Source organism: Pseudomonas sp. Tof1, assembly GCF_055390395.1.
In genome coordinates this window covers 4923508-5152152 of sequence record NZ_AP024344.1, presented here as the reverse complement: position 1 = coordinate 5152152, position 228645 = coordinate 4923508, and the positions used below count along the sequence as shown (strand labels likewise).

Genomic DNA, 228645 nt, shown 5'->3' with positions numbered 1-228645 from the left:
ACACCTGCGCGGCCAAGTCCGGCACAAGCTGGGCCGCCAACTGAGCGACCACTCCAGCTTCCTGGCCCCGATCAACTGCTTCCTCTACCTGTTCTCGAAGATTCCGAGCCGCCCCTACCTGGAGGTCAAGGACTTCCCGGAATTGAAGCCTCTGCAGGACAACTGGCAGGAAATCCGCGAAGAGGCCCTGGCACTGCTGCGCGCCGGCGAAATCAAGAAGTCCGAGCGTCCCGATGACGTGGGTTTCAACTCTTTCTTCAAGACCGGCTGGAAACGCTTCTACCTGAAATGGTACGGCGACAACCACCCGTCGGCCCTGGAGTTGTGCCCGCGCACCACCGAACTGCTCAACAGCATCGGCACGGTCAAGGCGGCGATGTTCGCCGAACTGCCACCCGGCTCGCGGCTGGTTCGCCATCGTGATCCCTACGCCGGCTCCCTGCGTTATCACCTGGGGCTCGAAACCCCGAACGATCCGGGCTGCTACATCAACGTCGACGGCCAGAACTACCACTGGCGCGACGGCGAGCCGGTGATGTTCGACGAGACCTTCATCCACTACGCGGAAAACACCACCGACAAGGACCGGGTGATCCTGTTCTGTGACGTCGAGCGGCCGATGCAGTACCGCTGGGCGGCGGCATTCAACCGCTGGTTCAGCCGCAACGTGATGGCTGCCGCCGCGGCGCCGAACGGCGACGGCGACAAGACCGGCGGGATCAACAAGGCCTTTACCAAGCTCTACGGCATCCGCCAGCGCGGCAAGGCGCTGAAGAAGACCAACCGCACGCGCTACTACCTGGAGAAGTGGGCGATCTTCGGTGGTCTGCTGGCGTTGTTCCTGCTGATCTAGTACCGCGATCCAGGGCGATGAAAAAGGCCGGACTCCTCACAGAGTCCGGCCTTTTTTGTAGCGCTCTACAGTGAATCGATCAGATGCCATCCTGCGGATGCAGGGTGCGCTTGGCCAGGTCTTCGGGGCTCTTTTCCTGCCAGACCTTCCAGTACTCGACGCGTTTCTCTTCAACGCTGCCCTTGTTGTTCTCGAACCAGGACAGCGACTTCGGCGAGTTGCCGACCAGTTCGGTGTCCTTGATCAGGTTGTCGACTTCCTTGCTGCCCTTGGCGAACTCGGCCTTGCTGTCGGAACTGACCGGCCACAGCGAGAAGCGGGCTTTCCAGGCGCCCATGCGCGGTGTCACCACGCTGTAGTAGGTCTTGCCCGCAGCCAGGTCGGCCTTGAGGAAGTCGGCGGCTTCGGAAACCACCATGAACGTGTGCTTGCCCGGGGTAGTGGGGTAGTTGATCTTGCTGCCGTTGGCCATGATGCCTATGAATTTGGTCTGGCCGCCGGTCACGTCATACAGCGACGCATCGATGATCTTGCCGACGAAGGAGGAGCGCATGAAGACGACCTGCGCGGCGTTCGGTTCGGCGCTCGGAATGGTTTGCGTGGGGCCACCTGCATCGGGTTGCCGGCACAGCCGCCCAGCAGGGCGGCAGCGGCCAGAAGGCAGGCGTGGATAATGCGCATCGATTGCTCCTTGGTCTTGTATTCGAGTGGTTCCCTACTCAGGTGCGCCGCGGCAAGGCAATGCTCGCCGCTGCGGGCATCTTTCAGGCCCGCCCTTTAAAGCATGAAGGCAATTGGCTATCAAGTATTTTCGGTTTTGTCGGAGCGGCCGTCAGCGCTCCTGTACCCCGCGAAACGCCGCACTCAAGGCCCGCAGTGTTTCCTGCGAGCGGGCATCCGTCGGGCGTGCATGCAGGATGATCTCCGTCATCGGCAGGGGCGGCAGCCCCCATTGTTCGCCGACTTCGATTGCGCCGGTCGGTGCCACCCGTTTGGCCAGGGCGGCGACGCCTAGGCCGGCGCTGACCGCCGCACCCACCGCCATCACGCCGCCACCGACGAAGACTTCGGTCCAGGCGATCGCCGCTTCGTCCAGCACCCGCACCGCCAGTTGCCGCACGCCACAGGGCGAAGCCATGGTCGCCAGGCGCAGGACACTGCCCGGGGTGTGCTGCCAGGTGGGGGAGGCGAACCAGCCGAAGCGCTCGACCACCAGCACCTCACCGTCATGCCGCTCGCCTTCGCTGCGCACGATGGCGGCATCCAGTTCGCCGCGGTCGAAGGCCGCACTCAAGTCCCGCGACGAGCCGATGCGCACCTCGATGATCAACAGCGGGTCGTATTGCGCCAGGCGGCTGAGCAACAGTGGCAGGTCCGGGCCGGCCACATGGTCGCTGATGCCGATGATCAGCCGGCGGTTTTCAGGCACCTCCATGTCGCCCAGGGCCCGCTCATGGGCCAGCAGCAGGTGGCGGGCGGCCTGGATGAACTGCTCGCCGCGGGGCGTCAGGTGCACATGGCGTGGGGTGCGTTCCAGCAGGCGATAACCCAGGCGTTCTTCCAGGCGCTTGAGTTTCAGGCTGATGGCCGCCTGGGAGGTGTCCAGCGCCTGGGCCGCCCGGGTGAAGCTGGCGAAGTCGGCGATCAGCACAAAGGCCTGGACGGTATCGAGATCGAGAGGTCTGCCGACGTCTGCCATATCCATCTCTTATCACACATATATTGGAGGATATCTTGTTGTAATTATCGACCTTGCGCAAGCTGGCTCCGGGTTATCCACATCCGGTCATTGCCGAAGGAGCACAGTCATGTTTGCCAAACAATATTCACACCGCTTGCCCGCCAACTACGACATGGAGCTGATCCGCCGCCGCGCGAGGGAACTGGGGCCGCGCTGGGACGGCACCCCAGGCATGCTGTTCAAGGCGTTCATTGCCCGCGAGCGGGGTGTGTTCGCTGCCACGGACAATCTCTACGCGTCGGTCTACCTGTGGGCTGACCCGCAGGGCGCCGCCCATTTCCTGATGGACGAGCGTTTCCAGGTGGTCATCGATTCGTTCGGGCGGCCGCAGGTCGAGGCCTGGCTGCCCTTGGAATTCAGCTTCGGCCCGGCGCGCGAGGCGAAGGCGCTGTACCGGGAGGAGTGGGCGATCGAGCCGCAGACCGATCGTATCGGCTTGCTGGCGGCCGAGAGAGAGCGGAGCCAGGCGATCCTGAGTCGGGAGGATACCCTGGCGTCCTTCCTGGCACTGGATGCGGCCAACTGGCGGCTGCTGCGTATCACGCTGTCGTCGGCCGCCCCGGATCGCAGCCGGGGAGGGCAGGTCTACGAAGTGCTCTACCTGGCGCAGTCCGATCTTGAGAGCCTGCGCCATGGGTGCTCATGAGCAGGGCCCGGAGCACTTTCGGCCCATGGCCCATCTGCAGGGACTGGCAGTAGGCGCCTTGCCGATCCTGGGGCTGACGCTGCTGGCCTGTCTGCTGTCGCCGGCGAATTTTCGCTGAAGTGTTTCAAGTGGCGACACAATCCGAATAGCATGGGCGACTTCATCGATTCTGGAAGCGCCCATGTCCCTCGAAATACGCGAAGCCCGGCCCAGTGATGCGCCGCAGATCCTGACCTTTATCACCGAGCTGGCCGAATACGAACGGGCCCGCCACGAGGTGCTCGCCAGTGTCGTGGACATCGAGCGCAGCCTGTTCGGCGAAGGCGCTACGGCCCACGGCCTGATCTGCCTGCGCGATGGCGAGCCGGTCGGTTTCGCGGTGTTCTTCTTCAGCTACTCGACTTGGCTGGGCCGCAATGGCCTGTACCTGGAGGACCTGTATGTCTCGCCACAGCAGCGCGGCGCGGGGGCGGGCAAGAAGTTGCTGCGGCACCTGGCGAAGATCGCCTGTGCCAATGACTGCGGGCGCCTGGAATGGAGCGTGCTGGACTGGAACGAGCCGGCGATCCGCTTCTACGAATCCATCGGTGCGCAACCGCAAAGCGAGTGGGTGCGCTACCGGATGGATGGCGAAGTGCTGAAGAATTTCGCCTATTCCGAGGACTAGGCCAGCTTCACGGGCCCAGTCGCGGATTTATCCGCGAAAGCGCTGGCGCAGGCAGCACTTTTCCACGGGATAACCTGGGGGGCAGCTTTACTGGAACCACTGCCACAACAGCAACGCCCCCACCAGCCCCACCACCGAGACGATGGTCTGCAACACCGACCAGACCCAGATCGTCTGCTTGAGCTGCAAGCCGAAGTACTCGCGCACCATCCAGAAGCCGGCATCGTTCACATGGCAGAAGAATACCGAACCGGCACCGATCGCCAGGGCCACCAGCGAGCTCTGGGTGCTTGCCAGGCCGGCCATCAGCGGGGCGAGGATGCCGGCGGTGGTGGTGGTCGCGACGGTGGCCGAACCCGTCGCCTGGCGCAGGGCGACGGCGATCAGCCAGGCCAGCAGCACGTAGGACAGGTGCGCTCCGCTGGCGATCTTGCTGATGGTATCGCTGACCCCGGCTTCCAGCAGCGTCTGCTTCAGGCCGCCACCGGCACCGATGGTCAGCAGCAATACGGCAATCGGCGCCAGGCTCTTGCGCAGCACGCCACCGACCTGGTCCCGGGCCATGCCGATCGACCAGCCCAGGCAGATCACCGCCGCGATTACCGCAATGCCCAGGGCGATCAGCGGTTCACCGAGAAATTTCAGGGTGATCGCCAGGCTGCCTTGCGGTGCCATGGCGACCTTGGCCAGCGTACTGCCGAGCATCAGCAGCACCGGCAGCAGGATGATCAGCAGTGACACGGCAAAGCTCGGCTTGCGGCGGGTTTCGATCTTGGCGGTGAACAGCGCGCCGAGTTCGGCAGGTTCCTGGACATCCAGTCGCTTCGACAGCCAGATGCCATACAGGGGGCCGGCAAGAATCACCGCCGGTACGGCGATGCACAGGCCCAGCAGCATGGTCATGCCCAGGTCGGCATGCAACGCGCTGACGGCGATAAGCGGCCCGGGGTGCGGAGGCATCAACGCATGCAGTGTGGTCATGCCGGCCAGGGCCGGGATCGCCACCTTGAGCAATGGCTGGCCGGACTGCCGGGCGATGACGAAGATCACCGGCACCATCAGCACCAACCCGACTTCGAAGAACAGCGGCAGGCCGATGACCATCGCCACGAATGCCATGACCCAGGGCAGGGCCTTGCCTTTCGCATGCCGCAGCAGGGTCGAGGCGATCCGGTCGGCCGCGCCGGATTCAGCCATCAATGCGCCGAGCATCGCGCCCAGGGCAATGATGATCCCTGCCTCGCCGAGCAGGCTGCCGGCGCCCTTGCTGAAGGCCTTGGCGACTTCTTCCGGCGGCAACGCCGCACCGAGCCCGGCAACGAAGGTACCGATCAGGATCGACAGGAAAGGCGGCAGTCTGGTCAGGCTGATCAGCACGATGATGCTGGCTATAGCGGCCAGGCAGCAGAGGATCAGGCGGGTGTCGTGGGCGAGCCACGCGGCATGTGAAAGATCCAACGGAAACCCCTTATTGTAATATCTTGTTACGTGTTTCCAGGGAATATACCTGAAGGATTCATATAGATGACTATCTGAGTCGGTTTTTTTACAAATTACCCGCGAGGACGATAACTGGTCAGGGCGTCCGACGCGGACCCGGCAGGCGGGGCGGAGTGTGGAGGCCGACGCGGATCTTGCCGGCGGGCCGGGCGTGTGGGCCGGCGCGGATCTTGTAGGAGCCTGGCTTGCCAGCGAAGGGGCCCTCAAGGTTGCCAAAAGCTTCGCGGCGGTTCGGCGCCCCGACAAGCCCGGCTCCTGAAGGTCTGGTATGGCCGGGTCAGTTCATCAGCACGGGCGGCAGCGTGCCCAGCAGCGACACCGCGAGAATCGCGCCAAGGCCCAACAGCCATTCGAGAGTGACGCTGCGCCGCAGCATCGTGAAGCGCCCACGACGGCTCATCACCAGGTTGAACAGGGCCAACCCGAGCATCAGCAGGACCACCAGCACCTTGGCCAGCAATATCAGCGCAAAGCCCTGCAACAACGGTGTCGGCCAGAGGGTCCCGGTGAGCACGCGGACGTTGACCAGGCCGGTGACGACGATCACCGCGACCATCAGATAACCCAGATTGCTGAAGCGTCGCAGGATCCGCTCGAGGTCATGCCCGGCCGGGCGGCTCAGCACCAGGGCCAGCAACATCAAGCCACCGATCCAGGCGCCGACCCCGCTCAGGTGCAGCAGTTGATTGAACATCAGCAACTGCCCACCCAGCCCGTCGAGCATGGCGCCATGACCCACCGGTGCCAGGGTCGCCAGTTGCAGGAACGCCAGCAGCAGGCTGACCCGTGGCGGCGCATTGGTGCCGAGGGCGATCAACAGCAGCAGGCTCAAGCCCAGGTGCCAGGTCCAGACCTGGCCGAAGAAGGTGCTGCCCAGCACCAGTTGCAGGGTGGGCAGGCGGATGGCGTCCGCCCCGTCATCGGTCATGCCGACGGTGGTCAGCAGCAACCAGGCCGTCGCACTGAGCAAGGCCAGCCCGGCCATCCAGCGGCGCGCCCTGAGCAGGCGTGAATCGAGCGCTGTGTCGGGCGTCGAACCGATCAGCAGGGGCCTGAACAGAGAGACCCCGAACAGCGACAGGACCATGGTGAAATGCACGAAACGACACAGGACCATGGCATCCGGCATGAACTCAGTTGCTCACCTTGAAGCCGTAGTTGCCTTCACTCTTGTGGGTATCGACCGAGACCGCATGCCAGTTGACCTGGTAGTCGCCCGCCTTCAGGGCGGCCGCCGGGGTCACGATCAGCACCTTTTTGTCGGCCGGATCGGTGGCGATGCCTTTCAGCGCGACCTTGCCATCGCCATTGCTCAACTCGACCTTGGTCAACGCCGCCTCGACACCTTCGCTGAATACCAGGCGCAATTCGCTCGGGGCGCTGACGGTGCTGTCGGCTGCCGGGGTTTCGCTTTTCAGGTGGGCATGGGCGAACGCGGAATCGGTCGCGGCGAAACCGCCGAGCAGGACAACGGTGCCGAGGAATTTTTTCAGGCGGGAAGATGACATCGATCAGTACCTTGATGATGGGAACAGGTGAGGATGCCGCGCAATGGCATGGAGGCCACAATAGCCGCTATGGAAGCGTTTGGCACCTGCAAGACAAAAAGGGAGCCGGGATGACCGACTCCTTTTTGTGTTGCAGATGTCCGATACTGTGGCGTCGGCCCTCTGAAAATTCTCCCGGGATTGTGCGTCAGGTCTGAGAAACGACCGCGCCTGGAAGGAGCTCGCGCTCGGTATCCAGAATGCGATTACAGTGGCGCCGTCGTGCCGGGTTCTCACCGGCTTCTATTCTTACAATAATGACCAGTGCTCGTGCGGCGTGTGCCCGCAGCGGGGCAGAACGGGAGAAATGTCCATATGGCGATCCGGCTCAGCGTTGTTTGCCATGCCCGCACCGAGGCTCAGCGTCTGGGGCGCTTCCCGCTGGATGAGCCGGTCGAACCCAAGGGACTGGCCAAGGCTGCCGAATTGGCCAGCCGGCTGAAAAAGCCGGTACGTATCCTCAGTGCACCGGAGACTCGCGCCTGGCAGACCGCCGAGGCGCTGGGCAGCGAGATCGAGATCGTGCCGGAGCTGGGCGACTACGATTTTGGCGAGTGGCAGGGCCTGAGCCTGAGCGACCTGCAGGAGAACGCCCCCGAGGCACTGGCAGCTTGGGTCAGCCATCCGGAGATGGCCCCGCCGGCGGGCGAGTCGGTGATCGCACTGTGCGCCCGGGTGGCGGCCTGGCTCGACAGTTTCCAGGAGGACGGGCACTTCGTTGTCGTCACCCACCCCTTCGTGATTCGCGCGGCGATTCTCCATGCGTTGCAGGCCGGGCCGGCCTCGTTCAACGCCATTGATATCGAGCCGTTGTCGGTGGTCGACCTGCGTCGCAACGGGCACTGGCGTCTGCGGTTCTAGTGCGTCTGCTTGCTGATGGCTGCGAGATAATCGGCGTCGCCCAAGCCCACCTGCGCCCAGACCCGCCGCTCTTCACCGCCCATGCGATCGTACTGCTCGTCGGCATCCCACAGCGTGAGGATCTGTCTGGGAAACAGGTGCTCGTGGGTATTGAGCGAATGCTCGCCTGAACCATCGGCCCGCGCCATTCGCCCGAACAGCTCCTCGGCCTCGGTATCGAAGACGTTCACGCCGTCATACATGACCTGGCACGCAGCGTAGCAGGACACCCCGATGAACGAGGCCTGGCCCGCGCTGTACTCGACCTGAATCCCCAGTTCTGGCAGATCGAAGTAGTCCTGTGTTTCGGTGTCGTGCTTGAGCGTGAAACCGTCGGCTGTCATCGCCAGCCTGGTGTTCTCCCGTGATGCGCCCAGCCTGGCGGGGCCGATACCTTCATGCGGGACGATGTTGAATACCTTCATGGCCGGACCTCGGCCCGTAGCTGCTGCCACTCATGCCAGCAGTTTTCAGCCGAAATATCCGGGTAGCCCCTGCTGTCGTCCATGGCTTGCGCGACCTCCACCGGCAGGCTGATACAGGCGGCGTTGTCCCGGATTTCCAGGACTTGCGCTTCTGATAGCGGCGCACCTTTTTTCTGTTCGGCGGCAGTCAGGATAACCACCAGTGCGGGGACGAAGACAATGCAGAGCTGTTCGGATTGAGGCATGGCGCATCCGTGCGCAGGATTGAAGGTGTTCAGCACACTATCGGTATGAGGCGTGCAAGTTCAAGCGTGGAATGTCGACCGGGATGGGGTTGTCAGGTTGCGGGTCGCTGTTGCATGATCGATTCCATGAACATGATATCGCTGCAGTCGACCATCACCTCTACCTCCGTGACCGCCCTGGGCGGGTGCGAGGTTGCCGTGTGAGTGATTGACGCGTAGTGAACCAAGGCCCCGCCAGCAATGGACGGGGCCTTTTGGTTTCCGGCCCCTTGCTGGCATCACCAGGAAGGAGAAACACCATGCAGGTTCACAGTTCCCAGCGCTCGGCGCTGTTGATCATCGATATGCAGGTCGGCCTGTTCCATGGCCCGGACAAGCCATGGGACGGTGAGCAGGTGCTGGCGCGTATCACCGCGCTGGTCGGGCAGGCGCGCGAGTCCTGCGCACCGATCTTCGCCCTGCGGCACACCGGGCCGCAGGGTTCGCCGATCGAGGCGGGCAGTGCCGCCTGGCAGGTCTTGCCGGAGCTGGGACTGGACCCGGCGGCGGATCATCTGCTCGACAAGAGCCGTCCCAGTTGTTTCTTCGAAACCGGGTTGGCCGAGCAACTGGACGACGCCGGGGTGAAACGGTTGGTCATCGTCGGCATGAAGACCCAGTACTGTGTCGACAGCACCTGCCGGCTGGCTCGCGACCTGGGCTTCGAGGCGGTGCTGGTAGGTGATGCGCATACCTGCATGGACACGCCCGGGCTCTCGGCCCGGGCGATCGTCGAGCATCACAATGCGACCCTGAACGGGGCTTTCGTGCAGGTGATGAAGGCGGCGGATGTGAGCTTCTGAACCCGTATGGTCACGGTCGGTGTCGGAGACACGGACCGTGCGCCAATCAGGGCTTTTTCACCGGCGTCGGCAAGGTCACCAGCGACACATAGTCGTTCCAGAACTTCTTCTGGTCGACGGCGAACACCACCCTGGCCTTCTGCGTACCGACCGGTGCACCTTTGCTGTAGCCCAGCGCCCGGCCGTAGTCCGGACCGAAGTGGGTGTCGACATCGATCCACAGGTCCCGCGATTCGGTGACGATGCCCGGCTCGGTCAGGAACAGCGCCGGCAGGCTGTCCCAGGTGAAGCTGTGATAGCCCGGGTCCTTGGCGAATTCCGGTCCGAACACGCGCTTGTACAGTTCCGGCACCGCGCCCTTGGCGGCGATCACCCGCTTGTAGACGGAGGCATCGAAGATGACCTTCTCGCAGACATCGTTGGGGAAGATCACCTGTTCGATCGGCGAGCGCAGGACGATCCGCGCCGCTTCCGGGTCGAACCACCAGTTGAACTCGGCGGCCGGCGTGGTGTTGCCGGGAACCTCGATGGCCCCGCCCATGTACACGATGCGCTTGATCAGCGGCACGATATCCGGGGCCTGGCGGATCGCCAGGGCCAGGTTGGTCAGCGGGCCGATGGCCAGCAGCGTCACTTCGTGGGGGTTCTTGCGCACGCTGTCGATGATGAACTGCGGGGCGGTTTCGCTGCGCAGTCGGGTATGGGTCGCCATGCCGTCCGGCGGGGCCACCAGTTGCGCCGCCGAGGTCGGCCGCGGGTTCTTGAACGCCCCGGGCCAGCCGGAGCCGAACAATGCCTGCTCCTGGGGGTAAGTGGCGAAATCATGCAGCAGCGGGTAGGCCGCGCCGGAGTAGACGCCGATCTCCTTTTCCACGCCCATGCGTTCGACGGCCTTCAGCGCGTCGACCTGTGCCTGGTCGACCCAGGCATTGCCGCTGACCAGGGTCATGCCGAGCAGGTCGATTTTCTTCTGCGCATGCAACTGCGCGAGCATGATGAAGGCCTGGCCGTCGTCGTTGAGCACGTTGAAATCGGTGTCGAGAATGACCTTGTCCGCCGCGTGCAGCGAACCGGTCGACAAGCCGACGGCCAGCGCCAGCGCGCAGCCCTTGAGAAAGCGTTGCATGGTGATTTGCCCCAATGAGTTATTGTTGTATTGCGGTGGCCCAGCATGCCTGGCGATGCGAGGAAAGGCTATCGCCAGGTAAGTGGTTACTTAACCAGGGGTGTCTGGGAGGGGCTCGGAAGGGTAGCGATTGCCGGCCTGTTCGTGGGGACGCCCGTTCCGGCAGTTGAGTGCAGAACGCCACGTACCACCAGGTCGCTGATGAAGGCCAGCCAATCCTGTCGCTGATGCTTGTCCGCCAACGGTTCGCCGAGGAACGAACTCAGGGTGTGCTGGTTGGAATTGTAGAAGTAGCAGAGCGAGGCGATCATCAGGTAGACATGCTTGATGTCCAGGTCCTGGCGGAAGAGCCCCTGGGCCTGGCCGGCCTCGATGATCGGGCGCAACACGCCCACCGCCTCTCCCGACAGTCGCCGCAGTTCCCCGGACTGCCGGGCGTGCTTGCCCTGGTGCAGGTTCTCAATGCTCAGGATGGCGACGAATTCGGGATGGCGGACGTAGTAGTTCCAGATGAACGCGACCAGTTCACGCAAGGCTTGCTCGGGCTTGCCGAGCTCCAGGCGCAGTTTGCCTTCGGCCTTGTTGAACTGCTCGTAGATGTGTTCCAGCACGCAGAGGAACAGGCGTTCCTTGCTGCCGAAATAGTAGTAGAGCATGCGGTCGTTGGATTCGGCTTCCTGGGAAATGCTCTCGACCCTTCCGCCGGAATAGCCGTCGCGGGCGAACACCTTCACCGCGGCCTTGAGGATACGGGCGCGGGTCTGGTCGGCTTGCTGGGCGCGGATGCCGGTTTTCCTGGTCACCGTCTGGCGGTCCTTCGGCTGGAGGGCAGGAAGGCGAATATACCACGGCCCCCCGAAGGCGCTGTACACCGTGCTCTCGGCCCGCACACCCCAGCCGTCCGTTGCCCGCAGATCTACGAGCCGAGCCTGATCATCGTCGCCAGGGCGGCAAGCTGACCCACCTGGCGTTACTTCGAGCGCAGCCCGGAGGGCGGAGCAGGTGCCTTGAGGTCAGAAAGCCACTGCCGCTGAAAACCTGTCATTTCTGACAGTATCCAAATCCTTGAGCATGGCGTTAAATCTGTCCAGGCCCCAGTGGCCGGGCGAGTCAAGCCGAAGTGTCCGTGGACTGTCGTCTCGATCGACTGCCGAATCTTATTCCTTTCCCTGGCAGACAGGGTTTGATAGCGAACGAGAGGAGTGCAAGGACATGACAGTCTCCGATATCAAGAAGCTTGCGGCCCAGGGGCGGCAGGCGTTTCGTAAGACCCTGGCGGAGGGTCGCACAACGCCTAAAGATCCAGTGCTGCCTGTTCCCGTCGGAGTTATCGATCCTGCGGATGGCACCATCGGCAGGCCGTATAACTATGCGGCATTGAAAGTGAGTATTCAGAGATGGACCAATACTCCAAATCCTGGTGAAGACAATGAGGTGTTTCTATTCTGGGCGCCGGGACGCAACCCATCCGATGGTGTGTATCAACAGGTTGATAAAAGGCTCATCGATGGCAACAATTTGCCAGGTTTTCCTTTGGAAATGAATATCCCGCTTGAAGTTTGGAGAGATACCGAAGGTGCTTTTTCGATCAAGTATGATATTCGTTTAGCCAACGGCACTACGGATCACAGTGGTGTGTTCTCGGCGATCCGCGATACTAAAGCTCCTTACGCCGATGCTGATGAGCCTGAACCGTTGAAGTTGATACTGCCGACAGAACTCGAAGATGCCGATCTGGATGCGGCGGAGCCTACAGGCGTGGAAGCGGAGATTCCCGATTATCCCGACTATCAGCCGAAAGACAAAATAGCCTACTGGTGGGTCACCGAAGTCCCTTCATTCGATCCAAATGATCCAAATGCTCCGCTTCCCATTGCTAATGTTTCAGTGCCAGACGATCGAAAGATCTACTTTCCTGTCGATTATATTCGTGACAAAGGCGATGGCGGTTGCTTTGTCGCTTATACACTGTTCGATAAGGCGGGAAACCGCACTCCATTGTCTCATCCGACAGAGGTGGGTGTGGCGATTGGGGTGATGCCCAGCAACTTTCAAAATCCGAGCGTCCCTCAGTCCCAGCCCAAGGGCTTTGTCAATCAGAACGATGCGCTTGATGGTATCTATGTCGTTATCGAGGAGTTCACCCCCCATAAACCGACCGACAATATCGAGGTGACCTGGGGTCAGAGCAAGTTGACAGCGGAGCCCATCGGTTCATCACCGACATGGCCAAAGCGGATCAAGGTACCCGAGGATGTCCTGATCAAGGAGTACGATTGGAGTAACGGAGGGCGGATACCGACCCCCATCGGCTACCGGTTTCTGCGCGGTACGGTGCCACGTGGACCTTTCACCAGTTCGGTGGATGTGTACTTTTCCGTCCCGGGACCGGGCCCCGATAATCCGATCGATTGGCCCGACCCGGTCAATGCCGATATGACGCCTGGCGAAGTCTTTGGCAAGAGCACACCCGGCCAGCCCAATGTGCTGGTGCGTGCGGATGACGGGGAAGATGCGACGTTCGAGTTCACCTTTTATGACGATACAACGGCCGATGTTGGAAAGGTCATAGAGTTCTATTGGGGCGCTTACCATGTCGAGGAAGCCGATATCCCGCTCAAGGGCAATGAAGGCGGCGAAGACGAAACGGTGACTATACCCTGGAAGTATATCTATGATGAGGGCAACGATCCCAAGGTGCTTGTCCATTATCGGATCAGGGACAAGACATCCGACAACTGGCAGCGTTCGCCTTATACGGAGGTCAATGTCAATGCCGTGGTCTATCGGCCCGATGCTCCGGAGTTCGAGGGCGTCAACGAATTTGGTTTCCTCGCCTGCCCTGCATTGTACGATCCACCCTATACACCCGGTGGCCCGAATAACCCCGATGATCCGTCTGTGCGCCTGAGAATACCGGATCTGAGCAAGGATCTTGGACCCGGCGATACACTCACATTGAAGTGGGTGGCTTATCAGCATTCGGACCCCACTGACGGCGAAATCGCTGCAGAATACGAGCTACCCGTCACTTTGGGACCGGACTGGCCCGTTACGGGATTTGTTTGGCGTATTGGCTATGACGCTTATGTCAAGCCTATCTATATACCGACGACCAGTCCGGGTGGAAGAGCAAGGGCAACTTACTCCTTTGTGGATAAGACAGGGGAGACTGTTACTTCGAAATGTGCCGATATTAAAGTCGGCATGTACGAATCCGATGAGCCCTGCCCAATACCGCCCAGGCAGCCGACGCCCTAGTTGTTTGAATAGCCAGAGTGGATAACCGCTCTGGCTGTTGTTTTTGTATAGGGTCGGCGTTTTTAATCGGAAATTTTCCTAACTCTATCAGGAATATTCCTACATATCAGTAGCTAATGAATCTATAGGCTTTTTCCTCCTTTTGGGTGTGACGATGGTTTAAAAATCAATGAATTTTCAATTTTCAGATGGCGTTATGCCGGTCGGTTCTGTGCTCAACCTCAATCCACTGGTGCGTGCGATCAGTTCGCCGGCCCGTCGTTCCCTATGGCGTCGTTGTTCATGGAGCAAGGCCGCCGCATTGACGTTCATACCGTTGCTGGTGTTCTGCAACGCCGCTCAGGCGCGGGATCTGATCAACGAGAATCTGACCATCGACCACACGACCGCCCCGGACAGCTATCGCCTGGTGGGCACTTCGGTACTCACCGCGACAGGCGCCTCGACCCTCGGCATTAGCGCGGATGTGGGGACCAGCCTTGACCTTGGCGGTACTCAAGTCAGCGGGGGGCGGCGACCGGCGTTGCCCTGATAGGGGGCGCCACCGCCAGGATCGCCGCCGGCAGCACGGTGACCAGTGATAGAACCGCGCTGATTGTCGGCGAGACGGGGGGAACGGTTCCACGGCCATCGTCAGTGACAGTGTCCTGGCGGGCGGTACCGCCGGCGCATTGGTGAGTGGGCTCAGCAGCCTGGTGTTGAACAACAGCGTGGTGTCCGGCGCCACCAGCGATGGCGTGCAGGTTTTCGGCGGCACCCTGCAGGCAACCGGCGGTTCGATCACCGGCGGGCGCAACGGACTTCTCCTCGGCGATACCGCAGGCAGCTCCAACGGTTCCCAGGTGACGCTCGATGGCACCCATGTCGAAGGCCTCAGCGGGGCGGCGATCCTGGTCAACAACCCCGGAGGCAACAACGAGTCGACGATCAACGTCCGCAATGGCGCGACGCTGGTGGGCAGTAACGGCCTCCTGCTGCAAGTGATCGACGGTGCCAAGGCGAATCTCGATGTCAGCAACAGCGCTCTGGTCGGTGACGTGGTGGCCGAGGCAGGCAGCATCGCCAATGTGACCCTGCAGAACGCTGCGACCCTGACCGGACGCCTGCAAAACGTCGACACCCTGACGCTCAACAGCCAGGGCAAGTGGATCATGGTCGAGGACGGCGAGCTGAAGAACCTGGCCATGAGCGGCGGCTCGGTGCAGTTCGGCCAGCCGGGCAGCTTCTACACCCTGTCGGTGGAGAACCTCAGCGGCAATGGCAACTTCATCATGCACACCGATTTCGCCACGGGCCGTACCGACTTCCTGGATATCACCGGCACCGCCACCGGCAGCCATACCCTGGATGTGGCCAGCAGCGGAGCCGACCCGTTGTCCGACAAGCAGATCCATGTGGTGCGTGCCGCCGCCGGCGATGCGTCGTTCTCGCTGCTCAATGGCCGGGTCGACCTCGGGATCTTTTCCTACGACCTGATCAAGGTCGGTGCCAACGATTGGTACCTGGATGCCTCGAGCAAGGTCATCAGCCCCGGTACCGACTCGATCCTCTCGCTGTTCGACGCCTCGCGCACCGCCTGGTATGGCGAGTTGAGCACCCTGCGCAGCCGCATGGGCGAGGTGCGCATGAACAACGGCCAGACCGGTGGCTGGATGCGCGCCTATGGCAACCGTTTCGATGTCTCCGCCGACTCGGGCATGGCCTACAAGCAGACCCAGCATGGCCTGAGCTTCGGTGTCGACACGCCGTTGCCCGCCCTGGGCGATGGCCAGTGGGTGGTCGGCCTGCTGGGCGGCTACAGCCGTTCCGACCTGCAGATCAAGCATGGCACCACCGGTGAGGTCGACAGCTACTACATCGGCTCCTATGCCACCTGGCTCGATGCCGACAGCGGCTACTACTTCGACGGTGTGCTCAAGCTCAACCGTTTCCAGAACGCGTCCAGCGTCAGCCTCAGCGATGGCGCCAAGGCCAAGGGCAACTACGCCACCACCGGCGTGGGCACCACCCTGGAGTTCGGCCGGCATATCAAGCTCGACGATGGCTATTTCGTCGAGCCCTATGCCCAGGTCGCGGCCCTGGCGGTACAGGGCAAGTCCTACGCGCTGGACAATGGCATGACGGCCCATGGCGACCATGGCCGTTCGCTGCTGGGCACCCTGGGTTCCACGTTCGGGCGCGATATCGACCTGGGCGACGGGCAGGTCGTGCAGCCCTATCTCAAGGCCGCGGTGGTCAACGAGTTCGTCAAGCGCAACGACGTGCGGGTCAACAACACCACCTTCAACAACGACCTCTCCGGTTCGCGCTTGGCCCTGGGTGGCGGTGCGACGATGAAGGTCAGCGACAAGGTGCAGATGCATGCCGACCTGGACTACAGCCATGGCAATCAGGTCAAGCAGCCGTGGGGCGTGAATCTGGGCGTCGAGTACAAGTGGTAAGGCAGTGCCGGGTCGGCCTGGTGCAAACCACGGCGGGCAAACGACGATCCGCACCTGAGTAGTCGTGCGGCAGGGCGTTCAACAGCTTCACAGGTCAAGGCGCAGGCGGTCAGGTTCACTATACCCGGCTGCCTGTCCGGGGCGAGGAGAGCGATAATGTCGAAGTCCAAGCGTTCGAAAAACCATTCCCCCCTCCAGCAGGTCCAGGAACCGAAGGCTCCGCGGGCTCCGGACGCGCTGCCGGACATTCCGAATGGCGAGGAAAACCTGCTACCGATTTCGGCGCTGACCCGGCCTTTGACGATTATCGTCCCCATGTGGGGTAACTCCGTGCCGACCCCGCAAACCCCGGAGTCGGTGCGACTCAGATGGGACCGTTCGGAATTTGGCTTCCGGCAATGGACGGCTCCGGTCCCGGAGACGGACCTGGTCTTCGAGGCGCCGGTGGAGGGCTTTGGCGAAGGTCAGCATGAAGTCATGTATGAGCTGACCCTGGCCAACGGCGAGAAGTTCGACTCGCAGAAGCTCACGCTGACCATCGATAAAACCAAGCCGCTGTTGAACCAGACCGACGAAAAACCGATTTTCCCCGACGAGATCCGCCTCAATGGCGTGACCGCCGCCTACCTGGCGCGTCCGGAAAACAACGATGAGGTCAAGGCGATCATCCCCCCTTACGATGCGCTTGCTGGCGGGCCCAGACCGGGCGATGTCATCACCTGGTACCTGAATGAAAGAACCGGAACGGGCGAGCCGGATCAACTGAGGGTCGATCAGTTGACCGTGCCTGATCCGGTCCCTGCCGTACTGGAAGCGGTGTATCCGGGACGGGCGTTTCGCGATTTCGGTGACCGCGAAGGTTATGCGCGCTATCGGGTCGAGGACCGCGCGGGCAATCGCAGCGAGTTGTCGGCGCGGGTCGATCTGGATATCAAGGCCGCGCCAATACCCCGTGACCTGAGCTACCCCCGAGTGAAGGAAGCCACGGGCAGTCCCCAGGCCAGTCAACTGAACCCCAACCCCGCCGACGTCGTGCTGAATGGCGCCATCGTGATCATCCCGCAAAATGCGCTGATCTCGGAGGATGAAACCGCGGCGGTGCTGTTTGGCGAACCGGGTTCCTTCGGTTTCTATCAGGCGGACACGCCGACCACCGTCGGCGGTCGCGAATACCGTATTCCAAGGGAATACATCGCGCGCAATCTGAAAAAGACCATTCCCGTCTCCTTTGCCGTCAGCGTGCCCAGCCGTCCCGATCCGCTGCCCTCCGCCGTCCATCAACTGAGCATTTCCAGCCTGACCGACCTGCCGATGATCCAGTGCGACAAGGTCACGAACGACCGGCTGCCGCTTTCGAGCATTGTCGACGGGGGCGTGGCGACCTTTACCCTGGGCAGTTGGAAGTACCTGTCGACCTCACAATTCCTGCGGGTGAGGGTCATAGGGCTGCTCGCCGGCGGCGGGCAGGAAACCATCACGGTACTGGAGGCCGCTTCAGTCCCCGCGTCCGGGACGGTGCCGGCGGGCACTATCTCGAAAGCTACACTGCAGCGTTTCAAGATAGGTGAAATGCTCGAGATCCGCCCGTACGTCAGCTTCGACAACAAGGCGACCTGGTATGACTTTCCCTATCCGACTCCGACGCTGACCGCCTGACACGCCCGATACCTGTTTCTAGCGGTAGGTGATGGTGAAATTCAGCGCTCCCCTGGCATTGCCGGGCTCCACCCGAGCCTCGGTCTGGTAGAAGCGGGCCATGAAGTCCAGCACCGTCGTGCCGGGCCTGATCGGCGTCATGGGCACCTCGGTGCCCAGGGCCACCGGGGTCACGCCATCGCCGCGCAGGACCTGGATGCCGAACCCCGAGGCGCTGGAGTCGCTGGTCAGGCTGAAAATCCCGCGGTCTTCGTCGATCGGTTGCGAGCCGCGAACGCCATCGAGCCTGATGGTCGCCATGGCGACGTTCTCGTCTTCGGGGTCGGCCTCGCAACCGGTGAGCGTGATGGAGAACGACACCGCCGGGGTGCCAAAGCCCGGGCCGCTGAAGTCGGCCGCGTCCCACTCGCCCAGCCGTACCGGGTCGGCACTCACCGGGTTGCCGGTGGTGCCGCACTGAGCCTGGATCACCGTGCCCTGGGCGGCGAAACTGAAGCCTTTGCCCACGCCGCTGAACTGGCCGCTGAACAGTTCGCTGCCATCCAGCGAATGGGGACCGGCGGGAATCGGGCCGGTCTTGATCAGGGTGACCCAGGCCCGCAGGCTCTGCAGGGAAAAGGCGAAGTGGCCGGTGGGTTGGTCCTGATAGGCGTCGAACGGCGCCACCGGACGGCCGTCCACCGGGATGAAGGTGTTCAGGCCGCTGCCGTCGAAGGGGAATCCCAGTTTGATAAAGGCCCCGACGCCCGGAATATTGGTATTGAATACCTTGCCGTTCAGATCCTCGCCATTGACCGGCGGCAAGTCGCCCGGGAACAGCGCGACACTGGGCCGTGCCTGGAAATTCAGCACCACGCCGGGGGTTTCGATCCGGCACCCCAACTGCGAGCTGCCGCCGCTGCTGAAGGTGTGCCGGGCAAAGGTGCCGATGACACTGCCCTGCGGTGCATTCAGGGGAACGTAGAGGGTACCCAGTTGCGCCTGGAAGGCCAGAGGCCCGCTACCGATCTCCCAGTAGCAGCTGTCGTTGCCGGCGAAGGCCGCCCCGGCCTGGCCGCCGGCCGCCAGCAGCAGGGCGGCCAGCAGTTTTCGTATCGATCGGTTCATGTCGTTTCCTGCGTTGAAGGGGCGGTCGGTTCCGAGGTCTGGCACGTCAGTGTCTGCACGTAGTAGCCCTGGGTCTGTTCCAGCTGTTGCGGGTCGAGCCACAGTGGGCAGCCCTGGCCGTTGTCCTCGCCCCAGCGTACTTCCAGGCGCTGAGCCTGCGGGTCGATGGAGAGCAGCACCTGGCCGGCCTGGCCGACCGTGCCGAGTGGATTGCCGTGGGCATCGCTGACCTGGGCGCCGAACGGCAGTGGCTTGCCCTGGGCGGTCAGGGCGGTGATCAACAGGCGGTTGACCGTGCGCGCCGCGAACCGGGTCTTGACCACCGCGCCCCGGCGCGGCACCACCTGGGCCGTGCCGTTGTCGATCTCGACCTCCGGGCCCAACTGGTCGGTCTGCAGACTCAGGGTGTTGGCGCGATAGGGGCGCAGATAAGGCACCAGGGCAAAGCCACGATCATTGGTGATCACCCCGGCGGCGTTCTGCACGCCGATGCCGGCGATATCCGGCACCTCGACCAGGGCCGCGGTCTCACCCAGATAGGGCCCCATTTCCAGGCCGTCGGCATGCAGCAACAGCGCGCCGCTGGCATTGAGCGAGGCGTTGCGGTAATTGCTGCCCTGGGTCAGGCCGGCACCGATGTTGCCCGAGGCGCCCTGATAGCCCAGCGACAGCGCGGTGTTGTATTGGTCATGGGCATCGCGGCTGACGCTGGTGCGGTAACTGATCCGGTTGTCGTCGGCCTGACCGCTCAGGCTGCTGCGTTGGCTGGAGCGGCCGGCGCTGTTCTGCAGGTCGAACGAGAGCATGCTCGACGAGCCGAAATCCAGTGGCAGCGACACGCTCAGACCGAACTGGCGTTGCTCGCCCACCCGGGTATTGGGCCTTTCGCTCAGCGATTGTTGTGCGAAGACGCTATAGGAAACGCCACGATGGTGGGTGTTGAAGCCGAATTGAAACTGGCGCTGGGTGTAGTGGGTCTGCCAGTAATCCTGGTGCGACACGGTCAGGTTGAGGGAACTCTGCCGGCCGACCTTCTGGTAGACACTGGCCTCCAGGCGGCTGCGCCGGCTGCCGATGAAGCGGGTATCGCGTTCGCGTTCGCGCACGGCCTCCTCGAAGTCGCGGTAGCCGGCGGTGGAGTAGCGATAGCCGGCGAAGCGCAGGTTGGTGCCGGTCTGGAACGATTTGCCGTATTTCATCGCATAGCTCAACCCCTGCACCTTGCCTGTCGCCGGGGCGTCGATGGTCGCGCTGGAGTGGGTCAGGTCCAGCGCCAGGGCGCCGAACGAGCCCAGGTCACGGGCCACGCCCAGGTTGCCGGCGCGATAGAAATCGCTGCCCATCAGGCCGCCGTAGAGGGTCGAGCTCCAGCCGGTGCCGACGGCCAGGGTGCCTTGCCAGAGTGGCGCGTCCGAGTCGAAGCCGATGGCGTTGTGGCGCCCGATGGCTGTGCTGTAGCGCCAGACCCCTTCGCGCAGCAGATTGGACAAGGTGGAATAGGACTGGGTGAAACGCTGGACCTGGCCGTCGGCCTCGGTCAGCACGATCTCCAGTTCGCCACTGCTGGCCACGGTGCTGAGGTCATCGATTTCATAGGGGCCGGGGCTGACGAAGGTGGAGTAGATCGGGTAGCCGTTCTGCAGGATCTCGAGCTTGGCGCGGCTCTGGGCGGTGCCGCGAATGATCGGCGCGTAGCTTTGCAGGGTGTCCGGCAGCATGTCCTGGTCGGAGGCGATGATGGCCCCGCGAAACGCCAGGCTCTTGAAAATATCGCCACTGGTGAAGGTGTCGCCCAGGGTCAGGTTCGCATTCAGGCCGGGCAGGTCGCGCTGGGCATAGCTGTAGGCACTGTTCCATTCCCGCCGCCCCTGGTCGTCCAGGCGCAGCGAACGATTGCCGCGCAGACGCCAGGCGCCGAGGTTCACGCCGCCGTTGAGGTAGAGGTCGTCGCTGTGGCTGGAGCCCCCCAGGCGGTGTCGGCTCTGCTGGGTCGAGAGCTGATAGTTGACGAAGGCGGCATTGATGCCGGTCTCCCAGTGCTCCGGTGCGATATAGCCGATGACGTCGCGGCGCATGGCGATCTGTGGAACGGAGATTTCCAGGCGCAGCTGGCTGCCTTCGAAGTGGCTGTCGGCGCCGGGAATGACCCGGGCCAGCTCGACGCAGCCGCCTGGTGCAGGCGCGGTTTCGGCCAGGCTGTCGAGTTTGACGCCCAGTGTGCCGAGCAACTCGGCGGACAGGCAGGGCAGCAGGCGGTTGCCCTTGGGGTCCAGGCTGAAGTCCAGTTCCCGGCTGCCGGCGGGGCGCTGGTTGATCAGCAACTCGACCCGGTAGCGTCCCGGTCCCAGGTCGTTCTGCTGGCCCAGCGCCTTGAGTGCCTGGCTGCCGGCCTCGTGGGCATATCCCGGGTGCTGGTGCAGAAAACCGGATTGGAACTCGATGGGCGGTTCCGCCAGCGCGCATTGGCTGGCCAACCACAGGGCACTACCGCCGGTCACGGGCAGCAGGTAACGCAGACGCCGGCGCCAGACTGGCCGCCGGTCTCGGAAGAATGGAGTCATGATGGCTTTCACGCAGGGCAGGAGGGCGTGCCTCAGGGGGTCGATTGCACGGGCGCATGCAAGGGCGCGCTGACGGCCCCGTAGTCATTGATGGCGTTGAAGCTGACGCGCAGGCCGGATGCCGGTCTCACCGTATCCAGGGCGAAGTGCTGTTGCTTGAGCGGCTCGACCATGGCCGGATTGTTCAGGGTTTCCACTTGGCCGTTGCCGCTCAACTCGATGCGGTTGAACGACACGTGAAAGGGCGTCGGGTTATGCACCAGCAGGTGCGGTTTGCCATTGATGGGCCGGACCGACCACTGCAGGTCCTTGAGGCGGCTACCGGGTTTTTCCTTGAGCTGCACGGGCCGGTAGAACAGCTTGATCCGGGTGCGCAGGGCGATGTTCAGCACATTGCCTTGCACGCCGCTGGCCTGGGGGATTTCCTGGACGTTGAAGTAGAACAGCGACTCGCGATCGGTCGGCAGGCTATTGGGCAGGCCATTGATCTGAACCTGCTGCTCCTTGCCGGGGTTGAGCCGGAACATCGGCGGCGATGGCATGAAGGGCACGGCGGTGGTGGTGTCGTCTGCGGCGGTGTTGACCCAGGTCTGCACCGCGTAGGGGCTTTGGCTGGGGTTGTTGACAATCAGCGAGACGTTGCGTTTGTCGCTGTCGAACACCACGCGCGTGGCGTTCAGGCTCAGGGCGGCCTGGCTGGACGGGATGTGCGAGGCCAGCAGCAACAGGGCCGTGCCGGCGCCGGCGGCAAGACGCCAGGACGCCACCTGGGGAATGAAACCGAGCATGGATCAGTACCTCTGGAACAGGCGCGAGGTTCGCGCCTGAAATACAGCGTGAAGTGCCCTGGCTTGATCGAGGTTCAGGCGCGGCTGGCCGTCGCCGCCAGGGAACGCGGTAATGGCCGGTCAGTTGACGGCGACGACGAACAGCACGTCGGCCGAGGCGCTGCCGGGCAGCACGCTGCTGCCGGCCGGGGCGGTACGGCGGTAGTAGGCGTTGAACAGCATGTCGGTCGGGCCGCTGGCGTTCAGGTCGTATTCGGCAGAGGTGCCGCCGGGGGCGACCGAGCTGCCGGTCTTGTCGCGGATCACGATGGCCACACCCTTGGCCACGCTCGGATCCTGATCGGAGCCCACGGAGAAGTAGTTGCCGCTGGGGTCGGCGGTGCCGTTGAAGGTCACTTCCGCCGCGGTACCGCCACAGGCGGAGGCGTCCCCGACGCGCAGGGCGAAGGACTTGCCACGGTATTCCTGGCCGGGGCGGTGAAGCGGCCGGCGTCGACGCTGCCCATCTTGACCTGGTTGCTGATGGAGCCGTCCTCGGGGTTGACCACTTCGATCGGGCAGGTGCTGCTGGTGATCTTGCCTTCGAAATTGATGGTGCCGGTGTTGGCGAAAGCTTGTGTGCCCGCCAGGCTGGCGGCCAGGCCGAGGGAGAGGGCGATCAAGGGTGTTTTCATCGATGCTGATCCTGTTGCTGCGCAGTGCCCGGCGTTTTTGGGGGTAAGGCGAGACTCCCGGGGTGCACTGCGATACTGAGAGGCCGGTGTTGTAGGGAAGTGTCTCGGGGCGGGAGTCTAGGGAGGGGGGGGGCGGGGGATATGAGAGAGTTCTCATAGTGAGAGAAACGCGGGAAAGCTACACACAACGGCAATTGCCGTTGTGTGTAGCTTCAAGGAAGGGGATGAGGCACTACTACACCGAGGACACCATAGTCCTTACAAGGTGGTTCTTAACCAAATGGGATTCTGTAGACATTGCATTCGCAATAGTTACTGATTCTTTTATGTTGTATCCTCGATTTTTTGCTGAAACTGCCACCATCATCTGGTCTAGCGTAGATTGGGGCTGAGCCGGTGATGAATGAAGTGGTCGCAGGTTCTCTGCCCCCGGAGGTGGAGCAGGAGCAGGAGCAGGAGCAGTAGCAGACCGTACTATTGGCGTTGGGGCTGGCATTGGAGCCGCCGAAGCAGGCTGAGCTAGACCAGCACTGATTGGTTGCGCTCTTGGTATTGTAATGCCGGGTTCTGGCACTATTGTTGGCATTTTTGGGCTAAAGCTTCCTTGATGACCCAGCAACCAACTGAAGCCCGAGGTGGAGCGGTAGCCTGAGGCGGAGCCCCGCATGACGGTGCTTGCCAGCCCAGCCACCGCTATATGGGCAACACTGAGAACCGCTGAGGCTATTCCCATCCCAAAGGCGGCCTTGCTAAAGGTCTCATTCCTGGTTTCCACACCCACAGCCTCGAAAACCGTGGCACCGGCGGCCATCCCTACGCCCACTGCCGAGATTATCACCGCGGCCGGTGTGGCGCTGCCCAGGGTGCCTATCGCGACCGCGAAGGAGACCGCTACCATGGCCGCGCCGATGATCACGCCAATCCAGTTCTTTTTCGGCGGATCCGGCCGCCGTACGGGGGCTCGTCTTCGTTCGGTACGCGCGTGCGGCCCGTGGATGAGGCGTGGCCAGTGGGGTCGGTCATCAGGATCGGGTTGCCCAGGCAGTAGCAATAGGGGTTCAGGCCGCCTGAGCCGAATGGGCTGAGGTTATCGCGGCTATGGAACCGCATCAGTTGCGGGTTGTAGGCCCGGTAGCCGCTTCCCAGCAGATACCAGCCGCTGGCCGCTTCGCGCAGCTCGCCGTTGAAGGCCTTGAGGCTGAGCAGCGTTTCGTCGCTGCTGCGTTCGCCATAGGCGTTATAGACCGCCGTGCGCAACTGGCCGCTCTGGCCTTCTCCGAGCACGCTGCCATTGCCGTCGCTGAGCAGCAGCAGGGTCTGGTCGGGGTCGCCGGGTTGCTGCTGACCCAGGTTCTCGAGAAAGTGGGTTTGCCGGTCGCCCTGCACCAGATGGCTCAGTTGCCCGCCCTGGTAGAAACGCAGGATTTCTTCCTGGTTGGCCTCCTGGGAAGCCAGCAACTGGTCGTGGCCGTCATAGCGATACTGGCTCACGGGCTGCTGGTTGGCGGCGCGAACCTCCAGCAGGCGGTTCTGGCTGTCGTAATACAGCCGTTGCCCCTGCAGGTCGTTGAGCAGGTTGCCATTGGCGTCGTACTCGAAGTCCTGCCGTTGCACCGCCTGGCCATCGAGGCTGCGGCTGATACCGGTCAGTTGGAAGGGATCGTCGCTGCGGTAGTGGTATTCGCACATCTCGTCCGTACCGTCGGCGAACCGGGTCAGCCGCAGGGTGATGTTGTCCAGCGGGTCGAATACATAGACCTGTTCGCTGATGGCGCGACCGTCTTCGCCCTTGGGCAGGGTCAGGCCGGAGCAGCGGTGCACTTCCAGGCGCCCGCGCTGGTCATAGAAGAAGGTTTCCTTGAGCAGGCTGGTCAGGTTGCCCTGGCCGTCATCGAGCTGCAGATGGCGGCTGCCGAGTTGCCCGTCGATATCCCAGTGCTGTTCGAGCCGGCGTGTGGGGTGGCCGTCCAATTGTTGGGTGCGCAGGATCTCGCGGTTCTGTTCGTCATACCCCAGGGTCGTGACCAGGTGGCTGCCGGCGGCGGTATCGGTGGTGGTGCTGCTTTCGAGCCGACCCAGGCGGTCGTAGTGGAAGCTGGCCTGCAAGTTACCCTGGGCGATAAGTTTCAGGCGCCCGTCGCCGTAATAGTGGTATTCGCTGACGAACTCGCTGGAGCCGTTGCGGTCGATGCGGCGGATCGGTGATCCGTTGAGCGAGCTGACATGCTCGGTTTCCCAGGTCTTGCCCTGGGAGTCGGTCCAGCTTTCGTGGCGCAACCGGTTATCCGGGTAGTAGCGGTAGGTCCTTTTACCCTGCGAGTTCTCCGCCGCGGTCAGCAGGGCACTGAGGGGGTCGTGGACGTAGGTGGACAACTCTTCCGGGGCCTCGCGCCGTTCGGGTTCGTCGGTCAATTGCAGGTTGTACTTATAGGTGATCGACTCGCCCGCGGCGGTGATGCGTTCATGGGGCTGTAGCTGTTCGCCCTGGTAGAAGAAGCTTTCCCGGTAGGGCCCGGTTTGAGTCCAGGTAAGGCGTTCCAGGCCGTCGAAATGTTGGGTGCCGATTTCGGTTTCCTCGCTTCCCCGCAGCACGCTGAGCCGGGTCGGCAAGTCGGCCTGGCTATGTTCTGCGTAGGCGCGCCGCACCGTGGTGTTGTCCGGCAGGGTGGTACTGAGCATGCGCAACCAGGGGTCGTAGCTGAAGCGGGTCACACGTTTTTTTTCATCGGTCTGCCGGGTGCAGTTGCCCAGCCCGTCATAGCGGAAGCTGCGGCTGGAAAGCCTTGCACCCTGGGCATCCTGGCTGTGCACTTCCACCGGTTTTTCGAACAGGTTCAACCAGGTTTCGCTCTTGCCGCTGATCAACGGCCTGGCCCCGGGGCTCTGCTGCCAGGTGGTCTGGATCGGCCCCCGGATCCATTTCAGCGGATCGCCGATGGGATTGAGGTCGGTATGTTGTTCGACCCCCGCCGAGTCGATGACACAGGATTGCCGGCCCCAGTCGTCATACTGGTAGCGGGTGACATAGGCCTGTTTATCCTCTTCGAAATAGTCCCACAGCGTCTCTTCGATCAGGTCGCCCAGGCCGTCGAAACGGGCGCCATAGATTGGCTCGACCCGTCCCTGGTTATTCTCGTGGACCTGGTCGCGCTCCTCGTAAAACGCTCGACCCAGGCCGTCGAACACGGTTCGGGTGGTGATCTCGCGGGCACTGACGATGGTCTGGCTGCCGAACTTGCCCAGCCCGCCGGACAAACTGTACGAATACTGGCGAGAGGCCTCGAAGGCGGTGCCTGGGGCTGTGGTTTCGCGGGTGAGTCGACCCAGGTTGTCGTACTCGTAGCGGATCCGGGTTTCATTCGACTGTTCCAGCAGCAGCCAGCCGGTGAGCAGCGCATGCTGCTGGATCGTGGTGCTGCTGGCCGCGTCGAAATCGGTGGTCAGGATTTCCATGGTCTGCCTGGCTGGTTCGGGCACGCCGCCGCCACTCACTACTTCATAGTGGAAGCGGGTCCGGGTGGTCATGCCATTGAGGGTGATCGCCTGTTGCCGGGGCTGGCCGTGAAGAAAGCGATCAGCAGGCGCGTCATGGTATTCAAAGCGCGTTTGTTGCAGGGTTTCTTCCCGTTCCTGGGCCGTGCCCGGGTTATGCACCTGCACCAGGGTTTCGCTTTCCAGCACCGTGACGGGCGGCTGCCGGCTGTCGCTCAGCGGTTGTTGCTCGATATAGCGGCAGTATGTCTTAAGGGTGGGCGCGGCATCGTAGTCGCTGGACACTGCCGGGCTCATGGTCCTGCTGCGGAGCTTGCGGACAAACCCATAAGGGTCCCTCGGGCAGTCGGCCTCGGTGCCGTCTGCGAGGAAGTAGCTGCTGGTCCTGATCTGGCCATTGGCCTGGGTATGTTTCAGTTCATTGCCCGAAGTGTCGTAGGCGAAGCTTTCGGTTTCCTCGCGATGGCGCGTGGCATCGTTCTTCAGGCGCCAGCGGGTGACGACTTTCATGGGCAACTGGTAGGTCGTCGGCTGGGCTACGACCGAGCCGCCGACCAGGTTGTAGTCTGTCTGGGTCTCCTGGATCGTATTACCCTGCTCGATGCGTTCCAGGGTGAGCGAATGAAACCGGTTGAACTGGCGCAGGGTGCTGCGCACGGGAATTCCACCTCGATAGTGGGTCTGCGTGGTTTCATAGATGTAGTCGGCCATCTGATAGATCAGCGGATCGTGGTAAGTACCGCTCCAACTGATGGGCAGGGTATTGCCCAGGAAGTTCTTTCCGTCCGCTGAATAGCTGTAGTGCACTTCCAGTTTGTCGGGGTTCTGTGGATCGCCATCCGGATACTGCTCGTGCCGGGTGACCCTGGGCAGTTTGCGCGTGGCGCTGTTGGGGAATGCGTGGTCTTCGCCGTAGGTGATGCTCTCGCTGCCACCCAGCGGGTTCTGTACGGCGACGATGACAAGGTGTTCATGGCGGTAGTCGTAGTCAAAGCGCCAGGTACCGGTTTGTCCCGTGCTATCGGCCGGCAGGGTGATACTGCGTACGTGGTTCTCGGTGCCGATATCGAAACCCAGCACGTAGCGGGCCAGGGGGCCTCCACTGGGGCCGCTGCCGGGATGCAGGTCCAGGGTGAGGCTACCGGTATCGCGCCTGATCTCGAGAATGGGCGTGCCGTTCTCATCCTTGATCGATTCGAGCCGGGGATGCTGGCTGTTGAACAGTGCATAGCTCAGCGTCAACTTGTGCCCCAGGGGCGAGTGGATCTCCACCGGTACGGCGATGATTTCGTTGCGGCCATGTTCCTCCAGTACTTCTACCAGACCGTCCTTGTGCACCACCTTGTAGCGACGCTTGCCCAGTTCGGATGCCGGGTAGTTGTAGAAGCGGAAACTGTCGAGTTTCTTGGCCTGCATCAGCAGTTCGTCGTTGGCGCCGTTGCCGGTGACGATATGCAACTCGCCGGTATAGAGAGACAGTACCCGGCTCGTCGGCGCGTACTCCGACAGTTGCAGAGTCCAGCCGGTGCCGTAGCCACGGTCTTCGCGATTGAGCGCGCTGAAGGCCAGGGACAGGGGAAAGGCCGGGCCGCGCAACTGGTTCGCTTGCAGTTCCGAAAGGTCGAGCGATATCCGGTATTGCCCGGTACGCGGGTCGACACCGTTCTGTATCGCCTGCATGAAATTCAGTGCCGACGAATGGAGGGAAGTGGAGCTGCTCATGGAAGTAAGCCTCTGTATTGATCGCGGACCAACACTCTCGATATCGCCGACGAGTACACTTCAGCCCGTTTTTAAACCGTATGGAAGTTTCGTTGAGAACATGGGAACGATAATTGGCGAATCTTCGTTATCCACGGTAACAGATCGCTTGGCGGGACAAACCTAGCAGTTCTACTAGTAGGCACCGGGCTGGGCCAGGCGTAGAAGTCGCTTATTCAAGTGGGGTTCCCTATCATAACGGAGCTACGGTCATGGTGGCGTCGACTTATACAAAAGCTGAATTATTGGCTTGGTTGAAAGATGAAAAACGCATGCTCGGTTGGGATGCGATTATCGCGTTACAGCGCGATGCCACCAATACCCTGCTGCTGCAGCAATACATCGAGCACTTCGACCAGGGCGTTTCCTACTGGTCGGGGATTGGCGGTTTCATCCCCACCAGCGGCAATAATGTCATGGAGGCCATCAGCAACTTCACCCTGGATGTGCCGCGTTTGTTCTTTGAAGACACCGGGCTCGACAACTCCCGGGCCAATCTCGAGATGGCGATTGTCGAAGGCAGTCAGTTGACGCTGCTTCGAGTCATCAACCACTGGGCGGTGACCCGGATTTCCGAGTATACCCCCAGCGAAGGCCCGCGCCTGTACCTGGACCTGCTGCTGGCCGATGTGCCGGGGCAGATCGCCGGTGACCGGCGCATCCGTCTGGACCTTAAGCAAAGCAGCGATTTTCGCCTGACCTTCGCCAAGACCCAGCTGGAGCAGCTCGAGGGTGGCCGGTTTTTCAAGCTGCTGTTCGAGCAACTGCCCGATGATCAACGTATCTGGGTCATGGGGGAGATCAAGGAGGGCACCAACCCGATGATGCAGCCGGAATCCTTTGGTCTTCGTACACAACAGGGTGGGGCAGCGGGCGAGGGGGCGATCCTGGCCTTCGTGCGCATGAAGGGCCGGCACGAAGGTGGCTTTCCGGGTGCGAGCAGCGGTTTTCGCTACCTGATTCCGAAGGACGCGGGCAAGGACTATTCCGCCACGGTATTGCTCAGCCGGGGGCGGGTGATCATGGCGCAGTTGCTCAAATCGTTCGGTGAATTGATGGGAGATGATGATTTTTCCTACGTCTTCGATCAGGACAATGAGCTGATTTTGGCGACCTCGACCGGAGGAAAGTTTGATATTCCGAATCAGCGATTTACAGAACGTTTCGAATTTGCTTTTCCTTCCGGGATAGCCTGGATAAATATTATTTTTGGGTTCGACAGTTTTTCGATACCCTTGGCTAATGCGTTGGTGTTGGAAGTCAAAGGGCAGGAAGTGACGGCCCGGCTGCGTGCTCGTGGTCAGATACCCATCAAGTTTTACCGTGTGGAAGATAGTGATCCACCGATGTATGTCGAATATTTTTCCGGGGATTTCTCTCAGCACTACAACCTGTCCATTCTTGCGAATTATGAGTTGGTAGACAGCAGTGATGGTGGAGAGATCAGGCTGAAATCATTCAAGTATGAGGCCTATACCGATGAGTCAGGTTCGCCCAGCGAATGGGTATCCTCTTCAAAAGTCAGTCGTGGAGGCTTGGAACCAGAGGAGCTGGCGTATTTCATACAGTATGTAGAAAGTCAGAGTGCCGCGATCACGGCTGCGGCCACGAAAAGAATTATAGACGGTCCCGAGTTTGAAAATGCAATCAAGGAAGCATTCGAGCGTCATTTTCCCTCAACGTTTTCGGTAAGAGAGTTTGTCGAAGAAAACATTGAACTGCATTTTGGCAATGCCATTGTCGGCAACGAGGTTCATTCTCCCGGCGATGTCGGTTTCTTCGGCCGGATCAGCCCGCAACAAACCCATTTTGCAATCACCACGCCAGAGCCGCTGCTGGCGGCGGGGGCTTCCCATGCATTCCAGACCCAACCGGCCGTCAGCGGCCTGCGCTGGACGGTGCAGGACCTGCGCCGCAGCGCACGCAACCCGGGCAGCATCGACCCTTCCACCGGCCTGTACCAGGCCCCGCAAGCCGGGCAGATCGATGGCCGCTTCACCCGGGTGCGGGTCACCGCGACGGACCCGGCGACGAACTTTCGCAGCGCGGCCCTGGTGACGGTGGTGGCCAACCCCCTGACGATCAATCCGCTGATCAGCGTTTGCGATCCCAATGAACGGGTCGACCTGGGTCTGGGGGTTCTGGGGCAGGGCCGCGTCGAGGTAACGGTCAGGCGTCCGGGGCCTGGCAGCGGCACGATCGAGCAGCAAGATGGCCAGTACACCTATGTCGCTGGGGATCGAGTGCAAAGGGAAACCTATGTACTGGACGAAGTCGTGGCGACCTGCGAGGGGCAATCACGATCGGCCTGCATGCTGGTCAAGCAGCAGAATCCGGCCCTCACCGTATCGCCAGTGACCGATGCAGGCCAACTGTCGGCGGGGCAGATACAACTCAAGACCGAGTTCAATGGCCTGGATATCACCAAGGATGTGGAATGGCTCATCGCGTTCGACGGGCCAGGGCAGATGGATGCGGATGCCCCAGGCCTCTATCACGCGCAGCCGAGTGCCGATGCGCGGTTCGTCTGCATCATCGCGCAATACGACATGGCGGGTTTCGGCACTTTCAAAGGCCACGTCATCCTGCCGTTACCGCTGATCGAGTTTCCCAGTGAGTTGCAGATGCTGAGTGAGCCATGACGCCAGCCCTCCAGGGTTGCACGCTGACGCTAGCCGACCGCCCGTCTCTTGCAACCTAGCAGTTCTGCTAGTAGGCAGCCTGTTACGACCAGCGTACAAAAGACTCATCCGCGACACGTCGAAGTCTCTGTGTCGGCGACCCGAGCAATGACGGGAGTCAAACCGGAGACGCCATTCCATGAGTACCAAGATCACCCCACCTGTCCCTCTCGTTCCGCTGCTGAGCCGTGACAATGCCCTGGATCTCGACAGCCTGGGCAGCGATGATCTGATGACCTACATCCAGTACCCCGGCATAGCCAAAGGCCATCTGATCGCTCCGCAATGGCGGGGCCGTGCCAGGGACGGCCAGGCGATCGATGAAACGGCCAATCAGGATGTGGACGATCGCCTGGAGTACGACGATAACGGCGACCCCTGGATGCCGATCCCCCTCGTCAACAGCAAGGTCGTGGCGCTGGACCAGGGCGAGGTGTTCTATTCCTATCGCTACTCCGAGGATGGCGGCAACACCTTTACCGATGAGTCGTTGCGGCTGTTTTTTTATGTCGGCAAACGGCCCTGGATGTCCCGCCTCCTGTTGCCGGTCGCTCACCTGAAAGAGTCCCATGATCGCTGCGTGGACGTGAACAGCGACCCGGTACTCGATGGCGCCACCCTCACGACGGTGCCCTACCAGGCCATGGCGGAGGGCGATGAGCTGGCGTTCGTGTGGGCAGGCTACCGGCCCGGCTCCCCCACTCCGATTGTGGAAACGTACTACAAAACCGTCAGTGCCGAGGAAGTGGGGCATCCACTGGAGTGGCACCTGCCCTATGCCCGGTTGCAGATCATCAAGAACGGCTATGCGTTGATGAGCTACAGCGTGACCTATGCCGATCCGGTGGATCCGGCTGCGCCACAAACATACTCCGCCGAACAGCGGATCGCCGGTGTGCCCCCCAGCGAGCCGCTGCTCCCCCTGTTGTCGGTGGTTGGTCATGCCGGCGGGCAGATCGACCCTTCGCTTTACCCATTCGGCGTACCGCTGCGCATCCCACCTTATGCCGACCCGCAGGTCGGCGACACGGTGGTGGTGTATGCCGATGGGGAGAACTCCTCGATCCAGCTTTCGATGCAGTTGGATATTACCAACGTCGAGAGCGCCATCCTTGAACTGCGCCTGGATGCCCGCTGGTTGCAGGCACATTATGGCGAAGAGGTCAGCTTGAGCTACCAGTACGCAAGGGCCGGTGCTTCACTCAGCTCTGAAGCCCTGGTCCTGAGGGTACGCAGGCAACTACGGTTGTTGGCGCCGGTCGTCAAGGACGCCCAACCCTACGACGATGATGGCAGCGGCATACGCAAAGGTTGGATCACTGCGTCCAATGCCCAAAATGGGGTGCTTATCGATATACCTGAACAGGATGAGATCGCCCGCGGTGACAGACGCTGGATGGTATGGAGCGGTCATGACGGAGATCACGAGGTGGACAGGCCCATTGATGGCTCCGATTGGCGATACAAGATCGTTTCCGGGGTCATCCCGGCGGACTTGGGCAAGTGGGTGACGATCCGTTATGCGGTCGTACCCGTCGGCGAAAGCGATCCTCACTGGTCGCCGCCATTCGTTTTGGAAATCAGGAATTTCGAGGGCGGCTGGCCGTCGCTTCAGGCCGAAAGCCCAAAAGTCAGCGATGGACTAAACGGTATCAGGCTGAGCCAGGTGGGCCAGTTCATGGTTTTCAAGGTGTCCTACTGGCAATTCATGGATGAGGGGCAATTGCTCAAGTCGCAAATCTCGGGGATTCGTGACAGCGATGGTGAAACTGTTTCCCGAACGATGCGAGATGAGAGCGAACCGGTGACTGAGAAAGAGTTCTACGAGGACGGACAGGTTCTGGTGCAGGTTTCCGGTGATTTTATCCGGCAACTGAGAATTGGCGAGCAGTTTGATGTCACCTTCGAAGTCAGCTTCGATAAAGGTAATTCCTACAAGTCTTTTGGTGTAAAAGCATTCAAGTTGCTGGAGTGATACTCCGTACTTTCAAGGTGTTTGCCGGTTTTTAACGAGCAGGGCTTTTCTGTGAATTGACGGTGCTTGGGATAAGTGTCTGCTGTTTTTGAACGGTATCAGGGGTCATGATCATGACAACTACGACATATACAAAAGCTGAACTGCTGGCTTGGCTGGAAGATGAGAAACGCATGCTCGGTTGGGACGCGATTATCGCATTGCAGCGCGATGCCACCAATACTCTGCTGCTGCAGCAATATATCGAGAGATTCGACCAGAACTCCTACTTGTCGGGAATTGGCGGACTCGTACCCACCAGTGGCAATAATTTCATGGAGGCCATCAGCAACTTCACCCTGGATGTGCCGCGTTTGTTCTATGAGGATACGGATCTCAACGATTCCCGGGCCAACCTTGAGATGGCGATTGTCGAAGGCAGTCAGCTGTCGTTGCTTTGGGACATCAACCACTGGACGGTGACCCGGATCCAGGAGTACTCCCCCAGCCAAGGCCCCCGCCTGTACCTGAAGCTGCTGCTGGTCGATGTGCCGGGACAGATCGACGGTGACCGGCGCATCCGCCTGGACCTGAAGAAAAGCAGCGACTTTCGCCTGACTTTCGCCGAGAACCCACTGGAACAGAGCGAGGGAGGAAAGTTTTTCAAGGAGCTGTTCGAGCGACTGGACGATGATCAGCGGGTATGGGTCATAGGGGAGATCAAGGAGGGAGCGAACCCGCTGATGCAGCCACAATCCTTTGGCCTTCGTACCCAGCGAGGTGGGGCGCAGGGCGAGGGGGCGATCCTGGCCTTCGTGCGTATGCAGGGCCGTCACGAGGGTGGCTTCCCGGGTCCGAACAGCGGCTTTCGCTACCTGATTCCGAAAGATGCGGACAAGGACTATTCCGCCACGGTATTGCTCAACCGCGGACGGGTGATCATGGCGCAGTTGCTCAAGTCGTTCGGTGATTTGATTGGTACCTATGATTTTTCCTACGAATTCAATGATGACAAGGAACTCATCAAGGCGACATCGAACGGAGGAAAACTCGATATTCCGGCCTTGGAGCTTACAGAACGTTTCGTGCACAACTTTTTGGGTCGTGAGGCCTGGGCCGAAGTGACCTATTGGATCGATGCTTTCTCGATACCCTTGGCCAAGGCTTTGGTGTTGGAAGTCAAAGGGCAGGAAGTGACGGCCCGACTACAGGCCTCTGGTTCTGTACCCATCAATTTAAAGCCAGGGGAGGGTGACCCAAAACTTTCTCCTGGAGATCTTGAAGAGGGTAAATTATTCAAATGCTACAGTTTGTCCATTTTGGCGGATTATGAACTGGTCGATACGAACGATGGCGGAGAAATCAGGTTGAAGGCATTCAATTATGAGGCCGATACCGAAGAGCCAGCTTCGTCAAGCGAGTGGGTACCCTCTTCAAAAGCCAGTCCCGGGTGGCTGACGCCGGAACAATTTGCTACTTTCATTTTTTATATCATAGGGTCGATTATCTGGTTTTTGGGTGATGCTCTATTGAGAATCCTGCTGGGGCCCGCGTTTAAGAATGCGATTGAAGCAGCCTTCAAACACAGTATTCCCTCAAACCTTTCAGTCAGAGAGTTCGTCGAAGAAAATATTGAACTCAACTTTGGTAATGCCATTGTTGGCAACGAAGTTCACTCTCCCGGCGATGTCGGTTTCTTTGGTCGGATCAGCCCGCAACAAACCCATTTTGCAATCACCACGCCAGAACCGCTGTTGGCGGCGGGGGCCTCGCACAGGTTCCAGACCCAACCGGTCATGAGCGGCTTGCAATGGACAGTGCAGGACCTCTGCCTGCGCACTCGCAACCCCGGCAGCATCGACCCTGCCACTGGCGTGTACCAGGCCCCGCAAGCCGGGCAGATCGAGGGCCGTTTCACCCGGGTACGGGTCACCGCGACCGATCCCACGACGAGCTTCTACAGCTCGGCACTGGTAACGGTGGTGGCCAATCCCCTGACGATCAACCCGCTGATCACCGTTTGCAGTGTCAATGAGAAAGTCGAGCTGGGCGTGGGGTACTGGGGCAGGGTAGCGTCGAGGTGACGGTCAAGAGTCCGGGGCCCGGCAGCGGCACGATCGAGCAGCAGGGTGGCATCTACACCTATGTTGCCGGGGCAGGAGCGGGGACGGATACCTATGTGCTGGACGAAGTCGTGGCGACCTGCGACGGGCAATCACAGTCGGTCTATATGCTGGTCAAGCGGCAAAACCCACTGATCACCCTATCGCCGGATCCCGATGCAGGCCAACTTCCGCCTGGGCAGATACAACTCAAGGCCAAGGTTGCTGATGATGTAACGGGCGTTGTGGAGTGGCTTATTGCATTCGAGGGTCCAGGTCATATGGATGCGGATATCCCGGGCCTCTATCACTCGGACCCGAATGCCGATGCGCGGTTCGTCTGCATCATCGCGCAATACGAGATACCGGGCTTCGGCACTTTCAAAGGCCACATCATCCTGCCTTTGCCGCTGATCGAGTTTCCCAATGCATTGCAGCAGTTGAGTCATCCGTAACGCGGTTCGACTTTTAAACGAACAGCTCTATTTCATCCACGCTGATCCGTTATCAGCAGGAGATTGAACATGGCCGGTTTTTCGCTGGAGGAACTGTTGGGCTGGATGCAAGGTACCAGCCGCATCAATGACTGGGACCATTTGCTCGCTTTATCGGGGCGTGCCCTCAATACCGCATTGCGCGATCAGCACGCGACCCGCTTGAGCCTGGGTAACGCCTTGCGCGGCATCAGCGGTTCTTTTGAAATACCCGATACGCCGGGGTGATGGTCCAGTACCACCTCAACGACTGTGCCCTGGATTACCCCGTACTGTCTTTTGCCCAGGCTTCGTACGTATCCAATAACCTGAGCGTCAGCCTGCAACTCAGCGGCGGCCAGAAAATCATCACCCACGACGGTGCTGTCCGTTCGCTGGGTACCTACAGCCTGCTCGATGGCCCACGGTTGGAGTGCGTCGTGCCGATCACCTTCCGCGCCGCCAGCGCCGGGCAGGAGGCACAGGTGGTGTGCGACCTGGCGCAGGAGGGGGCCGTTTTCCAATTCATGGACGCTGACACGCAGAATGAGCGGGATGCCGGCGGGCACTTTTTCAAGCAGCAACTGCAAGCGCTGGGCGAGCGCAGCAGCTATCCGCTGGTGGGTTTTGCCGACCAGGGCAACCCGTTCATGCACCTCGAACGGGTCGAGATCGGTAGCCAGTCGCCCGAGCCCGGTTCCGAAGAGGGGGCCCTGCTGCTGTATTCAACCATGGCCCATGGGCAAGCCGGCCACAAGCCGAGCAATGACTCGGGCTACAAATACCTGATCCCCAACGACCCCGGCCAGGACTACGAGTTCGCCGCCCAGTTTTCCGCCAGCCTGGTCAGCCGTGCCGGCTTCGCCGTGGCGCTGCTGGATACCTTCGGTGCCGATAATTTCGAATTCGTCCACCAGCGGGGCCGCGCCCGTCGCGCCCGGGCAACCGGCATCCGGGCCAAGGCCGGCGCGTTCAGCGTGCCCCCGGTGAACCAGTACAAGGATGACCGCTACGAGTACCGCAGCGAGGCCTTCGAACTCTCGGCGACGCAGGGCGCCGCGCCGCTGTCGGCCGATTTCGAGGAGACCCGGGTGGTGCAGCACTGGCAGACCCGTGGCAGGGTGAAGGTGGAATATCGGCTACAGAGCGACACTTCCTCCTGGACCACCTATACCGTTGAGTTTTCCTGGCGCCTGGAGCAGGTGTTCCAGTTGGTGAACGACGAATTTGGCGCGGGAGTGGAAGGCGAAGTGTTCGTGCCCCAGTCCCGCGAGCCAGACGTCGTGCCGATCGATTTGCCAGACAACGTGTCGGCGGATATGCGCCAGCGCATCGTGGCTTTTGTCGGCCATATCGTGAAGACGGCGCTGCTTGAACGCTACTCCGAGAAGCTGACGGCCGAGGTGGCACCGGATTTTCTCGAGCACACCGACGTGGCCGATATCCTGCCGCTGCAACCTTCGATGATCGCGATGCCACGAGATTATGTTGCGTTCGGCCCATTTGCCTCACCTTCGGGCTCGTTGCGGATCGTACCGGCCAACCCCTCCGTGCTGGCGGGCGGGCGCCTGGCGTTCTCCGTCGAACCACAGCGGTCGGTGGTGTACTCCCTGGATAACCTCGACGCCAGCAACGCGGGGACGATCGATGCGCAGGGAAACTACCGCGCACCCCCACGCCATACCCTGGGAGCCCGGCCTTCGGTCCAGGTATTGCTGCGCGCCGAAGACCCCCAGAGCCGTGAGAGCTGCGTCACGATCATTACCGTGCTGCGCCAGGCGCTGGGGGTGCTCACCGATATCCAGGTGTGCAACCCGGGCGAGCAGGTCGAGTTGGCCGCGTACTCGCAGGGGCACGGGCCCTTGGAGTGGCAGATCGAGAACCCGGTCGAAGGTGAAAGCGGCACGCTTGATCTCGACGAGACTTCGCGGCACTGCACCTATACGGCGGCCGGGCCGGTGGCGGGGAAAACCTATGTGCTCGATGAAGTGAGCGTGACCGACCCGGCCAGCGGCGAGACGGCCTCCAGCCATGTGGTGGTGCTGCAGCGCACCTCGCTCCTGCACATCAGCGCCGATTTCGCTGGCTCGACTCCGGGCAGCGTGCAGTTGCAAGCCTCGCTCAATGGCGTGCCCGTCGAGCTTGGCGTGGAGTGGGGCATCGGCTTCGCCGGCCCCGGCACCATCGACTCACAGGGGCTGTACCGGGCGGACGCCGAGAGCACGGCGCACTTTGCCTTGATTACCGCGGTTTTCAACGCCCCGGTCATTGGCACGCTGGAAGGCTATTTCATCCTGCCACTGCCCCTGGCGAACGCGGCAAAGGTCCTTGGCCGCCTGCGTCGCTAACCAAGCGGCTGGCGGTTTTCATCAGGATGTGACGCATAAACTTGAGAGAGTACGCAATCATGGCCCGGTTAAACGAACTGCTGTCAATGATGCAAGGAAAGTTGATCACACGCGGGTGGGATGCGATTTTTTCCTGTAACCGCGTGCGGCTTAACCATTTGCTGGAACAGCAATATATCACCCGTTACGAACAGTTCTGTTTCCTGCCGTATATCAGTGGTCAAACCCGCACGGGTGAACAGAACGACGAGGTTATCCAGGTGCAGTCCCTGCGGTTGGGGCCGCCCCGCCTGTCGTTCGAAAGCGCCACATCCAGGGATTCCACGGCCACGGTCACCATGGCCATCACCTCGGGCGAGATTCATACCTGGCATCGCGAGGCGGGTGCAGCGCTGCAATTGCGTTCCCGGTTCGATGTCACGCAGCAGCAGGGCTTCAGCGTGACCATGAGGGTCGACCTCAAGGTGGTGGTGGCCGAGGTCGACCACCAGGGCCGTATCACCATGGACCTGCGCGGGGCCACGCGATTTTCCTGCGACTTGCTGGGGGCGCCGGAGGCGGAGGCCCTGGGCGCGTTCTTCGAGCAGCGGTTCAATGAACTGGATCCCGGCCAGACGAGTTTCCAGTTGGGGCGCATCAACCTCAAAGGCTATCGCAAGCTGACGCCGGAACGCTTCCGTCTGCGCACCCAGGCGGAGCCGGGGGCGCGAATCAAGGGCGCTCCCAATGAAGGCGATGGTGTGGTGCTGGCGCTGATCGAGGTACGGGGCGGCAAGGGGGGGGGCAGGAACTGGGCGAGGATTTTCCCATTCTGATCCCCAGCGATCTGGACAGCGGTCAACCCAGGTACACCGCCTCGCTGGTGGTGTCGCGGGAGGTGCTGTCCTATGCGGTGGGCGATGACCTGGAGGTGCCGGAAAGCCTGTTGTTCCCCGAGCAGAACTACTTCAAGGTGCTGTCGACCCACACGCCGCACGATTGGCTGGCGGTGGGCCAGATCAGCCCGACCACCGCCAGTGTGGTGGTGCAGCCCGCGTTCGCGGCCATCAAGGCCGGCCAGCAGCAGCGTTTCCAGTTGCTCGACTGGCAGGGCCAGCCGCTCACCGGGGTGACCTGGAGCGCGGTCAGCCTGCGCAGCCACTCCCTGGAGGGGCATGGTCGGATCGATGGCAGCGGTCTCTACACCGCCGTGTCACCGCAAAGGATCGGTTATCACAATCTGGAGGTGGTGGTGACGGCCTCCGTGGGCAACTACCACGCGTCGGCCCTGTTGCGAGTGGATTTCGAGTCCCTGGAAGTGGCTCCGGCGCTGCAGGTGCAGGATGTGGCGCAGCAGGCCGCTATCGACTTGAGCGTGGCGGCCAACGATGGCAAGACCGTCACCTGCAGCCTGCTTGCCCCATTGCATGGCAGCCTGCAGAAAACTGATCAGGGGGCGCATTGGCGGTTCACCGCTAATGCTGAAGCCAGGGGCAAGTCGCTGTCCCTGCAGCGGGTGCTCTGCGAGACCGGTGCGCCTGTCCAATCGGTTGAGTCGCTGCTGGTCTTGAACAATGCGCAGTCCTTCCTGCACGTCGAGCCGGCCTTCATCCCGCACCTGGCGGGGGGCGCCAATGTGCAATTGCGCAGCGACGAGAGCGTGCTGCCCGATGTGCCCAGGCGCTGGAGGATTCTCAGTGGTGTCGGCAGTATCGACCAGCAGGGCCGCTACACGGCACCGGCGGGCGGCGTCAGCGAGGCCACGGTGCTGGCCTGTGAGGTGGTGCGAAATGGCGTGGTGCTGTTCCGGGACATCGCCCTGCTCGACAGGACGCAGGCGGAGCCGGAGCCGACCTGGAAGGAATTATCCCTGTTCAAGATCGAAATACCCGCCGGAGAGTTTGACGAGAGCCAGGGGCGGATGTTGCGCAACGGTTATCAACAGTTGCGCGTTCGCGTGACCACCAAAACCCAGGGCGTCCTGGTGGAAGGCGAGCTCAAGTATTTCAAACTGAGCCTGGCCGAGCGGGCGAGTATGCGCCTGGCCACCAATGTCGGGCGGAATTTCCTGGAGATTATCCCGCCCGACCAGGAGGGTATCGAGGATGTCCCTTCGGGGCTCGAATGGCAGGTGCGCAAGACGCCCAGCGAATATTTTGCTATCGCCGATCCTCGGAACCCGACCCAGTCGAAGATCGCGGATGAGCCGCCTGTTACGTCAGGAGAGGACGATTCGTTGACCGAGCAGTACTTCTATCTGCTCAGCGTGGCGGCGAAGAACGAGAGCACCGACCTCAGTGCCGGATTTCAGCAGGACCATGTCGATACCTGGCATTGGTCCGGAGAATCAGGGGGGGCGGTGTGGGAACGAAAATCACCGTGGTCGCCGTGGATCCCGGAGTGTTCGAGTACAGCTTTACCCGTGAGAAGCGGCTATGGGGCATACCCACGGGCAGCGTGGAAGACCAGATGAACTATGAACTCAACAGCGGTGATTTCTGGTTATTGACGTGCCGCGGGCAGAAGTTTATCACCCTGGAATTCCCGCCGCACCCGGGGGCAATGAACGAGATCAATCGGTCGATGATTCGTTGGGAAAGCGAACGGCCTACGGAAATCATGTTCAGTTATACCGTGTATTACTTCGAAAGCCCGATGCTACCCGATGAAAATACCGGGAAAACCGGATTTGACGATGCTCTGCGTACGATCCCTGTAATGGACAACCAGCCCTTGAGGCTGAGTATCGAAAAGCCCAGCCCTTATGAGCCAGGAACGTTTGGTGTCGTGTTGGGGCGGGCCGATAATGTTAAGTTTATTATGCCGAAAGATTCTCCGCGCCCGTTACTGGATCAGGATCTGATCGTTGCCCTGCGGGACGAGAACGGTAATTTGCACCAGCGTCGGATATATTTCAACGCCAGTCAAAACGTAGGCACCCGAAATATGCTTGATCAGTCAAAATATGCTTGATCAGTCGAGGTTTGCGATCTGGCGGCGTTGATATCATTTAATGCGAGAGGATTATTGTCATGAATCGGCTCAAGGTGGTTTCACTGGGGCTACTGTTCTGCTCGATCAACCCGGTCGCCAGTTATGTTCTGGCGGCGAATGAGGTGGAGGGCTCGATAAGCATGGCCCAACACGCGGATGGCGGTGGCGCTACTTGCGTTGTTGAATTAAAAACCATGCAGATCGATCTGGGGTATTACAAGGAGTGCAAGAGAGATAAGCTGAACTTCTTTAAACTGAATGGTGTTCCCTCGGGAACGACTATTGAGTTTAATTCGAATGCTCAATGCAGTCCCAAGGGTAATTGGCATTATACTGTGCGCACTTATATTGAGCCGACCGATACCATATATATATCTATTCCTGACAAGCTTTCTACGCATAAGCCTAAAGACATTGTTTACAAAGGGGTGCTGTTGGAGTCTTATCATTATAACGGTGGGTATATAACTGGTCAGTTGGCTTGCATGCGTATCAAAAAAGGCGATTTGGTGCCAAAACCATAAGTTACGGAGCACAAGGTCATGAGCGATGCCACTTCAGTTCATTCCAATGCCTTTAACTTCATGAGTTACTGGCAGGGCGGGGTTGATCCACGAACCAACCAATACACCCTGTCCATTGACTTCCCGGAGTTCAAGACCAACTACCTCAATGGTCCGCTGGTGCCCCTGGCACTGAGCTTCAACCCGATGAATCTGCTCGACAGCGGTTACGGGTTGGGCTGGAACCTGCAGTTGTCGCAGTTCACCCCCATGACCAGATGCTGTCGTTGAGCACCGGCGAGCGCTTCAAGGTCACCGGGCAGGATGGCAACGAACAGATCATGAAGGAGCGCAAGCTGACGACCTTTCGTTTCTATACCCATGACGGGACGGACTACGACTATCGCCTGGTGCACAAGTCCGGCCTGATCGAGCGGCTCAAGGTGCATGGCAGCGGCAATGATCGGATTGCCCTGCCGGTGCAGATCCTGTCGCCCGAAGGCCATAAGGTCAGGCTCGGTTACCGGAATTTCGAGCAGCGCCACTGGATGCTCGAGTGGATCGACGATATCCAGGGGCGCCTGGTGCAGGTGCGCCGCGATACCGGCAGCCTGACCCTGGACCTGCATCCCGGCAAGGGCCCCGGCAATGGTGCGCTGGCCAGCTATGTGGTGACTCTGGATACCAGCGCCAGCAAGTTGGCCAGGGTCATTACCTTGCCGGCTGATGCCGGAAGCAATATCAGCTGGCGCCTGGATTATCAAAAGATCGGCGATTATTTCTGCCTGTCGCAGATCCAGACGCCCATGGGAGGGCGCGAAGTCGTGGACTACGATGCCGTCGGCCATGAGTTCCCCTCCGGCAGCGGCCGCCGGCCCGTGCCCCGCGTATCTCGTCATCGGGTTTTCCCCGGCGGCGGGCAGCCCGATGTCGATACCCGCTACAGCTATGACGACAGCAGCAGCTACCCCGCCTCGAACAATTTCCTCGGACGAAACCTGTCGTTGACCTGGACCGACGACGGCCTGGACAACCTCTACAAGGCCACCGATCGCAGCTATGAGTACGGCAGCACCGAGCACCTGATGTCGGAAAAGGGTGAGAAGCTGCGCAGCATCAAGCGCACCTTCAACCGCTTTCACCTGCTCACTCGGGAAACCACCCGGCGCCATGACAAGGAGCAGGAGGTCGAGACCACCTACCACCTGGTCGATGGCCCCTTCGACAGCCAGCCGGCCTATTTCCAGTTGCCCTTCGAGACGATCAACCGTTGGTGGGTGGTCGACACCAATCGCCGGCGCAGCGAGAAGTCGAGCACCACCTACGACAGTTTCGGCAACCCGCTGGTGGAGACCCAGGCCAACGGCATCGTCGAAACCAGCACCTACTACCTGGCCGCGGGAGAGGACGGCTGCCCCGCGGACCCCGATGGTTTTGTCCGTAACCTCAAACGCAAGACCACGACCCCGGCGCCGGGCCATGTTGCCGGAGCCCCGACCCTGCGTACCGACTATCGCTACACGGCCCAGCCACCTCTGACCGGCAGCGCCCGTACGGACTGGCTGGCGCTCGAACGGGAAACCCGGGTGCGGCAGGGCACCACCGACAGCGAGTTGCAACGTACCGACTACAGCTACTACAACGCGCCCGACGACCCGGTGAGCCATGGCCGCATCCAGCGCCAGGGCGTCGTCATGAACGGCAAGACCACCTACACCGACTATGTCTACAGCGCGCTGGCCAGCGCCCGCCTGGGCGAGACCGTGCTGCAGACGCTGCAGACCCTGAGCACCGACTTCGATACGGTGAACAAGCTCATCACCCTGGAAAGTTCGTTGCTCAATGGCGAGTCGCTGCTGGAGCGCGATGACAACGATGTGGAGATCCGCCGCACCTACGATGCCCTGAACCGGGTCACCAGCGAGACCGTGGCGCCGGACGACCCTGTCTACAAGGCTACGCGGCGCTACGAATACTCCCTGTCGTCCAACCTGCAGCAGCGCGCCGAGCAACGGCTGTTCGACGTCAAGGGGGTCAAGACGGTGACCACCCTCGATGGGCTGAACCGACCGATCCGCGAGGAGCGCGCCGATGCCGACAGTGCCACGCCGACGACGATGCGCCAGACCTACGAGGCCAGCTACGACGAGTTCGGCAACCTGATCCGGCAGGTGGAGTTCGACTGGTGGGACGTGGACTGGGCAATGTTCAAGAACGTACCGCTGGTCAGCCAGTTCCAGTTCGATGACTGGAACCAGCAGTGCTGCGTGATCCGCCCCGACGGGGTCGAGGAGCACACCGAGACCGACCCCATCGGCGACGGCGTGACCGGGCCCACGGAGCGTAGCTGGCAACAGGACGCTGCCACGCCGGCCAAGCGCAGCGGCGTCACCGTCACCCAGTTCAACCTGTTCGAAAAGCCGGTGCTGGTCGAGCGTATCGATCTGGCGGACAAGCCGATCAGCCGGCAGAAGAACAGCTATGACGGTCTGGGCCGTTCGGTGAAGGAAGAGGTCGGGTTACGCAGCCCGTTGCGGATCACCGAATACAGCTACGACGCCTTCAACCGGCTGGTGCAGAACAGATTGCCACTGGGGGCTGTGGTGGTCCGTGAGTATGCCGAACACAGCGCCGAGGACTGGCCCACCCTGATCAGCGTCGACAAGAAGACCCTGGGCACGCAAGCCTTCGATGGCCTGGGACGGATGACCGAGTCGGTCACTGGTGGCCGCGTGCAGACGCTCAAATATGAACCGCAGCAGAACCAGCCCAAGCTGGTGACCACGCCCGGTGGGCAGGATATCGGTTACGAGTACCGCCCCTCCCTCTGTGAGGAACCGCGGCAGCGCCGCCTGCCCGGAGTCACCAGCGACTACGAGTACGACCCGCAGAACGCCCGCCTGTTGAGCTGCAGCGAAACGGGCCAGACCCTGAGCCGCACCTACTTCAGCCACGGCGAACTGAAAAGCGAGACCCGCCAGGACGAGGGCGGGCCCGAGCGGGTGATGCACTACCTTTACAGCCTGCGCGGGCGCCTGCTGGAATACACCGATGTGCTGGGCCAGACCCAGGAATACCGTTACGACCTGCAAGGCCGTCTGGAACAGACTTCCCTGGGCAGCACACTGTCGCGCTTCCATTACGATGAGCTGGGCAATGTCCGCCTGATCGAGACCGAGGATGAGAGTGCCCCCGGTCAGAAGCGGCGGGTGAGCATCGCCCTGGAATACGACGAGTTCAACCGCGAGATCGAGCGACATTTCGACCTCGATGGGGTCCGGCAGACGCTGACCCAGCGCTACGACGATGTCGACGCCCTGCTGACTCGTACCCTGGCCGAAGGCAGCGAGACCCTGCGCGCCGAGCGCTACACCTATGACCTGCGCCGCCGGCTGGAGACTTATACCTGCACGGGCAGCCAGCCGCCTGAGGACCCTTATGGCAATGCCATTGCCAGCCAGACCTTCATCCTCGATGGGCTGGACAATATCACCCTGGTGATCACCGACACGGCCGATGGCAAGAGCAATGTGGCCGAGTACCTGTTCAACAATCCCCAGGACCCGGTCCAGTTGACCGAGGTGATCAACGCTGGCGATGCCGGCTACCCGCCATCGATTCAACTGACCTACGACCCCAATGGCAACCTCACCACCGACGAAGCTGGGCGAATCCTGGAATACGATGCGCTCAATCGCCTGCTCAGCGTCAGTGCGCCGAGTGGGGGAACGCCGCGCCGTTACAGCTACGATCCGTTGGATAGCCTGTCGCACCAGCAGGAGGGCAGTGAGAGCCAGCAACGGTTCTATCGTGACGGGGAACTGGCCAATACCCTGGGGCCACAGCAGAACCGTACCTTCATGCGTGGTGGCGATAGCCTGCTGGCCGAGCGGCAGGGCAGCGGCACGCTGTTGCTGGCCGGCGATGCGGCCAACAGTGTGCTTAGTGAAGTCGACTCGCAGGGCGAGCGACGGGATATGGCCTATAGCGCCTATGGTGAGCGCAGCAGCGGGCAGGCGGTGAGCTGCGGGCTGGGTTTCAATGGGGAATTGCTGGAGGAGCAGAATGGGTGCTATCTGCTGGGAAACGGCTACCGGGCGTATAGCCCGGGGTTGATGCGGTTTTATAGCCCGGATGATGAGAGCCCGTTTGATGAGGGGGGGATGAATGCGTATGCGTATTGTGAAGGGGATTCGATCAATAGGGTGGATCCGACGGGGAATCTTTCGTTTAAAATATTGGCCAAAACTATTAGCTTCTTCATTAATCGTAATTTGACAGCGCAGGCAGCTAGGCTTAACGCAACTAAGGGGGCGGCTGGTACACGGCTAGGAGCTGGAAATTTCTTTAGCTCTGAAAGTATGCTTCGCCCCACACCCATCTCTGCACCACAAAAAGCTGTTGAGGCTGGAAATTTCGTTAAGAGTAATTCGTCAGCTACCCTTAAAGCATCAAATCAGTCGCAACTATATCCTATCAAATTTTCTCAGAGTAATAAACTACCGTCGGTGCCTAAGAATGCGAGACTTCATACTGAGTGGTCAAGCCCCCCTACATCAAAAAACCACTTCTATGAGTCGATTCCTTCCAAGCCTAACTCTGCTCAATTTTCGTCAGTGCAGGAAAACGCGACGAGATTTAAAACATCCGAGGTCAATGATGTTGTTAGGAAAAGTAAATATTTAAATCTTGAAGAGCAAATGATGAGTCAAAAGGGGGTTGTTAAACATGGAAAGTTTGTTCCTGATCCGAATGTCAGAGGTGGTGCGCGTCAGAATGCTAGAGCTTATTTGTCTTCGGGTACGCGAGGTAGTGCGCCTAAGGATAGAAATCGGCGTCTGGGTCCGTAACTTCCTATAATTCTGACGATATTTCTTGTGTCGGTGAGGAAAGTAAGCGTGTAGGTCTATTGTTTTATAAAATTTCATGCCGGATGCTGTCCGGTGTGGAGGTCTTGAGAGTTTTCCTACTTAATATGATTTGTTGTTTGATTTCTGTACATAATATCTAAAACTTTCTCCACTGTTGCAGCCTTGCGCTACCTGAGGAAAAAGCCCTATAGTCCATTGGTCGCTCATATTGGCGACACGGGTTTGGCGACTCGTTAAATAGACGAGCGATGTTTTCATTTAAAAACGAGGCCTTACCCATGACCCAATACGTACCCCTCACCGCCATCGATTGCCTGATCCCCAGCCTGCTGATCGACGCCGACAGCCCGACCGATGTCCTCCACGCCAACGCTGCCGCGCGCTTTCGAACGGCAACGCAGATGCTCGAATCCCTGGCCCGCATCGAGTTGCACAATGCCAATGATATCGACTTCCAGCACCTGCTCCAGCTTCCGGCCATGGTGCTGCGCGATGGCTGCGACCTGATGGATGTACTGGGCGGGCGCCTACCGGCCTGAATCGCCCTCGCGCCCCTGAGCACCTGCCAGGGGCGCGGCGCAAACCTGATACTTCTGCCAGTACCCAGCGCCGCTGGCCAGGCGGACACTACCTCCAGGGATTTCGAACCCCTTGGAGCCTGCGCCATGGCAACCCCTCGCACCTTGCTGAGCCAGTACCGCTACGACCCGCTCGACCGTTTGGTGGCTTGCCTTCCGCTCAACCTTGACCCGCGCATGATAGCGAGCTGGTGGACTATATGCGGAGGGCGGGGTTGGGCTGAGGTTCTCTCGAAACCACTACGCCCCTCTAGGAGCAGGGCTTGCCCGCGAAGCTCTTATCAACCTCACTGAGCTCTTCACGACGGTCCGGCGCCTCGATGAACCGGGGGCGCCGTGCAGAACCATCACCGAATGACAATCCATCTATGTTATCGATGGCGTCACTCCCTGCCTTAGTTGTTTTGCCTGATCATAAGTTGGTGGAGGCAATTTTGTTGCTGTTGCTGTTGCTTTGGAATAGCTAGGCGGCGGAGTTAGTGGGGTGGACACTGCTGGTGGCGCTGATGGCATTGGCGACGAAGAAGTTGATGATGCTATCGACGAAGAACGAGGTTGCGTCGATGGCTGCTGATGATAGGAAAAACTACCCCCCCTTCCAGAACGGAGGGGCTCGGAGCGGTTGGTGTTCTCCACCCAACATTAGGTTGAGTCCCTCCTCCCTGCACAATATCCCAGCCTCTCCGAGTTATGCTCGCGCTGGACACAGTCCTCGCACCACCCGGGTTAAGAAATATAGATCCCATCACGGCGAACCCCGTTATCGGACCAGCTATACCCAACACCTGACCAGCCGTGCCCCCAGAGCGATGCCACCAATACTCGAACCAACAACCAGCACCCCACCCACTGCAAAGGCAGCAAGCCTCCAGTAAAAATGCCCTGTTGGGTCAATGTTGCCCACAGGGTTCAAACCACAATACGCATACACATTGATCCCACCCTTGCCAAACGGGCTCAGGCTGTCCGGGCTATTGAAGCGCATCAACACCGGATTGAACGCTCGATACCCATTGCCCAACAGATAATGCCCGGTCACCGGATCCGGCCGTTCGCCGTTGAAGCCCAACACACTCGACAGGCCGCTGGTAGGTGTTTGCCCTCCATAGGGGCTGTACGTCATGGCCTGGCGCTGCGCTCCGTCCAGGGCCTGCAACACCGAACCTTGTGAGTCCATCGCCAGCAGGTTGGTCTCGCGGTCAGCGCCTTGACGCCGCTGCTGTGCCAACCGCCAGTCATCCGCCTGGAAGATCGAATGAGCAATCGCGCCCTGGATCTCGGTGGCTAGGCGTTTTTTGCAATAGAAGCGTCGATGCGGCTCGAGGTTGGCCGGGCTGCACGCCGTCAATCGGTCGAGCGGGTCGTAGGCGTATTGGCTCAGCAGGATAAGAGAGGTTGACATGGCGCGGATTCCAGAGGCTTTGATATCCTTGGAGACAGTGTTCACCTGGGCGGCGGCGATGGGTACTAGCAGAACTATCAGGTTTCTGCCCGGTGGCATCTACCTGGTCTCTAGGGAGATATGTACGAAAACGTGGACGCCCTACCGATGTCTTCCGTGCCAATGCTGCCGCGCGCCTTCGAGCTGTGCCCAGATGCTCGAGTCCCTGGCTCGCATCGAGTTGCACAATGCCAATGATATCGACTTCCAGCACCTGCTCCAGCTTCCGGCCATGGTGCTGCGCGATGGCTGCGACCTGATGGATGTACTGGGCGGGCGCCTACCGGCCTGAATCGCCCTCGCGCCCCTGAGCACCTGCCAGGGGCGCGGCGCAAACCTGATACTTCTGCCAGTACCCAGCGCCGCTGGCCAGGCGGACACTGCCTCCAGGGATTTCGAACCCTCTGGAGCCCGCGCCATGCCAACCTCCCTTGTCCTGCTGAGCCAATACGCCTACGACCCGCTCGACCGATTGACGGCGTGCAGCCCGGCCCACCTCGAGCCGCATCGACGCTTCTATTGCAAAAACCGCCTCGCCACCGAGATCCAGGGCGCGATTGCCCATTCGATCTTCCAGTCGGATGACTGGCGACTGGCCCAGCAGCGGCGACAAGGCGCTGACCGCGAGACCGGCCTGCTGGCGACGGATCAATCAGGTTCGGTACTTCAGGCTCTGGACGGGGTGCAACACCAAGTCATGGCATACACTCCCTATGGCCATCGGACACCTACCAGCGGCTTGTTGAGCTTGTTGGGCTTCAATGGCGAACAGCCGGACCCGGTGACTGGGCATTATCTGTTGGGCAATGGCTATCGGGCGTTCAATCCGGTGTTGATGCGCTTCAATAGCCCGGACAGCCTGAGTCCGTTCGATAAGGGGGGGATCAATGCCTATGCGTATTGTGGTTTGAACCCTGTGGGCAACATTGACCCAACAGGGCATTTTTATTGGAGGCTTGCTGCTTTTGCAGTGGGTGGGGTTCTGACTGTCGGTTCGGTTATTGGTGGCCTCGCTCTGGGGGACAAGGCTGGTCAGGCGTTGGCTATAGCCGGTTCGATAACGGGGTTAGCCGTGATGGGATTGGGATCTATATTTCTTAACCCGGGTGGAGCGAGGACTGTGCCCGGCGCGAGCATGACTCGAAGAGCCGGGAGTATTGTGCAGGGGGGAGGGACTCAACCTCTGCTCTCCTCTGCAGATTTGCCACCTGAGTATATTCAGACAACAAAGCTAGCTTCTATACAGCGGTCAGATAAGTTGGCACGGAAGTTCGGGATGGTGCTGAGCTCAACGCCTCCCGAACCGCCTCCGCCAACTTATGAGCAGGCAATGCAACTAAGGCGGGGAACATAGATGGGTTGTCGTTCGGCGATGGTTCTGAACAGAGCCCCGATTCACCGAGGTGTCGGACCGCCGCGAATAGGCCAGTGAGGCTGATAGGAGCTTCGCAGGCAAGCCCCGCTTCTACAGGGCGTGGCGGCTTCGAGGGAGTGCCTGCGCAGGCCGGATGCCCTGGCGCAGAAACCTGATACTTCTGCCAGTATCCATCGCCGCCCCTCAGGTGGACACTGTCTCCAGGGATATCAAGGCCTCTGGAGCCCGCGCCATGCCAATCTCTCGCATCTTGCTCAGTCAGTACCGCTACGACCCGCTCGACCGGCTGTTGGCGTGCAACACAGCCAACCTTGGGCCACAACAGCGCTTCTACTGCAAAAGCCGCCTGGCCAGTGAGATTCAGGGGGCGATTGCGTATTCGTTTTTCCGGACGGATGACTGGCTGCTGGCTCAACGGCGGCGCAAAGGGGAACACCACGACACCGGCCTGCTGGCGACGGATCAACCCGGTTCGGTGCTGAAGTTCCTGGGTGAGGCGCAAGCCGAGGCCATGGTGTACAGCCCTTATGGCCAGCGCACGCCTGGCGGTGGCCTGTCGAGCCTGCTGGGCTTCAACGGCGAGCGGGCCGAGCCGGTGACCGGGCATTATCTGCTGGGCGATGGCTATCGGGCGTTCAATCCGGTGTTGATGCGGTTCAACAGCCCGGACAGTTTGAGCCCGTTCGACAAGGGCCGGATCAATGCCTATGCGTATTGTGGTGGAGATTCGATCAACAGGGTGGACCCGACTGGGCATGTGTGGGTGCCGAAGCAAATGAATTCGCTTGGGACAGTAGCATCGTCCTCCCTGACACAGACCGGCCGCGTGTCCGGGGCTGCTGCGGGTTCCAGTGGTCGTGCTGTAGTTGCATCTCGAACTGCTTGGTCAGGTTCATCTGCAGGTACCTCTCGAGCTGTGCCTGACCTGGCCAGTGCTGCTGAAGGGATAACCACGGCTTATCCGTGGCAGCGTCGACCAACCTTGGGGGCTATATCGGAAGACTTTTACAGCGGGAGGCAAGTGCTGTCGTTGGAGTCTCGACAACCTGCTCCGGTGGCGCGGCAAAAAATCGGAGGGTTCAAGCCGGCGCAAGAACAACAACCCGCGACTGAGGTGCCGCGAATTCGGGAGGATGCTGATTCACCCGCTGCGGGAAGTGATTCGTCTGTAACTACTGCGGCCTCGCCAGTGGCTTATAGACAAGCTTCAAAAAAAAGAAGACGGATTATGCGTGAGATTTTTTTGCTTAGAGAGTCTGGGCTGTCGGGTTCGCCTGAACATAAATACTGGGTGCATCAATTGAATAACGTTGAGTAGTCTGTAAGGAGTAAGGGCTGTGGTCGATTATTCCGGCTGCCATTTTTTTGCTTTGTCTCGCTTGAAGTCCTGCGCCTACAGTCCATGGTTTGCCTACAGTAGCGACCCGAGTATCGGGCGGGCGCCTGCGTGGTGCAAAAACCTGATAGTTCTAACAAGTAGCCAGCACCCCTGGTCAGGCGGACACTGTCCCTAGGGATTGCACCTCTTTGGAGTCCGCACGATGGCAACCGTCCTTATCCTGAGCCAGTACCGGTACGATCCGCTTGATCGGCTGGTGGCTTGCGCCCCGACCAACCTGGCACCGCATCAGCGTTTCTATTGCAAAAGCCGCCTGGCCACCGAGATCCAGGGCGCGGTGGCCCATACGTTCTTCCTGTCGGATAACGTCCCGTTGGCCCAGCAACGGCGACAGGGAGCGGGCCGCGAGACCAGCCTGCTGGCAACGGACCAGCAAGGCTCGGTGCTACAGGCCCTGGATGGAGCCCAATACCAGGCCATGGTGTACAGCCCCTATGGCCACCGTGCGCCTGCCAATGGTCTGTCGAGCCTGCTGGGCTTCAACGGCGAGCGGGCCGAGCCGGTGACTGGGCATTATCTGCTGGGCAATGGCTATCGGGCGTTCAATCCGGTGTTGATGCGGTTCAACAGTCCGGACAGTCTGAGTCCGTTTGATAAGGGTGGGGTGAATGCGTATGCCTACTGTGTGGGGGAACCCATTAACAACGTTGACCCGACAGGGCATATCAAATTCCGTAAAATGTTTGAGATTATCGGGCAGTATCCCAAGAAAAGAATAACCTACTCTATTCAGGGTGTTGAGGTTAAGCTTTACAAGGAACATGCCCCAGATTTTTTCAATGATCCTACACCCGTTTACAAAGGGATTGACGAGACTTTGTATGATCGCACCAGTGAGGGTGTTTCAAAAATGCTGCCTCGGGATAGGGAATTGATTTCCTTGAATGCTGAAGTTGTAGAGGCAGAGAGGGCGCTCGCTGACAGAATTAGTTTTGAGGGTAATACTATTGGCCGTATTAATGGTTATCCTCAATGGGTCCGGTCGATAGAAAATAAGAGGCTTGAGTATAAGAAGGAATATGATTTGCTCCAGGCTGAGTTGAAAAAGCACCTGTTTGAGCCTGTCCCCAGGTTTGAATCTCCAAAAGAACAGGTTGGCAAAATACGCAGCGGCAAGAAAAAATGGGAGACATTTGAGGATTAGCCCAACAGAGGGTAAAGGTTTCGAGAGTTTTCTGATCGAGGTCTCAGCTGTCGTACAGGTTGCCACTTCTCGATGGTACGCGCCTGGGGATGCCTGCCGGCGGGAACCTGATAGTTCTGCCAGTAGTCAGCATCGCTGGTTGGGCGGACACTGCCTGAAGGGATAGCAACCCCTTTGGAGCCAGGCCATGGCAATCTTGCGCACCTTGCTGAGCCAGTACCGTTACGACCCGCTCGACCGGTTGGTGGCCTGCAGTCCGGTCAACCTTGACCCGCAACAGCGTTTCTATTGCAAAAGCCGCCTGGCCACTGAGATACAGGGGGCGATTACCCATTCGTTCTTCCAATCGGATGATTGGCGGATGGCCCAGCAGCGGCGACAAGGGGCAGACCGCGAGGCCACTCTGCTGGCAACGGATCAACAAGGTTCGGTGTTACAGGCTGTGGACGGCGTGCAGCGTCAGGCCATGGCGTACAGCCCCTATGGCCATCGGACACCCGGCAGCGGCTTGTTGAGCTTGTTGGGCTTCAGTGGCGAACAGCCGGACCCGGTGACTGGGCATTATCTGTTGGGCAATGGCTATCGGGCGTTCAATCCGGTGTTGATGCGGTTCAATAGTCCGGACAGTTTGAGTCCGTTTGGCAAGGGCGGTATCAATGCCTATAGGTATTGTGAAGGAGATCCGGTTAACCAGATGGATCCTACGGGACATGCTCCTGGATTATGGAATTTTTTAAAGGAAATGAAGGATTATGTTTTGAATCGGAGAAGGGGGGTGGCTGTGACGGGAGCTTATATCATTGTTCATGGTGTTCGTATTAATCCTCCCGCTGAGCCGGGCCATTTTTTTAATATGGTCAACAAGCCGACAGAGAGCTTTTCTCTGAGTGACTTTGTAGGGCGTCTTGATCTTCAGAGTGCGTCTCCTGGCTCCGAATATCTAAGAAGGAGAGGTCATGGACTTGTGAGGTATAGTGGTTTTATCATAAAGAAGGAGAGGGAGCTGGTTAAGGCTTATAAAAAGCATCCTGAGGTGTCGTATGCTAAATTAAATAATTACGCCTATCAGCTTGAGCACGAAAGAGATGATTATCGGAGGAGTAGAGATCTTTTTAAGATTGAGCTTCGTGAGTTTCTTGATCCGCCGCCTTATGAATCGCCACCTAAATACTCTGATATTGCCGATAGTTCTCACATACCTATAGGGTCTGTGGCGGTTGAGGCAACTGACATACGTGAATCATAAACCCGCTGCATTGGGTCATTTGGTCATTCTGCCAGCCACCAGCTCTGCCATAATTGGCGGTCGGGAGACTGCTACCGCCAGCAAACCGGCTCCCACAGGGCAGCGGTGGCTTCCAGAGAACCTCAGCCCAACCCCGCCCGCCGCATATAGTCCACCAGCTCGCTATCATGCCGCAGCCCCAGCTTTTCCATGGCGCTGCGCTTCTGCCGGCTGATGGTCTTTTCGCTGCGATTGAGCCGTTCGGCGATCTGTCGGCCGTTGCAGGACTGGCCGAACAGGCGCAGCACTTCCAGCTCCCGTTGCGACAGCGGGGCATCGAGCAGGTCGCTGGTGCCGTGCATTTTCAGCATCAGCGCGAAGCTGGGGCTGAGGTAGCGGCGGTCGGCCCCGACCTGGGCCACGGCGTTGCTCAATTCGTGCAGTGGCCGATTCTTGTCGAACAGCCCGGTCACCCCCTGGTCGAGCAGCTCGCGCAGCAGCGCCGGGCTGCTGAGCATGGTCATCACCAGCACCTTGAGCGTTGGATAATGCCGGCGGATATAGCCGATCAGGGTAATGCCATCGGGGAAGCGGCCGTTGGGCATGGACAGGTCGGTCAGCAGCAGGTCGCAAGGGTGCCGTTGCAAATGGGTGACCAGGGCATCGGTGCTCAGGGCTTCGTGCAAGGTCAGGTCGGCATCGCGGTTGGCGACGGTAATGGCCATTCGCGCACCTTGCAGCACGACGGGATGATCGTCGGCCAGGAGGATATGTCGGGTCATGGAACGGGATCTTGGGCTTGGAAGGTGGCTGGGGCGAAGAAGCTGGCGTTGCGGATCCTGAGGGTCACAACCGCCGAGTGCAGGTCTCGTGTGACGATCAGGTCAAGGGCGCGGATTCATGCAGGGCATGGAATCACGGCTTTACCAGGCCCATCTGAGCGGCCTGGCGCAAGGCGACCCAGCGCGATGACACGTTGAATTTCACACGGATATTGGCGAAGTGGTAATTCACCGCCGACTCCGTGCAGTCGAGGATCCGGGCGATTTCCCAGGAGGACTTGCCCAACATCGCCCAGCGCATGACCTCCAGCTCCTTGCGGGTGAGTCGGATGTGGGGCGCGCCATCGCCGCTGGGTTGTACGACTGGGGGAAGGGAGGGGGTGGGTTTGGGTTGTAACGCACGCATATCGGAAACTCCCGCAAAAAACAGTTGAGGAACTTCAATCGGTTTTCGGGCTGGGCGGCTCGGGATCCCTGACGGAAACGGCCCTGAGGCCAGCGGTGACTTCCCTAGGTTGCCCATGAGGTTATAAACAAAAAAACGCCGTTTGGGACCTGTCAGAATTGACAGGTGGCGACCGATGGAAACTGTACTTGGATGAGTGGTCCGTTTCTGTAAGCTGATTCTTTATGTGCTGTGGGCTGGAGGATCAGGCGGGCCGGTAGCCAGAAAAGACGGGGAAGGTCTTTGTTTACAGTCAGTTAATGGAGCGTTTTTTACCGTTGGTTTTTCGGGGGGAGAGGGCAGGGGCGGGGGCGGAGCACGCTGGTTTTTCGGGTGCCGCTGGTCGTTTTCTTACCGAGTGTTTCCTGCTTTCGCAAAGGCAACAAAAAGGCCCCCGAAGGAGCCTTGATGCCATTCAGCCAGCCATCTCACATGTTCGGATAGGTCGGGCCACCAGCCCCTTCCGGCGCCACCCAGGTGATGTTCTGCGATGGATCCTTGATGTCGCAGGTCTTGCAGTGCACGCAGTTCTGGGCGTTGATCTGGAAGCGCTTCTCGCCGTCTTCCTGGGTGATCACTTCATACACGCCCGCCGGGCAGTAGCGCTGCGCCGGTTCGTCGTACAGCGGCAGGTTCCTGGTCAGCGGAATGCTCGCATCCTTGAGCTTGAGGTGGCACGGCTGTTCTTCTTCATGGTTGGTGCTGGAGAGGAATACCGAGCTGAGCTTGTCGAAGCTGAGCTTGCCGTCCGGCTTGGGGTAGTCGATTTTCACCGAGTCCTTGGCCAGCTTCAGGCAGGCGTAGTCCGGCTTGTTGTCGTGCAGGGTGAACGGCAGCTTGCCGCCGAACAGGTTCTGCTCGACCCAGTTGAAACCGCCACCGATGATCGGGCCGTACTTGTGGATGGCCGCGCCGAAGTTGCGGCTGGCGAACAGTTCCTCGTACAGCCAGCTGGCCTTGAACGAGGTGACGTAGTTGTCCAGCTGGTCACCGCCCTCGGCGCCGGCCAGCAGCTTCTCGGCCACCGCTTCGGCGGCGAGCATGCCGGATTTCATCGCGGTGTGGCTGCCCTTGATCTTGGCGAAGTTCAGGGTGCCGAGGTCGCAGCCGATCAGTGCGCCGCCGTTGAAGACCATCTTGGGCAGCGAGTTCAGGCCGCCCTTGCAGATGGCGCGGGCGCCGTAGCTGATGCGCTTGCCGCCTTCCAGGTACTGCTTGAGCACCGGGTGGTGCTTGAGGCGCTGGAACTCGTCGAACGGCGACAGGTAGGCGTTGCTGTAGGACAGGTCGACGATCAGGCCGACCACCACCTGGTTGTTTTCCAGGTGATAGAGGAAGGAACCACCGGTGTTCTCGGTGCCCATGATGTCCAGCGGCCAGCCGGCGGTGTGGACCACCAGGCCCGGCTGGTGCCTGGCCGGGTCGATTTCCCAGATTTCCTTGAGGCCGATGCCGTAGTGCTGGGCGTCGGCTTCGCTGTCGAGCTTGAAGCGCGCGATCAGTTGCTTGCCGATGTGGCCGCGGCAACCTTCGGCGAACAGCGTGTATTTGCCACGTAGTTCCATGCCGGGGGTGTACAGGCCGTCTTTCGGGTTGCCTTCACGGTCGACGCCGAGGTCGCCGGTGATGATGCCGCGTACCACGCCATTTTCGTCGAACAGCGCTTCCTGGGCGGCGAAGCCCGGGTAGATCTCCACGCCCAGGTTCTCGGCCTGCTGGGCCAGCCAGCGGCACAGGTTGCCCAGGGAGATGATGTAGTTGCCTTCGTTGTGCATGGTCTTGGGCACGAAGAAGTCGGGAACCTTGGTCGCGGTCTCGCCGTTGCGCAGGACATAGATGTCGTCGCGCTTGACCGGGGTATTGAGCGGCGCACCGAGTTCCTTCCAGTCCGGGAACAGTTCGTTCAGGGCCCGTGGTTCGAACACTGCGCCGGAAAGGATGTGGGCACCGACCTCGGAGCCTTTTTCCACGACGCAGACGCTGATTTCCTGACCCGCTTCGGCGGCTTTCTGTTTCAGCCGGCAGGCGGCGGACAGGCCTGCGGGGCCGGCACCGACGATGACCACGTCGAATTCCATGTATTCGCGTTCCACAGACTCTCTCCTACTCTCAAGGCTCAACAGTTTTCTTCTGATTGGAGGTTTGGTGTCCCGCTCCAGGAGGGGGGAGACATCTTTCTCTCTAGGTGGCGCATTATATCTACACCACTATCAGCGTCCAATACAAACGTTTGTTTGAATTCGCTGGAGGCCAGATAAATCAAAGTAGCGCGGCTTATGACTGACCATTTTGCCGTATTGACCAGAATAGGCGTTCCGGTCAAGATACGAGCGGTTTTGCGCTTGCCGTAGGCTAAACGGAGGCCGCAAGAGCACGTCTAAAGACAGGACGAAGACAGCGAAAGTGAAGTGGCACGCCGATTCTGGCGCGAAGTTTACACGTCCATCGGTCCCGTGACTGCACGGTCACGTCGGACGGACGGTCATGAACCGGAAGACAGCCAGGCTTTCGTGCAGATGTCGGCGTTTTTGGAGGTGCCCTTGAGCTTCACGCGCGCGCCGCTGAGCATCCAACCGCCAGGTACGCCTGGGCGACTTTCTTTTCACCGGAGAGTGAGGAATCCATGAAGGTTCTTGTAGCTGTCAAACGCGTTGTCGATTACAACGTCAAGGTTCGCGTCAAGGCGGACAATTCCGGCGTCGACCTCGCCAACGTCAAGATGTCGATGAACCCGTTCTGCGAAATCGCCGTGGAAGAAGCGGTACGTCTGAAGGAAAAAGGCGTGGCGACTGAAATCGTCGTCGTCACCATCGGCCCGTCCACCGCCCAGGAGCAACTGCGTACCGCGCTGGCGCTGGGTGCCGACCGCGCCATCCTGGTCGAGTCCGCCGACGAACTGAACTCCCTGGCCGTGGCCAAGCTGCTCAAGGCCGTGGTCGACAAGGAACAGCCACAACTGGTGATCCTCGGCAAGCAGGCGATCGACAGCGACAACAACCAGACTGGCCAGATGCTGGCTGCGCTGAGCGGCTACGCCCAGGGCACCTTCGCCTCGAAAGTCGAAGTGGCGGGCGACAAGGTTGCCGTGACCCGCGAAATCGACGGCGGCCTGCAGACCGTGTCGCTGAGCCTGCCGGCCATCGTCACCACCGACCTGCGCCTGAACGAGCCACGCTATGCGTCGCTGCCGAACATCATGAAAGCCAAGAAGAAGCCGCTCGAGACGCTGACTCCGGATGCTTTGGGCGTTTCCACCGCCTCCACCAACAAGACCCTGAAGGTTGAAGCACCGGCTGCACGCAGCGCGGGCATCAAGGTCAAGTCGGTTGCAGAACTGGTCGAGAAACTGAAAAACGAAGCGAAGGTAATCTGAACATGACTATCTTGGTAATCGCCGAACACGACAACAAAACCGTCGCTCCGGCCACCCTGAACACCGTTGGCGCCGCCGCGAAGATCGGTGGTGACATCCACGTGCTGGTTGCCGGCCAGGGCGTTGGCGCCGTTGCCGAAGCCGCCGCGAAAATCGCTGGCGTGTCGAAAGTGCTGGTGGCCGACAACGCCGCCTACGCTCATCAACTGCCGGAGAACGTCGCTCCCCTGGCTGCCGAGCTGGGCAAGGGCTACAGCCACGTCCTGGCCGCCGCCACCTCCAACGGCAAGAACATCCTGCCACGCGTGGCCGCCCAACTGGACGTCGACCAGATCTCCGAGATCATCTCGGTGGAAAGCGCCGATACCTTCAAGCGCCCGATCTATGCCGGTAACGCCATTGCCACCGTGCAATCGAGCGCTGCGGTCAAGGTCATCACCGTGCGTGCCACCGGTTTCGACCCGGTTGCCGCCGAAGGGGGTTCGGCTGCCGTTGAAGCCGTTGGCGCCGCTCACGATGCGGGCAAATCGTCGTTCGTCGGCGAAGAGCTGGCCAAGTCCGATCGTCCTGAGCTGACCGCTGCCAAGATCGTCGTCTCCGGCGGCCGCGGCATGCAGAACGGCGACAACTTCAAGCACCTGTACGCCCTGGCCGACAAGCTGGGCGCGGCAGTCGGCGCTTCCCGCGCCGCGGTCGACGCCGGTTTCGTGCCGAACGACATGCAGGTCGGCCAGACCGGCAAGATCGTCGCGCCACAGCTGTACATCGCCGTCGGCATCTCCGGCGCGATCCAGCACCTGGCCGGCATGAAGGATTCCAAGGTGATCGTCGCGATCAACAAGGACGAAGAGGCGCCGATCTTCCAGGTGGCCGACTACGGCCTGGTCGCGGACCTGTTCGAAGCCGTGCCCGAGTTGGAAAAGCTGGTCTGATCCAGCCGCTTCACTTATAAAAGAACCCGGTCTGGTGACCGGGTTTTTTTTTACCGAATCGCCGTATCTGTACCGCGTCATGGCGACACCGCCTAGGCTATGTACGAAATCGCTTGAAACTTGGTTATGCGGCGTTAAAAACCGGCTCGGAATGCTCATTGACAACCAGTCAAGTCGGGCGCGACCCCGGGCGTTCCTCGCCGGTTTTTGCCTTGCCTAACCTGCGTTTCAAACAATTTCGTACACAGCCTGCTGTAGGAGCAGGGCTTGCCCGCGAAAGCGTCGGCTCGGCCAGCCAATATGTCGACGGACCTGACGCTTTCGCGGGCAAGCCGTGCTCCTACAGGGGGCGGCGTGGATTGGAGAAATTTGTCATGGACGTGCTTCGCGTCGCCGCATTGTCACTGCTGTTCGGTCTGCCTGCGCAGGCCCTCGCCGTCGGTAAGTGCGAGCGTCTGATCGTCACCGGCAGCCCGGATGCACCGCCCTACCTGTGGCGTGACCCTGAGGATCCGGTGCACCTGATCGGCGCCAGCGCCGACCTGTTGCGCCAGGTCGGCGGCGAGCTGGGCCTCAAGATCGAGGTGCTCTACGGTGGCAAGCGCTCCCAGGCCCAGGAGGAGGTGCGCAGCGGGCGCATGGACCTGCTGGTGGACGCGCCGATTGCCGTCAATGAACTGGACGCGCTGGATTACATCCACCCGGCGCTGGTGCAGAACGACTTCCTGGTCTGGACCCGCAACGATTCGACGCTCGTCTACAACACCGCCAACGACCTGCATGGACACACCGGTGCCGTCTCGCAGAAGGCCCGGTTGACCCAACCGTTCGTGGAATTCAGCAGGCAGCACCTGACGCTGCAGTACACGCCGGCCTTGCCCCAGGCCTTCCAGAAGCTGCTGCTGGGCGAGGTCGAGTATGTCCTGGCCGGGCGGTATGCCGGCATGGTCACCGCCCAGAGCCTGGGCATGGCCCGGGACATCGCCCCGCGGGCCCAGCCGGTGGACCAGCCGGGCCTGTTCCTGGCGGTGTCCCACAACTCGGCCTGCAATGACGCCTGGTTGCGCGGACAGCTGGCAAAAAAAATGACAGAATTGCCCGCTTCCGGTCTGACCGAGGCCGTGTTGCAGCGCAATCTGGAGCGTTGGAAGGCGCAACTGCAACCGGTCGGCGCCCCCAAACAGTAGGAATTTGCTTTGAGTATTCGACCTTTATTCGCTGCCCTGGCCGTCGTGGCCCTGGCGGGTTGCGCGGCCGATCCGGCGCCGAATGAACAAATGCGTCTCACCGAACGTGCGCTCGAACAGGCCCGGGCGGTTGGCGCCAAGGCTGACGAAGTCGCCGAACTGAAACTGGCCGAAGGCAAGTTCGACCGTGCCAAGTCCGCCATGGCCGACCAATCCTTCAAGAAGGCCCGCATGCGGGCCGAGCAGGCCGAGCTGGACGCGCGCCTGGCCGAAGCCCAGGTGCTGACCGCCAAGAGCGAGGAGGAGCTGAAACTGCTCAATGCCCGTATCACGCGCCTGCGCAAGCAGTTGGGAGACGCCCAATGATCTATCCGAGCCGAATGGTCGGCGTCCTGCTGGCGCTGGGCTGTGTCAGTCTCTACGGTTGCGCCGGCCAGCAGGCCAGCGAGGCGGCGCTGCAACAGGCTTCCGCCAGCTTCCAGAAGGTCAAGGAAGACACCAATGTGTTGCGTTATGCGCCCAAGGACGTGATCCGCGCCGGTGAGTCGCTGGCGCGCGCCGATCGCCTGTCCGGCTACTGGGGCAGCAGCGGCGATGTGGCGCATTACGCCTACCTGAGCGAGCGCTACTCGGACATCGCCCGCCAGCACACCGAGCAGGCCCTGAACCAGGAGCGTGCCGCCAAGCTGGAACTGGAACGTCAGCGCCTGCAACTGGCCCTGCGCGAGTCCAAGCTGATCAGCGTGCAGCAGCAGGGCAAGTGGGTGGAGGAGCAGATCAGCCAGGCCAGCACCCAGACCGATCGCGGGCTGGTGATGACCCTGGGCGACGTGTTGTTCGATACCGGCGAGGCCGAACTGCAGAGTTCCGCCAACCGGGCGATCCTCAAGCTGGTGCAGTTTCTCCAGCTCAACCCGAAACGGGTCGTGCGCATCGAAGGCTACACCGACAGCACCGGCGAGAAGGACAGCAACCTGCAGTTGTCCCGCGACCGGGCGCAGTCCGTGGCGGACATGCTGGTGGACCTGGGCATCGACGAAAAGCGTATCGAGGTCGTCGGCTATGGCGACGAATACCCGATCGACGTGAACGCCACCGAGCGCGGCCGGGCGCAGAACCGTCGGGTGGAGGTGGTGTTTTCCGACGAGAAGGGCCATCTCGGCGCAGCCCGCTGAGGCGTCGGCCGATGCAGGAACAGACCCGGTATCCGCAAGGTGCCGGGTTTTTTCATGCCCGAACGCCCGGGCTGAAACACCTGGCGGTGTGCCGATACAGTTTTACTTCTCTCGTCACTGTATTGTCGACTATTGTAGGAACTGTGCCAGTACACTTTGAAACTGTTCCGGTATCGTTGCTTTCAAGAATAAAAACGCCGTTGAAACCGAGTGCCGCTTCATGACCAACCTATTGCTCTACCAACGTATTGCGCAGCAACTGGCCGACGACATCCGCCGTGGTGTCTATCAGCCAGGCGAGCGCGTGCCTTCGGTACGCAAGATGAGCTCGCAGCTCAACGTCAGCCACGCAACGGTGTTGCAGGCCTACGCCAACCTGGAAGACCAGGGGCTGATCCGTGCCCGTCCGCAGTCGGGCTACTACGTGCACCAGACTCCCGCGCTGACCGCGCCGACGCCGGATATCGCCCGGGTCGAGCGGCCGGGCCTGGTCACCCGCAGCAGCATCATCCACCAGGTGCTGGTCGAATCCCGCCGTGAAGGGGTGTTTCCATTCGGCGCGGCGGTGCCGTCGGTGGATTACCTGCCGGTACGGGCGCTGCACCAGCAGTTGGCCAAGGTCACCCGGTTTCACAGCCCGCGGGCTTTCAGCTACATGTTCAGCCCCGGCTTCGAGCCGCTGCGACGCCAGGTGGCGATCCGCATGCGCGATGCCGGGGTGGTGGTCGATCCCTCCGAGGTGGTGATCACCCACGGCTGCGTCGATGCGCTGCAGATGTCGCTGCGGGTGCTGACCCGCCCCGGCGATCTGATCGCGGCCGAGTCGCCAACCTACTACGGCCTGCTGCAACTGGCCGACCTGCTGGGCCTGAAGGTCATCGAGATTCCCAGCGATCCGTCCACCGGCATGAGCCTGGAAGCCCTGCAACTGGCGGCCAACCAATGGTCGATCAAGGCGCTGGTGCTGACCACGCGCCTGAGCAACCCGCTGGGCGGGACCATGCCCGAGGAGCGGCAGAAGCAACTGCTACGCCTGGCATCGGATTTCGATATCCAGATCGTCGAGGACGATATCTACGGCGAACTGATGTTCGAGGTGGGCCGGACCAAGGCGCTCAAGGCCTATGACCGGCTGGACCGGGTGATCTACTGTTCGAGCTTCTCCAAGACCCTGTCGCCCGGCGTGCGGATCGGCTGGATGATCGCCGGCAAGTTCCAGCAGGAAATCCAGCGCCTGCAGACCTTCAGCACCCATTCGGCCTGCAGCGTGACGCAGATGGGCGTGGCGGCCTACCTGGAGAACGGCGGTTACGACCGGCACCTGCGCTACATTCGCCAGGAGTACCGCAAGAATCTCAGTGCCTTCCAGTTGGCGGTGCAGCAGTATTTTCCCGAAGGTACGCAGATGACCCGTCCGACCGGCGGTTTCATTCTCTGGGTCAGCCTGCCGGGACGGGTCAACACCCAGGAGTTGCATGTCCGGGCGCTGCAGCAGGGCATCAGCATTGCGCCGGGGCTGATCTTCAGCAACACCGAGCAGTTCAACCACTGTATCCGGCTCAACTGCGGGATTCCGTGGAACCGCGAGGCCGAACGGGCGCTGATGACCCTCGGCATGCTGGCCAACCAGCTCTGCCAGGAAACCGCGGCCGGGCTGTTCTGAGCGGGCTGCCGGGAGCTGCCAGCGGGCACTCCCGGCGGTGGCATCCGGGGACGATTCGCGATCGCATTACTTGTCATTACCTGCCCAACGAGCGAGCATAGGGCACTCTGTTGTCGATGCCGTAGAGTTCATGAACGCGACTTTCGCTGTACGCCTGCTGTTGCTTGCCTTGCTGACCGGCCTTGGCGCTGGTGGTACGGTTATGGCGCAGGCCCAGGAAAAGCCGCCGGCCGCCCGTGGCACGACGCAGGAAAACACGGCTACTTCAGCGAAGCAGACCCGTGCTTCGACGAATAAGGCCGCAGCCACTCAGAAAAAAGCCCAGCCGAAAAAGACCACGCCTATAAAGAAAACCACCACGGGCAAACCACGCAAGGTCGATAATGAGGTGGTGAAGACTCGTCTGCCACCGCCCAAGCTGGACTTGAGCCTGCCCCAGGAACTGGTCAACAAGATGCAGCCGGTCGGCAAGGTGCCGCTGTCCAGGAGCCGGCCGCTGTTGCCGCAGATGTTCGTGGAAAAGCCGGCCTCGCAGACGCCTTTTCAACTCAACGGTCGACTGCTGAGCAACGAAATGGAGCTGCAGCTGCGTAACGACAGCCGTCGGGAAATCGAGGGTGCAGCGCTGGATTTCGAGTTCAAGCAGTAGAATCCCCCTCTCGGTCATGACGCTTCGTCGGTGACTGACCAGTCATCTACCCAGTTATTGAAAAACCATTGTGCGACCAATTTTAAACAGCCGTTTTAGCGGTTACTCTGTCTTCCACACCCCGGGTCCGTTGCTGGGAGCGTATCGCCATGAACTGCCGTGAGGGTTGTGGTGCCTGCTGTATCGCTCCTTCCATCAGCTCGCCGCTGCCGGGCATGCCCGAGGGCAAGTCGGCCGGAGAACGTTGTGTGCATCTCTCGGTCGAAAACCTCTGTGAGCTGTTCGGCCGGCCCGAGCGGCCGGCCGTGTGTGGGGGGTTCAAGGCCGACCCGGAAGTCTGTGGCGGCAGTCGTGAAGAGGCCATCCGCCTGATCGGCTGGTGGGAGAAAATGACGGCGGCTTGAAGCGTGTTTACCTTCGACAATAAGGAATAAGAAAATGGGTTCGCTGCATCGTTTAGCTGTGGTTTGTGGTTTGAGTGCCCTGTTGACCGGGACCGCCTACGCGGAAACCTGGGAGACGGCCAAGGATGAAAACGGCATCAAGGTATCGCTCGCCGAAGTGAGCGGTTCCAAGTACAAGGCCTACCAGGGCGTGACGACGATCAAGGCTTCGGTGGCCAAGATCCGTGCCCTGCAGGAGGATGTGGTCGGCGCCTGTGCCTGGATCCACGAGTGCAAGTCGCAGAAACTGGTGGACAAGAAGGGTGACGAGAGCTGGACCTACACCCAGTTCAAGGCACCGTTCCCGGTCACGGATCGCGACTCCTACCTGCATATCACCACCATCCAGAATGCCGACGGCAGCCTGACCCGCAAGCTCCAGGGCGTACCGACCTACAAGCCGGAAGAAAAGGGTTATGTGCGCGTCGCCCAGGTCGATGGCTTCTGGAAGCTGGTACCCAAGGGTGACAACCTCACCGAGGTGACCTACCAGGTGCACACCGAGCCAGGCGGCAGCGTGCCTTCGTGGCTGGCGAACAAGTTTGTGGTCGAGGCCCCTTCAATACCCTGCAGGCCCTGAAGGAACGCGCCGAGAAGTGATCGGCCGGGGGCGCAGGTCCCTCCTCGGAGCAGGAGCCCAGGACCGCCGCCCCTTGTAGAAGCGCGGCTTGCCCGCGAAGGCGGTCGACCAGCTGACATATCCGCTGACTGAGCCACCGCCTTCGCGGGCAAGCCACGCTTCTACAGGTTCTGGTTGCCTGCAAACGCCTTGAACGATCCCTGTTGCCGCGAGGTCCAGATATCTGTGGGCCCGTGATGGGCTTGAGCGAGGAGACACCGATGAAGATGTGGGCAGTCACTTTCGTGGATGATCATGGTGTTCAGAGCGTCGAGCACTTCGATTGCGAGCACCAACCGAGTAGGGAGCAGGCCGCGCAGTGGGTTCGCGCCCGTTTGCTGCCGGTTCCGGCCGAACTGGACCTCAATGATCTCGACGGGCGCATGGACGAGCCGACAGTCAAGAGCCTCAAGGAGCAGAACAGCATCCAGATCCTGCGCATCGCGCCGGCTTCGTAAAGTCGGTTTTTCTACTTCAGACCCTCTGGCAGAGCTGCTGGCATCACGCTACTCTGCAATCGAGATCAGCGAGAGATTCGCTAAGGTGGTCTGATCTTGTCAGCTACATGCTTGTTTCCCGGCGACGGCCATCCGTCGCGCTGCCGGCACCGTGGGTGCACGGCCCGGGATCGCGGAAAGTCTATCCAACGCTTGCTGAGGAGGACGTTTCATGAGCACAGCCTATCAAGAAGACATCAGCAGCCAGGTGCTGCGCCGCATGAAAGAAGGCGGTTTTGATTTCGCACGTATCCATCCCATCGAGTTCTATGCGGTTTTCCCGGACGAGGAGCGGGCGCGCAGGGCTGCAGGTCAGTTTCGTGGTGAATCCCTGAACGCTCAGGTCAGCCCCAGGGACGACGGTGCCTGGTATCTGGAACTGAGCAAGGTGATGTACGCCACCTATGGCGGCATCGATGACTTCGAGCACGACTTCGGGGCGGTGGTCGAACCGCTGGGCGGCGTGATCGAAGGCTGGGGTGTCAAGCATCCGGTCCGTGCGCGCAACTGAACGTACGGAATTCTCCCTCAAACGACGGCTGACCTGTGGGTCGGCCGTTTTTGTTTTCGGCGTAGGGTGGGCGCAAAAAAAGGCCACCGCAGAGGGTGGCCGAATGGGAAGCAGGGGGCGCGGACGAGGTATCGGTCGATCCACGGGCAGACGCCGCTTGGCGCCTGGCAAAAGGGGGCAAGTCGCCTGGGCGGTGCTTGTCGCCCTGGCCGGCTTGATGGGGGGATTATCCGCCAGCTCTCTCCCAGGCGGAAATCAACTCTGGCTATGTAGGTGATAGCCAAAAGCCTGCTTATTGCACTGGCACCTTGCGCTGGGCCATGTGCCTGAGATAGCCCACCAGCAGATCGAGGTCGCTGTCCGGCAGCACCGCCGGGGCGAACGCCGGCATCTTTGCCTGTGGCCAGTGGCGCAGGCTCTGCGGGTCGCGGATGTAACGCTTGAGATAGCCTTCGGCGAAGTACTCGGTCGGGCTGTACGGCACGTTCAGGTCCGGTCCCACCTGCGCATCGCCCGCGCCGTTGAGCGTGTGGCAGGCCAGGCAGTTTTTCTGGAACAGCGCGAAGCCCTGGTTCACCGGGTCGTTGGCCGCCAGCGTGGGGGCCGGCAGCAACGCCGGGAAACGCTGCGCCACCGGGGCCAGGCGCTGGATACTGGCGACCTGGAAAGGCCATTGTTCGGGGCTGATGTGTCCGGCTTCCGGATGCGTCCACACCAGGTAGAACGGCCCGGCGCCCGGTTTGCCCTCGGCGAGTGGCGGCCAGGGGCTGGCCGGGTCTTCCACCGCCAGCCAGGCCTGGGCGCCACTTTTGCCGAGCAGCGGCGCAGCGCTCATTTCGGCGGCGAACCCGTCCAGCGCCACGGCCTGCAGGTGATCGTCAGGCTTGACGCCGTCCAGCAGCACGGCTATCGGCACCGCACGATAGGTCATCTGGCGTTTGTAGGAGACATCGTCGTCGATGGTGATGGTCTGTGCCTTGGGATGGGCCAGCAGCGCCTCGGTCTCCCAGGTCCGGGGGCCGGAGCCGAGGTCGAGGGTGAGTTGGGCGGCATGCAGTTGGCTGCAGAGCAGGGCGGTGGTCAGCAGGATCAGGCGTTTCATTCGTGGGTCTTATTCGATCGGGGCGGTGGTGGGGTTGGATTGGTCGGCGATATCGTCGTCATTGTCGAAGACCCAGGTCGGGGTGTCCTCGACATGATCGAACAGCGCATCGCGCAGTTCGCTGTAGTTGCCGCCATTGACGATGCCGAAGTAGCCACGCCGGATCAGCGTGTCCTCGGCTTCCAGGGCGTGCTGGTTGGTGTCGCTGTAGATCACCACGGTGGCGTTCGGGTCGAGTACCACCAGGCGCAACTGGTAGGCCAGGCCTTCGGCACTGATGCCGGTGCCGTCTTCCAGGGTCAGGTCCACCTGCAGGGAGTTGTGGATATTGCCGGCGGCGAAGTCGCTGTTGTTGCGCAGGTCGAGGATCAGTGCACCGTCGCGGATTTCGTCGACCGCGCGGTTCACATCAATGATCCCGGCCTGGGCGTGGAAGCTGCCGAGCAGTGCCGTGGCTGTCAGGGCGGCGGCGATCCAGTGGCGCATGAGCTTGTCTCCATCAAGTCATGGCTCAAGATTGGCACACAAAACCGAACCCCGGTAGTTGACCGGGGAGAGAATTCGGTTTTGTGAAAAAGCGCCACAGGCTCTAACCGGCCAACCTGGTGAGGTTCGGCAGGATGAGCAACAAGGTGGTGGCGAATAGGATCAAACCGGCCTGGCGGACTTTCGAGTGCTTGAACATGGCTGACTGCCTTTTGTTGTTATTCCTGAAATACGACTCGATGACTCGGTGTTGGTGCCCCGGCAAAACCCGGCGGCAACTCCACAGGAATAACCTTAGGGCCCGCGTCACACTTGGCTTAGAACTCTTTGCCATGTGTTTAGCAAAATTTTATTTAAAAAAGACATGAGGCATATGGCCAGCTGGCTAGCGGGCCTTTGGCTAGACACCTGCAAGCACTCAACCGGTCAAGCGCTTAGCACACTACCGTTCGTCCGAGCGTGAGGGTCAAGGCCGATGAGCGCTTCGGTCATTGAATCCTGGCGGGCCGGGCCTAAGGTGGGAGCGCGGCTTTTTCTCCACCCGAACGGTTCGAGGACGTCATGACAGAGGCTCTGATATTCGATGCGGTGCGTACGCCCCGGGGCAAGGGCAAGGCCGGTGGCGCCCTGTACAGTGTCAAGCCGGTGAACCTGCTGGCCGGGTTGCTCACGGCGTTGCAGCAGCGCAACGGCTTCGATACCCGCGAAGTGGACGACCTCGTGATCGGCTGCGTGACGCCGGTGGGTGACCAGGGGGCCGATATCGCCAGGACGGCGGCGTTGGTGGCGGACTGGGATGTCAGCGTTGCCGGGGTGCAGGTCAACCGGTTTTGCGCCTCGGGCCTGGAAGCGGTGAACCTGGGCGCGATGAAAGTCCGTTCGGGCTTCGAGGACCTGGTGGTGGTCGGTGGCGTCGAGTCCATGTCGCGGGTACCGATGGGCAGCGATGGCGGGTCCTGGGTGCTCGATCCACAGACCAATCTGCATTGTCACTTCACGCCCCAGGGGATTGGCGCGGACCTGATCGCCACCCTGGAAGGCTTCAGTCGCCAGGATGTCGACGGCTTCGCCTTGCAGTCGCAGCAGAAGGCCGCACGGGCGAGGGCCGCGGGGGCGTTCCGCAAGTCCCTGGTGCCGGTTATGGACCAGAACGGCCTGGTCCTGCTCGACCATGACGAATTCATCCGGGCCGATTCGACCCTCGAGGGCCTGGGGCAACTCAGGCCGAGTTTCGAGGCGATCGGGCAGATGGGCTTCGACGCCACGGCCCTGCGGGTCTACAGCCATGTCGAGCGGATCCGCCATGTGCATACCCCGGGCAACAGTTCCGGGATTGTCGATGGCGCCGCGCTGATGCTCATCGGTTCGCCCGACAAGGGCCGTGAACTGGGCCTGCGGCCGCGGGCGCGGATCGTGGCGAGTGCGGTCACCGCCACCGATCCGACCATCATGCTCACCGGCCCCGCACCGGCCACCCGCAAGGCGCTGGCCAAGGCCGGCCTGCAGATCGGCGACATCGACCTGTTCGAGGTCAACGAAGCCTTTGCCTCGGTGGTGCTCAAGTTCATCAGGGACATGGCGGTCGATCCGCACAAGGTCAACGTCAATGGCGGCTCGATTGCCCTGGGGCATCCGCTGGGGGCCACCGGTTGCGCGATGCTCGGCACGCTGCTCGACGAGCTGGAGGCAAGGCAGTTGCGCCATGGGCTGGCAACGCTTTGCGTCGGTGGCGGCATGGGGATCGCCACCATTATCGAACGCCTTTGAACCGATCGGGAAACCTGCCATGACGGATGCCATTCGCTACGAAAAGGGGGCCGACCGGATCGTCGTCCTGACCCTGGACATGCCCGGCCAGACGGCCAACACCCTGAATGCCGCCTATCGCCAGGCCATGGCCGCCTGCGTGGCGCGCCTCACCGCCGAGCGCGAGGATCTGGCCGGGGTGATCATCACTTCGGCCAAGCCCACCTTCCTTGCCGGGGGCGATCTCAATGAACTGATCAGGGTCACACCGGCGGATGCGCAGGCTTTCCAGGACGGCGTACGCGAACTGAAGGCCCAGTTGCGCGCCCTGGAAACCCTGGAGCGGCCGGTGGTGGCGGCCATCAATGGTGCTGCGCTGGGCGGTGGCTGGGAAGTCTGCCTGGCCTGCCAGCACCGCATCGCCCTGGACGACAAGGCCGTGCAATTGGGCTTGCCGGAAGTGACCCTGGGCCTGCTGCCGGGCGGTGGCGGGGTGGTGCGCATGGTGCGCCTGCTGGGCCTGGAGAAGGCGCTGCCGTACCTGCTCGAAGGTCGGAAGGTTGGCGCCCGGCAGGCGCTGCAGGCCGGCCTGGTCGGCGAGTTGGCGGGCGACGTCGACGAGCTGCTGGCCAAGGCCCGGGCCTGGATCGTCGAGCATCCGGCGGCCCGCCAGCCCTGGGATCTGCCGGGCTATCGACTGCCGGGGGAAGCCCCTCCGAGCCCAAGGTGGCGCAGATGCTCGCCATCGCCCCGTCGATCCTGCGCAGCAAGACCCAGGGTTGCCTGCCGGCCCCGGAAAAAATTCTCTGTGCGGCGGTGGAAGGGCCCAGGTCGACTTCGATACCGCGCACCTGATCGAGACCCGCTATTTCACTGAACTCGCCACCGGCCAGGTGGCGAAGAACATGATCGGGACCTTCTGGTTCCAGTTGAACGAGATCAATGCCGGCGGTTCCCGCCCCGGGGGATTTGCCCTCCATGTCACCCGCAAGGTCGGCGTGCTCGGGCGGGGATGATGGGCGCGGGTATCGCCCATGTCAGCGCCGTCGCCGGGATCGAGGTGGTGCTCAAGGACGTCAGCCTGGCCGTGGCCGAGCAGGGCAAGGCCCGCTCGGCGGCGTTGCTGGACAGCAAGGTCGCCCGTGGCCAGCTGAGCGGCGAACAACGCGAAGCGATCCTGGCGCGCATCCGGCCGACCGGGACGGATGACGACCTGGCCGGGTGCGACCTGATCATCGAGGCGGTGTTCGAGGACCGTGAACTCAAGGCCAGGGTCTCGGCGGCCGCACAACGGGTGGTGGGCAGCGAGGCCGTGATCGCCTCCAACACCTCGACCCTGCCCATCACCGGCCTGGCTACGGCAGTAGCGCGCCAGGACCGGTTCATCGGCCTGCATTTCTTCAGCCCGGTGGAGAAGATGCCGCTGGTGGAAATCATCCGGGGCGCGCAGACCAGCGACGAAACCCTGGCCCGCGGCTTCGATTTCGTCCAGCAGATCCGCAAGACGCCGATCGTGGTCAATGACCGCCGCGGCTTCTTCACCTCGCGGGTGTTCGGCACCTTTACCCATGAAGGCATTGCCATGCTCGGCGAGGGAATCCCGGCGGCGATGATCGAAACCGAGGCGCGCAAGGCCGGTATGCCGATCGGGCCGCTGGCGGTTTCCGACGAGGTGTCGCTGAGCCTGATGAGCCACATCCGCCAGCAGACCGCCCGGGACCTGCAGGCCGAAGGCAAGGTGCCGCCCAGTCACCCGGCCTACGCGGTGATCGATGCGCTGCTGGAGTACAGGCGCCCCGGCAAGGCCGGTGGTGGCGGGTTCTACGATTATCCGGCGGGCGGGCAGAAACACCTGTGGCCGGACCTGAAGCGGCATTTCGAGAACCCCGAACGGCGGATTTCGCCCCAGGATGTGCGCGACCGCCTGCTCTTCGTACAGGCCCTGGAAACCGTGCGCTGCCTGGAGGAGGGCGTGCTGCAGTCGACGGCCGATGCCAACGTCGGCTCGGTCCTCGGTATCGGCTTTGCCGCCTGGAGCGGCGGCGCCTTGCAGTTCATCAACCAGTACGGCCTGGCGAACTGCGTTGCCCGGGCCCGCTACCTGAGCGAACAGTACGGCGAGCGTTTCGCGCCACCGGCGCTATTGCTGGACAAGGCCGCCAGGGACGAGCGGTTCTGAGGCAACTGAACCACGCCTGGCGCAGGCGCGTTCCGGGCTTGCCTTGAATACAGGTTTCAAGGCAGGCTCAGGCCTCACTCTTTGGTCTTTCGCGTCAGGTACTTTTATGTCGTTACACATCTGCATTCTGGAAACCGATGTCCTGCGTCCAGAGCTGGTCGAGCAGTATCAGGGGTATGGGAAGATGTTCGAGCGTCTGTTCTCCCGCCAGCCGATCACTGCCGAGTTCAGTATCTACAACGTGATGCAGGGCCACTATCCGAGTGACGACCTGACCTTCGACGCCTACCTGGTGACGGGCAGCAAGGCCGACTCCTTCGGCAGCGACCCGTGGATCCAGACCCTCAAGACCTACCTGCTGAACCGCTACGAGCGTGGCGACAAGCTGCTGGGCATCTGCTTCGGCCACCAGTTGCTGGCGTTGCTGCTGGGCGGCAGGACCGAGCGTGCCCACCAGGGCTGGGGCGTTGGCATCCATCAGTACAAGCTGGCCGCGAAAGCCCCCTGGATGAGCCCGGTGCGCGAAGAACTGACCTTGCTGATCAGCCACCAGGACCAGGTCACCGAACTGCCGGAGAATGCCACGGTCATCGCCAGCAGCGATTTCTGCCCTTACGCGGCGTACCACATCAACGACCAGGTGCTGTGCTTCCAGGGGCATCCGGAGTTCATCCATGACTACTCGCGGGCCCTGCTGGACATCCGCCAGGAGAACCTCGGCGAGACCCTCTATGCCAAGGGCGTCGCCAGCCTGGACCAGGAACACCACGGCACCACGGTGGCGGAGTGGATGATGCGCTTCGTCGCGCACAAGCCGCAGGCCGGATCCGCCTGATCCCGGCTCCCACGGTGAGTTGCAGGCGACACAAGTCCCTGTGGCAGCGGGCTGGCCCGCGAAGCCTTTGACTTCACAACCAGCCTGAGCGCTTGAAGCTGGCCCACAACGCCGTGCAGCCGACCGCAATCGCCCCGAGCACGGCGAAGTAGCCGTAGTGCCAGCTCAGTTCCGGCATGTTCTGGAAGTTCATCCCGTAGATCCCCGCCACCGCGGTGGGAAACGCCAGGATCGCCGCCCAGGCAGCGAACTTGCGCTGCACGATGCTCTGCCGGGTCGACTCCAGCAGCGCGCCGATCTCGATGGTCTGGCTGGCGATATCGCGCAGCGTCGCCAGGTCTTCCATCTGCCGGGTCACGTGGATCTGCACGTCGCGAAAATACGGACGCATGTTCTTGTCGATGAACGGGAAGGCCAGGCGCGAGACCTCTTCGCTGATCTCGACCATCGGCGCCACGTGGCGGCGCAGGCGCAGCACGTCCCGGCGCAGGTGGTGGATGCGCTGGATGTCGCCCTCGTTCAGCGTGCTGCACAGTACGTTCTTTTCCAGTTCGTCGATTTCGGCATGAATGGCTTCACTGACCGGCTGGTAACTCTCGGTCACGAAGTCCAGCAGGGCATAGAGTACGAAGTCTTCACCATGCTCCAGCAGCAGCGGACGGGCTTCGCAGCGCTGTCTGACATGGGCGTAGGATTTCGAATGCCCATTGCGGCAGGTGATGATGTAGCCCTTGCCGGCAAAGATGTGGGTCTCGATGAACTCCAGCCTGCCCTCGTTGCGGATCGGCGAATAGGTGACGATGAACAGCGCGTCGCCGAAGGTTTCCAGCTTCGGTCGGCTGTGCTTTTCCAGGGCATCCTCAATGGCCAGTTCGTGCAGGTTGAACTGTTTCTGCAGGTTGGCCAGTTCCTGGGCGTTGGGCTCTTCCAGGCCGATCCAGACGAAATGTCCCGGCTTTGCCGCCCAGGCGGCACCTTCGTCGAGGGTGATATTGGTGACTTTCTTGCCGGCGCTGTAGACCGCGGCCGCAACGACTCTACCCATAATGCTGATCGCTTCTTCTTGAGGGGGAAAGACAAGTTGCAGCTTAGCCTGCCTGGCCTCTCTCCAGGAGATGGCGATGCCTTGCACAAGGCTCGGTCCCCTGTCGGAGCCGGCCCCGACAATGTATTCCCATAGCGACGACGCTCAGGGCTCGGCCTGCACCTGCCGATCCAGCGCCTCGATGCACTCGCGCATCTGTTCCCGACATTGCGCCATCAGCTTCGGTATGTCTTCCGAGGTCAGCCCCGCGGTGGGAATCGCCGGCAGCGAGCGGATCATCACCTGGCCGCTGTTCCAGCGGTTCAGGCGCATGTGTCGGACATAAGTGCTGGCGCACACCGGCACGATCGGCACACCGGCGGCGATTGCCATCTGGAACGCGCCTTTCTTGAACGCCAGCAGCGCCTGGCCGCGGTTGCGGGTGCCCTCGGGAAACACCCAGATCGACGTATCCTTGTGCTGCAGGGTATCGGTGGTGGTGCGTATCGCCCGGCGGGCCTTGTAGGCGTTGCCGCGGTCGATCAGCACATTGCCCGCCAGCCAGAAGATCTGGCCGAAAAACGGCAGCCACTTGAGGCTCTTCTTGCCGATGGCGACCGTGCGCCGGGGCACCACATTGCCGAACACGAACAGGTCGTAGTTGGACTGGTGGTTGGCGATGATCACGCCGCTTTGCGATTGACCCTGCAGGGACTCGACCTCGGCCCTGAGCTTCAGGCCCAGGATGCGCATGGCCGGCCTGGCATAGAAGCGGGCACATAGCCGGCTGTTGTCCGGGTTGAAGGGGCGGCAGAGCACCAGCAGCAGGCCGAGCAGACCGGCCAGCAGGAAATGCAGCCCCATCAATGACATGCGTAATACGAACAGCATCTGGCGAGCTTCCCTGACAAAAGGCAAGCAGTGTACGGTTGTACACTGGATTCGGCAATCAATCCGCTGGCGCGGGTTATTGGCGGAGGGCGGCCGGGAAACCGTGGCGAGACGGCCTGGACGGGCAAGAAAAAGCCCGGCACGAAGCCGGGCTGCAGGGCGCAATGCGTCGTGCGGATCAGTTCAGGTGTTCCTGGTCGAGGATGATCGCGTTGTCCAGGGTTTCCAGCAGTTCCTTGCGCACTTTCAGCTTGGTCTTCTTGTGCGCGTTCATGTTGATCTTCTTCAACTGCCGGGCGGCGTTCAGCGCGGCTTCCCGAAGATCTTCCGGGGCGACCAGCTTGTCGAGGAAGCCGGCATCCACCGCATCTTTCGGCGAGAACATCTCGCCATTGATCACCGAGCGGTGGAAGGCCGAGCGCCGCAGCCGGTCACGGGCCAGCTCGATACCGGCGTGGTGCATGGTCATGCCGATCTGCACTTCGTTCAGGCCGATGCTGAAGGGGCCGTCGACACCCAGGCGATAGTCGGCCGACAGCAGCAGGAAGGCGCCCTTGGCGACGGCATGGCCGGGGCAGGCGACGATCACCGGGAACGGGTGGGACAGCAGCCGGCGGGCGAGGGTGGAGCCGGCGGTCACCAGGCTGACGGCCTCCTTGGGCCCGGCGGTCATCACTTTCAGGTCGTAGCCGCCGGAGAGGATGCCGGGCTGGCCGGTGATGATCACCACGGCACGGTCGGCGGTGGCCTGATCCAGGGCAGCGTTGAAGGCGGCAATCACGTCCGGGGAAATGGCGTTGACCTTGCCATTGTTCAAGGTCAGGGTCGCGATACCGTCGTCGAGGTGGTAGGAGATCAATTCACTCATGACGTAATTCCTTATAAAGAAGTGCAGCAGACGTTACCCAGCCGCACGAGGCAGGTAAAGCGTCGTGACTGACTGGTGAGTCAGGCTTTGCCACCGGGACGCGGCGCGGGCGGGCGCCAGGCGTCCGCTCCAGCCGGGTCGAAGGCGGCGAGCCGGGCCGGAGATTGGCGGGTTTGCCCTGATCGATGGGAGCGCCCATGGCGGAAAATCGGCTATTTGACTTAACCGCATGAAAATTCTGAAAAAAACCTTTGCCATCGGGAACGCTTTCGACTACATTAGCGCGCCTCGACAGACTGAATCGGTTTGACGAGATACGGTGAAGTGTCCGAGTGGCTTAAGGAGCACGCCTGGAAAGTGTGTATACAGGAAACTGTATCGAGAGTTCGAATCTCTCCTTCACCGCCAAATTCGATATAGCAGAACCCCTGGCTCTCTCAAGAAGCCAGGGGTTTTGTGTTTCTGGGGCTGGAAAGTTGGTCGGGTGAATCCGTGTTCTGCGGTAGTCAGCCTAATCACTGACAGTTCCCTCGGCTTTTCCCTACCTGCTCAGGTAAACCTTTCCAAATCGTAATACCGACAAACAATTTGCTCGGGCACGGCCGCTTTTGATCGGGACGCCAGCCGGGAAATAAGTCATTCTGAACCCATTGAGCCGCGACTCTCGACGGCTCGCCACGGGAGCAATCTCCATGTTCATGCCTGACCTGAAGACTCCGCGACTCGTCCTTTCCGGTGCCTTGCTGGGGATCGCGGTTGCGAATGTACTGTTTGGCACGGGAGACTCCGCTGCTGGTGAATGGCTGGCGGGCGCTGTCGGGGCCAGTGTTGCCTTTGTCGCCATCAAGGTTCTGGCGATTGCCTGAATGATCAGTGCCTTCGGCCACGAAATCGGCAGTGAAGGCATCACGCTGATCATCGCGGCAGTCTGTGTGTTGATAAGCTTTGTCCAGCAATGGCGCTGCAGGCGGCAGATTACGGCGACGGACTCGATTGCCTCACTGCTCAACGGCGCTTCGTTGTTTCCCTTCTGCCTGATGGTGGGTGCGAGCTTTTCGAGCGACTTCATGCATGCTGCCATTGCCTCGAGGGCATCTCTGAGCATTGCGGGATTTCTGGGGTTACTGTTCGTTTGTGGAGAGGTTCTTTCTCCTTCGGGGCTCAAGAGGTATTCGGGGAAAAGTGTTCATTCCGAGCCTGCTGTCTCGTCGAAACTCCCCTGAGTTTCCCTAGGCTATGTACGAAATCGCTTGAAACTTGGTTATGCGGCGTTAAAAACCGGCTCGGAATGCTCATTTACTCCAGTAAAGTCGGGCGCGACCCCGGCCGTTCCTCGCCGGTTTTTGCCTTGCCTAACCTGCGTTTCAAACAATTTCGTACACAGCCTAGGCGTGTTTTACTGGGTGTAGTTCCTCCCAAGAAAATCCAGCAACGCCGCATTCACCTCCTCGGGCTTTTCGTTCTGGATCCAGTGCCCGCAATCCTCCAGCACCTGTTGTTCCAGATGGGGCACCACGGTGGGCATGCGCTTGATCGTATGCGCTTCCAGGGCACCGACCGGGTCGCGGTCGCCGACCATGAACAGTGTCGGTTGCAGTACCTGGGCCCCGGCCAGGAACTCGGTCTCTTGCCAGTTGCGTTCGAAGTTGCGGTACCAGTTCAGAGCGCCGTGAAAGCCCTTGCCGGTGAAGGTCTGGCGATAGGCCTCGAAGTCTTTTTCCGTGCACCAGTGCGGCAGTGCCGAGGGCATGTTCACGCCGTCAAACAGCCTGGCGTCGGCCGGCTTGCTCTGCAGGAACACCTCGGTATCGCCCATGAAGGTTCGCAGGGTGCGATCGATGTCCGCATCCAGTTCCTGCTCGGCAACACCCGGCTGCTGGAAGTAGAGAATGTAGTTGAAGCGATCGGCGAAGAACTCGCGCATGCTTTCGATGGCCGGGCGTTTGGAACGGCCGGCGAAGGGCACCGACAACGTCACCAGGGCCCGGACCCGCTGCGGCTCCAGCAGCGCCAGGTGCCAGGCTACCGGTGCGCCCCAGTCGTGGCCGATCATGGCGACCTGCTCGTGAGCGAAGGCCTGCATGGCGGCCTGGATGTCGCCACAGAGGGTCAGTAATGCGTAGGCTGCGCTGTCCGGCGGTGCGCTGCTGCGGCCGTAGCCGCGCATTTCCGGGACGAAGACCCGGTAACCGGCCTGAACCAGCGCCGGTACCTGCTTGCGCCAGGAGTGCCAGCACTCCGGGAAGCCGTGCAGCAGCCAGACCGGCCGACCCTCCTGGGGACCTGCCACATGTACGCTCAGGGTGATGCCGTTGACGGACAAGCTGTGCTGTTCGAGTGCGTTCATCCCGTGGGCTCCTGATCGGACGTATCGACCCTAGTGTCCTGTCTCGGAAATAGGCTGTGCCCTTTTGGCGGCGTCCTGGGCGCCCGGCCGGCGTTGCCGCTCCTCGCCATAGCCCTGCTATGACTCGTCGCGGCGCCTTGGCCGAACACCCAAGCCACTCGCTAAAAGAGAACTTATTCCCGAGACAGGACATTAGCAGAAACGCGGAATGGCGCTAATCATCATTCATTGATCGAATGATGACTGAAACACGCCTTTCAATGCAGGGCCACCAGCATCGACCGGGCGGCGTAGCCGGCACCGAAGATTGCCACCAGCAGCAGTACCAGGCTGGAGGCGAAAGTCACCTTGGCCTTGTGTCGGGCAGAGAACATCCGGTTGGCCAGGTGGATGTACAGACCCAGGATGATGAAGTCGACCAGGGCCCAGAGTACGGTCAGCAGCAGTGCGCTGTGGCCGAACGAAGGCGTGATCTGGATGAACTGCGGGAAGAAGGACACGAAAAAGATAATGTCCTTGGGGTTGGAGATACCCACCAGGAAACCTTTGAGGAAACCGCTGCGGGAACTGGGCAGCGGTTGCTGCACGGTGTCGTCCACTGGTGTGCGCAGGGCGTCCTTGAGCCCCTGAAGGCCCAGATGGCCGATGAACAGGCAGCCGATGAAGCTCACCAGGTTCAGCAGGTGTTCGTTGAGCGACAGGCTGCCGGCCAGGATCAGTACCGCCAGCAGGGCGAGCATCAGCGAGGCGCCATTGGTGCCGAGCACCGTGAGCATGGCGCGGCCGGTGCCAGCCTTCAGGCTGGTGTTGATCGCCAGGGCGACCACCGGGCCGGGGTGACGATCAGCAGGGCAACGCTGAGCACGTAGAGCAGCAGTAGCGAGAAGTTCATGGCAGGGATGTCGCCTTTGTACGGGGATTCGAGGACGCCAAGCCTGAGGCGACACGGGCGGTTTGAAAAATGGATAAATCTGTGACCAACTATGATTATTAATCATGCTTGGTGTCTTCATGGCCGAACGTATCCCCCCGCTCTATGCCCTGCGTGCCTTCGAGGTGGCGGCGCGTTCCTGCTCGTTCACCCGGGCGGCCGAGGAACTGTCGCTGACCCAGAGTGCCATCAGCCGGCATATCCGTAATCTGGAAGAGTTGTTCGGCTGCCATCTGTTCGAGAGAAAGGGCCCCAAACTGCAACTGACCGACGCCGGGCAAGGCCTGGCCCAGGAGCTCAAGGCCGGCTTCAAGCTGATCGAGGACGCCTGTCTGCCGTTTCGGGCCAATGCCAGTCACCTGCGCCTCAAGGCACCGTCGAGCCTGACCATGCGCTGGCTGCTGCAGGTGCTGGAGAAACTCAAGACGGTGGAACCCGGGCTGCCGGTGCAATTGTCCAGCGTGTGGATGGACATCGACAGCGTGGACTTCTACGCCGAGCCCTACGATTGCGCGATCCTGCTCGGCGATGGGCATTTCGGGGCGCAGACCGAATGCTGCAAGCTGTTTGACGAGTGGCTGATTCCCATCTGCTCGAGCAAGGCCCTGGGCTCGGAGCCGTGGAGCCTGGAAACCCTGGAGCACCACGAACTGATCCACCCGTCGGCGGATCGCCGGGACTGGCGTCGCTGGTTGCGCCGCCTCGATCTCGACGAACGGGTCCGGCTCGACCGCGGCAAGGTGTTCGGTACCCTCGACCAGGGCATATCCGCGGCGATGCGCGGTCACGGCGTATCGATCGCCGACCTTGGCCTGGTGCTGGAGGATGTGCGTGACGGCCTGTTGGCCTTGCCGTTCATGACCGCCGTCGGTACCGGCGACAGCTACTACCTGGTCTGGCTCAAGGGCAGCCTGCGCAAGGAGCGGATCCTGGCGTTCCGCGATTTCCTCAATGGCGAATTGCCGCAGCTGGAACTGCCGCAGATCGAATTTCTCTGAGCCAGGGTCAGGGCAGGACGATGTAGTCGTTGCCCTGCACGATACCCCGGTGCGGTGCTTCCAGCAGCTCGACATAACGCCCGCCCACCTGGTCGATCGGCAGGCAGTCGTCGACGTCGAGCAGGGCGTCGGTGTGGGGCTTTTCCCACTCGCGGAGCATCTGCCGCTTGCCTTTGGCCTTGGCCTGCTCGCTGTTTTCGGCAACCACCAGCAGATACCGGTGGGCCTCGCCATAGACCCCGGCCTCATAGCCGCCAAGATTGATGAAGAACAGCCGTGGCGAGCCGGGCGCGGGGGCCAGGTCGCTGAAGCCGACCTTCCAGCGCTCGACGCCATCGACCCGCATCCAGGCATCGATATGCAGGCCCTTCTGGCTGCCGAACCAGTCCTGGCGCAACTGCGGATAGCTCGCCGCCAGGCTGTCGGCACGGACGAAGGCGACATCATGTACTTCTATCTTGGCCCGGGGATGTTTTCCGCCCAGCATCACCACCCACAACATTTCTGTTCCTTTTTGAGAGATCGGCGCGGTCCGCGCCGTTTTTCCAGCGTGCCTGCCATTATGTCGCAGTTGCTCGGACAGAAGCTTGCCCCAAGGGCGGCACCCCAGGAGGGAGGTGCTCAATGCTCCTCGCGATTACCCGTGTGCTTGGGGGCGCTGGCGGGAAGTGGCCGATGCAGCCAGGCCAGGCAAACCTCCTCGACATCGACCCAGTTGCCATTCTGCGGCCGGGTTCGGCAGCTCTTGAAAGCCAGGCAGATGCCGTTCTGGTCCAACAGGGCGAAATGGCGTGGGGAAGCGGGATAGGTGAGAAAAAAGCGGGGGGCAGTCATGGTGATGTTTCCGGTGGCTACCGGCCTTTTATAGGCGATATCTTCGGTGAAACCTCCATGAAAAATTGTGCAATTGTGTCGACCCAAGGAGCTGGAAATGACGCCCCGCCGCCTTTGCCGGTGCCTGGGCGCCTTGGTCTGGAAGGGAATTGCCATTACCTGCGGCAAGCCACGCGGAAGATGAAAATTCTTTCACTGTGACGGTTTCGCGCGGCGGATATAGTGTGATCGCTCGTTCAAAAGCTTCCCTTGCCCGCCCTCCCGCGGGCTTTTTTTGGCCCGCCGTTCGTCGCTGTCGTGCAGTTTTTTCTAAACCTTTGCCGCCTGGGGAATTCACAACCCGGTAGAGCACGGTTTTTCAACAGGAGGACAGCCATGAGCCGAAAGGCCCCACGACTACGCCCGATGTTTTTCAGCCTGATCCTCGGCGCCAGCCTGGCCACCCAGGTACAGGCGCAGACCCCGGCCGAGTTTATCGACAGCGCTTCGGCGGCCGGTATCGCCGAGATCGAAACCAGCCGCCTGGCGATCCAGAAGACGTCCGCCACGGATATCAACAGCTACGCCGTGGAAATGATCAAGGATCATACCGACGCCAATCGCGACCTCAAGGCCATCGCCAGCAAGCACGACCTGCCGATGGCCTCCGATGCGCAAATCATGGACCGGGCCAGGAAACTGATGTTGCAGGTGCAGGAAGGCGAGTCATTCGACGTCGCGTACGTGGCCAACCAGATCAAGGCCCATGAACAAGCCATCAAGCTGTACGAGGACGAGGCCAGCCAGTCGCAGTCGCCCGAACTGAAGGCGTTCGCCGAGCAGACCTTGCCCAAGCTGCGCATGCACCTGGACATGGCCAGGAAACTGGAAATGAGTCATCACAAGGGCGACTGATCACAGCCGCTGCAGTCGACTGGTCTTGCTGCCCTGGCGCGACAGGACCATTTCCTCGAGGATTTCCCTGGCCAACCGGGCCAGGGATTCGCGCCCGCGGTAGTCGGCCCGGACGATGCCGGTCACGGCGAAGTGATCGGCATTGGGGCCACTGAGGATCGCCGACAGGGTTCCATCGGAATGCAGCGTGCATTCGACTTCGTAGCTGGGCAAACGGGAGGCCAGTTCGGCCTCGATTTCCGACTTGCTCAGTGTGTCCATTCCAAAGGCTCCATGTCCGGTGGGCAGTCCACTCAAAAGGATAGAATCCCCTCTCGCGTCGTGTTACAAGAATGTAAGTTCATGTTACGCCAAATCTGACGGCTCGGGCCTGCTAGGCTGTGTACGAAATTGTTTGAAACGCAGGTTAGGCAAGGCAAAAACCGGCGAGGAAGCGCAGTTGAGTGGTTGTCAATGAGCATTCCGAGCCGGTTTTTAACGCCGCATAACCAAGTTTCAAGCGATTTCATACATAGCCTAGGCTCACAGACGGGCAATGAATGCCCGTGTATCTTGTCACTTCAAAAGGATGTATAGACGTGATTTCCATTCTTGAACTGCGCAACATCATCGAGCTCGGCTTCCTGCCCCTGCGCTGCCAGTGCACAGTGGCGCCTGATTCATCGCTGACGGTAAAGGTCTTCGACGAACCGACCGGTAGAGTGGACCTGCTGGTGACGGGGATTTCCAGCAACACCCTGACCAGCGCCAGGGCCATCGCCAACCTGGTGGCCGAGTTGCGCGCGGAGTTGCAGAGCAACCAGGCGTCTTCGGCGCGTACTTCGCGGGTGGCCGGCTAGCAGCCACCCTTTCCTCTGCGGATCAGGCCGCCTTGTGCAAGGCCTCGATCAGTTCCTGCTTACTCATCCTGTAGCGTCCGACGATGTGTCGGGCGCGGGCTTCCTGCAACAGGCTGGCCTTGCTCTGGGTCTGCAGTGAAGCCTGGCTGTCGCGGGGATGGCCCTGACGACTGGCCGCCGCGCGTTTCGCCGAGTCCGAGCGGGCCCTGGCCTTGGCCGTATCGGATTTGTTGCGACCCGAGCCGCCGGCCCGCTCGCCACCGCCCGACTGCTTGTTGACGGTGGCCCAGGCGCGCGCCTCGGCCTGTGCTTGCGGCAGGCCTCTTTCTTCATAGCTGGATTCGATACGAGCCGCCTGGCGCTTTTGCGCGGCGGTGTATTTGGCTTTGCTGGCTCGTGGCATTTTCTGACTCCTTGACGTGAGTGGACGCAAGGGCACCGACGGAGCGCGACGGCGCCGTCGAGGATCTACGGGGTACCGGAACCGCCGGTTCCGCTGGACCCCATTCCCTTGTTGCCGGAGCCCGGGACGTGGCCGTCGCCGATGGGGCCATTGCCATCGGTGTTCATGCCGCCCTGGCGCCCGGTGTCGTTGCCCTGGTTGCGCGGGTCGATACCGTTGCCGGGGGCAGGGCGCCGTTCTTGATCACGCTGCCATTGTCGGGGTTGATACCGCCGGGCAGTTGGGGCGGCTTGGGTTCCTGTACCGGGTTGGTCGGCCCGGTCGTGGATGGCGCGGCGAAACTCGCCAGGGATACCGATGACAACAGACCGGTCAACAGCAGCGTCGCAAGTCTTGATGAAATCATGGTCAGTCTCCTCGTTCGAGAGTCCTTACCTGATCTTGGGCCTTGCTTGGCGGCTGTTGGTGCCGGTGAATCGACGAATGGCGGGGGTTCAGTCTTCGCAAATATCGTTGAACGAGCAGTATTCGTCCCAGTCCATGCCCAGTGCCTCGGCCACTTCACGGTGCACTTCCAGGCGCATGGCCTGCAGTTCCTGCGGGTTTTCGGCGATCAGTTGCAGCGTCAGTTCCCAGGGTTCGATGCCCTGGTTTTGCGCTTCGTCCTCGAAGGCCCACTGAAATTGCTGCTGCTGTTCGGTCGGGCTCAGGCCCTGGGTCTCTTCGCGCAGATGCGGGTTGGCGTCGAGGAACTTGGCGAGGGCGACCTCGCTGCGGGATTCTTTGGGGATCATGCTGGCGTCTCTGTGCGATACGATGGCCACGGGCCTGGAAAACTGCGGACATGATAGTGCGCCACAGGGAAAATGACTGCTCAAATTTGCGCGTCTGCGTGCTCGTTGCATGGGGGGGGGCAATAACGCTTTTTTCGCGGATGGACATCACCGCGTCATTCAACGATGGAAACAATCACCCGGCTCTGCGACGCTTGCACTTCCCTGGCCGCACCTGAGCCGCCCTGAATTCAACTTCCTGTATACGGATCGGATGCGATGACTGCTGCTGATTTTGCTTCCCCGGGCCCGATAAAGGCCGTGATTTTCGACATGGACGGTTTGCTGCTCGACACCGAGGGTATCTACTCGGAGGTTACGCAGATCATCGTCGGTCGTTATGGCCGTCGCTTCGACTGGAGTCACAAGCAGAACATCATCGGTCGCGGCGCGGGCGACCTGGCGCGTTATGTGGTGGAGGCCATGGACCTGCCGATCAGCCCCGAGGAGTTTCTTGCGGTGCGTGAGCCGCTGATGCGCGAACGCTTCCCCCTGGCCGGGTCGATGGCCGGTGCCGAGGCGCTGGTGCGCCATCTGTCGGCGCACAACATTCCGATTGCGGTGGGGACCAGTTCCTCGCGGGGCTCGTTCGAGCTCAAGACCACCCGGCATCGCGAGTGGTTCGCCCTGTTCGACACCATTGTCACGGCCGATGACCCGCAGGTGGGCCAGGCCAAGCCGGCGCCGGATATCTTCCTGCTGGCCGCCAGCCGCCTCGGCGTGGCGGCCGAGGACTGCCTGGTGTTCGAGGATTCGCCATTCGGGGTGACGGCGGCGAAGGCGGCCGGGATGTACGCGGTGGCGGTACCTGACCCGGCGATGGCGGTGGAGAAGTATCACCATGCGGACCGGGTGGTGACTTCGCTCAAGCACTTTGCCCTGGAGCCGATGGGGTTGCCGGCGATCGACTGGGCCAGTGCCTGACTGGGGCGTTTTCCGCCGCGAAGAAGGCGACGCGTCTTTATCGGCAAGACCTCGTTATCGTTCTTCGCCGCGGCCGCGTCCGGATCAGGCCGACACCGTCGCCCCGATCCGCCGCTGCACCCAGGCCCAGATCCCCAGCGCCAGCGCCGAGATCAGCCCGCCGGCGACGACGATCCCGTTCCAGCCATAGGGCCCCCACAGCTGCGCCCCCAGCAGCGAGCCCAGTGCGCCGCCGACGAAGTAGCAGGTGATGTAGCCGGCATTCAGGCGGTTGCGCGCCGCCGGGCGCACCTTGAAGACCGCGTTCTGATTGCTCACGTGCACCAGTTGCACGGCGAAGTCGAGTACCAGCACCCCGACCAGCAGCGCCACCAGCGAGTGCCCGGCGAACCCCAGCGGCAGCCAGGACAGCAACAGCGCCAGCAGGCCGATAGTGGTGGCGAATTCGCCCTTGCCGCGGTCGGCCATGCGCCCGCCGAGGTTGGCGGCCATGGCGCCGACGGCACCGGCCAGGCCGAACAGGCCGATCACGCCATCCGAATAGCCGTAGGGAGGATTCGCCAGCAGGAACGCCAACGGCGTCCAGAACAGCGCGAACAGGCAGAAGCTCAGCAGACCCAGGACCGCCCGCAGACGCAGCACCGGTTCCTCGACGAACAGCCGGAACACCGAGCCGAGCAGGGCCGGATAGCTCAGCCCGGCATTCTGCCGGTGGTGCGGCAGGGCCCGGGACAAGGCGAGGGCGCAGACGAACATCAGCCCGGCAGCCAGCAGATAGATGGCGCGCCAGTCGCCGAACGATGACAGCGCTCCGGCCGCCGTGCGCGCCAGCAGGATACCCAGCAGTAGGCCGCTCATCAGTGTGCCGACGACTCGTCCACGTTGCTCCGGTGGCGTCAGGCTGGCGGCCATCGGCACCAGCACCTGGGCCACCACCGAGAACAGCCCGGTCAGAGCGGTGCCCAGCAGCAGCCAGGGCAGGCCCGGTGCGAAGGCGCTGATCAGCAGGCCGATGGCGCTGATCAGGGTCATCACCACGATCAGCCGGCGCTGCTCGAACAGATCGCCCAGCGGCACCAGCAGCAACAGGCCGGCACCGTAGCTCAACTGGGCGGTGATGACGATGGTCCCGGCGGTGGCCATGCTCAGGCCCAGTTGCTGGGCGATGGTGTGCAGCAGTGGCTGGGCGTAATAGTTACTGGCCACGGCCAGGCCGGTTGCGGTGGCCATCAGCAGGATCAGGGCAGTACTCAAGGGTTTGTTCGGTGTGTCGGACATTGCCTGTCTCGTTGTGTGATCTGGGTGTGCGGAGTATTCGGAATGTCTTAGCATGACGCCAATGCATTGTTTTCATTTTATCCATCTGCAAACGAGATACAGGCGATGAACCTGAAGCAGATCGAATACGCCCTGGCAGTGGCGGACGAGGGCAGCTTTACCCGGGCGGCGGAGCGTTGCCATATCGTCCAGTCGGCGCTCAGCCATCAGATCGCCCGGCTGGAGGAACACCTGGGCACGCCGCTGTTCGAGCGCAGTTCGCGCAAGGTCCGGCTGACCGCCGCTGGCGAGGCCTTCGTGCGCGGCGCCCGACCGGCGCTGGAGGCGACCCGGCGGATTGTCGCCGAGGTGGCGGCGGTGTCGGGGGAGGTGCGCGGCAGCCTGTCCATCGGCAAGATCTCGTCGCTGACCGAGGTCGATCTGGTGGAATTGCTGGCGCGGTTTCACGGGCTTTACCCACAGGTGGATATTCACCTGAACATGAGCAAGAGCGAACTGCTCATGGCGGATGTCCGCGAGCGTCGGTTGGACCTGGCCTTCGTCGGCCTGTGGCCGGGGGAGAAGATCGAGGGGCTGGCGATGCGCCTGCTGGCCGAGGAGGAACTGGTGGCGGTGGTGCCGCCCGGCCATCCACTGGCCAGCTACGAGTGCCTGCCGTTGGCGAAACTGGAGGACCAGCCGCTGGTGGACTTCCAGGCCGGCACCGCCGGGCGCCGGCAGACCGACGAGGCCTTTGCCGCGGCCGGATTGCGGCACCGGGTGCAGTTCGAGGCGGGTAACGTGATGCTGGTGGGCGAGTTCGTCCGGCGTGGATTGGCGCTGGGCCTGGTGCCGAGCCGGATTGCCGAGGGCTTCAGTGGCGTGGTGACGGTGCCGGTGTACGACGCACCGTCACGGCACCTGTACGCGGTCTGGTCCCATCGGCCGACGCCGGCGGCGGCGGCGTTTCTGGTGTTGCTGGAGCAGGCGCTGGGCCGCCGGGAACACCCCGGCAGCCCCGTGCAGGTCACGCGCTGAAGCCACCGTCGATGGTCAGGCTGGCGCCGGTGATATAGCCCGCCTGCGGCCCCGCCAGGTAGGTGACGAAGCTGGCGATCTCATCGACGTTGCCATAGCGACCGCTGGCCATCAGTGCCAGCAGGCTGTCGGCGAAGTCGCCGTTGGCCGGGTTCATGTCGGTGTCCACCGGCCCTGGCTGCACGTTGTTCACGGTGATGCCACGGGGGCCGAGGTCGCGGGCCAGGCCCTTGGTCAGCCCCACCAGTGCCGATTTGCTCATCGCATAGGTGGCGCCACCGGCAAACGGCATGCGTTCGGCGTTGGTGCTGCCGATGTTGATGACCCGGCCGCCGTCGCCCATGTGCCGTGCGGCTTCCTGGGTGGCGACGAAGACGCTGCGCACGTTGATGGCCAGGGTTCGGTCGAAATCCTCCAGGCTGAATGCTTCCAGCGGTCCCATCGCCAGCACGCCGGCATTGTTGACCAGGATATCCAGGCGACCGAAGGCCTCGACGGTGTTCGTGACCGCCTGGCGCACCGCGTCGGCGTCGGCACTGTCGGCGTGGATCGCCAGGGCCTTGCCGCCGCTGGCGATGACGCTGTCGCGCAGTTCCTCGGCCTTGGCCGCGGAGCTCACGTAGGTGAAGGCTACGGCGGCGCCCTGGGCCGCCAGGTGCCTGACGATGGCCGCGCCGATGCCACGGGAACCGCCCTGGACCAGGGCCACTTTACCGCTCAGGTGTTGTTCGCTCATTTCGTTCTCCAAGGTTCAAGGCCGGTAGGGGAAGGTGGGGATGGCCTTGTCGTTGGAGGCAAGTATTGACCGTGGATTGATGACCCGGTAGACGGTAATTGCTACAGTCTGTGTAAACCATAAGTTTATAATGGTGATCATGGAAAGCCTCGGCAGTATCGAATGTTTTGTCCGTAGCGCCGAAGTCGGCAGCTTTGCCGAGGCGGCGCGGCGCCTGGGTCTGACGCCGGCCGCGGTGGGCAAGAGTGTCGCCAAGCTCGAGGCCCGTCTCGGCGTGCGGCTGTTCCAGCGCAGCACCCGCCGGTTGACCCTGACCGAAGCCGGGCAGTTGTTCCTCGCCGAGGTCGGCACCAGCCTGCACAGCATCCAGAACGCCGTGGCCAACCTGGCCAGCGCCAAGGGCCGTCCGGCGGGAACCCTCAAGGTCAGCATGGGCACGGTGTTCGGGCGTTTGTACATCGTGCCGCTGCTCGGCGAGTTCCTGCAGCGCTTCCCGGAGATCCGCCCGGACTGGCATTTCGATAACCGCCAGGTCGACCTGATCGGCCAGGGTTTCGATGCGGCGATTGGCGGGGGGTTCGAACTGCCCCTGGGGTAGTGGCACGCAAGCTGACGGTGGCTCATCGGGTGCTGGTGGCTTCTGCGGATTACCTGGCGGGGCAGGCACCGGTGCGGGTGCCGGACGATCTGCGCCGTTGCACGGGGATCCTGATCCGTTCACCGCAGACCGGTCGCGTGCGTTCCTGGCAACTGACCGGCCGTGATGGCGAGCAGCAGCCGCTGAGCCTGCCGGCGTGCATGACCATGAGCGATTCGGAGGCGGCCTGCGCGGTGGCGGCCCAGGGCCTCGGCGTGGCCCTGGTGAGCATGCCGTTCGCCGTGCCCTGGCTACGGGCCGGAACCCTGCACCGGGTATTGCCCGACTGGTACGTGGACGATGGCCATATCTCGATCTATTACGCCGAGCACCGGTTGCTGCCGGGCAAGACCCGGGCCTTCGTCGACTTCATCATCGAGTGTTTTGCCGAGCAGCGGTTGGCGCTGCAGTTCGATGCGCGCCCATCGTCCTGACGATACCCATCCCCCTCGGAGGCTAAGCTGTCAACGACGCAGATGCCCGGGCCAGCCGATGATCTGCTTCGGCCGCGGCTTGGCGTAGGTGCGCACCTTGGAGGTCGACAGTCCCAGGCGCACCAGCGATTCGGCAAGGGTTACCGCGGCGGTCACGCCGTCCACCACCGGGACGCCGGTGCGCTGGCGGATCTGTTCATCGAGGCCGGCCATGCCGCCGCAACCCAGGCAGATCACTTCGGCCTTGTCATCCTGCACGGCCCGCTCGGCCTGCCGGACGATGGCATCCACCGCCCGTTGCGGGTCTTCCTCGAGTTCCAGCACCGCCAGGCCACTGGCCCGCACCGAGGCACAACGCTGATAGAGCCCGGCCAGCTTTAAGCGGTCCTCGATCAACGGCACGGTACGATCGAGGGTGGTGACCACCGAGTAGGCATGGCCGAGAAACATCGCCGTGCTGGCGCCGGCTTCGGTGATATCCACTACCGGCACGTCGAGCAGCTCCTGCAGGCCTTCGCGGCCGTGCTCGCCGTAGCCGGCCTGGATCACCGCGTCATAGGGCTGGTCGTAGGCCAGCACCCGGTCCATGACGGCGATGGCGGCCAGATAGCTTTCGAAATTGCCCTCCACCGAGTCGGCGCCGAAGTAGGGCGTCAGACCGACGATTTCGGTTCCCGGCGCGGCGACGGCCTGGGCCTGGCGGGCAATGGCCTCGGTGATCGAGGCGGTGGTGTTGACGTTGACGATCAGAATCCGCATGGGGCAATCCTTGTTCGGCAGGGGAGAGGCCCGCCTGAGGCGGGCCGGTATGTTCAGTGGCTGGGGTTGTCGACGGCGATCGCGGCGCCGCTGACCTCGGTGTAATGGACGTCGCGCCTGGCAATGAGCAGGTAGAGCAGCCCGGCGATACCGGCACCGAACATCCAGGAGAACGGCGAGACACTGTCGAACCCCGGGACCAGGGCCAGCACGATGGCGATCAGCGCGGCCGGAATGAATGCCGCCAGCGCCCGCAGGTTGATGCCATGGCTGTAGTGGTAGGGGCCGGCCGGGTCTTCGCTGTACAGCGCCGGTACGTCGACACGGCCTTTGCGCAGCAACCAGTAGTCGACCATGATCACCCCGTACAGCGGGCCCAGCAGGGCGCCCAGCCCGGACAGGAAGTAAACGATCACCAGCGGGCTGTTGTAGAGGTTCCACGGCAGGATCAGCACGGCGATCGCGGCGCTGATCAGCCCGGCGCGGCGGAAGGTCAGCAGGCGCGGTGCCAGGTTGCTGAGGACGAACGCCGGGGCGACGAAGTTGGCCATGATGTTCACCGCCACGGTGACGATCAGGAACGCCAGGCAGCCGAGCACCAGGAAGAAGGTGTTGGGGATCGAGGCAATGATGTCGGTGGGGCTCTGGATCACTTTGCCGTTGATCTGGAATTGGGCGCCGCAGAGCAGCACGGTAATGGCGGCGAACATCAGGATGTTCACCGGCAGGCCCCAGAAGTTGCCGACCAGGATGGTTCGGCGGCTTGGCGAGGAGCGGGCGAAATCGCAGAAGTTGAGGATCAGCGTGCCGTAGATCGACAGCCACAGGGCCGCGCCGGCAAAGATGTTGCGCCACATCTCGGTGCCGCTCAGCGGCTCGCGGATCGACCAGGCGATGGTCGCGCCGGCCTGGCTGTACATCCACAGGGCCAGGGCGGCCATGGTGAACAGGATCACCGGCCCGGCAAAACCTTCGTAGCGGCGGACCGTTTCCATGCCGTAGGCCAGGATCACCAACTGCACGAACCAGATGATCACGAAGCAGGCCCAGCCAAGCGTGGACAGGCCGAGAATCGAATTGTGGTCATAGTCGGCAAAGCCCGGGTGGATGGCGCTCAGCAGCACCCGGAAGACGACGGAGGCCAGGTAGGTCTGGATACCGAACCAGGCAATCGCAATCACCGCGCGAATCAGCGCCGGCAATTGCGCGCCATGGATGCCGAAGCTGATCCGGCTGATCACCGGGAAGGGCACGCCGGTCTTCTGGCCCATGAAGCCGGAGAGGTTCATGAAGAAATACACCAGTGCCGCGCCGATACCCAGCGACAGCAGGATCTGCCAGCCGCCCAGGCCCATCGCATAGAGGCCGATGGCGAAGGAGTAGTTGGCGATGTTGTGCACATCGTTGGTCCACAGGGCGAAGATGCTGTAGCCGCCCCAGCGCCGGCCTTCGACCCGGGTCGGCGCCAGATCCGGGTTGTGCAGGCGCGGACTGAGGGCGGTGGTGTTGGGGTCGAGCGATGAGACGGGAAGATCCAGTGCGGCGTGTGACGAGAGACTGGTAGGCATTCCGGCTGGCTCCTGGCTCCGGGCTGAGGTCCCGCAGGGTGGCGGGGCGGCGCTCGGCGAGCTTTTTGTATGTAGGTTTAGGTTAATTTGTATACAAGTTCGCTGTCGAGCTAAGCCAGTTTTGTGCCAGTTTCCGATCTATAAAATTTCCCGCTAATTTCTTTTTCTTCTTTTTGTTTACTAACTGCATGAAATTAAAGAACTATAAGTTGACCGATCGAACAGCTATTTTGCTTTGTGCAGCTATTCGGAGTGATGCGTTATCGCCGTGATCGAATGAGGGTCTGTCACTTTATGGTGCGCAGGGATTTACTGTGCACAGTGATGTGACACTTATGGTTACAGGAGTGTGTACAGTTATTTTCTCGCCATTTGACAGCCTCCCGCTGGTCGTTCGATAGTGCCGACGCCTGCCCTGGTACCGCTTTCTCTCGTTCTTCCAATAAAACCAATCGGAATCGGAGTCTCGGATGTCTGCACCACGCGATACGGCTACTCAACACATTTCCTACGCTGATCTGGTTGTGCTTTTGCAGCAGGTTTTCGAGCGCCACGGCACCTCGCCGGAGGTGGCGCGGGTGCTGGCCGGGAACTGCGCCAGCGCCGAGCGCGATGGTGCCCACAGTCACGGCGTGTTTCGCATGCCGGGTTACGTTTCGACGCTGGCCAGTGGCTGGGTCGATGGCCACGCGGTGCCGGTGGTCGAGGACGTGGCGCCGGGCTTCGTGCGTGTCGATGCCGCCAACGGATTTGCCCAGCCGGCCCTGGCCGCGGCCCGCGAACTGTTGCTGGAGAAGGTCCGCAGCGCCGGGATCGCGGTGCTGGCCATTCGTAATTCCCACCACTTCGCGGCGCTCTGGCCGGATGTCGAGCCGTTCGCCTATGAAGGCCTGGTGGCGCTGAGCGTGGTCAATTCGATGACCTGCGTGGTGCCCCATGGCGCCGAACGGCCATTGTTCGGCACCAACCCGATCGCCTTTGCCGCCCCCCGGGCCGGCGCCGACCCGATTGTGTTCGACCTGGCCACCAGCGCCATGGCCCATGGCGACGTGCAGATCGCCGCGCGCAAGGGCGAGCAGGTGCCGGCCGGCGTTGGCGTGGATCGTGAGGGACGACCGACCTGCGATCCCAAGGCGATCCTGGACGGCGGGGCGCTACTGCCGTTCGGTGGGCACAAGGGCTCGGCGTTGTCGATGATGGTCGAGCTGCTGGCGGCGGCCCTGACCGGCGGGAATTTTTCCTTCGAGTTCGACTGGTCCCGGCACCCGGGCGCCAAGACGCCCTGGACCGGGCAACTGATCATCGTCATCGATCCCGCCCGCTCGGCCGGAAGGGATTTCGCCGAGCGCAGCCAGACGCTGGTCAGCCAGATGCATGGCGTGGGTCTGCAGCGCCTGCCCGGTGACCGGCGGCACCAGCAACGGGCCACCTCGCTGGCGCATGGCATAGAACTGTCGGTGGAGGCGTTGCGGCAGTTGCGCGAGCTGGCCGGGTACTAGGCCAGCTCGACAGTGAGTGGGGCGGGCCGGTCAGGAACGGCGGCCCAGCAGCAGACCGACCACCAGGCCGAACCCGGCGGAGATCGCCACGGTCTGCCAGGGGTGGCCGCCGATGTAGGTCTCGGTCGCCTCGACCACCGGACGGGTGGTTTCACGCACATGGGTGACCGAGTCCAGGGCCTGCTTGAGTTTCTGGCTGACCTGGGCGCGCAGGCTTTCACCTTCTTCGCCGACCAGTGTCGCGCTGTCCTTGAGCAGCTTTTCCGATTCCTGGATCAGCGCCTGCAACTCGCTGAAGGCCTGGTCCTTGATCTGGTCTTCGGCGGCTTGTACGGCGGATTTACGGGCCATGGCGATATTCCTTTGCAAGTGAATGAGGCTCTGAACAATGGGAGTCGAACGGAGCGGGGAAAGTTGCAAATTTTTCCTGTCACCCGTGGGGCGAGCGAAAATCCCCGGTCGGATGTTGCCAGCGACAGTGTAAGATACAGCTCTATTTGCACCGCAGGATTTTCCAATGAGCTTCAATCTGGCTAACAAGTCCCTGGCCGAGCGGGCCGCCATCGAGGATGAGAAGTCACGCCTGTTCGAACTCTGGCAAAGCAATCTGGGCAAGGCCAAGGGCGAGGCCGCGCGGCTGTTCGGCGAGCGCGCCAAGCGCAAGGGCAAGTGGGCGGAGTGGGTGCGCGCCGAGCTCGATACCCTGTCGCCGCCGGAATACACCAGCATGGTGCGCAGCGAGGTCAACCGCCTGATGGCGGCGGCCAAGTAGGGCGCGGCTTCAACTGACGCGGGTCACCCAGTAGTTTTGCCGGACCCCGGCGACGGCGATCTGCACCTCGTCACCGTCGAGCTTGCCCAGCAGTGCCTGGCCCAGGGGCGAGCGCGGGCTGATCAGCGTGATCAGGTGCCCCTCCCATTCCACTTTCAAACCGGCGGCGTCCGGGGCCAGGAACAGCAATTGTTCGCTGCCGTTTTCGGCTTCGAGGGTCAGTAGGGCGCCGAGCTGGATGCCGACCTGCTCATCATAGGGGCGCAGGGGCAGTTCCCGGCAGCGCTTGAGGGCCTGACGGATCTCTTCGGTGCGCCGGGCCTGGCCGGTCGCCAGGTAGGACGCTTCCAGGCCGAGGGTGTCGTACTTGTTCTCGGCGACATTCTCTTCATGGGTGGCGGCTTCGTAGGCGGTTTGCGCCGCCCGCTGCAGGACATCGAGGTCGACCGCCAGGGTGTCGACGATGCGCTGATGAATCGCCTGCTTGTCCACGCAGCCCAACCCGTTCAATTGCAGAACTGCAGGACGTTGGCCCGGCTCTTGTCGCTGGGGCGGTCTGGTCCTGCTGCAGCCAGAACTGGCACTTGGGGTTGGACAGGTTGCGATAGCTGTTGCGGGCCTGGTCCAGGCGCTGCTGCTCTTCGTTCTTGCGCAGGTTTTCCTTGTATTGTTCGAACATCTGCGTCGAGTCGCCCGGTGCCTGTGGCGCAGCGGGCGCGGTCGGGGCCGTGGGCTGGCCCAGTTGCCGGGCCGCATCGGCCAGGGGTGCCAGCGGCTGGGGCATGAACACCCGTGCCAGCAGCCAGGCGGTGAGGGCCAGGGCCACGAAGCCGAGCCAGATGCCCAGGGCGATGCTGCCGGTCAGTTGCAGTGGATTGAGTGTGACATACAAGCGGCGCGGCGGTTGTGGGCGATAAGGCATGGCGGCCTCCTGGCGGTTGGGTCGGTGCAGGCTGCAATTGTCCCATGAAGATTAATCGACGTGGACTCTTCTGCGCAGATGGATTTGCGCGGACAATCGACGCCTTTGCCAAACGGAGCCCTTGCATGCCGGCCAACTGGGATATTTTCTGCACCGTCGTCGACAACTATGGCGATATCGGCGTGACCTGGCGCCTGGCCCGGCAACTGGTGGCGGAGCACGGGTTGGCGGTGCGCCTGTGGGTCGACGATCTGCGCGCCTTCGAGCGGCTGTGCCCGCAGATCGATATCGACTGCCCGCAGCAGTTGCAGCAGGGGGTCGAGGTGCGCCACTGGTCGCCCGAATGGCCGCCGGTGGAGGCGGCGGATGTGGTGATCGGGGCCTTCGCCTGCCAGTTGCCCGAGGCGTACATGGAGGCGATGGCCCGGCGGTCGGTGGCCCCCGTTTGGCTGAACCTGGACTACCTGAGTGCCGAGGACTGGGTAATCGGCTGCCATGGCCTGCCGTCGCTGAAGTTCAGGCAGGTGCAGCGTTATTTCTTTTTCCCGGGATTTTTGCTGGGCACCGGCGGCCTGCTGCGCGAGGCCGGCTTGCTGGAACAGCGGCGGGCCTTTCAGGCCGATCCCGCGGCGCGGCGCGACTTCCTGCGGGGCCTCGGGGTGGAGGTGAGTGGTGGCGAGCGGCTGATTTCGCTGTTCGCCTACGAGAATCCGGCGGTGGCCGGCTGGCTCGAGGCGCTGGCGGCTGACACCCGGCCGACCCGGTTGCTGGTGCCGGAGGGCCGGGTGCTGGCGGATGTTCGGGGCTGGCTGGGTGTCTCTGGCCTGAAAGTCGGTGACAGCCAGGTACGGGGTGCGCTGACGGTGCAGGTCGTGCCGTTCGTCCCCCAGCAGGACTACGATCGACTGCTGTGGAGCTGCGATTTCAACGCCATTCGCGGCGAAGACTCGTTCGTCCGGGCGCAGTGGGCCGGCCGGCCGTTGCTCTGGCATATCTATCGGCAGGAAGAGGACGTGCACCTGGAGAAGCTGGAGGCCTTTCTCGCTCTTTATACCCGTGGTTTGTCGGACTCGGCGCGCGATGCGTTCAATGGCTGGTGGCGGGCCTGGAACACCGCGGGCGACATGGCGACGGCCTGGTCGGGGCTGTTGCAATACGAGGGCGAACTGGCCGAGCACGCCGAGCGCTGGTGTCAGGAACAGGCTTCTCGGACCGATCTGTCGACAGCGCTGGTACAGTTTCGCCAAAGTTCGATATGATATGCGGCCTAGATTTTTGTACATCCCATCCAAATTCGGATATTCGCAATGAAAACTGGTAAAGAACTGAAACCCGGTACCGTGCTGCGTATCGACAACGACCCTTGGCTGGTTCAGAAGACTGAATTCACCAAGTCGGGTCGCAACAGCGCGATCATGAAGACCAAGCTGAAGAACCTGCTGACCGGTTACAAGACCGAAACCGTTTACTTTGCAGACGACAAGCTGGACGACGTCATCCTCGATCGCAAGGAAGTGACCCTGTCCTTCATCAGCGGTGACTCCTACACCTTCATGGACACCACCGACTACACCATGTACGAGCTGAACGCCGAAGACATCGACGCCGTTCTGCCGTACATCGAGGAAGGCATGCAGGACGTCTGCGCGCTGACCATGTACGAAGAGAAAGTCGTATCGGTTGAACTGCCGACCACCATCAGCCGTCAGGTTGTCTACACCGAGAACGCTGCTCGTGGCGACACCTCGGGCAAGGTCATGAAGCCTGCCAAGCTGGCCAACGGCACCGAGATCCAGGTGGCCGACTTCATCGAGATCGACGAGTGGATCGATATCGACACCCGTGACAACTCCTTCAAGGGTCGCAGCAAGAAGTAATTGCTCGATGTCACATGAAAAACCCGGAGCTTTCCGGGTTTTTTTATGCCTGTTCGCCGGGGCTTGCTTTGGGGGCAAAAAGCTTTGCAGGCAAGCCTTGCTCCTGCAGGATCCGTGGTGTCATTGAAGTTCGACTTCGACGCAGATCCTGTAGGAGCAAGGCTTGCCTGCGAACGGGCCCTCGACATCGCCGAAGGCCCACGGTGACAGCGCTTACTTCAGGTGTTGCTTGAGTTCCCCGGAGGCCTGCAGCAGGGCCGAGCGGACTTCCGGTACCTGGCTGACCACGTTGAGCAGGCCGAAGTCGTGGATCATGCCGTTGTAGCGTACGCTGGTCACCGGCACGCCGGCTTCATCCAGCTTGCGCCCGTAGGCCTCGCCCTCGTCGCGCAGCACGTCGGCCCCGGCGGTCTGGATCAGCGCCGGCGGCAGGCCCTTGAGTTGTGCCGTGGTGGCCCGCAGCGGCGAAGCGTAGATCTCGTTGCGCTGCGCGGCATCGGTGGTGTAGTTGTCCCAGAACCACTTCATCATGTTCTTGCTGAGGAAGTGACCCTCGGCATACTGGTTGTAGGACGCCGTCTCGAAACTGGCATCGGTCACCGGCCACAGCAGCAGCTGGAACCTGATCGCCGGTGTGCCCTTGTCCTTGGCCATCAGGCTGACCACGGCCGCCATGTTGCCGCCGACGCTGTTGCCGGCCACCGCCAGGCGCTTGCCGTCGACACCGATTTCCTTGCCATGCTCGGCGACCCATTTCGTCGCGGCATAGGCCTGGTTGATCGCCGTGGGGTAGTGGGCCTCGGGGGACGGCGTGTAGTTGACGAATACCGCGGCCGCTCCGGAACCCACCACCAGGTCGCGCACCAACCGTTCATGGGTGGGGAAGTCCCCCAGCACCCAGCCGCCACCGTGGAAGTACATGAACACGGGCAAGGTGCCCTTGACTCCGGCCGGCCGGACAATGGTCAGTTGCAGCGGCTGGCCGTCGACCTGGATGGTCTTCTGGCTGATGTCGGTGCGCGGCAGGGTCAGTTTCACCCCCGACTGCGCGCCGGACAGCACGGCGCGGGCCTCGGTTGGCGTCATCTGTTCCATCGGCTTGCCGGTACCGGCATTCAGTGCATCGAGAAACGCCTGGGTGTTGTGCTCGATACCGGCGTTTTCGGCGGCGAACGCCCCCTGGACGGACAGTGCGAGCAGAGTACCGGTCAGGACCTTGCTGAAAGTGTTCATGTACGACTCCTTGGTGGGCGGTTCGGTCAGACGGTGACGTGCAGGCGGACGTCGACGTTGCCACGGGTGGCGTTGGAGTACGGGCAGACCTGGTGGGCTGCATCGACCAGGCTCTGTGCGTCAGCCTGTTCCAGGCCTGGCAGGCTGATGTGCAGGTCGATGTCCAGGCCGAAACCGCCAGGGATCTGGCCGATGCCGACATGGGCGGTGATCGAGGCGTCAGCCGGGATCTGCCGCTTGCTCTGGCTGGCGACGAACTTCAGGGCGCCGATGAAGCAGGCCGAGTAGCCGGCGGCGAACAGTTGCTCGGGGTTGGTGGCTGCACCACCGGCACCGCCGAGTTCCTTCGGCGTGGCGAGTTTCACGTCGAGGATGTTGTCGCTGGAAATCGCACGGCCATCACGGCCACCGGTGGCGGTTGCAACTGCGGTATAGAGAGCTTTCATGGTAGACCTCGTCATTTCAGATGATTGATTTGCGCTAAATGTTTGCGCGCTAACTAAGTACGGTTTAAATGTACTGCGCAAATATTTAGCGTGCAAGATAAATTTTCAAAAAAATTGCTCGCAGGCTTTGGGGCCGTCCGGGAGCAGCGGCGCTACGAGTGAAATTGTCGCGGCAGCCGAACGCGTCGGCTTGTATGCCAGTGCTGTGTTTGGGGGGGAGGCAGCGGTGACGGGCGGGCTCGCCACCGTGGGGGGAAGTGGGCCTAGAGGCTGTCCTGCAGATGGCCGCGCAGGGCGAGCAGTTCGGCCTGCAGGGCGCGCAGGCGCTCCATGGAGCCGCCGCCGGCGGCCAGGATGCATTGCGGAATGCCCCGGGCCTTGTCGCGCAGGGCGCGGCCGGCGTCGGTCAGTTCGATGATGACCACGCGTTCATCCTCCTTGCTGCGGGTCCGGCTCAACAGCCCTTCGGCCTCGAGCCGCTTGAGCAGCGGGGTCAGCGAGCCGGGATCGGTCAGCAGCCTGTTGCTGATTTCACCTACGGTCAGGCGGTCCTGTTCCCAGAGTACGATCATCGCCAGGTATTGTGGATAAGTCAGGTTCAACGCCTGGAGCAAGGGTTTGTAGACCTTGGTCATCAACAATGAGGTGGAGTGCAGGGCAAAGCACACCTGATTGTCCAGGAGCAGGTCGTCACAGTTGTCGGTAGTGCTGTTCATCACTGAAGCCTTGTGTGTCACGTCTGTTGAATCTAGCGGGCGAATCTTTAATGCGCCAGGGAATTTTCCCCGTCAGTGCCGTCCCAGTCCGCTTTGCAGGGCCAGGTCCCAGGGCGGGATCGGGCTGAAGCGGCTCTTGAGGAACTCCAGCAGCAGGCGGCTGCGGGAGTTGGCCGGCTGATCCAGGCGCAACGCATAGATGCCGGAGGTTTCCGGCTTTGGCAGGCCGTTGTCGCAAAACAGTGGCAGCAGTTCTCCACGCAACAGGTACTCGCTGCTGAGCCAGGTCGGCAGGTGGGCCACGCCCAGGCCGCTCAGGGCGCCGGACAGCAGGGCCTCGGCGTTGTTGGAGGTCATGCGGATCCGCGACGGGCGGTGCAGTTGCATCTGGCCGTCCTGCTCGAAGCGCCAGGCCATCGGCGGCGCGAGGGCATCCCAGTCGAGGCCGTCGTGCCGGCCCAGGTCGTCGGGGCGCAGGGGCGTACCGCGTGCCTTGAGATAGGCCGGGCTGGCGCAGGCGATACGCACGATGCTGGCCAGGGGAGTGGCGACCAGGCGGGTGTCGGCCATCTGGCCGGCCCGTAGCACCAGGTCGACCTTGCCCAGGTTGGAGCCCTGCATGTCGACGAAACTGTCGATCAGGTGCAGTTGCACATCGAGCCCCGGGTATTCGACCAGGAAATCGGCGATGGCCGGGGCCAGGTGACGGCGGCCGAAGGCGGCGGGAGCGTCGATGCGGATCAGGCCTTCCGGGGCGTTGCTCAGCGATACCGCTTCGGCCCGGGCCAGGCGCAGTTCGGCGACGATCCGCCGGGCCCGTTCGGCAAACGCCAGCCCGGCGGGGGTGGCCCTTACCGCATGGGTGCTGCGGATGAACAGGCGCGAGCCGACCGAGGCTTCCAGGCTGTCGATCCGCCGGGCCACCGCCGAGGGCGTCAGCGGGTGGCGCCGCGACGCGGCGGAGAAGCTGCCGGCTTCCAGGACATCGAGAAACAGGCCGAGTTGATCGGTGAGGCTGGTAGGGTTCATGAACTTTGCCTGTGCGTAATTGGCAAAGCCATTGTGCGTTGTTGTGCGTTTCCGTGCCAGAGCCGACTGCGTAGCATGCAGTCCATCGAGCGGGGAGGTGGTTGTGATTGAGTTGATCGAGTATCTGCTGCTGGGGGTGACGATGGGGGCCGTGGGCGGCCTTTTCGGGATCGGCGGCGGCCTGATCGCGATTCCGGTGCTGGGTATCCTGTTCGGCCTGGATCAGCAGATGGCACAGGGCACGGCCCTGGTCATGGTGGTGCCGAACGTGGTGCTGGCCTTGTACCGCTATCACCAGCGCAACCGTATCCAGTTGAAACACGCCCTGCCCCTGGTGGTGACGAGTTTCTGCTTCGCCTGGTTCGGTGCGCTGTGGGCGGTAGGCCTGGAACCGCGCAGCATGCGTCTGTGTTTTGTCGGCTTCCTGCTGGCGTTGGCGGTGTTCTACCTGGTGCGGTCGTTCATGGCGCCCTCCGCGGTATCGGCGCAGATGCGCCATCCCTGGCCGTGGCTGGCCGTGCTGGGCGCCGGTTCCGGGGCCATGGGCGGGCTATTCGGGGTTGGTGGCGCCGTGGTGGCGACGCCGTTCCTGACCATCGTCTTCGGTACTTCACAGGTGGTGGCCCAGGGCCTGTCGCTGGCCCTGGCGCTGCCCAGCACCGGCGTGACCCTGATGACCTACGCCGTGCACAACGAAGTGGACTGGCGCATGGGCATCCCGATGGCCGTTGGCGGCCTGCTGAGTATCAGCTGGGGCGTGAAAATGGCCTATGCCCTGCCAGAGAGGGTGTTGCGCGCGTTGTTCTGTCTCTACCTGGTGATTGGCGCGCTGCTGCTCGGCTTCAAGGCTTGAAGCCTTCGATGATGTGCTCGGCCAGGCATTCGGTGATCGGCGAGGGCTTGTTCGGGTGGCGCACCAGCATGATGTTGAGCAGGGGCAACTGCGGCAGGCCCTCGGCCTCGCCGAGAATGCGCCAGTCCTGGGGGACCAGGCTTTCCAGCTGGGCGGTCATCGCCAGCCCGACATTCACCACCGCCATGATCGTCGACAGGCTCGGGCAGTTGTAGGCCAGACGGTAGTCGCGGCCACGGGCATCGAGGGCATTGCAGGCCCATTGCGTGCAGAAGCAGGTCATGCCGTCCATCGCCAGCGGCAGCGGATTCTGCTCATGGATCGCCGCGTTCTGCGCCTCGGCCCAGACCAGGCGTTCCTGGCGCAGCAACTGGCCGACTTCGTCGCCGGGCTTGCGGGTGACGATGGTCAGGTCCAGGTCCTGGCGCAGCAGCAACTGCGTGGAGGATTCGCAGTTCACTTCGATCTGCACCAGCGGGTAGGACTGGGCGAAGCGCGACAGGATGCCCGGCAGGAAACGCATGACATAGTCATCGGGCACGCCGATCCGCACCAGCCCGACCATGTGCGGTTCGCGCAGGGTATTGAACACCTCGCTCTGCAGTTTCAGGATCCGCCGGGCGTAGCCGAGCAGGACCTGGCCTTCGGCGGTCAGGCGCATCTGCCGGCCGTCGCGTTCGAACAGCTGACGCTGCAGCACATCTTCCTCCAGCCGTTTCATCTGCATGCTCACGGCCGATTGCGTGCGATTGACCATCTCCCCGGCCTTGGTGAAACCGCCGTGTTCGGCAATCGCGACGAAGGTGCGCAGGACGTCGGTATCGATACTGGGATAGCTGGACAACTCATCAATCTCCGAGATGTGTTGCATAAGAAACATTCGTTGGATTGATCTTAGCCCCAGGCACAGACTTCAGTCATCCCCTACTGGAGGGCAGGATGATGAAAGGTCAGAAAGGTTATCTGCTGGTTGGCGCAAGTGCGCGTACGGGGCTGTCGCTGTCGGGTATGTGGCAGCGGTTGGCGCGCTGGTACGAGTTGTCCCGCGAGCGCCAGATGCTGGCGTCATTGAGCGACGATGCACTCAAGGATATCGGGCTCAGTCGTGCCGATATCGATGGGGAAACCCATCAGCACTTCTGGAACGATCCGTTGGGCAAGGGCCGCTGATGGCGAGCGGGCCGGTGCTACCCAAACAGGGGGCGACTGGAGTAGTTTGCGGGTTCACAAGGAGGCGTACATGCCCGCAGACCTGTCGTTTTCGTTGAAGCAAGCCCGTCGCCTGGCGCTGGCGGCCCAGGGATTCCAGAGCCGCCAGCGCCAGGTGACGATCCAGCCGCGGCAGGTCAATCGCCTGATCGAGCGCCTGGGTGTGGTGCAGATCGATTCGGTCAATGCACTGGTGCGTTCCCATTACCTGCCGCTGTTTTCCCGCCTGGGCAACTACCCCGCCGATCTGCTCGACCAGGCCGCCTGGAGCCGGGGGCGACGACGTACGTTGTTCGAGTACTGGGGGCATGAGGCTTCGTTGCTGCCGATGGCGTTGTATCCGTTGATGCGCTGGCGCATGGTGCGGGCTTCCCGGGGCGAGGGCATCTATAGACAGATGGCGCAGTTCGGTCGCGAACAGCAGGCCACCATTCGCCGGGTGCTGGCGCAGGTCGAGGCGCGTGGGGCGCTGGGGGCTGGCAGCCTGTCGAACCGTGAGGAAAAGGCCGGGCCCTGGTGGGACTGGAGCGCCGAGAAACACGCGCTGGAATGGCTGTTTGCCGCCGGTGAGGTCACCGTGGCCGGGCGCCGCGGTTTCGAACGGCTCTACGACCTGCCGGAGCGGGTGATCCCCAGGGCGGTGCTCGGGCAGGCACCGGTCGATGAGGCCGAGGCCCAGCGCGGGCTGCTGCGTCAGGCGGCATTGGCCCTCGGGGTGGCGACCGAAAAGGATTTGCGCGACTACTACCGGCTTGACCCGGCCGACAGCCGGGCGCGTCTGGCGGAACTGGTGGAGGCGGGCGAAGTGCAACTCTGCCAGGTACAGGGCTGGCGTCAGCCGGCGTACTGTCCGGCAGCGGTCAAGGTGCCGCGCAAGGTCGAGGCCAGCGCCTTGCTGTCGCCGTTCGACTCATTGATCTGGGAGCGCAGCCGAACCGAGCGATTGTTCGATTTCCGCTATCGGCTGGAGATCTACACGCCGCAGCACAAGCGGGTCTATGGCTATTATGTGTTGCCGTTCCTGCATGGCGAGCGGATTGCCGCGCGGGTCGATCTGCGCGCCGAACGGGCGCAGGGCCGGTTGGCCGTGCATGCGGTGCATGAAGAGGAACACGGATTGGACGACGCGGGTATGGTGGCGCTGGCGGCCAACCTGCGGCAGTTGGCGGACTGGTTGGGCTTGGCGGATATCCAGCTCAATTGTCCGCGCGAGAGTGCACGGCGGTTGAGTGGGCTGCTCTGAAAGATGTGCAGTCAGGTAGATCGCATTCGCCGCGAATGCGATCTACCTGACTGCAAGACAACTCATTGGCTCAACGCCGCACCTGCTTGAGCGTCTCGGCAATCAGGAACGCCAGTTCCAGCGACTGGTCGGCATTCATCCGCGGGTCGCAGTGGGTGTGGTACCGATCCGACAATCCATCCTCGGTAATCGGTCGTGCACCACCGATGCACTCGGTGACATTCTGCCCGGTCATCTCGATGTGGATGCCGCCGGCATAGCTGCCTTCGGCCTGGTGTACCTGGAAGAACTGCTTCACTTCGCTGAGGATCTGCGCGAAGTCGCGGGTCTTGTAGCCGCTGCTGGCCTTGATGGTGTTGCCGTGCATCGGGTCGGAACTCCACAGCACGCGCTTGCCTTCGCTTTCCACCGCACGAATCAACGGTGGCAGGTGCTCGCCCACCTTGTTCGCACCCATGCGCACGATCAGGTTCAGGCGCCCGGGGTCGTTGTCCGGGTTGAGGATGTCGATCAGGCGGATCAGTTCGTCGGTGTTCATGCTCGGACCGACCTTGACCCCGATCGGGTTGTTCACCCCGCGCAGGAATTCGACGTGGGCACCGTCGAGCTGGCGGGTGCGGTCGCCGATCCAGAGCATGTGCGCCGAGCAGTCGTAGTAGTCGTTGGTCAGGCTGTCACGGCGGACGAAGGCCTCCTCGTAGTTCAGCAGCAGTGCTTCGTGGGCGGTGAAGAAGCTGGTTTCGCGCAGTTGCGGTGCAGTGTCCAGGCCGCAGGCGCGCATGAAGGCCAGGGTTTCATCGATACGGTCGGCCAACTGGCTGTACTTCTCGGCCAGGGCCGAGTTGGCGATGAAGTCCAGGTTCCACTTGTGCACCTGGTGCAGGTCGGCAAAGCCGCCCTGGGCGAAGGCCCGCAGCAGGTTCAGGGTGGCCGTCGACTGGTGGTAGGACTGCAGCAGGCGTTCGGGGTCCGGCGCACGGCTCTGGGCGTCGAAGCCGATGCCATTGACGATATCGCCACGGTAGGCCGGCAGGGTCACGCCATCGAGGGTTTCGTCATTGGCCGAGCGCGGCTTGGCGAACTGGCCGGCCATGCGCCCGACCTTGACCACCGGGCAGCCGGCGGCGAAGGTCATGACCACCGCCATCTGCAACAGCACCTTGAACGTGTCGCGAATCTTCGCCGCGGAGAACTCCGCGAAGCTCTCCGCACAGTCGCCGCCCTGGAGCAGGAAGGCACGGCCTTCGGTGACCTCGGCGAACTGGCGACGCAGTTCGCGGGCTTCGCCGGCAAACACCAGCGGTGGGTAACTGGCCAGGGTCTGTTCGACGCGCAGCAGATGAGCGGCGTCCGGGTATTGCGGTTGTTGCTGGATCGGCAGGGGGCGCCAGCTGTCAGGGCTCCAGGGTTGGCTCATCATGCACTCTAGTCGTTGACGGTAAGGCACCCATGGTAGCAGCAAATTAGTACGTGACCTGCTGCCGTGGCATGGCTGACAATCGCGCTTTGCCGCTCGTGGCCGAGCGGCTGATTCATCGCGCCGGCAGTGGCCGGTTGCGCCAAGGAGTTGAAATGAGTGAGGAGCGCGTCGAGCGTCTGCTGGCTGAAGTGCACGACGCCTTCGGCATGATTCGCGTGCTGGAAGTGGAGGACTACCGCTTTCTCGAATTTGGCGATGCGATCGAGCAGAGCTGCGTGTTTACCGCCGATCCCAGCTGGCTGGAGTATGACTATACCCGGGCGATGCTGATCGGTGCCCTGTGCCATGAGCAGCCGGAAAGTGCGCTGTTCCTCGGGCTGGGCGCCGGGACGCTGACCCAGGCCTGCCTGAAGTTCCTGCCGCTGGAGGATGTCGAGGCTATCGAGCTGCGCCCCGACGTGCCGCGACTGGCCATCGAGTACCTGGGGCTGGATGACGATCCGCGCCTCTACATTCGGGTCGGCGATGCCCTGGAACTGCTGGACACGGCGGAGCCGGCGGACCTGATCTTCGTCGACCTGTATACCGATGTCGGCCCGGGGGCGGGGCACCTGGCCTGGGTCTTCCTGGAAAACTGCCAGAAGAAGCTCAACCCCGGTGGCTGGCTGGTGATCAACCAGTGGGCCACCGATGATGGCAAACCGCTCGGCGCGGCCCTGTTGCGCGGCCTTTATCACCGGCATTACTGGGAACTGCCGGTGAAGGAGGGCAATGTCATCCTGATCATCCCGGCGGACCTGGACCAGGCGTTGGACATGGACGCGCTGATTGCCCGTGCTGACGGCCTGGCACCGCGCCTCGGCTATTCGTTGCGGCCGTTGATCAAGGACATCCGTCCGGCGAGTTGAACCCTGTCGCCATGGAACCGACGAGTGAATCGTTTAAGCCGCCAGGCACGCGGACAGTCGGCAGCCCGTTGGTCGGTTATCCGCAAAGCCCGGTGCAGAGGGCCGTCAACTGGTGTTTTCCGATAAAAAAAACTCCCTTTTTTTGTCAGTTCCGGTATAGTGCGCGCCGGCCTTTAGCCGGGCCGCGTTTAGGAATGCAATTGCCCGAAGACAACTTCGGGTGCTGTTCGCCCCAGCGGACGATCCTCGACGATCCTTTCATTCAATCGTTTTCGCAAATCCCCGCCGACAAAGCTGCCAGGGTGACTCTCAGAGTCTTACACGGCATGTGCAGCTTTGGAGCATGGGTCTTTGCGGATGCACTTAGAGGCAGACCCATGACCCAGGAAATCGGCGGCTTCGCCGCTCTTGAACTTCATCCCAGTATTGTCGCTGCAGTAGTCGCCACCGGCTACGAAGAGCCTTCGGCCATTCAGCAGCAGTCGATCCCGATCATCCTTGCCGGTCATGACATGATTGGTCAGGCACAAACCGGTACCGGTAAGACGGCCGCTTTCGCCCTGCCCATCCTGCACCGCATCGATCCGTCCAAGCGCGAGCCGCAAGCTCTGATCCTGGCCCCAACCCGTGAGTTGGCGCTGCAAGTTGCAACCGCTTTCGAAACCTACGCCAAGCAGATGCCTGGCGTGACTGTCGTGGCCGTCTATGGCGGTGCGCCGATGGGCCCGCAGTTGAAAGCAATCCGTAATGGCGCACAGATCGTTGTCGCCACCCCAGGCCGTCTGTGCGACCACCTGCGTCGCGACGAAAAAGTCCTGGCAACCGTGAACCACCTGGTTCTCGACGAAGCGGACGAGATGCTCAAGCTCGGCTTCATGGATGACCTGGAAGTCATCTTCAAGGCCATGCCTGAAAGCCGTCAGACCGTTCTGTTCTCGGCCACCCTGCCGCAGTCGATCCGCGCGATCGCCGAGCGTCACCTCAAGGACCCGAAACACGTCAAGATCCAGAGCAAGACCCAGACCGTCACCGCGATCGAGCAGGCTCACCTGCTGGTTCACGCCGACCAGAAGACCTCGGCCGTGCTGAGCCTGCTGGAAGTCGAGGACTTCGACGCGCTGATCATGTTCGTGCGTACCAAGCAGGCCACCCTGGACCTGGCCAGCGCCCTGGAAGCCAAGGGCTACAAGGCTGCTGCCCTGAACGGCGACATTGCCCAGAACCAGCGTGAGCGCGTGATCGACTCGCTCAAGGACGGTCGCCTGGACATCGTCGTCGCCACCGACGTGGCCGCCCGTGGCCTGGACGTACCGCGCATCACCCACGTGTTCAACGTCGACATGCCGTACGATCCGGAGTCCTACGTGCACCGTATCGGCCGTACCGGCCGTGCCGGTCGCGAAGGTCGTGCGCTGCTGCTGGTGACGCCACGTGAGCGCCGCATGCTGCAGGTGATCGAGCGTGTGACCGGGCAGAAAGTGGCTGAAGTGCGTCTGCCGGACGCCCAGGCGATTCTCGACTCGCGCATCAAGAAACTGACCAACAGCCTGGCTCCGCTGGTGACCGAGGCCGAAGCGACTCACGGCGATCTGCTCGACCGCCTGACCGCCGACATCGGTTGCAGCCCGCGCGCCCTGGCCGCGGCCCTGCTGCGCAAGGCCACCAATGGTCAGGCGCTGAACCTGGCGGCGATCGAGAAAGAGCGTCCGCTGGTGCCGAACAGCACCCCGCGTGGCGAGCGTCCGGAGCGTTCCGGCGATCGTCCCGAGCGCGAACGTCGTGCGCCGATGCCACTGGCCGAAGGCCGTGCCCGTTGCCGTACCGCGCTGGGCGCGCGTGACGGTATCGCGGCGAAGAACCTGCTGGGTGCCATCCTCAATGAAGGTGGCCTGGCACGTGAAGCCATCGGTCGCATCCAGGTGCGTGACAGTTTCAGCCTGGTGGAACTGCCTGAAGAAGGCCTGGACCGCCTGCTGACCAAGCTGAAGGACACTCGGGTTGCCGGCAAGCAGCTGAAACTGCGTCGCTACCGCGAGGATTGATCGGCCTTGGGTTGATTGATCGATAAAAAAATCCCCGACCGGTTCGGGGATTTTTTTTGCCTGGTGCCAGGCGGTGCGCCTGGCTCGAGGCCTGCGGGAGCGGGGCTTGCCCGTGAACAGGATTTCAAGACTTGCTCATGGCCATGAAACCGCCCCCATGCGCGGGCAGCGTCATGATACCTGCTCAGTCGAAGCGGTAGATGTCCATGCCCAGCGCGCCCAGGGTGAAGCCCTGGTGAACGATCCCCATCCGCTCGCCGGCGCCGCGGGCGAAGTACAGCGGCAGCAGATGTTCGTCGCTGGGGTGGTTGCGCACGGCATGGGGGGCCTGGCGGCGATAGTCGTTCAGGGCGGCGTCGTCATCGGCGGCGAGCTTTTCCACCATCCAGTCGCGGAAGGCCTTGGCCCAGGGTTCGATGACCTCCGGGCCGGCGCGCCAGTTCAGCTCGCCGAGGTTATGGGTGATGCTGCCGGAGCCCACCAGCAGAATGCCCTGCTCGCGCAGGCCGCGCAGGGCCTGCCCGATGCGGGTCTGCAAGGCCGGGCCCATGTGGCTGGGCAGCGAGACCTGGACGATGGGGATATCGGCTTCGGGATACATCAGTTTCATCGGCACCCACACGCCATGGTCGAAGGGGCGGGTGGCGTCCAGCCGCGCCGGCAGGCCCGCCTGCGTCAGCAGCCCGGCCACCTCGGCAGCCAGCTCCGGCTGGCCCGGCGCCGGGTACTGCACGGCGAACAGTTCGCGGGGGAATCCGCCGAAGTCATGCCAGGTTTCCGGGTGCGGGCTGCTGCCGACCAGCAGTCCCTGGCTTTCCCAGTGCGCCGAGACGATCACGATGGCCCTGGGTCGTGGCAGTTCGGCGGCCAGCCTGGCCAGGGCCGGGCCGCTGGCGCCGGGTTCGAGGGCCAGCATGGGCGAGCCGTGGGAGATGAACAGGCTGGGGAACATGGGCAAGGTCCTGAGCGTTAAGATGGCACCATCTTCATTCAAAACATTGATCTAAATCTAATATAAGTTTTAGTGGATTCTGATCGAATTATTGGGGTTAAACATGCAGCCTGAGTTTTGGCACAAACGCTGGGAGCTCGGCCAGATCGGCTTTCATCTGGATCAGGTCAATCCCTATCTGCAGCGCTACTGGCCGGACCTGCCGTTGGAGCCGGGTGGGCGGGTGCTGGTGCCATTGTGTGGCAAGAGTCTCGATCTGGCCTGGCTGGCGGCGCAGGGATTGCGGGTGCTGGGCGTCGAGCTGTCGAGGAAGGCGGTCGAGGACTTTTTCCTGGAGCGTCAGTTGCAGCCGCGGGTGCGCGAGCAGGGCGGCTTCCGGATCTACGAGGCCGGGTCGCTGCAGCTCTGGTGCGGGGATTTCTTCGCTCTGAGCGCCGAGGACGTCGCCGACTGTGCGGCGCTCTATGACCGGGCTGCGATGATCGCCTTGCCAGCCGAGATGCGCCAACGTTATGCGAGCCACCTGACGCGGATTCTGCCCGGCGGCTGCCAGGGCCTGCTGATTACGCTGGACTACGACCAGTCGCTGCTGAACGGGCCGCCCTTCGCCGTCCTCGACGGTGAGGTGCGCAGTCTGCTGGAGCCGGCGTGGGAGGTTCAGGTGGAAGAGCAGAAGGATGTGCTCGGTGAGAGCTGGAAGTTCCTCAAGGCGGGGGTGACTCGCCTTGAGGAACGGGTGTATCGGTTGGAGAGGAACCGGATCGGCTGAGGGTACTGTGCCCTGTGGGAGCCAGCAGGCAGGCTCCCGCAAGTGGCGGTCAGCCGCGGCGACGCAGGGCGTCGATACGCTCTTCCAGCGGCGGGTGGCTCATGAACATCTTGGCCAGGCCCTGCTTCAGGCCGCCGTTGATACCGAAGGCGTTCAGCGTGTCGGGCATGTGCACCGGCAGGCCCTGTTCGGCGCGCAGGCGCTGCAGGGCGCCAATCATTGCGGCGGTACCGGCCAGGCTGGCACCGGCTTCGTCGGCACGGAATTCGCGCTTGCGCGAGAACCACATGACGATGGCGCTGGCGAGGAAGCCCAGGACCAGTTCGGCGAAGATGGTCGCCACGTAGTAGGCGATACCCTGGCCTTCTTCGTTCTTGAAGATGACCTTGTCGACGAAGTTGCCGATGATCCGCGCGAAGAACATGACGAAGGTGTTCACCACGCCCTGGACCAGTGCCAGGGTGACCATGTCGCCGTTGGCCACGTGACCGATCTCGTGGGCCAGCACGGCCTTCACTTCATCGGGCGAGAAGCGCTCCAGCAGACCCTGGCTGACCGCGACCAGCGCGTCGTTCTTGTTCCAGCCGGTGGCGAAGGCGTTCGCCTCGTAGGCCGGGAAGATGCCGACCTCCGGCATCTTGATCCCGGCTTCACGGGACAGTTGCTCGACGGTTTGCAGCAGCCATTGCTCGTGGCGGGTGCGTGGCTGGGTAATGATCTGGGTACTGGTGCTCATCTTCGCCATCCATTTGGATATGAACAGCGAGAACAGCGAACCGGCAAAACCAAAGACCGCACAGAAGATCAGCAGCTGATTGAGGTTGAGATCAACCCCATTGGCCGCCATGAACCCGTTGAAGCCGAAAAGGCTCAGGGTGATGCTGGCAATCAGCACGACCGCCAGGTTGGTAGCCAAGAACAGCAGGATGCGCATCATGGTTGAAAGTATCTCCTCATCTAAAGATGTCGCTTTATGCGGGGTATATAAGGTGCCGCTACCGCCTATTCAACCGGGTGACTATTTCAAACTGTGTCCTACAGCTCAATTGTAGAATCCTGCCGGCCATTTCCGAATCACAAAGGTCGGCGTTTTTCTTCCCGCAGCCGGTCGTAGCCCGCGGAAACTGCGTTGCAGAGCCTTTGACAGCATTGCACGGAACAGTTCGGCGAACGACGTATGTGCATACAAAAAACAGCTGATGAGAGAGGGGCCGCACGGCGACGCCACTCGGGAGTCGCCGTGGGTTGTAGGATATTACTGGCGGTAGGATTTCAGGAAGTGGCCGATGCGGCCAATGGCCTGCTCCAGGTCGTCGACCCGTGGCAGGGTGACCACCCGGAAGTGATCCGGCCATGGCCAGTTGAAGGCCGTACCCTGCACCACCAGCAGTTTTTCCGAGAGCAGCAGGTCGAGGACGAACTTCTCGTCGTTGTGGATCGGGCAGACCTTGGGGTCGATCCGCGGGAAGGCATACAGTGCGCCCATGGGCTTGACGCAACTGACGCCGGGGATGTCGTTGAGCAGTTCCCAGGTGCGGTTGCGCTGCTCCAGCAGGCGGCCGGGTGGCAGCACCAGGTCGTTGATGCTCTGGTAGCCGCCGAGAGCGGTCTGGATCGCATGCTGGCTCGGCACGTTGGCGCACAGGCGCATGTTGGCCAGAATGTCGAGGCCTTCGATATAGCTCTGGGCATTGTGCTTGGGACCGGAGATGGCGATCCAGCCGGAGCGGAAGCCGGCGACCCGGTAGGACTTGGACAGGCCGTTGAAGGTCAGGCACAGCAGGTCCGGTGCCAGCGAGGCGGTGCAGACGTGCACGGCGTCGTCGTAGAGGATCTTGTCGTAGATCTCGTCGGAAAACACCACGAGGTTGTGCTGGCGGGCCAGTTCGAGCATGCCCAGCAGGACTTCCTTCGAATACACCGCGCCGGTCGGGTTGTTCGGGTTGATGATCACCATGGCCCTGGTGTTGGGGGTGATCTTGGCCTTGATGTCGGCCAGGTCAGGCCACCAGTTGGCCTGCTCGTCGCACAGGTAATGCACCGCCTTGCCGCCGGACAGGCTGACCGCGGCGGTCCACAGTGGATAGTCCGGTGCCGGGACCAGCACTTCGTCGCCGTTGTTGAGCAGGGCCTGCATCGACATCACAATCAGCTCGGAAACGCCGTTGCCCAGGTAGATGTCCTCGATACCGACACCTTCGACCTGCTTCTGCTGGTAGTACTGCATCACCGCCTTGCGCGCGCTGAAAAGACCCTTGGAATCGCTGTAGCCCTGGGCGGTCGGCAGGTTGCGGATCACATCCTGGAGGATTTCGTCCGGCGCTTCGAAACCAAAGGGCGCCGGGTTGCCGATGTTCAGCTTGAGGATGCGATGGCCTTCCTCTTCCAGGCGTTTGGCGTGCTTGAGCACCGGGCCGCGAATGTCATAGCAGACGTTGGCGAGCTTGTTCGATTTGCTGACCTGCATGGTGATGTGATCCCGATAATGGACGATCCAGGCGACCCGCTGGGGTCGCTGTGGCAATACTGCGTTTGCGGCGCGTCCCGTGGCCCCTTGCCGCCGCTGCGGAAAATCCGATTTGAATGCGGTTCAAGCGGGTGCCAGACTGGCGTTCAACGAGGCGCAATCATACGTGCCACCCGATCCGTGGAAAAGGTACAGATCGGGGTTTTATCTGCCGCCGAGGTGCAATGATGGAAAAGCTGGAGAAAACCCTGGACGAATGGCGCGCCATGCTCGATCCGGAGCAGTACAACGTCTGTCGCCTGAAAGGCACGGAGCGGCCGTTTTCGGGGAAATACAATGGCACCAAGACCGATGGTGTCTATCATTGCATCTGCTGCAATGAGCCGCTGTTCGATTCGAAGGCCAAGTTCGATTCCGGTTGTGGCTGGCCGAGCTTCTACGAGCCGATCGCCGACAGTGCGATGATCGAGATCCGTGACACCAGTCACGGCATGATCCGTACCGAAGTGGTCTGTGCGCGCTGCGATGCGCATCTGGGGCATGTGTTCCCCGATGGCCCGCCGCCGACCGGCCTGCGTTACTGCATCAACTCGGTGTGCCTGGACCTGGTGCCACGGGTTCAGGGCTGAAGGTGAGGACGGTCCCGGGCCTGGTGGGGGAGTTGCCGCAGGCCTGGTGCTATCCGGCAAGAGTATGACCCCATATAAACTTGAGCAATTGAATTGTGTGCAATTAAATTGCTCGCTATCTTGATCGGCATTCAATGGAGGAACCGTCATGAGCGCAAACCTGCTGAACATCCCGTGCACCACTATCAAGGGCGAGCAGAAGACTCTCGCCGACTTCGCCGGCAAGGCCCTGTTGGTGGTCAACACCGCCAGCAAGTGCGGTTTCACCCCGCAGTACAAGGGGCTCGAAGCGCTCTGGCAGCACTACAAGGACCAGGGGCTGGTGGTCCTCGGTTTTCCCTGCAACCAGTTCGGCAAGCAGGAGCCGGGCAACGAAGCGGCGATTTCCGAATTCTGCGAGCTGAACTATGGCGTCAGCTTCCCGCTGTTCAAGAAGATCGAGGTCAATGGTTCCGGGGCACACCCGCTGTTCGTGCAACTGAAGAAGGACGCTCCCGGGTTGCTGGGCTCCGAGCGCATCAAGTGGAACTTCACCAAGTTCCTGATCAGCCGCGATGGCAAGGTGGTCAAGCGTTTTGCCCCGCTGACCAAGCCCGATGACATGGTCCGCGAGATCGAAGACCTGCTCGAGCATGAATGATCTGCCCGCCGATTCGCTGCGGCTCGACCGCCAGCTGTGCTTCAAGCTCTATGCGGCGTCGCGGGCGGTGATCCGTGGCTACAAGCCGATGCTCGACCGCTTGGGACTGACTTATCCACAGTACCTGGCGATGCTGGTGCTGTGGGAGTGGCACGACAGTGCGCCGCAGCAGCCCACGGTCAAGGCGCTGGGCGAAAGGCTGCTGCTCGATTCGGGGACGCTGACGCCGTTGCTCAAGCGCCTGGAGCAGATGGAACTGGTACAGCGCCGGCGCTCGCCCGATGACGAGCGCGAGGTGCACCTGAGCCTGACCCCGGCCGGTTGGGCACTGCGCGAGCAGGTTGCGCCGCTCAAGGCGCAACTGCTCTGTGACAGCGGTATCGATCTGGCTCGGCTCGATCAACTGCGCGACGGTCTGGACCAGTTGCTGGCGTACGTCAGGTGATCTGCGGCGCGACCCAGAGTTCGAGCAACGCCATCAGTTCCTCGCGGCGGAACGGCTTGGCCAGGTAGTCGTTCATGCCCGCTGCCCGGCAGCGTTCGCGCTCCTCGGGCATGGCGTTGGCGGTCAGGGCCACGATCGGCAGGTTCGGCCAGCGTCCGCTGCGGCGGATCTGCCGACTGGCCTCGTAGCCATCCATGACCGGCATGTTGCAATCCATCAGCACCATGTCGAAATCCTGCTGCTCCAGCTGGCTCAGCGCTTCGCCACCATGGGCCGCCACGGTCACCTCGCAGCCCAGCTTGCCGAGCATGCCCTTGGCGACCAGTTGGTTGACCGGGTTGTCCTCGACCAACAGGATCCGGCCGCGCCGCTGGGGCGGGCTGTCCTGGGCCTGGACCGATTGAGCCTCGGGGTCATCCACTTGCAGGGTGCGCTGCAGGATCTGGTACAGCGCATTCCGCGCCAGGGGGCGTGCCTGTTGTTGCAGGGGAGCCAGGGCGCTGGCCTCCTCGGTGGGCATGAAGTTGCCGTAGGCGGTCACCAGCAGGATCGGTGCGGTGATGGCCGGTCGCAGGCCGAACAGGCATTCGGGGCAGTCGGTGATCAGCAGGTCGATCTGCAGGCCGGCCAGGCTGTCGTCGATCCCGTAGCGCTTGTATTGCAGGCCCCAGGCCGGCAACTGGTTGTCGAGCAGTTCGCTCAGGCCGCTGCCTGCGGAACTGACCGCGATGATCCGGCCGTTGAGCGGCTTCGGCGGGGCGGCGGGGGTGTGGCAGGGCAGCGGCAGTTCGGCGCAGAACTGGCTGCCGAAGCCGACTTCGGAACTGATGGTCAGGCGGCCCTTCATCGCTTCGCAAAGGTTGTAGGTCAGGGCCAGGCCGAGCCCGGTACCGCCGTACTGGCGAGTGATGCCGGCGCCGGCCTGGGTGAATGGCTGGAAGATCTTCGCCTGGGCTTCCTGGGCGATGCCGATACCGGTGTCGCAGACTTCGATCCGCACGCCGTCGTCGCGGGCCGTCAGGCGTACGTCGACGCGACCGAAGCGGGTGAACTTCAGGGCGTTGGACAGCAGGTTGCTGACGATCTGCCGAACCCGGGTCGGGTCGCCCAGCACCAGGGCGGGGAACTGCGGCTCGATCAGGCAGGCCAGCTCGACGCTGGGGGCGGCATTCTGCGAGAGCAGGTTGGCGGTATCCTCGATCAGTGCGCCGAGATCGAAGGGGATCCGTTCCAGCTCCAGTTGCCCGGCGTCGAACTTCGACAGGTCGAGGATATCGTTGAGCAGTTCCACCAGGACCTTTCCCGAGTCGTGGGCAATCGACAGCTGCTGGCGTTGCTCGGCATTCAGCGAGCTGTCGAGCGACAGCGCGATCATGCCGAGCAGGCCGTTCAACGGCGTACGGATTTCATGGCTCATGTTGGCCAGGAAGGCCGAGCGTGCCTGGGCCATGTTCAGCGCCGTGCTGCGGGCCACTTCCAGCTCCTGGTTGGACTGGCTCAGGCGGGCGTTGATCGCCTTGAGTTCGGTGGTCCGGGCCGAGACGATGTTTTCCAGTTGCCCGAGGTAGTCGGTCAGGCGGTTTTCGGCGTTGCGCCGCTGCTGGATCTCGGTGGCCATGATGTCGAACTGCTGGTTGGCAACCTTGACCAGTACACCGATCTCGTCCTTTTCATGGCCGGGTGGAAACTCCAGTCGCGCTTGCCGGGGGGCTCCCGGCTGGGTGCTGGCCAGCGCATCGATGACCCTGACCAGGGGCTTGGTCAGCATCACGTAGAACAGTGCCAGGAGGATGCCGGTCAGGATCAGGCCATGGATCAACCCGTTGAGCAGGCTGATTTCGGCGCGTTTGAGGAAACGGATGCCGAAGGTGTAGGTGTCGACATCCAGGTGCAGGACGCCGAGGGATTCGTTCGGCAGGTGGTCGAGGAACAGGCGGTCCTCGAACTGCCGGTCGGCGCCGAAGAGAAAGTCGCTGATCGCCCGGTAGCGGCCATCCTGGCGGGGCCGCTCGACGCTGGCCAGCACCGCATTGTTGTTGTCGGTCAGTTTTGCCCGCAGCACCGCTGGCGAGTGCAGCAGCCCCAGCGCCAGTTCCTGGGCCAGTTCGGCATCGATGTTGTAGGCGATCCGTGAGGCGGGATTGTGGCTGATTTCCAGCAGCGAAAGGATTTCACGATTGATGGAGGCGTTTTCGCTGGCATAATCGAGACCGATCTGCAGCAGGCTGAGCAGCGTCCCCAGAATGAACCCGACCACCACGGTCGATCGGGCTTGCTTGTAGGACAAGCGCTGGGTGAATTTTATATCCATGGGATGATGTACCACATTCGTTTCCCTTCGCCGGGCAAGCATAGCTGATCTTTCGATAGCACCGGCAGACAAGTGGTGGCGCCCTGATCGGGTGTTTGCCGAGACAGCCTGCTTGATTTTCAAGCGCCCTGTGGCGCCGACGCGACATCATGAGTGTGAACTTGCCCGAGGAAAAGTCGTGGATGCTCGATTGAATGCCTTTCTGGAGCGCGCCGACGCGTTCCTCTCCCGTCTGGAACCGCTGTTGCCCGCCACCCGCCAGGTGATCGACTGGGATCGCTGCCTGGCGGCCCGCTGGCAGCGCGAAGGTCGCACGGGGTTCCTGTTGCCGCTCGAGGTCAGCCTGGACATGCGCCTGTCCGACCTGATCGGCGTCGACAAGCAGCGTGAACAACTGGCCCGCAATACCCGGCAGTTCATCGACGGCCTGCCGGCCAACCATGCCCTGCTCTGGGGTTCGCGTGGCACCGGCAAGTCGTCGCTGGTGCGTGCCCTGCTGGCCGAACATGCCGGTGCCGGCCTGCGCCTGATCGAGATCGAGCGCGATCACCTGGCGGATCTGCCGCGGGTGGTGGAGCAACTGACCAGGCTGCCGCAGCGTTTCGTGCTGTTCTGCGACGATCTTTCGTTCGAGTCCGGCGAGGGTGACTACCGGGTGCTCAAGAGCGTGCTCGATGGTTCGCTGGAGCAGGCTCCGGACAACGTGTTGCTGTACGCCACGTCGAACCGCCGGCACCTGGTGCCGGAGAAGGAGAGTGACAACGAGAACTGGAAACGCGTCGATGGCGAGCTGCACCCGAGCGAAGCGGTGGAGGACAAGATCGCCCTTTCCGATCGGTTCGGCTTGTGGCTGTCGTTCTATCCGTTCACCCAGGAGCACTACCTCAGCGTGGTCGAGCACTGGATCGGCGAGTTGGCGCGCAAGGCCGGCCTTGCGTGGCAGCGTGATGACGAACTGGATGTTCTGGCGGTACGCTGGGCCACCGGGCGGGGTAACCGCAACGGTCGCTGCGCCTATCAGTTTGCGCGGTATTGGGTTGGATTGAAGTTGTTGGAGCAGGCACCATGATTGATTTGCAAAAGGCTGGCGCAGGGTTGGACGGCTACGGGCTGCTCTGTGCGCAGTTGGAGTCGCTGTTGGCGGACGAGCGCGATTTCATCGCCAACTCGGCGCAGTTCTCGGCGTTTCTGTTCAACCAGTTGGAGGATCTGAACTGGGCCGGTTTCTACCTCAACCGCGACGGCGAGCTGGTGCTCGGCCCGTTCCAGGGACAGATCGCCTGTGTTCGCATTCCCTTCGGGCGTGGGGTCTGCGGTGCGGCGGCGGCCAGCCGGCAGACCCAGCGGGTGGAGGACGTGCATGCGTTCCCCGGGCATATCGCCTGTGACAGCGCCTCGAACAGTGAACTGGTGGTGCCACTGGTCAAGGAGGGCCGCCTGATCGGCGTGCTCGATCTCGACAGTCCACGCCTGGCCCGCTTCACCGTCGAAGACCAGGCGGGCATCGAGCAACTGGCGGCGATCTTCCTCCGCCTGACCGACTGCTGACGCGGCCTCAGGCCTTCAGACCGGCCTTGGCCAGCAGCCCCGGTACGTCGATCGCATCGATCTGCTGGGGCTGCAGATAGCTGTTGGCATATTGCAGGTAGATCTCCTCCTGCATGAACAGCTCGAACAATTGTGGGTCGATATGGGCATCGCGGCACATCGCGGCCATGATGTTCAGCGCCTCGCTCAGCGACTTGGCCTTCTTGTAGGGCCGGTCGGCGGCGGTCAGTGCCTCGAAGATATCGGCGATCGCCATCATCCGCGCCGGCAGGCTCATCTGCTCGCGCCTCAGGCGTTTCGGGTAACCGGTCCCGTCCATCTTCTCGTGATGACCGCCGGCGATTTCCGCGACCATCGACAGATGGCCGGGGAAGGGCAGGCGGCTGAGCATGATGATGGTCTGCACCATGTGATCGTTGATGATGTAGCGCTCTTCGCGGGTCAGGGTGCCGCGGGTGATGCTCAGGTTGTACAGCTCGCCGCGGTTGAACTTGCAGGGCGGGACATCGAGCTGGAAGCCCCAGGGATTGTCGGCCGGCATCCGTTCGCTGTCGCTGCGTTCGAACAGGTGCTCGGGCTTGTCGGCCAGCAGGTACTCGGTGACGGGCAGGGTGGGTGCCGGGGTGCGTTCCTGGCGCCGGTGTTCTTCCCAGGACACGCCGAGACGATCATCCAGGGTGCGGCTCCAGGTGCGCTGGGCAATCTTGCGCAGCCGCTCCAGGTCGGCCTCGGCCATGGCCTCGCTGCCCAGGTTGCACTGGGCGACAAAGGCGAAATCGTCGTCCAGTGCGCTCAGGCGGGCGTCCCGTGAAACGGCAAGCGCCTGCTCCTCGGCAGCGATGGTGGCGCGGGTCTGCCAATAGTCGATCCAGACATCACGCTTGAGCACTTCGAAACGCGTACGTACTTCGTGGATGCGATCGTGGAGGGTCTCCAGCTTGGTCGCCTTGTCGACCACATATTCCGGCGTCGTGACCTTGCCGCAATCATGCAGCCAGGCCGCCACATGCAGGGCCTCCCACTCGTCCTCCGAAGGGTTGTAGTCACGGAACGCCGGCTGCTCGCTGGCGGCCGCGGCCCTGGCCAGCATCTGGGTGAGCACCGGTACGCGCTGGCAATGGCCGCCGGTATAGGGGCTCTTGGCGTCGATGGCGCCTGCCAGCAGCTGGATGAACGCATCGAGCAGTTGCTTCTGCCTGACCTGCAGGTGCTGGCTCTCGATGCACGCCGCTGCCGTGCCGGACACCGCGCTGATGAAGGCGATGCGGTCGGGCTTGAGGTTTTCCAGGTCGGCTTCGGTGCCGCTGTCGGGCAGCAGCAGCGCCAGGACCCCCACGGTTTCGCCATGGCGGTTGTGCAGGCGGATGCCGATCAGGTGAATGCGCGGCGTTTCCAGGGCGATCATCACCCGTTGCAAGTCATCGGCCTGCTCGAAACCGAGGGTGCTGACCGTGCTGTTGTGGCTGTCGAGCCGGCTCAGCCAGTCCGCGCGCCGGCTGTCCGTGGCGGCGTCGCTGCGGATGTCGAACTGCTGCGGGGCGTGCTGGATACCGTCGATGATCAGCGCCTGGGGCTCCAGTCGTCGGTTCTCGCCGTTGACCAGATAGAGCAGGCCCGCCCGGGCCTGGCCGATCTTTATGGTTTCGTTGAGTACCAGTTGCAGCAACTGCTCGAAGCGGGTTTCCGCCGACAGGCTGGCGGATATCTCGAAGAAGCTGGCCAGGGTCCCTTTCATGCGGCTCATCGATACGGTCAACTGGTCGACTTCCAGTACCGGCGAGTTCGGGGTGGCCGGGTAGTTGAAGTTGAAGCTGCGGATCGCATCGGCTTCGCGCACCAGCGCATGCAGCGGCTTGACCAGGATCCTGGAGGTCAGCCAGCCCAGCGGCAGGCAGAGCAGCAGCGTCGCCAGGGTCAGCAGCGCGCCTTGCCAGCGCAGCCGGTAGGCATCGGCCAGCAATTGATCCTCCGGTACCAGCAGGGCCAGGTGCAGCCCGGTCGGGCCGCCTTCGGCGAGATTGCTGCGGGCGACGATCCACTGCCGATCGCGGGTGCGCATGTGGCGGCCGGACGGGTTGGCCGGGTCCATGAACTGTTGCAGTGCCGGGCTCAACTCGCGGACCGGCGTCAGTCGATCGCCGCCCTGGGCGGTCAGCTTGCCGTAGTCGGGGTAGGCCACCGCATTGCCCTGGTCGTCGAACAGGACGATCTCGGTATCGGGGGTGACCTTGTGTTTGCCCAGGGTGGCCGACAGGTCCTCCAGGGTCAGGTCGGCGGCCACCACCACCGTCGGGGAACTGCGTCGGGCCAGTGTGGTACCGACATTGTGGGTCGAGAAGAATACATAGGGTTCGGTGGTGATCTGGCCAGTGCCGCCCAGGGCGGTGTCGAACCAGGCGCGGCTGCGTGGGTCGTAGATCTCCTCGGGGTTTTCCTGGCGGCTGATCAGGTTCAGGTTGGCATCGTAGAACAGCGATTGCGACTGCAGGCTGCCCTTGCCGGCATTGCGCTCGATGCTCCAGACCTGGAAGGCCGCGTTCTCCGGCCCCTTGACGTAGGCCCGCAGCGCCGGGTCGCGCAGCGGTCGGACCATGAAGAAGTCACCGTCGGTATAGCCCAGGTACAGCGAGGCGAGGTTGGGGTTGTCGTTGAGTGCCTGGGTAAAGGGCCGCAGCAGGGCCAGGCGTTCTGCCAGGGTGGTGGCCGAGTTGCAGGGGTCGATGGCCAGCAGGCTTAGCAGGTGCCGAATCGGCTGGTAGGTGTGCTGCAGGTCCAGCTGGACATCTTCCTGGATCTTGCCGAAGAGTTTTTCGCTGCTGGAGAGGATGATGCGGGTGGTGTGCTGGTAATTGAAGATCCCCAACAGGGTGCCGGTCAGCAACAGCAGGCAGGTGAACAGGATGCTGATGTGGATGTGCAGGGGGAACCGGCGCTGCTGGACGGGCATCGAACTGGGCATCGCAGCTATCTCCTTGGTGATGCGGTGCACTGCTCAGCAGCCAGGGGCAGTCAATGGTTCGCCGAAAAGGCTGGCGGTCGCATTTTCCGTATGGCCCTGCCTGAGGTGGGGCTGCGCAGGGAAGTGCCCAGCCCAGGCTGTTTTACTCCATTTCGGGGGATTTGTCTGGTGGCCGGCGTCATCCTGCGTGGATTTTTTTTTATCCAGTTCGCCAAGGTACTTCCGGAGGGCCTCTTCCAGTGTCGCCAGGGTCCGGACGACTGCCTCGCGGGCACTTTCGATCGTGCTCGCCGGGGCGTTCCGTTCGCCGGCGGCTTCCAGGCTTTCGCACTGCTCGACCAGCGTGGCGGCCTGAATGATGCGGGCCGCGCCCTTGATCTTGTGCGCCAGGTCGATGAAGGCCGTCATGCCGTGCCCCAATGGCAATCCCTGCAATTCCTGCCGGTCGGCCTGGCAACTGCTGAGCAATTCGTCCAGCAGCCGGCGTATCAGTTGCGGCTCGCCACCGGTCAGGGCGTTCAGGCCTTCGATGCTGAACGGTGGGTTGAAGGGCACGGCACGCAGGTCGGCCAGTTTCCTGCTCAGCGCGGTCAGGCTGATCGGCTTGAACAGACAGTCGTCCATTCCGGCCTGCAGGCAGCGGCTGCGTTCTTCCGGCTGGGCATTGGCGGTGAAACCGAACACCGTGCAACGCGGGCGCGCCAGTGCCGTTTCATGGTCGCGCAGTTGGCGGGTCAGGTCATAGCCGTTCATGACCGGCATGTTGCAATCGACGATCACCAGGTCGAAGTGTCCGTCTTTCCAGATCTGCAGGCCGCTAGCGCCGTTCTGCGCGGTGCTGTAGCGATGACCGAGGTAACCCAGTTGCTGGCACATCAGCAGGCGGTTGGCGGGATGGTCGTCGACCACCAGTACATTCAGTTCATGCAGGGCCGGGGGCAGCTCCGTCTCGCGCTCGATCGGCCCTTGCAGCGGTTCCAGGCTGTCCAGTTCAAGGGTCACGGTCACCTGGGTGCCCTGGCCGGGAACGCTGGCAAGGGTCAGTGTTCCTCCCATCATTTCGCAGAGGCTGCGGCAGATCACCAGCCCCAGCCCGGCACCACTGCGGGCCAGCTGGCCGGAGTTGTCGGCCTGGGCGAAGGGTTGGAACAGGCGTTCCTGGTCGGCCTGGCTGATGCCGATACCGGTGTCTTCGACCCGCAGTCGCACCTTTACCCGTTGCGCCACTTCGGTGGGCTGGATGGCCAGGTCGATGCTGATCCGGCCCTGCTCGGTGAACTTGATGGCGTTGCTGACCAGGTTGGACAGAATCTGTCTGAAGCGCAGCGGGTCGACCAGCACATCGCAGGGCTGCTCCCGGAGCGTTTCCTTCATGACCAGGCTCAGGCTTTTCTGGCGCGCCAGGCCATCGAAGACGCGGACCACCGATTCCGCCAGCTCCTCCAGGTTGACCCGTTCGGGGGACAGGCTGAGGCGGCCGGACTCGATGCGGGCGATGTCGAGAATATCGCCGATCAGTTCCAGCAGGTCCTTGGCCGAGTTGTACGCGACCTCGATGGCCGGGCGATCCAGATGCCCCTGGTCGGCGCGCTTCAGGGTCAGTTCCAGCATGCCGATCACGGCGTTCATCGGCGTGCGGATCTCATGGCTCATGGTCGCCAGGAAGGTGCTCTTGGCCCGGTTGGCGTCATCGGCCTGTTCCTTGGCACTGCGCAGGTCCTCGAGCAGTTGGCGTCGTTCGCTGACGTCGATCCAGCCGCCGATGATGCCCTGCACCTCACCCAGTGAGTTCCGGTAGGGCAGTATCCAGTGATAGATGGTCAGCTCACGGCCCCTGATATGCAGTGTGCGGTCGCAGATCAGCGGCGTGCCGTCCTCGATCACCCGCAGGTAGTCGGCCTGGTATTCGCTGGCCTCCTGTTCGTTGCCGAGGGCGCGTGCACCTTCCAGCGCGCTTTTGCCGACCAGGTCTTCCAGCTTCGCCGAGAAGGCTTCCAGGTAGCTGTCGTTGCAGGTCTGCAGCAGGCCCTGGCGGTCGCGCACGTAGATCGGGTGAGGAGTGCCGTTGACCAGCGCACGCATGAATTCGAACTGGTCGCTCAATGCCCGTTCCGCCAACTGGCGCTGCCTGATCTGCCGTCGCATGTAGGCATTCCAGGTCAGCGATAGCAGCAACAGCACACTGGCACCGACGATGATCTGGATGATCAGGCGGTGATAGTTGCGCCAGTAGCTGTCGGAGGCCGGGGTGTAGCCGCGCCAGCGGCTGTTGACGATACCCAGTTCGTCCGGGGCGATGCTCAGCAGGGCCTTGTCGAGGATCGAACCGAGTTCGGTGGCGCCGCGGGCGGTGGCCAGGGCGAAGACCGCCTGCTGGGTACCGATGGTGGCGCTGATCTGCAGACGGTCGTCGAATATCTGCGAGGCGATCAGGTAGTTGGCGATCACCAGCGAGCCGACCGCACCCTCCACCTGGCCCTGGGCGAGCAGTTCGGCCGCCTTGAGGCCGTCGTCGGTCTCCACCAGGCGGATCCCCGGGAATTCGCGGCGCAGGTAGTCGATCAGCGCATTGCCGCGGGTGATTGCCAGGCGCTTGTTCTCCATCTGCTCGAGATTGATCGGGCTGTCCTTGCCTTTCGCGGTGAGCAGGACGAAGGAGTTCTCCATGTAGGGACGGCTGAAATGCAGCAGCTCTTCCCGGGCATTGGTCGGGCTGATGGCCGCGATCACATCGGCCTTGCCGCTGCCGATTCGGCCGATCATGTCATCCACGCTGCGTGCCCGCTGGATTTCGAAACGCAGGCCGGTACGCAGGCGGATCAGTTCCAGCAGGTCGGCCGTCACCCCGCGAAAGTTGCCGTCGGCGTCGAAGAAGGTGATCGGCGCCAGGGCCTCGTTGACTACCACGCGCACCAGCGGATTGGCCTTGAGCCACTGCTCTTCGCGAGGGCTCAGTTGCAGCTTGTGATCGGTCAGCAGGATATCGCTGCCGGCACTCCAGCGTTGCGCGATGCTCTCGCGCTCACCGGTGGGGATGGCCCTGAGAATGCTGTTGACGATACCCAACAGCAACGGTTCGTCGCCGCGCACGGCAAAACTGAAACCGTAGGCTTCATGTTTGCCGAAATTGGCCATTTTCACGTTGCGCAGGTAGCCCTTGTTGATCAGGTAGTGGGTCGAGATGGTGTCGCCCAGGAACACATCGGCCTGGTCGAAGGCGACGGCGTTGATGGCATTGAGGTAGGAGGGATAGAACTGGATGATCGCCTCGGGATACTGCGCCTTTATCTCGTCCAGTGGCAGGTAGTGATAGACCATGCTCAGGCGCATGCCGGCCAGACCGTCGGTGAGCGAGCGGGTTTCGCCCTCGCGGGTGACCAGTACCGGCTGGTCGACGGCATAGGGAATCGATAGCGCGATGTTCTTGTTGACGGCCTCGAAGCCGTTGGCGCTCCCCAGCAGATCGATCTGTCCGTTCTCGAGGGCCTGGATGGCTTGCTCCCGGCTGGCGAAGCTGTGCACCTTGACCGGCAGGCCAAGTGCGCCGGAAAGAATCCCCGCGTAGTCCGCCGTGATGCCTTCGTAGTCACGCCCGCTGGCGGTGATGTCGAACGGTGGATAGTCCGGGGAGGAGGTGCCCAGTACCAGCACGCGCCTGTCCTGTATCCAGCGGCGCTGTTCCTTGTCGAGCTGCACCTCCATGTGTCCAGCATTCGAACGGCTGAGCAGGGCGAAGTGGGTCACATCGCCGGGTATTGCATGCGCTGACAGACACAGGAGCATTCCCGTGATGATTGTCAGATAATCCTTCAAGCGCGTGGGCATCCGTCTTCTCACACTACCGCGTTGCGTTTGGCCATTTCGATCAGTTCGACGAGGGTCTTGGCTTTCAGTTTCTGCATCAGGCGTTTCTTGTAAGTGCTGACGGTCTTGTTGCTGAGGAACATGCCCTTGGCGATTTCCTTGTTTGTCCTGCCCTGGGCGAACAGTTGCAATACCATCAGTTCCCGGTCGTTGACCAGTTTGAAGAGTTCCATTTCCGGATTGATCGCTTCATCTTTTCGGCCGCTGATCAATGCCTGGCTGGGAAAGTAATTGTAGCCGGATAATACCGCTTTCACCGCACTCATCAGTTCGCCCAGATCTTCGGTCTTGCAAACATAGCCTGCAGCGCCCGATTGCATGCAGCGAATGGCGAACAGCGAGGGAGACTGCCCGGTCAGTACCAGGGTTTTCAGCGACAGGTTCATGCCGTCCAGGCGGGCCAGCACTTCCAGGCCGTCCAGCTTGGGGATGCTGACGTCGAGAATGACGAGGTCCGGCATGCATTCGCGGACCATCTGCATGGCGTCGACACCATTATCCGTCTCACCGACTATTTCATAACAATCTTCCTGCTCCAGCAATATCCGAATGGCAAGACGGACAACGGGGTGGTCGTCGACGATAAAAACCGAATTCATAATAAATCCCATACGAGCTGCGTAGAAAGCGCGCACATTAGCTCACTTGTCTCCCGGGACGCATGAATAGAGATGCCTACAGAAGCTGTATAGGAATATTCCTACTTTAATTGAGCTGTCGACTTACATTCTGAGGATACATGGAGGGGTGTGTTTCCTGCTTTTATAGTTTTTTGTTATTAAAAGGGCTTGGCTGTTTGTAGGTGTTTAATAGTATTTCGGATAATTCCTACGTATGGATAGGCTTGATTCTGCAGTTCTGTTGGCTGGCAATCACGATATTAGTGACAGTTGCCAAGACATTCGTCTGACAAAAGATGCTGTTTTCTATCGGACGCAGCGTGAGCCCAATATGTTTTTCAGCGCCAGGCCGTTGAGCGGCTTGCTCAGGCAGCCCAGCAGAGGGAGATGGCGCAGCAACGCGCTCTGGTTGAGTGCCCACAGTTCGTCGAGGCTGAGACTGCTGAGCAGGATAGCCTGCCTGATCTTGCCGCGCTGATTGGCGGTGTGGATCAGTTCGAGCCCCGGTATATCGGGCAGGCACTGGTCGCAGAGCATCAGGTCGAAGGGCGTTGGCACGGCTTCCATCGCCCGCAGGGCTTCGGTTGCGTTGGCGGCCGGGGTGAGGTGGTGGAAGCCATAGCTGTTGAGCAGGCTCTGCGTAGCGACCAGTTGAAAGGGGTGATCCTCCACCAGCAATACGCGCAGATTTTCTTTGGGCATGTAATTTTCCAGGCGGGCTACCTGTTTCGAACAAGGCCTCAGGTGCAGGCGGTGAGGTGTCGATCCTGAAGAGGGGCCTGTTGAGCGAGGGGATGGATTGAGTCCAGGCGGCAGACTAAGAGGGTAATGGATTATTTCAGTGGGTCGAACGAAAGCTCCATCAGCGGATTCCGCGGCCAATGTAGGCTTTCTCCGCGCGACGTAGGGGGGCCTTCGGCAAGGGCTGCAGTCCTTGCCGAAGGCGAGCGGGGCAAGGTTACTGGGGACTGGAGCGTCCGGTCATTTCCCTGGCCATTTCACTGGCGTAGCTGTCGGTCATGCCGGCGATGAAGTCGATCATGCGCAGGAACGAGGCGTGCAGCGGCCAGTCGGGATTGGGCGCGTTGTTGCCGAGCAGATCGAGAATCCGCCGGTTCTTGAACGACGGCGTACGCCCGCCGTGCTGCTCCAGGGCGGCACCGCAGAAGGCATTCAGGAGAATCTCCAGGGTGGTGTAGGCGCCGATTTCGTGCAGTGTCTTGCGTTTGTCCTGGAAGATCTTTTTGCGGGCGATGTCCTTGGCGTTGAGCACGCAACGCTTGGCCGGACCGTGCATGTGTTCGACCAGGTCGCCCGGCAGGGTTCCCGCCAGCAGGGCGTCCTGCTGCTCGACGAAGGCCCTGGCGGCGGCATTGGTCAGGTGTTCGATGGCCTTGCCACGCAGAATCGCCAGTTTGCGTCGACGCGAGTCCTGCGGGCCCAGCAGTCGATAGGTTTCCGGCAGATCGTCACCGACCAGGTCGAGCAGCAGCGATTCGACCTGTTCATAGTCGAGCAGGTCCATCTCCAGGCCGTCTTCCAGGTCGATCAGCGCGTAGCAGATGTCGTCGGCAGCCTCCATCAGGTACACCAGCGGGTGCCGGGCCCAGCGTTGTTCCTCCAGTTGCGGCAGGCCGAGCTTGTGGGCGATCTGCTCGAGGATCGGCAGCTCGCTCTGGTAGCAGCCGAACTTGTGCTTCTTGTAGCCCAGCGAGTCGGCGTGACGGGCGCTCCAGGGGTATTTGAGGTAGGTGCCGAGGGTGGCGTAGGTCAGCCGGGTGCCGCCGTCGAACTGGTGGTACTCAAGCTGAGTCAGCACCCGGAAGCCCTGGGCATTGCCCTCGAAGTTGAGGAAGTCGGCCCGCTCGGCGATGCTCATGTCGTCCAGCCAACCGCGGCCGGCGGCCTGCTGGAACCAGTGGCGGATCGCATCCTCGCCGGAGTGGCCGAAAGGCGGATTGCCGATGTCATGGGCCAGGCAGGCCGACTGCACGACCATCCCCAGGTCGCTCGGTTCGCACCAGTCGGGCAGGGCGCTGCGCAGGGTCTCGCCGACCCGCATGCCCAGGGAGCGGCCGACGCAACTGACTTCCAGCGAGTGGGTCAGGCGGGTGTGGATATGATCGTTGCTCGAAACCGGATGTACCTGGGTCTTGCGGCCCAGGCGGCGGAATGCCCCGGAGAAGATGATACGGTCGTGGTCCTTGTGGAAAGGGCTGCGGCCCAGCTCTTGCGGGCTGTGCAGGGGCTTGCCCAGGCGTTCGCGGTTAAGCAGGGTTTGCCAGTCCAAGGCGGGTTCCCTCCGTCGAATGATCGAACCGCCAGCTTCCCGGTTAGCTGGCGCGCCTGCAAGCAAAAACTGGCGAGGTGTGGCAAAACCAGGTGGTCTTTGCGGTCAATGCGATTCAACCGGGCGAATCAGCCACGCAGCCCTCTAAAGGATGGCGGCATCGATATCGATAAGCAGCAGGCGCCGGCCATCGTCGAAGAATTGCCCGGCGGTCAGGCAGTACTGGTTGGTGGTGGCGTCGCGATAGGTGCCGGACAGCGTCAGGCGCCGCCCATCCCAGCCTTCGGCGAGCAGGTGATAGAAGTACGGGCGCCATGACCAGTTGTGGCCCACATAGCTGTTGTCAGCCTGCCAGGCCTGGTTGCGCCATTCCACGTTGGGTGTGAGTTGCGTGCCGTGGCGGTCGCACTGGTAGAAACGCAGCAGCCAGGGGTAGCTGTCCAGCCGTGGCAGTTGGCTGAGGGGCGCCTGCGCCTGGGCCCAGGCCTGGAGGATGCCCATCAGTTCACCCAGTTGCTGGCGCAGCTTCATCAACTGCGCGCGCTCGGCGAGCTTGCGCTGGACATAGCGTTCGCGCAGTTCGGCGAATTGCCTGACGAACCTGTCGCTGGGGAAAAACGCCTGTTCGGCCTTGGCGAACAGATAACCCTGAACATAGCGTGAACCGCATTCGAGGGCGAAGTTCAACTCTTCCTCGGTTTCGACCCCTTCGGCAATGATCCAGCAGCCGGTCTTTTCCGCCATCTGCGCGAGCGCCTTGACCACCTCGCTGCTCGGCCCGCCACGGGCCGCCGCCTGGAACAGGCGCATGTCGAGCTTGAGAATATCCGGCTGCAGGGCCAGTACCCGATCCAGTTGCGAGTAGCCGGCACCGAAGTCGTCGATGGCGATCCGGGCGCCGGCCTGGCGATAGCGCTCGACCACCTGGGACAGTTGCTGGCTGTCGCCATCCAGTTCGGTGATCTCGAAGACGATGCGGGCCGGGTCCACGCCGTGCCGTTGCAATTGTTGCAGGCTCGGCAGGGCCTGGCCCGGTGTCAACAGGCTGATCCAGCGAGGCGATATGTTGAGGCTCAGAAACCACTCTGGCGGGGCTTCGTGCAGCCGGCTCAGGGCGTCATCGCGCAGTTGCCGGTCGAGGTCCAGCAGGTCTGCTGCGGGTGTCAGCGGGTCGCTGAACAGGGGGCCGACGGAGACCAGTTGCCCGTTCGCCTGGCGCAGGCGGCCCAGGACCTCGACGCCGGCTATGCGCCCCGTCGCGGTATCGATGAATGGCTGAAAGCAAGCGAGCGGTTGCCCGTCGATCACGGAGCCTCCTGAGGCGGTTTGTCGGCTGGTGGCTCGTGGGCAGGCAGCGGGGTCGCCAACCGCCGAAAACAACCGGCGGTTATTGTTCGATCAGTTATCTTTGCAAGAATGCAGCCAGCTCCACCGCCGTCAACGTTTTCCGGATGAGCCCTGCATGACCAGCCTGATCAGCGGCAGCAGGCTGGTGCCCAGGCGCACCAGGCGGGACAGGCCGCCCACCCCGGCACCCTTGGCGCCCTTGCCGCCAAGGAAGCCCAGCAGTGTGACCACGGCGATACCCCACAGGGGGGCATGCTTGATGCCGAGGTTTTCCTGCCAGTTGCGGCCCAGCCCGCGCACGCGCTGCAACGGCTCCAGCAGTTGCCGGGATTCGTGGCGGATTTCCTGTCGATGCATTTCCATGCGCAGGCGGATCAGTGCCTTGCGCATCTCCCGGCGGGAGTTGCCTTGTGGCAGTTCTGGCAGGCTCATGGCAGCAGTCGCTTGCGGTCGTTGGCCAGCTCTTCGAGCGTGGCGTGGAAGGGAGAGGACTCATCGAAGACGGCCGCCTTCAGGCGCAGGCCACAGAACAGGGCGGCCAGGCTGTAGAAGACGCACAAGCCGATGATGCCGGCCAGGCGGTAGGTGTCCCAGACCAGGATCAGCACCAGTGCCGACAGGCCGATCAGCAGCAGCAGGGCGAAGACCAGCGCCAGCCCGGCGAACAGCAGCAGGCTGACGGTGCGGGCCTTCTGTTCCTGCAGCTCGATGCCGAACAGCTCGATATGGCTGTGCAGCAGGCCGAGGACGGCGGCACCCAGGCGCCGGCTGGAGGAGCCGGTGTTTTGCGCTTCGTCGATAGCCATGATCAGCGCCGTGTCACCAGCAGGCCGACGATAAAACCGAGGCCGGCGGCGATGCCCACCGATTGCCAGGGGTTGGCCTGGACATAGTCTTCGGCCGCGACCACGGCTTCCTTGCTCCGCTCACGCAGAGTCGCCTCGGTCAACTGCAGGGTCTCCCGGGCTTTCGACAGGCTGTCGTGAATCTGCGCGCGCAGCTCGTCAGCCTGTTCGCCGGCCAGGCCCGCGGTGTGTTCCAGCAAACGCTCGGCGTCGCTGACCAGGGTCTGAAAATCCGCCATCAATATTTCCTGAGCAGTCTTTGCCGGATTGCGGGCCATAGGGGCATATCTCCTTGAGAGGCGTGTGAAAGGTTCGAGTGCGGGCCTTGTCCGAAGGTTCACTGCAATCGACTGGTACAGCTTTTGCTGTGTGCTGGTGCGTGGTCGCGGGCCCGTGCGCCGTATCCGGGCGTTTATGGGCGCGCACCACGAAAACCTTACCTCAAATAATCGAAACACGCGGAAAAAACCGAAGCGGCCACCGAGCCTGTTTTTCGTGCTGCGCCAAAGCGGTTCGCTGCTTGCCCGGCGTGCGCCAATAGAGTGCGAAAAAAACCGGTGTCCCGAACAGCCGCGGTGCCTTTCCCTGACTTCAGGTCTGCCGTCCCATGGAAAATTTGCAAAGTGCCGTGGATAGTCTGGTCCATGGTTCCAACACCCTGTTCATCCTGCTCGGCGCGATCATGGTGCTGTTCATGCACGCCGGCTTCGCCTTTCTTGAAGTCGGTACCGTACGCCAGAAGAACCAGGTGAACGCGCTGTCGAAAATCCTCAGCGATTTCGCCATCTCGACCCTGGTGTATTTCTTCGTCGGCTACTGGATCGCCTATGGCGTGAGCTTTCTGCAGCCGGCGGCACAGATCAGCGGCGATCACGGCTACGGGCTGGTGAAGTTCTTCTTCCTGCTGACTTTCGCCGCGGCCATTCCCGCGATCATTTCCGGCGGGATCGCCGAGCGGGCGAAGTTTGCCCCGCAGTTGTGCGCCACGGCGCTGATCGTCGCGTTCGTCTATCCGTTTTTCGAAGGCCTGGTCTGGAATGGCAATTTCGGCCTGCAAGCCTGGCTGCTGGCGCGCTTTGGCGCAAGCTTCCATGACTTCGCCGGCTCCGTGGTGGTGCACGCCATGGGCGGCTGGCTGGCGCTGGCGGCGGTGTTGCTGCTGGGGCCGCGCCAGGGGCGCTACCGTGAAGGGCGGCTGGTGGCGTTCGCGCCGTCAAGCATCCCGTTCCTGGCGCTGGGCTCGTGGATCCTGATCGTCGGCTGGTTCGGCTTCAACGTGATGAGCGCCCAGACCTTGCAGGGCGTCAGTGGCCTGGTGGCGGTGAACTCGCTGATGGCGATGGTTGGCGGCACGGTGGCGGCGCTGATCATCGGCCGCAATGACCCGGGCTTCCTGCACAACGGCCCGTTGGCCGGGTTGGTGGCGATCTGTGCCGGTTCCGACCTGATGCATCCGGTGGGGGCGCTGGTGACCGGGGTGGTGGCGGGCGGCCTGTTCGTCTGGTGCTTCATTGCCGTGCAGAGCAAATGGAAGATCGACGATGTGCTGGGTGTCTGGCCACTGCACGGGCTGTGCGGCGTATGGGGCGGGATTGCCTGCGGGATCTTCGGCCAGCAGGCGCTGGGGGGCCTGGGTGGCGTCAGCCTGGCCAGCCAATTGATCGGCACGGCGCTGGGGGTGGTCGTGGCACTGGTCGGCGGGTTTGCGGTGTATGGGCTGATCAGGGCCGTACACGGCCTGCGGCTGAGTCAGGAAGAAGAGTATTACGGCGCCGACCTGTCGATTCACAAGATCGGCGCCGTGAGCCAGGACTGAATTCTACCCACCCAGCAATCGGGCCTCGCAGGCCTCGATGGCTGCCAGCGGCCCGGACACCCGCACGGTGTCGCCGGCCTGCAGCGTGGTATCGGCATCGACTGCCAGTTCGCTGCCGCCGCGCTGCAATCCCTGAATCTCGACCCCCAGCTGTTCAAGGGCCAGGTCATTGACCGAGCGGCCGCAGGCATGGGCGTCGGCCCCGAGGTTCACCGCATGCATCAGTACCCTGGGCTGGCCCTGGCTGCCCAGCAGGTTGGTCTGCGCCCCGTGGTAGAAACCGCGCAGCAGCTTGTAGCGACTGTGCCGTACTTCGTTGATTCCGGCCCGTACCCGCTGCTCCTCGACCCCGAGCATCACCAGTGCATGGGAGGCGAGCATCAGGCTCGACTCCAGCAACTCCGGCACCACCTCGCTGGCGCCCGCCTCTTTCAACTCGGTGAGCTGGCTGTCATCGCGGGTCCGGACCAGGATCGGGACCGTGGCGCTGAGCCGGCGGGCCTCCCTGAGCACCTGCATGGCGATATCGGTCTTGTCCACCGCGACCACCAGCAGGCGTGCCCGCTCCAGGCCCACGGCGCTCAGCAGGTCGCCACGGCGTGAGTCGCCGTAGTGCACGCAGCTTTCGCCGGCGGCGGCTTCGCTCACCCGCACCGGATCGTCGTCGAGCGCGACGAAGGGCTGCTGCTCGCGGCGCAGGAAGCGGCCGATGGACTGGCCGACACGGCCGTAGCCGCAGATCACCACATGCCCGTGCAATTCGGCGTTCAGCGCACTGATTTCCTCCAGGCGGGCTTCCTGGTTCGGCTTGCGATGCAGCGTGGCGGCGATCCGTGGCGCGGCGCGCAGCAGCAAGGGGGTCATGACCATGGAGCAGAAGGTTGCCGCCAGCAACGGACCGCTGATATCGGCGGGCATCAACCGGTTCTGTTGCATCTGGGCCATCAGGGCGAAACAGAACTCGCCGCCCTGGGCCAGGGCCAGGCCGCTGCGCCAGGCGGTTTCCGCATCGCTGCCGCGACCCCTGACCAGCAGCGCCACCACCGAGCCCTTGATCAGCAGCAGGGCCAGGGTCAGGCCGAGGATCAGCAGGCCATGATGGGCGAACAGTTGCAGATCGATCAGCATGCCGATACTGACGAAGAACAGGCCGAGCAGGATGTCGCGAAACGGGCGGATATCGGCCTCGATCTGATGGCGATAGTGGCTTTCCCCCAGCAGCATGCCGGCGAGAAAAGCGCCCAGGGCGGGCGACAGGCCCAGCAGGTGGGTCAGCCAGGCGGTCAGCAGCACGATCACCAGGGCCAGCAGTACGAACAGTTCCGCCGAGTGCGAGGCGGCGACCTCATGGAACAACCGTGGCAGCAGCCAGCGGCTGGCCAGCAGCAGGCCGACGAACAGCACCAGGGTCTTGCCCAGGGTGAGTGGCAGCGCCCAGTACCAGGCCTGGTCGCTGCTGCCGGCGAACACCGGGACCAGCGTCAGCAGCAGGACCGCGATGACATCCTGGAACAGCAGCACGCCAATCGCGTTCTGGCCATGGCTGCTGAAGATCTCCCCGAGGCTGGTCAACTCCTTGCTGACGATGGCGGTCGAGGACAGGGCCAGCCCCGTCCCAAGCATCAGCGCCGCCGCCAGCGGCATGCCGAAGAATGCCAGCAGCGCGCCCAGCACCGCCCCGGTGCAGACCACCTGCAGGCTGCCCAGGCCGAAGACCACACGCCGCAGGGCGAGCATCTTCGACAGGGAAAACTCCAGGCCCAGGGAGAACAGCAGGAACACCACGCCCAGCTCGGCCAGGTCCGGCAGCGCTTCGTTGTCGTTGACCCAGTCGAAGGCGGTCGGCCCCACCAGCAGCCCGACGCACAGGTAACCCAGCACCGGTGGCAACTGCAGGCGCCGGAACAGCGCAATCACCACCAGTGACGAGGCGAGAATGATCAACAGATTGGCAAACACAAGCATCTCCGCAACGGTTCGGAAAAATGGCCCGGAAAAAGTAACCGGAAAAAAGCCGTCAGTTTCTCGCAGATGATCGAAACCAGGGTTGATGGAAATCATCCGCCAGTGGCAATGTCTCATATCCGGCACGGTTCGCTATGCTCAATCTCGGAATGCCGGAGCACAGGCGTGACAACGGAGAGAAGCATGGAGCGGCTGTATTCGCTGCAGGGCCTTAGAGGGGCGGCAGTGGTTGGGGTAGTGCTGTTTCACATGGCGGCGGTGGAGCTCAAGTACTCTGGCGGCGATACCCTGCTGCCGGCGCTGGTGGATTTCTTCCAGCTGGGCGTCGACCTGTTCTTCGTCATCAGCGGTTTCGTCATGGTGATCGTCACCCGTGGCCGCTTCCAGGACAAGGCGCAGTTCCAGCGCTTCCTGTTCAACCGCGTGTCGCGGATCTACCCCAACTACTGGCTGTATTTCTTCATCACCCTGGCGGTGTATCTGGCCTCGCCGACGCTGGTCAACAGCTCCCACGGCGGTTCCAACCTGCTGATGTCATTCCTGTTGCTGCCCAACGAGCGCGTGCTGCTGGTGATGGTGGCCTGGTCACTGGTGTTCGAGCTGTGGTTCTACCTGGTGTTCAGCGGGCTGCTGGCCTTTCGCGAACGCTGGTTGCCAGCTCTGTTGCTGGCTTGGGCGCTGGCACTGCTGGTGTTCAACCTGCTCGGTTCCTGGCAGGCCCATGGACCGGCCCTGAAAATCATCCTGCACCCCTATGCCCTGGAGTTCATCGTCGGCAGCGCGCTGGCGCTGTTCTTCTACGGGCCGCACAGCGCAAGGGTGCCGACGCCGGCGCTCTGGCTGCTGTTCGCGGCCAGCCTGCTGCTGGGCTTTCCGCTGATCTATCACTACCAGTTGTTCCAGCAGGAAGGGCTGTTGCGGATGCTCTCGGTGGGCCTGGTGTTCGGTGCCCTGACCCTGTCGCTGGTGCTGCTCGAACGGCGCCAACTGATCCGTATCCCGACGCCGCTGGTGTTCACCGGTGACATGTCCTACACGATTTATCTGTCGCATCTGCTGGTACTGGGCGTGCTCGGTCGGACCTGGCTGGTGATCGGCAACTGGCCAGGCAGCCTGCTGGACAACCTGCTGTTCCTGCTACTGATGCTGGCGGCGGTGTTGTGCTACGGCTGGGTCGGCTACTCGCTTTTCGAGAAACCGGTGCTCGATCGGGCGACCCGCTACTGCAACCGCCGGTTTCGCCGCGCCTCGTCGCGCAAGCCGTCCGATTCCTTGCCGGAAAGCAGGTGAGTGCCGATGTCCAAAGTCCTCAACGGTAACCTGGATGCTCTGAAGGTTGTGCTGGCGGTGTTCGTGGTGGTGTTGCACTGTCATTTCATGGGCGGCAACTACACGGCGATGGGCTACCTGCTGTGCAACGGGCTGTTCCGGGTCGCGGTGCCGACCTTCTTCGTGATCAACGGCTACTACCTGTGGAAAACCCTGGATTCCGGCCACTCGTTCGCCGTCTGGTTCAGGCGCGGGCTGCTGCTGTATCTCTTCTGGATGCTGGTCTACAGCCCGACCTATGTCAGTCTCCAGGCACTGGGCAGCGTCGGTGGGGTGCTGTGGATCGTCAAGCAGTTCGTGATCGGCTACTTCCACCTCTGGTACCTGCTCGGCATGCTCGGCGGCGGCCTGATCCTGTACCTGCTGCGCGGACGCCCGACCGGGCTGCTGGTGGTCCTGGCGCTGGGTGCCTTCACGATCGGCCTGGTGCTGCAATATGCCCGGGTCTATTTCGAGCTGCCCAACGCCTTTCTCCAGCACTTCAACCAGAACGACTACACCGCGCGCAATTTCCTGTTCATGGGCTTCCCGTTCATGGCGCTGGGCTTTCTATTGGCCCGGCACCAGGTGCCGGAGCGGGTTACCCGGGCGCAAGTGTGCACGGCCCTGGTGATCAGCCTGCTGCTGGTGTTCGGCGAAGCCTGGCTGAACTATTCGCACCAGGCCGATGCCCGGCAGAACTTCGACTTCCTGCTGTCATTGCCGCTGATCACGCCGGCGCTGTTCCTGCTGCCCTTCGTGTTTTTCCGCCCCTCCACCAGCAGCCGCAACGCCAAGCTGTCCTCGGCGCTCTACTACGTGCATCCGCTGTTTCTCTATGGGGCATTGGCGCTGGGCATCCCCTACGGAAACGGGATGACCGCCATCGTGCTGCTGCTGGCGCTTGCCGCCGCGCCGCTGCTGATCCTGCTCAGCCGCCGGCTGCGCTTCGTGCTCTGAGCGTCGGCTCGACGCAGGCGGGGGGGCGGCCTAGAATGAGGTTTTCCCCTGCCCAGGACCCCTCGCCATGCTGCCTGAATGCCAACTCTTCGGCACCTTGGGTTGCCACCTCTGCGAAGTCGCCGAAGCGGTGCTGATGCCGCTGGTGGAGCACGGCCTGCTGGTGGAACTGGTGGATATCGCCGACGACGAGTCCCTGTTCGAGCGCTACGGCCTGCGGATTCCGGTATTGCGCCGGGTGGATACCGGTGCCGAACTCGGCTGGCCCTTCGATGCCGAACAGGTCGTGGCCTTCGTGCGCTGAGCGCGCCTGCCAGAGCCTTTCCCGGCCCTTCTGTTTCATCAGATTACCCTGGCTTGCACCTGGAAAACGGCTGTGCTTACGTCCAGGCATGACGTTTTGACGCAGCACGCATGCGTGGTGCAGGGAGGAAGTGAAATGAAAGGGAGACAAGTGTTGCTGGTCAACCAACTGGGGGACGCAAGTTTCTCGCGATGTTGGTGGTTGGTATGAGCACCGCGACCCTGACATGGTATGGAAAGATTGATGGCGCAACCTATGCCATGGTGATCCTCGGTACGGTGGGCTCGTTCATCGGCGGCAACGTCTATGGCAAGGTCCACCCCAGGGAGTCATGACCGCTCGTGCGGCAGGAATCCGTTGGCGAATTGCGTAAAATTAAGTTACTGTATATTCATACAGTTTTGTCCCGGTGTTGGTGACAGGATGTCCACCACGACATGCGCACCCGGGGATGAAACCAGGAAGATCAAGAGGGTAAAGCATGGTCAATGTCGAACAATTGAAATCCAGCGTCAATCGCATGTCCGCCGATGTGGTGCGCGAGGCGGTGCTGGAGTTGCGACTCGATGGGCTGGTGACAGAAGGCAAGACACCGTTCAACAAGCTGCATTTCAACACCTGTTTCGCGGAAATCGAGGCACTGTTCCAGCGCGCGGGTTATCACCGCCAGCTGGATGTGGTGGGCTATCAGGGGCTGCTCTACGCGCTCTACGACCCGGGGCGCTGGGAAGCGGTGGATGTACTGCGCTGGCTGAAGGACTACACCGAGGCGGCCAGTGGCTCGCCACTGCTCAAGAGCCAGGTGGCGGCCGGTTGAGGCCAACCGGCACGATCGATTGACGGGGCGGCGGGGTCTTGCCGGATAATGTCGGCCCAGCCCGCCGTTCGAGCCCCCGTCATGTCCGCTTCACTGTTCAATGCCGCCGAAAACCAGGCCAGCACCCTGTATTTGCCACCGGGTAGCTGGCCTACCGTGCTGGACTGCCTGTGCGGGCATTTCCCGGCCATCGGTCGCGAGCAGTGGCTCGACCGGATCGCCCGCGGGCGGGTGCTCGATGCCCAGGGTGTGCCGATCACGACACAACTGGCCTATCGCGAAGGGCTGCAGATCTACTACTTTCGCGAGGTGCCGAACGAGGCAGCGATTCCGGTCACGGAGGCGATTCTGTATGCCGACGAGCACCTGGTGGTGGCGGACAAGCCACATTTCCTGCCGGTGACCCCGGCTGGCGGGTACGTCGAGCAGACCTTGCTGCGCCGGTTGATCCGCCGTCTGGACAACCCTCACCTGGTGCCCCTTCACCGCATCGATCGGCATACCGCCGGGCTGGTGCTGTTTTCGGCGAACCCCGCGACACGCTCGGCCTATCAGTCGCTGTTTCCGACCCGGCAGATCGACAAGTTCTACGAGGCGATCGCCCCGGCCCTGCCTGGGCTGGACTTCCCGCGGGTGCACAAGAGCCGGCTGGTCGATGGCGAGCCGTTCTTCCGCATGTGCGAAGGCGAGGGCGCCAGCAATACCGAGACGCTGATCGAGGTCGCCGAAAAGAACGGTGACCTGTGGCGCTACGCCCTGTCCCCGGTGACCGGCAAGAAGCATCAGTTGCGCGTGCACATGGCCGCCCTGGGCGCGGCGATCTGCAATGACCCGTTTTATCCACAGGTGCTCAAGGACGTCGAGGACGACTACGCCAACCCGCTCAAGCTGCTGGCCAAGGGGCTGCGTTTCGTCGATCCGGTGACGGGGCAGGTGCGTCGGTTCCAGAGCGAAATCACCCTGCACTGGTAGCCCTGAACATCCGGCTCGTCATGGCGTGGGCCGCGTTGACCACCGCCCGCAGGCCGAGCAGGTAGCTGTCGACCCCGAAGCCGCAGATCTGCCCCATGCTCACGTCGGCCAGCACCGAGGGCTGGTGCAGGGTCTCGCGTCCATGGATGTTCGACATGTGCAGTTCCACCACCGGCACCCTCAGGTCGGCCAGGGCATCGCGAATATCGTAGCTGCTGTGGGTCCAGGCCCCGGGGTTGATCAGCACCGCGTCCACATGGTCGCGGGCAGCCTGCTGGATCCGTGCGCACATCGCTCCTTCGTGGTTGGTCTGGTAGCTGGTGATGTCGACTTCCAGTTCCCTGGCCAGTTTCAGCAAACGGGCGTCGATCTGCCTGAGCGTGATACCGCCATGGCGGATCGGTGCGCGTTTGCCGAACAGGTCGTGATTGATGCCATGGAGCATGAGCACTTTCATGATTCGTCTTCCGCAAGCTGGCTGGCCCCGATAGGGGGGACACCTACAGAATAGGCTTGGGCGGCGGATCGTGCCGGGTGGCGGCTTTCTGGTCGTCGGAAACGACAAAGCCCGCACGCGGCGGGCTTTGCTGGTGATCGTGAAAGGGCTTACAGCTCCTTGACGGTACGCACCTGGTCCTTGTTGATACGGGTGTTCTTGCCGTCCAGTTGCTTGAACTCGTAGAAGCCCGAGTCGGAATCGTACTTGGGAGTGTCCACCGCCTGAATCTCACGCCCGTCGTTCAGGGTGATCACCGTCGGCGTCGAGCAACCGGCGAGGGTGGCCAGGCCCACAGTCAGCATGAGTGCGGCGAGGGTCCGTTGGGTCATGGTGCTTCTCCAGAAAAAATACGGATGGATTACTGCTAGGACGCCATTATTTTCGGCAAGTTCCTTGCGGCTGTCCATCGAGCCTGCTGTCGCAATGCTGAAGCAATTGCGGAGTGTTGAGGTTGGCAAGCCTGGCGTCGCCTGCCGGGCACTGCAGGGCCTGGGCCTGCAACGGCAGCATGACCTGTCGCGGGCTGCGCTCGCCTGCCGCCCAGGCGCGTTCGAAGGCGTCGGCCAGCGCCACCGGGATCACGCAGAACAGCGGTTCCCAGTATTCGCCCTGGCGCACCATCAGCGGCCGCTGTGGGTGCTCGCCGGCCACCTCGAGCATGCTCTGCAGCAGTGACCGATCGACCTGTGGCACATCGCAGGGCAGCACCAGCAGATGCGGGTGACGTGCCACCGCCAGGCCGGCGCGAATCCCGGCCAGGGGCCCGGGGAAATCGCTGCTGTCGTCGCTGACCAGGCGATCGGCATAGACCGCATAGCGTTCCTGGTTACGGTTGCAGGAAATGATCAGGTCGTCGGTCAGTGGCCGCGCCGTGGCATGCAGATGGGCGATCAATGGCTGGCCTCGCCAGGGCAGCAGGCCCTTGTCCCGGCCGCCCATGCGTTGGCCGCGGCCGCCGGCCAGGAGCAGGATGGAGAAGTCGGTCAGCGGCATGGCGGGTCTCGAAGGCGATGGTCGTGCCACTCAAGGAGCGCACTTGTAACAGGCAACGCTGTGATATAACACCGGCCTGTTTTTCCGACAACGCATTCTTCCATCACATTGGACCGAGCCTATGAAAGCCAAGGCTGATACCCCTTTTGTACCGCTGAATATCGCGGTCCTGACTGTCAGTGATACCCGTACCCTGGAAACCGACACCTCCGGGCAGGTCTTCGTCGATCGCCTGACTGCCGCCGGTCACCACCTGGCCGAGCGGGTGCTGCTCAAGGACGACCTGTATCGGATCCGTGCCCAGGTCGCTACCTGGATTGCCGAGGAGGTGGTCCAGGTCGTGCTGATCACCGGCGGCACCGGCTTCACCGGCCGTGACAGTACCCCGGAGGCGGTAACCTGCCTGCTGGACAAGCAGGTCGACGGTTTCGGCGAATTGTTCCGGCAGATTTCCGTGGCCGATATCGGCACCTCCACCGTGCAGTCGCGGGCCCTGGCCGGCCTGGCCAACGGCACGCTGGTCTGCTGCCTGCCGGGTTCGACCAACGCGGTGCGCACCGGCTGGGACGGCATCCTCGCCGAACAGCTGGACTCGCGTCACCGCCCCTGCAACTTCGTTCCACACCTGAAACAGGCGGCGCCTTGTGAATCCCGCGGGTAAGCCGGGCAAGAGCGGTGCGCTGATGCCGGTCGAAGTCGCCTTGGCCCGGCTGCTCGAACTGGCCGAGGCGGAGCCGATCCGCGAGGTCGAGCGCCTGCCGCTGGCGGCTGTCGAGGGTCGGGTGCTGGCCGAGGACCTGGTCTCCAGCCTCGATCTGCCGCCCTGGCCGAACAGTGCCATGGATGGTTATGCGCTGCGCCTGGCCGACTGGCAGGGCGAGCCGTTGCCTGTCAGCCAGCGGATTTTCGCCGGGCAGGCCCCGCAGCCGCTGCTGCCTGGCACCTGTGCACGGATCTTCACCGGCGCGCCGGTGCCGGCCGGCGCCGACTGCGTGGAAATGCAGGAAAACGCCGAGGTGCAGGACGATCAGCGGGTACGTTTCACCCAGCCACTCAAGCCACAGCAGAACATTCGGCCCCAGGGCCAGGAAACCACGGTCGGCGAACGGGTCTTGTCGGCGGGCACTCGCCTGGGGCCGGTGGAGCAGGGGCTGGCGGCCTCACTCGGCTGTGCCGAACTGGCGGTGATCCGCCCGGTGCGCGTCGCGGTGCTGTCGACCGGTGATGAACTGGTCGAGCCGGGCCAGCCGCTGGGGGCAGGGCAGATCTACAACAGCAATCGGGTCCTGCTCTGCAGCTGGCTCAAGCGGCTGGGTTGCACCGTGGTCGATGCCGGAATCCTGCCAGACGATCTGCCGGCCACCCGCCAGCGCCTGGCGGAGCTGGGGGATGTCGACCTGATCCTGTCCACCGGCGGCGTGTCGGTCGGTGAAGCGGACTTCCTCGGCATCGCCTTGCGCGAGGCCGGCGAACTGGACCTGTGGAAACTGGCGATCAAGCCGGGCAAGCCGCTGACCTTCGGGCATTTTCGCGGGGTGCCGGTGATCGGCCTGCCGGGTAACCCGGCGTCGACCCTGGTGACCTTTGCGCTGCTGGCGCGCCCCTACCTGCTGCGCCGCCAGGGTGTGCAGGAGGTCGAGCCGTTGCGCTTGCGGGTGCCGGCCGGGTTCGCCTGGCCCAAGCCCGGCAATCGCCGCGAATACCTGCGTGCACGGCTGGAGAAGGGCCGGGCGATCATCTACCGCAACCAGAGCTCCGGTGTCCTGCGCAGTGCGGCGTGGGCCGAAGGGCTGGTGGAAGTGTTGGAGGGGACCACGCTGGTGGAGGGCGATTGGCTGAACTTCATTCCCCTGAGTGAAGTGCTCGGCTGACAGTCGCCAAGCGCTTCGCGGGCAAGCCACGCTCCTACAGGCCCAAGCCGGGCATCAGACTTGCGTACGACTCGGGCCTGTAGGAGCGTGGCTTGCCCGCGAAAGCATCCTCAATATCACCGCATGCAAGGGACTTGAAAACCAAGCAAGCGCTAGGTAAGTTCTCTGGGTCTTCCCAGGGAGCTTGCCCATGTCTGCCTTTCAGGAATACTTCAACCCCGGCCATCAACTGATACGCGACAGCGTCAGGCGTTTCGTCGAGCGGGAAATTCTTCCGGACATCGAGCAATGGGAAGAAGCCGAAGGCTTCCCCCGCGAGCTTTACCTCAAGGCTGGTGCCGCCGGTATCCTCGGTATCGGTTATCCCGAGGTGCTGGGCGGCAGCCATGAAGGCGATCTGTTCGCCAAGGTCGCGGCCAGCGAGGAACTGATGCGCTGCGGCTCCGGCGGCCTGGTGGCGGGCCTCGGCTCCCTGGATATCGGCCTGCCCCCCATCGTCAAATGGGCGCGACCGGAGGTGCGTGAGCGGGTGGTGCCGGCCGTGCTGGCCGGCGAGAAGATCAGTGCCCTGGCAGTGACCGAGCCGGGCGGCGGATCGGATGTCGCCAACCTGCAGACCCGTGCCGTGCGCGATGGCGACTGTTACCGCGTCAGCGGCAGCAAGACCTTCATCACCAGCGGCGTGCGCGCCGACTATTACACCGTGGCGGTACGCACCGGCGAGCCGGGTTTTGGTGGTATCAGCCTGTTGCTGGTCGAGAAGGGCACACCGGGTTTCACCGTCGGCCGGCCGTTGAAGAAGATGGGCTGGTGGGCGTCGGATACCGCCGAACTGTTCTTCGACGATTGCCGGGTACCGCTGGGCAACCTGATCGGTGCCGAGAACATGGGGTTTGCCTGCATCATGGGCAACTTCCAGAACGAACGCCTGGCACTGGCGATCATGGCCAACATGACCGCCCAGCTGGCGTTGGAGGAAAGCCTGAAATGGGCGCGAGCACGCGAAGCCTTCGGCAAACCCATCGGCAAGTTCCAGGTGATCCGGCACCGCCTGGCCGAGATGGCGACGGCACTGGAGGTATCACGGGAATTCACCTATCGCCAGGCGGCGAAGATGGCGGCAGGGCAGAGCGTGGTCAAGGAGGTGTCGATGGCGAAGAACTTCGCCACCGATACCGCCGAACGGATCACCCACGATGCGGTGCAGATCCTCGGGGGCCTCGGCTATATGCGCGAGAGCCTGGTGGAGCGGTTGTACCGCGACAACCGCATCCTCTCCATCGGCGGCGGTACCCGCGAAGTGATGAACGAGATCATCGGCAAGCAGATGGGGCTCTGAGCCCACCGGCCGTTACTTTTCCGCCAGCGAGAATTGGGTCAGGCAGTAGGTCGGCACGTTCATGTCGTTCAGCCGCCGGGAGCCGCCCAGCTCCGGCAGATCGATGATCGCGGCGGCCTCGAAGACCTTGGCGCCCATGCGCCGGACCAGGTTGGCGGCGGCGATCAGGGTGCCGCCGGTGGCGATCAGGTCATCGAAGATCAGCACCGAATCGCCTTCGCACAGGCTGTCGGCATGCACTTCGAGGAAGGCCTCGCCGTATTCGGTCTGGTAGCCCTCGGACAGGACATCCGCTGGCAACTTGCCCTGCTTGCGGAACAGGATCAGCGGCTTGTTCAACTGGTGGGCGATGATCGAGCCGATCAGGAAGCCGCGGGCGTCCATCGCGCCGATGTGGCTGAAGTCGGCTTCGACATAACGGTGGATGAAGCTGTCGGCCACCAGCCGGACCGCCCGTGGCGACTGGAACAGTGGCGTGATGTCGCGGAAAATCACGCCCGGTTTCGGGAAATCGATAACCGGGCGGATCAGGGATTTGATGTCGAAGGTGTCGAAAGCCATCGTCGCAGGTTTCCTGGAGAGCGGTAGGTGCCCAGTATACCTGCGACGGTGCCCAGTGGCCTGTGCGAATTGGTCAGGCCGGCCGCCGGATCAGCTTTCCAGCGAACCGCCGGCGAGGGCACAGAGCTGGATCGGGTCGAGGATGTGCACTTCCTTGCCTTCGGCGGCGATCAGTTCGCTGCCCTGGAAGCGGGTGAACACCCGCGAGACGGTTTCCACCGCAAGGCCCAGGTAGTTGCCGATCTCGTTGCGCGACATGCTCAGGCGGAACTGGTTGGCGGAGAACCCGCGGGCGCGGAAACGGGCCGAAAGGTTGACCAGGAACGTGGCGATCCGCTCGTCGGCGGTCTTTTTCGACAATAGCAGCATCATCTGCTGGTCGTCGCGGATCTCCCGGCTCATCACCCGCATCAGTTGGCGGCGCAACTGCGGCAGTTGCAGGGCCAGTTCGTCCAGGCGCTCGAAGGGAATCTCGCACACCGAAGTGGTTTCCAGGGCCTGGGCCGATACCGGGTAGGTCTCGGTGTCCATCCCCGACAGCCCGACCAGTTCGCTGGGCAGGTGGAAACCGGTGATCTGTTCCTCGCCGCCGTCGCTCAGGCTGAAGGTCTTCAGTGCGCCGGAGCGCACGGCGTAGACGGAGCCGAAGGTATCGCCCTGGCGAAAGAGGAATTCCCCTTTCTTCAGCGGGCGGCCGCGTTTGACGATTTCGTCCAGCGCATCCATGTCCTCCAGATTCAATGAAAGTGGCAGGCAGAGAGGGGCCAGGCTGCAATCCTTGCAGTTGGCCTGGCTGTGGGCGCGCAGCTTCACGGGCTCGGACATTTCTTGAATCCTTGTGGGAAATCACACATAAGCCGTAAGGGTACCCCAGCAGGGCTTGTTCAGGCCAGCCTGCGCCAAAATGGCGCACCCCTACGAAAGTGTAATTTTCAGATCACCCGGGAGAAGCGCTGGCGATTCTGCTGTTCCAGGTAGGCATCGAATACCATGCACACCGAGCGTACCAGCAGGCGCCCGGCGGGCAGAACGGTGAGCCGCTCGTTGTCCAGCTCGATCAGGCCATCGTCGGCCATGCCCATCAGGCGTGGCCAGAGTTCGGCGAAGTAGCCGCGGAAGTCGAGGGTGAACTGCTGCTCGATCCGGGCGAACTCCAGGCTGAAGTTGCAGATGATCTGCTGGATCACTTCCCGGCGCAGCCGGTCGTCGGCGTTGCACAGCAGGCCGCGACTGGTGGCCAGTTGCGCGCTGGCCAGGGTGTTCTGGTACTGGTTCAGGTCGCTGCTGTTCTGGCAGTACAGGTCGCCGATCTGGCTGATGGCCGACACGCCCAAGCCGATCAGGTCGCAGTGGCCATGGGTGGTGTAGCCCTGGAAGTTGCGCTGCAGGGTGGACTCTTCCTGGGCGATCGCCAGTTCGTCGTCCGGCAGGGCGAAGTGATCCATGCCGATGTAGCGATAGCCGGCGGCGGTCAATTGCTCGATGGTGCGATGGAGCATTTCCAGCTTGTCGGCCGGAGCCGGCAGCTCATGGCTGTTGATCCGCCGCTGGGGCAGGAAGCGCTCGGGCAGGTGGGCATAGTTGAACACCGAAAGGCGGTCCGGCTGCAGGTTGATCACTTCGTCCACGGTGCGGGCGAAATGTTCCGGGGTCTGCTTGGGCAGGCCGTAGATCAGGTCGATATTGATCGAGCGGAATTGCAGGGTCCGCGCCGCCTCGATCACCGCACGGGTTTCATCCAGGCTCTGCAGGCGATTGACCGCCCGCTGCACGCTCGGGTCGAGGTCCTGCAGGCCGATGCTGATCCGGTTGAAGCCCAGCTCGCGCAACAGGCCCATGGTCGACCAGTCGGCTTCCCGCGGGTCGATCTCGATGCCGTAGTCGCCGGAGTCGTCATCCAGCAGGTTGAAGTGCTGGCGCAGCCTGGCCATCAATTGGCGCAGTTCGTCATGGCTGAGAAAGGTCGGCGTGCCACCGCCGAAGTGCAACTGCTCGACTTTCTGGTTCGGGTCCAGATGGCAGGCCACCAGCTGGATTTCCTGCTCCAGGCGCTGCAGGTAGGGCTGGGCGCGGCCGCGGTCCTTGGTGATGACCTTGTTGCAGGCGCAGTAGTAGCAGATGTTCGCGCAGAACGGCACATGCACATACAGCGACAGCGGCCGCGAGGCCTTGCGGCTGTCGCGCAGGGCGTGCAACAGGTCGAAGGTGCCGACCTGGCTGTTGAATTGTACGGCGGTGGGGTAGGAGGTGTAACGCGGTCCCGCAAGGTCGTAACGGCGAATAAGATCAGAGTCCCAACGAATGGCGTCGAGCATGCGGGCGTTCCCCCGGATTGGCTGCAATGCCCGGAGTCTAGGGGGATCGCGACGCAGGCATGTTGATTTGTATCAAGGGTCTCGGAGCCGCTCAGTGCCCCATCAACCAGTGCTGGTGCGGTCCCGGCAGGGTCCACAGGCCGAACAGCATCACCAGCAGGCCGCCGCCCAGGCGTACACCGCGTTTGCGCAACAGCGCCGTGACCCGTTCCGCCGCCAGCCCGGTCGCCAGCAGCACCGGCCAGGTGCCCAGGCCGAAGGCGAGCATCAGCAGCGCGCTGTCCAGCGCGTTGCCGCGGCTCGCCGCCCACAGCAGCGTGCTGTAGACCAGGCCACACGGCAGCCAGCCCCAGAGCGTACCCAGCAGCAGCGCACGGGGCAGGCTCGACACCGGCAGCAGGCGATTGGCAACCGGTTGGATATGCCGCCACAGACCGCGGCCGAGAGCTTCGATGCGGGTCAGGCCACTCCACCAGCCGGCCAGGTACAGGCCCATGCCGATCAGCAGCAGGCCAGCCACGACCCGCAACGCCGCCGCCGCCGGGCTGCTGGCCACCGCCCAGCCGGCCAGCCCGGTGAGCAGGCCGGCCGCTCCGTAGCTGAGCCCCCGCCCGAGGTTGTAGGCCAGCAGCAGGCGCAGGCGTCGCGCCCGTTGTTCGCGGGGGATCGCCAGGGTCAGGGCGCCCATCAGGCCGCCGCACATGCCCAGGCAATGACCGCCGCCGAGCAGGCCGAGGATCACCGCGGAAACCAGCAGTGGCACCAGTTCAGGCATGGGGCGGCGTCCGCCGATCGCGCTCGTTGCCCGTACCGTCGGCCTCGTCGATGGCGGCCTTGTGGTTCGGGTCCTGGTCGTCGAACAGGATGCTGTGGGCCGGGCCGTCGAGGTCGTCGTACTGGCCGCTGTCCACCGCCCAGAAGAAAATGTAGACGGCGATGGCGACGATCAGCAGTGCCGCCGGGATCATCACGTAGAGTGCTGGCATCTTTACTCCAGGCCCGCCCGGTTCAGGCCGGTTGCGGGCGGGTTTCGTTCAGGACGTGGTCGCCCTGCGGGCCGGGCAGGCGAGTCAGGCGCAAGGCGTTCAGCACCACCGTCAACGAGCTGATGGACATACCGACCGCCGCCCATATCGGCGTGATCCAGCCGAGGGCGGCGAACGGCAACATGAGGCCATTGTACAGTGCCGCCCAGGCCAGGTTCTCGATGATCACCCGACGGGTCCGGCGGGCCAGGTCGAAGGCCTGCACCAGGGCGTCGAGGCGGTTGGACAGCAGCACGGCGTCGGCACTGGTCTTGGCCAGGTCGGTGGCCGAGCCCATGGCGACGCTGATGTCGGCCGCGGCCAGCACCGGCACGTCGTTGACCCCGTCCCCCAGCATCAGCACCTTGCGGCCCTGCTGCTGCAATTGCCTGAGCACCTGCAACTTGTCATCCGGGCTCAGCCCGCCACGGGCCTCGTCGATCCCCAGTTGCGCAGCCACGTCGGTGACCATCGGCGAACTGTCGCCGGATAGCAGCAGGGTGCGCCAGCCACGGGCACGGCAGGCCGCGAGCAGGTCCGGGGCATCGCCGCGCAGCCGGTCGTCGAGGACGAACCAGGCCAGCGCGCCCTGGCGGTCGCCGAGCAGCAGCCACTGTCCGCTGGCATCCGGCGCTGTCGGCAGGGCGCAGCCGCTGAGTTCACAGACGAACTGCGCCTGGCCGATCCGCAACCACTGCGCGCCGACCCGGCCTTCCAGGCCGCGTCCGGGTGTACTCAGGACGTCTTCGGCGGCTTGCGGGGCACGGCCGAAGGCCCTGGCGATCGGGTGCTCGGAGCGGTTCTCCAGCGCCGCGGCCAAGGCCAGGCAGCGTTCGCTGTCCAGCGCTCCCAGCGGGTGGATGGCGCGCAGCGCCAGGCGGCCTTCGGTGAGGGTGCCGGTCTTGTCGAAAATCACCGTGTCGATCTGGTTCAGCCCTTCGAGCACATGCCCGCGGGTCAGCAGCAGGCCGAGCTTGTGCAGGGTGCCGGTGGCCGCGGTGAGGGCGGTCGGGGTGGCCAGCGACAGGGCGCAGGGGCAGGTCGCCACCAGCATCGCCAGGACGATCCAGAACGCCCGCTGTGGCTCGACCTGCCACCAGAGCAGGCCGATGGCCACGGCGGCGATCAGCGACAGCAGCAGGAACCATTGCGAGGCGCGGTCGGCGATCTCCGCCAGGTGCGGCTTCTCGCTCTGGGCCCGTTCCAGCAGGCGGACGATGGCCGACAGGCGAGTGTCCTGGCCGAGGGCGAGGATCTCGACCGTCAGGGCGCCTTCGACGTTCAGCGTGCCGGCGGTGACCGCCTCGCCCGGGCCACGCGGTTGCGGCAGGTATTCGCCGGTCAGCAGCGATTCGTCGATGCTCGACTGGCCCTGGAGAATCCGGCCGTCCGCGGGTAGCACGGCACCGGGATGCACCAGCACCTGGTCACCCAGGCGCAGTTCATCGAGCAGGATGCGTTCGCTCTGGCCGTCCGCCTGCAGGCGCAGGCAGGACGCCGGCAGCAGGTTGACCAGTTGCGCGGTGGCCGCCGCCGTGCGCTCGCGGGCGCGTCGTTCCAGATAGCGGCCGGCCAGCAGAAACAGGGCGAACATGCCCACCGCATCGAAGTACAGCTCGCCGACGCCGCTGATCGAGGTCCAGATCCCGGCGCAGTAGGCGCTGCCGATCGCCAGCGAGACCGAGACGTCCATGGTCAGGTGGCGGGTACGCAGGTCGCGCAGGGCGCCGCGAAAGAACGGCGCGCAACTGTAGAAGACGATCGGGGTGGTCAGGAACAGCGCGACCCAGCGCAGGATGACATGCAGCTCCGGGCTCAGGTCGATATTGAATTCCGGCCAGGTGGCCATGGTCGCCATCATCGCCTGGAACCACAGCAGGCCGGCCACGCCCAGCTGGCGCAGGGACTTGCGGTTCTCGGCGGCCAACTGTTCGCTGGCGCGGTCGGGTCGATAGGGGTGGGCGGCGTAGCCGATCTGCCGCAGTTCGGCCAGCAGGCTGCTCAGCGGCAGTTGGCTGTCGGCCCAGCTGACCTGCAAGCGGTGATTGGACAGGTTCAGCCGCGCCTCGGCCACCGCCGGCAGGTTGCGCAGGTGCCTTTCGATCAGCCAGCCGCAGGCCGCGCAACTGATGCCTTCGATCAGCAGGGTGGTTTCGGCCAGTTCGCCGTCGTGACGGACGAAGGGCTGCTGCACATCGGCACGGTCGTACAGCGCCAGTTCATCCGGCAGTTGCACCGGCAGGACGTCGGGGTTGGCGGAGGTCTCGCTGCGATGGCTGTAGTAGTGCTCCAGGCCGCCGGCGACGATGGCCTCGGCCACGGCCTGGCAGCCCGGGCAGCAGAACTCGCGGGTCTCGCCCAGCACTGCGGCGGTGAAGCGGCTGCCCGAGGGGACGGGCAGGGCGCAGTGGTAACAGGGGAGTGGGGTGGTCATAAGTGATGTGGGTCGATCGATTCCGTGCGCGGTCAGTTGTCGAGGTCTTCGGCACCCTTGAGCGGCTCGTCGCCCAGCAGCAGGTCGCGGTCGTGGCTGACCTGCTCTTCCTCGAACATCCGCCAGGTCTTGCCGTCCTGGGTACCCAGCAGTTCGACGAAGCGCCGGCCCTCGACCTTGTCGCTCAACTGGCCGATGTAGCGGCCCTGTTCGGTCTGGCTGCGGTTGAGGCTGATCTTGCGATCCTTCTCCGGCTGGGTCGGCGAGATCAGGTTCAACTCCAGGGTCGCAGGCGTGCTGTCGCCGCTCAGGCGCAGGTCGACCTCACCGGTCACGTCGTCGAAGTGCACGTTGGCGCGCATCTTCAGCGACTGGGCCAGCAACTCGCGGTCCAGGGAACGGTTGATGCCCTTGCCGGCCTCGTAGTAGTTGTCGTTGACCAGGTTGTCCGGGTTCTTCACCGCGATGGTCACCATCGACAGGGTCAGGGCGACCGAGCAGGCCAGGATGCCGATGATGATCCACGGCCAGAGGTGCTTGTACCAGGGGTGGGTGGCAGTTGCGACGGACATTGTGGCTTCCCTTAGCGAATTTGCGGGCCGATGAACCGGCTCTTGGCTTCGACGTGAACGCTGGCGTCATCGGCGTCCCTGAGGATGAATTTCACCTCGTTGGTGCTCGACGGCAGTTGCTCGGGAGAACTGGAGAGTTCCACCGGCATGCTGAAGATCTCCCCGGCCGGCACGCGGATCTCGCGCCGCCCCTGCAGGCGCAGGTCGGGCAGGCCGGCGGCATCGAGCACGTAGGTGTGGTCGCGCTGGTCCTTGTTCATGATCTTCAGGCTGTAGACGTTCTCGATCCGACCCTCGGCATTTTCGCGATAGAGGACGCGGTCCTTGCTGACGTCGAAGCCGACCAGCGAGCGCATGAGGAACGCGGTGATCAACAGACTGATCATCGCCAGCAGCACCACCGCGTAGCCGATCAGGCGAGGGCGCAGGGTGTGGGTCTTCTGCCCGGACAGGTTGTGCTCGGTGGTGTAGCTGATCAGCCCGCGCGGATATTCCATCTTGTCCATGATGCTGTCACAGGCGTCGATGCAGGCGGCGCAGCCGATGCATTCGATCTGCAGGCCATCGCGGATGTCGATGCCGGTGGGGCAGACCTGCACGCACATCGTGCAGTCGATGCAGTCGCCCAGGCCCTGGGCCTTGTAGTCGGCGCCCTTCTTGCGCGGGCCACGGCCCTCGCCACGGCGCGGGTCGTAGGAGACGATCAGGGTGTCCTTGTCGAACATCACGCTCTGGAAACGCGCGTAGGGGCACATGTAGATGCACACCTGCTCACGCAGCCAGCCGGCGTTGCCATAGGTGGCGAGGGTGAAGAAACCGACCCAGAAATACGACCAGCCATCGGCTTGCCCGGTGAAGAAGTCGATCACCAGTTCGCGGATCGGCGAGAAGTAGCCGACGAAGGTCATGCCGGTGACGAAGCCGATCAGCAGCCACAGGCTGTGCTTGCTGAACTTGCGCAGGAACTTGTTGGCGCTCATCGGCGCCTTGTCGAGCTTGATGCGCTGGTTGCGATCACCCTCGGTGACTTTCTCGCACCACATGAAGATCCAGGTCCAGACGCTCTGCGGGCAGGTGTAGCCGCACCAGATGCGCCCGGCGTAGACGGTGATGAAGAACAGGCCGAAGGCGGCGATGATCAGCATACCCGACAGCAGGATGAAGTCCTGGGGCCAGAAGGTTGCGCCGAAGATGAAGAACTTGCGTTCCGGCAGGTTCCACCAGACGGCCTGGTGGCCACCCCAGTTCAGCCAGACCGTACCGAAGTAGAGCAGGAACAGCACGGCGCCGCCGGCCATCCGCAGGTTGCGGAACAGCCCGGTGAAGGCTCGGGTGTAGATTTTTTCGCGTGAGGCGTAGAGGTCGACGGCGTTGTTCTGTTGCTTGGCAGGCGGAGTGACGTCGTGTACCGGAATCTGATTGCTCATCATTGCATCCCACGGCAGGGGGAAAATGTCGCGGTCAGTACGTGCCGACCGTGATCGGATAGCGTTGAAGCTTAGTGCAGTGGCTTAATGATACGCCTCTGCCCCGGCTCAACGGGTGCGACCTTTGGTCGCGTTGGGTGAAAGCTCGGTATGGTGTAGCGAATGTAACAAAGCATGACTCAGATCAATTGACTATAGGCCAAGGCCGTGGCTGGCATGTGCCGATTCTGGCGGGCGTGAGGGCCCTGCACCATGAAAAAGGCCCCGTCGGTCCATGCCGGCGGGGCCTTTGTCGTTGCGGCAAGCCGGGGCTTATTCGGCGGGCTTGTCGTTACCGTGGGACAGGCTGTAGACGTAGGCCGCCAGCAGGTGGACCTTGTCGTTGCCCTGGGTCTGCTCCTGGGCCGGCATCTGCCCCTGGCGACCGTAACGGATGGTCTGTTGCAACTGCGCGAAGCTCGAACCGTAGATGAACGCGGCCGGGTGCGTCAGGTTCGGTGCGCCCATGGCCGGGGTACCCTTGCCTTCCGGTCCATGGCAGGCCACGCAGTTGGCGGCGAACAGCTTCTGGCCATTGACCGGGTCGGCCTTGGCGCCTTCCGGCAGCTTGCGACCGTCGAGGTTGGTCAGCACGAACGCGGCGACATCGGCCACGCCCTGCTCGCCGATCACCTCGGCCCAGGCCGGCATCACCGCATGGCGACCGCCCATGATGGTCTGCTTGATGGTCTGCGGGTCGCCGCCCCAGCGCCAGTCTTCATCGGTCAGGTTGGGGAAGCCATAGGCCCCCTTGGCGTCTGAACCGTGACACACCGAGCAGTTGGAGGCGAACAGTCGCCCACCCATCTTCAGGGCCTGCGGGTCCTTGGCCACTTCCTCGATGGGCATGGCGGCGTATTTGGCGAAGATCGGCCCGAATTTGGCATCCGACCTGGCCATTTCCTTCTCCCACTCGTGCACGCCGGTCCAGCCGGTCTGACCGTTGGCGAAGGGGGTCTGCTTCTCGTTGTCCAGGTAGTTGTAACCTGGCAGTACCCCTTTCCAGTTGCCCAGGCCCGGGTACAGCACCAGGTAGCCGAGAGCGAAGATCAGGGTGCCGACGAACAGCATGAACCACCATTTCGGCAGTGGGTTGTCGTACTCCTCGATGCCGTCGAAGGAGTGGCCGACGGTCTCGTCGGTCTGCTCGGCGCGCTGGCCCTTGCGGGTCGACAGCAGCAGCCAGGTCAAGGCGAAGATGGTACCCAGACTGAGGACTGTGACGTACAGACTCCAGAACGTAGTCATTCTTTGTTACTCCTAGAAGCTTGCTCGACGTGCTTGATGGCTTCGGGATCGTCCGCGAAAGGCAGCAAGGTCGCGTCTTCAAACTCCGCCTTGCGCTTGGGGCTGAAGACCCACAAGGCCAGGCCGACAAAGGCCACCATCACCACGAGGGTGCCAAGGCCACGAATCATCCCGATATCCATGAACAATCACCGTTTGCTTTTGATGATGGTGCCAAGGCCTTGCAGGTAGGCCACCAGCGCGTCCATTTCGGTCTTGCCCTTCACGGCATCCCTGGCACCGGCGATGTCTTCGTCGGTATAGGGCACGCCGAGCGAGCGCAGGACTTCCATCTTCTTCGCGGTGTCCTTGCCGTCGAGCTTGTTTTCCACGAGGAACGGGTACGCCGGCATTTTCGACTCGGGCACCACGTTGCGCGGGTTGTACAGGTGCGCGCGGTGCCAGTCATCGGAGTAACGACCGCCGACACGGGCCAGGTCCGGGCCGGTACGCTTGGAGCCCCACAGGAACGGGTGGTCCCAGACGCTTTCACCGGCTACCGAGTAGTGCCCGTAGCGTTCGGTTTCGGCGCGGAACGGCCGGATCATCTGCGAGTGGCAGCCGACACAACCGTTGGCGATGTAGATGTCGCGGCCTTCCAGTTCCAGGGCGGTACGTGGCTTCATGCCTTCGACCGGCTTGTTGGTGACGTCCTGGAAGAACAGCGGGACGATCTGGGTCAGGCCGCCGATGCTCACGGCGATGACCATGAAGAAGGCCAGCAGGCCGATATTCTTCTCGACTACTTCGTGCTTCATCAGTGGGCTCCAACGACAGCGATCTGAGCGGCGGCTTCAGCTTCAGCCGGGTTCGAGGCGCGAACGGTACGGAAGGTGTTGTAGGCCATCAGCAGCATGCCCGTGGCGAAGAACGCCCCGCCCAGGGCGCGGACGATGAAGCCGGGGTGGCTGGCCTGCAGCGCTTCGACGAAGGAGTAGGTCAGCGTGCCGTCGTCATTGATCGCCCGCCACATCAGGCCCTGGGTGATGCCGTTGACCCACATCGAGGCGATGTAGAGCACCGTGCCGATGGTCGCCAGCCAGAAGTGCGCGTTGATCAGGCCGACGCTGTGCATCTGCTCGCGGCCGAACAGCTTGGGAATCATGTGATAGACCGCACCGATGGAAATCATCGCCACCCAGCCGAGGGCGCCGGCGTGGACGTGGCCGATGGTCCAGTCGGTGTAGTGCGAGAGCGAGTTGACGGTCTTGATCGCCATCATCGGACCCTCGAAGGTCGACATGCCGTAGAACGCCAGGGAGACGACGAGGAAGCGCAGGATCGGGTCGGTGCGCAGCTTATGCCAGGCGCCGGAGAGGGTCATCATGCCGTTGATCATGCCGCCCCAGCTCGGGGCCAGCAGGATGATCGACATGGCCATGCCCAGTGACTGTGCCCAGTCCGGCAGGGCGGTGTAGTGCAGGTGGTGGGGACCGGCCCAGATGTACAGGGTGATCAGTGCCCAGAAGTGGACGATGGACAGGCGATAGGAGTAGATCGGGCGTTCGGCCTGTTTCGGCACGAAGTAGTACATCATCCCGAGGAAGCCGGTGGTGAGGAAGAAGCCCACCGCGTTATGCCCGTACCACCACTGGATCATCGCGTCGGTCGCGCCGGAGTAGGCCGAGTAGGACTTGAAGAAGCTCACCGGCAGCGAGGCGTGGTTGACGATGTGCAGCATGGCGGTAACGATGATGAACGCACCGTAGAACCAGTTGCCGACATAGATGTGCTTGGTCTTGCGCTTGATGATGGTGCCGAAGAACACCAGGGCGTAGACCACCCAGACGATGGCCAGCAGGATAGCCAGCGGCCACTCCAGTTCCGCGTATTCCTTGGTGGTGGTGTAGCCCAGCGGCAGGGTGACCAGGGCGCCGACGATCACGGCTTGCCAACCCCAGAAGTGGAAGGCCGCGAGGCTGTCGGAGATCAGTCGCACCTGGCAGGTACGCTGCACCACATAGTAGGAGGTGGCAAACAGTGCACAACCACCGAAGGCGAAGATCACCAGGTTGGTGTGCAGCGGGCGCAGGCGTCCAAAACTCGTCCACGGCAGACCGAAATTCAGCTCCGGCCAGACCAGTTGAGAGGCAATGAAGACTCCGAGCCCCATGCCAAGGATCCCCCAGACCACCGTCATGATGGCGAACTGGCGGACTACCTTATAGTTATAAGCAGTCTGACTTATTGCTGTGCTCATTCTAAGGTTCCACGGTTTGGGTATAGTTATTAGGGGTGAAAATCGGCCGCAAGTATGGATAAAGAGTAGGGTCATTGCAACGCGCCATGACCTGGGTCAATACCTTGCGACGCTGATTCTGCGGCCTTTCCATGCTCGGTGTAGGGTCAAAACGCGCGCTCGCGAAAACCGTGACCGACCGGTTGACGAGGGGTTGCGGATTGATCGAGGTTTGGAAAGCTTAGTACCGATTCCCGGGAGTGGGTAGGCAGAGCGAAACCGAGGTGCGACACTCGGTCGCGCAGGGAAGGGGAACTGCCGCATCCTGATCGATGCGGCAGGAAATATCCGGTATTTATTGAGCTTTGTTTTCTCCTTGACTGCCGTGGGAAAGGCTGTACACGTAAGCGGCCAGCAACTGCACCTTGTCGTTGCCGAGCAGTTCGCTCTGGGCCGGCATGTGGCCCTGGCGACCGTGGCGGATGGTCTGCTGCAGTTGCGCCAGGCTGGTGCCGTAGATGAACGCGGCCGGTGTGGTCAGGTCCGGTGCGCCCATGGCCTGGGTACCCTGGCCGGTGGCGCCATGGCAGGCGACGCAGTTGGTGTTGAAGACCTGCTGGCCGGCGGCCAGGTCCGCGCCGTTGCCTTCCGGCAGCGGCAGCTTGCCCAGGCCGTGGCGCACATAGGCGGCGACGTTGCGCACACCGTCCTCACCGAGGATGTCGCCCCAGGCCGGCATCGCCGCGATGCGGCCACCCATGATGGTGGTCTTGATCGTGTCGGCACTGCCGCCCCAACGCCAGCTGTCATCGGCCAGGTTCGGGAAACCGTAGGCGCCCTTGGCGTCCGAGCCGTGGCAGACCGCGCAGTTGGAAGCGAACAGGCGTCCGCCCATTTTCAGCGCCTGTGGGTCCTTGGCCACTTCTTCCACGGGCATGGCCGCGAACTTGGCGAAGATCGGCCCGAACCTGGCATCGGCCTTGTCCATTTCCTTTTCCCACTCGTGCACGCCGGTCCAGCCGTTCTCGTAGCCGGGCAGGATGCCTTTCCAGTTGCCCAGGCCGGGGTAGAGGATCAGGTAGCCTACGGAAAACACCAGGGTGCCGGCGAACAGCATGAACCACCACTGCGGCAGCGGGTTGTCGTACTCCTCGATGCCGTCGAAGCTGTGGCCCATGGTCTGGTCGACACTGCCCTTGGTCTCGCCCTTGCGCGTGCCGATCAGCAGCCAGGTCAGGCCGATCAGGCTGCCGATGGTCAGTACGCAGATGTACGTACTCCAGAAGGTGGTCATGGCCGGTTGCTCCTTGTTGCAGGGTCTTGTTCAGGTGTTTCGGGCAATGGATCGTCGGCGAACGGCAGCATGCGTGCCTGGGCGAACTCCGGATTGCGCTTGCCGTTGAACACCCAGATGGCGAGGCCGACGAAGGCGATCATCACCACCAGGGTGCCGAGGCCGCGGATCATTCCGCTACTGATCTCCATGGCTCACCTCTTGCTCTTGATCGCGGTGCCGAGCACCTGCAGGTAGGCGACCAGCGCGTCCATCTCGCTCTTGCCCTTGAGGCTGGCCACGGCGCCGGCGATGTCGTCGTCGCTGTAGGGCACGCCGAGGGTGCGCATGGCGCGCAGCTTGGTTTCGGTGTGGCTGCTGTCCAGGGCGTTGGCGACCAGCCACGGGTAGGCCGGCATCTTCGATTCCGGTACCACGTTGCGCGGGTTGTACAGGTGCGCACGGTGCCAGTCGTCCGAATAGCGGCCGCCGACCCGGGCCAGGTCCGGGCCGGTACGCTTGGAACCCCACAGGAACGGGTGGTCCCAGACGCTTTCACCCGCCACCGAATAGTGCCCGTAGCGTTCGGTCTCGGCGCGGAACGGCCGGATCATCTGCGAGTGGCAACCGACGCAGCCTTCGCGGATGTAGATGTCGCGGCCTTCCAGTTGCAGTGCGGTGTAGGGCTTCATGCCTTCGACCGGCTTGTTGGTGACGTCCTGGAAGAACAGCGGGACGATCTGTGTCAGGCCGCCGATGCTGACGGCGAATACCATCAGCAGCATCAGCAGGCCGACGTTCTTTTCGATCACTTCGTGTTTCATGGCGAACTCCTCAGGCCATCTGCGCGTTGGCGGTGACGGTGGCAGGTGCTGCACCGCGCACGGTGCGCCAGGTGTTGTAGGCCATCAGCAGCATGCCGCTGAGGAAGATGGCACCGCCGATCAGCCGCACGATGAAGCCGGGATGGCTGGCCACCAGGGTTTCGACGAAGGAATAGGTCAGCGTGCCGTCCTCGTTGACCGCGCGCCACATCAGGCCCTGGGCGATACCGTTGACCCACATCGAGGCGATGTAGAGCACGGTGCCGATGGTGGCCAGCCAGAAGTGCGCGTTGATCAGGCCGACGCTGTGCATCTGCTCGCGGCCGAAGACTTTCGGGATCATGTGGTACAGCGCGCCGATGGAGATCATCGCCACCCAGCCCAGCGCCCCGGCGTGCACATGGCCGATGGTCCAGTCGGTGTAGTGGGAGAGAGCGTTGACGGTCTTGATCGCCATCATCGGACCCTCGAAGGTCGACATGCCGTAGAACGCCAGGGAGACCACGAGGAAGCGCAGGATCGGGTCGCTGCGCAGCTTATGCCAGGCGCCGGAGAGGGTCATCATGCCGTTGATCATGCCGCCCCAGCTGGGTGCCAGCAGGATCAGCGACATCACCATGCCCAGCGACTGGGCCCAGTCCGGCAGGGCGGTGTAGTGCAGGTGGTGGGGACCTGCCCAGATGTACAGGGTGATCAGCGCCCAGAAGTGCACGATGGACAGGCGATAGGAATACACCGGGCGTTCGGCCTGCTTGGGCACGAAGTAGTACATCATCCCCAGGAAACCGGCGGTCAGGAAGAAGCCCACCGCGTTGTGCCCGTACCACCACTGCACCATGGCGTCGGTGGCACCGGCGTAGAGCGAGTAGGACTTGGTCAGGCTGACCGGGATTTCCAGGTTGTTGACGATATGCAGGATCGCCACGGTGATGATGAATGCGCCGAAGAACCAGTTGCCGACATAGATGTGCTTGGTGGTGCGCTTCATCACCGTGCCGAAGAACACGTAGGCATAGGCGACCCAGACGATGGTGATCAGCAGGTCGATCGGCCATTCCAGCTCGGCGTATTCCTTGGAGCTGGTGTAGCCCAGCGGCAGGCTGATGGCTGCCAGCAGGATCACCAGCTGCCAGCCCCAGAAGGTGAAGGCCGCCACCTTGGGCGAAAACAGCTGGGTCTGGCAGGTGCGCTGCACCGAGTAGTAGGAGCTGGCGAACAGTGCGCAGCCGCCGAAGGCGAAGATCACCGCGTTGGTGTGCAGCGGGCGCAGGCGGCCGAAGCTGGTCCACGGCAGGTTGAAGTTGAGTTCGGGCCAGACCAATTGGGCCGCGAGGAAAACCCCGAGCCCCATACCGACGATGCCCCACACCACCGTCATAATGGCGAATTGGCGGACCACCCGGTAGTTGTAGGCGGTACTGATTGAAGTGTTCATGGTTCCCCATCCACGGTTCGGGCCAACGCGCAGACGGCCTGCCAGGCGGCCTGCATGTCCGGCCCGGAGTTATAGGCAGACTAAAGCAAGCCAAGCATGGGCAAATAGCCAGCGGCGGGTATTGACGGGGGTCAATGGGCTCCGCCATGGAGCCCGGGTGCAGGCGTGGGGCGTCGTCGCAGCGGGCTGCGCGACGCCCGGATCAACGGATCAGGTGCAGGGCAGCAGCCTGCTGCCCAGGCCCAGGCCCGAGGCATGATGGGTCAGGGTCACCAGGCCGAGGTCGACGGTGAGCCCGGGGTGGGGGATCTCCGCCACGTCCGGCTTGCGCATGTCCAGCACCAGCAGGATCAGGCCCAGCGTGCCTTTCTTCGCGGTCATCGACCAGGTGAACTTCTCCGTGCTGTGCTGCAGTGGCCAGCGATTGCCATAGAGCCTGCGAATGGCCTTGAGCTCGTCGATGTCGGGTAGCCTCAGGCCCTTCATCGTGGCGTTCTCGGTCGTGTCATCGCTGTTGGCGACGCCGAGGTCGTAGCACAGCATCACACCGTACACGTTGACCTGGTATTTCTTGAACTGCCCGGCCTTGTCCCGCACCACGATATGCGTGCTGCCGTTGCTGCGTACCGTTACCCGGCCATTGCGGTCGACTGCGGCGACCTTCGGATTCTCGCTGCTGTAGGTGTAGCCGGGGACTCCGCCGCTGGGCACCCGCTGGACCCAGGTGCCCGGGCCGAATTCGGGCAGCACCTGAGGGTGGCAGGGGATCAGGAATATCTGGCCGTGCAGGTTGACCGGGCTGGTATCGAGCAGCAGTTCAGGCACGCGCATTTTCGCCCGCACCGTCAGGGTCAACCGTGGGAAGAGTACGGCCGTGGTTTCGTCGGCACTGCCATCGAAGCTCGCCTTGAGGGTCAGCGTCAGGCCGCTCAGGTCCCGCAGGCTGTCGAGCCCGCTGCGTGGCAGCTTGCCGTGAATGACGTCGGAGATACTGGTGATTTCCTCCGCCTTCCAGAGCGTGAAACGATAGGGCGTACCATCGTTGCGGGTGCCTTCGACCTGCAGCCAGACCCGTTGCCCGACCTGGATATGCGGCCACTTGCCGACCTCCACGGTGGCATCTGCGCTGAAGGTGTTCAGGTCCAGCAGCCGATCCCTGGCCTCGCGAACCTCGGGGGCCGGCAGGTTTCGCGGCAGCAGCACCGACAGTGGCAGGACCTCGGACGGTGACGCCACACTGCCACGGGTGAGGGTATAGCCGACATCCACGTTTTTGCCGATGTTGGCGCTGACCGCAGTGACCGGGGCGAAGAAGGCCAGGCTGCCGCTGTCGCTGCCCGGTTGCGCCGGCAGCGTCGGCGTGCCGTTGCCCGCAGTCCCGCGCCAGTAGGCCTGGACGCTGTCGCTGCCTTGCATGCCGGCATAGCGCACGTCGATGGTCGCCCCGCGCTGGGCCAGTTCCGGTAGCAGGAACGTGCCGCCGGCTTCACGGACCCTGGGCCTGGGCAGATCGAGCGGGCCGGCACTGACCGGCAGGTAGCGCGGCAGCGACGGGAAGCTGTCCCCGGCGCTGGTGGTGACTTCGTAGTGCAGGGTGACCGAGCCACCGGCCAGCACGCTGACCTTGTCGTCGGGAATCAGGAACTGGATGTCCTTGTCGATGTCCTCCTCGCGCAGGGTGATCGTCCGGTCATACGGCACCTCGCTGCCGCTGGCCGTCCGGCCGAGCCAGGTCAGCTTGACCTGCTGCCCGGCGGCGATGAAGTCGTAGGGCTCGACATGGGCGATCACATTACGGAATGCCGGGTCGAGCACGTTGCCGTTCTGCTCGGCAAGCGGCACCCGCGGCGGCTTGAGGGTGCGTGCCCGGCCGGTGATCCACAGCGGCCGGCTCTTGGAGCGACGGCTGGGCTGGCCGGCGATGTCGACATAGTAATAGAAGCGGGCCAGGCCACGGAGAATGGCAATGAACTGCTCGTAGGGGACCATGAAGGAGACGAAGGGGTCGCTGTCGTGTCCGGGGCTGCTCTGGGTATGGGGCAGCAGCTGCTGGCCCTCGGCATCCTCGCGCTCCACCACCAGGCGCACGGTATGACCGCTGTTCATCCCTTCGTAGCGCAGTACCAGCACCTGCACGTCGGCGCCGTCGAGTTCGTCCAGGTTCAGCATCATGCCCTGGGCCTTGGGAACCACCGGTGCGAGCAGGGACGGATCGCCGATCCCGACCTCGATGAGCGCCGGCCGTGACCATTGCGACCAGTTGCCGATCTCGTCGCGGATCTCGTAGCGCACGATGATCGAATCGGAGTTGCCGGCATCCCGGATGATCTCCGGATCGATGGGGATCACCACTTCGTCGCTCGGCTCCATCAGCTCGGGGTGCTGCACGTGGCGACCATGCCAGGACACCAGGATCCGGTCGCCACGGGCCATGTTCGCATAACGCCTGACCACCACGCTGACGCCCTCGGGGTCCTCGATCACCCCGGGCGGCAGCACCTGGGGCAAGGCGAGTTTTTCGTTCTCGCAGAGGGTGGCGCCGTTGCCGGCCTTGCACGAGCGTTCGGGAGCACCGGGACTGTCGAGCTTGACCCGCACCGTCTGCCGGCCTTCCTCGGGCGTACCGCCGGGAAAGGGGGTGAGCACATAACGCACGGTCGTGGTCCCGGAGGTGATCCAGCGGGTTTCGACTTTCAGGGTGATGTGCCCACTGCTGGGCGTGTTGCCCTGGACATGGGTGGCGACGGGGTTGGGATGAGTGCCCCAGTACAGCTCTATCCTGTCCTTCGGCTGCAGTTGCAGCGGCCCGACCAATACCGGCAGGGCCCGCTGCGGGTCGATGACATCGGTCGCGCCCACGCCCAGTTCATGGAAGCTGTTGATCAGCGGGGGTGTCAGGGCCCGTGCGGTCCTCGACGGGCGGGTGGGGAGGCTGGCCAGCGGTTTCCAGCTGGGCTCCACCGGGCCTGCCTGTCGCCACTGCCCGCTGGTGACCAGCACGCTGAGGTTGCCGGTGGCGGCGACCTTCTGCACGAAGGCGGCATCGGGCAGTTCGATCACCTGATGCTCGGCCGAAGAACCGTTCTGCGCGGGCAGGCCCGTGGCGCACAACTGGCGTTGGGCGGCGGAGCCACGCGGGGTGTACTTGAGCAGCGCACCATCCGCCGCGGAGAGATACAGCCCCCCGAGATAGGTCCCCTGGTTCTCCAGGGTCCGGGTGGCGAAGCAGATAAAGGTGACGGAAAAGAAGTCGAGCACCGCCGTACGCTCGGTGCCCAGGTAGGCCGGGCCCGTGGCATGGGCGATATGCAGGCTGTGCAGGTCATAGGTGTGGTCGAACGTCAGTGGCAGGCGCTCCTGGTCCAGTTCCTGGGCCTTGGTCGCGGCGATGGCGCGAGTGACCTTGACCTCCCGCTCATTGCTGAACGGTTCGATGACCGCGTAGCAGTGACTGGCCTGGCAGCGATAGGTCGCACTGACCACCAGTTGCTGATGCCGACGCTCGATCCGCCGATGGCTGTAGCGTGCGGCGTCGTCGGCGTGATTGAACAGCGGGCCGACTTCATAGCGTTCCGGTTGCCTGGCCGCCTGCAGGGTGGGGTCCCAGTTCGTGCCGATCGGGCCGCGTGCCGACCAGAAGCTGCCGCTGCGCAATACCTGCAGCTTGCCGCCGGCCGCGACCTGGCGCAGGTAGGCCAGCGGAGCCAGGGTGCCCTCCTCCAACTGGCCCTGGGTCGGGATGCCATCCGAGGCGAAGACCGCGCCCTCGGCGGTTTCGTCCTGCTTGGGAAACACCTCGACCTGGTATTGCAGCAGGGCTCCATCAGGGATCGACAGGTAGAGCTTGACGCTCGATTCCAGCCCGGGTGTCTGGGACACGGGGCAGACGCCACGGGCGGTGGCGATCAGGTGGGCAAAGTCGCGGGCACCGATGAAGTGGCGATAGGTCGGGTCGGCCAGCAGTCCGGTCGCACCTTGGCGGGCGGGTGGGGCGACATAGACCCCGTCGAAGTCGTAGCCCTGGGCAATCATCTTGAACAGGTCGACATGCTCGGGAAACACCCGGTAGCGGTTGAACCGGGACCCGCCATCGGCGACGGCAGCGGTCGAGACATATTCCTCGCGCCCGGTTTTCCTGAAGATGAAACCGAACAGCGTCTCGTCCGGCTGGCCTGCCGCGACCAGGGCATGGCGCAGGGCATCCTGGGCGTCGATATGCACCGGGCTCAGGTCCGGGAAGGCCGTGGCGTGTCCGTGATTGCTCGCCTGGCGGCTGTTGCCGGCGCGAAAGCCGTCGGCGCTGGCATTCAGGCTGGAGACCACACCCTTGTGGACCCAGATCGCGCCCGGTACCAGCACCAGCAGTTCACCGGCCTGCAGCAGGTCCCGGGCATAGGTGGCCAGCACGCCCTTGTCATCCGCCCTGGCACTGCTGATCCGCCGTTGCAGGGGGTTGTCCATCACCTGCAGCGGGCGGTCGGCGGGCGGTGACAGCTGGTTGAACAACACCTGCTCATGGGCGGAGCCGCTGGCCGTATAGCGAATCAGCGAGCCGTCGCTGCCCGAGAAATAGCGGTAGGGGATCGAGTCGCGTTCCCTGATCGCCTGGTGGAGGTCCCAGGTGCGGAACAGATTGAGGTAGAGCTCGGCTTCGTCCTCGGGCAGGTGGAAGTCGATGGTGCCCAGGCCCGAGTGGTAGACGCCGACCACCTTGTGGTTTTCGGGGAAGAACGCCGCCTTGACGTCCTTGGGGAAAACCCGCTTGTGGTCGAAGACCGCCGTCGGCGACAGCCAGGGTTCGGTGGCGACGAACAGCCCGTCCGGACGCTGCAGCACCAGGCCGCCATGGACCTGGTCGTGACGATGCGGAATCTGCCCATGGGCATGCCGGGCGGCATCGTCGGCGCGGGAGAACACCGGCCCCAGCAGGCGGCGCTGGAAGTGCTGGTAGGGCTTCCAGGTGTCGCTGACCGGCCCTTCGCGATCCCACAGTTCGCTGCTCCTGAGCACGCTCAGGCTGCCGGCACGGGCCAGGCCATGGACGAAATGGCGAACTTCCAGGTTGCCCAGGGTCACCTGTTCGCCGAGGCTCGGCTCGCTGCCCTGGCGCTTGAGCAGCAGGTCGTCGGCCTCGGCATCCCGTGACAGGTACTTGAGCCAGGCGCCCTCGCGGGTGCTCAGGTAGAGGGGCAGCGCTTCGTCGAGCGGATCATCCGGGCGCAGATAGGGCAGGGCGGCGGCAAGATCGATGGGGTTGAAGACATTGCGGTACTGCCAACTGTCCCCGGCAGGGACGGGGTCGGGATACAACGCGGCGCTGTAGCTGATGGCCGCCAGCTCGAAATCGGCCGGCAGGTCGGGATGGCCCATGGCATTCGTGCCGAATACCGCGGCCGGGGAAAACGGCGGCGTGCCGGCCACGACCGGTTCGCAGGCGACGTATCGTGCCCCTTGCCGATGCTTGAGGATGAAGCTGATCCGCTGTTGCGGGTGCTGGCCATCGAGGCGTTGCAGGGTGTGGCGGGCGGCGGCTTCCAGGTTGTCGAACAGCGGCCCCAGGGCCGGCCTCGGCTGATCGAGCGGTGCCACGATGGGATTGGGGGCCCAGTTCGCTGGCAGCTTGCCAGGCTTGCCCCAGTAGCGGTCGCCCCGGACCAGGTAAAGGCCCTGGGTCTTGGCCAGCAGCCTGATGAAATCGCTGGGCAGCAGTTCGCCCTTTTCCAGTTGTTCCTCGATGGCACTGCGGCCAGAACGGGCCTTGGGCAGCAGACGGATGACCAGTTGGTCCTCCTCCTGGCTGTCGCTGGGCAGGTACTTGACCAGGTTGAGGTCGCTCATCAGCACATAGAAGGCCTGCAGGCCCGCGGACCGGCCGGCGATGGTGGCCAGTACTTCCTGGGCGGTGATGCTGCGGTGAGCCAGGCGGAATTCGTCCTCGGGCAGGTTCGCCAGCGCTCCGGAACGCTCGACATTCCTCAGGTTGATGTTGGAGCGATACACGGCATGCAGCCGATGCCCGGCCGGGAAGGCGGGAAGGCCGGTTTCCGTGCTGGGATAGAGCTGGCTGGCGTCGAACAGCCGGCCTTCGGTGAAACGCGGTTGTGTGGCGACGAAGCTCTGGTCCGCGCGTTGAAAGATCAAGCCGCCCATTTGCCGGGCGTGGCCGCCCAGAGTGATCTGCTGGGCATAGCGCGCCGCATCATCGGCCGAGAGAAACGCCTGGCCCAGTTCCGGTACGGGGCTGTCGGCGAAGGGTTGCCAGGTATCGGCCGGCACCCTGCCGGCGCGATTCCACAGGCGGCTGCCGACCAGTACCCGCAGGGTCCCGGCTTCGGCCAGGCGGCGTACCCATTGCGAGGTCGACAGCTTGCCATCGAGCAGTTCGCGGTTGAAGCGCTCGGCTCGCGCTTGCCAGTCGGCGCGTTCGGGGAGCAGGGCCCGTTCCAGTTCGCTGTCCCCGGACTGGTAGGACAGCAGGGCGCCATCGGCGGTACCCAGGCACAATGGCAGGGGCGCTCCGCCCTGGGGGCGCCGGCGCCGGGCCTGGTCGAGCCCGGCGAGCAGGTCGTGGGGGCGCAGGGTGTTTTCATACAGCCAGTTTTCCTCTGGCGGCGACTGCCCGGGCAGGCTGTCGGCCTGGGCGTACAGGCCGGCCAGCACCACTTGCGCTGGCAGCGCCTGCAGGCCTATGGGGTCGAACAGCGGGCCGGCAACGGCGACCGGCTCGGTGGCGCGGAATTCGTCCTTGTGTGGATGCTTCACGATCAGCGATTGTTGTCGGTGCCGGCCCTTGAGCCCCACCTGGCCATGGATATGCCGCACAGCCTCATCGAAGCTGACGAAGGTTCGGCTCAGGGCCGACGTGGGTTGATCCTTGCGTGCCTGCGTGGTGCGGATCCCGGCAGCGTCGGGTTTCCAGGTGCTGGTGATGCGCTGCGCCGGGCCCCAGAAGGCATCGCCGCTGACGATCGACAGCTCGCCGGCCTCGGCAACCTGGTGAATCAGGGCCAGTGGCGTCAGTGTCCGCTTGTCCAGGGCCGAAACCAGCGGCGCAGGCAACTGCAGCAGATGACCGAGGATGGCCGAGGGGGCCTGCAGGCCGGCCTGGAGTTCCTGCTCGGCTTTCGAGTCGCTGGAGAGGTAACGCAGCAGCACGCCGTCGCCGACGGCCAGATAGCATGTCGCGAACCGCGCACGCAGGCTGATCGCCTGCTGCAAATAACCGATCTTGTCGGAGAAGCCCGAAGCCAGCGCCTGGTGGATCTGCTCGTCCTCGGACAGGCTGGCGGCGGGTGCGGTGTCGCTGTAGGACACATAGCCAGCCTCGATCCGGTGGCCCGTGGGCAGTTCGCTGTCTTGCGGCACGGAGGGCCACAGGCTGGCCGTGCTACCCTGGCGGGCGGTGAACTCCTGCGGGGTGCTGGCGTGAAACAGGCCCTGGGCGTCCCGGGTGAGCAGCCCCCTGAAGCGGATATCGGTGCTGAATTCCGAGGCCTGGTAGGCGGCCCGCAGCTGGATGCACTGGTGCCTGGCATCGAGCATGGCGGCATCGAGGGTCGCGAAAGCGGCGCCGAATGCCGATACAGTCCGGGATGAGGCGGTGGAGCGGGAATCGCTGAGCGACGGTTCTGAGGTCATGACATTACCCGTTGACGGAAAGAGAGGCGGGCATCGGCGCCCAGGGGCGCTGGCCCGATGCTTCTGAGTGTTCAGAAGGTGGGCGGTCATTCTCGAAAGATCCCCGTCGCGGGGGGCGTTACATATCTAGTGGGTGCAGTGAACGATGAGGAATGAGATGGGCGAACAAGCATGGCCGGGGCACCAGGGCTGGCTGCATGATCGGGCGGCCGCTGGCGAGTCGGCGCCGACCCTGATCCTGGCCCATGGGGCCGGGGCACCGATGGACAGCGATTTCATGAGCCTGATGGCCGCGCGCCTGGCGGCGCAGGGTGTCAATGTCCTGCGTTTCGAGTTTCCCTACATGGCGCAACGGCGCCTGGATGGCGGCAAGCGCCCGCCCAATCCCCAGGCCAGGCTGCTGGAGTGCTGGCGCGAGGTCTTCGAAACGGTGCGCCAGCAGGTCCGCGGGCCGCTGTTCATCGGCGGCAAGTCCATGGGTGGACGCATGGCCAGCCTGCTGGCTGACGAGCTTGGCGCGCAGGGATTGGTCTGCCTCGGCTATCCGTTCTACGCCGCCGGCAAACCGGATAAGCCGCGGGTGGCGCACCTGGCCGACATCGCCACGCCGACCCTGATCGTCCAGGGCGAGCGTGATGCCCTGGGCAACCGTCAGGCGGTGGCGGACTATGTGCTGTCGCCGCGTATCGAGCTGTGCTGGCTGACTGCCGCCGACCACGACCTCAAGCCGCTCAAGGCCAGCGGCTTCAGCCATGCGCAGCATCTGGACAGGGCCGCGCAGCAGGTTTGCGCATTCATTCTGCGCCAGAGCGCATAGGGCCGGCAGCCCCGGGTGGGACTGCCGGCGGCACGGCGCTCAGGCCTGGAGGTCGACCACGACCCGCGTGGCGGGCGAGTGCTTTGACCAGTTGCCGACCACGTCATGGATCTCGTAGCGCACCGGCAGGCTGGGCGAACTGCCGACGGCTTCGACGATCTCAGTCGGGACAGCGATGAGCAGGTTGCGGTTCAAGTGCTCCTCGCCCAGGGGCGGGTAATCGATCTTCCGCTCATCCCAGGCCACGCTGACCTGATCGCCCACGCTCATGTTCAGGTAGGGCGCCACGATCACGCTCACACCGTGGGGCGATGTGATCACGCCGGCCGGCTGTACCTGCGGCGCTTGCAGGGCCTCGTTCTCGTAGGGGGTGGCCGGGTCGATGTCGACGCCGCCGGGGATCTCCAGTTTGACCCGGATGAGGGTGATGTCGGAGTCTTGCCAGGTTCCGCCCGGAAACGGTGTGAAGCGAAACCAGACGGGCACGGGCTCCCTGTCGGACTGGATATCCCGGATGTCCACCGCCAGGGTGACGAAATCGCTGATCGGCGGCTCGTCCATGGGGTGTTCGTAGGTGCTGACGGGACGGGCGGCATCTTTCCAGTACAGGTCGATGCGATCCCCGGGCTCGAGGTCCAGGGGGCCAGCCAGCACTGGCAGCGGTTTCGCAGGATCCTGTGTGTCGACTGTACCGACGCCGCCTGGATTGGCGCTGAGTACGACCGGTTGATCGAGTTTTTTCAGATTTTGCGGGTTGATGTTCACGGACATGATCGTGTCTCCGTAAGTGATGGAATAGGGAGTCAGGGGCTCAGGCACCTGTCGGGCAGGCACCGCTCACGCGCATGTCCACGTAGGCACTCTGGCGTTGCGAATGGCCGGTTCCGGTGATGCTGTCGACGCTGAAGGTGGCCTCGGCGTGGCCGTAGCAATGGTTGTCCAGCACTGCCCTGGGCACGCGCAGGTCATAGCCGTTGCGGACCTGCTCCTCGGTCAGCGGGTTGGAGGTGTGCGGCCACCGGATCTTCCTGTTGCCGCCCACCAGACGGTCGAAACCTTCGTAGAGGAAGTGGATGACATCGCCCTGCCTGATATTGAGGTAGGGGGCGATATGCACCGGTGCGCCGTCACGGCCGTTCACCGTATTGATGGCGCCGTGTTCGTTCAGGTCGGTGAATTCCGGTGCGTCGGGCCCCGGTCGGCCACCGGGCAGTTCATCCCAGTTGCGCACGATGATGCCTTGCTCGGCGGATCTGGAGGTGTTCGGATTGCCGGCCTGGACGATGCCGTAGTGGACACGGATATCGGTGCCGGTGCCCAGTGGCCGGAAACGTTCGCCGGGCACCGTCAGGTTCAGGTCACGGCCCGCGCTGACATCGCTGGCGGTGATGCGATAGGCAGGCTCGAACATCGCCTGCCCGCGCCAGTACAGCTGCAGTTCCTGTCCTTCGATGAAACCGGTGTTCCAGGTAATGACGGCCTTGGCATCGCGCTCGAAATCGTCCGGGGAAATGAGGTTGTCCTCCCCATCGGGCGAGGCACCACGGATCAGCGGCTTGCGCAGCTCACCGGGCACCGGCAGTCGGGCCTTGACCACGATATCCTTTGGCCGCGAGTAGCCCATCACATGTCCCTCGCGACTGAGCTCATACTCCAGGCGGATATCCCCATCGCCGGCTTGCTCGATGCTTTCGAAAGGCACGTCGATGTGCAGGATGATCGGTTGTCCAAAGGCATCGAGGGGGAAGGGACCCAGCTCCACGCTGCCCCAGTGCAGGAGAATCCGGTCATCGGCCTGGACCGGTTCCGAGGTAGGAATCGTCACTTCGACACCGGCTTGTGCCTGTTCGTGGTCGATAGGCTCGACGTAGCCGTCGATGATCGGTGCCGGCAGGTCGGTGACCGGCTCGTTGAGCAGCAAGCGGACGTTGACCGCGACCGAGTCCCTGGAGAGGTTTCCGGCCCGGTCGGTGACGCTGTAGTGCACCGGTCCGTTGAAGTCTCCCAGGGATTCGAGAAAGGTGCGGGGAAACTCGACGATCACCTGCCGAGGTTCCATGTCATCGTCCTCGACCAGGGCGTCGGGACCCTCGGTGGCTCCCCAGAAGGTTCTAACCCGGTCGCCGATGGCGAAGCCGGTGTAGCCGTGGACGATGCCCGGTAGTACATCATCCATGTCGGTCAGCTCTTCGGAGGTGAGGCCATCGCGGACCTCGGGCGGGAACTCCAGGGGAGCGAGGGAAGGGAGGCCGGGAGCGGTGGTGTCGATTTCCAATGCCGGGGGAAGGAGTCGCTGGATTGCTCACTTTCGCTATCGGTGACCCGGAAGGCCAGCTCATAGTGCCCTTCGACCAGGGCAGCGACCGGAACATGCAGGTGCAGAGTGTCGCCTGGCCTATCCCCTGGTTGGATGGGAAGCGACTCGCCAATGGGCTCATTGTTCCAGAGCAATTGATAGTGGTGGCTGGTCGAGGGATTGTTCCAGACAGGAAAGGTTACCCTCAGCGGGGCGTTCAGTGCGCTGATGGGCAGTAAACCGTCTTCCAGGGCGGCGGGTACGTCAGGGCGTGGAAAAACGGGAGTGGACTGGATATTCATGAGCGTTTCCTCGTAACGGATAATGGCTGCGGCCTTGCAGGGAAGGCCGCGCATAGGTCCGCAAGCTCCAGCCGTCATGGCCGTTCAAGCCTGCGGGCGATGGGGTCAGGTTGTGGGCATTTCAGGACAACCCGCGCCAGGTCGGTCCATGCTGACCGGCGCTTCACCGGTTTCCGAGTTGGCAGGTTCCTGGTTGTGTTCGGGCAGCGGCGTGACCCGATAGGTGATTTGCCCATAGCCCTTGCAGACCTTGTACAGGTTGGCCAGGGGGATCTGTATGGTCAGGCCGGTAGAGATGTTGGTTTCGTTGACTGTTTCGGTTTTCTCGAAACGTGCCTCCGGGATTGGCCGGTGGTTGAGGTCGAAGCCCTCGAAGACCAGGGTGACGTCGTGGTTCAGCTTGATATTTTCATAAGGGCGTATCCAGGCCGGTGTGCCATCCGGGTTCGGGCCGGGATTGATGTGACCGTTGTCGGCGAGTCTGGTGAATAGCGGCTCGAGGAGGCCATTCTCACCACCGGGTTGTTCCATCTTCGAACGTACAACCACGTTTTGTGGCTGACCCAATGACGGATTGGGATTACCTTCGCGGCTGAGGCTGTAGTTCACCACGATGGCGGGACCGGTGCCCTGGTCCTTGATCACCTTGTTGTCCACCTGGAGGTCGATATCGACCCCGGCGTTGAACTCCTCCTGGCTGATCTCATGCCAATCCGGTACCTCCTGGCGGCCCCAGTTCAGGTGAAGCTTGTCGCCGATACGCAGTCCGTTGACCCAGCGGAAGATGGCTCGGGCATCGAGCTCGTAGTCGTCCGGATCGATGAGATTGTCCTCGCGATTAGGGTTTTCGCTGGTGCCCTGGACGGTCAGGGGCTGCAGGCGCCCCTCCGGTAGCGGCAGTGTCAGGTGGACCTGTACCGGTAGCTTCTCGGACGTGCCCTTGAGCTGACCATCGGCGCGGCGAACCTCATAGTGGACATTGACCATACCCTCGGGGAAACGGTTGATAACGTCGAACTGCAACACCGGTGACAGGATCGGGTCGTTGTTTTCTTCTCCCGGCTCGACCCGCATCGGCGGCAGCGGATTGTTGTCGCCCCAGTAAAGGGTCACCCTATCCCCGGGCTGGCCGCCTCCCAGGTAAAGCGGGATGTCGACGGTGACACCGGCTTGTGCATCGTTGTAGTCGATCAGCCCACCCTGTTCCGGGCTGGCCTGTTCGACGAGGGGGGCCGGCAGGTCATCGGGGGCCTCGGCCAGCAACAACTTGATGTGGCGCGCCACGGAACGGTCCGAGATGTTTCCGGCTCGATCGGTCACCAGGTAGGTTACCGGCTGCAGGCTGTCGCCGACCTGGGCCTCGACACTTTCGAGAAAGGGACGGCTGAAAGTCAGTGGTACTTCCTCCAGCTTCATGTTGTCGTCGCCCACCGTGGCGGTGGGGCCGGGGATAGCGCCCCAGAATGACTGGATAAAGTCGCCGACTGCCATGGTGCTGTAGCTGGTAACGACGACATCGAGTTGGTCGCCCAGGTCGCTCAGTTCCGCAGAGGTCAGGCCATCATCCACTTGTCGGGGGAAGTCCATTGGACCATGGCTGGGCAAGCCGGGTTTGGTTGTGTCGATTTCGATTGGTTTGGGGAATGAATAGTTGGCCTCATTGCTGTCGTTATCGAAAACTCGGTACTCCAGTGTGTATTGCTTATTCTTTGGATTGGTAGGGTCGTTCTTCTCAACCAGTAGTTCCTGGGGGAGGTAAAGCTTCAGTTCATGTTCGGGATTGTCCAGATCCTCCTGCCGGATATCCACGGCAGTGCCGATGAGGTCTCCATCCCAGCGTAATTGATAGTTCTGTGCAAGCGAGGGGCCCGACCAGAGCGGAAAACGCACTTCCAGCGGCGCATCGAGTGCGGCAAGTGGTAATAGGCCGTCGGCAAAGGCTGACGGCACCGTGGGGATTGTCAGTAGCTTTTCGGCTGAACGGGTGTAGCTGTTCTGGGTCAGAACAGATCGGTTCTTGTGTCTGCACATATTCTATATATTCCTTTTTAAAGGCAATAAGGTTCACTTTGCCGAGACTTTGGGAAAGCTCGATCAATGTCATGCCGTCTTGGTTTTATAGATAGAAGTTTCTATCTGTTTTTCACGTAATATTAATGGGTGTTTGGTGTCAAGGGTGGTTTGGATTTTTTTGGTTTTTTAGGGTGAATGATTGTTGAATTTTCTGTGGGCGGTTATCCCGATTTTCTTGGGAGTTTTCCTACAATTTTGAGAGTTGGTTTTAATATTAAAACCATGGGGGAGTTATCAGGCTACTACTTCTTGCTAGATGGAGAAGAAGTAATGCTATACAAAAACTATCGATTGTGTCCTTTGCGTATCCGGTACTTGGGTATTGGAAAAATGGCCTGGATCATGAGTGCGGCATTAGTACCCCAAGTGGGCTTGGCCCAGAGCAACGAAACGCAGGGCTTTGTGGAAGGCCGCTTGGAAACGGTCACTGCCGAGAGCGAGGTTACGTCGTGGCACGTAGGTCGTAGTGGTGTACTGGAGATCATCGACGGCGGTACTGCTACCCGTGTCACTGCCTCGGATTATGGTCAGGTGAGGGTAAACGGTGGTCGGATCACTGAAGGATTGGAGCTGTCTTATGGGGCTAGGGGTGTTCTTGACAATGCCGACATTCGGAATGGCACAGGAACGGGCCTCTCGCTGGTGACCAGTTTTCTACCGGGAGGCGTCGTCGCGGCTTCAAGGGCCGATGTGCGGGACAGCATTGTATCCGGTGCGGGAAATGGTGCACATGTAGCGTTTCGGGGACGCCTCAGTCTCGATAATAGCCAAGTGATTGGTCGTGACTATGCCGGTGTACCAGGTATCGGAGTCAAATTGAACGGTGGATCGCTGAGTATGAGTAACGGCAGCCATGTGCTGGGTGACTCGCTTGGCCTGCTGATCAGTGGACGATCCGGCGGTTTGCCAGATGACCCCGGTGATCCTCGGGAGTCGGATGTGCTGATCGACAACTCGACCGTGCAGGGACTTGCCGGATCCGCTATTGTCGCCCAGGACGCGATCACGGCGCGAATCACGGTGCGGAACAACGCCAGCCTGTTGGCGGGTAACGGCACTTTGCTGGATGTCAGCGGCAACAGCACGGTCGGCTTCACCGTCGACAATTCTGTTCTGGGCGGCGACCTGGTCGCCGATGACACCAGCACCCTGGACGTTACCCTGCAGAACAACGCCCAGCTCACCGGCAATCTGGTCAACACCAACAGCGTGGCCATCAACAGTGGCGCGAACTGGACCCTGGTCGCCGATGCCGAGGTCAAGTCGTTGTCCCTGGGCGGCGGTAGCGTGACCCTGGGTTCGGCCGACCAGTTCCGCACTCTGTCCCTGGGCGAGCTGTCGGGGACCGGCATGTTCAACATGCACGTCAACCTGCTGGACAATACCGGCGACCTGCTGAGTGTCAATGGCCAGGCCAATGGCGAGTTCCTGCTCAATATCGAGAACACCGGCCAGGAGCCGAACTCGCCGGAGATCACGCCATTGCATGTGGTGCATACCGAAGGCGGCGATGCCTGGTTCGATGTGGTCGGCGGCAGCGTCGACCTGGGCGCCTATTCCTACCTGCTGGAAAGGCAGGGCGACGACTGGTTCATCGTTGGCTCAGGCAAGACCATCAGCCCTTCGAGCCAGGCGGCTCTGGGACTGTTCAGCGTCGGACCGACGATCTGGTATGGCGAATTGGCGACCTTGCGCAGCCGCATGGGGGAAATTCGTACCAGCGGCGAGGGCGGCGGCTGGATCCGCGGTTACGGTAACCAGTACAACATCACCGCGGATGCAGGGTTCGGTTACAAGCAGCGTCAGAAGGGCTTGTCCCTCGGCTTCGACCTGCCCGTGCCGGTCAGCAACGGGCAACTGCTGGTCGGTGCCATGGTCGGTCACAGCGAGTCCGACCTCAGTCTCAGCCGGGGGACCGCCGGTTCGGTGGACAGCGGTTATATCGGGGCCTATGGCACCTGGTTGATGGACGAAGGTTATTACCTGGATGCCGTCGCCAAGTTGAACCGCTTGCGCAACAAGGCGGATGTGGCGATGACCAACGGCGTCAAGGCCAAGGGCAGCTACGACAACTTTGCCTATGGCGGCTCGCTGGAGTTCGGCAAACACATCAAGCTGCAGCAGGATGTGTTCATCGAACCCTATGCGCAACTATCGACGGTCATGGTCAAGGGAGAGCGCTATACCCTGGACAACGGTCTGAGAGCGCAGAACGATCATACCCAGTCGGTACTCGGCAAGGCGGGAGCGACGCTGGGGCGCAACCTGCAACTGGCGGATGGCGGCTTGTTGCAGCCCTATCTCAAGGCAGCCCTGGTCCATGAGTTTTCCCGTAGTGGCAATACCGTGAAAATCAACGACGTGTCGTTCGACAACAGCCTGTTCGGCAGCCGCGCCGAGCTGGGGGCGGGTGTTTCCGCCGCCTTGTCGAAGAACCTGCAGTTGCATGCTCATGTCGACTACATGAAGGGCGAGCACATCGAGCAGCCTTGGGGGGTGAGCGTCGGCGTGCGCTACGGATTCTGATTCCTGGCCTCTCCTGACCCATGAAAAAACCCTCGACGACGCCTCGTCGAGGGTTTTTTCATGGCCGACGCTCAGCGCACCTTGACCGGCGTGCGGGACGAGATATACACATCAGCCGGCAACGAGGTGGCTCGTCCCAGGCTGTTGCTCACCTCGTAATGGGCCCGGCCACGGCCGTGCTCCACGGCCATCAGGCGTGCCAGCGGCACCCGGAAGCGATAGCCGTAGCGCAGGTCGCGGCCGGTGACCACGTGTTCGCTGGTGTAGGTGGCCTTGTCGATCGGATTACCGCCCGTCAGGGCATCGAAACCGCAGAAACGCAGGAGGATACGGTCACCTTCCTTCATGTTGCGGTAGGGTGCGACGTGTACCACGGTGCCTTCCGGATCCTTGCGCGGGTCGACCACATTCAACACGCTGGCACCGCTGAACACCGGTTCCATCAGCCCCTCCTCACCGCCCGGCAACTGGATCTGGAAGATCACCGCCACCAACTGCTTGGGGGAGTAGGAGGTATTCGGGTTGCCCTCGCGGGTCACGGTGTATTGCACACGGATATCCACCCCGCAGCCCTGCTCGACGATCAGGCTGTTCGGCACGTTGATCACCAGGTAGCAGCCGCTGTTGACGTCCTGCTGGGTGATGGGGCGAACCAGCGGATGTTCCGCCTTGCCCCAGAACAGGTTGATCCGGTCACCGGCCCGGAAGGCGTCGCGCCAGGCGATGACGACGTCGGCGGCCAAGTGTGCACTGTCTTCGTCCAGGTAGTTGTCCAGGGTCTGGGCGTCCGGATTCTTGCTCTTGACCACCGGTGCGGCCAGTGCCTCGTTGACCAGGGTCTTGGGCGTCGGGTCCTGGGGGCCGGGCAGTTGCAAAAAAACCTCGAGCTCCAGGTCCGGGGAGACGAAGGTCTCGCCATTGCGGCAGACCTGGTAGGTCACCCTGGCCGGACCATCGCCGTGGCGGGAAATGGACAGGTAGGTGACCATCACGTTGAACAGCAACGGCTTGCCCAGTTCATGGACACTGATCATCCGCTTGCCGCCGACCGGCTCGCCATTCCACAGCACGCGGATTTCGTCGCCGATGGCGACATGGTCATAGGTCGGCACGCCGATCTTCACCCCCAGGCGCGCATGCAAGTCATGAACCTGACCATCTTCGATCTTCAGCGGTACGGGGGCCGCCAGGTTGGTCGGCAACTCTTGCAGTTGCAGCTTGAGCAGCACCGATTGCGAACGTACCGAAACGTTCCCGGCCCGGTCGCGAACGCTGTAGCTGATGGCGAACTCGCCGTTGCCCAGTTGCTCGAGGAAGTTTCGCTCGACGGTGAGTTGAACTTTGCCGGTGCCGAGTTCGTCGGCCTGGACCGTATGGGTGGGGCCGGCGTGCTCGCCCCAATGGCTGTATATGACATCTCCCCACTTCATGTCGAAATAGCCCGGGACAATGGCGGTGAGTTGGTTGCCTAGTTCGATCAGTTCGCTATTGGTCAAGCCGTCGAGAGCGGTGGTTGGAAGTATTAGTGCTGCAAGAAGCTCTCCTCCCGCTGGAGTTCGATCGACAATCAATTGGGTAGGGTATGAAAAAGTCGACTCTCCATTGAGTGTGTTTGCAGCGATGTACTGCAGATGGTGTGTGCCTTCTGTAGAAAGTAATTGCTCAGGGAGCAGCAGTGTAATTTTCTCGCCAGCCTGGTATGGCTCCATGGATACTGGGGCTCCCACCAGGTTGCCGTTCCAGACCAATTGACAGGTTTCTTCCGGTTGAAGGTAATTCCACAAGGTGATGTTGACCTCCAGGGGCTGGTTCAGGTCAGCGACCTGCAGCAGGCCGTCCTCAGGGGCGGCCGCTGCAACGACGGGAGCTTGCAGGAACGTGATTGAATTCTGAATCTCCAAGTCCTTCATTAGGATATTCCTTTTATCTGATTGAGTGTTGTCAGGCATTTCCCACGATCAGACGCGTTACAGATTGTTTTGAGAGTTCTGCGCCGATACGTGTGCTTTTGGCAAATAATGCATTCAGGTCTGAAACGCTATCAGTTGGTTATGCGATATAGTGCCAGGTACTCAACGAATATTAAGTCTTGGGTGTTGTCAAGGGTTTTGAATTTTTTGTTTGGTATGTAGTTTTTCTGTAAGTGCCAAGTTTGTTTCTTTGAGGAAATTTCTTACTTATAAAAGAGAACTATTTAATGTTATTGCGGGCAATAAAAAACCCGATGCCTTTCGGTCATCGGGTCTTCTCTATTTTACTTGAAACTATCGGTTGAAACGCTCCACCAGCGAATATTGCGTATGGGCCGTGTGGGTCAGTTCCTCGCTCAGTTGCGCCGAGTTGTGCGCCTGCTCCGAAGTCTGGTCCGCCAGTTGCGCGATGGTGCTGATGTTGCGGCTGATCTCCTCGGCCACCGAGCTCTGCTCCTCGGTCGCGGCGGCGATCTGGGTGGTCATGTCGGTGATATTGGCCACCGCTTCGCTGATCCCCACCAGTGCCTCGTCAGCTTCCAGTACCCGTGCCACGCCTTCCTGGGCCTGGCGATGGCCGGCGTCCATGGTCTGCACGGCGGTGTTGGCGGTCTGTTGCAGCTTGGCGATCAGGGCGTGGATCTGCCCGGTGGATTCGCTGGTGCGTTGCGCCAGTTGGCGCACCTCGTCGGCCACCACCGCGAAACCGCGGCCCATCTCGCCGGCACGGGCCGCTTCGATGGCAGCGTTCAGTGCCAGCAGGTTGGTCTGGTCGGCGATGCCCTTGATCACGTCGACCACGCCGCCGATTTCATCGCTGTCCTTGGCCAGTTGGGTCACGGTACCGCCGGTTTCACCGACCACCACCGACAACCGCTCGATGGCTTCGCGGGTTTCTCCGGCGATATCGCGGCCGCGACTGGTCAGGCGGTTGGCTTCCTGGGTGGCGTCGGCCGTGCGCTGGACGTGGCTGGCGACTTCCTGGGTAGTGGCCGCCATCTGGTTGACGGCGGTCGCCACCTGCTCGGTTTCCTGGCGCTGGCGATCGAGGCCGCTGGAGCTCTTCTGGGCCAGGTCGTCGGACTGCCTGGCCTGGGCGTTGAGGTGCTCGGCGGTGTCCTGCAGGCGGGTCAGGCAGGTTTTCAGACGCGCTTCCTGGCTGAGGATCGACATTTCCAGGCGAGCCTGGGCGCCGCGGCTGTCGGTGTACATCTGGGCGATCAGCGGGTCCGAGGTGGTCTGCTCGGCCAGGCGCAGCAGGCGCTTGAGGCCGCGTTGCTGCCAGCTCAGGCCCAGCAGGCCGAGCGGTACCGAGAGCGCGGCGGCAAGAGCGAAGCCCCAGTGGGAGTTGAGCCACACGCCGATCAGGAAGCTGACCTGGCTGACCAGGATGAAGGGCAGCCAGTCCTGGACGATCGGCAGCCACTTGTCCCGGCGTGGAATCGCCGACTTGCCCTGGTTGATGCGCAGGTACAGCGCTTCGGCCCGGCGGACCTGTTCGGCGGTGGGCTTGACCCGCACCGATTCGTAGCCAACCACCTGGTTGCCTTCGAAGACGGGTGTCACATAGGCGTTGACCCAGTAATGGTCACCGCTCTTGCAGCGATTCTTGACAATGCCCATCCATGGCAGGCCTTGTTTCAGAGTGTTCCACATGTGCTCGAACACCGCCGTCGGAACATCCGGGTGCCGCACCAGGTTGTGCGGGGCGCCGATCAGTTCGTCACGGGAGAACCCACTGATTTCGACGAACGCGTCGTTGCAGTAGGTGATCACGCCTTTGGCATTGGTAGTGGAAATCAACCGTTGCTGAGCGGGAAAGGTGCGTTCACGTTGGGTAATGGGTTGGTTATTCCGCATGGTTTTTCAATCCGCAAGGCTTTGACAGGTTGTCGGCATGACAGGGGAAATATTAAATATATTTTTCAACTTTCATGACCGTTTCACAATTTGGCTCTTGCGTACTCGCACTCGTCCTTGAATACGAGTCGAACACGCTGGAAATTAACGAGTTCAGCCGTTCATCCGGCTTTTCATAGAACGAAAGTACCAGTTGGTACTTTCGTTCTTGTTATCACGGTTGCAACATCGGATAAGTAAAGAATACGAAGTGCACGCTATTAAGCGCGACATGGGCCAGGACGGCTGCGGCCAGGCCCCCATAGCGATAGGCCAGACCATAGCCGATGCCAGCCAGTGTCGCCAGCAGCACCCATTGCCAGCCCGCACCGGCGTGCGCCAGCCCGAAAATCAGCGCAGCCCCCAGTAAGGCCAGGGTTTCGCCCCGTGGAAAGGATTTGAAACAGCGGCTCAGCCCGCCCTGAATATAGCCACGAAACAGGATTTCCTCGACCAGGCTCACCAGCAGCAGGTTGTTCAGCAGCCACCAGCCACCTTGCTCGGGCCATTTCGGCGCCCAGTTGACGATGCCCAACAGGCAGGCGCACCCCAGGGCGAGCAGCGAGGTCATGGCCCAGGCGCTGGTCGCACTGAGCAGCACGCGTCCCGGCGTACGGCGATTGACCAGCCAGGGACAGACCAGCAGCAGCCAGAAGCCGATCAGCGGTTTATCCAGATTGAGGTAGAGGGTGAACGGCACGGCCTCCGGGGTCAGGCGCAGGGCGTTGATCACCCGGCCGTTCTGGAAGCCCGGCAGCCAGTGCAGGGCCAGCGCGACGGCCAGCAGCACGAACAGGCCATGTCCCAGATAACCGGCCACGCGGCTGCAGGTCTGCAGGACGGCCGCGCCGCTGATGAGCAGCAGGGCGAAGGTGAACAGGCTGGGCAGGCCCAACTGGCCGACGCTCAAGGCCAGTGCATAACCCAGGGAAAGCAGGGCCAGATAAGGCCAGGGCAGGACGGACATGCAACTCCTTGTATGTCAGGCGGGCAGGGCGGGTCATGATAACCCGTGCCCCGCCCCTCCTGACCAATGAAAAAACACTGGCCAGGCCAGTGTTTTTCCAAATGTTGCCTTCGCAGTCCTCAGGCGGCGATCAACTGCCGCAGAACGTAATGCAGGATGCCTCCCGACTTGAAGTATTCGACTTCATTGAGCGTGTCGATGCGGCACAGCACTTCGATCTCGCGCGACCGGCCATCTTCACCCTTGATGACCAGCCTGAGGTTCATGCGCGGTTGCAACGGGGCGCCGCCCAGGCCTTCGATACTCAGGGTTTCCTTGCCGGTCAGTTGCAAGGTCTTGCGGTTTTGCCCGGCCGGAAACTGCAGCGGCAGCACACCCATGCCCACCAGGTTGGAACGGTGGATGCGTTCGAAGCTCTCGGCGATCACTGCCTTGACCCCCAGCAGGTTGGTACCCTTGGCCGCCCAGTCGCGGCTGGAGCCGGTGCCGTATTCCTGGCCGGCGATCACCACCAGCGGCGTACCCTCGGCCTGGTAGCGCATGGCGGCATCGTAGATCGCCAGCCTTTCCCCCGAAGGGATATGCAAGGTATTGCCGCCTTCCTCGCCGCCCAGCATCTCGTTGCGAATACGGATGTTGGCGAAGGTGCCACGCATCATCACCTCATGGTTGCCGCGCCGTGAGCCGTAGGAGTTGAAGTCCCGTGGCTCCACGCCCTGATCGCGCAGGTAGCGTCCGGCCGGGCTGTCGACCTTGATGTTGCCGGCGGGGGAGATGTGGTCGGTGGTCACCGAATCCCCCAGCAATGCCAGCACCCGGGCGTCCCGGATGTCCTCGATCAGCGGCAGCGGGCCGTCGATGCCGTCGAAGAACGGCGGGTGCTGGATATAGGTCGAATCGGCCTGCCAGGCATAGGTGGCGGCCTGCGGCACCTCGATGGCCTGCCACTGGGCGTCACCGGCGAACACTTCGGCGTATTCCTTGTGAAACATGTCGGTGTCGACCCGGGCCACGGCATCGGCGATTTCCTTCTGGCTCGGCCAGATATCGCGCAGGTACACCGGCTGGCCATCGCTGCCGGTGCCCAGCGGCTCACGGCTGAGATCGATGCGCACGCTGCCGGCCAGGGCGTAGGCCACCACCAGCGGTGGCGAGGCCAGCCAGTTGGTCTTGACCAGCGGATGCACCCGGCCCTCGAAGTTGCGGTTGCCCGAGAGCACCGAGGCGACGGTCAGGTCCGATTGCTGGATGGCCTTCTCGATCGGGTCCGGCAGCGGCCCGGAGTTGCCGATGCAGGTGGTGCAGCCGTAGCCGACCAGCGCGAAGCCCAGCTCATCGAGGTAGCGGCTCAGGCCGGCGGCCTGGTAGTAGTCGGTCACCACCTTGGAGCCGGGCGCCAGGGAACTCTTGACCCAGGGTTGGCGCTTGAGGCCCTTTTCCACGGCTTTTTTCGCCAGCAACCCGGCGGCCATCATCACGCTGGGGTTGGAGGTGTTGGTGCAGGAGGTGATGGCGGCGATCACCACGGCACCGTCCTTGAGGCGATGGGTCCGGCCTTCGTAGCTGTAGTCCACGCCGCCGACCAGGTCGGCATTGCCGACCGCCACGCCACCACCGCCCTCGCTTTCCAGGCGGCCCTCCTCCTTGCTGGCCGGCTTGAGCTGCAGGCCGATGAAGTCGCTGAAGGCCTGTGCCACCTTGGGCAGCGGTACCCGGTCCTGCGGGCGCTTGGGCCCGGCCAGGCTGGCTTCGACGCTGCCCATGTCCAGTTCCAGGCTGTCGCTGAACAGCGGTTCCTGACCCGGCAGGCGCCACAGCCCCTGGGCCTTGCTGTAGGCCTCCACCAGATCGACGGTAGCGGCGGGGCGGCCGGACAGGCGCAGGTACTCCAGGGTGACCTCGTCGACCGGGAAGAAACCGCAGGTGGCCCCGTATTCCGGGGCCATGTTGGCGATGGTCGCCCGGTCCGCCAGAGGCAGTTCGGCCAGGCCGTCGCCGTAGAATTCGACGAACTTGCCGACCACGCCTTTCTTGCGCAGCATCTGGGTGACGGTCAATACCAGGTCGGTGGCGGTGATACCTTCCTTGAGCTTGCCGGTCAGCTTGAAGCCGATCACCTCGGGAATCAGCATCGACACCGGCTGGCCGAGCATCGCCGCCTCCGCCTCGATGCCACCCACGCCCCAGCCGAGTACACCGAGGCCGTTGATCATGGTGGTGTGGGAGTCGGTGCCGACCAGGGTGTCGGGGAAGGCATAGGTGCGGCCGTCCTCGTCACGGGTCCAGACCGTGCGGCCGAGGTATTCGAGGTTCACCTGGTGGCAGATCCCGGTGCCCGGCGGCACCACGCTGAAATTGTCGAAGGCGTTCTGGCCCCAGCGCAGGAAGGCGTAACGCTCGCCGTTGCGCTGCATCTCGATATCGACGTTCTCGCCGAAGGCCGCGGGGCTGGCGAACCGGTCGACCATCACCGAGTGGTCGATCACCAGGTCGACCGGCGACAGCGGGTTGATCCGCTGCGGATCGCCGCCGGCCTTGGCCACGGCGGCGCGCATGGCGGCCAGGTCGACCACTGCTGGCACGCCGGTGAAGTCCTGCATCAGCACCCGGGCCGGGCGGTACTGGATTTCCCGATCGGAACCGCGCGTCTGCAGCCAGGCGGCGAGGGCCTTGATGTCTGTGTCGGTGACGGTCTTGCCGTCCTCCCAGCGCAGCAGGTTTTCCAGCAGGACCTTGAGCGACATCGGCAGCCTGTCCAGGTCGCCCAGTGCGCGGGCGGCCTCCGGCAGGCTGAAATAGTGGTAGGTCTTGGCGCCCACCTGCAGGGTTCTAAGGGTTTTCAGGCTATCGAGAGATGACATGAATGACTCCTTGAGGCCCGCACGGCACGGGCCGGGTGGTACAAGCAGAGCCTTGAATCTAGCCCTGTTCGAGTGATCTGGCTAATCACTGGACTGTCGGGGGGAGTCCAAGGTTCCGAACTCGGCTATCATGCGCGGGTTTGCAGGCGCCGTCGTGCGGCATCCGGGCCTGCCGATCGCCAGGCCTCCTCGTTACAGTTGTCCAGCTCAGGAATTTTTTGTGAACACCCTCTTCATGCACTGCCGGCCCGGCTTCGAGGGCGAAGTCTGTTCCGAGATCGCCGAACAGGCCGCGCGCCTCGATGTGGCCGGTTATGCCAAGGCCAAGCCGAACAGCGCCTGCGCCGAATTCGTCTGCGCCGACGCCGCCGGCGCGGCCCGGCTGATGGCCGGCCTGCGCTTTGCCGAACTGATCTTCCCGCGCCAGTGGGCCCGTGGCCGTTTCCTCGATCTGCCGGAAACCGACCGGATCAGCGTGATTCTGGAAAACCTGGCGGCCTATCCGGTGTGTGGCAGCCTTTGGCTGGAAGTGCTCGATACCAACGACGGCAAGGAGTTGTCGAATTTCTGCAAGAAGTTCGAGGCACCGCTGCGCAAGGCCCTGCTCAAGGCCGGCCGGTTGCTGGAGGACGCCGGCAAGCCGCGCCTGCTGCTGACCTTCAAGAGTGGTCGGGAAGTCTTCCTCGGCATGGCCGACGCCGGCAATTCGGCGATGTGGCCCATGGGCATTCCGCGCCTGAAGTTCCCCAAGGATGCGCCAAGCCGCTCGACCCTCAAGCTGGAGGAGGCCTGGCACCACTTCATTCCCCGTGACCAGTGGGAAGAGCGCCTCAACGGCGACATGACCGGCGTCGACCTCGGTGCGGCGCCTGGCGGCTGGACCTGGCAACTGGTCAACCGCGGCATGCTGGTGACCGCCATCGACAACGGCCCGATGGCCGAAAGCCTGATGGACACCGGCCTGGTCCAGCACCTGATGGCCGACGGTTTCACCTACAAGCCGAAGCAGCCGGTGGACTGGATGGTCTGCGACATCGTCGAGAAACCGGCGCGTACCGCGGCCATGCTGGAAAGCTGGGTCGGCGAGGGGCACTGCCGGGAAGCGGTGGTCAACCTCAAGCTGCCGATGAAGCAGCGTTATGCCGAGGTCCGTCGCCTGCTGGACCGCATCGACGAAGGCTTCAGGGCTCGCGGGATCAAGGTGGCGGTCGGTTGCAAGCAGCTCTATCACGACCGCGAGGAAGTGACCTGCCATCTGCGTCGACTGGACGTGAAAAAGCCGCGATAATGCCGCATCGGTTTCAGGAGTTAAGAATGACCCAGCCTTACGACCCCAACGTTGACGGCACCCTCGACGCCACCGGGCTCAACTGCCCCGAGCCGGTGATGATGCTGCACCAGCATATCCGCGACCTGCAGCCGGGCGGCCTGCTCAAGGTGATCGCCACCGACCCGTCGACCCGCCGCGACATCCCCAAGTTCTGTGTGTTTCTCGACCATGAGCTGGTGGAACAGCGGGAAGAGGCGGGCACCTACCTGTACTGGATTCGCAAGAAGGCCGAATGACCCCTGGCCGCTGTGCAGGCGTGAAACCTGAGCAGACCCTTGTAGGAGCCTGGCTTGCCAGCGAAGCCTTCAGCGCCCTTGAGGCCGCGTTCGCTGGCAAGCCAGGCTCCTACAAGGACCGCGCCAGACCGTTGGCTCCCCGTCACAGGCCCTGTCGCGGCCCCGGCAGCTACGCCCGGCTCATCCTGATCCGCTTGCGCGAACTGCGCGCCAGGCGGATCGACAGCATCACTGCCGCACACGACAGCCCGACGATCAGGCCTTCCCACAACCCGCTCGGGCCACTCGGCGCGCCGAACCAGTCGGTCAATCCCAGTGCATAACCCACCGGCAGGCCGATGCCCCAGTAGGCGAACAGGGTCAGGATCATCGTCACCCGGGTGTCCTGGTAGCCGCGCAACGCCCCGGCCGCCGTGACCTGGATCACGTCGGAGAACTGGAACAGCGCCGAATACACGATCAGCATGGTCGCCACCTGGATCACCACCGGATCGCTGGTATAGATGGTCGCGATATGCTCGCGAAACAGCAGCATCAGGCTCGCGGACACGCAGCCATAGGCCAATGCCGTCGCCACCCCGACCCCGGCGGTGAAGCGCGCCGCGCGCGGTTGCTCGCGGCCCAGGGCCTGGCCGACGCGAACGGTGATCGCCATGCCCAGGGAGTAGGGGACCATGAACACCAGCGAACTGATGTTCAGGGCGATCTGGTGTCCGGCCACTACATGGGCACCGAGGCTGCCAATAAGCAGGGCGATCACCGCGAAGATGCTCGATTCGGCGAACACCGCGATACCGATCGGCAGGCCGATGCCCAGCAGGCGCTTGATCACCGTCCAATCCGGCCAGTCGAAACGGCTGAACACCTGGCTCGGTTGATAGACCTTGGCCCAGCGCACCCAGCCGGCCATGCCCAGCAGCATCACCCACATCACGATCGCCGTGGCCCAGCCGCAGCCGGGTCCGCCCAGGGCCGGTACGCCGAGATGGCCGTAGATGAACACGTAGTTCAGCGGAATGTTCAGCGCCAGCCCGCACAGGCCCAGGACCATGCTCGGCCGGGTGCGACCCATGCCGTCGCTGCAGCAGCGCAGCACATGGTAGAGCGCCACCGTCGGCAGGCCGGTGCCGATGCCGCGCAGGTAGTCCATGCACGGCCCGATCAGTTCCGGGTCGACCTTCATCAGGTGCAGGATCGGCTCGGCGTTGTACAGGACCGCCCCGGCGCCGAGGCCGACCACCACGGCCAGCCACAGCGCCTGGCGCACGATCGGGCCGATCTGCTCCGGCGTCCCGGCGCCATGGCGCTGGGCGACCTTGGGCGTGGTGGCCAGCAGGATGCCGGTCATCAGCAGGAACACCGGTACCCAGATCGAGTTGCCCAGCGCCACCGCGGCCAGGTCCCGCGGGCCGACGCGGCCGGCCATCACCGCATCGACGAAGCCCATGGCGGTGTGGGCCAGTTGGGCAATGATGATCGGCAGGGCCAGTCCCAGCAGATTGCGCATTTCCAGCAGGACTCGTGCCGGGCGGCCGAGGGCAGGGGTATCGGTAACGGTGCTCACCAGTGATGTATCCAAGTATTGCGGGGAAAACCGCGGAGTTTACGCCTTGACGCAATGGTCAGGAAATTTCCTCTGTAGGGCATTTGTAATGACGCTGGCCGTAAGCCGGGATTTTCTCTGCCGATGATCGCCCACCGACTGGTGGCGGCGGGCGATCTGCGCCAAACTGCCGGCCTGCCAAAGGAGCCCGCCATGCTGATTGTTGCCGACGAGAATATTCCCCTGATCGATGCGTTCTTTGCCGGTTTCGGCGAGATCCGCCGTTATCCGGGGCGCGCCATCGACCGCGCGGCGGTGGCCGACGCCGATGTGCTGCTGGTGCGTTCGGTGACGCCAGTCAGCCGCGAACTGCTCGAAGGCAGCCGGGTACGCTTCGTCGGTACCTGCACCATCGGCACCGACCACCTGGACCTGGCGTACTTCGACGAGGCCGGCATTCACTGGTCCAGTGCGCCCGGTTGCAACGCCCGCGGGGTGGTCGACTACGTGTTGGGCAGCCTGCTGACCCTGGCGGAAATCGAGGGTCTTCCTTTGGCCAGCCGCACCTATGGCGTCATCGGCGCCGGCGAAGTCGGTGGGCGCCTGGTCAAGGTGCTGCGTGGCCTGGGCTGGAAGGTGCTGGTCTGCGACCCGCCACGCCAGGCGGCCGAAGGTGGCGATTATGTCGACCTGGAGCAGATCCTCGAACACTGCGACGTGATCAGCCTGCACACCCCGCTGACCCGTACCGGTGATCTGGCGACCTGGCACCTGCTCGACCGGGAACGCCTGCAGCGACTGCGCCAGGGGGCCTGGCTGATCAACGCCGCCCGCGGGCCGGTGGTGGACAATGAGGCCCTGCGCGAGGTGCTGCTGGACCGCGAGGACCTGCAGGCGGTCCTCGACGTGTGGGAGGCCGAGCCGCAGGTGGATGTCGAGCTGGCCGCGCTCTGCGTGCTCGGTTCGCCGCATATCGGCGGCTACAGCCTGGATGGCAAGCAGCGTGGCACGGCGCAGATCTACCAGGCCTACTGCGCCTTCAGCGGCCAGCCGCCGGTGGTTCGCCTGGAGGACCTGCTGCCCGCACCGGACCTGGCGCAAGTCACCCTCAACGCCGGCAGCGACCCGGCCTGGGCCATGGCGATGATCTGTCGGGCGGTGTACGACCCGCGCCGCGACGACGCGGATTTCCGCCGCAGCCTGGTCGGCAGCGTCGCCGAACAGCGGGCGGCGTTCGACCTGTTGCGCAAGCATTACCCGCAGCGTCGCGAGATCGAGGGGCTGGCGGTCAGGATCAACGGCGAATCCGAGGAACTGCGGCGCATGGTGCTGGCGCTGGGCGCCGTGCTCGTCTGATCTTGCCCACGACCCTGGAGCGCGGTGCATCTCACCGCCAGGCAGGCAGAAAAAACCCGGCATCAGGGCCGGGTCGATAAAAAGAGTTCGGGCTATCAGTCTTGCTGCGCAGGCTTGACCAATCGCTGTTCCAGTTCGCGGCAGGCGTTCTGGATCATTTCCTCGGTGATTGGGACTTCACGTCCGGCAGCGTCGATAATCGCACAGCCCAGTGCCTCGGGCTTGGGATGACGAATCACCGGGATCTGGTTAGTGCTGTGTTGCAAGTCCATGGCCTGTCTCCTCATCAGGTGCCTATCGAGTTTATATCCGCGGCATGACCAGGCTGTGACACCGTCGACAACAGCGGGCCGCGTGATTTCAGTGCAACAGAAACCACAGGTTCCCGCCAGCTGCACGTTAGACCGATCGTCTCTAGGCCCTAGTATTCCCGGTCATAATTAACCTGACTGATTGCGTTTCACGAAAGTTCACTCGAACTTGGGTGTAGGCTCTGTGCATCGCACAACGGATTCCCATCATGCTTTCTGCTCGTCAACGCCGGGCCATGCGCCTAGTCAGCCAGTTCGTCGCCCCCTATCGCTGGCAGACGGTGGCGGCGCTGCTGGCGCTGATCGTCACCGCCGGCATCACCCTGTCCATGGGCCAGGGCATCCGCCTGTTGGTGGACAAGGGCTTCATGACCCAGTCGCCGCACCTGCTCAATCAGTCCATCGGGCTGTTCCTGTTGCTGGTGCTGGGGCTGGCGGTGGGCACCTTCACCCGGTTCTACCTGGTGTCGTGGATCGGCGAGCGGGTGGTCGCCGATATTCGCCGCCAGGTGTTCAACCACCTGATCTACCTGCATCCGGGCTTCTACGAGAACAACCGCAGTTCGGAGATCCAGTCGCGGCTGACCGCCGACACCACCCTGCTGCAATCGGTGATCGGCTCCTCCCTGTCGCTGTTCCTGCGCAATGCGTTGATGGTGATCGGCGGCGTGGTGCTGCTGTTCGTCACCAACCCCAAGCTGACGAGCATCGTGGTGATCGCCCTGCCGCTGGTGCTGGCACCGATCCTGATCTTCGGCCGGCGGGTGCGCAGCCTGTCACGCCAGAGCCAGGACCGCATCGCCGATGTCGGCAGCTATGTGGCCGAGACCCTCGGCCAGATCAAGACCGTGCAGGCCTACAACCACCAGGCGCAGGATGAACAGCGCTTCGCCGCGACCGTCGAACAGGCCTTCCAGACCGCCCGCAGGCGTATCGTCCAGCGCGCCTGGCTGATCACCCTGGTGATCGTGCTGGTGCTCGGCGCGGTGGGGGTGATGCTCTGGGTGGGCGGCATGGACGTGATCGCCGGGAAGATTTCCGGCGGTGAACTGGCGGCCTTCGTGTTCTACAGCCTGATCGTCGGCAGTGCCTTCGGCACCCTCAGCGAGGTCATCGGCGAACTGCAACGGGCGGCGGGCGCCGCCGAGCGGATTGCCGAACTGCTGCAGTCGAGCAATGCCATCACGGCCCCCGCCGACGGCGGCGTACGCCTGGCCGAGCGGGTCGCCGGCAACCTGGTGCTGGAAAACCTGCGCTTCAGCTACCCGTCGCGTCCGGACAGCCATGCCATCGACGGCCTCGATCTGAGCGTCAGGGCTGGCGAAACCCTGGCGCTGGTCGGGCCGTCGGGGGCAGGCAAGTCGACCCTGTTCGACCTGCTGCTGCGCTTCTACGACCCGCAACAGGGCCGCCTGCTGCTCGACGGCCAGCCGCTGATCCAACTCGACCCGCTGGACCTGCGCCGCTGTTTCGCCCTGGTGTCGCAGAGCCCGGCGCTGTTCTTCGGCAGCGTCGAGGAGAACATCCGCTACGGCAACCCGACGGCCAGCGACGGGCAGGTCCGCGAGGCGGCGCGGATCGCCCATGCCCACGACTTCATCATGCAGATGCCCCAGGGCTACCAGACCCATCTGGGTGATGCCGGGCTCGGCCTGTCCGGCGGCCAGCGCCAGCGCCTGGCGATCGCCCGGGCGTTGCTGGTGGATGCGCCGATCCTGCTGCTGGACGAGGCTACCAGTGCCCTCGACGCCCAGAGCGAACACCTGATCCAGCAGGCGCTGCCGAGCCTGATGCAGGGCCGCACCACCCTGGTGATCGCCCATCGCCTGGCCACGGTGCAGAACGCCGATCGTATCGCGGTGATGGATCAGGGCCGGCTGGTGGCGATCGGTACCCATACCGAACTGATTGCCAGCAACCCGCTGTATGCGCGGCTGGCGGCGTTGCAGTTCAATGCCCGGGGCACTGAGCCGGGCGTGGTGACCACGCCGTAGCTGAAACCTCCATGAAAAACGGCGCCCGTGGGCGCCGTTTTGGTATGACTCGCAGAACTCAGCGGTACTCGCACAGGTAGGCGGTTTCCACGGCGACCTTCAGCTGGAACTTGCTGTTGGCCGGCACATTGAACTGGCTGCCGCTGGCGAAGGTTTCCCACTCGTTGCTGTCGGGCAGCTTGACGGTCAGGGCGCCGGAGACCACGTGCATGATTTCGCGCTGGGCGGTGCCGAACTCGTATTCGCCCGGAGCCATGACGCCGATGGTGGCCGCGCCTTCGGCTTGTGCGAAGGCAATCGACTTGACGGTGCCGTCGAAGTACTCGTTGACTTTAAACATGGGCGATTCCTCGAAATGAGCTGAAAAATGTGGCCGGCCAGTATGCCCAAGCCGCCTGCTCCCGTCACCTGCTGCCGATCCGATTGAGCCCTGCGAGCAGGGCTTGTCGGGGCGCCGAACCGCCTGCTCCTACAGGGTGTGTCGTGCGTGAAATGTATATACGCCGCCACCCTGTAGGAGCAGGCGGTGCGGCGACCCGACTTGCCGGCGAACCGCCAACGGCGGCCATTCTCCTCAAACCGGCAGAATCAATGGCAGCAACCGCGCAGTATTACGCGCATCCTCCAGCGCCCGATGCTGTTGCCCGCTGAACTGCAGCCCCGCCAGTTGCAAGGCACCGTTGAGCCCCAGTGGTTTCTGCAACTTGCGCGCCTTGGCGAAACGCTGCTTGAGGTTGGCATGGGGCAGCCCGCTCAACAGGCTGGTCACTTGCAGTTGCCGCCAGTCCTGTTCCAGTTGCCGGCGATCGTAGTCGCCCCAACTGGCCCAACCCTCCAGTCGCGCCTGATGCTGGCCGAGCCAGCGCTCGAAGGCCTCCCAGACCTCCGCCAGCGGCGCGGCGGTGTCGATACTGGCCTGGCTGATATGCGTCAGCTCGCGGCAGAAGGGGGTCAGCAGCGGCCGGCGCAACGGCCGTACAAAACGCTGGAAGTGGTCCAGCTCCCGGCCCTCGCGGTTGACCAGGGTGGCACCGATTTCGATGATTTCCATCTCCGCCAGTGGCCAGCCCCCATCATCCGTCGTGGCTTCCAGATCAATCACCAGCCAGTGGGGCATCTCGAGCTCCGAAGACAGCATCCTAGTCCGCCTCAAGCGTAGCCAATGCCAGCCAATCCGCCTAGCCGCTCATTCGACCACCAGCAGAACCTGCCGGCTTTTCACCTGGTCTCCCCGGTTGGCCTGGACCCGCCGCACCACGCCGTCTATAGCGGCCTTCAGCGGATGCTCCATCTTCATCGCCTCCAGCACCATCAGCAATTGGCCCTTGCTGACCGTGCTGCCTTCGCTGACCAGCACGTCGACGATCGCCCCGTCCATCGGTGCCTTCACGGTGCCCGAGCTTGCCGCGGCCTGGCCTTGCGTGACCGCCAGGCTCAGGTCGCGCAGCAGCAGGTTGCCTGGGTGGGTGAACAGCCAGAGCTGTTCGCCGTCCAGCCGATACGCGTAGCGTCGCCTCACGCCGTCGAGTTCGGCCGTGACCCAGCGACCGTCGCATTCCAGCAGCCGGACTTCGATCTGCTGCCCGGCGTGGCTGACCAGCAGCGGTGCGTCGTGCCGGGCGAGCAGTTGCAGGTCGATTGCGGTCTCGCCCAGCGCCAGGCGATAGCGTCGTGGGACACCGGCATTGTTGCGCCAGCCGCCGAGCCCGGCGCCATGTGGCATAGCCCCGGCCTGGTAGAACAGCGCGGTGGCCAGCGCCAGTTCACGGCTCGACGGCTGATAGGCTTGCAGGCTCGGGTCGGCATCCAAGTGCTCGGCGATGAACGCGGTGCTGAAGTCGCCGGCGGCGAACGATGGATGGCGCAGCAGGGCCGCCAGCAGCCGCTGATTGCTCGCAAGCCCCAGCAGCACGCAGTCCTCGACCGCACGCAGCAGCCGGCGCCGGGCTTCCTCGCGGGTTGCGCCATGGGCGATCAGCTTGGCCAGCAACGGGTCGTAGAACGGGCTGACGGCCTGGCCCTCGAGCAGGCCATGATCGACCCGCACGCCTTCCGAGCGGGGCGGCTCCCAGCCCAGCACCTGGCCGGTCTGCGGCAGGAAGCCATGGGTCGGGTCTTCGGCGTACAGGCGCACCTCGATGGCATGGCCCTGGAGCGTGACCTGTTCCTGGCGCAGGGGCAGCGGCAGCCCTGCCGCGACGTCGAGCTGCCAGGCCACCAGGTCCAGCCCGGTGACCAGCTCGGTGACCGGATGTTCCACCTGCAGGCGGGTGTTCATCTCCAGGAAGTAGAAGCGCCCGGAGGTATCGAGCAGGAACTCGACGGTCCCGGCGCCGACGTAGTTCACCGCCCGCCCGGCCTGCAACGCCGCCTCGCCCATGGCCTGGCGCAGTTCGGCGGTCATGACCGGGCAGGGCGCTTCTTCGACGATCTTCTGGTGACGGCGCTGGATCGAGCAGTCGCGTTCGCCGAGGTACAACAGGTTGCCATGGCTGTCGCCGAACAGCTGGATCTCCACATGGCGCGGTTCGATCAGTGCCTGTTCGAGAATCAGCTCGTCGCTGCCAAAGGCGTGCAGCGCTTCGGAACGGGCGGTGCGCAGTTGTTCGGCCAGTTGTTCGGGCCCGTGGACCAGGCGCATGCCGCGGCCACCCCCACCGGCGCTGGCCTTGATCATCAGCGGGTAGCCGATCCGTTGCGCCTCGCGGGTGAGCGTCGCTTCATCCTGGGCGGCACCCTGGTAGCCGTCGATACAGGGTACGCCGGCGGCGAGCATGGCGATTTTCGACTGGCGCTTGCTGCCCATCAGCTCGATGGCCGCGGCGTCGGGACCGATGAAGACGATTCCGGCCTGCTGGCAGGCGCGGGCGAAATCGGCGTTTTCCGAGAGAAAGCCGTAACCGGGGTGGATCGCATCGGCACCGCAGCGGTGGGCGGCGTCGAGCAGGGCCTGGCTGTTGAGGTAGGACTCGGACACCTGCGGCGCGCCGATGCACAGGGCTTCATCGGCCAGTTGCACGTGGCGGGCAGCGGCGTCGGCCTGGCTGTAGACGGCGACGGTGCGATAGCCCTGGGCCTGGGCGGTGCGGATGATCCGGCAGGCGATTTCGCCGCGATTGGCGATCAGGATCTTGTTGAAGGCGGGCATGGCGGCTGTCCTTTGGTTAGGTGTTGAACATTCGGGCCTTTTCGCGGGCAAGCCCTGCTCCTACAGGAGTGGAGTTGCCCATGACTTTCGGGTACACCCAGACCTCGTAGGAGCAGGGCTTGCCCGCGAAAGCGTCAACCGGCCCACCGCGGCTCGCGCTTCTGCACGAAGGCCAATGTCCCCTCGACGCCTTCCGCCCCGGTCACCGCCTCGGCGAACCAGTGCGCCGCCTGGTCGAGCGACGCCCCCAGCGGCTGTTCATCCAGCAGCAGCGCCTTGGTCGCCGCGTTGGCCCCCGGCGCGCAGCGCAGCACCTGGGCCAGCACCTCAGCAAGGCGCTCCTCCAGCCCCTGGGCATCGCGCTCGACAACATGCACCAGCCCCAACCGCGCCGCCTCGTTACCGTCGAAACGCGCCGCGGTCAGTGCCAGGCGCCGGGCCTGGGTCAGGCCGATGCGCCGCACCACGAACGGCGCGATCTGCGCCGGCAGCAGGCCGAGGCTGGTCTCCGGCAGGCCGAAGCGGGCGTCATGGGCGGCCAGTGCGATATCGCTGACACAGGCCAGGCCAAGGCCACCCCCCAGTACCGCGCCCTCCAGCAGCGCGATCACCACCTGTGGCTGGCGCTGGGTTTCTTCCAGCAACGCCCCGAAGGCCCGGTTCAGTTCCGCGTAGGCCTGCGCCCCCTGGGCCCGGGCCTCGGCCATGTCCCGGATATCGCCACCGGAACAGAAATGGCCGCCGGCCCCGCGCAGCACCAGGGCGCGTACGCCGCGGTCCTCGCGCACCGCAGCCAGCACGCGGCGCAACTCGGCGACCATCCGCAGGCTCATTGCATTGCGACTGTCCGGGCGGTCGAGGGTGATCTGCAGCACGCCGCCACGAACCTCCAGGCGCAGGGTCTGGCAGTCGGGCAGGGTACTCATGATTTTTTCCCCGGCAGGATGCCCATCAGCTTGCAGATGATGCCCAGCATGATCTCGTCGGCACCGCCACCGATCGACACCAGGCGCACGTCGCGATAGGCGCGGGCCACCGGGTTGTCCCACATGAAACCCATGCCGCCCCAGTACTGCAGGCAACTGTCGGTGACTTCCCGGCCCAGCCGCCCGGCCTTGAGCTTGGCCATCGACGCCAGGCGGGTGACGTCGCGCCCCTTGATGTACTGCTCGGTGGCCTGGTAGACCAGCGCCCGCAGGCACTCGATCTCGGTGGACAGTTCGGCGAGACGGAAATGGATCACCTGGTTGTCGATCAGCGGGCTGCCGAAGGTCCGGCGCTCCCTGCAATAGGCGATGGTGCTGTCGACGCAGTACTCCAGGCCCTTGATCATGTTCGCCGCGCCGAACAGCCGTTCCTCTTGGAACTGCAGCATCTGCATCATGAACCCGGCGCCTTCCTGGCCGATGCGGTTGCGTTGCGGCACGCGCACGTCGTCGAAGAACACCTGGGCGGTTTCCGAGCTGCGCATGCCGAGCTTGTCCAGATGCGGGCTGAGGCTGATACCGGGGCTGTTCATCGGTACCATGATCAGCGACTTGTTCACATGCGGCTTGTCGTCCGAGGTGTTGGCCAGCAGGCAGATGAAGTCGGCGCTCGGCGAGTTGGTGATCCACATCTTGCTGCCATTGATCACGTAGTCGTCGCCGTCCTTGCGCGCCTGGGTCTTGAGCCCGGCGACGTCGGAGCCGGCGCCGACCTCGGAGACGCCGATGCAGCCGACCTGCTCGCCGCTGATGGCCGGGCGCAGGAATTCCTCGCGCAGTTCATCGGAGCCGAAGCGGGCCAGGGCCGGGGTGCACATGTCGGTCTGTACGCCGATGGACATGGGAATGCCACCGCAATGCACGGTGCCGAACTCTTCGGCGGCGACGATCGAATAGCTGTAGTCCAGGCCCATGCCGCCGAACTTCTCCGGCTTGGAAATGCCCAGCAGGCCGAGTCCGCCGGCCTTGTGAAAGATCTCGTGGATCGGAAAGCGCCCGGCCTTTTCCCATTCCTCGACGTGGGGGTTGATCTCATGGTCGACGAACTGGCGAACGGTACGGCGCAACGCTTCATGTTCCTGGGTAAAGATCATGGTTGTCGTTCTCCTGTGAGCGTTAGGCTATGTACGAAATCGCTTGAAACTTGGTTATGCGGCGTTAAAAACCGGCTCGGAATGCTCATTGACAACCAGTCAACTGCGCTTCCTCGCCGGTTTTTGCCTTGCCTAACCTGCGTTTCAAACAATTTCGTACACAGCCTAGAAGCGCGCCACGCCAAAGCTGTTGGCCTGCAACGGCCTGACCTCGGCCTCGTGGCAGATATCCAGCAGATAGCCCAGCAGTGTGCGGCTGTCGCGTGGGTCGATCAGGCCGTCGTCCCACAGGTTGGCGGTGCCATAGAGGGCGGTGGACTGGCTGTCGAGTTTCTGGGCGGTCATCTGTTCGAGCATGTCGAGCATCTTTCCCTCGACGGCCTGGCCTTCCTTGAGCTGCCGGGCCTCGGTGACGATTCGCAGCACCTTGCCGGCCTGGGCTGCGCCCATCACCGCGGTGCGGCTGTTGGGCCAGGCGAAGATGAAGCGCGGGTCGAGGCCGCGGCCGCACATGGCATAGTTGCCGGCGCCATAGGAGCCGCCGACGACGAGGGTGAGCTTGGGCACCCGGGCATTGGCCACCGCCTGGATCATCTTCGCGCCATGCTTGATCACGCCCTGCTGCTCGGATTCGGTGCCGACCATGAAACCGGTGGTGTTGTGCAGGAACAGCAAGGGCGTGTGGCTCTGGTCGCATAGCTGGATGAACTGCGCCGCCTTGGCCGCGCCCTGTGGGGTGATCGGGCCGTTGTTGCCGATCACCCCACAGGGGCGGCCGTGGATCTGCAGGTGGCCGCAGACGGTCTGCGCATCGAACTCGCCCTTGAATTCCAGGAACCGCGAGCCATCGGCCAGGCGGGCGAGAATCTCGCGCACGTCATAGGGCTTTTTCGGGTCATCGGGAATCAGCCCCAGCAGGTCGTCGATCGGGTAGAGCGGTTCGGCGAAAGCCGGTGCGGGCGCCTGCGGCAGCCGCGCATTCCACGGCAGCGCGGCGACGATCTCGCGGGCCAGGCGAATGCCGTCGGCATCGTCCTCGGCCAGGTATTCGGCCGTGCCGGCCAACTGGGCATGCATCTGGGCGCCACCCAGCTGCTCGTCGGTGGCGATTTCGCCGGTGGCGGCCTTGAGCAGTGGCGGCCCGGCGAGGAACAGCCTGGCCTTGCCGCGCACCACCACCACGTAGTCCGACAGCCCCGGCTGGTAGGCGCCGCCAGCGGTCGCCGAGCCGTGGACCACGGTGATCTGCGGCAGGCCCATGGCCGACATCCGGGCCTGGTTGGCGAAGCAGCGCGCACCCTCGACGAAAATCTCCGCCGCATAGTTCAGGTTGGCACCGCCGCTTTCGGCCAGGGTGATCACCGGCAGCCGGTTTTCCATGGCGATCTGTTGCAGGCGCAGGGTCTTCTTCAGGCCGCTGGGGGAAATGGTCCCGCCCTTGATCGCACTGTTGTTGGCCACCACCAGCAGGCGTACGCCGCAGACGTAGCCGATCCCGGCGATCAGGCCACCACCGGCCTGGCTGCCGTCCTTGTCGTCATGCAGTTTGTAGCCGGCCAGGCTGGCCAGTTCGAGGAACGGCGCACCGGGGTCGAGCAGCAGGTTCAGGCGTTCACGCGGCAGCAACTGCCCGCGGCCGGCGAACTTGTCGCGGGCCTGTTCGGCCTTGTCCAGCAGCTTGCGCTCCAGTTGGCGGAGCTGTTCGAGGCTGGCAAGCAGGGCGTCGCGGTGGCGGGCGAAATCGGCGCTGTGACGGTCGAGCTGGGATTCGATCACCGGCATGGTTCACTCCTTGTCCTTGAGCACATCCGGCAGGTAGGCCCGATGGAAACCGTTGTACGACTCGCTGTTGCGCGCCGGTGACAAGGGCCAGGCACGGCTGCCGAGGCTGGCGGCGCCGTCGATGCGCAGGGTGGTGCCGCTGATGAAGGCGGCCGCCGGGCTGAGCAGGAAGACGATCGCCGCGCTGACTTCCGATTCGGTGCCGATGCGCTTGAGTGGCACATGCTCGCGCAGGGTCGGGATGATCTGCCTGAACGCTCCCTCGTAGGTGTCCATGCCGCTGGAGGCGATCCAGCCCGGCGCGACGGCATTGACCCGCACCCCGGCGTGGCCCCACTCGAAGGCGGCGGTCTTGGTGAAATTGTCCATGCCGGCGCGGGCGGCACCGGAGTGGCCCATGCCGGGCATGCCGCCCCACATGTCGGCGAGCATGTTCACAATGCTGCCACCCTGGCGGCTCATGGACTGGTTGAAGACCTCCCGGGCCACCAGGAAGCCGCCGACCAGGTTGGTGCGCAGCACGGTCTCGAAGCCTTTCTGGTTGATCGAGGCCAGGGGTGCCGGGTATTGGCCGCCGGCATTGTTGACCAGCCCATGGATCGGGCCATGTTCGGAAATCAGTTCGGCGACCAACCGCTTCACGGCGTCCTCGTCACGGATATCACAGTTTTGCCAGGCCGCGCTGCCGCCATCTTCGACGATCTCGGCGGCGACCTGTTGCAGTTTTTCCGCCTTGCGCCCCACCAGCAGTACGCGGGCGCCGAGGGCCGCCAGTTCGTGGGCGGTGCAGCGGCCGATACCGCTGCCGCCACCGGTGACCAGGATCGTCTGGCCGTTGAATAGATCGGGTTTGAACACGGAAGCATAGGCCACGGTCACGGTCCCTCAGGCAAGTTGGTCGGCAAGCTGTTGCGGTACGGCGATCGGGTATTCCAGCAGTTGCTGGGCAAAGGCCTTGCCCTGCGGGTCGATGCGCAGGCTGGCGACTCCGCCACCGCCCAGGGCGTTTTCCAGGAGGAAATTCAGGCTGTGGCTGCCGGGCAGGTACCAGCGTTCGACGCGCCCGAGCAGAGGGTCGAGCACGTGGCCCATCCAGTCGACGACCGCGGCCGGGGTCAGCGCCGCGGCAATCCACGGCAGGTATTCCGGGCGCCGGGCCATGACGCCGATGTTGCTGTGATTGCCCTTGTCGCCGGAGCGGGCCACCGCCAGCCGGACCAGTGGCACGCTGGCCTCGGCCGGGCCTTGCGGCAGGGGCGGCGGGAGATCTTCGGCAATTCCGGACGGCTCGAAGGCCGGCAGCACGGGCAGGGCGCACGGGTGCGTCTGTTCACCGATACGCACGCCCAGCTCGCAGATCTGCTTGTCGACCAGGAACGAAAACAGCCGGATCAGCGGGTACACCGTCGGCCGGCCACCGACGATCCCGGTCAGGCCCGGCGCCATGCCCGTGGCAGCCTGGGCGATTTCCCGGGAGAACAGGATCAGCGCCTGCTTGCTCGGATGGCGCACGGCGAGCTTGATCACCACTTCGCGGCTGTCCTGGCGTCGGCCATGGGGGCCGTAGCTGGCCTCGCTGCCCAGCAGTTCGATGTTCACCTCGCTGTAGGGGGCCCAACCGCGTAGCTGGAACATCTGCGAGGTCTTGTCGATGATTGCCTGGCTGACGCGGCGGGCCTTGTCCACGGCATCGATGCCGGCGATCAGGCAACTGGCGGTGCAGCGGAAACCATCGGCCCAGGTGGCGCTGACCTTGTACTGCCCGGTGGGCGGCAGGCCCCTGGCACCCTGTACGGCGACGACGTTCTCGGCCCGCTGGACCAGGCTCACCCGGGTGAAGTCGCAGATCACATCCGGCAGCCGGTAGGCCCGTGGGTCGCCGATTTCGTACAGCAGTTGCTCGCCGACGCTCAGCGGTGAAACCAGTCCGCCGGAGCCCTCCGGCTTGCTCACCAGAAAGTCGCCATCGGCACCGACCTCGATGATCGGGAAACCGATATGTTCGTAATCCGGCACGTCGCGCCAGTCGGTGAAGTTGCCGCCGGTACATTGGGCGCCGCATTCGATGATATGCCCGGCCAGCGCCGCCTGGGCCAGCTTGTCGTAGTCGTCCCAGGCCCAGCCGAATTCATGCACCAGAGCCGCGCTGACCACTGCGCTGTCCACCACCCGTCCGGTGATCACGATGTCCGCGCCCAGGCGCAGGGCCTCGACGATGCCCGGTGCGCCCAGGTAGGCGTTGATGGAGACGCACATCGCTGGCAGGGGCGCGCCGCTGAACATTTCGGTGATGCCATCGGCAGCCAGTTGCCGGGATTTCGGTTGCAGGTCGTCACCCAGCAGCACGGCGATCTTCAAGGGCACACCGGCCTTGTCGCAGGCCTGCTGCAACGCGGCGGCGCAGGCCTGCGGGTTGACCCCGCCAGCGTTGCTGATGACGCGGATCCCCTGTCGGGCGATATCCCCGAGCAGCGGTTCGAGCACCTCGACGAAGTCCGTGGCGTAACCGGCCTGGGGATCCTTCATGCGTGCCCCGGCCAGGATCGACATCGTGATCTCCGCCAGGTAGTCGAACACCAGGTAGTCCAGCCTGCCGTGCTCCACCAGCGGCCGCGCGGCGGTGGAGGTATCGCCCCAGAAGGCACTGGCACAACCGACACGAACCGTCCTGTTCATTCGCACGATCTCCGCAAGAGTTGGAACGAGGCTACCAAGCAAGCGCTTGGTCTGTAAAGCCCGTTCGCCAGTTTGCCCCAAGCGCTTGCTTGGGCGCCTCTGTCGGCTTAAATTGCGCGCGCAACCTCCCGGTTTCCGGGCGTGTACCAGAATTGAGGAGAATGCCGTGAACGAGCAACAAGCCCAGCAGGTCATGGGGGATCTGGTGCAGGCGGGGCAACTGACCGATCCGGACAGCGCCCGTGGCAAGCTGCTGCAAACCGCCGCGCATCTGTTTCGCAACAAGGGTTACGAGCGCACCACGGTGCGTGATCTGGCCAGTGCCATCGGTATCCAGTCCGGCAGCATCTTTCATCACTTCAAGAGCAAGGACGAGATCCTGCGGGCGGTGATGGAGGAAACCATCCTCTACAACACCGCGCTGATGCGGGCGTCCCTGGCCGAGGCCGACACCGTGCGCGAGCGGGTCCTGGCGCTGATCCGCTGCGAGTTGCAGTCGATCATGGGCGGTACCGGCGAGGCCATGGCGGTGCTGGTCTACGAGTGGCGCTCACTCTCGCCGCTGGCCCAGGCCAAGGTCCTGGCGCTGCGCGATATCTATGAGCAGATCTGGCTGCAGGTGCTCGGCGAGGCCCGCGATGCCGGCTATATCAAGGGTGATGTGTTCATTGTCCGGCGCTTTCTGACCGGCGCCCTGTCCTGGACCACCACCTGGTTTCGCCCCCAGGGCAGCCTGACCCTGGACCAGCTGGCCGATGAGGCCTTGGCATTGATTCTCAAGGACAGCTAAGTGCGTGTTGTGCAAGTGATTAATTCACCGGCGTGAAGTTGTCTAAGTGAACAAAAGCGCCTAGCTTAGTGATAACAACGATATTTATCCGAGGTGGTTGGTCTTGAAGCTTTCGCCAGTACGGACGGCGTTCCGGGTTCTAGGGTTGGCGCTGGGCTTGCTGATGGTCCAGCCGGTCTCGGCGGCGCAGGAAGTCAGGATCGGCGCCGCCCACTTCCCTCCCTATACCATTCGACCTGAGCAGGGCGTCGATACTGGCGCGCTGCCACTTCTGGCCGAAGCCCTCAATGCCCTGCAGAGTGACTATCACTTCGTGCTGGTGCCGACCTCGATTCCCCGGCGCTTTCGCGATTTCGAGGATGGCCGCACCGACATGGCGATCTTCGAGAATCCGGAGTGGGGCTGGAAGGACATCGCCCATGTCAATGTCGACATGGGGCTGGAGGATGCCGAGGTGTTCGTCGCCCAGCGCAGGCCGGATCGCGGCCAGGGCTATTTCGCCGATCTCAAGGGCAAGCGGCTGGCGTTGTTCAGTGGCTATCACTACGAGTTCGCGCAGTTCAATGCCGATCCCAAGTACCTGGCCGAGACCTACAATGCGACGTTGACCTACTCGCACGACAGCAACCTGTTGATGGTGTTGCGCGGGCGCGCGGACATCGCACTGGTGACGCGCTCGTATCTGTTCGACTACCTGAGCCGCAATCCGGGCACGGCCAAGGAGTTGCTGATTTCCGACCGGATCGATCAGGTCTACCACCACTATGCGTTGTTGCGGCCGAAGGCGCCGATCAGTGGAGAGGCGTTCAGCCAGTTGCTGGAACGCCTGCGCGGCAATGGGGAGTTGCTGAAGATCTTCCAGCCCTATCGGATCGAGGTGATGCCCACGACCAATGCGGTCAATCGCCACCTCTGATGAGGTGGGACTCCCGGGCCGTGGTGGCGCGGGTCAGCGCCGGGCGAGGTGGTCGCTGCGGTGGGCCGAGACCTTGCGGCAATGCACCAGCGCATCGCGAATCATGAAGTTCACCAGGGTTGGCGAGACGCCCAGTTCCTTGGCGATGTCCTTCTGCGGCACGCCGTGCAGGCGATACATCTCGAACGCGTAGCGGGTGCGCTGCGGCAGCTCGGTCAGCGCGTCGGCGATGTGTTCCAGCGTCGAGAAGTTGATGTGCGAGGTTTCTGGCGAAGCACCGTGGATGACCACGTTCAAGCCTTCCTCTTCCGGGCCTGCATACTTCAGTTCCAGAGCCTGCTTGCGATAGTGGTCGATCGCCAGGTTGCGCACGATCTGGAACAGGTAGCTGAGCTGGGCCTTGAACGACGACGTGATCTGCGGTGCCGACTGCAGGCGGAAAAACGCGTCCTGTACCACGTCTTCGGCGCGCGACCGGCAGCCGGTGATGCGCGCGGCGATCTTGACCAGAATCAGGCGGTTGTCGACAAACGCCTGGAGTAACGGTGAATCACACCTGCTTGTGGATACTTGTTCCGTCATGGAAATCACCTTGTTTCGAATAGGTCGTAGGCCGAGCGCCTGTAGGCGTCTGGCTACACATCGAGCGACAAATTATGCTTAATGATAATGATTGTCAATTGAGAAGTAGAACTAATGATGCCTCGTAGTGCGTTACTGGGTCATGACGCACCTTTTCGGCCCTGACGTACTCGTCGTCGGCGCAACGCCGGGGACTAATTATTTGCCATTGCCATCCGTTCTCAGTTGACAGGCCGGGCGAGCGACCCGGTCAAGGATCGAGACCCGTGAGGAGGGCGCAATGGTTAATCGCAACGGTGGCTGGGCATGAGCACCTCCCTGAGCCTTCGCCTGTTCTGTCTGCCTTATTCCGGCGCCAGTGCCATGGTCTACAGCCGCTGGCGCCGTCATATGCCGCAGTGGCTGCAGATACGGCCGCTGGAGTTGCCCGGTCGCGGCATGCGCATGAACGAACCGCTGCAGAGCGACATCGTCCGGCTGGCCAACCAGTTGGCGGATGAAATCGCCGCGGAACTGGAGGGTCCCTATGCGTTGTTCGGCCATAGCCTGGGCGGCCTGCTGGCCTTCGAACTGGCTCACGTGCTGCGTTCACGTGGGTTGCCGGCGCCACTGGCGCTGTTCACTTCGGCCACTGCCGGGCCCTCGCGGCGCGATGTCAGCGAATACGCCCAGGCCAGGACCGACGAGCAACTGATGGCGCGCTTGCGCGAGCTCAAGGGGACGACCGAAGAGACGCTGGCCAACCACGACCTGATGCAACTGATGCTGCCGATCCTGCGCGCCGACTTCCTGTTGTGCGGCAGTTTCCGGTACGGCACCCGCGAACCGCTGGCGATGCCGATCCACGTGTTCGGCGGCAGGCAGGACAGTGTGCGGACCGACGAACTGCTCGACTGGCAGGTGGAAACCACCACCGGTTTTTCCCTGGACATGTTCGAGGGGCACCACTTCTACCTGATCGATCAGGAAACCGCCCTGTTGCGTCACTTGCGCCGCTATGCCGATGGGCACCTGTCGCGCTGGCGCAACAGTGCGGCCCGCCAGTTGGCCCAGGCCGCCAGCTGACGCCCCTGCTGCGCCGCGGGCGCAGCCTTTTTCACGAATCCCATTTGCTAGGGCCTGTGGGAAATGTTTTCGAGTGAAGGCCAGGCAAGGCGAAAACCGGCGAGCGCAATTGACTGGAGTCAATGAACACTCCGAGCCGGTTTTCAACGCAGCCTGGGTGAGCGCAGATACATTTCGTACAGAGCCTGGCCGACTCCAGGCAGGAATCCCCATGATTGACGCGTTCGAACTCCCCAACACCCTGGCCCAGGCCCTTCAGCGCCGTGCACTGCAGACCCCGGACCGACTGGCGCTGCGGTTTCTCGCCGAAGACAAGGAGCAGGGCGCGGTCCTCAGTTACCGCGACCTCGACCTGCGGGCACGGACCATCGCCGCCGCCCTGCAGGCCAATGCGCAACTGGGGGATCGGGCGGTCCTGTTGTTTCCCAGCGGCCCGGACTATGTCGCGGCGTTCTTCGGTTGCCTGTACGCCGGAGTGATCGCCGTGCCGGCCTATCCGCCGGAGTCGAGCCGTCGTCATCACCAGGAGCGGCTGCTGTCGATCATCGCCGATGCCGAGCCGCGCCTGGTGCTGACCAGCGCCGACCTGCGCGAACCGTTGCTGCAGATGGACGAGCTGTCGGCCGCCGATGCGCCGCGACTGCTGTGCGTCGACACCCTCGACAGCGCGCTGGCCGACAACTGGCGTGACGCCGGCGTGCAGCCGGACGACATCGCTTTCCTGCAGTACACCTCCGGTTCCACCGCGATGCCCAAGGGCGTGCAGGTCAGCCACGGCAACCTGGTCGCCAACGAGGTACTGATCCGCCATGGCTTCGGCATCGACCTCAATCCCGACGACGTGATCGTCAGCTGGCTGCCGCTGTATCACGACATGGGCCTGATTGGCGGGCTGCTGCAGCCGATCTTCAGCGGCGTGCCGTGCGTATTGATGTCGCCGGCCTACTTCCTCGGTCGACCGCTGCGCTGGCTGGAGGCGATCAGTGAATACGGCGGCACCATCAGCGGCGGCCCGGACTTCGCCTACCGCCTGTGCAGCGAGCGGGTCAGCGAAACCGCGCTGGCGCGGCTCGACCTCAGCGGCTGGCGGGTGGCCTATTCCGGGTCCGAGCCGATCCGCCTCGATACCCTGGAGCGTTTCGCCGAGAAGTTCGCCCCCTGTGGTTTCAGCGAGCAGAGCTACTTCGCTTCCTACGGCCTGGCCGAAGCCACCCTGTTCGTCGCCGGTGGCCAGCGTGGCCAGGGCATTCCCGCGCTGCGGGTCGATGAAGCGGCGCTGGCGCAGAACCGTGCGCAGCCGGGCGATGGCAGCCCGATCATGAGTTGCGGCACCAGCCAGCCCGAGCATGCGGTGCGGGTGGTCGAACCGGCCAGCCTGCAGGTGCTCGGCGAAAACGCCGTCGGCGAAGTCTGGGCCGCCGGCCCGAGTATCGCCCACGGCTACTGGCGCAACCCCGAGGCCTCGGCCAAGACCTTCGTCCAGCACGAGGGGCGGACCTGGCTGCGCACCGGTGACCTTGGCTTCATGTGCGAGGGCGAGCTGTTCATCACCGGACGCCTGAAGGACATGCTGATCGTGCGTGGGCACAACCTGTACCCGCAGGACATCGAGCAGACCATCGAACGTGAGGTGGACGTGGTGCGCAAGGGCCGCGTCGCCGCCTTTGCCGTGACCCGCGATGGCCAGGACGGCATCGGCATCGCCGCGGAAATCAGCCGCAGCGTGCAGAAGATCCTGCCCGCCGACGCGTTGATCAAGCTCATCCGTCAGGCGGTGGCCGAGGCCTACCAGGAAGCGCCGAGTGTGGTGGTCCTGCTCAATCCGGGCGCCTTGCCGAAAACCTCCAGTGGCAAGCTGCAGCGTTCGGCCTGCCGCAACCGGCTGGCTGACGGCAGCCTCGACAGCTACGCACTGTTTCCCGACCAGACTGCTGCGTCGGATGAAGTTTCCGAGACCGTGGTCGATGAGCTGCAGGCGCTCATCGGGCGGATCTGGCAGGAACAGCTGCAAGTGGACAAGGTCGCGGCCGACGACCATTTCTTCCTGCTGGGCGGCAACTCGATCCTCGCCACCCAGGTGGTCGCTCGCCTGCGTGAAGCGCTGGGCATCGAGCTGAACCTGCGCCTGCTGTTCGAGGCGCCGACCCTGGGGGCCTTTGCCGCCCAGGTGGCCCGCCAGCAACAGGATGGCGGCGCGGCCCAAGGTACCATCGTGCAACTGTCGCGCAGCCAGGAGCTGCCGCAGTCCCTGGCGCAGAACCGCCTGTGGTTCCTCTGGCAACTGGACCCGCAGAGCAGCGCCTACACCATTCCCGGTGCCCTGCGCCTGCGTGGCGAGCTGGATGAGGCGGCGCTGCGCAACAGCTTCGAACGCCTGATCGAGCGCCATGAATCCCTGCGTACCCGCTTCTACGAGCGCGATGGCCAGGCCATGCAGCGCATCGACGCCAGCGCCGCGTTCGACCTGCAACTGATCGACCTCGGCGACCTGCCGACGGACCAGCGCGAGGCCCGCGCCCGGCAGATCCGCGAGGATGCGGCGCGTACCCAATTCGACCTGGAGAAGGGCCCGCTGCTGTGGGTGACCCTGGTCCGCCTGGACGACCAGGAGCACCAGTTGCTGGTGACGATGCACCACATCATCGCCGACGGCTGGTCGCTGAACATCCTGATTGACGAATTCGCCCGGCTGTACGCGGCCGCTGCCCAGGGCCAGGTGGCCGAATTGGCCCCCTTGCCGCTGCAGTACGCCGACTACGGCAGTTGGCAGCGCCAGTGGCTGGCCCAGGGCGAAAGCCGGCGGCAACTGGCGTACTGGAAAGAGCAACTGGACGGTGAGTTGCCGCGCCTCGACCTGGCTACCGACCACCCGCGTTCGGCACAGAAGCGTCACAGTGCAGCGCGCCTGAACCTGCGCCTGGATGCCGCCCTCAGCGCGGCGGTGCGCCAGACCGCCCAGGCCTGCGAGTCGACGCCGTTCATGCTGCTGCTGTCGGCGTTCCAGAGCCTGCTGTTCCGCTACAGCGGCCAGCGCGACATCCGCATCGGTGTGCCGAGCGCCAACCGTCCGCGCCTGGAAACCCAGGGGCTGATCGGTTTCTTCATCAATACCCTGGTACTGCGCGCCGGGCTGGAGGCGCGGTTGCCGTTCGTCGAACTGCTGGCGCAGACCCGCCAGGCCACCCTCGACGCCCAGGCCAACCAGGACCTGCCGTTCGAGCAACTGCTCGAAGCCTTCCCCGAGGCGCGCGAGCAGGGCCTGTTCCAGGTCATGTTCAACCACCAGCAGCGCGACCTGGGCGCCTTGCGTCGGTTGCCGGGGCTGCTCGCCGACGAGTTGCCGTGGCACAGCCGCGAAGCCAAGTTCGACCTGCAACTGCACAGCGAGGAAGATCGCAGCGGCCGCCTGAGCCTGGCCTTCGACTACGCCGACGAGTTGTTCGACGAGGCGACCATCGCCCGTCTGGCCGAGCATTTTGTCAGCCTGCTGCAACAGGTCACCCGCCAGCCGGAGCAGGCTATCGGTGACCTGCAACTGTTGACCGCCACTGAGCGTGAGCAGCAGGCCGCGTGGGGTGTCGCTCCCTGCACCCCGGCCGGCGAGTGGCTGCCGGAACTGCTCAACCGCCAGGCACAACTGACCCCGCAGCGTACCGCCCTGGTCTGGGACGGAGGCCGCCTAGACTTCGCCGAACTGCATGCCCAGGCCAACCGCCTGGCCCACTACCTTCGCGACAAGGGCGTCGGCCCGGATGTGCGGGTGGCCATCGCCGCCGAGCGTTCGCCGCAACTGCTGATCGGCCTGCTGGCGATCATCAAGGCCGGCGGAGCCTATGTGCCGCTGGACCCGGACTACCCGCGCGAGCGCCTGGCCTACATGCTCGTCGACAGCGGCGCCGAACTGCTGCTGACCCAGAGCCACCTGCTTGACAGCCTGCCGGTGGCGGCGGGTGTCAGCGCGGTGGCGATGGACCTGCTCAAGCTCGACAACTGGCCGAGCCAGGCGCCGGGCCTGCACCTGCACGGCGACAACCTCGCCTACGTGATCTACACCTCCGGTTCCACCGGCCAGCCCAAGGGCGTCGGCAATACCCACGCGGCATTGGCCGAGCGCCTGCAATGGATGCAGGCGACCTACGCCCTGGACGCCGGCGACGTGCTGATGCAGAAGGCGCCGATCAGTTTCGACGTCTCGGTCTGGGAGTGCTTCTGGCCGCTGATCACCGGTTGCCAACTGGTCATCGCCGGCCCGGGTGAACATCGCGATCCCTATCGTATCGCGCAACTGGTGCAGACCTTCGGCGTGACCACGCTGCACTTCGTGCCGCCGCTGCTGCAACTGTTCATCAACGAGCCGCAGGTGGCCCGGTGCGCCAGCCTGCGCCGGCTGTTCTGCGGTGGCGAGGCGCTGCCGGCCGAGCTGCGCAACCGGGTCCTGGAGCAGTTGCCACAGGTTCAACTGCACAACCGCTATGGCCCGACCGAAACCGCGATCAACGTCACTCACTGGCACTGCCAGGCGAGCGATGGCGAGCGTTCGCCGATCGGCCGGCCGCTGGGCAACGTGACCTGCCGGGTGCTCGATGCCGAACTGAATCCGCTGCCCAACGGTGTGCCGGGCGAACTGTGCATCGGCGGGATCGGCCTGGCCCGTGGCTACCTGGGTCGCGCCGGGCTGACCGCCGAGCGTTTCGTCGCCGATCCGCTGGGCGCTGCCGGCGAACGCCTGTACCGCACCGGCGACCGCGCGCGCTGGGCCGCCGATGGCGTGCTGGAATACCTCGGCCGCCTCGACCAGCAGGTCAAGCTGCGCGGTTTCCGTGTCGAGCCCGAGGAAATCGAGGCGCGCCTGCTGGCGCTGGAAGGAGTGACCCAGGCCGTGGTGCTGGTACGCGACACGCTGGCCGGTGCCCAACTGATCGGCTACTACACCAGCCCGGGCAGCAGGGTGGCTGAACAGCAGCAGAGTGCTGCGCTCAAGGCTGCCCTGGCCGCCGAACTGCCGGAGTACATGGTGCCGGCGCAACTGCTGCGCCTGGATGAAATGCCCCTGAGCCCCAGCGGCAAGCTGGACCGCAAGGCCCTGCCGGAACCGCAGTGGCAGGTGCGCGAACACATCGAACCGGTGACTGCGCTGCAGCAGCAGATCGCTGCGATCTGGCGCGAAGTGCTGGGCCAGCCGCAGGTCGGTCTGGGCGACGATTTTTTTGCCCTTGGCGGTCATTCGCTACTGGCCACCCAGATCATTTCCCGTACCCGCCAGGCCTGCGATGTCGAGCTGCCGCTGCGGGTGCTGTTCGAGGCACCGGAGTTGGGCGCGTTCGCCGAGCAGGTGCAACAGCTCCAGGCATCCGGCCGCCGCAACCAGCAGGCGGCCATCGGCCTGGTCGATCGCAGCCAGACGGTGCCGCTGTCCTACTCCCAGCAACGCATGTGGTTCCTCTGGCAGATGGAGCCGGACAGCCCGGCCTACAACGTTGGCGGCATGGCGCGCTTCACCGGCGTGCTCAATGTTGCCTGCTTCGAGGCCGCGTTGCAGGCGCTGATCCAGCGCCATGAAACCCTGCGCACCACCTTCCCGAGCCGCAACGGTGTGGCCCACCAGCAGGTTTCGGCCGAAACCGCGGTACGCCTGGCCTGGAAGGACTTCTCCGCCCTCGACCGTGAAGCGCGTGAGCAACGCCTGCAACAGCTGGCCGACAGCGAGGCGCACCAGCCGTTCAACCTGGAGACCGGGCCGCTGCTGCGGGCCTGCCTGGTCAAGGCCGCAGAGCAGGAGCACTACTTCGTCCTGACCCTGCACCATATCGTCACCGAAGGCTGGGCGATGGACATCTTCGCCCGTGAACTGAGCGCGCTCTACGAGGCCTTCATCGACCAACGCCCGTCGCCGCTGCCACCGTTGCCGGTGCAGTACCTGGACTACAGCGTCTGGCAACGGCAGTGGCTGGAGTCCGGCGAGCGCCAGCGTCAGCTGGACTACTGGACTGCGCAACTGGGCAACGAACACCCGCTGCTCGAACTGCCGAGCGACCGCCCACGGCCGCCAGTGCAAAGCCACCGTGGCGAGCTGTACCGCTTCGACCTCAGCGACGAGCTGGCCGCCCGGGTACGTGCCTTCAACACGCAGCAGGGTCTGACCCTGTTCATGATCATGACCGCTGCGCTGTCGGTGCTGCTCTACCGCTACAGCGGCCAGACTGACCTGCGCATCGGCGCGCCGGTGGCCAACCGCATCCGTCCGGAAAGCGAAGGGCTGATCGGCGCCTTCCTCAACACCCAGGTGCTGCGCTGCCAGCTCGACGGGCAGATGAGCGTCGGCGAGTTGCTCGAACAGGTCCGGCACACCGTGATCGAAGGCCAGTCCCACCAGGACCTGCCGTTCGACCACCTGGTGGAGGCCCTGCAGCCGCCGCGCAGTGCCGCCTACAACCCGCTGTTCCAGGTGATGTGCAACGTCCAGCGCTGGGAGTTCCAGCAGAGCCGGACCCTGGGCGAGATGCGCGTCGAGTACCTGGTCAACGATGCCCGGGCGACCAAGTTCGACCTCAACCTGGAAGTCACCGACCTCGACCATCGCCTGGGCTGCTGCCTGACCTACAGCACCGACCTGTTCGACGAGCCGCGCATTGCCCGCATGGCCGCCCACTGGCGCAACCTGCTGGAGGCGCTGATCGGTGACCCGCAGCAGCGCCTGAGCGAGTTGCCGCTGTTGCAGGCCGACGAGCAGCAGGCGCTGTTCGCCAGCCTGGGGGCGGAAGCCGGCGAGCAGCGGCTCGACCAGTGCATCCATCAGTTGTTCCGGCAACAGGCCGAGGCTCGTCCCGACGCGCCGGCACTGACTTTTGCCGGCCAGACCCTCAGCTATGCCGAGCTCAATGCCCAGGCCAACCGCCTGGCCTGGCGCCTGCGTGAGCAAGGCGTAGGCCCACAGGTGCGGGTCGGCCTGGCGCTGGAGCGCTCGCTGGAGATGGTGGTCGGCCTGCTGGCGATCCTCAAGGCCGGTGGCGCCTATGTGCCGCTGGACCCGGAATACCCGCTGGACCGCCTGCACTACATGATCGCGGACAGCGGCGTCGGCCTGCTGTTGAGCCACCGTGCGCTGCTGGAGGCCCTGGGGCCGCTGCCGGCCGGTGTCGCGCAGTGGTGCCTGGAGCAGGATGGCCCGGCGTTGGCCGGCTATCCGGCCGAGGAACCACCGTTCATCAGCCTGCCGCAGCACCAGGCCTACCTGATCTACACCTCCGGCTCCACCGGCAAGCCCAAGGGCGTGGTGGTATCCCATGGCGAAATCGCCATGCACTGCCAGGCGGTGATTCGTCGTTTCGACATGCAACCGGACGACTGCGAACTGCATTTCTATTCGATCAACTTCGACGCCGCCACCGAGCGCCTGCTGGTGCCGCTGCTCAGTGGCGCCCGGGTGGTGCTGCGGGCCCAGGGCCAGTGGGATGCCGAGGAAATCTGCCAACTGATCCGCCAGCAGCAGGTCAACATCCTCGGTTTCACCCCGAGCTACGGCAGCCAACTGGCCCAGTGGCTGGCGACCCAGGGGCAGATCCTGCCGGTACGCATGTGCATCACCGGCGGCGAGGCGCTGACCGGCGAACACCTGCAACGCATTCGCGCGGCGTTCCAGCCGAGCCTGTTTTTCAACGCCTACGGGCCGACCGAGACCGTGGTCATGCCACTGGCCAGTCTGGCACCGCAGCAGTTGGAAGAGGGCGCGGGCAGCGTGCCGATCGGTACGGTGGTCGGTGCGCGGGTGGCGTACATCCTCGACGCCGACCTGGCCCTGGTCCCGCAGGGGCCACCGGTGAACTGTATGTGGGCGGGGCCGGCCTGGCCGTCGGTTATCACCAGCGTCCGGCGATCACCGCCGAGCGTTTCGTCGCCGATCCGTTCGGTGCCGAGGGCGCGCGCCTGTATCGCACCGGTGACCTGGTGCGCCAGCGGGCCGATGGCCTGGTGGAATACATGGGCCGGATCGACCATCAGGTGAAGATCCGTGGTTTCCGTATCGAGCTGGGGGAAATCGAAAACCGCCTGCTGGAGCACGCGGCGATTCGCGAGGCGGTGGTGCTGGCGCTGGACGCGCCGGGCGGCAGGCAACTGGCCGCCTACCTGGTCAGCGACGTTGCGGCGCTGGATGATGCGCAACAGCTGCAACTGCGCGAAGCGCTCAAGGCGCACCTCAAGAGCCAGTTGCCGGACTACATGGTGCCGACGCACCTGATCCTGCTGGAAAGCATGCCGCTGACCGCCAACGGCAAGCTCGACCGTCGGGCACTGCCAGCACCGGACCCCGAGCTGAACCGCCAGCAGTACGTGGCGCCGAGCAACGAGCTGGAGCAACACCTGGCCGGCATCTGGCGCGAGGTGCTGAACGTCGGCCAGGTCGGCCTGAACGACAACTTCTTCGAACTGGGCGGCGACTCGATCCTGTCGATCCAGGTGGTCAGCCGTGCGCGGCAACTGGGCATTCACTTCAGCCCACGCGATCTGTTCCAGCACCAGACCGTGCAAAGCCTGGCGGCGGTGGCGACCTACAGCGAGCGCATCACGGCCGAACAGGGCCTGCTCGGCGGCGAGTCGAGCCTGACGCCGATCCAGCACTGGTTCCTCGACAGCGACATCCCCGAACGCCAGCACTGGAACCAGGCGCTGGTGCTGGAGCCGGTCCGTGCCCTCGAACCCCGTGCCCTGGAGCAGGCCCTGGCGGCCCTGCTGGAGCATCATGACGCGCTGCGCCTGGGCTTCACCGTCGAGGCGGGCCAATGGCGTGCCGAATACCGCGTGCCGGACCAGGCCACTCTGCTGCAACAGGTGCAGGTCACGGCGCTGAGTCAGTGCACGGCACTGTTCACCGAGGCACAACGCAGTCTCGATCTGCAACACGGGCCGCTGCTGCGCGCGTTGCTGGTGGATGGCCCGCAGGGCAAGCAACGTCTGCTCCTGGCGATTCACCACCTGGTGGTCGACGGTGTGTCCTGGCGCGTGCTGCTGGAAGACCTGCAGAACGCCTACCGCCAGGTACTGGCTGGCGAAGCGGTGCAACTGCCGGCGAAAACCAGCTCCCTGCGCGACTGGGCGAACCGCCTGCAGGCTTATGCCGGCAGTGAATCGCTGCGTGAGGAGTTGGCGCTGTGGCAGGCGCAATTGGCCGGTCCGGCCCTCGACCTGCCGTGCGAACGCCCTGAGGGCGGCCGGCAGAATCGACATGCCGAAACCGTCAGCGTGCGTCTCGATGCGACGCGCACCCGGGCCCTGCTGCAACAGGCACCGAGCGCCTACCGTACCCAGGTCAACGACCTGCTGCTGACCGCCCTGGCGCGGGTGATCTGCCGCTGGACCGGCCAGCCGTCGGCCCTGGTACAACTGGAAGGCCACGGCCGCGAGACCCTGTTCGACGAGATCGATCTGACCCGCACCGTCGGCTGGTTCACCAGCGCCTACCCGGTGCGCCTGACGCCGCTGAACATCGAGGAAGCGGCCGGGCAGGGCGACTCGATCAAGGCGATCAAGGAGCAACTGCGCGGCGTGCCGCACAAGGGCCTGGGCTACGGCGTGCTACGCTACCTGGCCGAGCCGTCGCTGCGTGAGGCGATGGCGAGCCTGCCGCTGGCGCCAGTCACTTTCAACTACCTGGGACAGTTCGACCAGAGTTTTGGCGACGAGGCGCTGTTCCGGCCGCTGGAAGAGTCGGCGGGCGAAGCCCATGGCGCCGAGGCACCCCTGCCCAACGAACTGAGCATCGACAGCCAGGTCTACGGCGGTGAGCTGGTGCTGCGCTGGACCTTCAGCCGCGAGCGCTTCGACAATACGACCATCGCCGAACTGGCCGAGGCCTACCTGGGCGAACTGGGCAGCCTGGTCGAACACTGCCTGCGCGACGACGCCGGCGGCCTGACTCCGTCCGACTTCCCGCTGGCCCGCCTGACCCAGGCGCAGTTGGATACGCTGCCGGTGGCCGCCGCGCAGATCGAGGACGTCTACCCGCTGACGCCGATGCAGGAAGGCCTGCTGCTGCACACCCTGCTGGAGCCGGGGACCGGCCTGTACTACATGCAGGACCGCTACCGGATCAACAGCGAACTCGACCCGCAGCGTTTCGCCCAGGCCTGGCAGGCGGTGATCGCCCGCCATGAAGCCTTGCGTGCGTCGTTCTGCTGGAACGTCGGCGAGGACATGCTGCAGGTTATCCACAAGCCCGGCGGCACGCCGTTCGAATACCTGGACTGGAGTGCCGAGGCCGAGGAGCAACAGGAACCTCGTCTGCAACATCTGCTCAAGACCGAACGCGAGGCCGGTTTCGATCTGCTGCGCGAGGCGCCGTTCCACCTGCGCCTGATCAAGGTCGGGGAGGCGCGCTACTGGTTCATGATGAGCAACCACCATATCCTGATCGATGCCTGGTGCCGTTCGCTGCTGATGAACGACTTCTTCGAGATCTATACCGCCCTGGGCGAAGGTCGTGAAGCGCAGTTGGCACCGCCGCCGCGCTACCGCGACTACATCGGCTGGCTGCAGCGCCGCGACCTGGCCGAGGCCCGGCGCTGGTGGAAAGGCAACCTGCAGGGCTTCGAGCGTGCCACCCCGATCCCGAGCGACCGACCGTTCCTGCGTGAACACGCCGGCGACAGCGGCGGCATGGTGGTGGGCGACCGCTACACCCGTCTCGACCCGCGTGACGGCGCACGCCTGCGGGAACTGGCGCAGCAGCACCAGTTGACAGTCAACACCTTCGCCCAGGCGGCCTGGGCCCTGGTCCTGCGCCGGTTCAGCGGCGATCGCGACGTACTGTTCGGCGTCACCGTGGCCGGGCGTCCGGTGGAGATGCCGCAGATGCAGCGCACCGTCGGCCTGTTCATCAACAGCATCGCGCTGCGGGTGAAGTTGCCGGAGGAGGGTGCCGGCTGCAGCGTGCGCGACTGGTTGCACGGACTGCTGGAGCGCAACATGGAGTTGCGCGAGTACGAGTACCTGCCGCTGGTGACCATCCAGGAGCAGAGCGAGCTGCCCAAGGGCCAGCCGCTGTTCGACAGCCTGTTCGTGTTCGAGAACGCGCCGGTGGAAGTCTCGGTGCTGGACCGGGCGCAGAGCCTCAACGCCACCTCGGACTCGGGGCGTACCCACACCAACTTCCCGTTGACCGCGGTCTGCTACCCGGGCGACGACCTGGGGCTGCACCTGTCCTACGACCAGCGTTACTTCGAAGCCGAAAGCGTCGAACGCCTGCTGGGCGAGTTCAAGCGCCTGCTGCTGGCGCTGGTGGAGGGTTTCCATGGCGACATGGACGAGTTGCCGCTGGTGGGGGCCGAGGAGCGCGAGTTCCTGCTCGAGGGTTGCAACCAGAGTGCCCGTGAGTACCCGTTGGAGCACAGCTATGTGGCGTTGTTCGAGGCGCAGGTCGCCGCGCACCCGCAACGCATTGCCGCGACCTGTCTCGACCGGCAGCTCAGCTACGAGCAGTTGAACCAGGCCGCCAACCGCCTGGGCCATGCCCTGGTGGCCGCCGGGGTCGTGGTCGACCAGCCGGTGGCGCTGCTGGCCGAGCGCGGTCTGGATCTGCTGGGAATGATCGTCGGCAGCTTCAAGGCCGGCGCCGGCTACCTGCCGCTGGACCCGGGCCTGCCGAGCCAGCGCCTGAGCCGGATCATCGGGCTGAGCCGCACGCCGTTGCTGGTCTGCACGGCAGCCTGCCGTGCCCAGGCCGAGGCGCTGCTACAGGAACTGAACGGCGAACGGCCACGACTGCTGGTCTGGGAAGACGTGCAGCAGGGTGCGTACCCGCTGGTCAACCCGGGCATCCACAGTGGGCCGGACAACCTCGCCTACGTGATCTACACCTCGGGTTCGACCGGCCTGCCCAAGGGCGTGATGGTCGAGCAGCGTGGCATGCTCAACAACCAGTTGAGCAAGGTGCCGTACCTGCAACTGGCCCCGTCGGACGTGATTGCCCAGACCGCTTCGCAGAGTTTCGACATCTCGGTCTGGCAGTTCCTCGCCGCACCGCTGTTCGGGGCGCGGGTGGACATCGTGCCGAATGCGATTGCCCATGATCCGCAAGGGTTGCTCGAGCATGTCCGGCAGCAACGGATCACCGTGCTGGAAAGCGTGCCGTCACTGATCCAGGGCATGCTGGCCCTGGACCACATCAGCCTCGACGGCCTGCGCTGGATGCTGCCCACCGGCGAAGCGATGCCGCCGGAACTGGCGCACCAGTGGCTGCTGCGTTATCCACAGGTCGGGCTGGTCAATGCCTACGGCCCGGCGGAGTGTTCGGACGACGTGGCGTTCTTCCGCGTCGATCTGGCCTCGACCCGTGGCAGCTACCTGCCGATCGGCACGCCGACCGACAACAACCGCCTGTACCTGCTCGACGGTGCCGATGAACTGGTACCGCTGGGGCGGTGGGTGAGTTGTGTGTGGCCGGCACCGGTGTCGGTCGCGGTTATGTCGGCGATCCGCTGCGCACGGCCCAGGCGTTCATCCCGAACCCGTTCGGTGCGCCGGGCGAGCGGCTGTACCGCACCGGCGACCTGGCACGTCGGCGTAGCGATGGCGTGCTGGAGTACGTCGGCCGGATCGACCATCAGGTGAAGATCCGTGGTTATCGGATCGAGCTGGGGGAAATCGAGGCGCGTCTGCACGAGCAGCCGGAAGTTCGCGAAGCGGCGGTGGGTGTCCAGGAGGGCGTCAACGGCAAGCATCTGGTCGGCTACCTGGTGGCGACCGACTCGGCGCTGGGCCAGGCCGACTGCCTGGACCGGATCCGGCAGCGCCTGCGCGCCGAACTGCCGGAATACATGGTGCCGCTGCACTGGCTATGGTTGGAGCGCCTGCCGCTCAACGCCAACGGCAAGCTCGACCGCAGGTTGTTGCCGGCGCTGGAGATCGGCCAGTTGCAGGGCCTGGACTACCTGGCACCGCGCAACGAGCTGGAGCAGACGCTGGCGGCGATCTGGGCCGAGGTGCTGAAGGTCGAACGGGTCGGTGTGCGGGACAACTTCTTCGAGCTGGGCGGGCATTCGCTGCTGGCCACGCAGATCGCGTCGCGGGTGCAAAAGACCCTGCAGCGCAATGTGCCGTTGCGGGCGATGTTCGAGTGCAGCACGGTGGAGGAGTTGGCCGGCTATATCGACGGTTTGCAGGCCGATGGGATCAGCGAGGAGAAGGTCGATCGGCTGAGCGACCTGATGGCGGAGCTGGAGGGGTTGTAAAACCCTGAGACACTTGCCGATCGCTCCCATGCTCTGCGTGGGAGCGTCAACTGACTGCATTCCCGAACGATCGATACTACTGGTTCGGGCACCCCGCGTGCCTGTAGGAGCGTGGCTTGCCCGCGAAAGGGCCCTCGAGGCCGCCAAGAGCTTCGCGGGCAAGCCCTGCTCCTACAGGTGTGGGGTCGTGGCCGATATCGCCGGCAGGGTTACTTCGGCCCGAGAATCTTCACCAGCTTGTCCGGCGACGGCGCGCCCTGTTGCTGTTGCAGGTCGCCATTGGCGTCGAGGTAGAAGATCGACGGCGTGGCCGACAATTCCAGCTCATCCATCAGCTTCGTGTTGGCATCGAGCTTGGCCTGGATATCCGCCGGAATCTTCGCCAGCGGCTTGAGCGAACTGCCCTTGCCGGCCTTCTCATGGTCGTGCAGGGCCTGTTGCGGGTCCTTGGCGGCGAACAGCGCGGCGGCCTTGGCCGGGCTGTCTTCACGGATGATTCCGACCATGATGTGCCGCAACTGCACCTTGCCGGACTCGACCCAGGGCCGGGCCTGCTCCCAGAACATGTTGCAGTAGGGGCAGTTCGGGTCGCTGAACAGATAGACGATGCGCGGTGCATCCGGCTTGCCGTCCTCGATCCAGTTGCTCTTTTCCATCTGGCCCCAGACCTGCCTGGACATCGGCCCGTACACCAGTTTCTGCAGCGGCGCCTGGCTCAGGTCCTTGCCGTCGGCGTCATACAGGTTGCCGGCGATCACATGCTTGCCATCGGCCGTCAGGTACAGGGCCATGCCACGGTTCTGGTACTGGGCGGCATAGCCGCGCAGGCCGGCGGGTGCATCGAAGCTGCCGACGATTTTGGCGCCCTTGGCTTCAATGCTCCTGATCGGCGCGGGCAGTTCCTCGGCCCGGACGGGCGCCTGCAGCAGCAGGGCGCCGATGGCGCTGCCCAGGGTCAGGTTCAGCAGATGGCGGTGGAAGGGCATAGCGGGTTCCTTGCTGTGGCCGGAACGGCCTTGTTGGGGTGTGGCGGACCGAAGTTCTCCAGGGCGCGTGCCAGGCTGGCCTCGGACAATTCGCCCAGGTGGCTGCCGAGCAGTTGGCCTTCGGCGTTGTACATGAGGGTGGTGGGCAGGGCCATGGAGCCGACGCTTTGTGCCAGTTGGCCGGTGCCATCGAACAGTACGTTGTCGAGGTTCAGGCCCTGGGTCATGAGGAAGGTGGTCACGCTTTGCATGCTCTCGGCCTGGTTGACGAACAGGAAGGTCACGTCCTGGCGCTCGCGCTGGGCCTTTTGCAATACCGGCATTTCCCGGCGGCAGGGTGGGCACCAGGTGGCCCAGAGGTTGATCACCAGCGGCCCGCCCTGGTAGTCGCTCAAACGCACCGTCTGGCCGTCGGCATTGAGCAGGGTAATGGCCGGCAGGCGGGAGCCTTGCTCGTAGAATGTCGTGGAGAAGCTCGCCAGCAGCCAGAACGCCAGGCCGCTGCCCAGACCGAAGCCCAGCGGCTTGCGCAGCGCCGGCCGGCGCCAGGCCCAGGCCACGGCGCCGAGCACGATCGCCAGCAGGCCGGGCCAGGGCAGGAAACCGCCGTCACGGATATCGAGGATCTGCAGCGGATCGTTGCGGAAGTAGCTCCAGTAGGCGATCACGAAACTGCCACGGGCAGCCAGCAGGCCCAGGATGAACAGGCTGAACAGCACCGACTCCGGGTTGTCGCCACCGCGTTTGGCCACCCACCAGCCAACCAGCGTCGCCAGGGCGAGGGCCAGCAGCAACAGCAGATGGTTGATCGACAGGGCGAAGGTTCCGAGGGTCAGGGTCAGCATTAGCGGGCATCCCGTGTGCTATTCCAGTTCTGCAGGAAACCGCCGGCGTCGATTTCGCCGGTGATGCGGCTGGCCCGGCGCTCGCTGCCATCGGGGGCGATCCACAACAGGGTCGGCGGGCCGGGCACTTCGAAGCGGCCCAGCAGTGCCTGGCTGGCGGCGTTGTCGTGGGTCACGTCCAGGCGCACCAGGTGCACATCGCGCAGGGCCGCGATCACCTCGGGCTTGCCGAACACCTGTTTCTCCATGACCTTGCACGACACGCACCAGTCGGCGTAGTAATCCACCAGCGTCCACCGTCCGCCGGCCTTGGCCGCGTTCAGTTCACGCTGCAGCGCGGCCGGCTCGCTGACGGTGACGAAGCTGGCAGGGTTCACCGCGCTCTGGCCGCTACCCCCGGTGTAGACCTGCAGCGGACGCCACAGGTCAGTGCCGCCACCGGCGGCACCGATCACCAGCAGGCTGCCCCACAGGCCCAGCAGCAGGCTGAGGCAGGCAGCCGACAGCGCCAGGCGCCCGGGCTGCCGTGCCAGTACCCAGAGCGAGCGGGCCACCACCAGCGCCAATGCACCCCACAGGCCGAGCCACAGCGATTCGTGCACCACCGGCCGAATCATCACGATCGCGGTGCCGAGGAACAGGAAGCCGAACAGCGCCTTGACCCGGTCCATCCACAGTCCCGGCTTGGGCAGAAAGCGATTGCCCACGGTCACCAGCAGCAACAGTGGCAGGCCCATGCCGATGCCCAGGCTGAACAGCACCAGGCCGCCGAGCAGGACGTTGCCGCTCTGGGCGATGTACAGCAGGGCGCCGGCCAGCGGCGCGGTCATGCACGGACCGACCAGCAGCGCCGACAGCGCGCCGATGATCCCGGCACCGACCAGGCTGCCACCGCGACGACCCTGGCCGGCGCGTTCCAGGCGGTCGCGCACGGCCCCGGGCAACTGCAGTTCGAAGAAACCGAACATCGGCAAGGCCAGCACCACGAACAGGGTGGCAAAGCTGCCCAGCAACCAGGGCTGTTGCAGGAAGGCCTGCAGGTTGCCGCCGAGCAGCGCGGCGAGCACGCCCAGGCCGGCGTAGACCAGCGCCATGCTCAGCACATAGCTGCCGGCGAGGGCGAAACCGCGCCGTGGGCTGGCGCCGCTGCCGACCACGATGCCGGCGAGAATCGGCAACATCGGCAGGGTGCAGGGGGTAAAGGCCAGCAGCAGGCCGAGGCCGAAGAAGGCCAGCAGGCTCCAGCCCAGCGTCTGCTGGCTCAGGCTGCTGGCCAGGGACTGGTCCCGGGCTTGTGCCGGCTGGCTGGACGTTGCCGCTTTCTGTGGTGTTGTCGCCAGGTCGCCGAGATCGACCACCTGGGTCTGGGGCGGGTAACACAGCCCGGCATCGGCGCAACCCTGCCAGCCGACGTTGACCTTGCCACGGGCATCGGCCGGGATCAGCACTTCCAGTTCGGTGCGATACACCGGCTGGTCGCCAAAGAATTCATCGCTGTGCGCCAGGGCCTCGGGCAGCTCGGGGCGGTGCCCCGGGTCCAGGCCGTCGAATTTCAGGCGCTTCTGATACAGGTAGTAACCCTCGCTGATCTGCCAGTACAGGCGGGTCTGACCGGAGGCCAATTTCTCCGAATTGAAGACGAAAACCTGATTGGCCGGGGGAACTCCGGCTTTTTCACCGCGAACGGATCGTTGCCGGCCTGGGCCAGGCTGGCGAAGATCAGGAAAAAAAGGGGCAACACCCAACGCATAAAAAAGTCCTTGGTGCACAAGCTTGTCCGGCCAAGAGTGCTGGCCAGCGATTAACCGATCATTAACCCGCCCCAGCGGTTGCTGTGGCGGGCGCGAACGTTACTATCTTTACGGAGTCACGGCATAATCGCCGCTTAATCCGTCCGGGTTTCAATGGACATATTTGCACAGGTAACCCCATGCACGTACTGGTTTGCGAAGACGATGAGTTGATTGCCAGCGGCATCGTCGCCGGCCTTGCCGCCCAGGGCATGACCGTGGAGCATGTCGCCACGGCGGCCGCGGCGCGGGCGATGCTGCGTGCGGCGCAGTTCGACGTGATGGTGCTCGATCTCGGCCTGCCCGACGAGGACGGCCTGCGGCTGCTGACCCAGTTGCGCAGCAAGGGGCTGGAACTGCCGGTGCTGATCCTCACTGCCCGCGATTCGGTGACCGACCGGGTCGACGGACTGCAGGCCGGTGCCGACGACTACCTGCTCAAGCCGTTCGACCTGCGTGAACTGTTCGCCCGGCTGCAGACCCTGCTGCGCCGGGTCGCCGGGCGCAGCGTCAACCTCATCGAGCACGGCCCGCTCAGCTACGACCCGAGCAGCCGGGTGACCACATTGAATGGCCAGTCGGTGGACCTCTCGCGCCGCGAGCAGGCGCTGTTGCAGGCGCTGTTGCACAACCGTGGCCGCGTGCTGTCCAGCGAGCAGCTCAAGGACAGCGTCTATGGTTTCAGCGACGAGCTGGAAAGCAACGCTCTCAACGTGCATATCCATCATCTGCGCCGCAAGCTGGGCAACGGCATCGTCGAGACCGTACGCGGCCTGGGCTACCGCCTCGGGCCGGCGGGTGACGGAGAAGCATGATGAGCCTGCGGCTGCGCCTGAGCCTGACCATCGGTTCGGCGTTCATCCTGATCTGGGCCCTGGCCGCGACCTGGATGCTCAGCGACCTGCGCCACCAGATGATGTTTTCCCTCGACCAGCGCCTGGTGGCTTCGGCACGGATGGTGGCCGGGCTGATGGAGCAGTTGCCGATGATGTCGGGCAGGGGCGATGTCACGCATTTCAGCTCCGAGCAGCTCAATATCACCGGCGGCATGGCCTGCCAGGTCAGTTCCCTGCGGGGGGAAGTGCTGGCCCGCAGCCATAACAACCCCGAGCAGGCCCTGGAGGCCCACAGTGTCGGCTTCCATGACCAGATGATCGATGGCGCGCCATGGCGTACCTTCACCCTGGTACGGGGCGATATCCACATCACCACCGCCGACCGTCAGGTCGAGCGCGAGGCTCTGAACCTGTCGGTGCTGCTGGCGGCCTCGGTCCCGGTGGGTGTTGCGCTGCTGGTCTGCCTGTTCCTGCTCTGGCTGGGGCTCGGCCAGGGGCTGGCGCCGCTCAAGCGCATGCGCGACGCGCTGAAGCGACGCAGCCCGGATTCCCTCGAGCCGTTGCAGATCCATCCGTTGCCCAGCGAGTTGAAACCCCTGCTGGAAACCCAGAACCAGCTGTTGCAGCGCATCGGCAAGGCCATCGAGCGCGAACGTCGGCTGACCGGCGATGCCGCCCATGAGCTGCGCAGTCCGCTGACGGCGATCAAGACCCACCTGCAGGTGGCGCGCATGACCGAAGGTGCGGCCCGCGACCAATCCCTGGCCCATGCCGAGGCGGGGGCCGACCGCCTGCATCGGACCCTGGAACAGTTGCTGCTGCTGGCCCGGGTCGAAGGCAGCCTGTCGTTCGACGACGGCGTGCAATGCACCGCCGAACAGGTGGCGCGCCTGGCGATCCAGGATTCGGCCAACGGCGACCGGCAGCGTATCGAGTTGCACCTGCAGGAGCCCTGTTCCTCGGCACCGCTGGAAATGCCGTCGACCCTGTCGATTGCCGCCTTGCGCAACCTGCTGGACAACGCCCTGCGCCACACGCCGGGGGATGCGCCGGTGGAGTTGAACGTGGAAACCACCGGCAATCGCGTGCGCTTCCAGGTGCGCGACCATGGTCCGGGTATCGCCGAGGATGACCTGCAGCACCTGACCCAGCGCTTCTGGCGTAACGGCAAGAGCACCGGTTGTGGCCTGGGCCTGGCGATCGTCCAGGCGATCGTCCAGCGCTGCGGTTGCGTGCTGCATTTCGACAGCCGGCCGGACGGCCTGCGGGTCGAACTGACCATGCCCCTGCAGGCCACATAGTGGCCTGAAAAATCCTGTCACCGCGCCCGGCTCGCCCGGGCGTGGCCCGTGGCAGTATCGTCTGACGCCTGTCGCTCAACGGATTGAGGTCATGCGCCATGGACACTGCTATCGACATTCGCCCGGCCGTCGCCGCCGATGCCGGGATCATCAGCCGGATACTCCTGCGCTCGATCCGGATCGGCTGTTCGCTTGACCATCGCAACGAGCCCGCGCGGGTCGAGGCCTGGACCCGCAGCCGCAGTATCGGGCATGTGCGGCCCTGGCTGGCCGATCCACGCCTGTACCTGAACCTGGCCCATCTGCGGGGCAAGCCGGCGGGCGTGGGCATGGCGCGTGACGATGGGCGCATCCTGTTGTGCTACGTGCAGCCGGAATGGTTTCGGCGTGGCGTCGGACGGGCGCTGGTGGCCGGGCTCGAAGCCTGGCTGGCGACGACAGGGCATGGCACGGCATGGCTCAACAGCACCCTGACCGCCGAGGGTTTCTACCGGCAACTGGGGTATCGGCAGACGGAGCGGGCGTTCAGTGCCATGGGGCTGACCGCGATTCCCATGTGCAAGCCGCTGGTTTGAGGGGCCTGTTCGCGGATTTATTCGAGAACAGGCCAGCAGCAACCCGAGGCAGGATATCTCCCCCAGACGCTGCTTCGACCCACTCAAAAATCCCCCGGCAGGTGTAAATCCCTGCCTCGCTGGTGCGTTTCCAGAACATGCAATCCGCGCGCACGTGTCCGCGCGCGGATCAAGGTTTTGGCCACCCCACCCGCGTATTGAGGGATCGAGAGATGTCAGTCGCTACCAGCCTTATCGAAAAGCCGTCGGTCCATGCCGACCAGCCCACGGCGGAAACACTCTACCAGTTCGACGAATCGCCGCTGCTGGCCCGGCAGAGCCGCCAGGAGTCCAATGCGCGCAGCTACCCGCGGCGCATTCCCCTGGCACTCAAGCGGGCCAAGGGCCTGTATGTCGAGGATGTCGAAGGCCGTCGTTTCATCGATTGCCTGGCGGGTGCCGGCACCCTGGCGCTGGGGCACAACCATCCGGTGGTGATCGAGGCGATCCAGCAGGTGCTGGCCGATGAACTGCCCCTGCACACCCTCGACCTCACCACGCCGGTCAAGGACCAGTTCGTCCAGGACCTGTTCGGCCTGCTGCCCGAAGCCCTGGCCAGGGAAGCGAAGATCCAGTTCTGCGGTCCGACCGGTACCGATGCGGTGGAAGCCGCCCTCAAGCTGGTACGTACCGCCACCGGGCGTAGTACCGTGCTGTCGTTCCAGGGCGCCTACCACGGCATGAGCCAGGGCGCGCTGAGCCTGATGGGCAGCCTGGGCCCGAAGAAACCGCTGGGTGCGCTGCTGGGTAACGGTGTGCAGTTCCTGCCTTATCCGTACGACTACCGCTGTCCGTTCGGCCTCGGTGGTGCGGCCGGGGTCAAGGTCAACCTGCATTACCTGGAGAACCTGCTGAACGATCCCGAGGGTGGCGTGCAACTGCCGGCGGCGATCATCGTCGAAGCGGTGCAGGGCGAGGGTGGCATGATCCCGGCGGACCTCGACTGGCTGCGCGGCCTGCGTCGGATCACCGAGAAGGCCGGCGTGGCGCTGATCGTCGACGAGATCCAGAGCGGATTCGGACGTACCGGCAAGATGTTCGCCTTCGAACATGCCGGTATCGTTCCGGACGTGGTAGTGATGTCCAAGGCCATCGGCGGTAGCCTGCCGCTGGCGGTGATGGTCTACCGTGACTGGCTCGACACCTGGGCACCCGGTGCCCATGCCGGGACGTTCCGTGGCAACCAGATGGCCATGGCCGCAGGTTCCGCGGTGATGCGTTATCTCAAGGAGCATGATCTGCCGGCTCACGCGGCGGCCATGGGGGAGCGCCTGGGCGAGCATCTGCGCCTGTTGCAGCGCGATTTCCCGCACCTGGGGGATATTCGTGGACGCGGGCTGATGATGGGGGTCGAACTGGTCGATCCGGATGGCACCCCGGATGCCCAGGGGCACCCACCGGCCTTGCCGCGCCTGGCGCCGTTGCTTCAGCGTGAGTGCCTCAGGCGTGGCCTGATTCTCGAACTGGGCGGGCGGCATGGCGGGGTGGTGCGTTTCCTGCCGCCGCTGGTGATCACTGCCGCGCAGGTCGACGAAGTGGCCCGGATCTTCGGGCAGGCCCTGGAGGCCGCGTTGCTCCAGCTCTAATTTTTTGCCGGGGCCGAACGTCTTCAACTACACGAGTGCCGCGCAACTGGCGCGGCCTCAACCCACTCTCATGGAGAACCGCAATGACTTCAGTATTCGACCGCGATGACATCGTCTTTCAGGTGGTGGTCAACCACGAGGAGCAGTATTCGATCTGGCCGGACTACAAGGCGATCCCCAATGGCTGGCGAGCCGTGGGCAAGAGCGGCTTCAAGAAGGAGTGCCTGGCCTACATCGAGGAAGTCTGGACGGACATGCGGCCCTTGAGCCTGCGCCAGAAGATGGACGCCCAGGTGGCCTGATTGCCACCCTCGAAAAAGGAAAGGCACCGGTGAAGGTGCCTTTTTTGTTGGGTGCGTGAACTGGCCTCCCCCCAAAAAAACTGACAGGCACCCACAGGCTAGATCGGCGCCAGGGTATCCAGCACCTGCCGGATCGAGTCTTCGAGCGCCGTCAGCGGGTCAACGCTTTCGGTTTCGAGCACCAGCAGGGTACTACCGGCCCTGGCTATCGCCGCCTTCACCGTTTCCGGCGGCTGGCGGTGATCCAGCACCAGCTTCACATCGGCATCCTTGAGGGTCTCGCTCAACTTCGCCAGTGCCTCGGGTGTCCACTGCTCGTCGCTGCGCGCATCGACCTGGATCAGCTCCAGGTTGAGCCCGCCCACCAGGTAGTTGAAGCGCTCAGAGAGGCTGAACACACTGAGGTTTTCGGCCTTGGCCAGGCGTGTCTCGCTGTCGGCGCTGAGCTTGAGCAGGCGCTGCTTGAAGGTCGCCAGGTTGCTCTCGATCCTTGGCTTGGCGGCGGGCGCCAGGCGCACCAGGTCGGCGGCGGTCACGTCGGCCATGCGCCCCAGGTTGTTGCTCGACAGCCACGGCTGGCTGTTCAGACCGTCGGTGCCCTTGCCCGGCTGTACCGCGATGCCCGGCAGACCGCCGTCCACCGGACGTGCGGCGTCGACCTCGACAATGCGCACATTGCTGCGTCGGGCCATGATGTACAGCGGGTCGTCGGGCCACAGCGAGCGCAGGCCGATCACCGCGTCGGCCTGGTTGGCCAGCTTCTGCAGGGCCGGCGCGCCACGGCCGCTGAAGTAGGCGCTCTGGCGGCTGCCCGGCAGGTTGGCGTCGGCGGCACGCTGCAGCTCGACGCCACTGTCCTTGAGCAGGATCTCGCCCAGGCCATAGGTGACCGGCAGGCTGGTCAGAATGCGCACCGGCGGGTTTTCGCTACTGGCGTGCAGGGCTACCGTGCCCAGGCCGTGATTGGCGTTGATCGGCATTGGTGCCTGGCTGGAGAACGATACGCTGCTGTACAGGCCGCCCAGCAGCAGGGCCAGGGCGAGGGGGCGAAAATTCGGCATTTATCCAATATTCCCTTTGAGGCTGGGCACGGTGCCACGAGCGATCGCCGCCAGGGCGAAGGCGATACCGGCCATCAGGATGATCGCCGCGCCGGACGGCACGGGCAGGTCGAACAGGATCGGCAGCAGGATGCCGCTCAGGGTGCTGACGGTGGCGATCGCCACGGAAATCCAGAAGAAGCCCTTGAGCGATTGGCTGAGCAGGCGGGCGGCAGCGGCCGGAATCACCAGCAAGGCACCGACCAGGATCGCGCCGATGACCTTGACCGCGGCTACGGTGATCAGGGTCACCAGCACCACGAACAGGTAGTCGAGGGCCTTCACCGCGACGCCGCGCACCGCCGCCAGTTGCGGGTTGAAGCTGGCCAGCATGATGCGGTTGTACAGCGGCAGGCTCAGGCCCAGCACCAGCGCGCCGACCACCAGCAGCACCAGCAGGTCGTTGCCGTTGACCGTCAGCACCGAACCGAACAGCACGTTTTCCAGGATGTGCACGTTGATCTTGCCGGCCAGCACCAGCAGCAGGCTGGCGCCGAGGGCCAGAGACACCGAGAGGAACACTCCGATCAGCGTGTCCGGGGCCAGCCCGGTGCGGTTGCGCAGGTAGTTGAGCAACACGCCGAACAGCAGGCAGTAGCCGAACAGGCTGCCGTAGGGGCCGGTGTAGGGCTCGCCGAGCAGGATACCGATGGCCACACCGGTCAGCGCCGCGTGGCCCACCGACTCGGAGAAGAACGCGAAGCGCTTGACCACCACCAGGGTACCGAGGCCGCCCAGCACCGGGCCGATCAGCAGGCCGGCGAGCAGCGCGTTGATCACGAAACCGTAGGCCAGCGCGGCTGGCAGCAGGCCGTCGGTGGCCCAGCCCTGGATCATCAGGCGAAAGGCTTCATAGCTCATGGTCGGACACCCGCGCTGCGTGGATGGGTGGAGAACAGCGTCAGCAGGCGCTCCGGGGTCAGTGCCTCGGCAGGTGTGGCATCGAACAGGATGCGCCGGTTGAGGCCGGTGACCCGGTCGGCCAGGCGCTTGACCGCCTCCAGGTCGTGTTCGATCCACAGCACGGTGATGCCGGCGCGGCGCCAGTCGCCGAGCAGGCGCTCGAACACCTGAATGCCGGCTTCGTCCAGCGCCGACATCGGCTCGTCGAGCACCAGCAGTTGTGGTGGCGGGATCAAGCCCTGGGCCAGCAGCACCCGCTGGCGCTCGCCACCGGACAGGGCGCCCATGCGCCGCTTGCGCTTGTCCTGCATGCCGACCCGCTCAAGTGCCTCGCCGATGGCCCCGGCGAAATGCCGGGACAGGCCAAGGAATGCCGGGCGACGCTGGCACATGGCAGCCATGAAGTCGTCGACGGTCATCGGCAGGCCGCGGTCGAATTCCAGGGCCTGGGGAACGTAGCCGATGGTGCCCGGTGCGCCTTGCCATTGCAGGCTCAGGCGACCCTGGTGCGGCATCTGCCCGAGCAGGGTCTTGATCAGCGAGCTCTTGCCGCCGCCGTTGGGGCCGACCAGGGCGTGCACGTGGCCGGGACGGACTAGGAAGCTGACGTTGTCGAGAATGGTGGTGCGGCCCAGGGTCAGGCCGATCGTGTCGAAGTCCAGGGTCGGCCCGCTGGCGACGCGCTCGATGCTCTCGGCGGCGGTCATGCGCCAGCCTCCTGGATCGCCCGGACCACGGTGTCGAGGTTGTTGCGCATTTCCTTCTCGTACTTGTCGGCGGTGTAGTCGCCATAGGAAATGTGCGACAGCGGGTAGAGCTTCACCCCGGACTCGCGCTGGATGGTCTCGACATAGGTGGACGGGAAGTCCAGTTCCGAGAAGATCACCTTCACATCCAGCTCGCGCAGTTGGTCGATGGTCTTCTTCAACTGGCTCGGGCTCGGCTCGATGCCATGGGCCGGCTCGACCACCGCGGTGACCTCCAGGCCGAACTCGCGCAGCAGGTAGTCATAGGCCGCATGCACGGTGGCTACTCGCAGGTCGGCATTGGGCGCCTGGGTCAGCTTGGCCAGGGCGTCGGCGCGCAGCTGGCGCAGGCGCTTGCCGTAGGCGCGGGCGTTGGCGGTATAGAATTTGGCGTTGTCCGGATCGAGCTTGCCCAGCTCGCGGGCGATGTTGTTGACCTGGGCGATGGAGGCGCTGATGGACAGGAAGGTGTGCGGGTTGACCACCTTGCCGGCGCCGCGGGCGGCGATGCCGGTGGCGGCCAGCAACGGCACGTTCTCGTTGGCCTCGATCAGCGGGATCTGCGGTTTTTCACTGGCCTCGATCATGCGATCGGCAAAGTCGTCGTGACCGACTCCGTTGAGCACGATCACGTCCAGGGTACCGATACGCTTGATGTCCTCGGCCCGTGGCTCATAGGCATGGGGGTTGAAACCGGCTGGAATCAGCGGCACCACTTCGGCCTTGTCGCCGACGATGTTGGCGACGTAACTGTAGTAGGGGTGCAGGGTGATGCCGATGCGCAGGCGCTTGGCGGTGTCGGCGTGGACCTGGAAGGTCGACAGGAGCGGTGCGAGCAGCAGGGCCAGGAGCAGGCGACGGCGGCTGAACAGGGCTGAAATGGACATGAGAGGACGATCTTCTCCGGGTTAACGGTCTTTGGAGCGGCTCAGTGCCGGTGCTGGCGGGTCACGCCGGCGTCGAATTGCGCGACCACCTGCTGCCAGCCGGCGGCGATCAGGGCGCTGTCGGTGAGGTCGCCGGGCGCGGCCGGGCCGTTGCCGCGGCTGAGCCAGATATCCGGCGCGGCGTTGGTGTCGTTGCCCACCCGCATCAGGAACGAGCCGGCCGTCGTCGTGACCTGGCTCAGGCCGAGGTAGGCATGCTGCTCCAGCAACTGCCAGGTGTGGCCGCCGCGGCTGACCGAACTGGCATCCTGGACGAAGGGCGCAAAACCTTCTTCGGCCAGTTGTGCGGGGGAGGGCAGTGCCTGCTGGTCCTGCTGCAACAGGCGGATCTCGTCGAGGGTGACCCGCAGGTCGGCGTAGATGCCCTGTTCGCCCGGCGTGAGGTCACGGCGGGCGTCCAGTTGATGGGGCGCGAGCGCGGCGACATCCGGTTTCTCGCCGTGCAGCGCCACCACGGAACCGGCGACCAGCAGCACGATCAGGCAGAACAGCAGCACATAGAGGGTTTCATGGCCGGCACCGGCGGGGCGCACGACCTGGGTGGTGGATGTACTCATGGGGTTTCGATGTCCGCCTTGTCCACTTCCACGACGTGGCCGGGGCCGGCGTCGAACAGCACGTAGAAGTCGCCATCGGGTTTCTTGAAGGTCCGCGTCGAGTCATCGCCCAGCTTGCCGGGCAGCAGCACGGTTTCGTCATAGCCGATCACGTCCAGGGTGACGCCAGCGGCGCCGCTGCCATCGGAAAAACCGCCCTTGCACTGGATCTGCTCGGCGTCGATCTGCTTGCACTCGCACATCGGGTTGTGGGCCCAGGCATTCAGGCTGAAAGCGGCGGCTGCCAGCAGTGCGCCACCGGCCAACGACTGGCGCAGGACGCGTGGGGAGAGGAAGCGAGGTCGTGGGCTCATGGGCGGGCACCTTGTTTTTTCAGCCAGGCAATGGTTTGTGGCGAAGCCTTGCTCAGGGGGACGGAGGCCTGGTGTACCGAGCCGTCCCAGCCTTCGAGGGTGACCCACAGCTCGGCGTCGTCGGCGGTGTTCTGCGGGATCGGCACGACGGCGCCCATGCGGTAGGGGGTGCCGAAGAAAATCACCCCGGCTGCCCGCAGGCTGCGGGGCTTGCCGACGCGCAGGTAGGTGGCCTTGACCTGCCCGACGCACTGGGCGCAGAGCGTGGCATTGAAACTCTTGAAGTAGCCGGCGGGACCATCGCGGCGCGGCGCTTCATCCCACAGCTCGGCCAGTTGCAGGCTCCAGGGCCCGGCCTGCAGCTCGTGGACGTGCTGGCCCAGTCCGGTGTCGCCACGAAACAGCGCCGCGTCCGAGAAGTAGCGCGGCATGAAGCCCAGCGGGATCAGCACCAGCAGAATGTTCAGGTGAAAGCGCCACTTGTGCCAGAGGCGGTTCAGGGGCGAGATCGGATGTGCCGCATCAGCCTTGCTCACAGGTTGACCTCCGGAGTTTCGGTGCCGAGGGCGCTACGGGGCCTGGCCTTTTCGGCCCGTTCGGCCTTGTTGCCGCGTTTGAGGGCATTGAGCGTGGCCAGGGCGGTACGCTTGCTCCAGATCAGCAGGCCGCTGAGCACCATCATGCTCAGCAGCAGGCCGAAGAAGAACCAGATCAGCTTGACCCACAACCCGCCGAAGTCACCGGTGTGCAGCGGGCGCATCGACTCGGTGACGAACTCCAGGCCCGTACGGTCCGACAGCAGGCGCGACTGCTCGATCTTGCCGGTGTAGGGGTTCAGTTCCAGGGTCTGGTACATCAGCGGGTACCAGCTGCGGCCGCCGACCTCGAAGGCACTGTAGGCATTGCCCGGCAGGCTGATGAAACTGGCGTCCAGCCGGGAACCCGCTCCTGGGCGATACGCAGGGCCTCGTCGGCACCGAGCCGGGGTGCCGGTCTGCCATCGGGCATCAGTGGCGCACTGTCGTGGGAGATGATGGCCGGGATGGGCCGGGTGGCGATGCTGACCTGGTTGTCGGCGAGAATGGCCTGGATCAGGAACCAGGTGCCGGTGATGGAGATTACCGCGATGAACCAGATCGACCAGATACCGCTCAACCGATGGAAGTCACCCCAGAAGATCCGGGCCCCATGGTTGAAGCGCAGGGTCGGCTTGAAAAAGCCTTTCCAGAAGCGTTTGTACACCACCAGGCCGGTGATCAACGAAGCCAGCATCGGTATCCCCAGCAGCGACACCAGGTACCAGCCCCAGCTGTAGCCGTCGGTGAACGGCACCAGCCACCAGCCGTGCAGGGCGCGGGTGAAGTTCTTGAAGTTGAACGGCGGGCTGATGCCCTGGATCACCCCGGTATAGGGGTTGACGTAGACCGTCACCGAACGTCCGTCCGGGTAGCCGATATCGGCCAGCAGGGCGAAGTGGCTTTCGTCCGGGCGCTGGATCGACTGCACGATCAACTCGGGCTCATTCTTCTTGATGGCGGCCAGTACCTGGTCGTAACTGAGCAAGGGCGCGTCATCGCTAGGCTTGCTGGCGCGGATATCCGGGTTGGCCAGCCAGACGATCTCCTGGCTGACCACGGCCAGGGTGCCGGTGACGCAGACGATCAGGACAAAGAACCAGATGGGTAGCGCCAGCCAGCTATGGACCAGGAACCAGATTTTCGAACGTGACTTCTTGGACATGGAAAGCGGATTCTCGACATCGGAGGAGGGTGCGGGGCCTGAGAGGGAGCCGCGCACCCGAAAAAACCGGTCGTGGCTTTTGCCTACGCGAACGGCTGCATCTTAATGAGACGAATGAGCGGGCAAAAAACGCAGGGCTATATGAAAGTAAATGTTTCAGCGGCCGACAGCCGGCGTCCGGTACCGGCTAATTTTCCCCCTCGACCATCCGTTCCCTCCTGTGAAACCCGCTGTATCCCGCGTTCGGGCGTTGGGGCGGCGGCCGAGGATCAAGGGAGAAGAGTCGTCATGAACAATGCGTTGAGTTTGGATATCCGGCCGTTGCTGACCGGTTCGGGCACCTTGCCCATGCTGATCCAGGCGCCTGAGCCCGGGCTTGACCTGCGCGAGGCATTCGCCGAGTGCAAGGTGCTGATCGACCAGCACCTGTATCGGGCTGGTGGTGTGCTGCTGCGCGGTTTCGAGGTCGGCGGCGCCGAGGCCTTCCGCGAGTTCGCCGCGGCTTTCGGTCACCCGCTGCTCAACTATGAGTTCGGCTCGACTCCGCGCAGCAACGTGACCAAGGGGGTGTACACCTCCACCGAATACCCGGCGCACCAGAGCATCCCGCTGCACAACGAGCAGGCCTACACCCTCGAGTGGCCGATGAAGATCTGGTTCTACAGCATGATCGCGGCCCAGACCGGTGGCGAAACGCCGATCTGTGACAGTCGGGAAGTCTATCGCCGGGTGCCGGCACGGATTCGCGAACGGCTGGTCAGCAAGGGCCTGATGTACGTGCGCAACTACGGCAACGGCCTGGACGTGGACTGGAGCCAGGTGTTCAACACCGAGGACGAGGCGGTGGTCGAGGCCTACTGCCGGGCCCACGCCATCGAATGCGAGTGGAAGGATGACGGCGAGTTGCGTACCCGCCAGCGGTGCCAGGTGGTGGCGCATCACCCGGTGACCCGGGAAATGGTCTGGTTCAACCAGGCGCACCTGTTCCATGTTTCCAACCTGCAGCCCGAGGTGCGCGAGACGCTGCTCGATGTGGTGGACGAGGAGGACCTGCCGCGCAACGTCTACTACGGTGACGGCTCGGCCATCGAGGTCGACCTGCTCGACGAGGTGCGTGGGGTGCTGGACGAATGCACCATCAGCTTCCCCTGGCAGGAAAACGACGTGCTGATGCTCGACAACATGCTCGCCGCCCACGCCCGTTCGCCATTCACCGGCAAGCGCAAGGTGGTGGTGGCGATGGCCGAAGGCTATTCGCAACCCGCCGGTTGACGCCGCCCGTCCCGATTGCCGCATCGATCCGCAGATTTCTACCGCTCTCCTTCGCCCTACCCGAGAAACCGCCGGCCGGCACGCTAAATCCTCGGGTTGGCGGTTCGTCCTTGTTGATACGACCAGGCCCCACCGGCCGTGCCGCCGATCAGCAAGGACCCTCTCACATGAAGCCCC

The 228645-nt window shown here is 63.3% G+C and carries 188 protein-coding genes, 1 tRNA gene and 11 pseudogenes (2 of these 200 cut by a window edge); 94 read left to right on the top strand and 106 right to left on the bottom strand.

Going from position 1 to position 228645, the window contains the following annotated elements; all coding sequences use genetic code 11:
• Positions 1–853 carry the 3' portion of a lipid A hydroxylase LpxO gene (lpxO, locus tag ACZ5KU_RS22985; protein WP_054061103.1) on the top strand. It extends 47 nt beyond the left edge of the window, so the window shows 853 of its 900 coding nt (coding positions 48–900); its start codon lies beyond the left edge, outside the window; the stop codon is at positions 851–853.
• Positions 854–932: 79 nt separating this feature from the next.
• On the opposite strand, the gene ACZ5KU_RS22980 is transcribed toward lpxO, so the two are convergent.
• Entirely contained in the window at positions 933–1406 is a 474-nt protein-coding gene (locus ACZ5KU_RS22980) for a hypothetical protein (RefSeq protein ID WP_464736333.1), read from the bottom strand.
• Positions 1407–1685: 279 nt separating this feature from the next.
• Positions 1686–2552: a LysR family transcriptional regulator gene (locus tag ACZ5KU_RS22975; protein ID WP_464736332.1), complete on the bottom strand. Its 867-nt coding sequence runs from the start codon at positions 2550–2552 to the stop codon at positions 1686–1688.
• A 109-nt stretch (positions 2553–2661) separates the two neighbouring features.
• Here ACZ5KU_RS22975 and ACZ5KU_RS22970 point away from each other — a divergent pair, with 109 nt between their 5' ends.
• The 3 genes from ACZ5KU_RS22970 (at position 2662) to ACZ5KU_RS22960 (ending at position 3907) form a co-directional block, all read left to right on the top strand.
• Positions 2662–3240, top strand: a complete 579-nt coding sequence (locus tag ACZ5KU_RS22970) for a DUF4865 family protein (protein ID WP_464736331.1) — start codon at positions 2662–2664, stop codon at positions 3238–3240.
• Positions 3227–3358 (top strand): hypothetical protein, encoded by a 132-nt coding sequence (locus ACZ5KU_RS22965; RefSeq protein ID WP_464736330.1) that lies wholly within the window; start codon positions 3227–3229, stop codon positions 3356–3358. Before ACZ5KU_RS22970 ends, ACZ5KU_RS22965 begins: the two co-directional genes overlap by 14 nt.
• A gap of 63 nt (positions 3359–3421) precedes the next feature.
• Positions 3422–3907: a GNAT family N-acetyltransferase gene (locus tag ACZ5KU_RS22960; protein WP_054061106.1), complete on the top strand. Its 486-nt coding sequence runs from the start codon at positions 3422–3424 to the stop codon at positions 3905–3907.
• A gap of 87 nt (positions 3908–3994) precedes the next feature.
• Here ACZ5KU_RS22960 and ACZ5KU_RS22955 read toward each other — a convergent pair whose 3' ends face one another.
• The 3 genes from ACZ5KU_RS22955 to copC form a co-directional block, all read right to left on the bottom strand.
• Complete coding sequence (locus ACZ5KU_RS22955) at positions 3995–5365, bottom strand: GntT/GntP/DsdX family permease (protein ID WP_464736329.1); 1371 nt, start codon at positions 5363–5365, stop codon at positions 3995–3997.
• Between the two features lie 319 nt (positions 5366–5684).
• Complete coding sequence (gene copD, locus ACZ5KU_RS22950; RefSeq protein ID WP_054061108.1) at positions 5685–6536, bottom strand: copper homeostasis membrane protein CopD; 852 nt, start codon at positions 6534–6536, stop codon at positions 5685–5687.
• 4 nt (positions 6537–6540) lie between these two features.
• Positions 6541–6915, bottom strand: a complete 375-nt coding sequence (gene copC / locus ACZ5KU_RS22945) for a copper homeostasis periplasmic binding protein CopC (RefSeq protein WP_054061109.1) — start codon at positions 6913–6915, stop codon at positions 6541–6543.
• Between the two features lie 354 nt (positions 6916–7269).
• On the opposite strand from copC, the gene ACZ5KU_RS22940 reads away from it, so the two are divergent.
• Complete coding sequence (locus ACZ5KU_RS22940) at positions 7270–7815, top strand: histidine phosphatase family protein (protein WP_054061110.1); 546 nt, start codon at positions 7270–7272, stop codon at positions 7813–7815.
• Here the strand turns inward: ACZ5KU_RS22940 and ACZ5KU_RS22935 are convergent.
• Together ACZ5KU_RS22935 and ACZ5KU_RS22930 are read right to left on the bottom strand one after the other, a co-directional pair.
• Positions 7812–8279, bottom strand: a complete 468-nt coding sequence (locus ACZ5KU_RS22935; protein ID WP_054061111.1) for a hypothetical protein — start codon at positions 8277–8279, stop codon at positions 7812–7814. The genes ACZ5KU_RS22940 and ACZ5KU_RS22935 overlap by 4 nt on opposite strands.
• Positions 8276–8524, bottom strand: coding sequence for a hypothetical protein (locus ACZ5KU_RS22930; protein ID WP_054061112.1), 249 nt, complete (start codon positions 8522–8524; stop codon positions 8276–8278). Before ACZ5KU_RS22930 ends, ACZ5KU_RS22935 begins: the two co-directional genes overlap by 4 nt.
• Before the next feature lie 299 nt (positions 8525–8823).
• Between ACZ5KU_RS22930 and ACZ5KU_RS22925 the strand changes: the two genes are divergently transcribed.
• The gene (locus tag ACZ5KU_RS22925; protein WP_054062984.1) at positions 8824–9366 is read left to right on the top strand and encodes a cysteine hydrolase family protein; all 543 of its coding nucleotides are present in this window, start codon (positions 8824–8826) and stop codon (positions 9364–9366) included.
• 46 nt (positions 9367–9412) lie between these two features.
• Here the strand turns inward: ACZ5KU_RS22925 and ACZ5KU_RS22920 are convergent, their stop codons facing one another.
• Both ACZ5KU_RS22920 and ACZ5KU_RS22915 read right to left on the bottom strand, forming a co-directional pair.
• Positions 9413–10492: a nucleoside hydrolase gene (locus tag ACZ5KU_RS22920; RefSeq protein ID WP_464736328.1), complete on the bottom strand. Its 1080-nt coding sequence runs from the start codon at positions 10490–10492 to the stop codon at positions 9413–9415.
• A gap of 86 nt (positions 10493–10578) precedes the next feature.
• Complete coding sequence (locus ACZ5KU_RS22915) at positions 10579–11295, bottom strand: TetR/AcrR family transcriptional regulator (RefSeq protein WP_241494349.1); 717 nt, start codon at positions 11293–11295, stop codon at positions 10579–10581.
• Between the two features lie 409 nt (positions 11296–11704).
• Here ACZ5KU_RS22915 and ACZ5KU_RS22910 point away from each other — a divergent pair, with 409 nt between their 5' ends.
• The 4 genes from ACZ5KU_RS22910 to ACZ5KU_RS22895 all read left to right on the top strand — a co-directional run bounded on the left by ACZ5KU_RS22910 (position 11705) and on the right by ACZ5KU_RS22895 (position 17850).
• The gene (locus tag ACZ5KU_RS22910; RefSeq protein ID WP_464736327.1) at positions 11705–13753 is read left to right on the top strand and encodes a hypothetical protein; all 2049 of its coding nucleotides are present in this window, start codon (positions 11705–11707) and stop codon (positions 13751–13753) included.
• A gap of 196 nt (positions 13754–13949) precedes the next feature.
• Positions 13950–14285 carry a hypothetical protein gene (locus ACZ5KU_RS22905; RefSeq protein ID WP_464736326.1) on the top strand — a complete coding sequence of 112 codons (336 nt, stop codon included), beginning with the start codon at positions 13950–13952 and terminating at the stop codon, positions 14283–14285.
• Positions 14286–14427: 142 nt separating this feature from the next.
• Positions 14428–16194 (top strand): autotransporter outer membrane beta-barrel domain-containing protein, encoded by a 1767-nt coding sequence (locus ACZ5KU_RS22900; protein WP_464736325.1) that lies wholly within the window; start codon positions 14428–14430, stop codon positions 16192–16194.
• A 156-nt stretch (positions 16195–16350) separates the two neighbouring features.
• Positions 16351–17850: a hypothetical protein gene (locus ACZ5KU_RS22895; protein ID WP_416769990.1), complete on the top strand. Its 1500-nt coding sequence runs from the start codon at positions 16351–16353 to the stop codon at positions 17848–17850.
• Positions 17851–17868: 18 nt separating this feature from the next.
• Here the strand turns inward: ACZ5KU_RS22895 and ACZ5KU_RS22890 are convergent, their stop codons facing one another.
• The 5 genes and pseudogenes from ACZ5KU_RS22890 to ACZ5KU_RS22870 all read right to left on the bottom strand — a co-directional run bounded on the left by ACZ5KU_RS22890 (position 17869) and on the right by ACZ5KU_RS22870 (position 28194).
• Positions 17869–18957: a fimbrial protein gene (locus ACZ5KU_RS22890; protein WP_054062981.1), complete on the bottom strand. Its 1089-nt coding sequence runs from the start codon at positions 18955–18957 to the stop codon at positions 17869–17871.
• Positions 18954–21518 carry a fimbria/pilus outer membrane usher protein gene (locus ACZ5KU_RS22885; protein ID WP_464736324.1) on the bottom strand — a complete coding sequence of 855 codons (2565 nt, stop codon included), beginning with the start codon at positions 21516–21518 and terminating at the stop codon, positions 18954–18956. The genes ACZ5KU_RS22890 and ACZ5KU_RS22885 overlap by 4 nt, the downstream gene beginning before the upstream one ends.
• 32 nt (positions 21519–21550) lie before the next feature.
• Positions 21551–22306, bottom strand: a complete 756-nt coding sequence (locus tag ACZ5KU_RS22880) for a fimbrial biogenesis chaperone (RefSeq protein WP_464736323.1) — start codon at positions 22304–22306, stop codon at positions 21551–21553.
• A 120-nt stretch (positions 22307–22426) separates the two neighbouring features.
• Positions 22427–22980 (bottom strand): annotated as a pseudogene (locus ACZ5KU_RS22875) (fimbrial protein).
• Between the two features lie 912 nt (positions 22981–23892).
• The gene (locus tag ACZ5KU_RS22870) at positions 23893–28194 is read right to left on the bottom strand and encodes an RHS repeat-associated core domain-containing protein (protein WP_464736322.1); all 4302 of its coding nucleotides are present in this window, start codon (positions 28192–28194) and stop codon (positions 23893–23895) included.
• A 251-nt stretch (positions 28195–28445) separates the two neighbouring features.
• On the opposite strand from ACZ5KU_RS22870, the gene ACZ5KU_RS22865 reads away from it, so the two are divergent.
• The 13 genes from ACZ5KU_RS22865 to ACZ5KU_RS22805 all read left to right on the top strand — a co-directional run bounded on the left by ACZ5KU_RS22865 (position 28446) and on the right by ACZ5KU_RS22805 (position 46677).
• The gene (locus ACZ5KU_RS22865; protein ID WP_464736321.1) at positions 28446–30875 is read left to right on the top strand and encodes a hypothetical protein; all 2430 of its coding nucleotides are present in this window, start codon (positions 28446–28448) and stop codon (positions 30873–30875) included.
• Positions 30876–31053: 178 nt separating this feature from the next.
• Positions 31054–32889: a hypothetical protein gene (locus ACZ5KU_RS22860; protein ID WP_464736320.1), complete on the top strand. Its 1836-nt coding sequence runs from the start codon at positions 31054–31056 to the stop codon at positions 32887–32889.
• A gap of 107 nt (positions 32890–32996) precedes the next feature.
• The gene (locus ACZ5KU_RS22855) at positions 32997–34952 is read left to right on the top strand and encodes a hypothetical protein (protein ID WP_464736319.1); all 1956 of its coding nucleotides are present in this window, start codon (positions 32997–32999) and stop codon (positions 34950–34952) included.
• Positions 34949–35425 carry a hypothetical protein gene (locus ACZ5KU_RS22850; protein WP_464736318.1) on the top strand — a complete coding sequence of 159 codons (477 nt, stop codon included), beginning with the start codon at positions 34949–34951 and terminating at the stop codon, positions 35423–35425. The genes ACZ5KU_RS22855 and ACZ5KU_RS22850 overlap by 4 nt, the downstream gene beginning before the upstream one ends.
• A gap of 69 nt (positions 35426–35494) precedes the next feature.
• Complete coding sequence (locus tag ACZ5KU_RS22845) at positions 35495–35692, top strand: hypothetical protein (protein ID WP_464736317.1); 198 nt, start codon at positions 35495–35497, stop codon at positions 35690–35692.
• Positions 35692–37791 carry a hypothetical protein gene (locus ACZ5KU_RS22840; protein WP_464736316.1) on the top strand — a complete coding sequence of 700 codons (2100 nt, stop codon included), beginning with the start codon at positions 35692–35694 and terminating at the stop codon, positions 37789–37791. Before ACZ5KU_RS22845 ends, ACZ5KU_RS22840 begins: the two co-directional genes overlap by 1 nt.
• 59 nt (positions 37792–37850) lie before the next feature.
• Positions 37851–38606, top strand: coding sequence for a hypothetical protein (locus tag ACZ5KU_RS22835; RefSeq protein WP_464736315.1), 756 nt, complete (start codon positions 37851–37853; stop codon positions 38604–38606).
• A gap of 62 nt (positions 38607–38668) precedes the next feature.
• Complete coding sequence (locus ACZ5KU_RS22830) at positions 38669–40243, top strand: hypothetical protein (protein WP_464736314.1); 1575 nt, start codon at positions 38669–38671, stop codon at positions 40241–40243.
• Positions 40240–40743 (top strand): hypothetical protein, encoded by a 504-nt coding sequence (locus tag ACZ5KU_RS22825; protein ID WP_464736313.1) that lies wholly within the window; start codon positions 40240–40242, stop codon positions 40741–40743. Before ACZ5KU_RS22830 ends, ACZ5KU_RS22825 begins: the two co-directional genes overlap by 4 nt.
• A 59-nt stretch (positions 40744–40802) precedes the next feature.
• Positions 40803–41288, top strand: a complete 486-nt coding sequence (locus ACZ5KU_RS22820; protein ID WP_464736312.1) for a hypothetical protein — start codon at positions 40803–40805, stop codon at positions 41286–41288.
• A gap of 18 nt (positions 41289–41306) precedes the next feature.
• Positions 41307–41558, top strand: coding sequence for a hypothetical protein (locus ACZ5KU_RS22815; RefSeq protein ID WP_464736311.1), 252 nt, complete (start codon positions 41307–41309; stop codon positions 41556–41558).
• Positions 41546–46117 carry an RHS repeat domain-containing protein gene (locus ACZ5KU_RS22810; protein WP_464736310.1) on the top strand — a complete coding sequence of 1524 codons (4572 nt, stop codon included), beginning with the start codon at positions 41546–41548 and terminating at the stop codon, positions 46115–46117. The genes ACZ5KU_RS22815 and ACZ5KU_RS22810 overlap by 13 nt, the downstream gene beginning before the upstream one ends.
• Positions 46118–46416: 299 nt before the next feature.
• A complete protein-coding gene (locus ACZ5KU_RS22805; protein WP_464736309.1) occupies positions 46417–46677 on the top strand; it encodes a short-chain dehydrogenase in 261 nt (86 codons plus the stop codon).
• 811 nt (positions 46678–47488) lie between these two features.
• Here the strand turns inward: ACZ5KU_RS22805 and ACZ5KU_RS22800 are convergent.
• Positions 47489–48118, bottom strand: a complete 630-nt coding sequence (locus tag ACZ5KU_RS22800; protein WP_464736308.1) for an RHS repeat-associated core domain-containing protein — start codon at positions 48116–48118, stop codon at positions 47489–47491.
• A gap of 193 nt (positions 48119–48311) precedes the next feature.
• Between ACZ5KU_RS22800 and ACZ5KU_RS22795 the strand changes: the two genes are divergently transcribed.
• From ACZ5KU_RS22795 to ACZ5KU_RS22775, 5 genes are all read left to right on the top strand, one after another.
• A complete protein-coding gene (locus tag ACZ5KU_RS22795) occupies positions 48312–48449 on the top strand; it encodes a hypothetical protein (RefSeq protein WP_464736307.1) in 138 nt (45 codons plus the stop codon).
• Positions 48450–48575: 126 nt separating this feature from the next.
• Positions 48576–49511, top strand: a complete 936-nt coding sequence (locus ACZ5KU_RS22790; RefSeq protein WP_464736306.1) for an RHS repeat-associated core domain-containing protein — start codon at positions 48576–48578, stop codon at positions 49509–49511.
• 253 nt (positions 49512–49764) lie between these two features.
• Positions 49765–50850, top strand: coding sequence for an RHS repeat-associated core domain-containing protein (locus ACZ5KU_RS22785; protein ID WP_464736305.1), 1086 nt, complete (start codon positions 49765–49767; stop codon positions 50848–50850).
• A gap of 223 nt (positions 50851–51073) precedes the next feature.
• Entirely contained in the window at positions 51074–52075 is a 1002-nt protein-coding gene (locus ACZ5KU_RS22780) for an RHS repeat-associated core domain-containing protein (RefSeq protein WP_464736304.1), read from the top strand.
• 187 nt (positions 52076–52262) lie between these two features.
• Complete coding sequence (locus ACZ5KU_RS22775; protein ID WP_081009846.1) at positions 52263–53321, top strand: RHS repeat-associated core domain-containing protein; 1059 nt, start codon at positions 52263–52265, stop codon at positions 53319–53321.
• 122 nt (positions 53322–53443) lie between these two features.
• Here the strand turns inward: ACZ5KU_RS22775 and ACZ5KU_RS22770 are convergent, their stop codons facing one another.
• The 3 genes from ACZ5KU_RS22770 to ACZ5KU_RS22760 all read right to left on the bottom strand — a co-directional run bounded on the left by ACZ5KU_RS22770 (position 53444) and on the right by ACZ5KU_RS22760 (position 56620).
• On the bottom strand, positions 53444–54082 hold the full coding sequence (locus tag ACZ5KU_RS22770; protein ID WP_054062966.1) for a response regulator: 639 nt from the start codon (positions 54080–54082) through the stop codon (positions 53444–53446).
• A gap of 133 nt (positions 54083–54215) precedes the next feature.
• Positions 54216–54488 (bottom strand): helix-turn-helix transcriptional regulator, encoded by a 273-nt coding sequence (locus ACZ5KU_RS22765; protein WP_054058599.1) that lies wholly within the window; start codon positions 54486–54488, stop codon positions 54216–54218.
• Positions 54489–54955: 467 nt separating this feature from the next.
• Complete coding sequence (locus ACZ5KU_RS22760; RefSeq protein ID WP_054058598.1) at positions 54956–56620, bottom strand: electron transfer flavoprotein-ubiquinone oxidoreductase; 1665 nt, start codon at positions 56618–56620, stop codon at positions 54956–54958.
• Positions 56621–57150: 530 nt separating this feature from the next.
• Between ACZ5KU_RS22760 and ACZ5KU_RS22755 the strand changes: the two genes are divergently transcribed.
• The 11 genes and pseudogenes from ACZ5KU_RS22755 to ACZ5KU_RS22705 all read left to right on the top strand — a co-directional run bounded on the left by ACZ5KU_RS22755 (position 57151) and on the right by ACZ5KU_RS22705 (position 65576).
• Positions 57151–57900 (top strand): electron transfer flavoprotein subunit beta/FixA family protein, encoded by a 750-nt coding sequence (locus tag ACZ5KU_RS22755; RefSeq protein WP_054058597.1) that lies wholly within the window; start codon positions 57151–57153, stop codon positions 57898–57900.
• A 2-nt stretch (positions 57901–57902) separates the two neighbouring features.
• Positions 57903–58832, top strand: a complete 930-nt coding sequence (locus ACZ5KU_RS22750) for an electron transfer flavoprotein subunit alpha/FixB family protein (RefSeq protein WP_054058596.1) — start codon at positions 57903–57905, stop codon at positions 58830–58832.
• Positions 58833–59206: 374 nt separating this feature from the next.
• On the top strand, positions 59207–60019 hold the full coding sequence (locus ACZ5KU_RS22745; protein WP_416769952.1) for a substrate-binding periplasmic protein: 813 nt from the start codon (positions 59207–59209) through the stop codon (positions 60017–60019).
• Between the two features lie 9 nt (positions 60020–60028).
• Positions 60029–60385, top strand: coding sequence for a DUF4398 domain-containing protein (locus ACZ5KU_RS22740; protein ID WP_054059953.1), 357 nt, complete (start codon positions 60029–60031; stop codon positions 60383–60385).
• On the top strand, positions 60382–61194 hold the full coding sequence (locus ACZ5KU_RS22735) for an OmpA family protein (protein ID WP_054059952.1): 813 nt from the start codon (positions 60382–60384) through the stop codon (positions 61192–61194). Before ACZ5KU_RS22740 ends, ACZ5KU_RS22735 begins: the two co-directional genes overlap by 4 nt.
• A gap of 220 nt (positions 61195–61414) precedes the next feature.
• Positions 61415–62857 (top strand): aminotransferase-like domain-containing protein, encoded by a 1443-nt coding sequence (locus ACZ5KU_RS22730; protein WP_054059951.1) that lies wholly within the window; start codon positions 61415–61417, stop codon positions 62855–62857.
• 130 nt (positions 62858–62987) lie between these two features.
• Positions 62988–63506, top strand: coding sequence for a hypothetical protein (locus tag ACZ5KU_RS22725; RefSeq protein ID WP_416769947.1), 519 nt, complete (start codon positions 62988–62990; stop codon positions 63504–63506).
• A 149-nt stretch (positions 63507–63655) separates the two neighbouring features.
• Positions 63656–63910 (top strand): YkgJ family cysteine cluster protein, encoded by a 255-nt coding sequence (locus ACZ5KU_RS22720; protein ID WP_464736303.1) that lies wholly within the window; start codon positions 63656–63658, stop codon positions 63908–63910.
• A 34-nt stretch (positions 63911–63944) separates the two neighbouring features.
• A pseudogene (locus tag ACZ5KU_RS22715) lies at positions 63945–64549 on the top strand (START domain-containing protein).
• Between the two features lie 240 nt (positions 64550–64789).
• Positions 64790–65026, top strand: coding sequence for a hypothetical protein (locus tag ACZ5KU_RS22710; protein WP_054059947.1), 237 nt, complete (start codon positions 64790–64792; stop codon positions 65024–65026).
• 211 nt (positions 65027–65237) lie between these two features.
• Complete coding sequence (locus ACZ5KU_RS22705; RefSeq protein ID WP_054059946.1) at positions 65238–65576, top strand: ribonuclease E inhibitor RraB; 339 nt, start codon at positions 65238–65240, stop codon at positions 65574–65576.
• Between the two features lie 292 nt (positions 65577–65868).
• Here the strand turns inward: ACZ5KU_RS22705 and ACZ5KU_RS22700 are convergent, their stop codons facing one another.
• Both ACZ5KU_RS22700 and ACZ5KU_RS22695 read right to left on the bottom strand, forming a co-directional pair.
• On the bottom strand, positions 65869–66678 hold the full coding sequence (locus ACZ5KU_RS22700) for a cytochrome c (protein WP_464736302.1): 810 nt from the start codon (positions 66676–66678) through the stop codon (positions 65869–65871).
• A 9-nt stretch (positions 66679–66687) separates the two neighbouring features.
• Complete coding sequence (locus ACZ5KU_RS22695; RefSeq protein ID WP_054062960.1) at positions 66688–67164, bottom strand: rhodanese-like domain-containing protein; 477 nt, start codon at positions 67162–67164, stop codon at positions 66688–66690.
• Between the two features lie 561 nt (positions 67165–67725).
• Here ACZ5KU_RS22695 and ACZ5KU_RS22690 point away from each other — a divergent pair.
• The 3 genes and pseudogenes from ACZ5KU_RS22690 to ACZ5KU_RS22680 all read left to right on the top strand — a co-directional run bounded on the left by ACZ5KU_RS22690 (position 67726) and on the right by ACZ5KU_RS22680 (position 71924).
• Complete coding sequence (locus tag ACZ5KU_RS22690; protein ID WP_464736301.1) at positions 67726–68931, top strand: acetyl-CoA C-acetyltransferase; 1206 nt, start codon at positions 67726–67728, stop codon at positions 68929–68931.
• Positions 68932–68950: 19 nt separating this feature from the next.
• Positions 68951–71089: pseudogene (locus ACZ5KU_RS22685) on the top strand (3-hydroxyacyl-CoA dehydrogenase NAD-binding domain-containing protein).
• Between the two features lie 106 nt (positions 71090–71195).
• A complete protein-coding gene (locus tag ACZ5KU_RS22680; RefSeq protein ID WP_054060409.1) occupies positions 71196–71924 on the top strand; it encodes an amidotransferase in 729 nt (242 codons plus the stop codon).
• Positions 71925–71997: 73 nt separating this feature from the next.
• Here the strand turns inward: ACZ5KU_RS22680 and ACZ5KU_RS22675 are convergent, their stop codons facing one another.
• From ACZ5KU_RS22675 to ACZ5KU_RS22665, 3 genes are all read right to left on the bottom strand, one after another.
• On the bottom strand, positions 71998–72969 hold the full coding sequence (locus ACZ5KU_RS22675; RefSeq protein ID WP_054060408.1) for a magnesium and cobalt transport protein CorA: 972 nt from the start codon (positions 72967–72969) through the stop codon (positions 71998–72000).
• Positions 72970–73113: 144 nt separating this feature from the next.
• The gene (locus ACZ5KU_RS22670; RefSeq protein WP_273826238.1) at positions 73114–73839 is read right to left on the bottom strand and encodes a lysophospholipid acyltransferase family protein; all 726 of its coding nucleotides are present in this window, start codon (positions 73837–73839) and stop codon (positions 73114–73116) included.
• Between the two features lie 178 nt (positions 73840–74017).
• Positions 74018–74707, bottom strand: a complete 690-nt coding sequence (locus ACZ5KU_RS22665) for a crotonase/enoyl-CoA hydratase family protein (protein WP_054062957.1) — start codon at positions 74705–74707, stop codon at positions 74018–74020.
• A gap of 318 nt (positions 74708–75025) precedes the next feature.
• Between ACZ5KU_RS22665 and ACZ5KU_RS22660 the strand changes: the two genes are divergently transcribed.
• The 3 genes from ACZ5KU_RS22660 to ACZ5KU_RS22650 all read left to right on the top strand — a co-directional run bounded on the left by ACZ5KU_RS22660 (position 75026) and on the right by ACZ5KU_RS22650 (position 75930).
• Positions 75026–75115 (top strand) — tRNA-Ser (locus ACZ5KU_RS22660).
• A gap of 284 nt (positions 75116–75399) precedes the next feature.
• A complete protein-coding gene (locus ACZ5KU_RS22655) occupies positions 75400–75573 on the top strand; it encodes a hypothetical protein (RefSeq protein ID WP_160319894.1) in 174 nt (57 codons plus the stop codon).
• The gene (locus ACZ5KU_RS22650) at positions 75574–75930 is read left to right on the top strand and encodes a hypothetical protein (protein WP_464736300.1); all 357 of its coding nucleotides are present in this window, start codon (positions 75574–75576) and stop codon (positions 75928–75930) included. It abuts the gene before it with no gap.
• Positions 75931–76103: 173 nt separating this feature from the next.
• On the opposite strand, the gene ACZ5KU_RS22645 is transcribed toward ACZ5KU_RS22650, so the two are convergent.
• Both ACZ5KU_RS22645 and ACZ5KU_RS22640 read right to left on the bottom strand, forming a co-directional pair.
• The gene (locus tag ACZ5KU_RS22645; RefSeq protein WP_054060404.1) at positions 76104–77054 is read right to left on the bottom strand and encodes an alpha/beta fold hydrolase; all 951 of its coding nucleotides are present in this window, start codon (positions 77052–77054) and stop codon (positions 76104–76106) included.
• A gap of 257 nt (positions 77055–77311) precedes the next feature.
• A pseudogene (locus ACZ5KU_RS22640) lies at positions 77312–77946 on the bottom strand (LysE family translocator).
• Between the two features lie 119 nt (positions 77947–78065).
• Here ACZ5KU_RS22640 and ACZ5KU_RS22635 point away from each other — a divergent pair.
• A complete protein-coding gene (locus ACZ5KU_RS22635; protein ID WP_054060410.1) occupies positions 78066–78983 on the top strand; it encodes a LysR substrate-binding domain-containing protein in 918 nt (305 codons plus the stop codon).
• Between the two features lie 7 nt (positions 78984–78990).
• Here ACZ5KU_RS22635 and ACZ5KU_RS22630 read toward each other — a convergent pair whose 3' ends face one another.
• Complete coding sequence (locus tag ACZ5KU_RS22630) at positions 78991–79485, bottom strand: DUF1543 domain-containing protein (RefSeq protein WP_054060402.1); 495 nt, start codon at positions 79483–79485, stop codon at positions 78991–78993.
• Between the two features lie 122 nt (positions 79486–79607).
• On the opposite strand from ACZ5KU_RS22630, the gene ACZ5KU_RS22625 reads away from it, so the two are divergent.
• Together ACZ5KU_RS22625 and ACZ5KU_RS22620 are read left to right on the top strand one after the other, a co-directional pair.
• The gene (locus ACZ5KU_RS22625; protein ID WP_464736299.1) at positions 79608–80018 is read left to right on the top strand and encodes a hypothetical protein; all 411 of its coding nucleotides are present in this window, start codon (positions 79608–79610) and stop codon (positions 80016–80018) included.
• Positions 80019–80192: 174 nt separating this feature from the next.
• Positions 80193–80711, top strand: a complete 519-nt coding sequence (locus ACZ5KU_RS22620; protein ID WP_054060400.1) for a DUF4142 domain-containing protein — start codon at positions 80193–80195, stop codon at positions 80709–80711.
• Here ACZ5KU_RS22620 and ACZ5KU_RS22615 read toward each other — a convergent pair whose 3' ends face one another.
• Complete coding sequence (locus ACZ5KU_RS22615) at positions 80712–80972, bottom strand: hypothetical protein (protein ID WP_054060399.1); 261 nt, start codon at positions 80970–80972, stop codon at positions 80712–80714.
• Positions 80973–81289: 317 nt separating this feature from the next.
• Here ACZ5KU_RS22615 and ACZ5KU_RS22610 point away from each other — a divergent pair, with 317 nt between their 5' ends.
• Positions 81290–81550: a DUF1652 domain-containing protein gene (locus ACZ5KU_RS22610; protein WP_054061476.1), complete on the top strand. Its 261-nt coding sequence runs from the start codon at positions 81290–81292 to the stop codon at positions 81548–81550.
• Between the two features lie 22 nt (positions 81551–81572).
• Here ACZ5KU_RS22610 and ACZ5KU_RS22605 read toward each other — a convergent pair whose 3' ends face one another.
• The 3 genes and pseudogenes from ACZ5KU_RS22605 to ACZ5KU_RS22595 form a co-directional block, all read right to left on the bottom strand.
• Complete coding sequence (locus tag ACZ5KU_RS22605) at positions 81573–81953, bottom strand: hypothetical protein (protein WP_054062953.1); 381 nt, start codon at positions 81951–81953, stop codon at positions 81573–81575.
• Positions 81954–82018: 65 nt separating this feature from the next.
• Positions 82019–82359: pseudogene (locus ACZ5KU_RS22600) on the bottom strand (hypothetical protein).
• A gap of 88 nt (positions 82360–82447) precedes the next feature.
• Positions 82448–82747: a DUF6388 family protein gene (locus ACZ5KU_RS22595; protein ID WP_054061473.1), complete on the bottom strand. Its 300-nt coding sequence runs from the start codon at positions 82745–82747 to the stop codon at positions 82448–82450.
• Between the two features lie 258 nt (positions 82748–83005).
• Between ACZ5KU_RS22595 and ACZ5KU_RS22590 the strand changes: the two genes are divergently transcribed.
• Positions 83006–83710: an HAD-IA family hydrolase gene (locus tag ACZ5KU_RS22590; protein WP_054061472.1), complete on the top strand. Its 705-nt coding sequence runs from the start codon at positions 83006–83008 to the stop codon at positions 83708–83710.
• 84 nt (positions 83711–83794) lie between these two features.
• On the opposite strand, the gene ACZ5KU_RS22585 is transcribed toward ACZ5KU_RS22590, so the two are convergent.
• Positions 83795–84988, bottom strand: a complete 1194-nt coding sequence (locus ACZ5KU_RS22585) for an MFS transporter (protein ID WP_054062952.1) — start codon at positions 84986–84988, stop codon at positions 83795–83797.
• Between the two features lie 105 nt (positions 84989–85093).
• Between ACZ5KU_RS22585 and ACZ5KU_RS22580 the strand changes: the two genes are divergently transcribed.
• Entirely contained in the window at positions 85094–86005 is a 912-nt protein-coding gene (locus ACZ5KU_RS22580) for a LysR family transcriptional regulator (protein WP_464736298.1), read from the top strand.
• Here the strand turns inward: ACZ5KU_RS22580 and ACZ5KU_RS22575 are convergent.
• On the bottom strand, positions 85995–86741 hold the full coding sequence (locus tag ACZ5KU_RS22575) for a 3-oxoacyl-ACP reductase family protein (RefSeq protein WP_054062950.1): 747 nt from the start codon (positions 86739–86741) through the stop codon (positions 85995–85997). The genes ACZ5KU_RS22580 and ACZ5KU_RS22575 overlap by 11 nt on opposite strands.
• A 139-nt stretch (positions 86742–86880) precedes the next feature.
• Between ACZ5KU_RS22575 and ACZ5KU_RS22570 the strand changes: the two are divergent.
• Positions 86881–87812 (top strand): annotated as a pseudogene (locus ACZ5KU_RS22570) (LysR family transcriptional regulator).
• A 30-nt stretch (positions 87813–87842) separates the two neighbouring features.
• On the opposite strand, the gene ACZ5KU_RS22565 reads toward ACZ5KU_RS22570, so the two are convergent.
• Together ACZ5KU_RS22565 and ACZ5KU_RS22560 are read right to left on the bottom strand one after the other, a co-directional pair.
• Positions 87843–88571 (bottom strand): aspartate/glutamate racemase family protein, encoded by a 729-nt coding sequence (locus ACZ5KU_RS22565; protein ID WP_054061240.1) that lies wholly within the window; start codon positions 88569–88571, stop codon positions 87843–87845.
• A gap of 53 nt (positions 88572–88624) precedes the next feature.
• Complete coding sequence (locus tag ACZ5KU_RS22560; protein ID WP_054061239.1) at positions 88625–90139, bottom strand: NCS1 family nucleobase:cation symporter-1; 1515 nt, start codon at positions 90137–90139, stop codon at positions 88625–88627.
• A gap of 470 nt (positions 90140–90609) precedes the next feature.
• Between ACZ5KU_RS22560 and ACZ5KU_RS22555 the strand changes: the two genes are divergently transcribed.
• Positions 90610–91638: an Ldh family oxidoreductase gene (locus ACZ5KU_RS22555; protein ID WP_464736297.1), complete on the top strand. Its 1029-nt coding sequence runs from the start codon at positions 90610–90612 to the stop codon at positions 91636–91638.
• Between the two features lie 30 nt (positions 91639–91668).
• Here the strand turns inward: ACZ5KU_RS22555 and ACZ5KU_RS22550 are convergent, their stop codons facing one another.
• Positions 91669–91989, bottom strand: coding sequence for an ElaB/YgaM/YqjD family protein (locus ACZ5KU_RS22550; RefSeq protein WP_054059755.1), 321 nt, complete (start codon positions 91987–91989; stop codon positions 91669–91671).
• Between the two features lie 166 nt (positions 91990–92155).
• Here ACZ5KU_RS22550 and ACZ5KU_RS22545 point away from each other — a divergent pair, with 166 nt between their 5' ends.
• Positions 92156–92410 (top strand): hypothetical protein, encoded by a 255-nt coding sequence (locus tag ACZ5KU_RS22545; protein WP_010447072.1) that lies wholly within the window; start codon positions 92156–92158, stop codon positions 92408–92410.
• Between the two features lie 9 nt (positions 92411–92419).
• Here ACZ5KU_RS22545 and ACZ5KU_RS22540 read toward each other — a convergent pair whose 3' ends face one another.
• Entirely contained in the window at positions 92420–92902 is a 483-nt protein-coding gene (locus ACZ5KU_RS22540; protein ID WP_054059756.1) for a GreA/GreB family elongation factor, read from the bottom strand.
• A gap of 14 nt (positions 92903–92916) precedes the next feature.
• Positions 92917–93332, bottom strand: a pseudogene (locus ACZ5KU_RS22535) (hypothetical protein).
• 125 nt (positions 93333–93457) lie between these two features.
• On the opposite strand from ACZ5KU_RS22535, the gene earP reads away from it, so the two are divergent.
• Together earP and efp are read left to right on the top strand one after the other, a co-directional pair.
• Positions 93458–94591: an elongation factor P maturation arginine rhamnosyltransferase EarP gene (gene earP / locus ACZ5KU_RS22530; protein ID WP_464736296.1), complete on the top strand. Its 1134-nt coding sequence runs from the start codon at positions 93458–93460 to the stop codon at positions 94589–94591.
• A 48-nt stretch (positions 94592–94639) separates the two neighbouring features.
• Positions 94640–95209 (top strand): elongation factor P, encoded by a 570-nt coding sequence (gene efp / locus ACZ5KU_RS22525; protein WP_017905681.1) that lies wholly within the window; start codon positions 94640–94642, stop codon positions 95207–95209.
• Between the two features lie 213 nt (positions 95210–95422).
• Here efp and ACZ5KU_RS22520 read toward each other — a convergent pair whose 3' ends face one another.
• From ACZ5KU_RS22520 to ACZ5KU_RS22505, 4 genes are all read right to left on the bottom strand, one after another.
• A complete protein-coding gene (locus ACZ5KU_RS22520) occupies positions 95423–96442 on the bottom strand; it encodes an alpha/beta hydrolase (protein WP_273826226.1) in 1020 nt (339 codons plus the stop codon).
• 26 nt (positions 96443–96468) lie between these two features.
• Complete coding sequence (locus ACZ5KU_RS22515; RefSeq protein WP_054059751.1) at positions 96469–96888, bottom strand: organic hydroperoxide resistance protein; 420 nt, start codon at positions 96886–96888, stop codon at positions 96469–96471.
• 263 nt (positions 96889–97151) lie between these two features.
• Complete coding sequence (locus ACZ5KU_RS22510; RefSeq protein WP_054059750.1) at positions 97152–97604, bottom strand: MarR family winged helix-turn-helix transcriptional regulator; 453 nt, start codon at positions 97602–97604, stop codon at positions 97152–97154.
• A gap of 72 nt (positions 97605–97676) precedes the next feature.
• On the bottom strand, positions 97677–98633 hold the full coding sequence (locus tag ACZ5KU_RS22505) for a LysR family transcriptional regulator (protein WP_054062945.1): 957 nt from the start codon (positions 98631–98633) through the stop codon (positions 97677–97679).
• Between the two features lie 103 nt (positions 98634–98736).
• Here ACZ5KU_RS22505 and ACZ5KU_RS22500 point away from each other — a divergent pair, with 103 nt between their 5' ends.
• Complete coding sequence (locus tag ACZ5KU_RS22500; protein ID WP_464736295.1) at positions 98737–99486, top strand: sulfite exporter TauE/SafE family protein; 750 nt, start codon at positions 98737–98739, stop codon at positions 99484–99486.
• Here ACZ5KU_RS22500 and ACZ5KU_RS22495 read toward each other — a convergent pair.
• Positions 99476–100330 carry a LysR family transcriptional regulator gene (locus ACZ5KU_RS22495; RefSeq protein ID WP_192842793.1) on the bottom strand — a complete coding sequence of 285 codons (855 nt, stop codon included), beginning with the start codon at positions 100328–100330 and terminating at the stop codon, positions 99476–99478. The two genes, ACZ5KU_RS22500 and ACZ5KU_RS22495, sit on opposite strands and share 11 nt — an antisense overlap.
• A 95-nt stretch (positions 100331–100425) precedes the next feature.
• Here ACZ5KU_RS22495 and ACZ5KU_RS22490 point away from each other — a divergent pair, with 95 nt between their 5' ends.
• Together ACZ5KU_RS22490 and ACZ5KU_RS22485 are read left to right on the top strand one after the other, a co-directional pair.
• A complete protein-coding gene (locus tag ACZ5KU_RS22490) occupies positions 100426–100656 on the top strand; it encodes a DUF1127 domain-containing protein (RefSeq protein ID WP_081009841.1) in 231 nt (76 codons plus the stop codon).
• A gap of 70 nt (positions 100657–100726) precedes the next feature.
• Positions 100727–101938 (top strand): winged helix-turn-helix domain-containing protein, encoded by a 1212-nt coding sequence (locus ACZ5KU_RS22485; RefSeq protein ID WP_054062905.1) that lies wholly within the window; start codon positions 100727–100729, stop codon positions 101936–101938.
• Positions 101939–102008: 70 nt separating this feature from the next.
• On the opposite strand, the gene ACZ5KU_RS22480 is transcribed toward ACZ5KU_RS22485, so the two are convergent.
• Positions 102009–103355 carry a class II 3-deoxy-7-phosphoheptulonate synthase gene (locus ACZ5KU_RS22480; protein WP_464736294.1) on the bottom strand — a complete coding sequence of 449 codons (1347 nt, stop codon included), beginning with the start codon at positions 103353–103355 and terminating at the stop codon, positions 102009–102011.
• Between the two features lie 155 nt (positions 103356–103510).
• On the opposite strand from ACZ5KU_RS22480, the gene ACZ5KU_RS22475 reads away from it, so the two are divergent.
• A complete protein-coding gene (locus ACZ5KU_RS22475; RefSeq protein WP_054060769.1) occupies positions 103511–104266 on the top strand; it encodes a spermidine synthase in 756 nt (251 codons plus the stop codon).
• Between the two features lie 343 nt (positions 104267–104609).
• Positions 104610–106308, top strand: a pseudogene (locus ACZ5KU_RS22470) (DEAD/DEAH box helicase).
• A gap of 184 nt (positions 106309–106492) precedes the next feature.
• Here the strand turns inward: ACZ5KU_RS22470 and ACZ5KU_RS22465 are convergent.
• Positions 106493–107260, bottom strand: a complete 768-nt coding sequence (locus ACZ5KU_RS22465; protein WP_054062903.1) for a DODA-type extradiol aromatic ring-opening family dioxygenase — start codon at positions 107258–107260, stop codon at positions 106493–106495.
• A 103-nt stretch (positions 107261–107363) separates the two neighbouring features.
• Here ACZ5KU_RS22465 and ACZ5KU_RS22460 point away from each other — a divergent pair, with 103 nt between their 5' ends.
• On the top strand, positions 107364–108029 hold the full coding sequence (locus ACZ5KU_RS22460; protein WP_054058829.1) for a thiopurine S-methyltransferase: 666 nt from the start codon (positions 107364–107366) through the stop codon (positions 108027–108029).
• A gap of 49 nt (positions 108030–108078) precedes the next feature.
• Here the strand turns inward: ACZ5KU_RS22460 and htpX are convergent, their stop codons facing one another.
• Together htpX and ACZ5KU_RS22450 are read right to left on the bottom strand one after the other, a co-directional pair.
• Positions 108079–108966 carry a protease HtpX gene (gene htpX, locus ACZ5KU_RS22455; RefSeq protein ID WP_054058828.1) on the bottom strand — a complete coding sequence of 296 codons (888 nt, stop codon included), beginning with the start codon at positions 108964–108966 and terminating at the stop codon, positions 108079–108081.
• A gap of 318 nt (positions 108967–109284) precedes the next feature.
• Positions 109285–110496, bottom strand: a complete 1212-nt coding sequence (locus tag ACZ5KU_RS22450) for a pyridoxal phosphate-dependent aminotransferase (protein WP_017905666.1) — start codon at positions 110494–110496, stop codon at positions 109285–109287.
• Positions 110497–110723: 227 nt separating this feature from the next.
• Between ACZ5KU_RS22450 and msrB the strand changes: the two genes are divergently transcribed.
• The 3 genes from msrB (at position 110724) to ACZ5KU_RS22435 (ending at position 112210) form a co-directional block, all read left to right on the top strand.
• On the top strand, positions 110724–111125 hold the full coding sequence (gene msrB / locus ACZ5KU_RS22445) for a peptide-methionine (R)-S-oxide reductase MsrB (RefSeq protein ID WP_054058831.1): 402 nt from the start codon (positions 110724–110726) through the stop codon (positions 111123–111125).
• Positions 111126–111273: 148 nt separating this feature from the next.
• Positions 111274–111765: a glutathione peroxidase gene (locus ACZ5KU_RS22440; RefSeq protein WP_054062902.1), complete on the top strand. Its 492-nt coding sequence runs from the start codon at positions 111274–111276 to the stop codon at positions 111763–111765.
• The gene (locus ACZ5KU_RS22435; RefSeq protein WP_054058826.1) at positions 111758–112210 is read left to right on the top strand and encodes a MarR family winged helix-turn-helix transcriptional regulator; all 453 of its coding nucleotides are present in this window, start codon (positions 111758–111760) and stop codon (positions 112208–112210) included. Before ACZ5KU_RS22440 ends, ACZ5KU_RS22435 begins: the two co-directional genes overlap by 8 nt.
• Here the strand turns inward: ACZ5KU_RS22435 and ACZ5KU_RS22430 are convergent.
• Positions 112203–114521, bottom strand: a complete 2319-nt coding sequence (locus ACZ5KU_RS22430; protein ID WP_416769904.1) for a response regulator — start codon at positions 114519–114521, stop codon at positions 112203–112205. The two genes, ACZ5KU_RS22435 and ACZ5KU_RS22430, sit on opposite strands and share 8 nt — an antisense overlap.
• A 178-nt stretch (positions 114522–114699) precedes the next feature.
• On the opposite strand from ACZ5KU_RS22430, the gene ACZ5KU_RS22425 reads away from it, so the two are divergent.
• Positions 114700–115590, top strand: a complete 891-nt coding sequence (locus tag ACZ5KU_RS22425; RefSeq protein ID WP_054058824.1) for an ATP-binding protein — start codon at positions 114700–114702, stop codon at positions 115588–115590.
• Positions 115587–116069 carry a GAF domain-containing protein gene (locus ACZ5KU_RS22420; RefSeq protein ID WP_054058823.1) on the top strand — a complete coding sequence of 161 codons (483 nt, stop codon included), beginning with the start codon at positions 115587–115589 and terminating at the stop codon, positions 116067–116069. Before ACZ5KU_RS22425 ends, ACZ5KU_RS22420 begins: the two co-directional genes overlap by 4 nt.
• A 7-nt stretch (positions 116070–116076) precedes the next feature.
• On the opposite strand, the gene ACZ5KU_RS22415 is transcribed toward ACZ5KU_RS22420, so the two are convergent.
• From ACZ5KU_RS22415 to ACZ5KU_RS22375, 9 genes are all read right to left on the bottom strand, one after another.
• On the bottom strand, positions 116077–119028 hold the full coding sequence (locus ACZ5KU_RS22415; protein WP_464736293.1) for an HD domain-containing phosphohydrolase: 2952 nt from the start codon (positions 119026–119028) through the stop codon (positions 116077–116079).
• 33 nt (positions 119029–119061) lie between these two features.
• On the bottom strand, positions 119062–122853 hold the full coding sequence (locus ACZ5KU_RS22410; protein ID WP_464736292.1) for a transporter substrate-binding domain-containing protein: 3792 nt from the start codon (positions 122851–122853) through the stop codon (positions 119062–119064).
• Between the two features lie 8 nt (positions 122854–122861).
• Positions 122862–123491, bottom strand: a complete 630-nt coding sequence (locus tag ACZ5KU_RS22405) for a response regulator transcription factor (protein ID WP_054058820.1) — start codon at positions 123489–123491, stop codon at positions 122862–122864.
• Positions 123492–123818: 327 nt separating this feature from the next.
• Positions 123819–124214 carry a response regulator gene (locus ACZ5KU_RS22400; RefSeq protein WP_054062900.1) on the bottom strand — a complete coding sequence of 132 codons (396 nt, stop codon included), beginning with the start codon at positions 124212–124214 and terminating at the stop codon, positions 123819–123821.
• A gap of 256 nt (positions 124215–124470) precedes the next feature.
• On the bottom strand, positions 124471–125802 hold the full coding sequence (locus ACZ5KU_RS22395) for a deoxyguanosinetriphosphate triphosphohydrolase (protein ID WP_054058818.1): 1332 nt from the start codon (positions 125800–125802) through the stop codon (positions 124471–124473).
• Between the two features lie 144 nt (positions 125803–125946).
• Positions 125947–127110: an EAL domain-containing protein gene (locus tag ACZ5KU_RS22390; protein ID WP_054058817.1), complete on the bottom strand. Its 1164-nt coding sequence runs from the start codon at positions 127108–127110 to the stop codon at positions 125947–125949.
• A 129-nt stretch (positions 127111–127239) separates the two neighbouring features.
• Positions 127240–127581 (bottom strand): hypothetical protein, encoded by a 342-nt coding sequence (locus ACZ5KU_RS22385; protein ID WP_054058816.1) that lies wholly within the window; start codon positions 127579–127581, stop codon positions 127240–127242.
• Positions 127578–127955: a phage holin family protein gene (locus ACZ5KU_RS22380; RefSeq protein ID WP_054058815.1), complete on the bottom strand. Its 378-nt coding sequence runs from the start codon at positions 127953–127955 to the stop codon at positions 127578–127580. The genes ACZ5KU_RS22385 and ACZ5KU_RS22380 overlap by 4 nt, the downstream gene beginning before the upstream one ends.
• A gap of 2 nt (positions 127956–127957) precedes the next feature.
• Positions 127958–128272: an ElaB/YgaM/YqjD family protein gene (locus ACZ5KU_RS22375; protein WP_054058814.1), complete on the bottom strand. Its 315-nt coding sequence runs from the start codon at positions 128270–128272 to the stop codon at positions 127958–127960.
• A 329-nt stretch (positions 128273–128601) separates the two neighbouring features.
• Here ACZ5KU_RS22375 and ACZ5KU_RS22370 point away from each other — a divergent pair, with 329 nt between their 5' ends.
• The gene (locus ACZ5KU_RS22370) at positions 128602–129810 is read left to right on the top strand and encodes an ammonium transporter (RefSeq protein ID WP_054062897.1); all 1209 of its coding nucleotides are present in this window, start codon (positions 128602–128604) and stop codon (positions 129808–129810) included.
• 3 nt (positions 129811–129813) lie between these two features.
• On the opposite strand, the gene ACZ5KU_RS22365 is transcribed toward ACZ5KU_RS22370, so the two are convergent.
• The gene (locus ACZ5KU_RS22365) at positions 129814–131769 is read right to left on the bottom strand and encodes a monovalent cation:proton antiporter family protein (RefSeq protein ID WP_054058812.1); all 1956 of its coding nucleotides are present in this window, start codon (positions 131767–131769) and stop codon (positions 129814–129816) included.
• Positions 131770–131958: 189 nt separating this feature from the next.
• Here ACZ5KU_RS22365 and ACZ5KU_RS22360 point away from each other — a divergent pair, with 189 nt between their 5' ends.
• The 6 genes from ACZ5KU_RS22360 (at position 131959) to ACZ5KU_RS22335 (ending at position 136136) form a co-directional block, all read left to right on the top strand.
• Positions 131959–133065 carry an acyltransferase family protein gene (locus ACZ5KU_RS22360; RefSeq protein WP_464736291.1) on the top strand — a complete coding sequence of 369 codons (1107 nt, stop codon included), beginning with the start codon at positions 131959–131961 and terminating at the stop codon, positions 133063–133065.
• A 6-nt stretch (positions 133066–133071) separates the two neighbouring features.
• Entirely contained in the window at positions 133072–134043 is a 972-nt protein-coding gene (locus ACZ5KU_RS22355; RefSeq protein WP_054058830.1) for an acyltransferase family protein, read from the top strand.
• 67 nt (positions 134044–134110) lie between these two features.
• Complete coding sequence (locus ACZ5KU_RS22350; RefSeq protein ID WP_054058810.1) at positions 134111–134347, top strand: glutaredoxin family protein; 237 nt, start codon at positions 134111–134113, stop codon at positions 134345–134347.
• A 206-nt stretch (positions 134348–134553) separates the two neighbouring features.
• Entirely contained in the window at positions 134554–134682 is a 129-nt protein-coding gene (locus ACZ5KU_RS22345; protein ID WP_464736290.1) for a hypothetical protein, read from the top strand.
• A gap of 146 nt (positions 134683–134828) precedes the next feature.
• Positions 134829–135164 carry a hypothetical protein gene (locus ACZ5KU_RS22340; protein ID WP_054058809.1) on the top strand — a complete coding sequence of 112 codons (336 nt, stop codon included), beginning with the start codon at positions 134829–134831 and terminating at the stop codon, positions 135162–135164.
• Positions 135165–135245: 81 nt separating this feature from the next.
• Positions 135246–136136: a pseudouridine synthase gene (locus tag ACZ5KU_RS22335; RefSeq protein ID WP_464736289.1), complete on the top strand. Its 891-nt coding sequence runs from the start codon at positions 135246–135248 to the stop codon at positions 136134–136136.
• Here ACZ5KU_RS22335 and ACZ5KU_RS22330 read toward each other — a convergent pair.
• From ACZ5KU_RS22330 to mobA, 3 genes are all read right to left on the bottom strand, one after another.
• Positions 136120–136593 carry a type II 3-dehydroquinate dehydratase gene (locus ACZ5KU_RS22330; protein WP_054058807.1) on the bottom strand — a complete coding sequence of 158 codons (474 nt, stop codon included), beginning with the start codon at positions 136591–136593 and terminating at the stop codon, positions 136120–136122. The two genes, ACZ5KU_RS22335 and ACZ5KU_RS22330, sit on opposite strands and share 17 nt — an antisense overlap.
• A 149-nt stretch (positions 136594–136742) precedes the next feature.
• Complete coding sequence (locus ACZ5KU_RS22325) at positions 136743–136964, bottom strand: YgdI/YgdR family lipoprotein (protein ID WP_054058806.1); 222 nt, start codon at positions 136962–136964, stop codon at positions 136743–136745.
• 46 nt (positions 136965–137010) lie between these two features.
• Positions 137011–137628: a molybdenum cofactor guanylyltransferase MobA gene (gene mobA / locus ACZ5KU_RS22320; protein ID WP_054062893.1), complete on the bottom strand. Its 618-nt coding sequence runs from the start codon at positions 137626–137628 to the stop codon at positions 137011–137013.
• 121 nt (positions 137629–137749) lie between these two features.
• Here mobA and moaB point away from each other — a divergent pair, with 121 nt between their 5' ends.
• The 3 genes from moaB (at position 137750) to ACZ5KU_RS22305 (ending at position 140838) form a co-directional block, all read left to right on the top strand.
• A complete protein-coding gene (moaB, locus tag ACZ5KU_RS22315; protein ID WP_054058804.1) occupies positions 137750–138289 on the top strand; it encodes a molybdenum cofactor biosynthesis protein B in 540 nt (179 codons plus the stop codon).
• Between the two features lie 22 nt (positions 138290–138311).
• Positions 138312–139499 (top strand): molybdopterin molybdotransferase MoeA, encoded by a 1188-nt coding sequence (locus tag ACZ5KU_RS22310; protein WP_464737431.1) that lies wholly within the window; start codon positions 138312–138314, stop codon positions 139497–139499.
• 190 nt (positions 139500–139689) lie between these two features.
• The gene (locus tag ACZ5KU_RS22305) at positions 139690–140838 is read left to right on the top strand and encodes an acyl-CoA dehydrogenase family protein (RefSeq protein ID WP_054061461.1); all 1149 of its coding nucleotides are present in this window, start codon (positions 139690–139692) and stop codon (positions 140836–140838) included.
• A gap of 12 nt (positions 140839–140850) precedes the next feature.
• Here the strand turns inward: ACZ5KU_RS22305 and ACZ5KU_RS22300 are convergent, their stop codons facing one another.
• From ACZ5KU_RS22300 to ACZ5KU_RS22220, 17 genes are all read right to left on the bottom strand, one after another.
• Positions 140851–141399, bottom strand: a complete 549-nt coding sequence (locus ACZ5KU_RS22300; RefSeq protein WP_054061460.1) for an adenine phosphoribosyltransferase — start codon at positions 141397–141399, stop codon at positions 140851–140853.
• Positions 141400–141489: 90 nt separating this feature from the next.
• Positions 141490–142224 (bottom strand): fumarate/nitrate reduction transcriptional regulator Fnr, encoded by a 735-nt coding sequence (gene fnr / locus ACZ5KU_RS22295; protein WP_054061459.1) that lies wholly within the window; start codon positions 142222–142224, stop codon positions 141490–141492.
• 107 nt (positions 142225–142331) lie between these two features.
• Positions 142332–143714, bottom strand: a complete 1383-nt coding sequence (gene hemN, locus ACZ5KU_RS22290; protein WP_054061458.1) for an oxygen-independent coproporphyrinogen III oxidase — start codon at positions 143712–143714, stop codon at positions 142332–142334.
• A 91-nt stretch (positions 143715–143805) separates the two neighbouring features.
• Positions 143806–144489: a sulfite exporter TauE/SafE family protein gene (locus tag ACZ5KU_RS22285; protein WP_464736288.1), complete on the bottom strand. Its 684-nt coding sequence runs from the start codon at positions 144487–144489 to the stop codon at positions 143806–143808.
• Entirely contained in the window at positions 144482–144700 is a 219-nt protein-coding gene (gene ccoS / locus ACZ5KU_RS22280; RefSeq protein WP_054061543.1) for a cbb3-type cytochrome oxidase assembly protein CcoS, read from the bottom strand. The genes ACZ5KU_RS22285 and ccoS overlap by 8 nt, the downstream gene beginning before the upstream one ends.
• Before the next feature lie 22 nt (positions 144701–144722).
• A complete protein-coding gene (locus tag ACZ5KU_RS22275; protein WP_464736287.1) occupies positions 144723–147173 on the bottom strand; it encodes a heavy metal translocating P-type ATPase in 2451 nt (816 codons plus the stop codon).
• A 32-nt stretch (positions 147174–147205) separates the two neighbouring features.
• Positions 147206–147745, bottom strand: a complete 540-nt coding sequence (locus tag ACZ5KU_RS22270) for a FixH family protein (RefSeq protein ID WP_054062889.1) — start codon at positions 147743–147745, stop codon at positions 147206–147208.
• A gap of 11 nt (positions 147746–147756) precedes the next feature.
• Positions 147757–149172 (bottom strand): cytochrome c oxidase accessory protein CcoG, encoded by a 1416-nt coding sequence (gene ccoG, locus ACZ5KU_RS22265; protein ID WP_054061070.1) that lies wholly within the window; start codon positions 149170–149172, stop codon positions 147757–147759.
• A 312-nt stretch (positions 149173–149484) separates the two neighbouring features.
• Entirely contained in the window at positions 149485–150459 is a 975-nt protein-coding gene (gene ccoP / locus ACZ5KU_RS22260) for a cytochrome-c oxidase, cbb3-type subunit III (RefSeq protein WP_054061069.1), read from the bottom strand.
• Positions 150456–150641, bottom strand: a complete 186-nt coding sequence (locus ACZ5KU_RS22255; RefSeq protein WP_026145428.1) for a CcoQ/FixQ family Cbb3-type cytochrome c oxidase assembly chaperone — start codon at positions 150639–150641, stop codon at positions 150456–150458. The genes ccoP (ACZ5KU_RS22260) and ACZ5KU_RS22255 overlap by 4 nt, the downstream gene beginning before the upstream one ends.
• Positions 150642–150647: 6 nt before the next feature.
• Complete coding sequence (ccoO, locus tag ACZ5KU_RS22250; RefSeq protein WP_017905624.1) at positions 150648–151256, bottom strand: cytochrome-c oxidase, cbb3-type subunit II; 609 nt, start codon at positions 151254–151256, stop codon at positions 150648–150650.
• Entirely contained in the window at positions 151256–152698 is a 1443-nt protein-coding gene (gene ccoN, locus ACZ5KU_RS22245; protein ID WP_054061068.1) for a cytochrome-c oxidase, cbb3-type subunit I, read from the bottom strand. The genes ccoO (ACZ5KU_RS22250) and ccoN (ACZ5KU_RS22245) overlap by 1 nt, the downstream gene beginning before the upstream one ends.
• 334 nt (positions 152699–153032) lie before the next feature.
• Positions 153033–153971 (bottom strand): cytochrome-c oxidase, cbb3-type subunit III, encoded by a 939-nt coding sequence (gene ccoP / locus ACZ5KU_RS22240; protein ID WP_054061067.1) that lies wholly within the window; start codon positions 153969–153971, stop codon positions 153033–153035.
• Entirely contained in the window at positions 153968–154162 is a 195-nt protein-coding gene (locus ACZ5KU_RS22235; RefSeq protein WP_337959421.1) for a cbb3-type cytochrome oxidase subunit 3, read from the bottom strand. The genes ccoP (ACZ5KU_RS22240) and ACZ5KU_RS22235 overlap by 4 nt, the downstream gene beginning before the upstream one ends.
• 3 nt (positions 154163–154165) lie before the next feature.
• Positions 154166–154774, bottom strand: coding sequence for a cytochrome-c oxidase, cbb3-type subunit II (gene ccoO, locus ACZ5KU_RS22230; protein WP_054061066.1), 609 nt, complete (start codon positions 154772–154774; stop codon positions 154166–154168).
• 10 nt (positions 154775–154784) lie between these two features.
• The gene (gene ccoN, locus ACZ5KU_RS22225; RefSeq protein ID WP_054061065.1) at positions 154785–156209 is read right to left on the bottom strand and encodes a cytochrome-c oxidase, cbb3-type subunit I; all 1425 of its coding nucleotides are present in this window, start codon (positions 156207–156209) and stop codon (positions 154785–154787) included.
• A gap of 210 nt (positions 156210–156419) precedes the next feature.
• Positions 156420–163847 carry an Ig-like domain-containing protein gene (locus tag ACZ5KU_RS22220; protein WP_464736286.1) on the bottom strand — a complete coding sequence of 2476 codons (7428 nt, stop codon included), beginning with the start codon at positions 163845–163847 and terminating at the stop codon, positions 156420–156422.
• Positions 163848–164004: 157 nt separating this feature from the next.
• Here ACZ5KU_RS22220 and ACZ5KU_RS22215 point away from each other — a divergent pair, with 157 nt between their 5' ends.
• A complete protein-coding gene (locus ACZ5KU_RS22215) occupies positions 164005–164664 on the top strand; it encodes an alpha/beta family hydrolase (protein ID WP_464736285.1) in 660 nt (219 codons plus the stop codon).
• Between the two features lie 39 nt (positions 164665–164703).
• Here the strand turns inward: ACZ5KU_RS22215 and ACZ5KU_RS22210 are convergent, their stop codons facing one another.
• The 3 genes from ACZ5KU_RS22210 to ACZ5KU_RS22200 all read right to left on the bottom strand — a co-directional run bounded on the left by ACZ5KU_RS22210 (position 164704) and on the right by ACZ5KU_RS22200 (position 169293).
• A complete protein-coding gene (locus tag ACZ5KU_RS22210; RefSeq protein WP_464736284.1) occupies positions 164704–165435 on the bottom strand; it encodes a hypothetical protein in 732 nt (243 codons plus the stop codon).
• Positions 165436–165475: 40 nt separating this feature from the next.
• Positions 165476–166840: an addiction module component gene (locus tag ACZ5KU_RS22205; RefSeq protein WP_464736283.1), complete on the bottom strand. Its 1365-nt coding sequence runs from the start codon at positions 166838–166840 to the stop codon at positions 165476–165478.
• A gap of 527 nt (positions 166841–167367) precedes the next feature.
• Positions 167368–169293 carry a hypothetical protein gene (locus tag ACZ5KU_RS22200; RefSeq protein WP_054060392.1) on the bottom strand — a complete coding sequence of 642 codons (1926 nt, stop codon included), beginning with the start codon at positions 169291–169293 and terminating at the stop codon, positions 167368–167370.
• Between the two features lie 879 nt (positions 169294–170172).
• On the opposite strand from ACZ5KU_RS22200, the gene ACZ5KU_RS22195 reads away from it, so the two are divergent.
• Positions 170173–171861 carry an autotransporter outer membrane beta-barrel domain-containing protein gene (locus ACZ5KU_RS22195; RefSeq protein WP_239688080.1) on the top strand — a complete coding sequence of 563 codons (1689 nt, stop codon included), beginning with the start codon at positions 170173–170175 and terminating at the stop codon, positions 171859–171861.
• A gap of 71 nt (positions 171862–171932) precedes the next feature.
• Here ACZ5KU_RS22195 and ACZ5KU_RS22190 read toward each other — a convergent pair whose 3' ends face one another.
• From ACZ5KU_RS22190 to acnA, 4 genes are all read right to left on the bottom strand, one after another.
• The gene (locus tag ACZ5KU_RS22190) at positions 171933–173291 is read right to left on the bottom strand and encodes a hypothetical protein (protein WP_464736282.1); all 1359 of its coding nucleotides are present in this window, start codon (positions 173289–173291) and stop codon (positions 171933–171935) included.
• Between the two features lie 834 nt (positions 173292–174125).
• On the bottom strand, positions 174126–175691 hold the full coding sequence (locus ACZ5KU_RS22185; RefSeq protein WP_054060390.1) for a methyl-accepting chemotaxis protein: 1566 nt from the start codon (positions 175689–175691) through the stop codon (positions 174126–174128).
• A gap of 214 nt (positions 175692–175905) precedes the next feature.
• On the bottom strand, positions 175906–176697 hold the full coding sequence (locus ACZ5KU_RS22180) for a CPBP family intramembrane glutamic endopeptidase (protein ID WP_464736281.1): 792 nt from the start codon (positions 176695–176697) through the stop codon (positions 175906–175908).
• Between the two features lie 119 nt (positions 176698–176816).
• Entirely contained in the window at positions 176817–179558 is a 2742-nt protein-coding gene (gene acnA / locus ACZ5KU_RS22175; RefSeq protein WP_464736280.1) for an aconitate hydratase AcnA, read from the bottom strand.
• Between the two features lie 220 nt (positions 179559–179778).
• Between acnA and rlmM the strand changes: the two genes are divergently transcribed.
• The gene (rlmM, locus tag ACZ5KU_RS22170; RefSeq protein WP_054060387.1) at positions 179779–180846 is read left to right on the top strand and encodes a 23S rRNA (cytidine(2498)-2'-O)-methyltransferase RlmM; all 1068 of its coding nucleotides are present in this window, start codon (positions 179779–179781) and stop codon (positions 180844–180846) included.
• A 26-nt stretch (positions 180847–180872) separates the two neighbouring features.
• Complete coding sequence (gene tusA, locus ACZ5KU_RS22165) at positions 180873–181124, top strand: sulfurtransferase TusA (protein ID WP_017905604.1); 252 nt, start codon at positions 180873–180875, stop codon at positions 181122–181124.
• A 169-nt stretch (positions 181125–181293) separates the two neighbouring features.
• On the opposite strand, the gene ACZ5KU_RS22160 is transcribed toward tusA, so the two are convergent.
• Positions 181294–182688 carry an MATE family efflux transporter gene (locus tag ACZ5KU_RS22160; RefSeq protein WP_464736279.1) on the bottom strand — a complete coding sequence of 465 codons (1395 nt, stop codon included), beginning with the start codon at positions 182686–182688 and terminating at the stop codon, positions 181294–181296.
• Between the two features lie 192 nt (positions 182689–182880).
• On the opposite strand from ACZ5KU_RS22160, the gene pdxB reads away from it, so the two are divergent.
• Positions 182881–184023 (top strand): 4-phosphoerythronate dehydrogenase PdxB, encoded by a 1143-nt coding sequence (pdxB, locus tag ACZ5KU_RS22155; protein ID WP_464736278.1) that lies wholly within the window; start codon positions 182881–182883, stop codon positions 184021–184023.
• 95 nt (positions 184024–184118) lie between these two features.
• On the opposite strand, the gene ACZ5KU_RS22150 is transcribed toward pdxB, so the two are convergent.
• The gene (locus ACZ5KU_RS22150; RefSeq protein ID WP_054060385.1) at positions 184119–184295 is read right to left on the bottom strand and encodes a PA1571 family protein; all 177 of its coding nucleotides are present in this window, start codon (positions 184293–184295) and stop codon (positions 184119–184121) included.
• A gap of 239 nt (positions 184296–184534) precedes the next feature.
• On the opposite strand from ACZ5KU_RS22150, the gene ACZ5KU_RS22145 reads away from it, so the two are divergent.
• Positions 184535–186328, top strand: coding sequence for an ABC transporter transmembrane domain-containing protein (locus ACZ5KU_RS22145; RefSeq protein WP_464737430.1), 1794 nt, complete (start codon positions 184535–184537; stop codon positions 186326–186328).
• A gap of 58 nt (positions 186329–186386) precedes the next feature.
• Here ACZ5KU_RS22145 and ppnP read toward each other — a convergent pair whose 3' ends face one another.
• From ppnP to ACZ5KU_RS22105, 8 genes are all read right to left on the bottom strand, one after another.
• Positions 186387–186668 carry a pyrimidine/purine nucleoside phosphorylase gene (gene ppnP / locus ACZ5KU_RS22140; protein ID WP_054058295.1) on the bottom strand — a complete coding sequence of 94 codons (282 nt, stop codon included), beginning with the start codon at positions 186666–186668 and terminating at the stop codon, positions 186387–186389.
• Positions 186669–186902: 234 nt separating this feature from the next.
• Positions 186903–187445: a 3'-5' exonuclease gene (locus ACZ5KU_RS22135; protein ID WP_464736277.1), complete on the bottom strand. Its 543-nt coding sequence runs from the start codon at positions 187443–187445 to the stop codon at positions 186903–186905.
• Positions 187446–187514: 69 nt separating this feature from the next.
• Positions 187515–189476 (bottom strand): acetyl/propionyl/methylcrotonyl-CoA carboxylase subunit alpha, encoded by a 1962-nt coding sequence (locus ACZ5KU_RS22130; protein WP_464736276.1) that lies wholly within the window; start codon positions 189474–189476, stop codon positions 187515–187517.
• 134 nt (positions 189477–189610) lie between these two features.
• Positions 189611–190402 carry an enoyl-CoA hydratase/isomerase family protein gene (locus ACZ5KU_RS22125; RefSeq protein WP_464736275.1) on the bottom strand — a complete coding sequence of 264 codons (792 nt, stop codon included), beginning with the start codon at positions 190400–190402 and terminating at the stop codon, positions 189611–189613.
• Positions 190399–191556, bottom strand: a complete 1158-nt coding sequence (gene atuD, locus ACZ5KU_RS22120) for a citronellyl-CoA dehydrogenase (RefSeq protein ID WP_054061497.1) — start codon at positions 191554–191556, stop codon at positions 190399–190401. The genes ACZ5KU_RS22125 and atuD overlap by 4 nt, the downstream gene beginning before the upstream one ends.
• 165 nt (positions 191557–191721) lie before the next feature.
• Positions 191722–193338 (bottom strand): geranyl-CoA carboxylase subunit beta, encoded by a 1617-nt coding sequence (gene atuC / locus ACZ5KU_RS22115; protein ID WP_416769858.1) that lies wholly within the window; start codon positions 193336–193338, stop codon positions 191722–191724.
• A 3-nt stretch (positions 193339–193341) separates the two neighbouring features.
• The gene (locus ACZ5KU_RS22110; RefSeq protein ID WP_054063116.1) at positions 193342–194211 is read right to left on the bottom strand and encodes an SDR family oxidoreductase; all 870 of its coding nucleotides are present in this window, start codon (positions 194209–194211) and stop codon (positions 193342–193344) included.
• Positions 194212–194223: 12 nt separating this feature from the next.
• Entirely contained in the window at positions 194224–196014 is a 1791-nt protein-coding gene (locus tag ACZ5KU_RS22105) for an acyclic terpene utilization AtuA family protein (RefSeq protein ID WP_464736274.1), read from the bottom strand.
• 166 nt (positions 196015–196180) lie between these two features.
• Between ACZ5KU_RS22105 and ACZ5KU_RS22100 the strand changes: the two genes are divergently transcribed.
• Entirely contained in the window at positions 196181–196804 is a 624-nt protein-coding gene (locus tag ACZ5KU_RS22100; protein WP_054057585.1) for a TetR/AcrR family transcriptional regulator, read from the top strand.
• A 163-nt stretch (positions 196805–196967) separates the two neighbouring features.
• The gene (locus ACZ5KU_RS22095) at positions 196968–197720 is read left to right on the top strand and encodes a substrate-binding periplasmic protein (RefSeq protein ID WP_192842677.1); all 753 of its coding nucleotides are present in this window, start codon (positions 196968–196970) and stop codon (positions 197718–197720) included.
• A gap of 33 nt (positions 197721–197753) precedes the next feature.
• Here the strand turns inward: ACZ5KU_RS22095 and ACZ5KU_RS22090 are convergent, their stop codons facing one another.
• Positions 197754–198302 carry an RNA polymerase factor sigma-70 gene (locus tag ACZ5KU_RS22090; RefSeq protein ID WP_054057587.1) on the bottom strand — a complete coding sequence of 183 codons (549 nt, stop codon included), beginning with the start codon at positions 198300–198302 and terminating at the stop codon, positions 197754–197756.
• A gap of 306 nt (positions 198303–198608) precedes the next feature.
• On the opposite strand from ACZ5KU_RS22090, the gene ACZ5KU_RS22085 reads away from it, so the two are divergent.
• Both ACZ5KU_RS22085 and ACZ5KU_RS22080 read left to right on the top strand, forming a co-directional pair.
• Entirely contained in the window at positions 198609–199367 is a 759-nt protein-coding gene (locus tag ACZ5KU_RS22085) for a thioesterase II family protein (protein WP_054062873.1), read from the top strand.
• 211 nt (positions 199368–199578) lie between these two features.
• Positions 199579–212590, top strand: a pseudogene (locus ACZ5KU_RS22080) (non-ribosomal peptide synthetase).
• A gap of 209 nt (positions 212591–212799) precedes the next feature.
• Here ACZ5KU_RS22080 and dsbG read toward each other — a convergent pair.
• The 3 genes and pseudogenes from dsbG to dsbD all read right to left on the bottom strand — a co-directional run bounded on the left by dsbG (position 212800) and on the right by dsbD (position 216171).
• Positions 212800–213576: a thiol:disulfide interchange protein DsbG gene (dsbG, locus tag ACZ5KU_RS22075; RefSeq protein WP_054060501.1), complete on the bottom strand. Its 777-nt coding sequence runs from the start codon at positions 213574–213576 to the stop codon at positions 212800–212802.
• Complete coding sequence (locus ACZ5KU_RS22070; RefSeq protein WP_273826427.1) at positions 213552–214421, bottom strand: TlpA disulfide reductase family protein; 870 nt, start codon at positions 214419–214421, stop codon at positions 213552–213554. Before ACZ5KU_RS22070 ends, dsbG begins: the two co-directional genes overlap by 25 nt.
• Positions 214421–216171 (bottom strand): annotated as a pseudogene (gene dsbD, locus ACZ5KU_RS22065) (protein-disulfide reductase DsbD). The gene ACZ5KU_RS22070 and the pseudogene dsbD overlap by 1 nt, the downstream one beginning before the upstream one ends.
• A 180-nt stretch (positions 216172–216351) precedes the next feature.
• On the opposite strand from dsbD, the gene ACZ5KU_RS22060 reads away from it, so the two are divergent.
• From ACZ5KU_RS22060 to ACZ5KU_RS22040, 5 genes are all read left to right on the top strand, one after another.
• Positions 216352–217026, top strand: coding sequence for a response regulator (locus tag ACZ5KU_RS22060; protein WP_054060514.1), 675 nt, complete (start codon positions 216352–216354; stop codon positions 217024–217026).
• A complete protein-coding gene (locus tag ACZ5KU_RS22055) occupies positions 217023–218348 on the top strand; it encodes a sensor histidine kinase (protein ID WP_192842781.1) in 1326 nt (441 codons plus the stop codon). The genes ACZ5KU_RS22060 and ACZ5KU_RS22055 overlap by 4 nt, the downstream gene beginning before the upstream one ends.
• A gap of 98 nt (positions 218349–218446) precedes the next feature.
• Positions 218447–218923: a GNAT family N-acetyltransferase gene (locus ACZ5KU_RS22050; RefSeq protein WP_054062868.1), complete on the top strand. Its 477-nt coding sequence runs from the start codon at positions 218447–218449 to the stop codon at positions 218921–218923.
• A 212-nt stretch (positions 218924–219135) separates the two neighbouring features.
• The gene (locus ACZ5KU_RS22045) at positions 219136–220548 is read left to right on the top strand and encodes a diaminobutyrate--2-oxoglutarate transaminase (RefSeq protein WP_464736273.1); all 1413 of its coding nucleotides are present in this window, start codon (positions 219136–219138) and stop codon (positions 220546–220548) included.
• An 83-nt stretch (positions 220549–220631) separates the two neighbouring features.
• On the top strand, positions 220632–220850 hold the full coding sequence (locus tag ACZ5KU_RS22040) for an MbtH family protein (protein ID WP_017905458.1): 219 nt from the start codon (positions 220632–220634) through the stop codon (positions 220848–220850).
• A gap of 98 nt (positions 220851–220948) precedes the next feature.
• Here ACZ5KU_RS22040 and ACZ5KU_RS22035 read toward each other — a convergent pair whose 3' ends face one another.
• The 8 genes and pseudogenes from ACZ5KU_RS22035 to ACZ5KU_RS22000 form a co-directional block, all read right to left on the bottom strand.
• Positions 220949–221911, bottom strand: coding sequence for a metal ABC transporter substrate-binding protein (locus ACZ5KU_RS22035; RefSeq protein ID WP_464736272.1), 963 nt, complete (start codon positions 221909–221911; stop codon positions 220949–220951).
• Positions 221912–222811 (bottom strand): metal ABC transporter permease, encoded by a 900-nt coding sequence (locus ACZ5KU_RS22030; protein WP_054060509.1) that lies wholly within the window; start codon positions 222809–222811, stop codon positions 221912–221914. It abuts the gene before it with no gap.
• Positions 222808–223560: a metal ABC transporter ATP-binding protein gene (locus tag ACZ5KU_RS22025; protein ID WP_464736271.1), complete on the bottom strand. Its 753-nt coding sequence runs from the start codon at positions 223558–223560 to the stop codon at positions 222808–222810. Before ACZ5KU_RS22025 ends, ACZ5KU_RS22030 begins: the two co-directional genes overlap by 4 nt.
• Entirely contained in the window at positions 223557–224486 is a 930-nt protein-coding gene (locus ACZ5KU_RS22020) for a metal ABC transporter substrate-binding protein (protein ID WP_054060507.1), read from the bottom strand. Before ACZ5KU_RS22020 ends, ACZ5KU_RS22025 begins: the two co-directional genes overlap by 4 nt.
• Before the next feature lie 41 nt (positions 224487–224527).
• The gene (locus ACZ5KU_RS22015) at positions 224528–225103 is read right to left on the bottom strand and encodes a DUF6162 family protein (protein WP_054060506.1); all 576 of its coding nucleotides are present in this window, start codon (positions 225101–225103) and stop codon (positions 224528–224530) included.
• The gene (locus ACZ5KU_RS22010) at positions 225100–225456 is read right to left on the bottom strand and encodes a hypothetical protein (protein ID WP_464736270.1); all 357 of its coding nucleotides are present in this window, start codon (positions 225454–225456) and stop codon (positions 225100–225102) included. The genes ACZ5KU_RS22015 and ACZ5KU_RS22010 overlap by 4 nt, the downstream gene beginning before the upstream one ends.
• Positions 225453–225992 (bottom strand): thiamine pyrophosphate-binding protein, encoded by a 540-nt coding sequence (locus tag ACZ5KU_RS22005; RefSeq protein WP_464736269.1) that lies wholly within the window; start codon positions 225990–225992, stop codon positions 225453–225455. Before ACZ5KU_RS22005 ends, ACZ5KU_RS22010 begins: the two co-directional genes overlap by 4 nt.
• Positions 225989–227196: pseudogene (locus ACZ5KU_RS22000) on the bottom strand (PepSY-associated TM helix domain-containing protein). Before ACZ5KU_RS22000 ends, ACZ5KU_RS22005 begins: the two are co-directional and overlap by 4 nt.
• Positions 227197–227484: 288 nt before the next feature.
• Between ACZ5KU_RS22000 and ACZ5KU_RS21995 the strand changes: the two are divergent.
• Together ACZ5KU_RS21995 and ACZ5KU_RS21990 are read left to right on the top strand one after the other, a co-directional pair.
• On the top strand, positions 227485–228468 hold the full coding sequence (locus ACZ5KU_RS21995) for a TauD/TfdA family dioxygenase (protein WP_054060502.1): 984 nt from the start codon (positions 227485–227487) through the stop codon (positions 228466–228468).
• Positions 228469–228635: 167 nt separating this feature from the next.
• A protein-coding gene (locus ACZ5KU_RS21990; protein WP_464736268.1) for an amino acid adenylation domain-containing protein crosses the window boundary here: on the top strand, positions 228636–228645 show its 5' end (the start). 3404 nt of this gene lie beyond the right edge of the window; 10 of the gene's 3414 nt are visible here — the first part of the coding sequence; it begins with the start codon at positions 228636–228638; its stop codon lies off the right edge, out of view.

Bases quoted from the DNA above. Each gene is read 5' to 3' on its own strand.
- ACZ5KU_RS22360 (WP_464736291.1), top strand. From the start codon at position 131,959: ATGGAGCGGCTGTATTCGCTGCAGGGCCTTAGAGGGGCGGCAGTGGTT.
- ACZ5KU_RS22340 (WP_054058809.1), top strand. From the start codon at position 134,829: ATGGTCAATGTCGAACAATTGAAATCCAGCGTCAATCGCATGTCCGCC.
- ccoO (WP_054061066.1), bottom strand. From the start codon at position 154,774: ATGAAACACGAAGTGATCGAAAAGAACGTCGGCCTGCTGATGCTGCTG.
- ACZ5KU_RS22030 (WP_054060509.1), bottom strand. From the start codon at position 222,811: ATGAGCTATGAAGCCTTTCGCCTGATGATCCAGGGCTGGGCCACCGAC.
- ACZ5KU_RS22565 (WP_054061240.1), bottom strand. From the start codon at position 88,571: ATGCGGATTCTGATCGTCAACGTCAACACCACCGCCTCGATCACCGAG.
- ACZ5KU_RS22215 (WP_464736285.1), top strand. From the start codon at position 164,005: ATGGGCGAACAAGCATGGCCGGGGCACCAGGGCTGGCTGCATGATCGG.
- ACZ5KU_RS22770 (WP_054062966.1), bottom strand. From the start codon at position 54,082: ATGACCCGACATATCCTCCTGGCCGACGATCATCCCGTCGTGCTGCAA.
- ACZ5KU_RS22105 (WP_464736274.1), bottom strand. From the start codon at position 196,014: ATGAACAGGACGGTTCGTGTCGGTTGTGCCAGTGCCTTCTGGGGCGAT.
- ACZ5KU_RS22380 (WP_054058815.1), bottom strand. From the start codon at position 127,955: ATGGCTATCGACGAAGCGCAAAACACCGGCTCCTCCAGCCGGCGCCTG.
- ACZ5KU_RS22590 (WP_054061472.1), top strand. From the start codon at position 83,006: ATGACTGCTGCTGATTTTGCTTCCCCGGGCCCGATAAAGGCCGTGATT.
- ACZ5KU_RS22710 (WP_054059947.1), top strand. From the start codon at position 64,790: ATGAAGATGTGGGCAGTCACTTTCGTGGATGATCATGGTGTTCAGAGC.
- ACZ5KU_RS22310 (WP_464737431.1), top strand. From the start codon at position 138,312: ATGCCGGTCGAAGTCGCCTTGGCCCGGCTGCTCGAACTGGCCGAGGCG.
- msrB (WP_054058831.1), top strand. From the start codon at position 110,724: ATGGAAAAGCTGGAGAAAACCCTGGACGAATGGCGCGCCATGCTCGAT.
- ACZ5KU_RS22355 (WP_054058830.1), top strand. From the start codon at position 133,072: ATGTCCAAAGTCCTCAACGGTAACCTGGATGCTCTGAAGGTTGTGCTG.
- ACZ5KU_RS22475 (WP_054060769.1), top strand. From the start codon at position 103,511: ATGAGTGAGGAGCGCGTCGAGCGTCTGCTGGCTGAAGTGCACGACGCC.
- ACZ5KU_RS22190 (WP_464736282.1), bottom strand. From the start codon at position 173,291: ATGAAGTGGGGAGATGTCATATACAGCCATTGGGGCGAGCACGCCGGC.
- ACZ5KU_RS22070 (WP_273826427.1), bottom strand. From the start codon at position 214,421: ATGCTGACCCTGACCCTCGGAACCTTCGCCCTGTCGATCAACCATCTG.
- ACZ5KU_RS22510 (WP_054059750.1), bottom strand. From the start codon at position 97,604: ATGAACAGCACTACCGACAACTGTGACGACCTGCTCCTGGACAATCAG.
- ACZ5KU_RS22405 (WP_054058820.1), bottom strand. From the start codon at position 123,491: ATGAATTCGGTTTTTATCGTCGACGACCACCCCGTTGTCCGTCTTGCC.
- ACZ5KU_RS22930 (WP_054061112.1), bottom strand. From the start codon at position 8,524: ATGCCTCAATCCGAACAGCTCTGCATTGTCTTCGTCCCCGCACTGGTG.
- ACZ5KU_RS22020 (WP_054060507.1), bottom strand. From the start codon at position 224,486: ATGTCCATTTCAGCCCTGTTCAGCCGCCGTCGCCTGCTCCTGGCCCTG.
- ACZ5KU_RS22440 (WP_054062902.1), top strand. From the start codon at position 111,274: ATGAGCGCAAACCTGCTGAACATCCCGTGCACCACTATCAAGGGCGAG.
- ACZ5KU_RS22410 (WP_464736292.1), bottom strand. From the start codon at position 122,853: ATGCCCACGCGCTTGAAGGATTATCTGACAATCATCACGGGAATGCTC.
- tusA (WP_017905604.1), top strand. From the start codon at position 180,873: ATGACCCAGCCTTACGACCCCAACGTTGACGGCACCCTCGACGCCACC.
- dsbG (WP_054060501.1), bottom strand. From the start codon at position 213,576: ATGCCCTTCCACCGCCATCTGCTGAACCTGACCCTGGGCAGCGCCATC.
- ACZ5KU_RS22125 (WP_464736275.1), bottom strand. From the start codon at position 190,402: ATGAGTACCCTGCCCGACTGCCAGACCCTGCGCCTGGAGGTTCGTGGC.
- ACZ5KU_RS22550 (WP_054059755.1), bottom strand. From the start codon at position 91,989: ATGGCCCGTAAATCCGCCGTACAAGCCGCCGAAGACCAGATCAAGGAC.
- ACZ5KU_RS22305 (WP_054061461.1), top strand. From the start codon at position 139,690: ATGTCTGCCTTTCAGGAATACTTCAACCCCGGCCATCAACTGATACGC.
- ACZ5KU_RS22460 (WP_054058829.1), top strand. From the start codon at position 107,364: ATGCAGCCTGAGTTTTGGCACAAACGCTGGGAGCTCGGCCAGATCGGC.
- ACZ5KU_RS22620 (WP_054060400.1), top strand. From the start codon at position 80,193: ATGAGCCGAAAGGCCCCACGACTACGCCCGATGTTTTTCAGCCTGATC.
- ACZ5KU_RS22680 (WP_054060409.1), top strand. From the start codon at position 71,196: ATGTCGTTACACATCTGCATTCTGGAAACCGATGTCCTGCGTCCAGAG.
- ACZ5KU_RS22905 (WP_464736326.1), top strand. From the start codon at position 13,950: ATGCCGGTCGGTTCTGTGCTCAACCTCAATCCACTGGTGCGTGCGATC.
- ACZ5KU_RS22870 (WP_464736322.1), bottom strand. From the start codon at position 28,194: ATGAGCAGCTCCACTTCCCTCCATTCGTCGGCACTGAATTTCATGCAG.
- ACZ5KU_RS22810 (WP_464736310.1), top strand. From the start codon at position 41,546: ATGCTGTCGTTGAGCACCGGCGAGCGCTTCAAGGTCACCGGGCAGGAT.
- ACZ5KU_RS21995 (WP_054060502.1), top strand. From the start codon at position 227,485: ATGAACAATGCGTTGAGTTTGGATATCCGGCCGTTGCTGACCGGTTCG.
- ACZ5KU_RS22690 (WP_464736301.1), top strand. From the start codon at position 67,726: ATGACAGAGGCTCTGATATTCGATGCGGTGCGTACGCCCCGGGGCAAG.
- ACZ5KU_RS22555 (WP_464736297.1), top strand. From the start codon at position 90,610: ATGTCTGCACCACGCGATACGGCTACTCAACACATTTCCTACGCTGAT.
- ccoP (WP_054061069.1), bottom strand. From the start codon at position 150,459: ATGACTACGTTCTGGAGTCTGTACGTCACAGTCCTCAGTCTGGGTACC.
- ACZ5KU_RS22765 (WP_054058599.1), bottom strand. From the start codon at position 54,488: ATGCGTGCGTTACAACCCAAACCCACCCCCTCCCTTCCCCCAGTCGTA.
- ACZ5KU_RS22465 (WP_054062903.1), bottom strand. From the start codon at position 107,260: ATGTTCCCCAGCCTGTTCATCTCCCACGGCTCGCCCATGCTGGCCCTC.
- ACZ5KU_RS22725 (WP_416769947.1), top strand. From the start codon at position 62,988: ATGAACGCGACTTTCGCTGTACGCCTGCTGTTGCTTGCCTTGCTGACC.
- ACZ5KU_RS22735 (WP_054059952.1), top strand. From the start codon at position 60,382: ATGATCTATCCGAGCCGAATGGTCGGCGTCCTGCTGGCGCTGGGCTGT.
- ACZ5KU_RS22835 (WP_464736315.1), top strand. From the start codon at position 37,851: ATGGCCCGGTTAAACGAACTGCTGTCAATGATGCAAGGAAAGTTGATC.
- ACZ5KU_RS22820 (WP_464736312.1), top strand. From the start codon at position 40,803: ATGAATCGGCTCAAGGTGGTTTCACTGGGGCTACTGTTCTGCTCGATC.
- pdxB (WP_464736278.1), top strand. From the start codon at position 182,881: ATGCTGATTGTTGCCGACGAGAATATTCCCCTGATCGATGCGTTCTTT.
- ACZ5KU_RS22940 (WP_054061110.1), top strand. From the start codon at position 7,270: ATGGCGATCCGGCTCAGCGTTGTTTGCCATGCCCGCACCGAGGCTCAG.
- ACZ5KU_RS22960 (WP_054061106.1), top strand. From the start codon at position 3,422: ATGTCCCTCGAAATACGCGAAGCCCGGCCCAGTGATGCGCCGCAGATC.
- ACZ5KU_RS22730 (WP_054059951.1), top strand. From the start codon at position 61,415: ATGACCAACCTATTGCTCTACCAACGTATTGCGCAGCAACTGGCCGAC.
- ACZ5KU_RS22205 (WP_464736283.1), bottom strand. From the start codon at position 166,840: ATGGATGATGTACTACCGGGCATCGTCCACGGCTACACCGGCTTCGCC.
- ACZ5KU_RS22050 (WP_054062868.1), top strand. From the start codon at position 218,447: ATGGACACTGCTATCGACATTCGCCCGGCCGTCGCCGCCGATGCCGGG.
- ACZ5KU_RS22880 (WP_464736323.1), bottom strand. From the start codon at position 22,306: ATGCTCGGTTTCATTCCCCAGGTGGCGTCCTGGCGTCTTGCCGCCGGC.
- ACZ5KU_RS22695 (WP_054062960.1), bottom strand. From the start codon at position 67,164: ATGCGCCACTGGATCGCCGCCGCCCTGACAGCCACGGCACTGCTCGGC.
- ACZ5KU_RS22420 (WP_054058823.1), top strand. From the start codon at position 115,587: ATGATTGATTTGCAAAAGGCTGGCGCAGGGTTGGACGGCTACGGGCTG.
- ACZ5KU_RS22300 (WP_054061460.1), bottom strand. From the start codon at position 141,399: ATGGCTTTCGACACCTTCGACATCAAATCCCTGATCCGCCCGGTTATC.
- ACZ5KU_RS22890 (WP_054062981.1), bottom strand. From the start codon at position 18,957: ATGAACCGATCGATACGAAAACTGCTGGCCGCCCTGCTGCTGGCGGCC.
- ACZ5KU_RS22015 (WP_054060506.1), bottom strand. From the start codon at position 225,103: ATGAGTACATCCACCACCCAGGTCGTGCGCCCCGCCGGTGCCGGCCAT.
- ACZ5KU_RS22220 (WP_464736286.1), bottom strand. From the start codon at position 163,847: ATGACCTCAGAACCGTCGCTCAGCGATTCCCGCTCCACCGCCTCATCC.
- ACZ5KU_RS22865 (WP_464736321.1), top strand. From the start codon at position 28,446: ATGGTGGCGTCGACTTATACAAAAGCTGAATTATTGGCTTGGTTGAAA.
- ACZ5KU_RS22285 (WP_464736288.1), bottom strand. From the start codon at position 144,489: ATGCCTGAACTGGTGCCACTGCTGGTTTCCGCGGTGATCCTCGGCCTG.
- ACZ5KU_RS22840 (WP_464736316.1), top strand. From the start codon at position 35,692: ATGGTCCAGTACCACCTCAACGACTGTGCCCTGGATTACCCCGTACTG.
- ACZ5KU_RS22375 (WP_054058814.1), bottom strand. From the start codon at position 128,272: ATGGCCCGCAATCCGGCAAAGACTGCTCAGGAAATATTGATGGCGGAT.
- ACZ5KU_RS22825 (WP_464736313.1), top strand. From the start codon at position 40,240: ATGAACTATGAACTCAACAGCGGTGATTTCTGGTTATTGACGTGCCGC.
- ACZ5KU_RS22195 (WP_239688080.1), top strand. From the start codon at position 170,173: ATGAGTAACGGCAGCCATGTGCTGGGTGACTCGCTTGGCCTGCTGATC.
- ACZ5KU_RS22025 (WP_464736271.1), bottom strand. From the start codon at position 223,560: ATGACCGCCGCCGAGAGCATCGAGCGCGTCGCCAGCGGGCCGACCCTG.
- ACZ5KU_RS22515 (WP_054059751.1), bottom strand. From the start codon at position 96,888: ATGAAAGCTCTCTATACCGCAGTTGCAACCGCCACCGGTGGCCGTGAT.
- ACZ5KU_RS22645 (WP_054060404.1), bottom strand. From the start codon at position 77,054: ATGAACGCACTCGAACAGCACAGCTTGTCCGTCAACGGCATCACCCTG.
- htpX (WP_054058828.1), bottom strand. From the start codon at position 108,966: ATGATGCGCATCCTGCTGTTCTTGGCTACCAACCTGGCGGTCGTGCTG.
- ACZ5KU_RS22435 (WP_054058826.1), top strand. From the start codon at position 111,758: ATGAATGATCTGCCCGCCGATTCGCTGCGGCTCGACCGCCAGCTGTGC.
- ACZ5KU_RS22330 (WP_054058807.1), bottom strand. From the start codon at position 136,593: ATGAAAGTGCTCATGCTCCATGGCATCAATCACGACCTGTTCGGCAAA.
- ccoS (WP_054061543.1), bottom strand. From the start codon at position 144,700: ATGCCAGCACTCTACGTGATGATCCCGGCGGCACTGCTGATCGTCGCC.
- ACZ5KU_RS22060 (WP_054060514.1), top strand. From the start codon at position 216,352: ATGCACGTACTGGTTTGCGAAGACGATGAGTTGATTGCCAGCGGCATC.
- ACZ5KU_RS22860 (WP_464736320.1), top strand. From the start codon at position 31,054: ATGAGTACCAAGATCACCCCACCTGTCCCTCTCGTTCCGCTGCTGAGC.
- ACZ5KU_RS22585 (WP_054062952.1), bottom strand. From the start codon at position 84,988: ATGTCCGACACACCGAACAAACCCTTGAGTACTGCCCTGATCCTGCTG.
- ACZ5KU_RS22885 (WP_464736324.1), bottom strand. From the start codon at position 21,518: ATGACTCCATTCTTCCGAGACCGGCGGCCAGTCTGGCGCCGGCGTCTG.
- ACZ5KU_RS22335 (WP_464736289.1), top strand. From the start codon at position 135,246: ATGTCCGCTTCACTGTTCAATGCCGCCGAAAACCAGGCCAGCACCCTG.
- ACZ5KU_RS22780 (WP_464736304.1), top strand. From the start codon at position 51,074: ATGGCAACCGTCCTTATCCTGAGCCAGTACCGGTACGATCCGCTTGAT.
- ACZ5KU_RS22800 (WP_464736308.1), bottom strand. From the start codon at position 48,118: ATGTCAACCTCTCTTATCCTGCTGAGCCAATACGCCTACGACCCGCTC.
- fnr (WP_054061459.1), bottom strand. From the start codon at position 142,224: ATGTCCGAGCCCGTGAAGCTGCGCGCCCACAGCCAGGCCAACTGCAAG.
- ACZ5KU_RS22560 (WP_054061239.1), bottom strand. From the start codon at position 90,139: ATGCCTACCAGTCTCTCGTCACACGCCGCACTGGATCTTCCCGTCTCA.
- ACZ5KU_RS22815 (WP_464736311.1), top strand. From the start codon at position 41,307: ATGAGCGATGCCACTTCAGTTCATTCCAATGCCTTTAACTTCATGAGT.
- copD (WP_054061108.1), bottom strand. From the start codon at position 6,536: ATGCCGGATGCCATGGTCCTGTGTCGTTTCGTGCATTTCACCATGGTC.
- ACZ5KU_RS22135 (WP_464736277.1), bottom strand. From the start codon at position 187,445: ATGCCCCACTGGCTGGTGATTGATCTGGAAGCCACGACGGATGATGGG.
- ACZ5KU_RS22700 (WP_464736302.1), bottom strand. From the start codon at position 66,678: ATGAAACGCCTGATCCTGCTGACCACCGCCCTGCTCTGCAGCCAACTG.
- ccoO (WP_017905624.1), bottom strand. From the start codon at position 151,256: ATGAAGCACGAAGTAGTCGAGAAGAATATCGGCCTGCTGGCCTTCTTC.
- ACZ5KU_RS22480 (WP_464736294.1), bottom strand. From the start codon at position 103,355: ATGAGCCAACCCTGGAGCCCTGACAGCTGGCGCCCCCTGCCGATCCAG.
- ppnP (WP_054058295.1), bottom strand. From the start codon at position 186,668: ATGTTTAAAGTCAACGAGTACTTCGACGGCACCGTCAAGTCGATTGCC.
- ACZ5KU_RS22370 (WP_054062897.1), top strand. From the start codon at position 128,602: ATGGAAAATTTGCAAAGTGCCGTGGATAGTCTGGTCCATGGTTCCAAC.
- moaB (WP_054058804.1), top strand. From the start codon at position 137,750: ATGAAAGCCAAGGCTGATACCCCTTTTGTACCGCTGAATATCGCGGTC.
- ACZ5KU_RS22185 (WP_054060390.1), bottom strand. From the start codon at position 175,691: ATGCGGAATAACCAACCCATTACCCAACGTGAACGCACCTTTCCCGCT.
- ACZ5KU_RS22350 (WP_054058810.1), top strand. From the start codon at position 134,111: ATGCTGCCTGAATGCCAACTCTTCGGCACCTTGGGTTGCCACCTCTGC.
- ccoN (WP_054061065.1), bottom strand. From the start codon at position 156,209: ATGAACACTTCAATCAGTACCGCCTACAACTACCGGGTGGTCCGCCAA.
- ACZ5KU_RS22670 (WP_273826238.1), bottom strand. From the start codon at position 73,839: ATGCTGTTCGTATTACGCATGTCATTGATGGGGCTGCATTTCCTGCTG.
- ACZ5KU_RS22345 (WP_464736290.1), top strand. From the start codon at position 134,554: ATGAGCACCGCGACCCTGACATGGTATGGAAAGATTGATGGCGCAACC.
- ACZ5KU_RS22750 (WP_054058596.1), top strand. From the start codon at position 57,903: ATGACTATCTTGGTAATCGCCGAACACGACAACAAAACCGTCGCTCCG.
- ACZ5KU_RS22415 (WP_464736293.1), bottom strand. From the start codon at position 119,028: ATGCCCAGTTCGATGCCCGTCCAGCAGCGCCGGTTCCCCCTGCACATC.
- ACZ5KU_RS22045 (WP_464736273.1), top strand. From the start codon at position 219,136: ATGTCAGTCGCTACCAGCCTTATCGAAAAGCCGTCGGTCCATGCCGAC.
- copC (WP_054061109.1), bottom strand. From the start codon at position 6,915: ATGTCATCTTCCCGCCTGAAAAAATTCCTCGGCACCGTTGTCCTGCTC.
- ACZ5KU_RS22785 (WP_464736305.1), top strand. From the start codon at position 49,765: ATGCCAATCTCTCGCATCTTGCTCAGTCAGTACCGCTACGACCCGCTC.
- hemN (WP_054061458.1), bottom strand. From the start codon at position 143,714: ATGCTCGACGCCATTCGTTGGGACTCTGATCTTATTCGCCGTTACGAC.
- ACZ5KU_RS22430 (WP_416769904.1), bottom strand. From the start codon at position 114,521: ATGGATATAAAATTCACCCAGCGCTTGTCCTACAAGCAAGCCCGATCG.
- ACZ5KU_RS22010 (WP_464736270.1), bottom strand. From the start codon at position 225,456: ATGAGCCCACGACCTCGCTTCCTCTCCCCACGCGTCCTGCGCCAGTCG.
- ACZ5KU_RS22895 (WP_416769990.1), top strand. From the start codon at position 16,351: ATGTCGAAGTCCAAGCGTTCGAAAAACCATTCCCCCCTCCAGCAGGTC.
- ACZ5KU_RS22150 (WP_054060385.1), bottom strand. From the start codon at position 184,295: ATGGACTTGCAACACAGCACTAACCAGATCCCGGTGATTCGTCATCCC.
- ACZ5KU_RS22935 (WP_054061111.1), bottom strand. From the start codon at position 8,279: ATGAAGGTATTCAACATCGTCCCGCATGAAGGTATCGGCCCCGCCAGG.
- ACZ5KU_RS22775 (WP_081009846.1), top strand. From the start codon at position 52,263: ATGGCAATCTTGCGCACCTTGCTGAGCCAGTACCGTTACGACCCGCTC.
- ACZ5KU_RS22035 (WP_464736272.1), bottom strand. From the start codon at position 221,911: ATGCCGAATTTTCGCCCCCTCGCCCTGGCCCTGCTGCTGGGCGGCCTG.
- ACZ5KU_RS22790 (WP_464736306.1), top strand. From the start codon at position 48,576: ATGCCAACCTCCCTTGTCCTGCTGAGCCAATACGCCTACGACCCGCTC.
- ACZ5KU_RS22630 (WP_054060402.1), bottom strand. From the start codon at position 79,485: ATGTTGTGGGTGGTGATGCTGGGCGGAAAACATCCCCGGGCCAAGATA.
- ACZ5KU_RS22255 (WP_026145428.1), bottom strand. From the start codon at position 150,641: ATGGATATCGGGATGATTCGTGGCCTTGGCACCCTCGTGGTGATGGTG.
- ACZ5KU_RS22520 (WP_273826226.1), bottom strand. From the start codon at position 96,442: ATGAACACTTTCAGCAAGGTCCTGACCGGTACTCTGCTCGCACTGTCC.
- ACZ5KU_RS22485 (WP_054062905.1), top strand. From the start codon at position 100,727: ATGCCCGCAGACCTGTCGTTTTCGTTGAAGCAAGCCCGTCGCCTGGCG.
- ACZ5KU_RS22095 (WP_192842677.1), top strand. From the start codon at position 196,968: ATGGTCCAGCCGGTCTCGGCGGCGCAGGAAGTCAGGATCGGCGCCGCC.
- ACZ5KU_RS22085 (WP_054062873.1), top strand. From the start codon at position 198,609: ATGAGCACCTCCCTGAGCCTTCGCCTGTTCTGTCTGCCTTATTCCGGC.
- ACZ5KU_RS22505 (WP_054062945.1), bottom strand. From the start codon at position 98,633: ATGAACCCTACCAGCCTCACCGATCAACTCGGCCTGTTTCTCGATGTC.
- ACZ5KU_RS22975 (WP_464736332.1), bottom strand. From the start codon at position 2,552: ATGGCAGACGTCGGCAGACCTCTCGATCTCGATACCGTCCAGGCCTTT.
- ACZ5KU_RS22655 (WP_160319894.1), top strand. From the start codon at position 75,400: ATGTTCATGCCTGACCTGAAGACTCCGCGACTCGTCCTTTCCGGTGCC.
- earP (WP_464736296.1), top strand. From the start codon at position 93,458: ATGCCGGCCAACTGGGATATTTTCTGCACCGTCGTCGACAACTATGGC.
- ACZ5KU_RS22805 (WP_464736309.1), top strand. From the start codon at position 46,417: ATGACCCAATACGTACCCCTCACCGCCATCGATTGCCTGATCCCCAGC.
- ACZ5KU_RS22580 (WP_464736298.1), top strand. From the start codon at position 85,094: ATGAACCTGAAGCAGATCGAATACGCCCTGGCAGTGGCGGACGAGGGC.
- ACZ5KU_RS22275 (WP_464736287.1), bottom strand. From the start codon at position 147,173: ATGACCACCCCACTCCCCTGTTACCACTGCGCCCTGCCCGTCCCCTCG.
- ACZ5KU_RS22845 (WP_464736317.1), top strand. From the start codon at position 35,495: ATGGCCGGTTTTTCGCTGGAGGAACTGTTGGGCTGGATGCAAGGTACC.
- ACZ5KU_RS22965 (WP_464736330.1), top strand. From the start codon at position 3,227: ATGGGTGCTCATGAGCAGGGCCCGGAGCACTTTCGGCCCATGGCCCAT.
- ACZ5KU_RS22575 (WP_054062950.1), bottom strand. From the start codon at position 86,741: ATGAGCGAACAACACCTGAGCGGTAAAGTGGCCCTGGTCCAGGGCGGT.
- ACZ5KU_RS22925 (WP_054062984.1), top strand. From the start codon at position 8,824: ATGCAGGTTCACAGTTCCCAGCGCTCGGCGCTGTTGATCATCGATATG.
- ACZ5KU_RS22270 (WP_054062889.1), bottom strand. From the start codon at position 147,745: ATGTCCGTCGCAACTGCCACCCACCCCTGGTACAAGCACCTCTGGCCG.
- ACZ5KU_RS22210 (WP_464736284.1), bottom strand. From the start codon at position 165,435: ATGTCCGTGAACATCAACCCGCAAAATCTGAAAAAACTCGATCAACCG.
- ACZ5KU_RS22980 (WP_464736333.1), bottom strand. From the start codon at position 1,406: ATGCGCTCCTCCTTCGTCGGCAAGATCATCGATGCGTCGCTGTATGAC.
- mobA (WP_054062893.1), bottom strand. From the start codon at position 137,628: ATGCCGCTGACCGACTTCTCCATCCTGCTCCTGGCCGGCGGCCGCGGC.
- ACZ5KU_RS22910 (WP_464736327.1), top strand. From the start codon at position 11,705: ATGACAGTCTCCGATATCAAGAAGCTTGCGGCCCAGGGGCGGCAGGCG.
- ACZ5KU_RS22055 (WP_192842781.1), top strand. From the start codon at position 217,023: ATGATGAGCCTGCGGCTGCGCCTGAGCCTGACCATCGGTTCGGCGTTC.
- ACZ5KU_RS22665 (WP_054062957.1), bottom strand. From the start codon at position 74,707: ATGAGTGAATTGATCTCCTACCACCTCGACGACGGTATCGCGACCCTG.
- ACZ5KU_RS22650 (WP_464736300.1), top strand. From the start codon at position 75,574: ATGATCAGTGCCTTCGGCCACGAAATCGGCAGTGAAGGCATCACGCTG.
- ccoP (WP_054061067.1), bottom strand. From the start codon at position 153,971: ATGACCACCTTCTGGAGTACGTACATCTGCGTACTGACCATCGGCAGC.
- ACZ5KU_RS22040 (WP_017905458.1), top strand. From the start codon at position 220,632: ATGACTTCAGTATTCGACCGCGATGACATCGTCTTTCAGGTGGTGGTC.
- ACZ5KU_RS22615 (WP_054060399.1), bottom strand. From the start codon at position 80,972: ATGGACACACTGAGCAAGTCGGAAATCGAGGCCGAACTGGCCTCCCGT.
- ACZ5KU_RS22180 (WP_464736281.1), bottom strand. From the start codon at position 176,697: ATGTCCGTCCTGCCCTGGCCTTATCTGGCCCTGCTTTCCCTGGGTTAT.
- ACZ5KU_RS22385 (WP_054058816.1), bottom strand. From the start codon at position 127,581: ATGAGCCTGCCAGAACTGCCACAAGGCAACTCCCGCCGGGAGATGCGC.
- ccoN (WP_054061068.1), bottom strand. From the start codon at position 152,698: ATGAGCACAGCAATAAGTCAGACTGCTTATAACTATAAGGTAGTCCGC.
- ACZ5KU_RS22595 (WP_054061473.1), bottom strand. From the start codon at position 82,747: ATGATCCCCAAAGAATCCCGCAGCGAGGTCGCCCTCGCCAAGTTCCTC.
- ACZ5KU_RS22625 (WP_464736299.1), top strand. From the start codon at position 79,608: ATGCTCCTCGCGATTACCCGTGTGCTTGGGGGCGCTGGCGGGAAGTGG.
- efp (WP_017905681.1), top strand. From the start codon at position 94,640: ATGAAAACTGGTAAAGAACTGAAACCCGGTACCGTGCTGCGTATCGAC.
- ACZ5KU_RS22545 (WP_010447072.1), top strand. From the start codon at position 92,156: ATGAGCTTCAATCTGGCTAACAAGTCCCTGGCCGAGCGGGCCGCCATC.
- ACZ5KU_RS22325 (WP_054058806.1), bottom strand. From the start codon at position 136,964: ATGACCCAACGGACCCTCGCCGCACTCATGCTGACTGTGGGCCTGGCC.
- ACZ5KU_RS22720 (WP_464736303.1), top strand. From the start codon at position 63,656: ATGAACTGCCGTGAGGGTTGTGGTGCCTGCTGTATCGCTCCTTCCATC.
- ACZ5KU_RS22635 (WP_054060410.1), top strand. From the start codon at position 78,066: ATGGCCGAACGTATCCCCCCGCTCTATGCCCTGCGTGCCTTCGAGGTG.
- ACZ5KU_RS22675 (WP_054060408.1), bottom strand. From the start codon at position 72,969: ATGGGTAGAGTCGTTGCGGCCGCGGTCTACAGCGCCGGCAAGAAAGTC.
- ccoG (WP_054061070.1), bottom strand. From the start codon at position 149,172: ATGAGCAATCAGATTCCGGTACACGACGTCACTCCGCCTGCCAAGCAA.
- ACZ5KU_RS22705 (WP_054059946.1), top strand. From the start codon at position 65,238: ATGAGCACAGCCTATCAAGAAGACATCAGCAGCCAGGTGCTGCGCCGC.
- atuC (WP_416769858.1), bottom strand. From the start codon at position 193,338: ATGCCGGTGATCGAATCCCAGCTCGACCGTCACAGCGCCGATTTCGCC.
- ACZ5KU_RS22745 (WP_416769952.1), top strand. From the start codon at position 59,207: ATGGACGTGCTTCGCGTCGCCGCATTGTCACTGCTGTTCGGTCTGCCT.
- ACZ5KU_RS22400 (WP_054062900.1), bottom strand. From the start codon at position 124,214: ATGCCCAAAGAAAATCTGCGCGTATTGCTGGTGGAGGATCACCCCTTT.
- ACZ5KU_RS22130 (WP_464736276.1), bottom strand. From the start codon at position 189,476: ATGCCCGCCTTCAACAAGATCCTGATCGCCAATCGCGGCGAAATCGCC.
- atuD (WP_054061497.1), bottom strand. From the start codon at position 191,556: ATGATCTTTACCCAGGAACATGAAGCGTTGCGCCGTACCGTTCGCCAG.
- ACZ5KU_RS22970 (WP_464736331.1), top strand. From the start codon at position 2,662: ATGTTTGCCAAACAATATTCACACCGCTTGCCCGCCAACTACGACATG.
- ACZ5KU_RS22450 (WP_017905666.1), bottom strand. From the start codon at position 110,496: ATGCAGGTCAGCAAATCGAACAAGCTCGCCAACGTCTGCTATGACATT.
- ACZ5KU_RS22795 (WP_464736307.1), top strand. From the start codon at position 48,312: ATGCTCGAGTCCCTGGCTCGCATCGAGTTGCACAATGCCAATGATATC.
- ACZ5KU_RS22090 (WP_054057587.1), bottom strand. From the start codon at position 198,302: ATGACGGAACAAGTATCCACAAGCAGGTGTGATTCACCGTTACTCCAG.
- ACZ5KU_RS22235 (WP_337959421.1), bottom strand. From the start codon at position 154,162: ATGGAGATCAGTAGCGGAATGATCCGCGGCCTCGGCACCCTGGTGGTG.
- ACZ5KU_RS22855 (WP_464736319.1), top strand. From the start codon at position 32,997: ATGATCATGACAACTACGACATATACAAAAGCTGAACTGCTGGCTTGG.
- ACZ5KU_RS22200 (WP_054060392.1), bottom strand. From the start codon at position 169,293: ATGTGCAGACACAAGAACCGATCTGTTCTGACCCAGAACAGCTACACC.
- ACZ5KU_RS22605 (WP_054062953.1), bottom strand. From the start codon at position 81,953: ATGCCACGAGCCAGCAAAGCCAAATACACCGCCGCGCAAAAGCGCCAG.
- ACZ5KU_RS22755 (WP_054058597.1), top strand. From the start codon at position 57,151: ATGAAGGTTCTTGTAGCTGTCAAACGCGTTGTCGATTACAACGTCAAG.
- ACZ5KU_RS22920 (WP_464736328.1), bottom strand. From the start codon at position 10,492: ATGCAACGCTTTCTCAAGGGCTGCGCGCTGGCGCTGGCCGTCGGCTTG.
- ACZ5KU_RS22490 (WP_081009841.1), top strand. From the start codon at position 100,426: ATGATGAAAGGTCAGAAAGGTTATCTGCTGGTTGGCGCAAGTGCGCGT.
- acnA (WP_464736280.1), bottom strand. From the start codon at position 179,558: ATGTCATCTCTCGATAGCCTGAAAACCCTTAGAACCCTGCAGGTGGGC.